Annotated in this window: 204 protein-coding genes and 17 pseudogenes (1 of these 221 only partly in view); 108 read left to right on the plus strand and 113 right to left on the minus strand. The window is 71.2% G+C overall.

All coding sequences use genetic code 11. The features are described 5' to 3' along the window. Positions 1–520 precede the first annotated feature (520 nt). A complete protein-coding gene (locus FB563_RS02035) occupies positions 521–898 on the plus strand; it encodes an ANTAR domain-containing protein (RefSeq protein ID WP_244328995.1) in 378 nt (125 codons plus the stop codon). A gap of 151 nt (positions 899–1,049) precedes the next feature. Here FB563_RS02035 and FB563_RS02040 read toward each other — a convergent pair whose 3' ends face one another. The 6 genes and pseudogenes from FB563_RS02040 to FB563_RS02065 form a co-directional block, all read right to left on the minus strand. Then, a complete protein-coding gene (locus FB563_RS02040) occupies positions 1,050–2,363 on the minus strand; it encodes a PP2C family protein-serine/threonine phosphatase (protein WP_055707203.1) in 1,314 nt (437 codons plus the stop codon). A 311-nt stretch (positions 2,364–2,674) separates the two neighbouring features. Further along, positions 2,675–3,081, minus strand: a pseudogene (locus tag FB563_RS02045) (SDR family NAD(P)-dependent oxidoreductase); the annotation flags it as partial. Between the two features lie 65 nt (positions 3,082–3,146). Next, positions 3,147–4,239 (minus strand): annotated as a pseudogene (locus FB563_RS02050) (IS110 family RNA-guided transposase). Between the two features lie 446 nt (positions 4,240–4,685). Continuing rightward, positions 4,686–5,108, minus strand: a complete 423-nt coding sequence (locus tag FB563_RS02055; protein ID WP_055707205.1) for an STAS domain-containing protein — start codon at positions 5,106–5,108, stop codon at positions 4,686–4,688. Positions 5,109–5,351: 243 nt separating this feature from the next. Beyond that, a complete protein-coding gene (locus FB563_RS02060) occupies positions 5,352–6,302 on the minus strand; it encodes a sensor histidine kinase (RefSeq protein ID WP_055707189.1) in 951 nt (316 codons plus the stop codon). Continuing rightward, complete coding sequence (locus FB563_RS02065; protein WP_055707190.1) at positions 6,299–7,081, minus strand: MEDS domain-containing protein; 783 nt, start codon at positions 7,079–7,081, stop codon at positions 6,299–6,301. Before FB563_RS02065 ends, FB563_RS02060 begins: the two co-directional genes overlap by 4 nt. A gap of 490 nt (positions 7,082–7,571) precedes the next feature. Between FB563_RS02065 and FB563_RS43795 the strand changes: the two genes are divergently transcribed. The 3 genes and pseudogenes from FB563_RS43795 to FB563_RS43805 all read left to right on the plus strand — a co-directional run. After that, on the plus strand, positions 7,572–7,802 hold the full coding sequence (locus FB563_RS43795) for a TRIC cation channel family protein (RefSeq protein ID WP_234357816.1): 231 nt from the start codon (positions 7,572–7,574) through the stop codon (positions 7,800–7,802). Between the two features lie 81 nt (positions 7,803–7,883). After that, positions 7,884–8,363 carry a trimeric intracellular cation channel family protein gene (locus FB563_RS43800; RefSeq protein WP_234357817.1) on the plus strand — a complete coding sequence of 160 codons (480 nt, stop codon included), beginning with the start codon at positions 7,884–7,886 and terminating at the stop codon, positions 8,361–8,363. Beyond that, positions 8,341–8,586 (plus strand): annotated as a pseudogene (locus FB563_RS43805) (acyl-CoA dehydrogenase family protein); the annotation flags it as partial. The gene FB563_RS43800 and the pseudogene FB563_RS43805, both read left to right, overlap by 23 nt. A 409-nt stretch (positions 8,587–8,995) precedes the next feature. On the opposite strand, the gene FB563_RS02085 reads toward FB563_RS43805, so the two are convergent. Next, positions 8,996–9,439, minus strand: a complete 444-nt coding sequence (locus FB563_RS02085) for a GtrA family protein (protein WP_055709877.1) — start codon at positions 9,437–9,439, stop codon at positions 8,996–8,998. A gap of 442 nt (positions 9,440–9,881) precedes the next feature. Between FB563_RS02085 and FB563_RS02090 the strand changes: the two genes are divergently transcribed. From FB563_RS02090 to FB563_RS02105, 4 genes are all read left to right on the plus strand, one after another. After that, positions 9,882–11,084, plus strand: coding sequence for a molybdopterin-dependent oxidoreductase (locus FB563_RS02090; protein WP_244329041.1), 1,203 nt, complete (start codon positions 9,882–9,884; stop codon positions 11,082–11,084). Positions 11,085–11,086: 2 nt separating this feature from the next. Then, the gene (locus tag FB563_RS02095; protein WP_055709875.1) at positions 11,087–11,590 is read left to right on the plus strand and encodes a hypothetical protein; all 504 of its coding nucleotides are present in this window, start codon (positions 11,087–11,089) and stop codon (positions 11,588–11,590) included. Beyond that, positions 11,587–12,324 carry a class I SAM-dependent methyltransferase gene (locus FB563_RS02100; RefSeq protein ID WP_208766278.1) on the plus strand — a complete coding sequence of 246 codons (738 nt, stop codon included), beginning with the start codon at positions 11,587–11,589 and terminating at the stop codon, positions 12,322–12,324. Before FB563_RS02095 ends, FB563_RS02100 begins: the two co-directional genes overlap by 4 nt. Before the next feature lie 101 nt (positions 12,325–12,425). Beyond that, the gene (locus tag FB563_RS02105) at positions 12,426–12,962 is read left to right on the plus strand and encodes a MarR family winged helix-turn-helix transcriptional regulator (RefSeq protein WP_055710469.1); all 537 of its coding nucleotides are present in this window, start codon (positions 12,426–12,428) and stop codon (positions 12,960–12,962) included. 44 nt (positions 12,963–13,006) lie between these two features. On the opposite strand, the gene FB563_RS02110 is transcribed toward FB563_RS02105, so the two are convergent. Together FB563_RS02110 and FB563_RS02115 are read right to left on the minus strand one after the other, a co-directional pair. Beyond that, the gene (locus FB563_RS02110; RefSeq protein ID WP_055710468.1) at positions 13,007–13,402 is read right to left on the minus strand and encodes an SPW repeat protein; all 396 of its coding nucleotides are present in this window, start codon (positions 13,400–13,402) and stop codon (positions 13,007–13,009) included. Between the two features lie 147 nt (positions 13,403–13,549). Beyond that, the gene (locus FB563_RS02115) at positions 13,550–15,229 is read right to left on the minus strand and encodes a chloride channel protein (protein ID WP_199833055.1); all 1,680 of its coding nucleotides are present in this window, start codon (positions 15,227–15,229) and stop codon (positions 13,550–13,552) included. Between the two features lie 430 nt (positions 15,230–15,659). Between FB563_RS02115 and FB563_RS02120 the strand changes: the two genes are divergently transcribed. The 5 genes from FB563_RS02120 to FB563_RS02140 all read left to right on the plus strand — a co-directional run bounded on the left by FB563_RS02120 (position 15,660) and on the right by FB563_RS02140 (position 20,755). Continuing rightward, positions 15,660–16,907 carry an FAD-dependent monooxygenase gene (locus tag FB563_RS02120; RefSeq protein ID WP_055710466.1) on the plus strand — a complete coding sequence of 416 codons (1,248 nt, stop codon included), beginning with the start codon at positions 15,660–15,662 and terminating at the stop codon, positions 16,905–16,907. 44 nt (positions 16,908–16,951) lie between these two features. Further along, on the plus strand, positions 16,952–17,080 hold the full coding sequence (locus tag FB563_RS44875; protein ID WP_267888680.1) for a hypothetical protein: 129 nt from the start codon (positions 16,952–16,954) through the stop codon (positions 17,078–17,080). A 23-nt stretch (positions 17,081–17,103) separates the two neighbouring features. After that, a complete protein-coding gene (locus tag FB563_RS02125; RefSeq protein WP_167528461.1) occupies positions 17,104–17,784 on the plus strand; it encodes an MFS transporter in 681 nt (226 codons plus the stop codon). A 511-nt stretch (positions 17,785–18,295) separates the two neighbouring features. Next, entirely contained in the window at positions 18,296–18,478 is a 183-nt protein-coding gene (locus FB563_RS02130; RefSeq protein ID WP_055706169.1) for a hypothetical protein, read from the plus strand. A 453-nt stretch (positions 18,479–18,931) separates the two neighbouring features. Then, positions 18,932–20,755, plus strand: coding sequence for a glycoside hydrolase family 15 protein (locus FB563_RS02140; protein WP_055706170.1), 1,824 nt, complete (start codon positions 18,932–18,934; stop codon positions 20,753–20,755). 254 nt (positions 20,756–21,009) lie between these two features. Here the strand turns inward: FB563_RS02140 and FB563_RS43810 are convergent. The 5 genes and pseudogenes from FB563_RS43810 to FB563_RS02165 all read right to left on the minus strand — a co-directional run. Further along, a pseudogene (locus FB563_RS43810) lies at positions 21,010–21,114 on the minus strand (IS5/IS1182 family transposase); the annotation flags it as partial. Positions 21,115–21,140: 26 nt separating this feature from the next. Then, positions 21,141–22,568 (minus strand): annotated as a pseudogene (locus tag FB563_RS02150) (glycosyltransferase 87 family protein); the annotation flags it as partial. Continuing rightward, positions 22,565–23,434, minus strand: a complete 870-nt coding sequence (locus tag FB563_RS02155; RefSeq protein ID WP_055706171.1) for a class I SAM-dependent DNA methyltransferase — start codon at positions 23,432–23,434, stop codon at positions 22,565–22,567. The pseudogene FB563_RS02150 and the gene FB563_RS02155, both read right to left, overlap by 4 nt. Beyond that, complete coding sequence (locus FB563_RS02160) at positions 23,431–24,072, minus strand: TIGR04282 family arsenosugar biosynthesis glycosyltransferase (RefSeq protein ID WP_055706172.1); 642 nt, start codon at positions 24,070–24,072, stop codon at positions 23,431–23,433. Before FB563_RS02160 ends, FB563_RS02155 begins: the two co-directional genes overlap by 4 nt. Beyond that, positions 24,069–24,794 carry a glycosyltransferase family 2 protein gene (locus FB563_RS02165; protein ID WP_055706173.1) on the minus strand — a complete coding sequence of 242 codons (726 nt, stop codon included), beginning with the start codon at positions 24,792–24,794 and terminating at the stop codon, positions 24,069–24,071. Before FB563_RS02165 ends, FB563_RS02160 begins: the two co-directional genes overlap by 4 nt. A gap of 142 nt (positions 24,795–24,936) precedes the next feature. On the opposite strand from FB563_RS02165, the gene FB563_RS02170 reads away from it, so the two are divergent. Next, positions 24,937–25,665, plus strand: coding sequence for a response regulator transcription factor (locus FB563_RS02170; RefSeq protein WP_055706174.1), 729 nt, complete (start codon positions 24,937–24,939; stop codon positions 25,663–25,665). Continuing rightward, on the plus strand, positions 25,655–26,767 hold the full coding sequence (locus tag FB563_RS02175) for a sensor histidine kinase (protein ID WP_107100615.1): 1,113 nt from the start codon (positions 25,655–25,657) through the stop codon (positions 26,765–26,767). The genes FB563_RS02170 and FB563_RS02175 overlap by 11 nt, the downstream gene beginning before the upstream one ends. Before the next feature lie 76 nt (positions 26,768–26,843). On the opposite strand, the gene FB563_RS02180 is transcribed toward FB563_RS02175, so the two are convergent. The 4 genes from FB563_RS02180 to FB563_RS02195 form a co-directional block, all read right to left on the minus strand. After that, a complete protein-coding gene (locus FB563_RS02180) occupies positions 26,844–27,896 on the minus strand; it encodes an NAD-dependent epimerase/dehydratase family protein (RefSeq protein ID WP_055706175.1) in 1,053 nt (350 codons plus the stop codon). A gap of 52 nt (positions 27,897–27,948) precedes the next feature. Then, a complete protein-coding gene (locus FB563_RS02185) occupies positions 27,949–28,542 on the minus strand; it encodes a hypothetical protein (RefSeq protein ID WP_055706176.1) in 594 nt (197 codons plus the stop codon). Positions 28,543–28,618: 76 nt separating this feature from the next. Further along, positions 28,619–29,032: a hypothetical protein gene (locus tag FB563_RS02190; RefSeq protein WP_055706177.1), complete on the minus strand. Its 414-nt coding sequence runs from the start codon at positions 29,030–29,032 to the stop codon at positions 28,619–28,621. Further along, positions 29,029–30,165 (minus strand): molybdopterin-dependent oxidoreductase, encoded by a 1,137-nt coding sequence (locus tag FB563_RS02195; RefSeq protein WP_411573183.1) that lies wholly within the window; start codon positions 30,163–30,165, stop codon positions 29,029–29,031. The genes FB563_RS02190 and FB563_RS02195 overlap by 4 nt, the downstream gene beginning before the upstream one ends. A 611-nt stretch (positions 30,166–30,776) precedes the next feature. Here FB563_RS02195 and FB563_RS02200 point away from each other — a divergent pair. Then, positions 30,777–31,630, plus strand: a pseudogene (locus tag FB563_RS02200) (S-methyl-5'-thioadenosine phosphorylase). Between the two features lie 464 nt (positions 31,631–32,094). Here the strand turns inward: FB563_RS02200 and FB563_RS43815 are convergent. From FB563_RS43815 to FB563_RS02215, 3 genes and pseudogenes are all read right to left on the minus strand, one after another. Further along, positions 32,095–32,418 (minus strand): annotated as a pseudogene (locus tag FB563_RS43815) (transposase); the annotation flags it as partial. Between the two features lie 284 nt (positions 32,419–32,702). Continuing rightward, positions 32,703–35,141 (minus strand): ATP-binding SpoIIE family protein phosphatase, encoded by a 2,439-nt coding sequence (locus FB563_RS02210; RefSeq protein WP_079048763.1) that lies wholly within the window; start codon positions 35,139–35,141, stop codon positions 32,703–32,705. Between the two features lie 67 nt (positions 35,142–35,208). Further along, positions 35,209–37,671, minus strand: a complete 2,463-nt coding sequence (locus FB563_RS02215; RefSeq protein ID WP_055706179.1) for a SpoIIE family protein phosphatase — start codon at positions 37,669–37,671, stop codon at positions 35,209–35,211. A 646-nt stretch (positions 37,672–38,317) separates the two neighbouring features. Between FB563_RS02215 and FB563_RS02220 the strand changes: the two genes are divergently transcribed. From FB563_RS02220 to FB563_RS02235, 5 genes and pseudogenes are all read left to right on the plus strand, one after another. Further along, the gene (locus FB563_RS02220; protein ID WP_055706180.1) at positions 38,318–38,731 is read left to right on the plus strand and encodes a hypothetical protein; all 414 of its coding nucleotides are present in this window, start codon (positions 38,318–38,320) and stop codon (positions 38,729–38,731) included. A 243-nt stretch (positions 38,732–38,974) separates the two neighbouring features. After that, positions 38,975–39,118: a hypothetical protein gene (locus FB563_RS42725; RefSeq protein ID WP_159045511.1), complete on the plus strand. Its 144-nt coding sequence runs from the start codon at positions 38,975–38,977 to the stop codon at positions 39,116–39,118. Positions 39,119–39,158: 40 nt separating this feature from the next. Continuing rightward, a complete protein-coding gene (locus FB563_RS02225; protein WP_055706181.1) occupies positions 39,159–39,488 on the plus strand; it encodes an NIPSNAP family protein in 330 nt (109 codons plus the stop codon). Between the two features lie 584 nt (positions 39,489–40,072). Further along, the gene (locus FB563_RS02230; protein ID WP_055706182.1) at positions 40,073–40,342 is read left to right on the plus strand and encodes an SsgA family sporulation/cell division regulator; all 270 of its coding nucleotides are present in this window, start codon (positions 40,073–40,075) and stop codon (positions 40,340–40,342) included. An 18-nt stretch (positions 40,343–40,360) separates the two neighbouring features. Further along, a pseudogene (locus FB563_RS02235) lies at positions 40,361–41,545 on the plus strand (SpoIIE family protein phosphatase); the annotation flags it as partial. Positions 41,546–41,783: 238 nt separating this feature from the next. On the opposite strand, the gene FB563_RS02240 reads toward FB563_RS02235, so the two are convergent. Then, entirely contained in the window at positions 41,784–42,743 is a 960-nt protein-coding gene (locus FB563_RS02240; RefSeq protein WP_055706184.1) for an amidohydrolase family protein, read from the minus strand. 152 nt (positions 42,744–42,895) lie between these two features. Here FB563_RS02240 and FB563_RS02245 point away from each other — a divergent pair, with 152 nt between their 5' ends. Further along, positions 42,896–43,660, plus strand: a complete 765-nt coding sequence (locus tag FB563_RS02245) for an IclR family transcriptional regulator (protein ID WP_234357748.1) — start codon at positions 42,896–42,898, stop codon at positions 43,658–43,660. Between the two features lie 350 nt (positions 43,661–44,010). Here the strand turns inward: FB563_RS02245 and FB563_RS42730 are convergent, their stop codons facing one another. Both FB563_RS42730 and FB563_RS43460 read right to left on the minus strand, forming a co-directional pair. Continuing rightward, the gene (locus FB563_RS42730) at positions 44,011–44,370 is read right to left on the minus strand and encodes an AtuA-related protein (protein WP_167528452.1); all 360 of its coding nucleotides are present in this window, start codon (positions 44,368–44,370) and stop codon (positions 44,011–44,013) included. Then, entirely contained in the window at positions 44,324–45,244 is a 921-nt protein-coding gene (locus tag FB563_RS43460) for an acyclic terpene utilization AtuA family protein (protein ID WP_208766279.1), read from the minus strand. Before FB563_RS43460 ends, FB563_RS42730 begins: the two co-directional genes overlap by 47 nt. Positions 45,245–45,711: 467 nt before the next feature. On the opposite strand from FB563_RS43460, the gene FB563_RS02260 reads away from it, so the two are divergent. The 3 genes from FB563_RS02260 to FB563_RS43820 all read left to right on the plus strand — a co-directional run bounded on the left by FB563_RS02260 (position 45,712) and on the right by FB563_RS43820 (position 48,398). Then, positions 45,712–46,572: an alpha/beta fold hydrolase gene (locus FB563_RS02260; protein ID WP_055706186.1), complete on the plus strand. Its 861-nt coding sequence runs from the start codon at positions 45,712–45,714 to the stop codon at positions 46,570–46,572. A gap of 312 nt (positions 46,573–46,884) precedes the next feature. Further along, the gene (locus FB563_RS02270; RefSeq protein WP_055706187.1) at positions 46,885–47,583 is read left to right on the plus strand and encodes a type 1 glutamine amidotransferase domain-containing protein; all 699 of its coding nucleotides are present in this window, start codon (positions 46,885–46,887) and stop codon (positions 47,581–47,583) included. 362 nt (positions 47,584–47,945) lie between these two features. Beyond that, positions 47,946–48,398 carry a nitrile hydratase subunit alpha gene (locus tag FB563_RS43820; RefSeq protein ID WP_055706188.1) on the plus strand — a complete coding sequence of 151 codons (453 nt, stop codon included), beginning with the start codon at positions 47,946–47,948 and terminating at the stop codon, positions 48,396–48,398. Positions 48,399–48,797: 399 nt separating this feature from the next. Here FB563_RS43820 and FB563_RS02285 read toward each other — a convergent pair whose 3' ends face one another. Next, positions 48,798–49,727 carry an NmrA family NAD(P)-binding protein gene (locus FB563_RS02285; RefSeq protein ID WP_055706189.1) on the minus strand — a complete coding sequence of 310 codons (930 nt, stop codon included), beginning with the start codon at positions 49,725–49,727 and terminating at the stop codon, positions 48,798–48,800. Between the two features lie 163 nt (positions 49,728–49,890). Then, positions 49,891–50,784: a dihydrodipicolinate synthase family protein gene (locus FB563_RS02290; RefSeq protein WP_055706190.1), complete on the minus strand. Its 894-nt coding sequence runs from the start codon at positions 50,782–50,784 to the stop codon at positions 49,891–49,893. A gap of 157 nt (positions 50,785–50,941) precedes the next feature. On the opposite strand from FB563_RS02290, the gene FB563_RS02295 reads away from it, so the two are divergent. Further along, complete coding sequence (locus FB563_RS02295) at positions 50,942–51,151, plus strand: hypothetical protein (RefSeq protein WP_055706191.1); 210 nt, start codon at positions 50,942–50,944, stop codon at positions 51,149–51,151. A 214-nt stretch (positions 51,152–51,365) separates the two neighbouring features. On the opposite strand, the pseudogene FB563_RS02300 reads toward FB563_RS02295, so the two are convergent. The 3 genes and pseudogenes from FB563_RS02300 to FB563_RS02310 all read right to left on the minus strand — a co-directional run bounded on the left by FB563_RS02300 (position 51,366) and on the right by FB563_RS02310 (position 54,351). Beyond that, a pseudogene (locus FB563_RS02300) lies at positions 51,366–52,038 on the minus strand (enoyl-CoA hydratase-related protein). A gap of 178 nt (positions 52,039–52,216) precedes the next feature. Beyond that, positions 52,217–53,260, minus strand: coding sequence for an SLAC1 family transporter (locus FB563_RS02305; protein ID WP_142218425.1), 1,044 nt, complete (start codon positions 53,258–53,260; stop codon positions 52,217–52,219). A 74-nt stretch (positions 53,261–53,334) separates the two neighbouring features. After that, a complete protein-coding gene (locus FB563_RS02310; RefSeq protein WP_055706996.1) occupies positions 53,335–54,351 on the minus strand; it encodes an alcohol dehydrogenase catalytic domain-containing protein in 1,017 nt (338 codons plus the stop codon). 239 nt (positions 54,352–54,590) lie between these two features. Here FB563_RS02310 and FB563_RS02315 point away from each other — a divergent pair, with 239 nt between their 5' ends. Next, positions 54,591–55,163: a TetR/AcrR family transcriptional regulator gene (locus FB563_RS02315; RefSeq protein WP_055706995.1), complete on the plus strand. Its 573-nt coding sequence runs from the start codon at positions 54,591–54,593 to the stop codon at positions 55,161–55,163. Between the two features lie 360 nt (positions 55,164–55,523). Beyond that, positions 55,524–57,605 (plus strand): ATP-binding SpoIIE family protein phosphatase, encoded by a 2,082-nt coding sequence (locus FB563_RS02320; protein WP_055706994.1) that lies wholly within the window; start codon positions 55,524–55,526, stop codon positions 57,603–57,605. Positions 57,606–57,825: 220 nt separating this feature from the next. Here the strand turns inward: FB563_RS02320 and FB563_RS02325 are convergent. Then, positions 57,826–58,146: pseudogene (locus FB563_RS02325) on the minus strand (PaaI family thioesterase); the annotation flags it as partial. Positions 58,147–58,322: 176 nt separating this feature from the next. Continuing rightward, the gene (locus FB563_RS02330) at positions 58,323–58,829 is read right to left on the minus strand and encodes a winged helix-turn-helix transcriptional regulator (protein ID WP_055706993.1); all 507 of its coding nucleotides are present in this window, start codon (positions 58,827–58,829) and stop codon (positions 58,323–58,325) included. 107 nt (positions 58,830–58,936) lie between these two features. On the opposite strand from FB563_RS02330, the gene FB563_RS02335 reads away from it, so the two are divergent. Both FB563_RS02335 and FB563_RS02340 read left to right on the plus strand, forming a co-directional pair. Beyond that, a complete protein-coding gene (locus FB563_RS02335) occupies positions 58,937–59,635 on the plus strand; it encodes an SDR family oxidoreductase (RefSeq protein ID WP_055706992.1) in 699 nt (232 codons plus the stop codon). A gap of 12 nt (positions 59,636–59,647) precedes the next feature. Next, entirely contained in the window at positions 59,648–61,231 is a 1,584-nt protein-coding gene (locus FB563_RS02340) for an MFS transporter (protein ID WP_055706991.1), read from the plus strand. Between the two features lie 117 nt (positions 61,232–61,348). Here the strand turns inward: FB563_RS02340 and FB563_RS02345 are convergent. Beyond that, positions 61,349–61,890: pseudogene (locus FB563_RS02345) on the minus strand (HNH endonuclease); the annotation flags it as partial. Here FB563_RS02345 and FB563_RS45120 point away from each other — a divergent pair. Continuing rightward, positions 61,882–62,004, plus strand: a pseudogene (locus FB563_RS45120) (phosphorothioated DNA-binding restriction endonuclease); the annotation flags it as partial. The pseudogenes FB563_RS02345 and FB563_RS45120 sit on opposite strands and share 9 nt — an antisense overlap. A gap of 155 nt (positions 62,005–62,159) precedes the next feature. Here the strand turns inward: FB563_RS45120 and FB563_RS02350 are convergent. Beyond that, positions 62,160–63,215, minus strand: a complete 1,056-nt coding sequence (locus FB563_RS02350; RefSeq protein WP_079048839.1) for an ABC-2 transporter permease — start codon at positions 63,213–63,215, stop codon at positions 62,160–62,162. A 1,098-nt stretch (positions 63,216–64,313) separates the two neighbouring features. Here FB563_RS02350 and FB563_RS02355 point away from each other — a divergent pair. Both FB563_RS02355 and FB563_RS02360 read left to right on the plus strand, forming a co-directional pair. Next, positions 64,314–64,514 (plus strand): Rossmann-fold NAD(P)-binding domain-containing protein, encoded by a 201-nt coding sequence (locus tag FB563_RS02355; RefSeq protein WP_055706989.1) that lies wholly within the window; start codon positions 64,314–64,316, stop codon positions 64,512–64,514. Positions 64,515–64,798: 284 nt separating this feature from the next. Then, entirely contained in the window at positions 64,799–65,488 is a 690-nt protein-coding gene (locus FB563_RS02360) for an SDR family oxidoreductase (protein WP_341874439.1), read from the plus strand. Between the two features lie 538 nt (positions 65,489–66,026). Here FB563_RS02360 and FB563_RS02365 read toward each other — a convergent pair. Genes FB563_RS02365 through FB563_RS02375 form a run of 3 tightly spaced genes read right to left on the minus strand, consistent with a single transcriptional unit; the run spans position 66,027 to position 68,796 of the window. Beyond that, the gene (locus tag FB563_RS02365; protein WP_055706987.1) at positions 66,027–67,211 is read right to left on the minus strand and encodes a cytochrome P450; all 1,185 of its coding nucleotides are present in this window, start codon (positions 67,209–67,211) and stop codon (positions 66,027–66,029) included. A 30-nt stretch (positions 67,212–67,241) separates the two neighbouring features. Further along, a complete protein-coding gene (locus FB563_RS02370; RefSeq protein ID WP_055706986.1) occupies positions 67,242–68,597 on the minus strand; it encodes an NAD(P)/FAD-dependent oxidoreductase in 1,356 nt (451 codons plus the stop codon). Continuing rightward, a complete protein-coding gene (locus tag FB563_RS02375; protein WP_030176846.1) occupies positions 68,587–68,796 on the minus strand; it encodes a ferredoxin in 210 nt (69 codons plus the stop codon). The genes FB563_RS02370 and FB563_RS02375 overlap by 11 nt, the downstream gene beginning before the upstream one ends. Before the next feature lie 383 nt (positions 68,797–69,179). On the opposite strand from FB563_RS02375, the gene FB563_RS02380 reads away from it, so the two are divergent. The 3 genes from FB563_RS02380 to FB563_RS02390 all read left to right on the plus strand — a co-directional run bounded on the left by FB563_RS02380 (position 69,180) and on the right by FB563_RS02390 (position 70,699). Beyond that, the gene (locus FB563_RS02380) at positions 69,180–69,620 is read left to right on the plus strand and encodes a hypothetical protein (RefSeq protein ID WP_142218426.1); all 441 of its coding nucleotides are present in this window, start codon (positions 69,180–69,182) and stop codon (positions 69,618–69,620) included. 305 nt (positions 69,621–69,925) lie between these two features. Further along, positions 69,926–70,327, plus strand: a complete 402-nt coding sequence (locus FB563_RS02385; RefSeq protein WP_055706984.1) for an SsgA family sporulation/cell division regulator — start codon at positions 69,926–69,928, stop codon at positions 70,325–70,327. Between the two features lie 42 nt (positions 70,328–70,369). Further along, positions 70,370–70,699: an NIPSNAP family protein gene (locus FB563_RS02390; RefSeq protein ID WP_055706983.1), complete on the plus strand. Its 330-nt coding sequence runs from the start codon at positions 70,370–70,372 to the stop codon at positions 70,697–70,699. Between the two features lie 237 nt (positions 70,700–70,936). Here FB563_RS02390 and FB563_RS45125 read toward each other — a convergent pair whose 3' ends face one another. Together FB563_RS45125 and FB563_RS02405 are read right to left on the minus strand one after the other, a co-directional pair. Next, the gene (locus FB563_RS45125) at positions 70,937–71,086 is read right to left on the minus strand and encodes a hypothetical protein (RefSeq protein ID WP_199832856.1); all 150 of its coding nucleotides are present in this window, start codon (positions 71,084–71,086) and stop codon (positions 70,937–70,939) included. A gap of 512 nt (positions 71,087–71,598) precedes the next feature. Beyond that, positions 71,599–72,252, minus strand: a complete 654-nt coding sequence (locus tag FB563_RS02405; RefSeq protein ID WP_234357799.1) for a TetR/AcrR family transcriptional regulator — start codon at positions 72,250–72,252, stop codon at positions 71,599–71,601. 252 nt (positions 72,253–72,504) lie between these two features. Between FB563_RS02405 and FB563_RS02410 the strand changes: the two genes are divergently transcribed. The 3 genes from FB563_RS02410 (at position 72,505) to FB563_RS02420 (ending at position 77,683) form a co-directional block, all read left to right on the plus strand. After that, positions 72,505–75,726, plus strand: a complete 3,222-nt coding sequence (locus tag FB563_RS02410) for a bifunctional cytochrome P450/NADPH--P450 reductase (RefSeq protein WP_055706981.1) — start codon at positions 72,505–72,507, stop codon at positions 75,724–75,726. Between the two features lie 152 nt (positions 75,727–75,878). Then, positions 75,879–76,925: a zinc-binding dehydrogenase gene (locus FB563_RS02415; RefSeq protein ID WP_142219028.1), complete on the plus strand. Its 1,047-nt coding sequence runs from the start codon at positions 75,879–75,881 to the stop codon at positions 76,923–76,925. Positions 76,926–77,032: 107 nt separating this feature from the next. Beyond that, positions 77,033–77,683: a TetR/AcrR family transcriptional regulator gene (locus FB563_RS02420; protein WP_142218427.1), complete on the plus strand. Its 651-nt coding sequence runs from the start codon at positions 77,033–77,035 to the stop codon at positions 77,681–77,683. Here FB563_RS02420 and FB563_RS02425 read toward each other — a convergent pair. Continuing rightward, a complete protein-coding gene (locus tag FB563_RS02425) occupies positions 77,649–78,287 on the minus strand; it encodes a TetR/AcrR family transcriptional regulator (protein ID WP_055705555.1) in 639 nt (212 codons plus the stop codon). The genes FB563_RS02420 and FB563_RS02425 overlap by 35 nt on opposite strands. A gap of 138 nt (positions 78,288–78,425) precedes the next feature. On the opposite strand from FB563_RS02425, the gene FB563_RS02430 reads away from it, so the two are divergent. From FB563_RS02430 to FB563_RS43840, 6 genes are all read left to right on the plus strand, one after another. Further along, a complete protein-coding gene (locus FB563_RS02430) occupies positions 78,426–79,571 on the plus strand; it encodes a VOC family protein (RefSeq protein WP_055705556.1) in 1,146 nt (381 codons plus the stop codon). Then, entirely contained in the window at positions 79,568–80,545 is a 978-nt protein-coding gene (locus FB563_RS02435; protein ID WP_055705557.1) for a fumarylacetoacetate hydrolase family protein, read from the plus strand. Before FB563_RS02430 ends, FB563_RS02435 begins: the two co-directional genes overlap by 4 nt. Then, positions 80,542–82,143 carry a bifunctional 3-(3-hydroxy-phenyl)propionate/3-hydroxycinnamic acid hydroxylase MhpA gene (mhpA, locus tag FB563_RS02440; RefSeq protein ID WP_055705558.1) on the plus strand — a complete coding sequence of 534 codons (1,602 nt, stop codon included), beginning with the start codon at positions 80,542–80,544 and terminating at the stop codon, positions 82,141–82,143. The genes FB563_RS02435 and mhpA overlap by 4 nt, the downstream gene beginning before the upstream one ends. Before the next feature lie 16 nt (positions 82,144–82,159). Continuing rightward, positions 82,160–84,193 (plus strand): acetoacetate--CoA ligase, encoded by a 2,034-nt coding sequence (locus FB563_RS02445; protein ID WP_055705559.1) that lies wholly within the window; start codon positions 82,160–82,162, stop codon positions 84,191–84,193. Next, the gene (locus FB563_RS02450) at positions 84,190–84,537 is read left to right on the plus strand and encodes a DoxX family protein (RefSeq protein ID WP_055705560.1); all 348 of its coding nucleotides are present in this window, start codon (positions 84,190–84,192) and stop codon (positions 84,535–84,537) included. Before FB563_RS02445 ends, FB563_RS02450 begins: the two co-directional genes overlap by 4 nt. Before the next feature lie 72 nt (positions 84,538–84,609). Continuing rightward, entirely contained in the window at positions 84,610–85,314 is a 705-nt protein-coding gene (locus tag FB563_RS43840) for a hypothetical protein (RefSeq protein ID WP_234357696.1), read from the plus strand. Between the two features lie 47 nt (positions 85,315–85,361). On the opposite strand, the pseudogene FB563_RS43845 reads toward FB563_RS43840, so the two are convergent. The 6 genes and pseudogenes from FB563_RS43845 to FB563_RS02480 all read right to left on the minus strand — a co-directional run. Then, a pseudogene (locus FB563_RS43845) lies at positions 85,362–85,466 on the minus strand (4-hydroxy-2-oxovalerate aldolase); the annotation flags it as partial. A gap of 107 nt (positions 85,467–85,573) precedes the next feature. Continuing rightward, the gene (locus tag FB563_RS02460) at positions 85,574–86,557 is read right to left on the minus strand and encodes an L-tyrosine/L-tryptophan isonitrile synthase family protein (RefSeq protein ID WP_142218428.1); all 984 of its coding nucleotides are present in this window, start codon (positions 86,555–86,557) and stop codon (positions 85,574–85,576) included. A 149-nt stretch (positions 86,558–86,706) separates the two neighbouring features. Beyond that, positions 86,707–87,969, minus strand: a complete 1,263-nt coding sequence (locus FB563_RS02465; protein ID WP_142218429.1) for a cytochrome P450 family protein — start codon at positions 87,967–87,969, stop codon at positions 86,707–86,709. Between the two features lie 11 nt (positions 87,970–87,980). Further along, positions 87,981–89,807, minus strand: coding sequence for an asparagine synthase (glutamine-hydrolyzing) (gene asnB / locus FB563_RS02470; protein WP_055709302.1), 1,827 nt, complete (start codon positions 89,805–89,807; stop codon positions 87,981–87,983). 17 nt (positions 89,808–89,824) lie between these two features. After that, complete coding sequence (locus FB563_RS02475; protein ID WP_055709303.1) at positions 89,825–91,276, minus strand: MFS transporter; 1,452 nt, start codon at positions 91,274–91,276, stop codon at positions 89,825–89,827. 131 nt (positions 91,277–91,407) lie between these two features. Further along, on the minus strand, positions 91,408–91,701 hold the full coding sequence (locus tag FB563_RS02480) for a hypothetical protein (RefSeq protein WP_055709304.1): 294 nt from the start codon (positions 91,699–91,701) through the stop codon (positions 91,408–91,410). Positions 91,702–91,916: 215 nt separating this feature from the next. Here FB563_RS02480 and FB563_RS02485 point away from each other — a divergent pair, with 215 nt between their 5' ends. Further along, positions 91,917–92,132 (plus strand): heavy-metal-associated domain-containing protein, encoded by a 216-nt coding sequence (locus tag FB563_RS02485; protein ID WP_055709305.1) that lies wholly within the window; start codon positions 91,917–91,919, stop codon positions 92,130–92,132. 65 nt (positions 92,133–92,197) lie between these two features. On the opposite strand, the gene FB563_RS02490 is transcribed toward FB563_RS02485, so the two are convergent. The 10 genes from FB563_RS02490 to FB563_RS02535 form a co-directional block, all read right to left on the minus strand. Next, a complete protein-coding gene (locus tag FB563_RS02490) occupies positions 92,198–93,016 on the minus strand; it encodes an ABC transporter ATP-binding protein (RefSeq protein WP_055709306.1) in 819 nt (272 codons plus the stop codon). Beyond that, positions 93,013–94,086 (minus strand): FecCD family ABC transporter permease, encoded by a 1,074-nt coding sequence (locus FB563_RS02495; RefSeq protein ID WP_107100763.1) that lies wholly within the window; start codon positions 94,084–94,086, stop codon positions 93,013–93,015. Before FB563_RS02495 ends, FB563_RS02490 begins: the two co-directional genes overlap by 4 nt. 2 nt (positions 94,087–94,088) lie before the next feature. After that, positions 94,089–95,168: an ABC transporter substrate-binding protein gene (locus FB563_RS02500; protein ID WP_199832983.1), complete on the minus strand. Its 1,080-nt coding sequence runs from the start codon at positions 95,166–95,168 to the stop codon at positions 94,089–94,091. A gap of 184 nt (positions 95,169–95,352) precedes the next feature. Beyond that, positions 95,353–96,000, minus strand: a complete 648-nt coding sequence (locus tag FB563_RS02505; RefSeq protein ID WP_055709307.1) for a sigma-70 family RNA polymerase sigma factor — start codon at positions 95,998–96,000, stop codon at positions 95,353–95,355. A 179-nt stretch (positions 96,001–96,179) separates the two neighbouring features. After that, entirely contained in the window at positions 96,180–96,833 is a 654-nt protein-coding gene (locus FB563_RS02510) for a hypothetical protein (protein WP_079049040.1), read from the minus strand. A gap of 170 nt (positions 96,834–97,003) precedes the next feature. Then, positions 97,004–97,525 (minus strand): copper chaperone PCu(A)C, encoded by a 522-nt coding sequence (locus tag FB563_RS02515; protein WP_055709309.1) that lies wholly within the window; start codon positions 97,523–97,525, stop codon positions 97,004–97,006. Further along, positions 97,522–99,795, minus strand: coding sequence for a heavy metal translocating P-type ATPase (locus FB563_RS02520; RefSeq protein WP_055709310.1), 2,274 nt, complete (start codon positions 99,793–99,795; stop codon positions 97,522–97,524). The genes FB563_RS02515 and FB563_RS02520 overlap by 4 nt, the downstream gene beginning before the upstream one ends. Further along, positions 99,795–100,040 carry a hypothetical protein gene (locus tag FB563_RS02525; RefSeq protein WP_142218430.1) on the minus strand — a complete coding sequence of 82 codons (246 nt, stop codon included), beginning with the start codon at positions 100,038–100,040 and terminating at the stop codon, positions 99,795–99,797. The genes FB563_RS02520 and FB563_RS02525 overlap by 1 nt, the downstream gene beginning before the upstream one ends. A 190-nt stretch (positions 100,041–100,230) precedes the next feature. Next, positions 100,231–100,971 carry a YcnI family copper-binding membrane protein gene (locus FB563_RS02530; protein ID WP_142218431.1) on the minus strand — a complete coding sequence of 247 codons (741 nt, stop codon included), beginning with the start codon at positions 100,969–100,971 and terminating at the stop codon, positions 100,231–100,233. Between the two features lie 39 nt (positions 100,972–101,010). After that, the gene (locus FB563_RS02535; protein WP_234358058.1) at positions 101,011–101,610 is read right to left on the minus strand and encodes a hypothetical protein; all 600 of its coding nucleotides are present in this window, start codon (positions 101,608–101,610) and stop codon (positions 101,011–101,013) included. A 350-nt stretch (positions 101,611–101,960) separates the two neighbouring features. Here FB563_RS02535 and FB563_RS02540 point away from each other — a divergent pair, with 350 nt between their 5' ends. Together FB563_RS02540 and FB563_RS02545 are read left to right on the plus strand one after the other, a co-directional pair. Beyond that, positions 101,961–102,170: a hypothetical protein gene (locus FB563_RS02540; RefSeq protein ID WP_055709950.1), complete on the plus strand. Its 210-nt coding sequence runs from the start codon at positions 101,961–101,963 to the stop codon at positions 102,168–102,170. A 337-nt stretch (positions 102,171–102,507) separates the two neighbouring features. Beyond that, positions 102,508–102,828: a hypothetical protein gene (locus FB563_RS02545; protein ID WP_142218432.1), complete on the plus strand. Its 321-nt coding sequence runs from the start codon at positions 102,508–102,510 to the stop codon at positions 102,826–102,828. Positions 102,829–102,839: 11 nt separating this feature from the next. Here the strand turns inward: FB563_RS02545 and FB563_RS02550 are convergent, their stop codons facing one another. Continuing rightward, positions 102,840–103,130: a hypothetical protein gene (locus FB563_RS02550; RefSeq protein ID WP_142218433.1), complete on the minus strand. Its 291-nt coding sequence runs from the start codon at positions 103,128–103,130 to the stop codon at positions 102,840–102,842. Positions 103,131–103,672: 542 nt separating this feature from the next. On the opposite strand from FB563_RS02550, the gene FB563_RS02555 reads away from it, so the two are divergent. Together FB563_RS02555 and FB563_RS02560 are read left to right on the plus strand one after the other, a co-directional pair. Then, entirely contained in the window at positions 103,673–106,057 is a 2,385-nt protein-coding gene (locus FB563_RS02555; RefSeq protein WP_142218434.1) for a hypothetical protein, read from the plus strand. A 135-nt stretch (positions 106,058–106,192) separates the two neighbouring features. Then, the gene (locus tag FB563_RS02560) at positions 106,193–108,097 is read left to right on the plus strand and encodes an exo-alpha-sialidase (protein ID WP_079049011.1); all 1,905 of its coding nucleotides are present in this window, start codon (positions 106,193–106,195) and stop codon (positions 108,095–108,097) included. A gap of 585 nt (positions 108,098–108,682) precedes the next feature. Here FB563_RS02560 and FB563_RS02565 read toward each other — a convergent pair. From FB563_RS02565 to FB563_RS02585, 4 genes are all read right to left on the minus strand, one after another. Next, complete coding sequence (locus tag FB563_RS02565; protein WP_055709049.1) at positions 108,683–111,358, minus strand: WD40/YVTN/BNR-like repeat-containing protein; 2,676 nt, start codon at positions 111,356–111,358, stop codon at positions 108,683–108,685. Between the two features lie 173 nt (positions 111,359–111,531). Further along, on the minus strand, positions 111,532–113,106 hold the full coding sequence (locus FB563_RS02570; RefSeq protein ID WP_107100756.1) for a sialidase family protein: 1,575 nt from the start codon (positions 113,104–113,106) through the stop codon (positions 111,532–111,534). 205 nt (positions 113,107–113,311) lie between these two features. Continuing rightward, positions 113,312–113,800 (minus strand): GNAT family N-acetyltransferase, encoded by a 489-nt coding sequence (locus FB563_RS02575; RefSeq protein WP_055709048.1) that lies wholly within the window; start codon positions 113,798–113,800, stop codon positions 113,312–113,314. 183 nt (positions 113,801–113,983) lie between these two features. Beyond that, entirely contained in the window at positions 113,984–114,817 is an 834-nt protein-coding gene (locus tag FB563_RS02585; RefSeq protein WP_234357949.1) for a trypsin-like serine peptidase, read from the minus strand. 282 nt (positions 114,818–115,099) lie between these two features. Between FB563_RS02585 and FB563_RS02590 the strand changes: the two genes are divergently transcribed. The 7 genes from FB563_RS02590 to FB563_RS02620 all read left to right on the plus strand — a co-directional run bounded on the left by FB563_RS02590 (position 115,100) and on the right by FB563_RS02620 (position 119,502). Further along, entirely contained in the window at positions 115,100–115,762 is a 663-nt protein-coding gene (locus tag FB563_RS02590) for an HAD family hydrolase (protein ID WP_234357947.1), read from the plus strand. Positions 115,763–115,931: 169 nt separating this feature from the next. After that, a complete protein-coding gene (locus FB563_RS02595; protein WP_055709046.1) occupies positions 115,932–116,420 on the plus strand; it encodes a Fur family transcriptional regulator in 489 nt (162 codons plus the stop codon). Further along, on the plus strand, positions 116,408–116,638 hold the full coding sequence (locus tag FB563_RS02600) for a hypothetical protein (protein ID WP_234357946.1): 231 nt from the start codon (positions 116,408–116,410) through the stop codon (positions 116,636–116,638). The genes FB563_RS02595 and FB563_RS02600 overlap by 13 nt, the downstream gene beginning before the upstream one ends. 9 nt (positions 116,639–116,647) lie before the next feature. After that, entirely contained in the window at positions 116,648–117,697 is a 1,050-nt protein-coding gene (locus tag FB563_RS02605; RefSeq protein ID WP_234357945.1) for a CobW family GTP-binding protein, read from the plus strand. Further along, the gene (locus FB563_RS02610) at positions 117,694–118,719 is read left to right on the plus strand and encodes a WD40 repeat domain-containing protein (RefSeq protein WP_055709044.1); all 1,026 of its coding nucleotides are present in this window, start codon (positions 117,694–117,696) and stop codon (positions 118,717–118,719) included. Before FB563_RS02605 ends, FB563_RS02610 begins: the two co-directional genes overlap by 4 nt. Beyond that, positions 118,716–119,153 carry a (2Fe-2S) ferredoxin domain-containing protein gene (locus tag FB563_RS02615; RefSeq protein ID WP_234357944.1) on the plus strand — a complete coding sequence of 146 codons (438 nt, stop codon included), beginning with the start codon at positions 118,716–118,718 and terminating at the stop codon, positions 119,151–119,153. Before FB563_RS02610 ends, FB563_RS02615 begins: the two co-directional genes overlap by 4 nt. Further along, positions 119,140–119,502: an ArsR/SmtB family transcription factor gene (locus FB563_RS02620; RefSeq protein WP_055709043.1), complete on the plus strand. Its 363-nt coding sequence runs from the start codon at positions 119,140–119,142 to the stop codon at positions 119,500–119,502. Before FB563_RS02615 ends, FB563_RS02620 begins: the two co-directional genes overlap by 14 nt. Before the next feature lie 24 nt (positions 119,503–119,526). Here FB563_RS02620 and FB563_RS02625 read toward each other — a convergent pair whose 3' ends face one another. Beyond that, positions 119,527–119,907: a hypothetical protein gene (locus FB563_RS02625; protein ID WP_055709042.1), complete on the minus strand. Its 381-nt coding sequence runs from the start codon at positions 119,905–119,907 to the stop codon at positions 119,527–119,529. Positions 119,908–120,072: 165 nt separating this feature from the next. Between FB563_RS02625 and FB563_RS02630 the strand changes: the two genes are divergently transcribed. The 7 genes from FB563_RS02630 to FB563_RS02660 all read left to right on the plus strand — a co-directional run bounded on the left by FB563_RS02630 (position 120,073) and on the right by FB563_RS02660 (position 125,947). After that, on the plus strand, positions 120,073–121,032 hold the full coding sequence (locus FB563_RS02630; protein ID WP_055709041.1) for an ATP-binding protein: 960 nt from the start codon (positions 120,073–120,075) through the stop codon (positions 121,030–121,032). Positions 121,033–121,077: 45 nt separating this feature from the next. After that, on the plus strand, positions 121,078–121,470 hold the full coding sequence (locus FB563_RS02635; protein ID WP_055709040.1) for an SCO5389 family protein: 393 nt from the start codon (positions 121,078–121,080) through the stop codon (positions 121,468–121,470). Between the two features lie 312 nt (positions 121,471–121,782). Further along, the gene (locus FB563_RS02640; protein ID WP_055709039.1) at positions 121,783–122,760 is read left to right on the plus strand and encodes a metal ABC transporter solute-binding protein, Zn/Mn family; all 978 of its coding nucleotides are present in this window, start codon (positions 121,783–121,785) and stop codon (positions 122,758–122,760) included. A gap of 9 nt (positions 122,761–122,769) precedes the next feature. Then, positions 122,770–123,711: a metal ABC transporter ATP-binding protein gene (locus FB563_RS02645; protein ID WP_055709038.1), complete on the plus strand. Its 942-nt coding sequence runs from the start codon at positions 122,770–122,772 to the stop codon at positions 123,709–123,711. After that, complete coding sequence (locus tag FB563_RS02650) at positions 123,698–124,609, plus strand: metal ABC transporter permease (protein ID WP_055709037.1); 912 nt, start codon at positions 123,698–123,700, stop codon at positions 124,607–124,609. Before FB563_RS02645 ends, FB563_RS02650 begins: the two co-directional genes overlap by 14 nt. Beyond that, entirely contained in the window at positions 124,606–125,475 is an 870-nt protein-coding gene (locus tag FB563_RS02655; RefSeq protein WP_055709036.1) for a metal ABC transporter permease, read from the plus strand. The genes FB563_RS02650 and FB563_RS02655 overlap by 4 nt, the downstream gene beginning before the upstream one ends. A gap of 13 nt (positions 125,476–125,488) precedes the next feature. Continuing rightward, positions 125,489–125,947 carry a Fur family transcriptional regulator gene (locus FB563_RS02660; protein ID WP_055709035.1) on the plus strand — a complete coding sequence of 153 codons (459 nt, stop codon included), beginning with the start codon at positions 125,489–125,491 and terminating at the stop codon, positions 125,945–125,947. A gap of 29 nt (positions 125,948–125,976) precedes the next feature. Here the strand turns inward: FB563_RS02660 and FB563_RS02665 are convergent. Next, positions 125,977–126,466, minus strand: a pseudogene (locus tag FB563_RS02665) (cation efflux transmembrane domain-containing protein); the annotation flags it as partial. A gap of 204 nt (positions 126,467–126,670) precedes the next feature. Here FB563_RS02665 and rpmF point away from each other — a divergent pair. The 4 genes and pseudogenes from rpmF to FB563_RS43855 all read left to right on the plus strand — a co-directional run. Then, a complete protein-coding gene (gene rpmF, locus FB563_RS02670) occupies positions 126,671–126,841 on the plus strand; it encodes a 50S ribosomal protein L32 (protein WP_055709034.1) in 171 nt (56 codons plus the stop codon). A 6-nt stretch (positions 126,842–126,847) separates the two neighbouring features. Continuing rightward, complete coding sequence (locus FB563_RS02675; protein WP_055709051.1) at positions 126,848–128,029, plus strand: GTP-binding protein; 1,182 nt, start codon at positions 126,848–126,850, stop codon at positions 128,027–128,029. Positions 128,030–128,080: 51 nt separating this feature from the next. Further along, positions 128,081–128,481: pseudogene (locus FB563_RS43850) on the plus strand (GNAT family N-acetyltransferase); the annotation flags it as partial. Next, positions 128,480–128,551, plus strand: a pseudogene (locus FB563_RS43855) (translation initiation factor IF-1); the annotation flags it as partial. The pseudogenes FB563_RS43850 and FB563_RS43855, both read left to right, overlap by 2 nt. 23 nt (positions 128,552–128,574) lie before the next feature. Here FB563_RS43855 and rpsR read toward each other — a convergent pair. Genes rpsR through rpmG form a run of 4 tightly spaced genes read right to left on the minus strand, consistent with a single transcriptional unit; the run spans position 128,575 to position 130,431 of the window. Then, positions 128,575–128,817 carry a 30S ribosomal protein S18 gene (gene rpsR / locus FB563_RS02690; protein WP_055709033.1) on the minus strand — a complete coding sequence of 81 codons (243 nt, stop codon included), beginning with the start codon at positions 128,815–128,817 and terminating at the stop codon, positions 128,575–128,577. A 20-nt stretch (positions 128,818–128,837) separates the two neighbouring features. Further along, positions 128,838–130,007, minus strand: coding sequence for a CobW family GTP-binding protein (locus tag FB563_RS02695; protein ID WP_055709032.1), 1,170 nt, complete (start codon positions 130,005–130,007; stop codon positions 128,838–128,840). Further along, complete coding sequence (locus FB563_RS02700; RefSeq protein ID WP_055709031.1) at positions 130,004–130,261, minus strand: type B 50S ribosomal protein L31; 258 nt, start codon at positions 130,259–130,261, stop codon at positions 130,004–130,006. Before FB563_RS02700 ends, FB563_RS02695 begins: the two co-directional genes overlap by 4 nt. 5 nt (positions 130,262–130,266) lie before the next feature. Further along, positions 130,267–130,431: a 50S ribosomal protein L33 gene (gene rpmG / locus FB563_RS02705; protein ID WP_014150502.1), complete on the minus strand. Its 165-nt coding sequence runs from the start codon at positions 130,429–130,431 to the stop codon at positions 130,267–130,269. A gap of 79 nt (positions 130,432–130,510) precedes the next feature. Between rpmG and rpmB the strand changes: the two genes are divergently transcribed. Both rpmB and rpsN read left to right on the plus strand, forming a co-directional pair. After that, positions 130,511–130,747 (plus strand): 50S ribosomal protein L28, encoded by a 237-nt coding sequence (gene rpmB / locus FB563_RS02710; protein ID WP_055709030.1) that lies wholly within the window; start codon positions 130,511–130,513, stop codon positions 130,745–130,747. After that, positions 130,747–131,052, plus strand: coding sequence for a 30S ribosomal protein S14 (rpsN, locus tag FB563_RS02715; protein ID WP_055709029.1), 306 nt, complete (start codon positions 130,747–130,749; stop codon positions 131,050–131,052). The genes rpmB and rpsN overlap by 1 nt, the downstream gene beginning before the upstream one ends. Positions 131,053–131,252: 200 nt before the next feature. Here rpsN and FB563_RS02720 read toward each other — a convergent pair whose 3' ends face one another. The 4 genes from FB563_RS02720 to FB563_RS02735 all read right to left on the minus strand — a co-directional run bounded on the left by FB563_RS02720 (position 131,253) and on the right by FB563_RS02735 (position 138,585). Continuing rightward, the gene (locus FB563_RS02720) at positions 131,253–133,322 is read right to left on the minus strand and encodes a putative Ig domain-containing protein (protein ID WP_055709028.1); all 2,070 of its coding nucleotides are present in this window, start codon (positions 133,320–133,322) and stop codon (positions 131,253–131,255) included. Positions 133,323–133,942: 620 nt separating this feature from the next. Beyond that, positions 133,943–134,467, minus strand: a complete 525-nt coding sequence (locus FB563_RS02725) for a peptidylprolyl isomerase (protein WP_234357941.1) — start codon at positions 134,465–134,467, stop codon at positions 133,943–133,945. A 780-nt stretch (positions 134,468–135,247) separates the two neighbouring features. After that, positions 135,248–137,893 carry an MFS transporter gene (locus tag FB563_RS02730; protein ID WP_055709026.1) on the minus strand — a complete coding sequence of 882 codons (2,646 nt, stop codon included), beginning with the start codon at positions 137,891–137,893 and terminating at the stop codon, positions 135,248–135,250. A gap of 212 nt (positions 137,894–138,105) precedes the next feature. Continuing rightward, complete coding sequence (locus FB563_RS02735) at positions 138,106–138,585, minus strand: hypothetical protein (RefSeq protein ID WP_142218436.1); 480 nt, start codon at positions 138,583–138,585, stop codon at positions 138,106–138,108. Between the two features lie 553 nt (positions 138,586–139,138). Between FB563_RS02735 and FB563_RS02740 the strand changes: the two genes are divergently transcribed. Beyond that, positions 139,139–139,660: a transglycosylase SLT domain-containing protein gene (locus tag FB563_RS02740; RefSeq protein WP_142218437.1), complete on the plus strand. Its 522-nt coding sequence runs from the start codon at positions 139,139–139,141 to the stop codon at positions 139,658–139,660. Positions 139,661–139,763: 103 nt separating this feature from the next. Here FB563_RS02740 and FB563_RS43865 read toward each other — a convergent pair whose 3' ends face one another. The 8 genes from FB563_RS43865 to FB563_RS02780 form a co-directional block, all read right to left on the minus strand. Beyond that, positions 139,764–141,641, minus strand: coding sequence for an SWIM zinc finger family protein (locus FB563_RS43865; protein ID WP_425281727.1), 1,878 nt, complete (start codon positions 141,639–141,641; stop codon positions 139,764–139,766). A 332-nt stretch (positions 141,642–141,973) separates the two neighbouring features. Continuing rightward, complete coding sequence (locus FB563_RS02750) at positions 141,974–144,814, minus strand: DEAD/DEAH box helicase (protein ID WP_055708280.1); 2,841 nt, start codon at positions 144,812–144,814, stop codon at positions 141,974–141,976. A gap of 93 nt (positions 144,815–144,907) precedes the next feature. Then, the gene (locus FB563_RS02755) at positions 144,908–145,492 is read right to left on the minus strand and encodes a hypothetical protein (RefSeq protein WP_055708279.1); all 585 of its coding nucleotides are present in this window, start codon (positions 145,490–145,492) and stop codon (positions 144,908–144,910) included. Further along, entirely contained in the window at positions 145,489–146,634 is a 1,146-nt protein-coding gene (locus FB563_RS02760) for an ROK family glucokinase (RefSeq protein ID WP_055708278.1), read from the minus strand. Before FB563_RS02760 ends, FB563_RS02755 begins: the two co-directional genes overlap by 4 nt. 116 nt (positions 146,635–146,750) lie before the next feature. Then, positions 146,751–147,521, minus strand: coding sequence for an ATP-binding cassette domain-containing protein (locus FB563_RS02765; protein ID WP_055708277.1), 771 nt, complete (start codon positions 147,519–147,521; stop codon positions 146,751–146,753). Beyond that, positions 147,518–148,570 (minus strand): ABC transporter permease, encoded by a 1,053-nt coding sequence (locus tag FB563_RS02770; RefSeq protein WP_055708276.1) that lies wholly within the window; start codon positions 148,568–148,570, stop codon positions 147,518–147,520. Before FB563_RS02770 ends, FB563_RS02765 begins: the two co-directional genes overlap by 4 nt. Next, positions 148,567–149,571, minus strand: coding sequence for a sugar ABC transporter substrate-binding protein (locus FB563_RS02775; RefSeq protein ID WP_055708275.1), 1,005 nt, complete (start codon positions 149,569–149,571; stop codon positions 148,567–148,569). Before FB563_RS02775 ends, FB563_RS02770 begins: the two co-directional genes overlap by 4 nt. Before the next feature lie 164 nt (positions 149,572–149,735). Beyond that, the gene (locus tag FB563_RS02780) at positions 149,736–150,473 is read right to left on the minus strand and encodes a GntR family transcriptional regulator (RefSeq protein ID WP_107100722.1); all 738 of its coding nucleotides are present in this window, start codon (positions 150,471–150,473) and stop codon (positions 149,736–149,738) included. 130 nt (positions 150,474–150,603) lie between these two features. On the opposite strand from FB563_RS02780, the gene FB563_RS02785 reads away from it, so the two are divergent. Then, positions 150,604–151,620, plus strand: coding sequence for a Gfo/Idh/MocA family protein (locus FB563_RS02785; RefSeq protein ID WP_055708273.1), 1,017 nt, complete (start codon positions 150,604–150,606; stop codon positions 151,618–151,620). Positions 151,621–152,105: 485 nt separating this feature from the next. Here FB563_RS02785 and FB563_RS02790 read toward each other — a convergent pair whose 3' ends face one another. The 9 genes from FB563_RS02790 to allB form a co-directional block, all read right to left on the minus strand. Next, entirely contained in the window at positions 152,106–153,290 is a 1,185-nt protein-coding gene (locus FB563_RS02790) for a cytochrome P450 family protein (RefSeq protein WP_199832919.1), read from the minus strand. 72 nt (positions 153,291–153,362) lie between these two features. Next, complete coding sequence (locus FB563_RS02795; RefSeq protein ID WP_055708272.1) at positions 153,363–154,034, minus strand: response regulator; 672 nt, start codon at positions 154,032–154,034, stop codon at positions 153,363–153,365. A gap of 83 nt (positions 154,035–154,117) precedes the next feature. Further along, the gene (locus FB563_RS02800; RefSeq protein WP_055708271.1) at positions 154,118–155,368 is read right to left on the minus strand and encodes a sensor histidine kinase; all 1,251 of its coding nucleotides are present in this window, start codon (positions 155,366–155,368) and stop codon (positions 154,118–154,120) included. A 291-nt stretch (positions 155,369–155,659) separates the two neighbouring features. After that, positions 155,660–156,055, minus strand: a complete 396-nt coding sequence (locus FB563_RS02805; protein WP_055708270.1) for a ribonuclease domain-containing protein — start codon at positions 156,053–156,055, stop codon at positions 155,660–155,662. Between the two features lie 85 nt (positions 156,056–156,140). Further along, a complete protein-coding gene (locus FB563_RS02810; RefSeq protein ID WP_055708269.1) occupies positions 156,141–157,052 on the minus strand; it encodes a DMT family transporter in 912 nt (303 codons plus the stop codon). A gap of 108 nt (positions 157,053–157,160) precedes the next feature. Beyond that, positions 157,161–157,787: a dihydrofolate reductase family protein gene (locus FB563_RS02815; RefSeq protein WP_055708268.1), complete on the minus strand. Its 627-nt coding sequence runs from the start codon at positions 157,785–157,787 to the stop codon at positions 157,161–157,163. Positions 157,788–157,861: 74 nt separating this feature from the next. Beyond that, positions 157,862–158,677, minus strand: a complete 816-nt coding sequence (locus FB563_RS02820) for an AIM24 family protein (RefSeq protein WP_079048950.1) — start codon at positions 158,675–158,677, stop codon at positions 157,862–157,864. Positions 158,678–158,811: 134 nt separating this feature from the next. Continuing rightward, the gene (gene alc, locus FB563_RS02825) at positions 158,812–159,918 is read right to left on the minus strand and encodes an allantoicase (protein ID WP_411573208.1); all 1,107 of its coding nucleotides are present in this window, start codon (positions 159,916–159,918) and stop codon (positions 158,812–158,814) included. Positions 159,919–159,994: 76 nt separating this feature from the next. Further along, complete coding sequence (gene allB / locus FB563_RS02830; protein WP_055708266.1) at positions 159,995–161,335, minus strand: allantoinase AllB; 1,341 nt, start codon at positions 161,333–161,335, stop codon at positions 159,995–159,997. Positions 161,336–161,608: 273 nt separating this feature from the next. On the opposite strand from allB, the gene FB563_RS02835 reads away from it, so the two are divergent. Further along, positions 161,609–162,403: an IclR family transcriptional regulator gene (locus tag FB563_RS02835; RefSeq protein ID WP_055708265.1), complete on the plus strand. Its 795-nt coding sequence runs from the start codon at positions 161,609–161,611 to the stop codon at positions 162,401–162,403. Between the two features lie 8 nt (positions 162,404–162,411). On the opposite strand, the gene FB563_RS02840 is transcribed toward FB563_RS02835, so the two are convergent. Then, entirely contained in the window at positions 162,412–162,726 is a 315-nt protein-coding gene (locus FB563_RS02840; RefSeq protein WP_079048949.1) for a DUF5955 family protein, read from the minus strand. A gap of 129 nt (positions 162,727–162,855) precedes the next feature. On the opposite strand from FB563_RS02840, the gene FB563_RS02845 reads away from it, so the two are divergent. Together FB563_RS02845 and aceB are read left to right on the plus strand one after the other, a co-directional pair. After that, positions 162,856–163,458 carry a nucleotidyltransferase family protein gene (locus FB563_RS02845; RefSeq protein WP_055708263.1) on the plus strand — a complete coding sequence of 201 codons (603 nt, stop codon included), beginning with the start codon at positions 162,856–162,858 and terminating at the stop codon, positions 163,456–163,458. Between the two features lie 184 nt (positions 163,459–163,642). Beyond that, the gene (gene aceB, locus FB563_RS02850) at positions 163,643–165,268 is read left to right on the plus strand and encodes a malate synthase A (RefSeq protein ID WP_055708262.1); all 1,626 of its coding nucleotides are present in this window, start codon (positions 163,643–163,645) and stop codon (positions 165,266–165,268) included. A gap of 3 nt (positions 165,269–165,271) precedes the next feature. On the opposite strand, the gene FB563_RS02855 is transcribed toward aceB, so the two are convergent. Next, complete coding sequence (locus tag FB563_RS02855) at positions 165,272–165,547, minus strand: Rdx family protein (protein ID WP_055708261.1); 276 nt, start codon at positions 165,545–165,547, stop codon at positions 165,272–165,274. A gap of 10 nt (positions 165,548–165,557) precedes the next feature. Continuing rightward, entirely contained in the window at positions 165,558–166,472 is a 915-nt protein-coding gene (locus tag FB563_RS02860; protein ID WP_055708260.1) for a HipA family kinase, read from the minus strand. A 365-nt stretch (positions 166,473–166,837) separates the two neighbouring features. On the opposite strand from FB563_RS02860, the gene FB563_RS02865 reads away from it, so the two are divergent. Further along, positions 166,838–167,578, plus strand: a complete 741-nt coding sequence (locus tag FB563_RS02865; RefSeq protein WP_142218438.1) for a CAP domain-containing protein — start codon at positions 166,838–166,840, stop codon at positions 167,576–167,578. 7 nt (positions 167,579–167,585) lie between these two features. Here the strand turns inward: FB563_RS02865 and FB563_RS02870 are convergent, their stop codons facing one another. Next, positions 167,586–169,100 carry an IucA/IucC family protein gene (locus FB563_RS02870; RefSeq protein WP_142218439.1) on the minus strand — a complete coding sequence of 505 codons (1,515 nt, stop codon included), beginning with the start codon at positions 169,098–169,100 and terminating at the stop codon, positions 167,586–167,588. Positions 169,101–169,185: 85 nt separating this feature from the next. Here FB563_RS02870 and FB563_RS02875 point away from each other — a divergent pair, with 85 nt between their 5' ends. Genes FB563_RS02875 through FB563_RS02885 form a run of 3 tightly spaced genes read left to right on the plus strand, consistent with a single transcriptional unit; the run spans position 169,186 to position 172,802 of the window. Further along, entirely contained in the window at positions 169,186–170,727 is a 1,542-nt protein-coding gene (locus tag FB563_RS02875) for an IucA/IucC family protein (RefSeq protein ID WP_055710290.1), read from the plus strand. A gap of 9 nt (positions 170,728–170,736) precedes the next feature. Then, positions 170,737–171,999, plus strand: a complete 1,263-nt coding sequence (locus FB563_RS02880; RefSeq protein WP_055710291.1) for a VWA domain-containing protein — start codon at positions 170,737–170,739, stop codon at positions 171,997–171,999. Continuing rightward, positions 171,999–172,802: a hypothetical protein gene (locus tag FB563_RS02885; RefSeq protein ID WP_055710297.1), complete on the plus strand. Its 804-nt coding sequence runs from the start codon at positions 171,999–172,001 to the stop codon at positions 172,800–172,802. Before FB563_RS02880 ends, FB563_RS02885 begins: the two co-directional genes overlap by 1 nt. A gap of 49 nt (positions 172,803–172,851) precedes the next feature. On the opposite strand, the gene FB563_RS02890 is transcribed toward FB563_RS02885, so the two are convergent. Next, positions 172,852–173,478, minus strand: coding sequence for a winged helix-turn-helix transcriptional regulator (locus tag FB563_RS02890; RefSeq protein WP_055710292.1), 627 nt, complete (start codon positions 173,476–173,478; stop codon positions 172,852–172,854). A gap of 81 nt (positions 173,479–173,559) precedes the next feature. Here FB563_RS02890 and FB563_RS02895 point away from each other — a divergent pair, with 81 nt between their 5' ends. From FB563_RS02895 to FB563_RS02920, 6 genes are all read left to right on the plus strand, one after another. Next, positions 173,560–174,768 carry a pyridoxal phosphate-dependent aminotransferase gene (locus FB563_RS02895; protein ID WP_055710293.1) on the plus strand — a complete coding sequence of 403 codons (1,209 nt, stop codon included), beginning with the start codon at positions 173,560–173,562 and terminating at the stop codon, positions 174,766–174,768. A 154-nt stretch (positions 174,769–174,922) separates the two neighbouring features. After that, positions 174,923–176,740 carry a trypsin-like serine peptidase gene (locus FB563_RS02900; protein ID WP_234358077.1) on the plus strand — a complete coding sequence of 606 codons (1,818 nt, stop codon included), beginning with the start codon at positions 174,923–174,925 and terminating at the stop codon, positions 176,738–176,740. Between the two features lie 222 nt (positions 176,741–176,962). After that, positions 176,963–178,123, plus strand: coding sequence for a serine hydrolase domain-containing protein (locus tag FB563_RS02905; RefSeq protein ID WP_055710294.1), 1,161 nt, complete (start codon positions 176,963–176,965; stop codon positions 178,121–178,123). A 34-nt stretch (positions 178,124–178,157) separates the two neighbouring features. Continuing rightward, positions 178,158–178,757 (plus strand): histidine phosphatase family protein, encoded by a 600-nt coding sequence (locus FB563_RS02910; protein ID WP_055710295.1) that lies wholly within the window; start codon positions 178,158–178,160, stop codon positions 178,755–178,757. 350 nt (positions 178,758–179,107) lie between these two features. Next, positions 179,108–179,746, plus strand: a complete 639-nt coding sequence (locus tag FB563_RS02915) for a hypothetical protein (RefSeq protein WP_055703404.1) — start codon at positions 179,108–179,110, stop codon at positions 179,744–179,746. Positions 179,747–179,796: 50 nt separating this feature from the next. After that, the gene (locus FB563_RS02920) at positions 179,797–180,219 is read left to right on the plus strand and encodes an acyl-CoA thioesterase (RefSeq protein ID WP_055703403.1); all 423 of its coding nucleotides are present in this window, start codon (positions 179,797–179,799) and stop codon (positions 180,217–180,219) included. Between the two features lie 38 nt (positions 180,220–180,257). Here FB563_RS02920 and FB563_RS02925 read toward each other — a convergent pair whose 3' ends face one another. Further along, positions 180,258–181,112, minus strand: coding sequence for an NAD(P)H-binding protein (locus FB563_RS02925; protein WP_055703402.1), 855 nt, complete (start codon positions 181,110–181,112; stop codon positions 180,258–180,260). A 96-nt stretch (positions 181,113–181,208) separates the two neighbouring features. Between FB563_RS02925 and FB563_RS02930 the strand changes: the two genes are divergently transcribed. Together FB563_RS02930 and FB563_RS02935 are read left to right on the plus strand one after the other, a co-directional pair. Beyond that, positions 181,209–182,024 carry a helix-turn-helix domain-containing protein gene (locus tag FB563_RS02930; RefSeq protein ID WP_055703401.1) on the plus strand — a complete coding sequence of 272 codons (816 nt, stop codon included), beginning with the start codon at positions 181,209–181,211 and terminating at the stop codon, positions 182,022–182,024. Positions 182,025–182,104: 80 nt separating this feature from the next. Further along, positions 182,105–182,725 carry a 3'-5' exonuclease gene (locus FB563_RS02935; RefSeq protein ID WP_055703400.1) on the plus strand — a complete coding sequence of 207 codons (621 nt, stop codon included), beginning with the start codon at positions 182,105–182,107 and terminating at the stop codon, positions 182,723–182,725. Here FB563_RS02935 and FB563_RS02940 read toward each other — a convergent pair. From FB563_RS02940 to FB563_RS02980, 9 genes and pseudogenes are all read right to left on the minus strand, one after another. Then, the gene (locus FB563_RS02940; RefSeq protein ID WP_055703399.1) at positions 182,673–183,299 is read right to left on the minus strand and encodes a TMEM175 family protein; all 627 of its coding nucleotides are present in this window, start codon (positions 183,297–183,299) and stop codon (positions 182,673–182,675) included. The two genes, FB563_RS02935 and FB563_RS02940, sit on opposite strands and share 53 nt — an antisense overlap. Positions 183,300–183,362: 63 nt before the next feature. Then, the gene (locus FB563_RS02945) at positions 183,363–184,730 is read right to left on the minus strand and encodes a nucleobase:cation symporter-2 family protein (RefSeq protein WP_055703398.1); all 1,368 of its coding nucleotides are present in this window, start codon (positions 184,728–184,730) and stop codon (positions 183,363–183,365) included. A gap of 756 nt (positions 184,731–185,486) precedes the next feature. After that, the gene (locus FB563_RS02950) at positions 185,487–186,872 is read right to left on the minus strand and encodes an 8-oxoguanine deaminase (RefSeq protein WP_055703397.1); all 1,386 of its coding nucleotides are present in this window, start codon (positions 186,870–186,872) and stop codon (positions 185,487–185,489) included. A 139-nt stretch (positions 186,873–187,011) separates the two neighbouring features. After that, a pseudogene (locus tag FB563_RS02955) lies at positions 187,012–187,383 on the minus strand (solute carrier family 23 protein); the annotation flags it as partial. 63 nt (positions 187,384–187,446) lie between these two features. Beyond that, positions 187,447–188,370: a factor-independent urate hydroxylase gene (pucL, locus tag FB563_RS02960; RefSeq protein ID WP_055703395.1), complete on the minus strand. Its 924-nt coding sequence runs from the start codon at positions 188,368–188,370 to the stop codon at positions 187,447–187,449. Between the two features lie 7 nt (positions 188,371–188,377). After that, a complete protein-coding gene (gene uraH, locus FB563_RS02965; RefSeq protein ID WP_055703394.1) occupies positions 188,378–188,776 on the minus strand; it encodes a hydroxyisourate hydrolase in 399 nt (132 codons plus the stop codon). A gap of 4 nt (positions 188,777–188,780) precedes the next feature. After that, positions 188,781–189,293, minus strand: coding sequence for a 2-oxo-4-hydroxy-4-carboxy-5-ureidoimidazoline decarboxylase (gene uraD / locus FB563_RS02970; protein ID WP_055703393.1), 513 nt, complete (start codon positions 189,291–189,293; stop codon positions 188,781–188,783). A gap of 126 nt (positions 189,294–189,419) precedes the next feature. Beyond that, entirely contained in the window at positions 189,420–189,731 is a 312-nt protein-coding gene (locus tag FB563_RS02975; RefSeq protein WP_411573157.1) for a helix-turn-helix domain-containing protein, read from the minus strand. A gap of 47 nt (positions 189,732–189,778) precedes the next feature. Next, positions 189,779–190,030 carry a hypothetical protein gene (locus FB563_RS02980; RefSeq protein ID WP_079048463.1) on the minus strand — a complete coding sequence of 84 codons (252 nt, stop codon included), beginning with the start codon at positions 190,028–190,030 and terminating at the stop codon, positions 189,779–189,781. Positions 190,031–190,225: 195 nt separating this feature from the next. Between FB563_RS02980 and FB563_RS02985 the strand changes: the two genes are divergently transcribed. The 17 genes from FB563_RS02985 (at position 190,226) to FB563_RS03070 (ending at position 207,896) form a co-directional block, all read left to right on the plus strand. Further along, on the plus strand, positions 190,226–191,209 hold the full coding sequence (locus FB563_RS02985; protein WP_142218440.1) for a lytic transglycosylase domain-containing protein: 984 nt from the start codon (positions 190,226–190,228) through the stop codon (positions 191,207–191,209). Positions 191,210–191,310: 101 nt separating this feature from the next. Then, positions 191,311–192,318, plus strand: a complete 1,008-nt coding sequence (locus FB563_RS02990; protein WP_142218441.1) for an RNA polymerase sigma factor — start codon at positions 191,311–191,313, stop codon at positions 192,316–192,318. Positions 192,319–192,437: 119 nt separating this feature from the next. Next, on the plus strand, positions 192,438–193,367 hold the full coding sequence (locus FB563_RS02995; RefSeq protein WP_055703660.1) for an ABC transporter ATP-binding protein: 930 nt from the start codon (positions 192,438–192,440) through the stop codon (positions 193,365–193,367). After that, positions 193,364–194,134, plus strand: a complete 771-nt coding sequence (locus tag FB563_RS03000) for an MlaE family ABC transporter permease (RefSeq protein WP_023545776.1) — start codon at positions 193,364–193,366, stop codon at positions 194,132–194,134. Before FB563_RS02995 ends, FB563_RS03000 begins: the two co-directional genes overlap by 4 nt. Before the next feature lie 3 nt (positions 194,135–194,137). Beyond that, positions 194,138–194,953: an MlaE family ABC transporter permease gene (locus tag FB563_RS03005; protein WP_055703659.1), complete on the plus strand. Its 816-nt coding sequence runs from the start codon at positions 194,138–194,140 to the stop codon at positions 194,951–194,953. Between the two features lie 5 nt (positions 194,954–194,958). Then, positions 194,959–196,206 carry an MCE family protein gene (locus FB563_RS03010; RefSeq protein ID WP_079048485.1) on the plus strand — a complete coding sequence of 416 codons (1,248 nt, stop codon included), beginning with the start codon at positions 194,959–194,961 and terminating at the stop codon, positions 196,204–196,206. Then, a complete protein-coding gene (locus FB563_RS03015) occupies positions 196,203–197,243 on the plus strand; it encodes an MCE family protein (protein ID WP_055703657.1) in 1,041 nt (346 codons plus the stop codon). Before FB563_RS03010 ends, FB563_RS03015 begins: the two co-directional genes overlap by 4 nt. A gap of 260 nt (positions 197,244–197,503) precedes the next feature. Beyond that, on the plus strand, positions 197,504–198,514 hold the full coding sequence (locus FB563_RS03020) for an MCE family protein (RefSeq protein WP_425281738.1): 1,011 nt from the start codon (positions 197,504–197,506) through the stop codon (positions 198,512–198,514). Then, positions 198,511–199,620, plus strand: coding sequence for an MCE family protein (locus tag FB563_RS03025; RefSeq protein ID WP_199832690.1), 1,110 nt, complete (start codon positions 198,511–198,513; stop codon positions 199,618–199,620). Before FB563_RS03020 ends, FB563_RS03025 begins: the two co-directional genes overlap by 4 nt. After that, positions 199,617–200,891 carry an MCE family protein gene (locus FB563_RS03030; protein ID WP_208766281.1) on the plus strand — a complete coding sequence of 425 codons (1,275 nt, stop codon included), beginning with the start codon at positions 199,617–199,619 and terminating at the stop codon, positions 200,889–200,891. The genes FB563_RS03025 and FB563_RS03030 overlap by 4 nt, the downstream gene beginning before the upstream one ends. Beyond that, complete coding sequence (locus FB563_RS03035) at positions 200,888–202,162, plus strand: MCE family protein (RefSeq protein WP_055703655.1); 1,275 nt, start codon at positions 200,888–200,890, stop codon at positions 202,160–202,162. Before FB563_RS03030 ends, FB563_RS03035 begins: the two co-directional genes overlap by 4 nt. Beyond that, positions 202,159–202,647 carry a hypothetical protein gene (locus FB563_RS03040; protein ID WP_107100486.1) on the plus strand — a complete coding sequence of 163 codons (489 nt, stop codon included), beginning with the start codon at positions 202,159–202,161 and terminating at the stop codon, positions 202,645–202,647. The genes FB563_RS03035 and FB563_RS03040 overlap by 4 nt, the downstream gene beginning before the upstream one ends. A 34-nt stretch (positions 202,648–202,681) precedes the next feature. Continuing rightward, positions 202,682–203,476, plus strand: a complete 795-nt coding sequence (locus FB563_RS03045) for a hypothetical protein (protein WP_055703653.1) — start codon at positions 202,682–202,684, stop codon at positions 203,474–203,476. A gap of 149 nt (positions 203,477–203,625) precedes the next feature. After that, a complete protein-coding gene (locus FB563_RS03050; protein WP_055703652.1) occupies positions 203,626–204,465 on the plus strand; it encodes a TIM barrel protein in 840 nt (279 codons plus the stop codon). Positions 204,466–204,509: 44 nt separating this feature from the next. Further along, the gene (locus FB563_RS03055) at positions 204,510–205,400 is read left to right on the plus strand and encodes a 2-hydroxy-3-oxopropionate reductase (protein ID WP_055703651.1); all 891 of its coding nucleotides are present in this window, start codon (positions 204,510–204,512) and stop codon (positions 205,398–205,400) included. A gap of 173 nt (positions 205,401–205,573) precedes the next feature. Further along, the gene (locus tag FB563_RS03060; protein WP_055703650.1) at positions 205,574–207,052 is read left to right on the plus strand and encodes a catalase; all 1,479 of its coding nucleotides are present in this window, start codon (positions 205,574–205,576) and stop codon (positions 207,050–207,052) included. 613 nt (positions 207,053–207,665) lie between these two features. After that, positions 207,666–207,896 carry a hypothetical protein gene (locus tag FB563_RS03070; protein ID WP_055703649.1) on the plus strand — a complete coding sequence of 77 codons (231 nt, stop codon included), beginning with the start codon at positions 207,666–207,668 and terminating at the stop codon, positions 207,894–207,896. Positions 207,897–208,141: 245 nt separating this feature from the next. On the opposite strand, the gene gcl is transcribed toward FB563_RS03070, so the two are convergent. Continuing rightward, a complete protein-coding gene (gcl, locus tag FB563_RS03075) occupies positions 208,142–209,929 on the minus strand; it encodes a glyoxylate carboligase (protein WP_079049077.1) in 1,788 nt (595 codons plus the stop codon). Positions 209,930–210,193: 264 nt separating this feature from the next. On the opposite strand from gcl, the gene FB563_RS03080 reads away from it, so the two are divergent. Further along, the gene (locus FB563_RS03080; protein WP_199833004.1) at positions 210,194–210,928 is read left to right on the plus strand and encodes a hypothetical protein; all 735 of its coding nucleotides are present in this window, start codon (positions 210,194–210,196) and stop codon (positions 210,926–210,928) included. 112 nt (positions 210,929–211,040) lie between these two features. On the opposite strand, the gene FB563_RS03085 is transcribed toward FB563_RS03080, so the two are convergent. Both FB563_RS03085 and FB563_RS03090 read right to left on the minus strand, forming a co-directional pair. Then, positions 211,041–212,657: an AMP-binding protein gene (locus FB563_RS03085; protein ID WP_411573225.1), complete on the minus strand. Its 1,617-nt coding sequence runs from the start codon at positions 212,655–212,657 to the stop codon at positions 211,041–211,043. Further along, a complete protein-coding gene (locus FB563_RS03090) occupies positions 212,654–214,327 on the minus strand; it encodes an AMP-binding protein (RefSeq protein ID WP_055709762.1) in 1,674 nt (557 codons plus the stop codon). The genes FB563_RS03085 and FB563_RS03090 overlap by 4 nt, the downstream gene beginning before the upstream one ends. Before the next feature lie 114 nt (positions 214,328–214,441). On the opposite strand from FB563_RS03090, the gene FB563_RS03095 reads away from it, so the two are divergent. The 3 genes from FB563_RS03095 to FB563_RS03110 all read left to right on the plus strand — a co-directional run bounded on the left by FB563_RS03095 (position 214,442) and on the right by FB563_RS03110 (position 219,275). After that, positions 214,442–215,272, plus strand: coding sequence for a helix-turn-helix transcriptional regulator (locus FB563_RS03095; RefSeq protein ID WP_055709761.1), 831 nt, complete (start codon positions 214,442–214,444; stop codon positions 215,270–215,272). Positions 215,273–215,422: 150 nt separating this feature from the next. Continuing rightward, positions 215,423–218,242: an AAA family ATPase gene (locus tag FB563_RS03100; RefSeq protein WP_055709760.1), complete on the plus strand. Its 2,820-nt coding sequence runs from the start codon at positions 215,423–215,425 to the stop codon at positions 218,240–218,242. A gap of 241 nt (positions 218,243–218,483) precedes the next feature. Beyond that, positions 218,484–219,275, plus strand: a complete 792-nt coding sequence (locus FB563_RS03110) for a S1 family peptidase (protein ID WP_055706296.1) — start codon at positions 218,484–218,486, stop codon at positions 219,273–219,275. 128 nt (positions 219,276–219,403) lie between these two features. On the opposite strand, the gene dmpI is transcribed toward FB563_RS03110, so the two are convergent. The 8 genes from dmpI to FB563_RS03155 all read right to left on the minus strand — a co-directional run. Beyond that, complete coding sequence (dmpI, locus tag FB563_RS03115) at positions 219,404–219,586, minus strand: 4-oxalocrotonate tautomerase DmpI (RefSeq protein ID WP_055706297.1); 183 nt, start codon at positions 219,584–219,586, stop codon at positions 219,404–219,406. Between the two features lie 92 nt (positions 219,587–219,678). Next, positions 219,679–220,545 carry a LysR family transcriptional regulator gene (locus FB563_RS03120; RefSeq protein WP_142218443.1) on the minus strand — a complete coding sequence of 289 codons (867 nt, stop codon included), beginning with the start codon at positions 220,543–220,545 and terminating at the stop codon, positions 219,679–219,681. A 23-nt stretch (positions 220,546–220,568) separates the two neighbouring features. Beyond that, a complete protein-coding gene (locus FB563_RS03125; protein ID WP_142218444.1) occupies positions 220,569–221,708 on the minus strand; it encodes a winged helix DNA-binding domain-containing protein in 1,140 nt (379 codons plus the stop codon). Between the two features lie 156 nt (positions 221,709–221,864). Further along, positions 221,865–223,166: an ABC transporter substrate-binding protein gene (locus FB563_RS03130; RefSeq protein WP_055708650.1), complete on the minus strand. Its 1,302-nt coding sequence runs from the start codon at positions 223,164–223,166 to the stop codon at positions 221,865–221,867. Beyond that, on the minus strand, positions 223,163–224,347 hold the full coding sequence (locus FB563_RS03135; protein ID WP_244328997.1) for a hypothetical protein: 1,185 nt from the start codon (positions 224,345–224,347) through the stop codon (positions 223,163–223,165). The genes FB563_RS03130 and FB563_RS03135 overlap by 4 nt, the downstream gene beginning before the upstream one ends. After that, a complete protein-coding gene (locus FB563_RS03140) occupies positions 224,344–225,867 on the minus strand; it encodes a VWA domain-containing protein (protein ID WP_142218445.1) in 1,524 nt (507 codons plus the stop codon). Before FB563_RS03140 ends, FB563_RS03135 begins: the two co-directional genes overlap by 4 nt. A 37-nt stretch (positions 225,868–225,904) precedes the next feature. Beyond that, the gene (locus FB563_RS03145; RefSeq protein WP_142218446.1) at positions 225,905–228,208 is read right to left on the minus strand and encodes a tetratricopeptide repeat protein; all 2,304 of its coding nucleotides are present in this window, start codon (positions 228,206–228,208) and stop codon (positions 225,905–225,907) included. A gap of 492 nt (positions 228,209–228,700) precedes the next feature. Next, positions 228,701–229,004: the 3' end of a S1 family peptidase gene (locus FB563_RS03155; RefSeq protein ID WP_079048790.1), read on the minus strand. 1,421 nt of this gene lie beyond the right edge of the window; the window shows 304 of its 1,725 coding nt (coding positions 1,422–1,725); the start codon falls outside the window, past its right edge; its stop codon occupies positions 228,701–228,703.

Consider the following 229,004-nt stretch of genomic DNA (forward strand, 5'->3'; position numbering starts at 1 on the left):
TCGACCGCAACCGCGCACGGATGCCCGCCATCGGCAAGGCCATGGGCGTCATCGTCGGTCGCCACCACTGCGATCCTGTCAGCGGCTCCCCCGGCTCGTTGGCTGAACCGGAGGAGCCTGAGTCGAGCCAGCTCCATGGATACGCTGCTGAACGCGGCCCGCCTCCGGGTCCCCCCACCCGAGTCCGCCACACCCGGATGCCCTGCCGCGATGTGCGACAGGCGCTCGATCGTATGGTCGTGAGCCGTGATCCGCTCCCGCAGGATCCCTGCAGTGCATCAGGCACCCGCGACCATCAACGGAGCATCCGCGATCCGAGCGGTACCGATCGTCCGAAGGGCAGGTGCACCACCGCCCTGGCCGAGTTGAACCCTGAGTGAGGTCCACGCCACCGGCCGCTGCGCGCCGTGGAACGGGATGCACGAAGACAGCAACCCGGGGTAACAGTCGAATTGTCGTCCTCGCAATTCCGTACGGCATCGGCGACCCGGGCGGGAGACCCGCGGTCTGGGCTGTGATCATGATGGAGAACTCTCGAAACGGCAGCCTCACGCGACTCAAGGAGCACTCGGTTCCGGTACGGACACCGCTCCTGAACAAGATCAGCGAGTTGCAGACGGAAATCAGCCAGCTGCAGGAAGCCGTCGTCTCCCACACCGTCGTAGACCAAGCGATCGGCGTGGTCATCACCCTCGGTGGCCTGCATCCCGAGCAGGGATTCCAAGTGCTGCGAGAGGTCTCACAGCACACCAACACGAAACTGCCGCAGGTATCCGAACTGATCGTGGACTGGGTGCACGGCGAACAGCTGCCGGACGAAATCCGCACCGCTCTGATCAAGGCACTGCCCAGGGCACGGTCATCTGAACGCAGCACAGCTCTGCCGCCCGCGTTCTGAGCTGGACGGCAGGGCGGGCGGACGAATGGAATGCCAGCTCACTTCCGAACCCGCACGCGACACGACCTCCGCCCGACGTGTCCCCGAACCCACCTGGCCAAAACGTCCCACCCCAGACTTACATCGCGTACGGCGGGCATTCGACGTGGCCTCAGGGCGAGACGCCCTCGTCCGACTGTGGCAGTCGCAGGGCGAGCAGGGCGATGTCGTCGTGGGCCCCTGCCACGAGTGCGTTCATCAGCTCGTCGCTCAGCTCGTCGATGTCCTGGTCGACCAGGGCGGCAGCGTGCTGCCGGAGCCGGGTCATGCCGTGATCCATGGATTCGCCGCGCCGTTCGATCAGACCGTCCGTGTACAACAGCAGGGTGCTGCCCTCGGGCAGGGGCAGGCAGGCACTGGGCCGTTCGGCGTGCGGGTCGACGCCCAGCAGCAGGCCGTGTGCTTCCCAGAGGTAGGTGGTGTCGCCGTCCGCAGTGACCAGCAGGGGTGGTGGATGTCCGGCACTCGCCCACTCCAGCTGGTACGGCCCTCCTTCCTGGCCCTTGAGCAGTGCGTACACGCAGGTGGCGGTGCGGTGGCTGTAGAGGGCGTCGACTGCGAGGTCCAAGCGGCGCAGGATCATGCCGGGGGGCTCCCGGCGGTCGCAGGCGATGCCACGCAGCATGTTCCGGATCTGGCTCATGGTCACGGCGGCATGCAGATCGTGGCCGGTGACGTCGCCGATGATCAGAGTGGTGTCACCGCTTTCCGGCAGGACGAAGCTGTCGTACCAGTCACCGCCGATCTGCGCGGTGGCGAGCGCCGGGGAGTAGCGGGCGGTGACGCGAAGACCCGGTACGACGGGCAGGTCCGGCAGCAGAGAGCGCTGGAGGCGCTCGGCGACGGCCTGGGTCTCGGCGTAGAGCCTGGCGTTGTCGAGAGCCAGCGCGATGCGGTGGGTGAGGTCCTCGACCAGCGCCAGGTCCGCCTCGCCCCATGGCGGGTGTCCCTCGCCCCTGACCAGGGTCAGCGCACCCAGCACTCGCCGGCGTGCCCGCAGGGGTGCCACGATCACGGAGTCTCCCCCGAGTCGGGCGAACGGTTGCATGGTTGCCGTGTGCAGCGGATCGGACGCCTCCTGCGCGGTCGGCAGCCGCCCGGCCGACAACAGCAGGGGGCCACCGCCGCGAAGCACCCGGGACAGCGGCCCTCCTGGCGTCTCCGGCGCCGGCGGCAACGGTCCCGTCAGGCCGGTCAGGGCGGTGTTGGGGTCACGGTGTGAGACACAGACCCGCTCGACGGCGCCGTCCTCGTCCATCAGATCGGCCGCGGCCCAGTCGGCCAGCCCCGGCACCAGCACGCGGCACACCCGCCTGAGCCCCTCGACCGCGTCCAGCGTGCTCGACAGCGCCGCCGCGCTCCGGGTGGCGAACGCCAGCTGGTCGAGCGCCGCTCGCAGCGCCGCGGCCGCGTCATCCTCGTCCATGGCGACCACCTACCCGCCTGAGGGCTCTACGGCCGCTTCCGTCCTGGGAAACCACTCCTCGGGTATGCACTGAAGCCGTGCACGGCACGAGGGCCCAGGCAGGTACTTGCCTGGGTCCTACCGGGCCTCGTGGCTTGTCTGTCGGGCACCCTCTGGACGCCTCCCAGCCCCGTTGCAGTTCAGGTCTCGGGCCTGACCGACGTCCAGTCGGCACGGCCACCCGCCCCGAGGACTTCGACATCGGCACCGAGCTCGTCGGTCGATCCCTCCCGTAGTCCGCGCCGGGTGATGCGGCCGACCACGAACGCGAATTGAGGAAGGAAGGCCCTGGCGGTGTTCGCCGCCCCGACCAGGTTGACGTCGACGACGCGTCGCCACAGCTCGGCATCGGTGCGGCTGAAAGGCCCGCCTACAGCGCTGCCGGCGTCGGCCACCACGACACCGGCCGCTCCGAGCCGCTCCTCGACCTGCCGCGCGGCACGGTCGAGCGCGGTCTGATCGGTCACGTCCGCCTCGATGCAGACGGTCATGGTGGCCAGCGACGCCGCCACCTGGGACAGCGTCTCCTTCTCACGACCGAGCAGGGCGATCCGCATGCCCTCCGCGGCCAGGCGCCGCACTCGCCCACGCCGCGCGCCGCCCCCGCGACCACAGCGACCCGGCCCCGCAGTGGGCTGCCTCGCAGGGCGGTAGGCGGGCGGCTGCCGACAGTACGCATGCGAACCTCACCTCTCCCGCTGCCGCGGTCGGCCGCCTCCGCGTACCCGAGACTCACAGACGCCCCTATAACGCAGGGGTGCGGGCAACCGGTCTGACCAGGTTGAAGACCTCGCGGGCCGCGTAGCGCTTGAGGCATCGGATGATCTCGCGTCGGGTCTTGCCCTCCTGTGTGCGGCGTTCGTAGTACTCCTGGGTGCGCGGGTCGTGGCGCAGGCGGGTGAAGACGATGCGGTGCAGGGCGGCATTGGCCTGCCGGTCGCCGCCGTAGTTGAGCCGACGCGTGCGCCGCCGACCGGAGGAGTACTCGATGGGGCTGACTCCGCAAAGGGCAGCAAAGGACGCCTCAGTGTTCAGCCGCTCGGGGTTGTCCCGCATGGTGATCAGGAGAGTGACGGCGCTGTCCGGACCGATCCCCACCGGCACGAACAGCTGTGGGGCGTGGCGTTCGACGAGCCGGGTCAGGCGTTGGTTCAGCTCGTCGATCTGCCCGGTGAGCTGCTCAATGCGCTCGGCGAGCATGCGCAGGGTCAGGTGGGTGGCCTGGGCCACCGCGTCCTCGCCGTCGTCTGGCCCGAGGCGTGCGCAGGTGCGGAACAGCTCGCGGTTGCCCAGGCTGGACAGCTGTTCCCGAAGGGCGGGATCGGCGATGACCAGGGCGGCCTTGAGCTGGTTGATCGCCTGGGTACGGGCCTTGACCGCGGAGTCCTTGGCGAGCTTGAACATCCGGGCGCTGTGCACCGGACCGTCGCCGGACTTGGCCCGGACCCGGGCGCGACCGCTGAGCACGGCCTGCGCGGCGGCCTGAGCGTCGGGCGGATCCGACTTCCCCAGCAGGCGGCGGGCCGAGCGGTCGGGGCGGTTCACTTCGTATACCTCGACCTGCTGCGCCAGCAGGTAGCGGGCCAGGCCCGCGCCGAAGGTGCCGGTGCCCTCCACACCGGCACGGCGCACCGTCCCCCGCTTGCGGGCCCACACGAGAAGCTGCCGATAGCCGGCCGCCGTGGCCGGAAAGGACGCGGTGCCCAGGACCTACCTTCCCCAGCGGGGAGATCACGGCGGCGACATGCACCTCGCCGTGCGTGTCCACGCCCAGTACGACCTCTTTCCGCACGGGAGGGTCTGTGCTCGAGGAGGTGCTGAGCTGTCTGATCGTCATGGTGGTTCGCCTCTCGCATGGTGACGTGCTGGCTGGATGGCACCGGCCTGCTCGGGCGGTCTGAACCGTGATGGCGCCTGAACTCGGCAAGGCCCCTATTGGGACAGTACGTGTCGATAGTTGCGCGAGCTATGGCTGATCGCGGGTTCTGCACGCTGCCGGAGTTCTCGACTTCCGACCGTGCGCCGACAGCAGCACGGAACGGGAAACGTCGACGGGCATCTTCAGCCAGGCAGAAGTCGGCGGCGGCGTCGGCACCTCCGGAAAATGTACGAACGACTGAAGTGGTTGCCACGCAACGGTGAACGCGGTCCATTCGCCGTTCTGCTCGGCCGGGACGGCGCCGAAAACCTCACCAGGGCGACGCGGTCGGAAAAGATCCCGGCCACGTCGGTACTGCGGCGGATCTCCGTGTGCAGCCGCCGCACCGATGAGGTCGGCACGCCCTACCCCGGCGTCTTCTCCGTCCGGGTTGCCCATGCGGCAGGCATGTCAGGCGTGGTCCATTCCTCGGGTGTCCCGGGGATGTTGCCTGCGGCAGGAGGCTGGAGGGCGGCGTTCACTGTGGGGAAGACGGGGAACACTTCCTCGAGCCCGAGCATGCGCCACACCTGCTCGTAGTGGGCGCTGAGAGCGGCCACGCGCAGGGTGCCGGCGCGGCGGTTGAGGGTGCGCGACAGCGTGATGAGCATGCTGATGCCGGAGGAGTCCATGTACTGCACCTGGGATGCGTCCAGCACCAGGGTGGTGCAGCCGCGGTTGACCAAGTCCTCGCACTGGGCGCCGACAAGGGGCGCGTTGTCGTAGTCGACCGTCTCCGGGAGCTGTGCGATCGTCGCGTCCTCGTGCTGCATCCGGACAGTGAGCATGAAGAAGGGACTCCGTTCCAGATCGTTCTCGTCGGGCCGGGTCACAGGTGCGCTGCGGGCCTTGCCTCTGTTCCACCGTCTGCCCCATTTGTCTTGGGGCAGACCTATGCATATGCGGGTGCGATGCCCGCCGCGGGTGGCGGTCTGCCGCATGCAACGCCATCCGCCGTCCCGCCCGGGAGGGTGCCTGGCTTCAGGCCACCGTCCGGGCCGGGTGAGATCGGTGCGGTTTATGCCGTGGGTCTACTCCGGGAGCTCGGTGTGGAGCCTGACCCTGGTCCCCTCATCCGGTGCGGAGCGGATCTCCACGAGGTCGCAGAGCTGATGGACCAGCCAGAGGCCGCGACCACCGACCTGCGTGGCGTCCGGCCTTCTCCGTCCGATCAGGGGGTCCTCGATGTAGCCCGCGTCGCGGAACTCGCACACGAGTCGGCGCTCCTCGCTCCAGGTGCGCAGCACACCGTGTCCGCCGCCGTGACGAATGCTGTTGGTGGCCACCTCCGTGGCGGCCAGGTGCAGTTCTCTCAGGCGTCGGCCGGTCAGGCCGTGCCGTTCGGCGCACGCGGTGATCTTCTCGCGCAGGGCGGGCAGGTCACCGCTGCTGTAGGCGAATTCCTCGTACGGGTCGCACGGGTCGGTGAGCGGTGTGAAGCGGTACGGTGCCTGCGGGTCGTAGTCCGCACACGGCATCGTGCGGCCGTCCTGGCGCAGCTCGGGGTGGCACCGGGCCATTTCCGCCAGTGATGCCTTGTCGTGAGCGATGTCGTAGGGGCACAGCAGCCACCAGGCCGGGCCCCGGGCGAAGGCTTTGTTGAGGAGCCATTCGTGATAGCGCAGCTCCTCGGCTTCGGCCGGGCTGCGGACCTTGTCCCAGGGTGATTCGCCGATCCCGCGCACAGGCCGCCCTTGCGAGGCGTACTCCTGGAGCCATTCCTGCCAGGCTCCGATGAGCCGACCGGGATGGTGCGCGACCCCTGCGGTGTCGACGTAGCGGACGGCATCCTCGTCGCGGATCTCGGCGCGCAGCAGGGACGCCTTGTCCTGCGGGACAGCCACGACGACGGCCTCACCACCCGCGAGGGCGTCCTGGATGAAACTGAGGGCGCCCTCGACGAACGCGTCCCTGCCGGAGTACGGATACAGCTCGTGCCGGTATCCGGTGCCCGGAGCGTCGGAGGGAGTAGAGGAGGTCACGGCGCCATCACCACCGGAATCTCGGGGATCGCGAAGCCGGACAGCTGCCAGGTGAGCCGGACGGTGTCGTTGGTCCCCTCCAAAACGACCTTGCGGTCCGGAAGGTGCCTGGCCGCATCAGCCAGGGCGCTCATGCCGGCGGCGTCGAAGAACTCAAGTGCGTGGCAGAGCAGGCGCACCGTGGCCTTCTGGGCGAGGAGGGCGCACAGGATGGAGCCGAAGGCCACCGCGCCCTCGCTGTCGACGATCCCGTTCACCGTCCAGCCTTCCTTCCCCGTGCGGTACACCTGGAACGCCGGTGCCGTCGGACGGCTGCCCAGACTGTGGGGGTGCACGCACCTGATCTGCTCCAGGAGGGAGGGATCCCGGTCCGCACCGCTGTAGGCGCAGACCACCAGGGCTCCGGTGTCGGCGGCGAACTCCTCGAGATCGAGTTCACTGCGCAACAGTTCCTTCGTCCGCTCCGGACGGCAGTCGGGCCCGACGTGGTGCAGCACCCGGAGCGAGCGGAACCCCTCGCGGTCGGCGTTGGCCGCCTCCCGGCGCACCGCGGCCAGCAGAGAGCCGTCCAGCCGAGCCGGGTCGAGCACGAGCTGCGCGAACTCACTCCCCGCTTCGAGAGGCGGCCCGACGATCACCACCTTGTCCCCGTACAGGGCCCCGTCCGCGACGAAGGACCGGCTGCGATCGATGACGTGGTCGCTCCGGTCCAACACCTGGCAGACGTGATCACCGGTGTCGACCTCGTCCAGAGTGGCCAGAGTGCGCGGCGCTCTCACTGCTCCTCCATCCTCACGCGTCTCACTCTACTGACAGGGTGCCGACACGTGCCCGGCCTCGGAGGTGGCCTCTCGGAGCGGCACTACCTGCCCTCCTGCATGTGCACGACAGGTGAAGCGTTCCCGTTCTGCCGGGATACCCCACGGCGGTAGAGCAGGGCGGTGACAACCAGGCCGGCGACGAAGACGGCCGCCGACCACCAGTAGGCCGTGGAGCAGCCCGCGAGGCCGGCCTGGGCCAGGACCCCGGGGTCCTTGGGATCGCGCCCGGAGAGGTAGCCGGTGACGGCGTCGGATGCCGTTGGCGCTCCCCTGCTCGGGGTGACCCCATACCTGCTCAGTGGTTCTCGCCACCCGTATGGCACCTCATCTGCGAACGGACGTCACCGTCGCAGTCCGGCCGGCCGGGGAAGCTGCCTCGCATGCCATGCCCCGCGGGCACGTGGCATCTCCGGCTGTTTCGATGGTGGAAGGGTGAAGGGAGACGCCGGTGTCTGTGGCCCGGGCGTTGTCGCCAGAGAGTCTGACCGAGCTGACCCGGGCGCTGGACCTGAGCGGAGTGGTCGCCAACGGCACGCTCGGTGGGGTGCTGGCCCGGGCCAGTCGTCTGGACCTGTTCGGCTTCCTGGTCATCGGCATCGTCTTGGGCCTGGGCGGCGGAATCCTCCGCGACACCCTGTTGCAGCACGGCACCCCCGTGGCCCTGACCGACTACACCTAACTCACGGTCGCCATCGCCGGCACCCTGCTGGCCTTCCTGGCCGACCTGAGCCGCCACACCTCCGGTTGGGCCTTCACCCTCCTGGATGCCTCGGCGCTCAGTGTATGGGCGGTCGCCGGCGCGCAGAAGACACTCGCTGTCGGCCTGGGCTGGCTGCCGGCCGTGCTGCTGGGCACCATCACAGCGGTCGGCGGCGGGGGCCATCCGGGACCTGCAACCGATCCATTCCGGGTGCCCTCAAAAACGCCGTCGACTGGGCCATCCGCCCCTGGGGAAGCAACTCATTCGCGCAAGTCGTCGGCCTCGCCAGCACCGGCAGCAAGGACGTCGTCAAGGACGCCTTCGTCCCTGACCAGCGCACCCTGGATGCCCGTGAGGTCAGCGAAGGCATCCTCGCCGAGCGCAACCGGCCCGGGAACCCGCTGTACGCGATGCCGTTCGGCGTCCTGTTCTCCAGCGCGATCAGCGCCGCCGCCCTCGGCATCGCCGAGGGCGCGCACTTGCCGCATTCCTGACCTACACCCGTCAGCGCATCACCATCGCCGACAGCCGCGCCGCTGAGGACCCGCACCAGCCCACCGGTCTGGGCGAGGCCGCAGCCGACCTGGACGCCAGCCGTAGCCACCTGTTGTCCACCATGGACCGGATGTACGAGGACGTCCTCGCAGGCCGGACCAACGGCATCTAGGCCCGGGCCGCGGCCCGCCGCAACCAGGTCCGCGCATCCCGCCGCGCAACCGACGCCGTCGACGAACTCTTCCGCCGCGCCGGCGGCGGCTCCCTCCGCCTCGACCAGTCCCTGCAGCGCCACTGGCGCGACGTCCACGCCACGATGAACCACCTACGTAACGTCGCCGACAGCATCTACGAAGGCTGGTCCCGCGACCAGTTCGGACTGCCGGCCGGCATACGCGTCCTGGTCTGACCCTCCCCTGAACACTCCTGCCGCGACCTACCGCACCGGTGGCGGCAGGAGTCCTGACACGACGCCGGCCGCACCCCTGGCCAGGGTCGACCGCAGCCCGGACTAGTGCCGTTGCCACCACTGCACGAGCTGTCGGAAGCGAGCGGCGAGTGGCCGGCGCCTGTCCTCGGATTGTCCTTGGCCGGACTGGCCGGTGCCGGCGTGTGCCGCTTCGATCTGTCTCGGCGTCCATCGTTCGAGGCGTGTCGGTCGCATAGGCGCGAGGGGGTCATTGGGGACGGCGTCTGAAGACGACCATCCGCAGGACCGTGAAGCGCACCACGGTCACCAGGGCGAAGCTCGGCGCAAGTACCAGGGTCTCCGCTGCCGGTGAGGCGGTGGGCCGGTAGTGACGGAAGAGCAGGACAGCGCCTGAGGTGACCAGGTACGCCAGGACGAACAGGCCGCCTGCGGTCAGATGCGCCTGGAGGACGCGGACCCGGGACTCGCGAAAGGTCAGTCGGCGGTTGGCCTCCGTGTTGAGGACGGTGACGACAAGCAGGGAGGTGAAATTGGCCAGGATGGGCTGCGACCACTGGCGCAGAACCCAGTACAGCATGGCCTGGGCCACAGTGGAGGCGACGCCGATCACGACGAACCAGAACACTTCCCGGGTCAGCGAGGTGCGGCTGAGCCAGGTGGTGGCGCTGCGCCGTGCGCTGAGGCGTCGCACCCCACCATCATGAGGCCGCCGTGCGGCCCGTCGAGTCGTGCGCAGCGCCGGTTGAACCGTTCGCCTGACGACGGACACGCGCATGCACGACAGGCGCGGAGAGCCGACCCGATCTGTGCCGGTTTGTAGCTGACGATGTGACAGGAACTGACGGAGCTGCGGGGTTCGATCCCCAGGTTGAGAGACGGCCCGAGGACAGGGGAGGCAGTCGTTGGACAGTGGCGGACGGCCACCGGCTGCGGGCTCCGGCGGGCCGCAGCGGCGGGGATCGGACGAGGGTCACGCGCAGGGGCGCCTCGATCGCGTTCGCGCTGCCGCGGCGGCGCGGGCCACCAAGGGGGCCGCTCATACCAGGGCCCTCGTGCGCCGGGTCGAGCGGACTCCTCCGCCCCCGGGTCCGTTCCGCCCTGGATTCTGGCGCAGTCCGATCCGCGGGCCTTGGCTGACATCGGTGTTCGGACTGGTCCTCCTGATCGGCATTCCGCTGCTGTTCGTCACCGGACTGCTCTCCTACGCCGCCTACAACCCCGGGCTGAGCCCCTTCAACGACGAGACCCCCGACAAGGGTGTCCTGGGCTTCTACCTCTTCAGCTGGCCCACGCACCCGTACTGGCTGTACCGGCTGCTTCAGGGCGTGCACGTGACGCTGGGCGTGGTGCTGGTGCCGGTGCTGCTGGCCAAGTTGTGGTCGGTGATCCCAAAGCTGTTCGAATGGCTTCCGGTACGCTCCATCGCCCACGGCCTGGAGAGACTGTCCCTGCTGATGCTGGTCGGCGGCGTCATCTTCGAATTCGTCACCGGCATCTTCAACATCCAGCTCTACTACGTCTTCCCGGGCTCGTTCTACCGCCTGCACTTCTACGGCGCCTGGGTGTTCATCGCCGCCTTCGTCGTCCACGTGTGCCTGAGACTCGGCCGGATGACACGGGCACTGCGCTCACGCAACCTGGGCACCGAACTGCGCACCGACCTCGCCCACACCGTGCCCGAACCACCCGATCCCGACGGCCTGGTGGCAACCGCGCCCGCACCGCCCACGATGACCCGCCGCGGCGCGGTGGGCATGGTGGGAGCGGGATCGCTGCTCCTCCTCGTCGTGACCGCCGGACAGAGCATCGGCGGCCGGCTGCGCGGCACAGCGCTGCTCGCGCCGCACAACCGCAACCCCGGCAGCGGGCCGCACAGCTTCCAGATCAACAAGACGGCGGCGAAAGTGGGCATCACCCCCGCGCTCGTCGGCCCCACCTGGCGGCTGGAGGTCCACGGACACGGAGCGCCACGGGTCTTCACCCGCGAGCAGCTCCTGGCGATGCCCCAGCACGCCGCCGCACTGCCGATCGCCTGTGTGGAGGGATGGTCCACCGAGGACCAGCACTGGAGCGGCCTGCGGCTGGCCGACCTCGCCGCTCTGGCCGGACTGCCCGACGCCGCAAGCGTCCTGGTCCAGTCCATTCAACCCCCCGGCCCCTTCACCCGGGTGGTGCTGCGCGGCAACCAGATCCACGACCCGCGAGCGCTGCTCGCCCTCCGCGTCAACGGCGCGGACCTCTCACTCGACCACGGCTACCCGGCCCGCATCATCGTCCCGGCCAACCCCGGCGTGAACAACACCAAGTGGGTCCACCGGCTCACCTTCAGGGCGTGACGATGACACGATTCGCACGCTGGTACGGCTCCGGGCCCCTGCATCTGCTCGTCCTGATCGCCTCGTTCGCCCTGACCGGCTACGCCATGGTGCGCCTGTTCGCCGTCCAGCCCTGGGAGGTGGCGATCTGGTTCGTCGGTGCGGCGATCCTCCACGACCTCATCCTGCTGCCCCTGTACTCGCTGGCCGACCTGTCGGCCTTCTCAGTGCTGCGGCACCGAGCCGTCGACAGGCCGACGGTGCCGTGGATCAACTACCTGCGCGTCCCCGTCTTCCTGTCAGGTCTGCTCCTGCTGGTCTGGTTCCCCCTCGTCCTCCGTCTGGCGGGCCCCTACCCCGGCGACACCGGGCTGTCCGACGGCGTCTACCTCGGCCGATGGCTGGCGATCACCGGCGCACTCTTCGCCGCCTCCGCCGTGGCCTTCGCGATGAGACTGCGCCGCCTGAGGCGGGCCGGCCGCGGCGACAAGAACCGACCCGCCGCAGGGCACGGCGCAGCACCGTGACAACGGACGAGGGCGAACTGTACGACGCCGACGAGGACCCCTACGCGCTCGCCCTGCGCCCCGGCCGAGAACCGGTGTACCTACGGCTGGCCGACGGGCGCCGGATCCGGATGCCGGTACACCGCTGGCACGAGCAGCCCACGGCAGCCGACAAGACCGTACTGGAACGCTGCATCGGCCCCGTCCTCGACGTCGGGTGCGGCCCGGGCCGCATGTGCAGAGCACTCCTGAGCCGGGGGGTCTTCGCCCTCGGGGTCGACATCGCGCCTCGCGCGGTCGCACTGACCACCACCATAGGCGGGCTCGCACTGTGCCGATCGGTCTTCGACCGACTGCCCGCAGAGAGAGGCTGGCAGACGGTGCTGCTCATCGACGGCAACATCGGCATCGGTGGCGATCCTCGTGGCCTGCTGCGCCGCTTCGACGGCCTCGTCGCCCCCACCGGGCGCCTCGTCGTCGAGGTCGACCCCGACGACGTCGAGGAACAGTGCACCGCCCGGTTCGAGGACCTCCACGGCCGGACCGGTCCGTTCTTTCCCTGGGCACGGCTCGGGCGACGAGCCCTCCGCAGGATCGCCGCCAACCTTGCTCTCAGCGTCACCGATCAGTGGACGAGCGGGCACCGCTGCTTTGCCACTCTCACTCACCAGGGAACATCCTGTGACCGCCCCGACACGGGCCCCGCAGTGACGGACGCCGGCCGGACCGAGTCGGACGGCCGGGCCGCTCGATGATGACGCCGCGATGCTGCTGCACTGCTACCACAGTCATGCGGAAGGAAAGTCTGTTCGCATCGAGTGAGAAGGCAGTGGCATCGGCAAGGTAGAAAGGACACATGCCGGAGCGCGAGCCCCCTGTGGGAAGCATGGACGACGTTGATGCGGTCACCCGGGCGGTCCTGACCGCGTCCCGGCTGCTGGTAGCGGTCTCCGCCCGTTCCCTCGCCGAGGTCGAGGAGCGTGTGACCCTCCCGCAGTTCCGGATGCTGGTCGTTCTGGCCACCCGAGGGGAGACCAAGCTGGTCGCGCTCGCCGAGCTGCTCCAGGTTGCGCCCTCCACCGCCATGCGCATGGTCGACCGGCTCATCGCCGCCGGACTCGCCGACCGCAAGGCCAATCCCTCCAACCGCCGCGAGACTCTGCTGTGGCTGACCGAGGAAGGCCGGCGCACCGTCGAGGAAGTCACCGCCCGGCGTCGCGCCGAGATCGCCGACATCGTCGAAAGGCTCCGCCCGACCGAGCGCCTCGCGCTCGTCGAGGCCCTCAACGCCTTCAACGAAGCGGGAGGCGAGCCCTTGGCCCCGGCGGCGGACGACCCCGAGCCGCACCCGCTCGGCTGGATCGTGGACGGAGCGATGGCGCACGACGCCTGACACGGCACGGCAGCCGGTCACGGTATGACCGGGGTCCGTGGCGTCTACCCCGATGAGTCGGGAGCCCGATTCGCGGCGATCACACCAAGCAGGCACACGGCGCCGCCCGTACACGTGTTGCTCCACACGATCCCGGCCGACACGCCATGGGATGCCGTCACGACCGCCGGGGAGAGGATCAGCCAGAAGCCGAGCGGCACCAGGGTCCATGCGAATCGGTGCATCCGCTGGGGCGCGAGGGGGGTTCCGAGAGCGAGCAGGGCGACGCCGAGCCCCATGATCAGGTTGTTCGCCGTGAGATACGGGTTCGTCCTGTAGAAGTGAATCACCCAGGGCGAGACCGCCGTATAGATGCCGGCCAGCAGCATGAGCCCCTCGACGACGATTGCCGGGCTGCTTGTGGTCGCCACCTCGCGGCCAGCCCGGCGTGGATACGACATGGCAGCCACCCCGTCTCACATGGCGACGTTTCCAGTATGCAAAGAAAGTCCGTATTGGTCTGTCCGCAGCTGTCGTATCCGCTCCTTCCAGCCGGATCAGACCAGCCGGCCATTGACCGCCAGGCCGTGAAGAGCCCCGGTGGGTGCTCAGGCGGGCGCGTGCACCGCGCGCAACGCGCTCTGGTGGCTGAGCCAGCCCACCGGCTTGCCCTGCTCGGCGTCGAGCACGGGTATCCCGGTTCCGGCGGCCGACAGCAGGGTGTGCAGTGCCTGTGCGAGGGGCTGGTCGACGGTGACCGGTGCGGGCGGCGCGGCGAGCTGTCCGACCAGTGCCGGGGTGCCTCCCGGCTGTTCCGCGAGAGCCTCGGCCACCGCCTGCGCCGTGACGATGCCGGCGTACTGGCCGGTGTCGTCCACGACCGGGAGGGCACCGTGGCCCGAGAGGCTGAGCAGGTCGGCAGCGTCGGCCAGGGACATGGTCGCGGGCAGGGCGGAGGGGAGCGGTTCCATGACGGTGCCGACGTGCTGGCCGCCGATCGCCGCCCCGGGGGCGGGGCCTTCGAGGTCGATGCCGCGGCGGCGCAGCTTGAGGGTGTAGATGGTGTCGCGGGAGAGCAGGCGGCTGGTGGCGGTGGCCAGCACGATGGCCAGCATCAGGGGCAGGATGATCGAGTACTCGCCGGTCAGCTCGAACAGGATGACCACGGCGGTGATCGGCGCCCGGGCCGCGCCGGCGAATGTCGCGCCCATGCCGATCAGGGCGTACGCGCCCACCGCGCCGGCCGTGCCGGGTATCAGGTCATGGACGCCGACGCCGTACGCCGAGCCGAGCATCGCGCCGATGAACAGGCTGGGCGCGAAGACACCGCCCGAGCCGCCGATGCCGATGGTCAGGCTGGTCGCCAGCATCTTGCCGACCAGGAGCAGGAGTAGGAAGCCGACCGCGTAGCCGCCCTTGGTCGCCTCCTCCAGGACCGGGTAGCCGACGCCGTACATCTCCGGCAAGGTCAACAGCATCAGGCCGAGCGCCAGTCCGCCGACCGCCGGACGCAGCCACTCCGGGCCGCGCCACAGCCAGTCGCAGGCGTCCTCGACCAGGTACAGGAAGCGCGCGAAGCCCATCCCGACCACAGCGGCAACCACGCCGAGCAGGGCGAACAGCCCGTACTGGGCAAGGTGGTCGACGTGGAACGCGGGCAGGTTCAGGAAGGCGACATCGCCGAAGGACGCGCGTCCGATGATGCTCGCGGTGACGCTGGCCAGCACGGTCGCGCCGAAGGCTTCCGCACTGAAGGTACCGAGGATCAGTTCCATGGCGAAGAAGACACCGGCCAGGGGAGCGTTGAAGGTGGCCGCGATGCCGCCCGCCGCGCCGCAGGCGACCAGGAGCTTCGTGCGGCCCTCCGTCGCCCTCGTCACACGACCGAGGGTGGAGCCGAGCGCCGAGCCGATCTGCACGATCGGGCCCTCGCGGCCCACCGAGCCGCCGGAACCGATGGTCAGCGCGGAGGCGAGTGTCTTGACGACGGCGACCTTCGGGCTGATCCGGCCGCCGCGCTGGGCCACGGCCAGCATCACCTCCGGCACACCGTGCCCACGGGCCTCCTTGGCGAACCGGTTCACGAGCGGGCCGTAGAGCAGGCCGCCAATCACCGGGGTGAGCAGCACGAAGTACGGGCCCAGCCACGGCACGTGCGGATTGCTCGCGCCGGGGGACGCGGAGTAGTCGGAGTGACCGGACAGCAGACCGGTGAAGGTCTTGATGCACCAGCGGAAGACGACCGAACCTGCGCCGGCTCCGGCGCCGACCGCCACGGCAAGCGCCATCACACCCCAAGGGGCGTTCCGCGGGCTCGCGATCGTCGGCGCCGGTGTAAGGCTCTTTGCCGTCGTGTCGGCTCCTTGCTCTCTGTCCGCTGCTGCCCGTATGCCGCTCATCGATTCACCTTCCTTACTTTTGCATTATGCAAAAGATGTCAAGGGTGCGCATCACCTGCCCGCCCCTTGGGACCGAACGGCCCTCGAGACCCGCTCCCGTCCGCGCCGACAGCGCTTTCGCCGGCATTCCCTCGGTTCGGTCGGCCAATGCCGGGTGCGGCATGCCGCCTGCCTGGTCCTCGCATCCGTGGCGACGGCAGGCGACTTTCATCCGGTCGTCAGTCCGCTCCGGTGCGCGCTCGCTGTCCGCGGGCATTCTTGACGCCCGAGCTTTGCATGGTGCAAAACTTAGGTGACGGAGAGAGGTGGTGCACACCGGATGAGGGTCGTCATCTGTGGGGCCGGGATCGCGGGACTCGCGCTGGCCGGCCGGCTGCACAACGTGCTCGGCTGGGATGTCGTCGTCCTGGAGAAGGAGCCGCGGCCACGCACCGACGGTTACATGATCGACTTCTTCGGGACCGGATACGACGCGGCCGAGGCCATGGGCATGCTGCCCTCCCTGGAGGAACTGAGCTATCAGGTTTCCGAGGCGGCCCTCGTGGACGAGAACGGCGAGTGCCGGGTCGGGCTCCGCTACGACCGCTTCGCCCGCTTCCTGAACGGGCGCCTGCTGAGCATCATGCGGCCCGACCTCGAACTCGCCCTGCGGGAGCGGCTGTCCCTCGCGGTGCGTCTGCGCTTCGGCGTGGGGCCCGCCCACGTCGATGTCCGGCCGGACGGAGTGCGCGTCACCCTCACCGACGGCGACAGCATCGACGCCGACCTGCTCGTCGGCGCCGACGGCATCCACTCCACCGTGCGCGCACTGGTCTTCGGCGAGGAGGCGCGGTACGTCCACCATCTCGGCTACCACACCGCCGCGTTCACGTTCAACGACCCCGAGACGCACGCGGAAGTCGGCGACCGGTTCTGCCTCACCGACACTGTCGGCCGGCAGATGGGGCTGTACGCGCTGCGCGACGGCACGGTCGCCGTGTTCGCCGTGCACCGCGCCACGGACGCCCCTCGCCCCAGGGACGCGCAGGCGGCGTTGCGCCACGAGTACGGCACGCTCGGCTGGCTCGTACCTCGCGTCCTGGCGAACTGCCCGCCGTCTTCCCGGATTTACTACGCCCATGTCGCACAGACGACCCTCCCGGCCTGGAGCCGCGGCCGGGTCGTCCTGGTCGGAGATGCCTGCCAGGCAGTCTCCCTCCTCGCCGCACAAGGCGCCTCCCTGGCGATCGGCGCCGCATACGTCCTGGCCGACCAACTCGCCCGCACCTCCCACATCGAGGACGCACTGCACGGCTACGAACGGCTCTGGCGGCCCGTCATCACGCACAAGCAGCGCGCCGCCCGGCGAGTCGCCCGCTGGTTCGTACCCGAATCACCACGACACCTGCGGATCCGCCGCGCCGCCCTGCGGCTCTCCAACCTGTCCGGCGCGCAACGCCTCGCCGGCATCTCACTCACGGGGAGGCAGGGGCCGCCCCTGCGTCGACTCGCCTCGATTCCGTCGTGGGTGACCGAGAACCGTGGCTCCGGCGCCGTCCGGGAGGGAGCAAGACCCCGCAGACCGTGAACACGTTCGGGGTGTCGCCGGCCACGCGCCCCGGAAAGGTCCCGATGTCCACCAGCCCGAGCACCATGACCGCCCGCCTACGCAGAGCCGTCGAAGCCGCCCACTGGCGGTCACTGGCCGGACTGCTGCATCCGGACGTGGCCGCGTTCGTCTTGTCGGTCGGCGCTGAGTAATTCCGTGCAGGCCCCTGCTCACCGTGGCCTCGCTGGAATTCCTCAACGGCGTGCTCGCCGCCTTCACCACCCCGGCGCTGCGCGGCGTGGTGCCTCAGCTGGTCGGCCGGGACCAGCTGAGGCAGGCGTACGCCACGGTGGGCTCGGTCCGCAACGCGACGAAGATCCTCGGGCCGAACCTCGCAGGCGTCATCGTCGTCACCACGGGCAGCGGCATAGCCCTCGCCTTCGACGCCCTGACCTATCTCCTCGCGGCGGTATGCCCGGCCCGCCTCCCCCTCACCGGCACACCGCCCAAGCCGCGCTCGGTCACTCTGTGGTCCGACATCCGCGACGGCTGGAGCGAGTTCCGGCGCATTCGATGGGTGTGGATCGGCACCGCGTCCTTCTGCGTGATCAACCTCGTCCAGACCGGAACCTGGCAGATCCTGGGCCCCACCCTCACCAAACAGCTCAGCGGCGAGACGACATGGGGATTCATGCTCAGCGCCCGCGGTATCGGACTGCTGGCGGCCAGCGCGCTGCTCTACCGCCTTACGATCACCCACCTGTTGCGCCTCGGGCAGCTGGCCAGCGCGCTCACCGCGCTGCCTCTGCTCGCCCTCGGCACCCGGATGGACACCCCCTGGCTGATCATCAGCCGCCCTGATCTCCGGTCTCGGCATGTCCATCACCGGCATCGCCTGGGAGACGTCCCTCCATGAACACGTCCCCCAACACGTGCTCTCCCGCGTCGCGTCCTACAACGACCTGCTCTCCTGCCTCACCATCCCCATGGGCCAAGTCAGCGTCGCACCCCTCACCCACGCCGTGGGTGGCTACCACCTCGCCGCCATCACAGCCGTGACCCCGCTGGCCTCCACCACCGTGCGCCGACTACGCGCGCACGGACATACACAGACCAACACGACGTCCCAGCCTGCTCGGGATCTTCGAATCGGAAAGCGGAGTGCGGGCCTCCGTAGGCCCGGCCCTGGCAACCACCTCACGCGCGGCACACACATGGCTTCGAGAGCGCGACGAGCGTGTTCAGGATCTCCGCGTGAACGACGAGCTGAACACCCTCGTCACCGGTCTGTACGTGAAGATCGACGGCCAGATGAGCCCCAGGGCACCCGCCGCAATTTAAGGAAGGGTGACCGATAGGGGTGAACCGCACGAGGGCGCGTTCCTGCCGGAGCTATGTGATCTGTGCGGGGAGGAGATCTCAGAGCTGTGGCAGGCAAGATCGGCCGTGCGATCGAGACTCACCGTGGAAGGATCAGCCCGGAGGAGCTGGCCGAGGAGACCAGGCTCACCCAGGCGCAGATCGAGCTTGGGATGTGGTGGCAGGAGCTGGACGCCCAGCGCTGGCACCAGCGGTTCGGGAAGTATGACGGCCCGGAGTCCGCTGGGTGATCACCAAGAGACTTCACCAGCCGCGACACCACCTTCATGACCTGGAATGTGCTGCCTTCGGTCCGGGTACTGAAGGATCTTGGTGGCATCCCCGGCTAGGGGAACCAGCGCACCGCCCGGGACGCCGGTCGCCGGCGCGACCACGAGAACCCCGAACACGGATAGGAGCTCAGCGGCAGGGGCAGCCGCTCGCAGCGCGGCGGCGGGGAGACCCGACGTACACCGACCGGACGCCGAGCGCGGCACCAGCTCGTGCCACTCGGTCGGAGCAACCGTCGGCAACCGGCACGTGCGATCCACCGGTCGTGCTGATTGGCTGGAGGGGAATCCGCTGTTCAGGGAGGCTGGGATCCATGTCACCCGTCAGGCACCTGGAGAGACCTGCGGCGCGGGCGACTGCTCACGTCGTCCCGGCCGGGCGGCGCTCGGCCCGAGGTGGACGGGCTGCGACGCATGAGTGCGCGACCGATCGGTGACCACGCCCTGCTGTCCGACTGCCGCACGGCCGCGCTGGTGACCTCCGACGGCTCGGTGGACTGGCTGTGCGTGCCCCGGTTCGACAGCCCGGCGATCTTCGCCCGGCTCCTCGACGAGGACGCCGGCCACTGGTCCATCCGCCCTGTCACCGGCCCGGTCGACATCAGCCGCCGTTACGTGGAGGACACCCTCGTTCTGGAGACGGTCTTCCGCACGACCGGGGGCACGGCGGTCCTGCGGGATGCCCTTGCCCTGGGACGGCGCGAACGCGGGCACGCGCTCGGCACCGCTTCCCCCGGAATGCTGCTGCGGCAGATCACCTGCACCGAAGGGCGGGTGGACATCGAGATCGCCTACGCGCCGCGCCCGGAGTTCGGACTCGTCCACCCACTCCTCTCAGCCGTGCCGGGTGGGCTCGCGGCGTACGGGGGCGCCCATTTTCTGCTGCTGTCGAGCCCCGTCGACCTGCGGCTGAGCGGCTCCACGGCCCACGGCCGAATCCCGCTCAGGGCGGGGCACCGCCTCGGATTCGCCCTGCACGTCGGGACGGCGTGGGAGAGGGAGTCGGCGGCCTGGCGGACGGGACGGATCCGGCGTCGCATGTCCGACACCGTCGAAGGCTGGCGCTCGTGGTCGACGCTCCACCGCGGCTACGTCGGCCCCTGGCAGGACGAAGTGAGCCACAGCGGACGCGTGCTGCGAGCCCTGACCTTCGCACCCACCGGGGCCATCGTCGCCGCGGCCACCACCTCTCTGCCCGAGAAGACGGGCGGAAGGCGCAACTGGGACAACCGCTACACATGGGTTCGCGACGCCAGCTTTACCATTCAGGCACTTGCCACGGCCGCCTGCGAGAAGGAGAAGAACCGGTTCTTCGGCTTCCTCGCCCGGGCCGCGGCAAGCCAACTCGACCGCGGCGCCGACCTGCAGATCATGTACGGCATCGGCGGAGAACGTGATCTGAGCGAGCGGCCCCTGCCTCACCTGACCGGCTGGCGCAACAGCAAGCCCGTTCGGATCGGCAACGACGCCTGGCGCCAACGCCAACTCGACGTCTACGGCGAACTCCTCGACGCCGCAGCCCAGACCCTTCCACCCGATGAGCCTCTCGACCCAGCCACCCGCACCTTCCTGCTCCAGGCAGCCGAGACAGCCGCCCAGCGGTGGACCCAACCGGATCAAGGAATCTGGGAAAGACGCGGACCCAGCAGACACTTCCTCCACTCGAAACTGATGTGCTGGGTCGCCCTGGACCGCGCCATCAGCATGGCCCCTGCCCTCCAGGCCGACGAACGCCTGCCCCACTGGCAGCACGAGCGCGACCAGATCCGCCAAGCCATCGAACAACGCGGCTGGAACCCCTACCTGGGCGCCTTCACCCAGGCATTCGACACTGACGACCTCGACGCCTCCGCACTGATGCTCCCCATCGTCGGCTTCCTGCCACCACACGACCCCCGCATCCAGTCCACCGTGCAGGCCGTCGCCACCCAACTGACCGACCACAACGGCCTGGTCCGCCGCTACCTCACCGACGAACTACAGGAAGCGGAAGGCACCTTCCTGCTGTGCACCTTCTGGCTTGCCCAAGCCCTCGCCCTCACCGGCCACACCACCCGTGCACGACACGCCTTCCAAACCGCCCTCGCACACGCCAACGACCTCGGCCTGCTGGCCGAGGAGACCGACTCCACCACAGCAGAGGCCCTCGGCAACTTCCCCCAAGCGTTCAGCCACATCGGACTCATCAACGCCGCTCGCGCCATCCGCGATGCCGAGCGACAAGACACCCACGCCTAGGTCCTGTCGTCAAACTCCCGTCGTCGCCCGGAGGGCGGCCCTGCGGCGTCAGGTGCGTGCTCTCGGCGTGCCGGGTGCTGACCCTCGTACTGGATGTACTTGGGTCTGCGCCCGGTGCGGCGAGAGTGCGTGCATGGCGTCGCGGGGCAGACGGGAGTTTGACGACAGGGCCTAGGAGCTGTTGTCGACAGGGCGGCCCGTGGCCAGTGATCGCTCGAAGTCGCGTCAGCCACATGCTGAGGTGGCCAGGTGGCTTTGCCGGCCCGGCAGAGGATGCCCGCGTGGGTCAAGGCGCCGATGATGCCGTGGGTTCGGGCGGCCTTGATGTCGTGAACTGCGCCGGGCCGGGCAGCTGAGGCCCGGCGCAACTCAGCGGGGGCTGCGTCGGCTTCATGCCTCTCAGGCAGGCACCCAGTGCGACAGTGAGAGCGGCAGCGCCATAGGCCCATGCCTGCAGGGGGAAGCCGGGCCACAGTCGCCCTGCGAGGTAGAGGACTGTGCCGGCCACGGTGACGGCGAGCCACTCCCAGCGGCCGTCCAGAGCTGCGAGGGCGATGACGAGCATGGAGTACCAGGGGTAGTTGGGCGAGAACAGCAGCAGGGCCGTGCCGGTCAGCAGTAGGGCACCGCTCCAGGGGCGTGTCGGGTCGCCGCGCCACCATACGAACAGGGCCGTCAGGGCGAGCAGGACAACAGCGGCGATTCCGGCGGCCGAGTCCGGCAGGATCAGCCGTAGCAAGGCGAAGCGGCGTACGTCGCCGGGTTCGTAGCCCTCTTCGTTCAGGTAGCCGGGGAGATAGCCGAGGACGCTGGTGCCGGAGGCCAGGACGTAGGGCAGGTAGGCGATCGCGACCGCGCCGACGGCACCCGCCGTCACGCTCCCGATGCGTCGTGCGCTGCGCTGTCCGGACAGGGCGCCGGGCAGCGCCAGTACGGGCAGCAGTTTGACCGCGATGGCCGCGCCGAGCAGGGCGCCGCGACGCGCCCCGGCGGTGGCGGTGCCGAGTGCCAGCACGGTGAGCAGGACGCCGAGGGCGTCGACGTGGGCGTTGTTGACGGCTTCGAAGGGGACGGCTGGGCACCAACCCCACAGTGCGGCGCGGGCAGGGGCCCGTTGCGGGTCGCCGCGTCGCCGCAGGACGGCGAGCAGGGTGACGGTGGTGCCGAATGCCAGTGCTGCTCCCCCCACTTGGAGCGGTTTGTGACGAGTACCCGGTGGCGAAAGGGCGTGAACGGCGAGGAACCAGCCCTCCGCGACGGGCGGGTAGATCGTCGGCACGGTGGGCCGGTTGATGCGGACGCACGCGCCGCTGTCGGTGCGCCTCAGTCCCCAGCCGTCGCAGGCTCCGCTGGTGGGAAAGAGCCACTCGTCCCGCAGACGAGCGAGTTGGGGGGCGGCCGGCGGGTGGGCGTAGGGGGAGATACCGGCCGCCTGCACGCGGCCGTCCCAGGCGTAGCGGTACATGTCGTCGCTGGTGCGGGGCGGTGCCGCCAGGCCGGACAGTGCGACGGCGGCGGAGCCCGCGAGCACCAGGAAGGTCGCGGCGCGAGCGGGGAGTTTACGCACGGTCCAGACCCCGGCGGCGAACAGTGCCCAGGAGATGGCGTATCCCACGAGCAGGCGGCCCGGGTCGCTCTGGTTGTCGCCGGCGTGGAGGGTGCCGATGACAACGGCGCTGAGTGCGACGAGCACCGCCACGACCAGGGTGGTACGCGTACGACCGGCGTGGCGGATCACCGGCTCTGTGGGGTGGTCGGGCAACGGCTCGGCGGGCCGGGGCACCGACCGACGCGTGGGGGCGCTGCCTGTCATGAGTGGTGGGGCCTTTCGGTCATCGAGGGCTGCGTGTCGGGGTGACTCGCGCGTCGGCGGCGTAGTTCCACGAACGGGCGTCCCACGGCCGTCCACCTACCGGTCAGGATCCAGCCGGCGGAGTCTGCGGCGTTCAGGAGCGCGGTGGTGCCGAGCCTGGCCCAGGGGAAGGCCCTGCCGTGGTGACCGTGGGCGTCCTCGACGCGCACGGTGAGGCGCTGGTCCACGTCCTGCGGGGCGGCTTCGGCCAGCAGGAGCCCGCCGGGGGCGATGAGTTCGCGCATGCGGCGGAGCAGGGCGACGGGATCGCCGCCGATGCCGATGTTGCCGTCCATCAGCAGCACGGTGCCCCAGCGACCTTCGCCCGGGAGGCGGTCGAAGGCCGAGCGCTGGATGGCGGCGCCACCACTGCGCCGGGTGCGCTTCACGGCGTCCCGGCTGAGGTCCACGCCCAGCGCCGGTACGCCGCGGGCGGCCAGTGCGGCCACCATGCGTCCCGGCCCGCATCCCACGTCCAGGACGGAGCCCGTACATCGGCGCAGCACGCTCGTGTCCGCCGCGTCGGGAGGTGCACACCAGCGCTCCACGTCCAGCGGCAGCACGTGCTCCTCGCCGAAGCCGTCGGGGTGATCAGGGTGTGACAGACGGCGCAGGAACAGCGGGCCGCGTCCGGTGCGCAGGGCGTGGGCATAGGGATCGTCGATCCACGGGGTGCCCGGTTCCACGGGCACGGCGGGGCGGACGGGGAGCGTCGGCATGCGCTTCCTGGCCCTGACCACCGTCGGGTTCTCCGCCCGGGGCTCCGCCACGGCCGGTTCCGGCCGCTCGGCCACGGCGGAGTCGATGCCGACCGCCGTCCCGCTCATCGGACCACCTCTGCCATTGAGTTGAGGACGGCGGCGAAGCGGGAGCCGCGTGCACAGAAGGCGGCAACCGCGGCAGCGTCGGCTGCGGTGTCCACGTCACGCAGTACCGGCAGGTCGTTCACGGCCAGTCCTGCCTCGGCCAGGCGGATGCGCTGGATCGCGCCCGTACAGTCCGTGGACATGGGCACCCCACAGACCAGGGCACCGGCCCGGGCAGGATCGGCGAGGCCGAGCGCCCAGAACCCGCCGTCCGCGGCCGGACCGAACCAGGCGTCGTGGCCGTCGTGGCCGGCGTCGGCGATCATGTCGGCGGTCAGTTGCGGGGTGTCCATGCCGACCAGCAGCGTCGGGCCGTCACAGTGGGCGAAAGCAGCGACGATCCGCTGGTCCAGGCCGCCGGGGCTCTGGGGTACGACTTCGTAGCCGGGCGGCAGCCAGGGACCAGGGGTGCCGTCGAGAGCGAGCACGCGACGGCGTGCGGGGGCCTGCAGCAGGGTGTGGAGCGTGTCGGTGAGGGCGGCCTCGGCCAGGGTGGCTGCTTCCTGAGGTGTGTACGGCGGGGTGAGCCGGGTCTTGACGCGGCCGGGCACGGGTTCCTTGGCGATCACCAGCAGGGTCACCGGGGGCAGGGCGTTCATCGTCCGACTCCCCGCACGCCGGTGACGGCGGTCGTGGTGGCGGGTGTCTCGGCGAGCACGGCGCGCATGTCGTGTACCGCCTGCCAGGTGCCTCGCCAGGTGCCGGTGACCTTGGAGCGGCCGGTGCGCGGGTGGTAGGGCACCTCCGTCTCGCGCACCCGCCAGCCGGCGTCGGCGCCGCGCACCACCATCTGCAGCGGGTAGCCGGAGCGCCGATCGGTCAGGTCGAGGGCCAGCAGGGCTTCGCGGCGGACGGCGCGCATCGGGCCGAGGTCGTGCAGGCGCACCCCGGTGCGCCTGCGGATGAGCCGGGCCAGCTCCAGGTTGGCCAGGCGCGCGTGCACGGGCCACGCCTTGGGGGACGTGGGGCGCCGCCGGCCCAGCACCAGATCGGCGGTGCCGCCCAGCACGGGTGCGGCGATGTCCGGCAGTAGGGCGGGGTCGAGGGAGGCGTCGCAGTCGCAGAAGCAGACGACGTCGGCGGTGGCGGCCATCAGGCCGGCGTGGCAGGCGGCGCCGAATCCGCGTACCGGCTCGGTCACCACGTGGGCGCCGAATGCGCGGGCGATGTCCGCCGAGCCGTCGGTGGAGCCGTTGTCGACCACGATGGCGCGCCATCCGGGCGGGATCCGGTCGAGCACCCACGGCAGGGCCTGGGCCTCGTCCAGACAGGGCAGCACCACATCGACCCGGGCAGGAGAAGAGGGGGAAGTCGAGATCACCCCACTCACCCTACGAACGCAAAAGGGACGTAAGGGACTTGGCGTCCTTACAGATCTCTGACGTCGGCGGCAGTCCTTACGGATCTCTGACGTCCGCCACCACTCCCCCTGACAGCCGCGGGGCGGTGTGAGACTCGATACCGTGAAACGCGTACTCGTCGTGGACGACGACCCGACCGTCTCCGAGGTCGTCGCCGGATACCTGACCCGGGCGGGCTTCGACGTCGATGTGGCCGCCGACGGTCCCTCCGCCGTGGCCAGGGCCACCGCGCAGCCGCCGGAACTGGTGGTGCTGGACCTGATGCTGCCCGGCATGGACGGGCTGGAGGTCTGCCGCCGAATCCGCGAGACCGGCCCGCTGCCCGTGATCATGCTGACGGCGCGGGGTGACGAGGAGGACCGCATCCTCGGCCTGGAGGTCGGGGCCGACGACTATGTCACCAAGCCTTTCAGCCCGAGGGAGCTGGTCCTGCGGGTGCAGTCGGTGCTGCGCCGTGCGGGAGCGCTGGCGGCGGTGCGGAGCGCACCGTCCGTACCGCGCCTGACCGGACTACGGGCCGGACCGCTCGCTCTGGACGCCACGGCTCGCCGAGCCACCCGCAGTGGTCGGGAACTTGCTCTGACCATCAGGGAGTTCGATCTGCTGGAGTTCTTCCTGCGCAATCCCGGGCGGGCCACCAGCCGGGAGGAACTGATGCGTCGCGTGTGGGGCTGGGAGTTCGGTGACCTGTCCACCGTCACCGTCCATGTACGGCGGCTGCGCGAGAAGATCGAGGACGACCCGGCCCGCCCGCGGCTGATCAACACCGTGTGGGGCGTCGGCTACCGCTTCGATGTACCTGAGGCGAACGGGGCGGACGATGCTGCGTGACACCTTCCTGATCGCCCTGTACGCGGCGATCGGCGCGGGCGCCGCCGGACTGCTCGGTGTGGCCGCCCTGAGGCTGCTGCGCAACCGCTCGGTCGCGCTGTCGCTGGCCGTGGTCACCGCCGTCGCCGTGGCGGCGATGCTCGCCGGGACAATGCTCGTGTCGTGGGCGATGCTGCTGTCGGATCACGACCTGTGGGTCGTCACCATGGTGTGCTCCATAGCGGCGATCGTCTCCCTCGCGGTGGCGCTCGTCCTCGGCCACAGCGTCGTCAAGGGCAGCCAGGCCCTCACCGAGGCCACCCGCGTCCTGGGTGACGAGGGCCGCTTCACCCCGCCAAGCATCGCTCCCACGGCTGAACTGGCCCAACTGGTCCGGCAGTTGGACGCGACCAGTGCGAAGCTGGCCGCCTCGAGGGAGCGCGAGCGGGCCCTGGAGGAGTCCCGGCGGGAGCTTGTCGCCTGGATCTCCCACGACCTGCGCACCCCGCTCGCCGGGCTGCAGGCGATGACCGAGGCGCTTGAGGACGGCATGGTCGCCGATCCCAGCGTCTACCACGCCCGGATCCGCACGGAGGTCGAGCGGCTCAGCGAGATGGTCGGCGACCTGTTCGAACTCTCCCGCATCCAGGCCGGCGTGCTCGCCCTGAACACGGCCCGCATGTCGGTCTACGACCTCGTCGGCGACGCGATCGCGGGCGCCGACGCCCTCGCCAGGGAACACGGCGTGCGGATCATCGGCGACGGAGTCGAACCGGTGCCGATCGAGGTCGACGGCCGCGAGATGTCCCGCGTCCTGGCCAACCTCCTCGTCAACGCCATCCACCGCACGCCCACCGACGGAACGGTCGCCGTCTCCGCCCGGGAGGAGGGCGGCAGCGTCGTCGTCTCGGTGACCGACGGCTGCGGCGGCATCCCGTCCGAGGACCTGCCCCGCGTCTTCGACCCCGGCTGGCGCGGCACCGACGCCCGCACCCCGCCCGCCGGTGCGGGCCTGGGACTGGCCATCGTGCGGGGCATCGTCGAGGCCCACAGCGGCCGGGCCGCCGTCCACAACGTGCCCGGCGGCTGCCGCTTCGAGGTCCGCCTGCCGACAGCCGCCTGAGTGCATTTCCCGGTCCGGAGAAGGGCCGTCCCTGTGGAGTACAGGGACGCCCCCCCGAGTTGTCACCGGGGAAGGCTCAGCCTGACCGCAGCGCAGCCTTCGCGAACTCCGCCATTCCCTCGGCGAAGTCCACCACCGGTTTCCAGCCCAGCTCGTCGCAGAGCCTGCGCGAGGAAGCGGTGATGTGACGGACGTCGCCGAGCCGGTACTCCCCGGTGACGACGGGTGCGTCGCCGCCGTGTGCCGCGGCCAGCGCGGCGGCCATCTCCCCCACCGTGTGCGGCTCGCCGCTGCCGACGTTGTACGCCCGCAAGCCGCCCTCCGGCAGAGCGGGCAGCCCGTCCATGGCCGTGAGGTTGGCCCCCGCGACGTCCCGCACGTGCACGAAGTCCCGCCGCTGACCGCCGTCCTCGAACACACGTGGCACCTCACCGCGCGCGAGCGCGGACCGGAACAAAGAGGCGACTCCCGCGTACGGGGTGTCCCGCGGCATACCCGGCCCGTACACGTTGTGGTACCGGAGCGCCGCCACCCGTCCACCGGTGGCCCGCGCCCACGACGCGGCCAGGTGCTCCTGCGCGAGCTTGGTGGCCGCGTAGACGTTGCGCGGATCGGTCGGCGCCTCCTCCCCCACCAGCCCGGCGGACAAGGGCTCATCACAGTGTGGGCACGGTGGTTCGAAACGGCCCGCGTCCAGCTCGGCGATCCGTCGCGGCCCCGGCCGTACGACGCCGTGCTGGGCACACTCGTAGCGGCCCTCGCCGTACACCACCATGGAACTCGCCAGCACGAGTCGGCGCACCCCGGCCGCAGCCATGCCTGCCAGCAGTACGGCCGTGCCGAGGTCGTTGCAGCCGACGTAGGCGGGCGCGTCCGCGAAGTCCTTGCCGAGCCCGACCATCGCCGCCTGATGGCAGACTGCGTCCACGCCCCGCAGAGCGTCCACCACCGCCCCCCTGTCGCGAACATCCGCGTGGCGCCAGTCGACACCATCGGGGACGGGCGGCGGCGTACGGTGGGCGGCGGGCAGGAGCGCGTCGAGCACACGTACCTCGTGCCCGGCACTGGTGAAAGCGCTGACGATTTGCGAACCGATGAAGCCCGCACCTCCGGTGACCAGGATCAACATGCTCCGACGCTAAGCCTGACCGCGCGTCTGCGGATGCCGGAACGGGGATCCGTCAGGGGTTCGTAAGCCTTCCGGACCGGCCGGACGCCGCCACACTCAGCAGACCGAAGCCCGCGGCGAAAGCGAGCATGGTGAACACGCCGCGGGGCCAGAAGATGTGACTGTCGAGAAACGACCAGCACGCCCCCAGCACCACCACGGCCCCGGGCAGCACCCGGACGCCGTGGCGCCGCAGCAGTACCGCGCCGGCGGCGAGCGCGGCGACCGTCAGCCCGTACACCCCTGCCCGTCCCAACTCGTCACCGGTCGAGAACAGCCACCCCACCGCCCCATGCACCCCATGTACCGCCACCGTCCCGGCAGAGATACCGGCCACCGCGTCCAGCCCCGAGTAGTACGCCGCGTAACCAAGACACCCGGCCCAGGCCACCAAGGTGAGTGCGCCGTCGACGTCACGCCCCGGTCTGCCCCACAGCGGCACCAGCAGGCCGAGCGCCAGCAGCGGAAAGGCGGGCAGCAGGGCGACATGCAGCCCCGCCCAGTGAGCGGCCGTCGACGCGGTGAGATGCCGCGGGTGGACCAGGCCCGCCACAGCCAGAAACAGGGGCGGAGCCGTTACGAGGACCACCGTACGAAGAGTGCGCATGGCGCCACCGTAGGAATGACCTACGCCAGGCGGGGCCCGTGCCGGCGATGCGTAAGACACCCGTAAGACGCCGCCGTCACGAAGGTGGACGCCGTCGGCTGCGTCGGACCTCCTTCGCCACCACCAGCAGAGCCGTGAACGTGGCCACGGCCACCAGGATCAGCAGCCAGTTGCGCGGATAGTCGAGCGGCAGCACCGTCGAGTTGGCCCGGGGCCCCGGTCGCAGCAGCACCGGCAACGCCACCGCGGTAAGGGCACCCCCTACGAGCAGCGCCCCGCGGATGGGCCCCCGCACCCCGCCAGGGACCAGCACCAGCCCGACGAGCAGCACCAGCGGCGCGACCAGCGCGTCGTGCAACACCACCGCCCCGCCGAGCCACTCCAGCACACCCATCAGGTCCTGCTGCCTGTCCAACAGCAAGGACGCGCCGACACCCATCAGCGCCAGCCCGGCGGCACCGGCCAGCAGTCGCAGCACTTTGACCCTCATGACAACACCTCCAGTCGGCCGACCCACTTGGTCTGCAGTACGCCCGGACGGTTCGGAGCGATCAGGCGCACCGGGTAACCGTGGTCGGGCGACAGTTCCTCACCGTTCAGCCGCAGTGCGAGCAGGGTCAGCGGGTCCCGGGCGTGCTCGTGACCCATCTCGGAGACCCGGTAACCGCCCCGGGTCTGCAACGACACCACCCGTACCCGCGCGTGGACCGGGGCTCCCACCCGCTCCAGCAGGTCCACGACGCGCACGCCTGTCCAGTGCGCCGACTTGCTCCAGCCCTCCACGCAGGCGATCGGCAGCTCGACCTCGTGCTGGGGCAGTGCGCGCAGCTCGTCCAACGTCAGCGTGCAGGGCCGCGGTCCGGCGATGGTCAGGCGGTAGCGCTCGGCATGGATCAGGCCGACCCCGGCCGCGGCAGCAGTCCGGTTGACCGGCAGGCCCTCGGAACCATGGTCAGGGTGGCGGGGTGCGAGGAGGGTCAGGCCCTTCAGCGGGGTGAAGGACTGCCCCACCGTGGTCACAGTGACGGCGCCGACCGCCGCTGCCACCGCGGCGAGCAGCGAGCGCCGATCCGGGGCGTCCTCGGCGGGCAGGGACAGCGTGCCCGCCGAGCGACGGCTCCAGTGTGCCGCGATCTCAGGTGCCTTGACCGCGATGTGCAGCACCAGCGCTCCTATCAGCAGCCAGGCCACGGCGTAGTGCACCTCCACGAAGGAGAAGGGCCACGGGTACCACTGCGCGGTGTTCAGCAGGCCGGTCGCCAGCTCGAAGAGGGCGGCTGCGACCAGGAAGGCCACCGACACCCGTTCCAAGGCGTGCCGCACCGAGCGCACCGGGGGCCACTCGAACAGGCGGGTATACACCGTCCACAACTTGGCGAGCAGCAAGGGAATCGCCGCGATACCGGACGCGACGTGGAGCCCCTGCGTGAACCGGTAGCCCCACACCGGACGGCTGGGCAGCTCGCCCGCGAGCCATCCCGGCGGGTGCTGCATGAAGTGACTGATCAAACCGGTGCAGAAGCACACCGCGAACGCCAGGCCGAGCCACCGCCCGATCGAGGTCGCCGTGCGGGCATCGTGCAGTCGGCCCTTGAACACGGGCGGAAAGAAGCGCGATCTCATGCCTTCCATCCCACCGGGAGGAAGGTCGCCATGGAACGTCCGACCGCCTTACGGAACTGGGACGTCTCCCGGCCACAGGGCACGCCCAACATCCGCGACACTCCGCCCGGCGCCGTCCTGACCACCCGTGTGACAGGCACGTGGCGGAAGCTGGGAACCTGTCCGGCGTCCGCGCTTCGCAACACAGCCGACACGCCGTCCAGCACCTCGAAGCCTCCACACGGGCCTTCCAGGAACACCTCCTGCGAGGCGGTCGAGCCGGTGCACAGCCTTGCCTGAGCAGGACAGCCACAGCGTGAGGACGCACACGCGTCGCTGCCCGGCCAACGCCGGCCACGTGGCCGCGAAGTCGACCTCCGACTCCTCACCCGCAGCTTTCGACCGAGGGAGCGTGCCCTCCAGGGACCGCCGGGCCGCCGTGGCCTCCGCCCCAACGGCCGTCCCTCCCGCAGCGGTCCTGACAGCCCGGAACAGGTCAGTGCGTACCCAACTCGACGAACTGCCGACTCCAACGGCGGGCACCTGCGCTGGGCGGCCGAATTCCTTTCGAGAGCATGACGTTTCCCGATGCCGTGATCTCGAACTGTGCCGGCGCGGCTAGCGTGCTGGGCATGACGAACGCGGAGATCGGTGTCATCGGCGGGTCCGGCTTCTACTCCTTCCTCGACGAGGTGACCGAGGTCCAGGTCGACACCCCGTACGGAGCACCCAGCGACTCCCTCTTCCTCGGCGTGATCGCCGGCCGACAGGTCGCCTTCCTCCCCCGCCACGGACGCGGCCACCATCTGCCCCCGCACCGCATCAACTACCGTGCCAACCTGTGGGCGCTGCGCTCCGTCGGCGTACGTCAGGTTCTCGGCCCGTGCGCAGTGGGCGGACTGCGCCCGGAGTACGGGCCGGGCACACTGCTGATCCCCGACCAGCTGGTGGACCGCACGAAGACCCGGGTGCAGACGTACTTCGACGGGCTGCCGCTCCCGGACGGCACCGTGCCGAACGTGGTGCACGTGTCCCTGGCCGACCCGTACTGCCCCGCCGGACGGGCGGTCGCGCTCAAGGCCGCGTGCGGACGGGACTGGATGCCGGTGGACGGCGGCGCCCTGGTCGTCGTCGAAGGGCCACGGTTCTCCACCCGCGCAGAATCGCTGTGGCACCGGGCGCAGGGCTGGTCCGTGGTGGGCATGACCGGTCATCCCGAAGCTGCGCTCGCCCGTGAACTGGAGTTGTGCTACACGTCGTTGACTCTGGTCACGGACCTCGACGCGGGGGCGGAGACCGGGGAGGGCGTCTCGCACGACGAGGTGCTGAAGGTCTTCGCGGCGAATGTGGACCGGTTGCGGGGCGTGCTGTTCGACGCGTGGCCGCGCTGCCCACCATCGAGGAACGGGATTGCCTGTGCGTGAACGCGCTCGGCGGAATGAACTCAGTTCGGTGTCGATCGGGCCGGTTCACCTCATGCACCTGAACGTACTGGGCGAGGAGGTAGTGGGACAGGCTCGCTCCGAAGGTGCCGGTGCCTTCCACCCCGGCACGGCGCAACCGTATCCAGTTTGGCGGGCGCAGACGTCAGCAGCCGGCGGCCGTCGCCGGAGAGGATTCGGTGCCCATGAGCTTCCCCAGCCGGGGGGCCGGGGCGGCGACGTGAACCTCGCCGTGCGTGGTCACGCCCAGGTCGACCTCACCCCGATTGGTCAGATCCGTGCTCCAGGAGGTGCTGCACTCTCTGACGGAAAGTGCGAGTGCAATCGCAAAGTAGGCGCACCTCGAAAACGTTACAGGGACACGGGCCGCATGAGGCGCCGACCGCATCGTGTCCGACAGCGCAGCCGATCTCATGACGAAGCCGCGCCGGAGCTCTCCGGTGCGGCCTCGTCGTCCCACGGCTCCGCGCAAGCCCCCAGGCGGGGCCCCGCCGTATCACTGACGCCCCTATAACGCGGGGGCGCGGGAAACCGGTCTGACCAGGTTGAAGACCTCTCTGGCGGCATACCGTTTGAGGCATCGGATGATCTCGCGTCGGGTCTTGCCCTCCTGGGTGCGGCGTACGTAGTACGCCTGGGTGCGCGGGTCGTGGCGCAGGCGGGTGAAGACGATGCTGTGCAGGGCGGCGTTGGCCTGCCGGTCGCCGCCGTGGTTGAGCCGGCGCGTGCTCCGCCGGCCGGAGGAGTACTCGATGGGGCTGACTCCGCAAAGGGCAGCAAAGGACGCCTCGGTGTTCAGTCGCTCGGGGTTGTCTCCCATGGTGATCAGGAGAGACAGGCCCGCGCCGAAGGTACCGGTGCCCTCCACACCGGCCCGGCGCACCGTCCCCCGCTTGCGGGCCCACACGAGCGGCCGACGGTAGCCAACGGCCGTCGCCGGAAGGACTCTGTGCTCAGGACCTTCCCCAGCAGGGAGACCACGGCGGCGACGTGGACCTCGCCGTGCGTGTCTACGCCCAGGACGATCTCAGGAGTCCGACCTCACCGTAGGACAGCACCCACATGGTGTTCTCTGTCTATCCGGCTTGCAGCCACGTCAGCCGGCTCCGGGCGTGATCAGTGGGCGCGCGTTATGGGCTGTTCGGACCAGATGGTCTTGTGGTTCTGGCCGTGGCGGCAGCCCCAGCGCTCGGCGAGTTGGGCGACGAGGAACAGGCCGCGTCCGCCCTCGTCGGTGGTGCGAGCGCGGCGCAGACGGGGTTGGGCGGTGTTGGAGTCGGTGACCTCGCAGACCAGAACGTGGTGCCGGATCAGTCGCAGCTCCGCCGGCGGACGACCGTAGCGGATCGCGTTGGTGACCAGTTCACTGACGATGAGCTCCGTGGGGAAGAGGAGGTCGTCCAACCCCCATGCGGTGAGTTGGCGGGTCGCCCATTCCCGGGCGTCCGAGACGGCAGCCGGATCAGCGGGTATTCGCCAGCGAGCGGTGTGGTTGGCGGGTACGGCGCGGGTGCGTGCCAGCAGCAGGGTCGCGTCGTCACGTGGTGCTTCGTCCACCAGGTTGTCGAGGAGGGTCCTGCCGGTCTCGTCCAGGGCGCGGTCCGGGCGGCAGGAGGTGGCGAGCGCATCGGTCAGCCGCTGGAGTCCGTCGCCGGCGTCGTGCGCGCCTTGGTGGACCAGGCCGTCGGTGTAGAGCGCGAGTACGCTGCCCGGTTCGACGTCGATGGTGGTTGTCTCGTACGGCATGCCGCAGACGGCGAGGGGCGGCCCCGGGAGTATGTCGACGGCTTCGGCACTCCCGTCGGGCCGCACGAGCACGGGCGGTGGGTGCCCGGCACTGGCCATGGCGCAGAGTCGGGTGACCGGGTCGTAGACCGCGTACAGACAGGTGGCGCCCATGATGTCGTGGTCGCCAGGGGGTGCTTCCGCGGCGAGGCGCTGAACCAGGTCAGCGAGACGCGTGAGCAACTCGTCCGGCTCCAGTTCGAGGTCGGCGAGGGTCTGGATGGCAGCGCGCAGACGGCCCATGGTGGTACTGGCGGTTATGCCGCGGCCGATCACGTCTCCGGCGACGAGGGCCAGCCGGAGAGCGGGCAGGGGTATGGCGTCGTACCAGTCGCCGCTGGTGCCGCCCCCACGGTTTGTGGGCAGGTAGACGCCGGCGGTCTCGGCTGCCGGAGTGTCGGTCGTGGCCGGGGGAAGGAGTCTTTGCTGCAGGGCCATGGCCGCTCTGTGCTCGCGTGTGTAGCGGCGGGCGTTGTCGATGGCGAGTGCTCCCCGTGAGGCGATCTGCCTCATGAGATCCACCTCGTCCTCGGTGAACGGTTCGGACGGACCGGTGCGCCAGACCACGATCGCTCCGAGGGTGAGGCCGCGGGCGTGCAGCGGTGCCACCATCACCGCCTGGACGTCGTGCGGGAGGAACTGCTCGGCCGGATGTGGGCCGCCGATCAGGGCGATGTAGTCGTCCCGGCCGTAGACGACCGTCTCGCCGTGCTGGAAGCGGCGCAGGAGGGGGTGGTCGGACAGGGACGGGACGAGGTTGCCGCGCTGGATGCCAGACGGCCAGTCCGCGGTGGCCGGCGCCAGGGCAGCGTTGCGCAGATGCGGATCTCCGCCACCCAACCGCTCTGCGGGTTCGCCACCGTCAAAGACGGCTTCTGCGAGGTCGACTGCTGCGAGATCACCGAAGGTGGGTACGAGGGCGTCCGCGAGATCCTGGGCGGTCCGCACGGCATCCAGGGAGCCCCCCACCCGCTCGGCGACCGCGCGGGCAAGATCCAGCTGTCGGCGGGCACGCAGTTGGTCGGTGTCGTCTATGTACAGGGCTGCGACTCCTTCGGGGCGTCCTCGCGCGTCCTCCAGCCGGAAGGCGGACAGCGACAGCGCGTGCCGCCGCACCGGATGGTGTCGCCAGCTCACTCGCTGGTTCCTGTGGATCACCGGGACGCCCGTCTTGAGCACCTGCCACAGTACCGCCTCGATGGTCTCGGCGTCCTCGGCGCACAGCACGTCGCTCAGTCGGGCGCCGGGCTGTATGGGACGGCCGTCGGGAGTGTCCGGCATGGCGTTCGTCTGCACGGTGGTGAGATCCGTGTCGTGCAGGGCGATCGTGATCCGGTTCTGTGCGGACAGTGCGCGCAGGAGGGCTGCGCCGTGCCGGTGGTCGGTGACGTGAGGAGTGGGGGCTGCGAGTACGAGGAAGTTCGCCGAGCCGTTCACCCGTGTGGTCCGGAATGTGACGTCGATCGTGTTGCCGCACTGGTGACGCAGTCGTACCCGGCCGGTCGCCGGCACGTGTGCGGCCCTGTGCGGGTCGTGCGGGAGGTCGGCCACGAGCTCCCGCACGGGGCGGCCGTGGACCTCGTCGGCGCAGAACCCGGTCAGGTCCTGTGCTGTGCCGGTCCACCCCACCACCGTGCCCCGATCGTCGAGCACGGCCGCGGCCAGACCGTCGAAGGCGGGCGGCCGGCCGCCGGCGCCGGCACCGGAGATGCTCGTCGCACCTCGAAAGGCGCCTGGCGGGTTGGCGTTTTCAACATCCGATGGGTCCATGTCTCTGGCTTTCATTGCGAGGTTCCGCGGCTACGGGAGATGGGGATCCTGTGGCGGCTTTCGGCGCTCAGCGGGCGCCTGTCGGGGATGGCAGGTCCTGTTCGGCCCAGACGACCTTGCCGTCTGTTACGGAGCGGGAACCGCACCTGCGTGACAGCCGACCGACGAGGTAAAGGCCGCGGCCGTGCTCGTCGAGATTGCCGGGATGCCGGGGGCGTGGCCGACCGGTGTTGGTGTCGGAGACTTCGCAGGTAAGCACCCGGTGCTGGATGAGCCGTAGGCGGATCGGGCCGTCGCCGTGGCGGATCGCATTGGTGACCAGTTCACTGACGAGCGACTCCACGGCCGTCACCAGCGGCTCCAGACCCCATTCACGGAGTTGACGGGCGGCCAGACGCCGGGCCGTCGGGACGGTGACGAGTTCGTTCGGCAGATCCCAGGACGCGACCTGGGCAGGCGGCAGGGCGCGCGTCCGCGCAAGGAGCAAGGTGACGTCGTCGGCCGGTGCCTGCGCCGACAAGGTCTCCATCGCCCGCGAGCACAGGTCCTCCAGGGCGGCACCGGGCTGTGCCAGGGCGGCGCCCAGACGCCGCAGGCCGACGTCTATGTCCTCGCCGCGGGACTCCACCAGGCCGTCGGAGTAGAGGGCGAGCACGCTTCCTTCGGGCAGTTCCAGTTCCACGGACTCGAAAGGCACCAGGCCGAGACCGAGGCCGAGCGGGGCTCCGGCCGGCAGGTCGGGGACGGTGACCCCGCCCTGTGCGTCGACGACCAGGGGCGGCGGATGCCCGGCCCGTGCCAGCGTGCAGCGTCGGGACACCGGGTCGTAGACGGCGTACAGGCAGGTGGCACCGACGACCGCGGGAAGCCGGTCGGTGTCGTCGGTGTCCTCGTCGTTCAGGCGCCGGACCGTGTCGTCGAGGTGCGCCAGCAGTTCGTCCGGGGGCAGGTCGAGGTCCGCGAGCGTGCGCACGGCGGTGCGCAGCCTGCCCATGGTCGCCGCGGCGTTGATGCCGTGTCCCACCACATCGCCGACGACCAGGGCCACCCGTGCGCCGGACAGCTCGACCACATCGAACCAGTCGCCCCCCACGCCGTGGTCCATGTCGGCGGGCACATAGCGCGAGGCGACCTCGACGGCAGCACCGCCCTGCACCCGGTGAGGGAGCAGGTCGCGTTGCAGCGCAAGAGCGGCGGTGCGCTCGCGCGCGTACTGGAGCGCGTTTTCCAAACAGAGCGCGGCCCGGGTGACCAGCTCCTCGGCGAGGAGCAGGTCGTCCTCCTGGAACGGCGTCTGTTCCGCGGAACGGCCGAACAGCGCCAGTCCCAGCACGCAGCGCCGGGCGCGGATGGGTACGACCATCAAGGAGTGGACGCCGCTGTCGCGTACCTTCTGCGCACGCGTCGGATCGTGGTCGACCCAGGGGCCGGCGTGAGTGTCCAGCACCGGTTCCAGGTGAGATCTGCCCGTGCGCAGGACGGCGGCGAACGACGAGGTCGGGGGGACGTGCATCACCTCTTCACGCACCGCTGGCATCTCCAGGACACCCTGGTCGACGGAGGCCACCCCGGCACGGCGCAACACAGGGCGGCGTCCGCTCGTCGTGCCGATCCGTGCGGCGGGCTCGAGTCCGAACGGAACCGACTCCACCAGGTCGACGACGGCGTGGTCGGCCAGTAGGGGCACGGTGAGCTCTGCCAGTTCCTGGGCGGTCTGCATCACGTCGAGGGTGCTGCCGATGTGCGTGCTGGCCTCGCTGAGGATGGCGAGGCGCTCGCGCGCCCGCTTGTTTCCGGTGACGTCCACGGTCATGGAGCACACGCCCAACGGGGTGCCGTCCGCGCCCTGGAGGCAGAAGAAGGAGGCGGAGAACGCGTGCTCGCGGGGTCGGTCCGCAGGCGGCCACGCACGGTACTCGTGCACCGTCGTCGTGCCGCTCTCCAGCACCTGTCGCATCACCACCTTGAGCGCTTCGGCCTCGACGGCGGGCAGCGCATCCTTCAGACCGCGCCCGAAGCGTCGGTGACGAGGCACGCCGTCGTGCCGCTCCATGGCGTCGTTCGCCCAGACACAGCGCAGCTGCGCGTCATAAACGACGATGCCGATCGGGGCTCGGGCAAGGAGCGACTCCCGCACCGGTCCGCCGGTCGCTCCCGAGGACAGGGAACCTATGTCCGTCACGGACGCCAGCCACCGAGTGTCGTCGCCCTGCCCCCGTAGCAGCGAGACCTGCAGCGTCATCCTGAGCGTGTGGCCGTCGCGGTGGCCTATAGCGACGGTGCCGGACCAGCCGCCCCGCGCACGGCACTGCTCGGCGAACGCCAACGCCCTCCGGGCGTCCTCGGGAGGCGGCAGCACGTGTACGGCGGACCGGCCCACCACCTCCCCGGCCGCATAACCGACGAGCTGTTGGGCGGCGTGCGTCCACCCCACGACGATGCCCTCGGCATCGATCATCGCTATCGCGGCATCAGGCACCTCGGGGAGGCTCACCGGCTCGGCGAGGAGGGTGTGGTCAATGTTGGTCATTCGCGGTCCATCCCATCGGTGCGGAAGTAGGAGCGTCGGCATGTGGTCCGGCGACCCTGTGTGCAGCGGTGGTGAACAGCGATGTCCCGGTGAGCGGCACACGGTGCGGTATGTGTCATATCCGAGCAATTCGCCCCTTTCTGATGAAATCATCAGATGTAAGGGCTTGGCCGTCAAGACCCTCATAGGTGATCGAAAGGGCAGATAAGGGGGCTACAGGTCACGCTCGCAGGTGAACGGGCGGGTAGCGGGTTCCGCCGAGCATGCGCGGTGAGCGCGAGCGGCTCCCCGAGGTTCAGACCACCCGCCGGATGGCGACCCACCCTGGCGATCGCTCGGCAGGCTGGGCGCCGGGACGATGCCGGGGAATCCATGCAGGCCGGAGTCCAGGTGCGCACGCCTGTTCCGGCAGGGTCATCCGCTTGGTGCGGATGGCAGCTCGCACTGAAAACGACATCTGTTGGCGCTCGCGTCAGCCGGTCAACGGTTACCTTCGCCACTTCGACATTTCCATACGGCGTATGGTAACAATGGAGGCGCGCTTCCATACGACGTATGGAACTGCTCGCTCGGGCCACGCCGGGCGTCATACATCGCCTGGCAGAACCGCCGTTGGCGCAGATCACCCCCTCAGGAAGGAGAGATCATGAACAAGCTCGCGAAGCGCATCGCCCTCACTGTCTCCTCCGTCGCGGTCGCCGGTGCCGCCGTCCTCGGTGCCGGTGGCACCGCTTCGGCCGTGCCCCTCGCGTCCACGCACGCCCGGCACCCGACCGACGGGGCCGTGGCCGCTGATTACAGCTGGGACCACGGTGTCGGCTACCTGCTCGAGCGGGGCTACTCCTGCGACGAGGCCCGCGGCTGGCACCAGGACCGCCACGGCAGCGATTCGACCCGGCACGACTGCGACGGGCTCCACTACCGCGATGGCCACTTCTACCGCTGGGAGGGCGAGGGACACGGCTGGACGTCCGACAGGTCCTACCGCCACGACGGGCACCGCTGCGAGCACGACGGCGGGGGCAGGCACCCCCACGACCTGACCCGCGACGACCGGTGAGACGGGTATCGGCCAGGTGCACAAGCAGTTCCCCTCGGCCCCGTCCCTGCCGGCGGCGGGGATCCCGCTGGCGGTCGGGGGGCCGCGTCCCCGACCGCCGGCTGAGTGAGTGCAGCACCACTCCTCATGCGGTGCGCCGGTGCCGTCCGGCGCCCGCGCCCTGCTGTACCGCCTCCGCCCGCGCCGCCTCTTCGCCACAGGCGGAGTGAGGCACCGCCGAGCCATACCCAGGAGCGGAAGCCGATGAAGAAGTCCTTGAAGGCCGTAGAACGGCGGGTGGTCGTGCAGCTGGTCGTCTCGCACGCCTGCTCATTGCCCCTCTGCGTACGTCTGCGCCACGAGCCCCACTGGGATGCCGAACTGGCACACCTCCTCCCCCAAGGCTGACCGCCGACCATCCATGCTCAGAAGTAAAGGAACCAGTCTCATGTCCCAGTACCAGCTTCGCGTCTACACCCTGCGCAGCTCCGACGCGCTCTCCGCCTACGAGAAGATCTGGGCGCAGCACATTCCCGGTATGGCCAAGCACCGGATCACCACCCATGGCGTCTGGACGGTGCCCGCGGCGCCGGGAAGCGAAACTCCCCGGCTGTACGCCCTCGTTTCCTACAAGGACGCCGACGACGTGCGGGAGCGGCTGGAGGCATACCTGTCGAGTCCTGAATTCCGCGCGGACATGGAGGGCTTCGACATCAGCCAGATCGTCGGCCTCGACGAGACCCTCCTGACGCCCACCGTGGACTCACCCTTGCGCTGACGGTCGGCCTGCGACGAGTGACGCGGCCAGAAAGGCCAGTATCCGGCGGCCCTGCGATGACGGTTCCGGTGCCGTCGATGGCGACCCACCAGTGGTGGCCCTTGCCGGCATCGATACCGACCCATACGCAGGGCACCTGTGTGGTCATGTGCGTCTCCTCGGACTCGGACAGCGTGCACCGGTACAGCGTCGATCGCTGAGACCAAGGGCGCCCTTTGTCCGGCAACCTCCGTTGGCCACATCTCCGTGATGGCCCCGGCCGGCAGTGGTGGCCTCGCGACGGCACGAAGAACTGCTCCTGCGGGTGTCCTCGTGCCGGCCGCCACCGGTCCTCACAGTAACCGCTTCTCTGTGCAGCCCCTTTGAATCCGACGACAACCCTTCCGATGGCCCTCCCCGGATGACTCGAAGCACCAGGAGTAAGACCCGATGAAGTCATTGAGAACTGTGATCCAGGGGCTACCTGTGAAGCTTGTCGGCGTGCATGCGACGTCCTTGTCCGTGATCATGAATCTGCGGTACGAGCCGAGTGATCCCTACGTGGTCCATGCCGCTTTCACACCGATGTCGACAGCGACGAGCCGGTGGAATGGATCATCGGGCGCGACTTGCTGATCGACGGCCTGGAGGGCCCCGCCGGCGAGGGAGACGTTCGCATATGGCCCACCGGCGAGGAGGGCTGCCGCGACTTGTACATCCTTCTCAACCCGCCGTCCGGTACGGCCCTGCTCAAGGCCCCAGCGCAGGAATTCAAGGCGTTCCTGCAGGAAACGGAGGCAGTGGTGCCGCGGGGGGCCGAGCTCGGCCGCAGCGACTTCGACCGCTCGCCGGCGCACTTCCTCGCCGAAGGGTGAGTCCTTGCAGGGTGCGACCTGAGGCAGGCACTCGCCGCCAGGGCGGCGGCGGCTGTCGACAATGCCCGCCGCTACACACACGCGCGCGACTGCCCTCACCCTGCAGCGCAGCCTGCTCCCGCAGCACACCGCACAGCAGTCGGCCATGGAGACCGCTTGTCGCTACCTGCCCGCAGGGGCCCAGGCCGGCGCCGGCGGCGACTGGTACGACGTCATCCCACTGTCCGGAGCCCGCGTCGCCCTGGTGGTGGGCGATGTGGTCGGACACGGCATCCACGCCGCCGCCACCATGGGGCGACTGCGGACAGCCGTCCGCACCCTGGCCGACATCGACCTGCCGCCCGACGAACTCCTCACCCACCTGGACGACGTCGTGATCCGCCTGTCCGCAGGCCGGGGACATCGGCGCCACCTGCCTGTACGCCTTCTACGACCCCGTCTCCCGCCAGTGCGTCCTCGCCCGCGCGGGGCATGTGCTGCCCGCCGTGGTGGGCCTTGACGGAACCGCCGACCTCCTCGAGCTGCCACCCGGCCCGCCGCTCGGCCTGGGTGGACTTCCGTTCGAAGCGGCGGAGTTCGACCTTCCCGAAGGCAGCGTCCTTGCCGTCTACACCGATGGCCTGATCGACGGCCGCGACCACGACGTCGAAGCGGGTATCACCCTGCTTCGCCAAGCCCTCGCACAGCCCGCTTCCTCCCTGCAAGCAACCTGCGACACCGTGCTCGAAGCCCTGCTGCCGGCTGATCGACCACACGACGATGTCGCGCTGCTCCTGGCACGCACCCACGCCCTGGGCGCTCGCCAAGTCGCCAGCTGGGACTTGGACGCCGACCCCGTCTGCGTGTCCCGGGCCCGGTCGAACGTCGCTCGACAGCTGAGCAGCTGGGGCCTGGAGGAGGTCGGGTTCTCCACCGGGCTCATCGTCAGCGAACTGGTCACCAACGCCATCCGCTACGGCCGTCCTCCCATACGGCTGCGCCTGATCCACGACCGTGCCCTCGTGTGCGAGGTCTCCGACGCGAGTGGCACGACCCCTCACCTGCGCCGGGCCCGCACCTACGACGAGGGGGGGACGGGGTCTGCTCCTGGTCGCTCAGTTCGCCAAGCGCTGGGGAACGCGGCACGCCCGACACGGCAAGACGGTCTGGGCCGAGCTGAGCGAGAAGGAGACCGCTGGATTCCCGGCATGGGATTCCCTGTAGGCGCGACGACGAGCTCTGCGGTGAGCGGATGCGCTCTGGCTGTGGCGGCAGCCCCAGCGAGCGGTGAGGCTGGGTGCTGCTGGAGTCGGGGACCTCGCAGACCAGAAGGCTGTGGCGGCAAAGCAGCAGCTTCGCCGGCAGACGGCAGAGCCGCCCGAGCAACCCAGACCGCGGTGCTGCTGTGACGACCGCGGTCGTCAGACCCACTTGCTCACGACCGTTCCTTCAGGTCGGGCGGTCACCGTGCATCGGTGTCGAACAAGCGGCGGGCATTGCGGGTGGTGAGGTCCCGCCAGGTGACGGTGGCGGACGGCTGCACCGCGGAGTCGATGGAGGTGACCTGAGCGAGCACCGCGTCCATGGGCGTCCAGCAGTAGTCGCTGCCATAGAGGAGACGCTCGGTGCCGAAGGCCGCGCCGAAGGCCGGGACCTGCCGCGGGAATGGGGTGCCGGCCATGTCGTACCAGAGTCGGCCGAGCTGCTCGACGGCGCTCGGAGCGTCGACGGCGCCGCCGCCTACGTGGGTGCGGAAGAGTTCCATCCGGTCGGCGAGCAGCGGCAGCACACCTCCGCCGTGTGTCAAGATCCAGCGGATCCGCGGACGGCGGGCGAGGACACCGCGCAGGAGCAGGTCGCTCGCAGTACGGGCAGTGTCGAAGAGGAACTCCAGCATCGGCCGTGGCCGGCCCAGAGCAAGCTCGTCGGCGTGGGGCGCTGACGTGGGGTGAACGAAGACTACGGCGCTGCGGCGGTCGAGCTCCTCCCAGAGCGGCTCGAACCGGGGGTCACCGAGGTAGAGGCCATGGTGGTTGGTTTCCACCACCACTCCGTCCGCACCGAGGACGTCGAGCGCGTAGGCGGTCTCCGCGAGCGAGCCCTCGACGTCCGGCAGGGGCAGGGAGGCGAAGAGACCGAACCGCTGCGGGTCCTCCGTGCGGACCCGGGCGCCGAACTCATTGACCTCACGTGCGAGAGCGCGGGCCTCGCTGTCGTCCCCGAAGTGCACTCCGGGCGAGGAGATCGAGAGGTAGGACCTGTCGATCCCTGAGCGTTTCATCATGTCGAGATGCTCTTCGACGCTCCACGCGGGCCAGCCGGGCATCCCGTCGGGATGTTCGACACCTGCGGCTCGAGCCGCCGCCACATAACTGTCGGTGACGAAGTGGGCGTGCACATCGATGAATCCGGTCGCGGCCATACAATTCTCCCTTTCTGCGGGGTCCCTGTCAGTGCCAGCCACCGTAGGAAGCGTGCCGTACATTGGCAGCGGTGATTCCGATGAATGAAATGTCGACCACCGACGGTGGTGCCCCCAGGAGACGCGGGGGCAGGCCGGCTGAGGGACAACCGGTGATCGACCGGGCTTTCGCCCTGCTCGGCAGCTTCGATGGTGACCACCGTGCGCAGACGCTTGCCGAACTCGCACAGCGAAGCGGCATCCCCCGCAGCAGTGCTCTCCGGCTCGCCCGGTCTCTGATGGAAGTGGGCGCTCTGGAACGCCTCGGCGACGGCCGCTTCGTCGTGGGTCTGCGGCTGCTGGAGACCCCTTCCCTGGCCCCGCGCGGTCATGGGCTGCGATCGGTGGCGATGCCGTTCATGAAGGATCTCTTCCACGTCACGCGTCAGCATGTCCTGCTCGCCGTGCGGGACCAGGGGGAGGCGCTGCTGGTCGAGCGGCTGTCAGCGCGTGATGCGAGCCCCGTGCGCTACCGCGTGGGGGGCCGCCTTCCTCTGACATCCACCGGCGTAGGACTGGTGCTTCTCGCCTTCGCCCCACCGGCCGTCCAGGAGCAGGCCATCTCCGCCTATGCGCCGGAGCACGGCGACGACGACATCCGCACCCCCGCCGACCTCCGTCGCGTGCTGGCGGAGGTACGACGCGGCGATCACGCTGTCGGCCACCAGAACCGTCCATGGCCGGTGAGCACCGTGGCCGCGCCGGTACGTGACGGCGGCGAGGTGGTCGCGGCGTTGTCGGTCGTGGCGCCCGGCACCGATTCGCCGAACCCGGGGTACGGACCGGCCGTGCGCGCGACGGCGCGGGCGATCTCCCGCCGTCTCGTCGAGGACGGTGGTCGGACCATGCCAGTCGAAGCCACAGACGGGCACCAGTAGCGTAACCGGGCCGCCCGCGCCGGCTGCCGTTGTGCGCCCCGCAGCTCTCCGGCTGGGCGGTGTGCAGGGCCTCGTGGATCGTGTTCAGCGCCGCGGTTGCGGCGAGGACAGAGGCGGGGGTGAGTCCGCGGGCCCGGGGATGGGCTGATCGTCAACGGGCATGTGGCCTCCGACACGTGGTGTCGTCATCTCGACGACCGTCCGGGCATGTTCGGCTGTGCGACGGACGCCGCGATCGCAGGCGTGGAACACCATGTCGCACGAGTCCGCGACAGCAACTGACAGAGAGGAGCGATTGCCACAGGCTCCGCTGGACGCACGGTTTCTCCGCCGCTTCGGTCATGGCTCGCTCAGGATCGCACCAGAGATCGCGGCACCTTGATGCTCCGTGAGCGCAGCCATTCGCCGAGCGCTTTGGCCTGCGAGTCGAGCCGCAGTGTCGAGGTCGCGCCGGTCCCGAGCAGTCCTCGAATGAGGAAGTTGACCGCGCCCAGGTGGGGGAGTTCGTAGCGTGAGATCTCCAGTTCGCGCGTTTCGGGAAGAAGGCGCCGCAGCTCGTCGATGGTGAGGGTGGACTTGAGCCAGTCCCATGCCTCACGGTCGCGTACCCAGACGCCGAGGTTCGCGTCGCCGCCCTTGTCGCCGGAGCGGGCGTGCACGATCTCACCGAGTGGGGCGACGATGAGTTCGTCCGTCCGCGGTGCAGGCACCGATTGCGGGAGCGCCGGCTCGGCCCGTGGCGTCACCTCGCCACCGGTGTCGTCCGGGTTGCCGGGGGCGATGGTCTCCGTCGTGCCGTCGTGGTGATGGACCGTGTGAGTCGTGGTGATGGACCGTGTGATGGAGCGTCCGCTGGTCGAGCAGTGCGGGCCAGTAGGCACCGAACGCGGACCCCGGTTGCAGAGGGCCGAGGGCGTACAGCCCGGGGTAGCCGGACAGGGTCAGCTCCACCACGCGCGAGGAGAAGGCGCGCCCGGCGGCCTGCTGCGTCCCCTGCACGGTGATCCTGAGCAGCTCGGTTCCCGCGTTCTGGGTGTCGGGGTCGTGCTGGGCCTGCCCGATGCGCTCGACGGCGATCGCGTCGAGCCCGCGGGTGGCCTCGGCGTAGCGCTGGACGAATCGCTCGACCAGGGCGGCCTTCGCGTCGAGGTCCGTGCCGGTGAGCGCGAGGATCGCGCTGTTCGTCCAGCCTGCCACCCCTGTGATCGCGACCTTGGTCGTCTCGGGTGGCGCCGAGCCCCGCACGATCTCGTCGTCCGCACCGGGGAACTGGGTCAGGTAGCGGCACGCACTGTGGTCCAGGGCGCTGGCGAGGGCCGGAAGCGTGGCGTGCTGGTAGGCGGCCTCCTGGAACGCGCCCATCAGCGCGGCTGCCTCCCCGACCGCGGCCAGCCCTTTTCCTCTGACATCGCCGATGAGCAGTGGAACACGGCTATGGTCACCTGAGCCGCTACCGCCAGTGCACCGACCAGTCCGGTCAGCCAGGCCCCTCCGAATGAAACGGTGATGGGGGAGCACCACCAAGCCCCGGGTGGGATACCACCGGTGCCGGGTGAAGGCGGAGTGCTGCCTAGGAGGGTACATATTTCCAATGTGTACCAATTATCCGTGAAGCGGCACAGGCGAAAAGCCCCCCTTATGGTCGAACGAACGATATGCCTCCGGGCTGCCACGCCTCCGCACCCTGGATGGCCGGCTCATCCTGTCCCTGGACCGGGTAGGGCAGCACATCGCCGACGCTGAACGTGGGGGCAGGAACGGCAGCGCGGTGCAAAGGCTCGGCCGTCGGCGCCGGACTGCTTGGTGAAACGCGGCCGGAGCGACGTCACCGTCGGCCGGACGGGGAAACCGAAGGCACCGGGATAAAGTGGTGTCGAGGCCGGCGACCGCCCGGGAATTTGGCGAAGAACCTTTGCCCACCACAGCCCGCGGCAGTGATGTCGCGAGATTCTGAGTTCACTCGAATGGCCTCTGCGCCAGGACGAGCCGTCAGGTGCCATCGAATATGGAATCCCGGGCGTCGTCCGACGTCCCCGCACCGAAGGACCGGCATGCGAATATCCCGCGAGTCCCTCCGTATCGTGCACACGGCCCGTTGGGCTGCGGCTCTTCTGGCCGTATCGGGAATCACCTCCGCACTGACAGTCGAAACGGCGCAGGCCGGTGGTCCGGGCGGCGATCCCGGCGGGGAGAAGCCCACCATCGTGCTCGTGCACGGCGCCTTCGCCGACGCGTCCAGCTGGAACGGGGTCGTGCAGCGGCTCCAGCAGAACGGCTACACGGTGGACGCGCCGGCCAACCCGCTCCGCGGTGTCGCCCAGGACTCGGCCTACCTCGCGAGTTTCCTGAAGTCCGTCAAGGGACCGATCATCCTGGTCGGACACTCCTACGCCGGAGAGGTGATCTCGCAGGCCGCCGTCGGAAACGACAACGTCAAGGCCCTCGTCTACATCAACGCGATCATGCCGGACAAGGGAGAGTCGCAGGCCACCCTCGCCGCGAAGTTCGCTCCCGCCCCCCTCACCAAGGTCCTGAAGCTGGTGCCCTTCCGGGGCGGTGACGGCACCACCGGCACGGACGTGTACATACAGCCGGACAAACTGCGCCAGGTCTTCGCCGCGGACCTGCCCACGAGCCAGACCACCGTCATGGCGGCCACTCAGCGCCCGATCGCGATGTCGGCCTTCGCGGACAAGCTCACCGGCGCCGCCTGGCGGAACAAACCCGTGTACGCCCTTGTCGGCAGGCAGGACCGCGCGATCAACCCGGCCCTGGAACTGTTCGAGGCGAAACGCGCCAACGCCCGGAAGACGGTGGAGATCAACTCCTCGCACGTGTCCCTCGTCTCCCACCCACAGGCGGTCAAGAACCTGATCGTCGACGCCGCCGAGGACTATATGCGGAAGAAGTGAAATGGAAGGGTCGTTTTCCCGGACACCTCCAGATCTTCCACGTTGATGGCGCGTACCACAAGGAAGTAGCGGTCCGGACCGTTGCCTGGAGGCGTTGCCGGACCGAGGTACCTTCTGTAGCCGGCGTCGGCCGACGCGCATCCTATTTTTCGGCGCCAGAATTCCATTATCGTTTCGACGCTCACATAGGATACGCGTAAACCAATCGGTCGCAAGTTGCAGTTTCCGAGTTTCCTGCTCACGCTTGTTATGTAAGTCTCAAACTGGCCGTACTGCACCCTCCCCGATTGGCATCTTCCAGAGGAGCATCCCATGGCCAAGATCTTGTGCGTGATGACCGGCGCAAGCTATTGGACCTTGAAGGACGGGCACCGGCACCCCACCGGCTACTGGGCCGAGGAGTTCGTGGCGCCTTACACCGTGTTCACCGACGCCGGACACGAGGTCACCGTGGCAACTCCGAGGGGGGTCATTCCCGTTGTGGACACGATGAGCCTGCGGCCCGGTATGGCAGGTGGCGAGGAGAACTCCCTCCGGGAGGAGGCCGTCATCGAGAAGGCCGAAGAGCTGCGGCACCCCATCTCCCTCAAGGACGTGCGTCTCGATGACTACGACGCGGTCTACTACCCCGGAGGCCACGGCCCGATGGAAGACCTTTCGGTCGACCCGGACTCCGGGGCGCTCCTGCGGGAGGCACTCGCCTCCGGCAAACCCCTCGGCGTCGTGTGCCATGCCCCGGCCGCCTTCCTCGCGACCCGTGACGCGAACGGCGAGACGCCTTTCGCGAACTACCGGGTGACGGGTTTCTGCAACGAGGAGGAGGCCGGTGTCGGTTTCGCCGACAAGGCAAAGTGGTTGCTGGAGGACGAGCTGAAGAAGCTGCCCACCGACTATTCGCGGGGCCCTGCCTGGGAGCCCTACACGGTCGCGGACCGCAACCTCATCACGGGCCAGAACCCGGCGTCCTCGGGGCCGCTCGCCAAGGAACTCGTCAAGGCTCTGTCCTCCTGAAAGCAAGGGGCGTCGGCGGGCGCCTGAGCCCCGGATGCCGGACCGTGCTCGCGCCACCCGGGGGCGACTGCTGCCGGCGGCAGCGAGCGGATCGCCGACGCCTCAGCAGCCGAAGCTCCTTCCTGCCTGGGGCCTGCATTGGGGGACGCCACGCAAGCCGCACACCGGTCCGCAGTCGGCACGGGCGCAGTTGAATTGATCGATCTACGGAGGTGGAGTCCGGCCGCGCAACTGTCGGTGCCTTGTCGTAGGTGACGGGCCGTCCGCCGACCGAGCCCTTGTGTTCGTCCCCGGGCACACCCGGTTGCCGGGCTACATCCGCGTACAGACCGGAGTCGTCGACATCATCCAGCCCGCCCCATGTGCTGCCGGACACCAACGCGCACTTCCTGGGCGAGAACCCGCAGCACGTCCACACGGTCCGGTTCGACTCACGCGAACTGTGGGGCGCCGACGCCGAACGCTTCGCCCTCACCGTGGACATGTACGAGAGCTACCTGGAGACCACAGCACGACCACCACCGTCGGCGGCCCGGACCTCCTTCCGTGGCCTTGCGCACCGAGGCACTGGAGCAGCTGCTCACCGAGCGGGGGGCCTGATCGACCCACAGGTGATGAACGGGATCATCCGCCAGTACGGGACCAACGCGGGCCCGCTCAACGGGGCCAAGGTCGTCGCCAGGGCGTGGACAGACCCCGACTACCGGCGGCGCCTGCTTCAGGACGGCACCGCCGCCATCAACGTCTTCCCCGGCTGGCTCCACACCTACTGGCTCACGCGCGCCGTCCGCACAGGCGCGGTCGCGCTGCACTGACGCCCGCGATCAGCCTGGCCGCAATGGACGGCTTGGTGATCACCGGTCCCTGAAATCCCCGGCGCGAGCGAGCCGCCTGTCCCTGGATTTGAGCGGGAGAGGCGCTTTCGGCCCAGGACTCGGATGCCTGGTGTGACTTCGGCGCCGAGGTGCCGGACCACTCCGAGCACATCCGCTCCGCCGTCCAGGGCGGCCAGCGTTGGGCCGCGCACATCCGGCGGGTGCCCACGGCGAGCCCAGGAGGAAGGTGATGCCGCTCTCGACGTCGAGGAGGCCGCGCTGTTCATCCTCAGCGCCGTGGAGGGCACGCCAATGGCGCCCGCGGCCGCCAAGTCTTCCGCTCTTCGATGCCGTTCCGCCTGTCGGAGAGTGCGTACACCGCACCACGAGGAACCGGATTCACAGGCTGAACAGGCTGGGGTTGTCACGGACGTAATCGGCCACCCCCGATGGCGGCCGCCCGGTGACCTGCTCGACACCGTCCGCCTTGCGGTCGTATCGATTCTCGGCGTGAAGACGAGCCATGGTGGAGATGTGCTGAAAGGCATGGTCCGGCAGGCCCAGCGGTCTGAGATCGTCGTTGATCCATTCCTGCAGCGGGACGTCGGTGTACCCGACCGGTCGTCCCAGAGCTGCGGAAAGCTCTGCCGCCATGGCCGCGGTGTTCTCCGAGCGCGGGCCGGTCAGCTCGTAGATTCGGCCGATGTGCGGGCCCGGATCGGCCAGGATCTCCTCAACAACCGCGGCGACGTCCCGAGCCGCCACAGGGGAGGTTTTCGCCCGGCCGAAGGGCAGTCTGATGGTTCCGTTCTTCGCGATCGAGGAGAAGCCGACACGGAACAGCGGGTTCTCCATGAACACGGTGGGCCGGATCTCGACGACGGGCAGGCCTGACCAGCCGAGGACCTGCTCCACCAGCCAGTGCTGCCGCTGCTGCACGGACTCGGAGGTGCTGGCGAGATCCATCTCCGAGACAGTGAGCTGCGACATGTTCACGAACACTTCCAGGCGTCCGTACGCGCGGGCGACGGCCGCTGCCGTCACGGCAGCCTCGAGATACTGTGCCGACACGCCCATGCCGAAGTACATACGTCCACAACCGGCCAGGGCGTCGGCCACGTCGACCGCGCGCGTCAGGTCTCCGACGACGACCTCGGCTCCCGTCGCGCGCAGCGCCTCCGCTCGCTCGTCCTCGCGATGCACCATGGCGCGGACGCGCAGGCCCCGTTGCCTCAGCCCCTCGACCACAGATCGTCCGACGGCACCGACACTGCCCGCCGCGCCCGTCACCAGTACGGGCAGCGCACTGGCTTCCGGGGTGCCGTCCATAGGAGCAGACTGGGGTGTGCACCTCCCCGGCGCAAGCGGAGGCGGCCGTCCTCGCCGAGGTTGTGCCATGCAGTCACCGTCTGGCAAGCAGGTCGGCCAACCGGCCCAAGGAGGATGCTTGTCGCGTTGGCTCCGTCATGCCGGCAGTTCGCAGCACTCGTTCTCAGGTGCTGAGCCCGAGGACGTCCAGCGCAGCCGCGACGTCCTGGCGCGCCGACGTGTCCGGACCACGCAGGGGACGCGGCAGATTCGGCTCTTTCGTCAAGCCGAGGTGAGACGCAACGGCGGACATGACGCGTAGGGCGCCATGACGGCGGAAGAGCACCCACAACGGCTCGAGTTGATCGGAGAGTTCCGTGGCCCGCCCTGCGTGGCCGGCCTGGGCGGCGCGGGTGAGCATGAGAGCGGTCTGGGGGAACATGCCCCCGAGGACCGAGTACCAGGCGTCGGAGCCGGCGTTCAGGCCGCGGACGGCCGCCCAGTCGCCGCTCACACCGATGGTGACCGTGGCCGGGATCAGCGCCCGCAGCGCATCGATACGGGCCTCGGCCCGGGCGGGTTCGTCGGGCACAGCCGGGGTCTTGATCGAGCCCACGTTCGGCAGCCGGGCGATACGGCCGTGCAGGTCGTCGGTGAAGTGCACTTGCGTGGTCCGGGGGTTGTCGTACACGCACAGCGGCACGGACAGCTCACGGGTGACCTCTTCGTACAGGCCGAACACTTCGTCTTCCGTGAGCGGCTGATACGTCATCGGGGCGAGCAACACTGCGTCGGCCCCGGCCTTCTGCGCATCCTCGGCCAGGGCGAGGACCTGCGAGGTACGCAGCGCACCGATACCGACCATGACGGGGACACCGTCGGCTGCCTCAACAGCGATCTTCGCGGCACGTGCGCGCTGTTCACGGGTGAGATACGCGTAACCACCCGTGGAGCCGAGCGCCCCGATGGAGTCCACCCCGGCGGCCGCGAGGCGGGCGACGAGCGCCGCGTACGACGTGTAGTCGACGCCCTGCTCGTCGGTGGGCGTGAGAGGGAAGGCGCTGAGGCCGCGGAACATGACGGCTCCTGGAAGCGATGAGAACGGGCGGTAGTCGTTCGGCAGCCGTGTGCCGCCTTCGGCGTGGCGCCTGCAGACGCGACCCGGACCAGGATGCATGCGGCATCCACCTGAGGGTGTCTGACCACGCATTGCCGGGCGTGCCAGCATCCTGACCATGGTCGATTGCGATGCGCAGGAGGATGGCCGCGCCGTCCGCGGCTTCAGCATGGCTGACGACCACCTCACCGGAGAGGTCCAAGCCGCTGCTGGACTGCGGCTCTTCGGAGTGACGGTCGTTGATCTCTTTGAGGGCGTCCCATACCTCGCCACCGGTCGACCGCTGTGCGGGATCCTTGGCCAGAAGACGGCTGACGAACGGCGGTGAGGCTCCCCTGCAGAACTGCGGGTCGGCGCGCAGGTTGCGCAACCGGTGGAGTCAGCCTGACGAGCGGAGGCCAGCCCCTCGCCGACGGAATTCGGGGTGCCGCGGGAGTCGGCCGGCTTGCCGTGGCGCATCCGGGCGGTGGCGATCACGGGCCGGGAGGTGGGGGTGCGGTTTTCGTGCCCCGCCCGGGCCGGCGACCGCCCCCGGCATGGCGTCAGCCCAGCGGGTTGGTCGTGTCGCGGAGCAGGGTGAGGACAGGGGCGTACATGCGCGTCTTGATGGTTCCGAGGCTGTCGCCGGCCTTGCTCGCGTGCGCCAGGGCGAGTTCGAGGGCGGCGGTGCGCAGGGCGTCCTCGTCCACTGCCTGGTCGACGATTCCGGCGGCGGCGGCTTCCTGGCCGCCGAAACGGCGGGCGGAGACCATGGCGTGCTGGGCTGTCTGCGGGGTCAGCCGGGACTGGATGAGGGCGGACATGCCGGGAGTGAAGGGGATGTTGATCTCTGCCTCGGGCAGGCACCAGAAGCCCCGGTCGGCGCGCATGAGACGGAAGTCGTGGGCCAGGGAGAACATCGCTCCGGCGGCGAAGGTGTGTCCCTGCAGCGCGGCAACGGTGATCAGCGGGAGGGACAGGAACCTTGCGAACAGGCCGTGGACGGAGCTGACGTAGTCCAGGCGTTCGTCGCTGTGCGCGGCGAGCCATTCGAGATCGAGACCGTTGGAGTAGAACTTCCCGGTCGCAGCGGTCACCAGGGCGCGGGGGGCCTTCGGACTTCTCCACCTCGTCGAGGGCTGCTTCGACTGAGGCGATCCAGTCGGGATGGAAGCGGTTCTCCCCGTCACCGAGGTCGAGAACGAAGACGGCGTCGTGGCGGTCGAGCGTGGGCATGAGGGCTCATCGGAAAGGTGTCGGTGGTGCAGGGCACATTGGCCGGGTGGGGTCGGAGTCGTCTGCTGGGCCGCAGATCCGGGACTGCGGGCTGTCACCCTCCGCTGAAGCGGCCGGTCGGCGCTCGAGGAACACGGTGATGCCTCTGGTATGCGCCTGTCCGTCGCCGGAGCGGAAGTCAGCCGGCAAGCACTCGCCGGGCCCGGTGGCGCAGGCTGGCCGCGGCCAGCAGACACAGCGCCGAGGTCGCGCCGGCAAGGAGGATGCCGGTGAGTACCGGCCCTGCGGGAAGTGCGGACGCATGGATCCAGCGGATGGTGAAGTTGGTGGAAGCCGCCACCGGGAAGCTGAAGATCCACAGGCCCGGATGGAACGCGGTCTGGCGCAGCTCGGGGACCAGGAAAGCGACGAGGAGGACGGTGAAGAGCAGGGTCCCGGCGAAGCCGTAGCCGACGGCGTCGAAGACGCCCTTGTGGACGGCGGTCCAGGCGATTCCGCCGGTCGCCGGTGGGATGGTCAGGACGGTGAGGGCCGGGCGGGCGGGCCCGGGCAGGGGGCCACCGGTGACGAGGCCGCCGAGGATGACGGTGCCGAAGGCGAGCCAGTACAGCAGCCCCACCGCGAAGGCGGCGTCGGCGATGCCGGGCAGTCTGAGTGTGGATGCGACGGCGCTGGCGACGAAGGGTGCGGAGGAGACCGGCAGCAGATAGCCCGGGTGCAGAGCGGTGGTGCTCAGGGTGCCCGTGAGCCAGTGGGCGAGCAGGCGTGCAGCGATGAAGGCGGCCAGGACAAGGAATACCGCGTAGACCCAGCGTGCTTCGGTGAGTTCGAAACGGGAGAAGTGGCCTGTGATCAGCATGCCGATGAGGGGGACGTACCCGAAGGTGAAGCCGTCGCCGGGATGACGCAGGTCGTGGCGCAGGTTGTGCCATCGGGCCCCGCCATGGCGCAGGTACTGGACCAGCAACACCAGCCAGATCAGCCCGCTGAAGGTGAACAGCGCGTCGCTGACCTGCAGAGCGGCCGGAAAGGTGGTTACCGCCGCCTGCCAGGCTCCCCCGAGGCCGGCGGTGCCGAGGGAGATGGACAGGAGCCTGATCCGTGCGGCGCGGGTCGCATGGGGACCGTGTACGTCGGGGACGATGTCGGCGGCTGGGCGTACAGGGCCGCTGTCGCGCGGGGCCGTGCTGGTGTGCTCTGTCGTGTCGACCATATCGGTCATGGGGGAACCTCAAAGGGATTGCCGGGGGTGCGGGCCGGGACTCGCCTGCCCGGCGGCGCAGGGCGTGGCGGTGGTCAGGCGGCCATGTCGAGGACGACGCGGAAGCGGGCCTTGCCCGAGAGCATCCGCTCGTAGGCGTCCATGGCGTGGGTGAAGGGCATGGTCTCGGTGGCGGGGCGGATGCCGTGGGCGAGGCTGAAGGCGAGGTTGTCCTCGTTCTGGATCGAGGATCCGGTCAGGCTGCCCACGATGCGCCGGGTGCCGAAGATCAGGTCGGCCGTGGCGACCGCCAGTGGGTCGGGGGCGGCGCCGACCACGACCAGGCTGCCGCCCGGGGCCAGCCCGCGGACCAGTGGGTTCATGGACGTACCGCTGGACGCGGTGGCGACGATCAGCGACGCGCCGCCCAGGTCGGCAAGCGCCGTGCCGGGGTCGGTGACGGTACTGTCGATGTACTCGTGGGCGCCCAGTTCCCTGGCGAGTTTCTCCTTCTCCTGGCCGCGGGCGATGGCGGCCACGCGGTGTCCGAGGCTGCGTGCGTACTGCAGGGCCAGGTGACCGAGCCCGCCGATCCCCTGTACGGCGACCAGGGCGCCCGCGCGGGTGGGGGCCTGCTGGAGCGCGGTGAGGGTGGTCAGTCCGGCGCACAGCAGCGGGGCGGCCTGTACGGCGGGCATGCCGTCAGGGATGCGCACCAGTCCGCTCGCGCGGGCGTAGGTCACCTCCGCGTATCCGCCGTCGATGGTCGTTCCGGTCTGTTCCTGGTTGAGACAGTTGACGAAGTCGCCGCGGCGGCACGGTTCGCACTGCCAGCAGTGCCCGTTCAGGAAGCCGACGCCGACGCGGTCGCCGGGCCCCCAGGCGGAGACGCCCGGGCCCACGGCGTCGATCACGCCGACGATCTCGTGGCCGGGGACGACGGGGCGTGACGGGTCGGGGCGCAGTCCCTCCACGGCCAGTACGTCGGAGTGGCAGACGCCGCACGCCTCCACCCTGAGCCGGACGTGTCCGGGCTGCGGGTCGACCAGCTCGCGCTCGACGAGCCGGAGCTGGTGGACACCGGTGGCCTCGAAGGCTCGGTACGCGGACATGGTGCTTCTCCTCGGTGCTGCTGCCTCTGCCGACACGGGGAGGGCCGAGGCGGGGGTGGGGACCGGCATCCAATATGACCGGTCACTTCAATATGACCGGTCGCTTTAAACTTAGTCAAGCGGGTCCGAGGGCCGAGCTGTGGGCCGCGAGTCGTCGCGCGCGGGATTCACCTCTCGGTGACCTTGGTTTGACCTGCGGCAAGGCGACCGGACATATTGACCCCGAGGTGGTGGTGAGGATGGCACGCGCGTCCAAGCGCGAGGAGATCGCGCAGGCGGCCCTGGAGCAGTTCCGCACGCGGGGCTTCCATGCCACCGGCATCAGCGACATCACGTCGGCGGCCGGGGCTCCCAAGGGCTCGTTCTACAACCACTTCACCAGCAAGGAGGAGAGCGCCCTCGAGGCGCTGAGCCGCTACGCCGCCGGGTTGCGGTTCGACCTGCTCGACACGCCCGGGCGCCCTGCGCTGGAGCGACTTCGGGCGCACTTCGAGTTCCTGGGCGCGGACACGGTCGACAGCGGCTTCACCCGCGGATGCCTGGTGGGCAACCTGGGCGCGGAGGTGGCGGATCACTCCGAGGAGATCCGTTCCGCCGTGCAGGGCGGCTTCCAGCGGTGGGCCGCGCACATCCGGCGGGTGCTCACCGAAGCACAGGAAGCAGGTGAGCTGGATGCCGCTCTCGACGTCGAGGAGGCCGCGCTGTTCATCCTCAGTGCCTGGGAGGGCACGCTGATCGCGGCCCGGGCCGACAAGTCCTCCGCTCCCTTCGACGCCTTCTTCCACATGGTCTTCGGCGTCCTCCTGCGCTGATCACGGGCGGCCGCCGAACACTCGCAGGCACCGCCACCAACACCAAGGCTCGACCCGGACCGCGAGGCAGGCGTGGGCGAGCCTGGGCGCCCCGGATCCCACCCGCACGCGTGCGGCGTGCGGCGTGCGCGGGCCCGATGCCAGGCCCCCCGGACCTCGGACTGCTGCTCATGCAGCGATGGGGAAATGGAGCGCTCGCCGAAGCGCCCACCTGCGACATTCGCTCAGGGGTTCCTCGGGCGGTTCCACGACCTGCGGAAACGCTTGAGGCCGCAACGGCGGCAGCTCAAACACGTCTCGGCATGCGAGGGAGCGGCGCGCAGGAGCCAGGAGCAGGCTGGATGGGGGAGGTGGGTTGCCGTGGCGCACAACGAAGCTATTTCGCCCGTCGAGGGTGCGGCGGTACTGGAAGCTCTGTTCCACCAGTCCCCGACCGGCCTGATGGTCCTGGACAGGGAGCTGCGAATCCTGCGGATCAACGTCGACACGCCGTTCCTTCACACAGCGCCTCCTGAACAGATCATGGGCCGACGCGTCACCGACGTGTATGACTTTTCCACGCCCGGCGAGGTTGAGGCGATGCTGCACGGCGTGCTGGAGAGCGGCGCGCCCGCACGGGGGCGACTGGTGGCGGTGCGTCCGAAGGGTGCGCCGGGCCCTGAGTACCTGTTCTCCGTCTCGGCGTCCCGCCTTGAGGATGCGCAGCGGAGGATCTTGGGGGTGCTGACGGAGATCCTCGATGTCACCGAACGCGAAAAGGTACGTGCCCGTCTGCGCGTCCTCGGCTCGGTGCGCGAGCGCGTGGGACAGACCCTGGACGTGGTGGCCACCTGCGAGGAACTGGTGCGGGCGGTGGTGCCAGACCTTGCCGACATCGCCGTGGTGGACGTGGTGGACGCAGTGGTGCGGGGCGAGGAACCTCCGCCGAGTCCTCTCGGGCGGGAGGTGCCGCTACGCCGTGCCGCCTTCGGCCGCAGTGGCGGCGAGCAGCAGCTTCAGGCACATCCGGTGGGTGACGTGCGCGCTCTGCCGTTCCCGACGCCTTACGCGCGGACGCTGAGCGACCTCAAGCCCCGCCTCGTCGCCCTGGGCCCCGAAACACCCTGGCTGGCGGCCGTCCCGCAGCGCGCCGAGGCGATCCGCGCCTCCGGCGCCCACAGCCTCATCACCACACCCCTGACGCTGCGGGGAACCGTGCTGGGACTGATGAGCCTGTACCGCACCGACCAGGGCGACCCCTACGACCAGGGCGATGTCACCCTCGCCGTCGCAGTGGCCGCTCACACCGCGCTGTGCATCGACAACGCCCGCCGCTACACCCGCGAACACACCATCGCCTTGACCATCCAGCGCCACCTGCTGCTTCCCCACGCTACGACGCAGACCACCGTTGAAACCGCGCACCTGCACGTGCCCTCCGAGGTGGGCGGAGGCAGCGGGTTCGACACCTTCGCCCTCTCAGGCGGCCGTACCGCACTGGTGGTCGGTGAAGTGGCCGGCCAAGGCATCCATGCGGCCACCACCCTGGGACAGATACGGACCGCCACGCACTCCCTGGCCGCGCTCGACCTGGAGCCCGACGAACTACTCGCCCGCCTCAACGACACCGCCATCAGCCTGGCCGAGGAACGCGCAGCTCTGCCGCCCGGCGATCCCATGCCGCTCACGGGAAGCTGCGCGTACGCGGTCTACGACCCGCTCGACCAGACCTGCAGCATCGCCCTGGCCGGTCACCCCCCACCCGTCGTCGCCCATCCCGACGGGAGAACTGAGATCTTTCACCTGCCGAGCGGACCTCCCCTGGGCAGTACGGAAGGACCCCCCTTCGCCGCCACCACGGTCTCTCTCACCGACGGCAGCGTCCTTGCCTTCTACACCCCGTCGCTCCTGCACGCCTCCCAGCCCCCCGAGACCCTGCAATGGGTATTGGCCCACACTGACCGGCCACTGCAGGATCTGTGCGACGACGTGCTCTACCGCCTGCGGAACGACACCCGCCACGGCGACGTCATCCTCCTCCTCGCCCGCACCCACGCGTTCCCCGCGGACCAGGTCGCCATATGGCATCTCGACCACCACCCCAAAGCCGTCGCCACGGCGCGCACCCAGACCCAGGACCAGCTCACCCGTTGGGGAGTGGATGACGAAACCGCCTACACCACGGAAATAATCGTCAGCGAACTGGTCACCAACGCCATCCGTTACGGCACCCCGCCGGTGCGGTTGCGGCTCATCAAGGACCGCACGCTCACCTGCGAAGTCCGCGACAGCAATTCCCTCGCGCCTCGACTGCGCCACGCGAAGACCATCGACGAAGGCGGGCGCGGCTTGTTCATCATCGCCCAACTCGCACAGAACTGGGGCGTCCGTTACTCCCTCGACGGCAAGACCATCTGGGCCGAGCAGACTCTCCCGCCCTCAACCTCGCCCAGTCCCCAATAGCGGTCGTAGCGAACCCGAGGCCGCCCTGATCGTCGTCGGCCAGCCGTATGCCTCCCGCTGCGACCGATGGCATCGCGTTCCCCAGGACGACGAATCCGTCCTCCGTGAATGCTCGCGCAGGGTCTGACAAAAGGGAGAGCACCTGGCCGATGCCGCCTGGACGGGTCCGCCAGTCCCATGGGCCCCTCTCTGGCGCCGGGCATGGTGATCAGCGGGTCGGGCGCAGGAATTTCAACGTCAGGCCGATCGAGGCGTACCGCATGCCCTGGGGCAGTACGGACTGCACCGCGCAGCCGGCCGCCGAGTCGAGGAGCGTGGCATGGACGCCGCCGTGGACGCCGTCGATCGGGTTGTAGTGTTCCTCGCCCGGCACCAGGACGAAGACCGCCCGGCCGTGCTCGGCCTCCTCCAGGGCGAAGCCGAGGGCGGCGGCGATCGGCGGGGCGGGCAGGCGCCCGGCCAGGATCTCGCGGAGGAAGTCCAGACCGCTGTGGTGAGGGAGGGCGCCGGCGGAAAGGGCGGGGTCTTCCCAGCCGAACACACGCGATCTGTGAGTTGCTGCCTTGCCGCTCCTGTCCCACCGGTCGCGTCGGCACGCAAAGACCTCTTCGACGTTTCCGGCATGCGGCAGTTCCTCAGGGGTGTGTTGTCGGTGTGCCGTGCCGGGCGGCCATGGCGGGGTCCCACTTCCGCGGTGGCATCGTCCTGCGGGGCGTTTCAGCCGCCGCTGGGTTCAGGGCTGTCCTGGCCGACGCGGATGAGGCCCGGGCCGGCATCGACGAACGAGTCCCCGACCGGCACGTCGTGGCCGTCGTCGCAGCGGAGCACCGCGTGCACCCCGGCACCGCATTCCTTGTGGCGTACGACCACGGGGGGACCTTGTTCGTCCGTGGCCCACCTGTCGCCCCATTGCCGAAGCGCCACGATGACGGCCCGGAAGTCCCGGCCCTTCTGGGTCAGTTGATAGGCGTACCGGGTCCGCTGGCCGGGCTCCTGGTAAGGGACGCGCTCCAGGAGACCGGCGGCAGTCAGTTCTTTCAGGCGCGCCGCGGCGGCGGGTTCGCCGATGCCCACGCGCTTGGCGAAGTCATCGAAGCGGCGCGTGCCGAAGAACGCCTCGCGCATGATCAACAGCGCTGTTCTGTTGCCGACGATCTCCAGAGTCCTGGCAATGGAGCAGTTTGCCATGGACCAGGCGTCCCGTTCCTCCAGCAGGTCCTTCATCTCTCCACCTCCACCTGACTTGCCTCGTTCAAAGTCAGCCTATACCGTCGTGGCTGACTTCTAAAGACGTAAGCCAGCCGGGGTGTGCGCATCCCGAGGGAGGAATCATGGACATCAGCACAGCAACCGTCCTGGTCACCGGAGCCAATCGCGGACTCGGCCGGGCACTGACCCAGGAACTGCTCGCGCGTGGCGCGACCGTGTACGGGGCGGCCCGCCGACCCGACCAGATCGATCTGCCCGGCGTGAAAGCGATACAGCTCGACGTCACCGACCCCGCCTCGGTCGCCGCGGCTGCCGAGGAGGCCCGTGACATCACGGTGCTGATCAACAACGCCGGCAGTTCCACGGGCGCCGACCTGCTGACCGGCAGCTGGGACGCCGTCCGCCTGGAAATGGAGACTCACTACCTGGGCACCCTCGGCATGATCCGGGCTTTCGCCCCCGTGATCGAGTCCCAGGGCGGAGGCGCCGTCCTCAACATCCTGTCCGTGCTGTCATGGATCAGCTTCCCCGCCGTCGGCGCCTACGCCGCCGCCAAGTCCGCGGAGTGGAGCCTGACCAACGCGGTGCGCCAGCAGCTCGCACCGCGGGGTATCACCGTGTCCGGACTCCACGTCGGCTACATGGACACCGACATGGCCCGCCATGTCGACGGGCCCAAGACCGCCCCGGCGGACGTCGCCCGCGCGGCCGTCGACGGCATCGCCTCCGGGGCCGCCGAGATCGTCGTCGACGAGCGCAGCCGCCAGGTGCAGGCCGGCCTCCCCGGTGGCGTCGCCGCCCTTTACCCGCAGCTCGGCTGAGACGAGAACGCCATGACTTCCACTCCTTCCCCCGCCCCGGGCCGGCTCAGGCCGACCGGCCGGCCAACCGGCCTCCGGCCCTCCCCCGACCAGCCTTCCCGGCTCGCCGCCGCCGTCACGCTCATCGCGATGTGCCTGGGCGCCATGACGACCTTTCTGCTGATCACCGCATCGGTATCGGCTCTGTCGGCCATCCAGGACGACCTGCACGTCTCCCCGACCGGCCTCGTCTGGATCCCCTCCGCCTACACCCTGCTCGTGGCCAGTCTGGTGATGTCCGCGGGCACCATCGGCAACCTCTACGGCCGCAAGCGCACCTTCGCCACCGGTGCCGCGATCATGATCATCGGCTCGCTCATCGTCTACGCGGCGGGTTCGGTGGGAGGCGTCATCGCCGGCCAACTCGTTTCCGGCCTCGGTGGCGCGCTCATCCTGCCCAACAGCCTGGCCATCCTGGGAGTCACCTTCCCGGACCCTCACCGCCGCACCGAAGTCGTCACCATCTGGGCCGCCTCCTCCGGCATCGGGCTTGCCGCCGGCCCTCTGATCGCGGGCACACTGCTGGACCACTTCCACTGGAACACGGTCTTCCTGTCGACCGCCGTCCTCGCCGTGGTCACCCTGGCCGCCGCCGTCCTCGTCGCCGAATCGCGCGGCCCCGAGGGCAAGTTGGACATCCCCGGCCAGGTCCTGGCCGCCCTGGGCATCGCCGCCCTCGTCTACGCCCTCATCGAAGGCGGACACGACGGCTACACCAGTCCCCGCATCCTCACCGCCTGGATCATCGCGGCCGCGGCCCTGACCGGTTTCGTCCTCGTCGAGCGCGCCGCCCGCACACCCATGCTGGACATCACCCTGTTCCGGTCGGCGTCCTTCAGCGCCGTCATGTTCGTCGCGGCCGTCTCCCTGTTCGGCTTCACCGGCCTGGCCATCCTGACGGTGCTCTTCTACGAACGCGTCCAGCACCTGTCCGCCCTGGCCGTCGGATGGCGGCTGCTGGCCTTCTTCGGCGTCTACGTCATCGTCAGCTACGCGACCGGACGCGTGATCCGCCGCACCGGCTTCAAGCTCCCGCTGACCCTGGGCTTCCTCATCGGAGCCGCCGCCACGGCCGGACTCACCACGCTGGATCCGACCGCCCCCTACGCCCGGGTGTGGTGGCTGTTCGCGCTCTTCGGAGCCGCAAGCGGGATGGTGGCCGCGCCCAGCACCGCCGCCGCCCTGGTCAGCGTCTCCCACGAACGCGCCGGCATGGCCTCCGGAGCCGTCAACGCCTTCCGCCAGATCGGATCCGTCACCGGCTCCTCCCTCCTCGGCGCACTCCTCGCCAGCCGGCTCCAGTCCCAACTGCCAACCCGGCTCGCCACTCATCACGTCCCCCGAGCAGCCTGGCCCGCCGTCGAGCACGCCGTCTCCACCGGCAGCAGCGGCCACCGAGCGGCCCCGCCGAACGTGACCGCCGCCATCGGCGACGCCTTCACCTCCGGCATCCATGTCGGCATGACCGTCATCGCCGCCGTATTCCTGTGCGCGGCCCTCGCCTCAGCTCTGCTGGTACACAACCGACCGCACCAGACCAGGGTCATGACGAACTGACGTGCGACATCCGCGAGGAACGCCGAGAACCGTGGACTCGCCTGCGCCGCAATGCCGACGAGGCAGGGATGGACGGTGCCGGGCGGCCGTAGCAGCGCGTGGCTCGCTGGGAAAGACCTACCGGGCGTGCCAGTTACTGTGAGCGGCCGCGACGGGGCATGCGCAGGGCTGTGGGCCGACGAGTGGACGGCCCGCGAGGGACATGACGTGGTCGCGGCGGCTGGGCTGTGGCCGACGAAGCGCTGTGAGACCAGGGTTTGCTGATCGTCTCCCCCACCGAGGACGGCTTTGCGGAAGAGCTTGTGGTGCAGCGAGCACAGGCACAGCACGTTGTCGATCTCGTCGGGACCATCGGACGCCCACCAGCGCACATGGGCGGCCTCCAGCCCGACCGGCACCGCGCCGACCCTGCCGTCGCAACCACAGAACGCGCACCGGTACTCGTAGGCGGTCAGCACCAGCTCCCGCATCCGCCGGTCCCGCTGCCTGCGTGCCGCCGAGAGCTGCCCGGTCTGCGCCGGCTCCAGTTCCAGGCCGACGGCTTCGCACAGTTCGCCATGAGGGGAGGGCGGGAAGTGCAGGTCGGGCAGCAATCACGCGATCCTGCCCCGCAGTTGCGGCCCGCGTCGCAGAGCTGCTCTCAAGTCCGGCACGAGCCGGTCAGCGACGGCGTGGGGGGAGTGCGCACCGATCGCGGGCCCGGCAGCCCCGGAAGCGGAGTGCGGGATCTCAGGGAGACCGGTGCCACCGGGCGCCGGCGCAACGCGCTGAGACTCGGCAGGAACACGTACTCGCCACCACGGGTGATGACGTAGCGCTCGACGTCGTGCAGGCGACGCCGGACGGGCGCTGGGGATCGTGAAGACGCTTGTGCCGACGACCGCGAGAGGCCGACGTCGCCGCCGGCGGCTGCGATGCGGCAGTGCGCTCATCCAGCGCCGAGCGTGGCGGCCTGTGCGGTCGCTCGGCTGGCGGGGTGACGTGCACGCCACACAAGGAAGACCGACGAGGCGACCAGGCACCACACGGCGAGCACCACATACGGCTCGACGTGCTGGTTGTGCGGGAAGTAGATGGCGTTGCGCTGGGCGTTCACCGACGCGCCCGGCGGCAGGAACCGCCCCAGAAAGCCCAGGACCGGAGGGAGCAGCGGCCAGGCCACCGCACCCCCGGACGAGGGGTTGCCGAGGATGACCAGCAACAGCCACGTCGGCAGCATCGCCCAGCGGCCCAGGAACGTGTGGAACGCGGTGAAGATCATGCCCGCCGTGATCATGGTGAAAGTGCAGATTCCCCATGACTGGACGAACGGCAGCCGCACCACACCGAGCACCCAGTCGGCCATGACGCAGATCCACAGGCCACCCAGCACGGAATAGCCGGCCGTAGCGGCGATACGCTCGGCGGGGCGCAGCGCCTGAGCATGCACTCCGAGCTGGATGGCACCGACGAAACCGAGGATGGTCGACCCCAGGGCGATGTAGAAGAGAGCCAGCCCCTGCGGGTCCGTGGCCGGAAGCGGTTTGACGTCCCTGACCTGCACCGGGATGCCGAGGGACCGGCCCACCGCCGGGGCACTCTGGCCGAGAACCCGGGCGACCGACGCCCCCGCCGCGCTCGCCACATCGACCTCCACCCCGGCCGGTCGACGCTGCAGGATCGCGAACTCCCGCTGGGCGTCGACCGCGGCGAGGGCACTGCCGTAGTCAGGGTACGGATGAAGGACCAGCGACGTGCGGAGCGTGGTCTCCAGCGCGTTGGTGAACCGGCCGCCCGCGACCGACTTTCCCGTCACCGCGACGGGGATGCGATGCGGTACGGGATTGGCCATGGCCCAGCAGTAGGCGCCGACGAAGAGCCCGGCCAGGGCCGCGATGATCAGCGAGATCACCACCGCCGGCAGGAAACGCGACGACGTCAGTCGCGGCCATCTGCCGTGTCGGGGCGGCTGAGGCGGCGCCGCCGCAGACCACCGCTCTCCCATGGCCGTGATCGTACGGTGGGCGCCGGGCGAGACCCGGCTGCCGCACCGCACGCGTCACCGGCATGCCGCAACGCGAGCGAGCGCCGGCTCACCATGGTGCAGCGGTGCGCAGCATTGCCCCCGTCCGCTCAGCTCACGGGTCCACAGACCCCTCGCCATGCGGTGCGGAGTGAGCGTGCCAGTGCCTGGCGGCAGGCGCCGGCCAGGCGGAGCGGTGTCCGTGGCGCCGCGGAGGTGATTCAAAGCAAACGAGCTGTCCAGGAGGTCCCACCCACATGCGCGGCGCCCCGTCGTCTTGGCCGTAGCCTGATATGGGCTTCCGCCTCGGGCGTGACGGCCTGATCCGCGGGCGCTGAGAGCGGTCCAGCAGGCCGGACACGCCCCTCCTGCTCGAACCCGCCGCCAAGTGTGCAAGTCGTAGCGAGAAGCGTCGTCCTGGATCTCGGCGGCGTTTTTGCCGTGACCGTCAGGCTGCCTGGTAACGGCCGGGGGGCGCGGCCGCCGGAGTCGACGCCCTGACGGGTGCGACACATGGGTCAAGGGCTCAGGACGGGTCCTCCGCATCGGCTTTGAGCCGGAGTCGAGTCGACGGCGGCCGTCGGGGGGCGGCACGTGGTGTGCGGTCGGTGGAGATGGTGGGCGCCGTAGCGTTCGATGGCCAGGGGCGCGGCGTCGTCTCCCGGTTCGTGGCCGACGTGCTCCAGCAGATCGCGGTGGATGTGGCGGAGCAGGGCCTCGGGTCCGGACGTGGGCGCGGAGGCGGCGCGCTCGGGGAGTGGAGGTGCTCCGTGTGGAGTGGTCGCTGAACCTGACACGGGAGCCTTGCGGCCGGGCGTCGTCTCACATGCGTCGTCGTGGCATTCGATGCACGCTGGCTATGGAGAGGCTTCTTGTGTGGGCAATCTTCGTACGCGACGACCCTGCCGTCCCGGCGCGGCCCGAAAGAAGGTGGGGATCGAGGACCGGCCTTCTGGTCATGAGTCGCCATGGGTGAGAGTCGCGCGTGCACCTGGGGGCGCCAGGACGCGGTCCGGCTCAAAGCCTCCCATCGCCGGGTCGACCCTCACCGATCGGCAGGCGGCAGAGGGAAGGAGCGCGATGGAGGCCACCTACATCGCCGCCTGGACCGTCTCCGGGGCCTTCGTTCCCGTCCTGTCGGGCAACGGCGGCACCACACTGACCAACATGCTGTCGGCCGCCTCCTTGGCCTCCTGGCCGGGCTTCCCGGGGATGCGGCCTCCAGCAGCCCGGCGGTCACGGACGGGCGCGATGTCTGAAGCACTGCGGGAGCACTCGTGATCGCACTGGCGAACGACCGGGTCGAAGTCCTCACCGACCAGCGCACCCGGCAGGTCGAGCATGCTGCGCGGCAACCCGTCCAGCGGTGAGGAGGTGCCGGCCCGGTCCGGCGGGGCTGCCCCCACAGGATCAACGCCTGGTTGCCTGCGGCAGCTCGACGAGGTGCTGGATCAGTCCTCAGGACAACCTAGGCAAGACCACAGCGCGGGAGGAATCATGACGGTTGAGCCGACTGCGGGTTCGGAACCCGCGACCAGGCCCTGCACGGGCAGACCCTCGTCGTCATCGGCGGGAGCGCGGGCATCGGGCTGGCGACCGCACGGCTCGCCCGTACCCAGGGCGCCGGCGTGGTCCTCACCGGACGGGACCCCGAACGCCTGCACACCGCCGCCAAGGAGGCCGACGCCCTCAGCACCGCCGCCTTCGACGCCCATGACCCGGAGCAACTCGAACGGTTCTTCCAGCAGCTGCCGGGGCCGCTCGATCACGTGATGATCACCGCGGGCGGCCCGTCCTACGGCCGTCTTCTCGACATGGACGCCGCCCAGGCGCGCCGGGCCATCAGCGACCACATGGTGCTCGCCCTCGAGGTCGCACGCCACTGCGCCGGCACCGTACGGCCGGGCGGCACGCTGCTGCTCATGGGCGGCACGGGAGCCCGCCGCGTCCGGGCCGCCCTCGGTGTCGCCCCCGCGGTCACCGCCGCGGCGCCCGCGTTCACGGCCAGTCTCGCCCTCGAGCTCGCACCGGTCCGCGTGAACCTGATCGCCGCCGGCTTCGTGGACACGCCATTGTCGGCGCGGCTGCTCGGCGACGCACTCGACGCCCGCCGCGAGGAGCTGCGCGCCATGCTGCCGATCGGCCGCGTAGTCGTACCCGAGGACGTGGCGGCTCTCGCCGTGCACATCATGACCAACACCGCCCTCACCGGTGCGACCTTCGACGTCGACGGAGGCCAGCAACTCGTCGGCTGAGCCGCACGTCGTTGGCGGTCATTCGCCACGCATCGCGATGGCCCGGATTTGTGTGCTCCGCACTTGTCTGCGGGACGGGACCAACAACGTCATCAGTGCCGCGAGTACTTCCTGGGGCCGGCCACCCAGTGGCCGGTGCCAGGAATGACTACCCTCCGCACCGTCGTGGGCGACGAGTAAGCGGCCGTCCTCGTCGCAGCGGTCGGGTGCCACCGATGCCGGTGGCGCCCGCCCGCACCACTCATCCTGGCCTATCGCGATGGCGGCGTCGGGCATCTCAGGCGGGCTCACCGGTGAAGAGAGCGTGCGTCGGCACGTAGTGCCGCGGCTCTGTGTGCAGCGGTGGTGAACGGCGTTGTCCGGTGAGCGGCACACGGGGGGCATGTGTCTTTATGAAACATTCTGCCTACTTATGATGAAATAGTCAGATGTAATCCTTTCATCGTCAAGCCCCCTCTCAGGATTGATTGAACGATCGCGGCGGCGTCCGGCGCCCTCTTGCCGCTGCGGCCTGACGAGGGCGCCGTGCCCCTCGGCTTCATAGGTGGATGGGCAGGTGGCGGGGTCCGCGGAGCATCGCGTTCTGCCGGTACCGGGGCGGGTCTTCCACCAGGCGAGCGCTGCCGAGATGGGGAAGCAGCGCGCCGAGCGCGGCGTAAGCCTCGACGCGGGCCAGGGGTCCGCCGTAGCAGGCGTGGATGCCGCTGCCGAAGCCGAGGTGCTGGTTGTCCGGGCGGGCGGGGTCGAACCGGTCGGGATCGCGGAACCGCATCGGGTCGCGGTTGCCCGAGGCCAGCACCAGAATGACGGACGCGCCTGCGGGGACGAGGGTGCCGGCGATGTCGATGTCGGCGTGCGGGATGCGCTCGCGCATGTGGACCGGGGGCTCGTAGCGCAGCAGTTCCTCCACCGCACGCGGCAGCAGCTCCGGTTCCCGGCGCAGCCGGTCCAACTGCTCGGGCCGGCGCAGGAAGGTGAGGGCACCGTTGGCGATCAGGTTGACCGTGGTCTCATGTCCGGCGATGAGGAGCAGTACGGCGGTTTCCGCGAGTTCCTCGTCGGTGAGCCGCAGGGACGGGTCCGGCTCGTTGACGAAGGCGGAGAGCATGTCGTCGCCCGGCTTGCCACGGCGCTGCTCGGCCAGGTTCAGCAGGTAGCCGCCCATCTCCATCCGTGCCTGGTCGCCGGCCTTGTCCGGCTCGGCGGTGTCCTCGTCGGGCCTGACGTCGGCGGCTGCGACGATCGCGTCGGACCAGGCCCGGAAGAGCGGCTCGTCCTCGTGCGGCACGCCGAGCAGGCGGCAGATCACGGTGACAGGCAGCGGGTAGGCGAAGTCGTCGACGATGTCGACCTGCCGGCCCGCCTCGAAGGGCTCCAGCAGTTCCTTGGTGATCCGGTCGATCTCGGCGCGCATGCCGTCGACCCGGCCAGGGCTGTGCGGAGGCCCGAAGGGCCGCATGGCGAGCGTGCGCAGCCTGTGGTGCTCGGGGTCGTCGAGCCGCAGGAACGGCGGCTTGTGGGTCACCTCGCCGCGGGTACGGGGATCGGCACTCATCCGTGGGTCGTGGAGCAGAGCGGCGATGTCGTGGTAGGTGCCGATCAGGTAGCTGCCGTCGGCCTGCGGCACCACAGGACCGGCCTCGCGGAGTTCCGCGTACAGCGGATAGGGGTTGGGGCGGCTGGCGTAGTCGGTGATCCGTGCCAGCAAGGTCGCGGAGTCCATGGTGGCTCCTCGTAGAGGGCGGGAGGTGGGCTACACCACCGTCAGCCGGCGGTCGGGAAGGTGACCGGTGAGTGCGACGGTCGGGCCGTGGGACAGCACGGAGGGGTCCGGTACGGCGGAGGGGATCGTGATGTCGGCGGCGATCGCACGGTCCTGCGCACCGGGCGGGGGCGGGAAGGGAGCGCCGGTCTCGATCAGGTGCCGGTAGTAGTCGAGCGCCTTGGCCATGTCGACGGTGACGGCGGCGGTGACCCGGCCCTGGTAGCCGTAGACCATCGCGAGCCGGCGTGCCTCCAGGGAGCCCTGGGCGATGACCACGTGGTCGGAGTAGGTGGGGACGCCCACCGACTTGATGTTGAGTCCGAACTGGGTCGACCAGAAGACCGGGATGGCCAGGTGCGGGCGCTGCAGCGGACCCGGGTTGACCATGTTGTGGGCCGCGACCGCGGCCTGCTCGACCGCGTTTCCCCAGTGTTCCAGGGACAGCATCTGGTAGCCGAACAGCGGGTGGGGGAAGCGGGAGACGTCGCCGGCCACGAAGACGTCGTCGGTGACGATCCCGTACATGTTGAAGGCCCGGCAGCCTGCGTCGCAGGCGATGCCGCGTGGGCCCGCCGCCAGCCCGGACTCCGCCAGCCACTCCACGTTGCGGATCGCGCCCAGCGCCACGACGCACACGTCCGCCTCGACGCGGCTGCCGTCGGACAGCTGCGCGCCGGTGAAGGCGCCGTTACCGTTCAGGGCGGTGACTGTCACTCCGGTGCGCAGGTCCACGCCGTGGTTGCGCTGCATGACGGCGGCGAGCTTGGACAGGGTGCCGCCGAGCGCACCTACCAGGGGTGCGGGGCCGCGTTCGGCGACGGTCACCTCAAGGCCCAGTTCCCGGCAGGCGGAGGCGATCTCGGAGCCGGTGAAGCCGCCGCCGATCACCAGTACCCGCTCTGGTCTCGCGGCCAGCCGCTCGGCCAGTCCCGCGCCGTCCTCGCGCGTGCGCAGGGTGAACACCCCGTCCAGCGCGCCTTCCTCCGGGTTGGGCCAGGGCCGTGCCCGGGTGCCGGTGGCGATCAGCAGCCGGTCGTACGGCAGCGACTCGCCGTCTTCCAGCAGGACCCGTTTCGCCAGCAGGTCCACGCCGGTGGCGCGCACGCCGAGGCGCCACTCGGCGTCCGGGTCCCGCCGCATCGGCAGCTCGAGGGTGTGCGCCGTCGCCTGGCCCAGCAGCACCTGCTTGGACAGCGGCGGCCGGTCGTAGGGCGCATGGGGCTCGTCCCCGACCACGGTCAGAGACCCGGTGAAGCCCTCCTCGCGCAGCGCCTCCGCGGCTCTCAGCCCGGCCAGCGACGCGCCGACGATGACGATACGGCCGTCTTTCGGGTCACCGGGCACCGGTGCTCACCTCTTCCCCGAGGAGGATCGCCTGCACCGGGCACGCCGCCGCGGCCTGGCGTACCCGCTCCACCTGGTCGTCCGGGACGGCCGTGGCGTACAGCAGCCCCTCTTCCCCGTGCAGCTCGAACACCTCCGGGGCGAGGAACACGCACTGTGCATAGCCCTGGCAGCGTGTGAGGTCGACAACGGTCCGCATCTCCACCACTTCTTCCTCCGTTGTCACACCCCCCTCCTCTCCAGCATGGGGCCAGACCCGGGTGCCTGCATGCCTTGCGATCGAGAGCGGGGATTCGGGCCAGCACGATGAGAGAGAAATGGATGAACTCCCGGTAACCACCCTCCAGTTGTTCATCAGCCTTCAGCGGTGACACCTCACCGAAGCAGGGGTGCACCCTGCGGTCAGCTCGTGCAGGTGACCCGAGTCACTGTCGCCGCCCCACCATTTCCATACAACGTATGGTTATCCTGGCAGGGTGATTCCATACAACGTATGGAATCGTTGCCCGGACAACGCCAGGCGCCTCACATCGCCTGCAAAGCAGCCGTTGCTGCAGCTCGCACCAACCGGAAGGAAAGATCATGAAGAAGCTCACGAGGCGGATTGCTGTCGCTGTTTCCTCCGTGGCGGTCGCGGGTGTCGCCGTTGTCGGTGCCGGGGGCACCGCTTCGGCCGCGACTCCCGCATCCGTGCACGTCCAGCGGTCGGCCGTCGGCGTCAACGCCGCCGACTACCGTTGGGACCACGGCGTCGGCTACCTGATCGAGCAGGGCTATTGCTGGGACGCACACCGTGGCTGGCACCACGACGACCGTGTCACCGGCTCGTCCTGGCACAGCCGCGACGGTCGCTGCCACCGCTGGGACGACGAGGGGCGCGGGTGGAAGTGGGACAGGTCGTACCGGCACAACTGGAACCGCTACGAGTGCGACGGCCGGGACTGGGGCCACCACGACCAGTACCACGGCGACCGGGACTACCTCGGCTGGGACCACTACGACCGGAATCGCGGTGACCGGTGAGACAGGTACTGCTCGTGCCCACATGGGCCGAAGCCGTACCCCTCGCTCTGATCCCTGCCGCCCGGGCGGGCGATTGGGTGAGGGCCTGTTCCTCTTGAACCTGCCTGCGGACACCTACCCGTGTCGCAGGCGCGCGCCGCCACGCTGCCGCGCCGCCACGAATCGCATGGTCCGCCGATGCCGACCGGCGCCCGAGCCCTGCTACAACGCCTCTTCCTCCGATGCCTTTTCGCTGCCGCAAGCGGCAGGACGCAGCCGAGACAGGGGATGCCTTGGAGTGAATACCGATGGAGTCTTTGAGGACCGTGGTTCAAGGACTGACCGCGCAGCTCGTCGTCTCGCGCACCTACTCGCACCCCCTGTGTATGCGTCTGCGGTACGAGCCCGACGACCCCTATGTCGTCCGTGCCGCCTTCTTCCCCCACAGCGACGAGCCGGTCGAATGGGTCCTGGGGCGTGATCTCCTGACCGATGGTCTGAAAGGTTCCGCAGGTCATGGGGACGTCCGGATCTGGTCGGCCGTCGGCCGTGGCGACCAGGCGATGTACATCGCTCTCGGGTCTCGCGCGGGCACCGCCCTGCTCGAGGTTCCCGTGCAGGACGTCAAGGCATTCCTGGAACGCACGGAGGCTCTGGTGCCACGGGGCACCGAGGCCGGACGCATCGACTGGGATGCCGAACTGGCGCACCTGCTCTCGCAAAGCTGACCACTGACTATCCATGCTCAGACAGAAAGGGAACGAGTGTCCATGTCCCAGTACCAGCTCCGTGTCTACACGCTGTGCAGCCCTGAGGCGCTCGTCGCCTACGAGAGCATCTGGTCCAAGCACATCCCCGGTATGACGAAGTACCGGATCAGCACGCACGGCATCTGGACGGTGCCCGCGGCTTTCGGAAGTGAGACGCCCAAGCTGTACGCCCTCGTCTCCTACAGGGACGGCGACGACGTGCAGGAACGGCTGCTGGCGTACCTGGCCGGCCCGGAGTTCAGCGCCGACATGGAGGGCTTCGACCTCGGCCAGATCATCGGTGTCACCGAGACCGCGCTGACGCCCACCTCCGACTCACCCTTGCGCTGACGGGTCCCGCGCGACCGGCGCTTCGGCCATTGGGGCCATAGGGGCCATTGGGGGCTCGGCCAGTGCCGGTAGACGGTTACCCGGCCGACGCCGGCACGAGTGGCAACCGTTTGATGTGTCACGGATAGAACCCGAGTCGCAGCCACTATGAGACATCCATTGAGCAGGGGAGGGGAGCCGCAAAGGCCCTGTGTTCGCCCCCGAAGGTGGGTGGCCCACACAGCACTGCTTGTCCCGCTACATGTGCACGACAGGTGCGGCGTTCTCGTTCTGCTGGAGCACACCCCGGCGGTAGAGCAGGGCAGAGATGACCAGACCGGTGACGAAGACGGCCGCCGACCACCAGTAGGCCATGGCATAGCCCTCCAGGCCGGCCTGAGCCAGCACGCCGGGGTTCTTGGGATTGCGGCCGACGCAACGCCGGCATCGGCGGCAGCCACCCCGGAGGTCGCCAGCTCATGGCGGGCGCGATGACCGTGCCCAGCCCGATGCCGACGAGTACCAGCTGGGGCAGTACCTGCGTCATGTATCCGCTGTTCAGGTCCAGCGTGGTCATCCAGATCAGCCCTGCGGCCGCAATGGCCATGCCCAGCGGTACCACCGGCTTCGGTCCTATGGGCGCCACCAGGACGTTGACGGATGACGCGGGTGATTCAGCTCGGAGAGGCCGACGGCCTCCCCCCTCAGGAGGGAGACCAGGAACAAGCCGACGACCATGGTCATTGCACGTTCAGCGCCGGCATACGGCTGCCGTGCAGAGGCTGGATGTGGAACCACCCCGCCGGGCGGTCTCACCCGATGCGACGGGGTGGCTCTCCTGTGTCGCAGCGTGATATCGCCCGACTGCCGGCGCGCCTCAGGCGCCGGCGCTTGGGGCGCAGCGTCTCAGGCCGACCGGCTCAATGGCCGGCGTGCCGGCCGTCACGACCGGCGGTGAGGCGGCCTTCCAGGCCCGTGATCAGCGTGTCCATCACGAGACGGAACATGTGGTCCTGGTCAGGGCCTTCAGGGGCCGCACTCGCAGAGCCAGGGTCTGCGTCCGCGGCCCCCTCCTCGTCGGCTTCAGGGCCGTGGGACTTGAGGGTCGACCACTGGTGGAGAGCGCCGTTGAGTTCTGCGGTGAGGACACCGATGACGACGGCGACCATCAGCGCGGCGATCTCCGAGACCTCTGACTGCGGCACACCGGCAGCGGCCACGATGGCGGTGAGGGCGGTCCAGAACGGGTCGTCGGGCTGGATGAAGTCCGGCTGGTGGCTGAACGAGTACGCCAGCAGCTTCGGGTGACGGTGCGCCAGGGTCCGGAAGTCCGTGGCGAGCAGGCGGATCCGCTCCTGCCAGGGCGCGTCCTCCAGTGTCACGGTGCGGAACTGCGCTCCGACCATTCTCGTCACGCCGCGCAGCACGGCTTCCTTGTTCGGCACGTGGTGGTACAGCGACATCGGGTTCGCGTCGAGCGCGGTGGCGAGTTTGCGCATGGTGAGCGCCTCGACCCCGTCCTCGTCGATGAGCCGCAGGGCGGCGGCGTAGATCCCGGCCTCGGTCAGAGGCACGTCCCTCTTCCTCGTTCCCCGCGGGGGACGCCTCACCTTCTTTTCCATACCTCGTACGGTATCAGTTTCGTACGCCGTATGGAAATGACCTGAATCACAGCGCCCACCAGGGCGGCCGGACTTGCTTCACGTTTCCATACGCCGTACGGTATCAATTCCATACGGCGTATGTTTCCGTACGGCGCCACGGCATCGACCTACGCAGCGCGCCCTTGCCCATCCCCCTCCACCCCCTCCGCAGAGGAGCAAGACATGAGCACGAACACCGCGAACGACCTTCGCCCCATCCGGTCCCCGCGGGGGATCCCTCTGCTCGGCCACACGCCGCAGATCCCCGACACCAATCCGGTGGAGTACTTCGGTGAGCTGTCCAAGCAGTTCCCCGAGGGCATCTACGGCATGGACATCGCCGGCATCGAGCAGGTCTTCGTCTACGACCCGGACCTGGTGGCCGAGGTCAGCGACGAGACGCGGTTCTTCAAGCAGATCGACAAGACGCCGCTGCACCACATCCGGGACTTCGCCGGCGCCGGCCTGTTCACCGCCCACCAGCACGAAGAGGAATGGGGCAGGGCACACCGGATCCTGCTGCCGGCCTTCAGCCAGCGGGCCATGAGGAACTACTTCGGGCAGATGCTGGAGATCGCCCAGAACCTGGCGGGCAAGTGGGAGCGCCGGGAGGGTCAGCCGGTCAACATCACCGACGACTACACCCGCCTGACGCTCGACACCATCGCCCTGTCGGGGTTCGGCTACCGGTTCGACTCCTTCGACAAGGAGGAGCTGCACCCGTTCCTCAACGCGATGCTGGGCGCGCTGACCGAGTCGATGCGGCGCTCTCAGGAGCTGCCGATGATGACCAAGCTGCGCAGGGCCGATGCCAAGAAGTACGGCGAGAACATCCAGGCGATGCGCGAGCTGGTCGAGAGCGTGATCAAGGAGCGCCAGGAGGGCAAGGGCAGCGCTGAGGAGGACCTGCTGGGCCTGATGCTTGAGGCCACCGACCCGGACACCGGCAAGCGGCTGGACGTCGACAACGTGCGTGACCAGGTGCTGACGTTCCTGATCGCCGGGCATGAGACCACCAGTGGTCTGCTGTCGTTCGCCACGTACTCGCTGATGCGTAACCCGCACGTGCTGGCCCAGGCGTACGCCGAGGTGGACCGCCTGCTGCCCGGTGACACCGTCCCGGACTACGACACGATCATGCAGCTGGACGTCATCCCGCGGATCCTGGAGGAGACCCTGCGCCTGTGGGCTCCCATCCCGATGATCGCCAAGGCGCCCATCGAGGACACCGTCATCGGCGGCCGCTACGAGCTGAAGAAGGGCACGCGGGTCAGCATCCTCGAGGGTCCCCTGCACACCCACCCCAAGGCGTGGGAGCGGCCCGACGAGTTCGACATCGACCGGTGGCTGCCGGAGAACCGGGCCCAGCAGCACCCGCACGCCTACAAGCCGTTCGGCAACGGTGTGCGCGCCTGCATCGGCCGGCAGTTCGCGCTCACCGAGGCCCGCCTGGCCCTGGCGCTGGTGCTGCAGAAGTTCAAGCTCTCGGACACCAGCGACTACAAGATGGACGTGCGGGAGGCGCTGACGCGCAAGCCCGGCAACTTCGAGCTGATCGTCCGTCGCCGTCAGGAGCACGAGCGGACCGTCTTCGGCGCCGCGGACCTGCAGACCGGCGACACTCAGGCGCAGGCAGCGGTCAGCGGTGTGGGTGTGAACCTGACGGTGGCGTATGGCTCCAGCCTGGGTTCGTGCGAGGACCTGGCCCGCACCATCGCCGACCGCGGCGAGCGCTCCGGCTTCGGCACCACCCTGGTGAGCCTGGACGACCTCGGCGACAACCTGCCCACCGAGGGCCTCCTCGCCGTTGTCGCCGCCAGCTACAACGGCAAGGCTCCCGACAACGCCCAGCGCTTCGACGACCTGCTCGCCGCCGGGCTGCCCGAGGGCTCGCTGGCGAATGTGCGGTACGCGCTGCTGGGCGCGGGCAACACCCAGTGGGTGGCCACCTACCAGGCGTTCCCCAAGCGGATCGAGGAAGGTCTGCTGGCCGCCGGCGCCACCCCCATCGTCGAGCGCGGCATCGCGGACGCCGCCGGTGACTTCGACGGCATGGCCACGCGGTGGATGAACACCCTGTGGGCCACTCTGGCCGAGGAGTACGCCGCCGACACCTCCCAGGCGAGCGGCCCCCGTTACCAGGTCCAGCTGCTCACCGAGTCCGACGTGCGCCCCGCCATCGTCTCCGAGCAGGCCTACCCGCTCACCGTGGTCGCCAACGAGGAGCTCGTGGCCGACGCGACCGGCCTGTGGGACTTCGCCATCGAGCCGCCGCGCCCGTCCGCGAAGTCCATCACCGTCGAGCTGCCCGAGGGTGTCACCTACGACACCGGCAACCACCTGGCCGTCTTCGCCAAGAACGAACTCGCCCTGGTGGAACGCGCACTGAGGCGGCTCGGCGTCGACTACGACCAGGTGCTCCGGCTCGACCAGCCGGCCGGTGGCCGCACCCACCTGCCGGTCGGCACCCCGGTCACCGCCGGCATCCTGCTCACCGAGTTCCTGGAACTGCAGGACGTGGCCACCCGCTCCCAGATCCAGACGCTCGCCGAGTACACCGAGTGCCCGTGGACCCGGCCGCAGCTGCTGGCGTACACCGCCGACACCCAGGAGGCCGAGGAGCGCTACAGCAAGGAGATCCTCGGCAAGCGCATCTCCGTCCTGGGCCTGCTGGAGCGCTTCCCGGCCGTCGAGCTGCCGCTGGCGGTGTTCCTGGAGATGACGGGCCCCATCCGCCCGCGGTTCTACTCCATCTCCTCCGCCCCGTCCGCCAACCCGCGCCACGTACGCCTGACCGTCGGCCTGCTGGAAGGCCCGGCCCTGTCCGGCGACGGCCAGTACCGCGGCACCTGCTCCGCCTACATCGCCGGCCTCGAACCCGGGGACGTCGTCTACGGCTACGTCCGCGTCCCCTCCCCCACCTTCGCCCCGCCCGCCGACCCCGCCACGCCGCTGATCCTCATCGGCCCCGGCACCGGCATCGCACCGCTGCGCGGCTTCCTGGAGGAGCGGGCGACACAGCACGCCAACGGCACCCAGGTGGGCGCGTCCCAGGTGTTCGTCGGCTGCCGCCACCCGGAGCACGACTACTTCTACCGCCAGGAGATGCAGGACTGGGAGCAGGCCGGCATCGCCCAGGTGCACACCGCCTACTCGGCGGTGACCGGCCACCCGGCCCGGTTCGTGCAGAACGCCATCGCCAACGCCGCCGACACGGTGTGGCAGGCCATCCAGGACGGCGCGTACATCTACGTCTGCGGTGACGGCCGCCGCATGGCCCCCGCCGTCCGCGAGGCACTCGCCGCCATCCACCGCCAGAAGACCGGCAGCGACGACGACACCGCCCAGCAGTGGCTCGCCCAGCTCGAGGCCGACGAGCGCTACCAGCAGGACGTCTTCGCCTGACCGCCGCAAGGCGCACTCCCCCAGCCGCCGGGAGGCGTGCGGCATCCCCCGCTGCCGGCCGTACGCCTCCCGGCCACCACCAGCCCCTCACGCACCCCATGGCACCCAGCGTCCCGGATCATCGGGCGGTGCCGCTCATAGAAAGCAGACTCATGGACACCATGCTCGCCGGACGCTTCCACCTGGACAGCAAGAAGTTCGCCGTGGAAGAGGTCCCGATCCCCGTGCCGGGCCCGGGCGAGGTCCTCATCGAGGTCAAGGCCGCCGGCGTCTGCCTCTCCGACGTCCACCTCCTCGACGGCTCCCTGTCCCCGCTCTTCCTGGACTCCGACACGGTCACCGTCGGCCACGAGGTCTCCGGCGTGATCCACACCCTCGGCCCCGACCTCAAGCGCGGCCTGCCCGTCGGCACCCGCGTCACCCTGGAGGCCGGCAAGACCTGCGGCACGTGCGCAGGATGCGTGCGCCACCGCCCCTGCACCCAGATGCTCACCGCCGGCATCGACTACGACGGCGGCTGGGCCGAGTACGTGATCGCCCGCGAGGACACCCTCATCCCCATCCCCGACAGCCTCCCCTTCGACCAGGCCGCGATCATCCCCGACGCGGTCTCCACCCCCTACGCCGCCGTCGTCGCCACCGCCGGCGTCCGTGCCGCCCAGTCCGTCGGCGTCTGGGGCGTGGGCGGAGTCGGCGCGCACAACGTACGCCTCGCCCGCCTGGTCGGCGCCGCCCCGATCATCGCCGTCGACCCGCTGCCCAGCGCCCGCGAGCGCGCCCTGGCCTTCGGCGCGGACCTCGCGCTCGACCCGGCAGCCCCCGACTTCGCCGACCAGGTCCGCGCAGCCACCGGCGGACGCGGCCTCGACTTCGCCTTCGACTGCGCCGGCGTCCCCGCCGTCCGCGACCAGGCCGCCTCCGTCCTCGGCCTGGGCGGCTCCCTGATCCTGGTGGGCATCACACCCCGGCCACTGACCATCACCGAGGGCCTGACCTTCAACTACCTGCAAAAGCAGGTGCGCGGCCACTACGGCGGCTTCCCCGAGTCCGTCTCCGAGCTGGTGCAGCTGACCGCGGCCGGCCGCCTCGACCTGGCCCCCTCCATCACCGACCACATCCCGCTCATCGAAGCCGCCGACGCCGTCCACCGACTGGAGAACAAGATCGGCGACCCGATCCGCCTCATCCTCGTCCCCTGACGCCGTCAGCGGGACAACAAGCCACCCTGGGCAGGGGTGAGTGGGCGCCGGTGCGTGAGGGAACACCGGCGCCCACGGCTTTCCGGCCACCGTGGAGAGACAGAACCATGCAGACGACCGACACCCCTGGCCGTACTTCGCGGCGCAAGGACGCTCACTCCAACCGCCGACGGATCCTCGCGACCGCCCGAAAGAAACTGCGGGAGGACCCCGACGCGAGTCTCGACAGCATCTCTCAGGCGGCCGGCGTCGCGCGGCGCACCCTCTACGGCCACTTCCCCAGCCGGCATGCGCTGATCGCCGACCTGGCGCGGGAAGCAGGCCATGAGCTCCGGCAGGCGTTCGCCGCGGCGCGGACCAGGGATGCCGACCCGATGGAAACGATGACACGGATGGTGCTGGCGGCATGGACGGTGGGCGACCACTACCGCGTGCTCATCACCTTGGGACGGCGTCATCTGGGAGAGGACGAGATCCGCACCACCCTGGCACCGGCCCGCGCAGAAGCCGTCGCAACCCTACGACGTGGTCAGCGCGAAGGCGTCTTCGCGGACCACCTTCCCGCACCCGTCCTCGCACAAGCGCTGGAAGCACTGATGCTGGCCCTCGCCGAGGAGAACACCACGTCCACCTGGGCGGACCCCACGGGCGAGGCCGCGGCAACCGCGTTCCTCGTCGCCGCCGGCGTAGCACCGCGGAGGGCCGCGCTTCAGGTGCAGGAGGTCATCGGGCGAGATCGGGCAGCGGGCGACGGGTGACCTCGTGGGCCTCGTCCGCAGCGAGGCCGAGCATGCGCAGGACCATCTCGGCCAGGTCGGAGGCGGCCTCGTCGCCGTCGAGGTCCGGGCGGTCCAGCCGGAGAGCCACCAGGGACAGCAGGGTGCCGCCCAGGGCCGACAGGGCGGTGGTCGCGTTGCCGCAGGTGAAACGGCCTGAGGCGATGCCGATCTCCAGGTCGCGCAGGGCGCGTGGGGCGAGGCCGCGGTCGGAGTGGATGTGGGACAGGCCGCGGTCGCGCAGGATTCGCATGAGTTCCGGGTGGGAGTCGGCCATCCTGGCGGTGAGCCGGAAGCCGGCCGCGACCAGCTCGGCCGGGTCGTCGATGCCTTCCACGCACTCGTCGATGACCTGCCCGAACTCCTCCAGGGCGTCCGTCACTGCCGCGTCGAACAGCTCCGTCTTCGACTCGAAGTGGTTGTAGAAGGACCCGAAGCCGACATCGGCGCGCTCGGCGATGGCCTGGATGCTTGCGCTCGTGTCCCCGGTTTCCGCGAGGATCTGCCGGGCCGCGCGGACGAGCGCCTGGCGGGTCTCGGCACGGCGTCGCTCGAAGCGGTTCTTGGGCGGGGCTGACGTCGGCATGCGGCCCAGTGTAACCGTCGCAACGATGACCCTGCCATTACTGATGAGATCCTCAATTATTTGGGCTGCACCTATTGACGGAGAGAAACGGCAGAGTTGATGATTTCCTCATTACGGCAGTGTTGCTTGGAGGACACCATGTCCCACATCCCCGTTGACAAGGGCGGTCCTCTGACGCCCCACCAAGACCTCCACAGTGAGCAGGGCGCCCTACGCGGTGAACACCCCGGACGAGCCCGTAATCCGGTGATCAAAGTGGCGGATCTGGCCTGGCTGGAGTTCGAGAAGCCGGACCTGGACCGGGCCGAGGCGTTCGCCCGCGACTTCGGCTTCTCGATCGCCGCCCGCACCGATCATGAGCTGTGGCTGCGCGGCACGTTCGCGGGCTCGCCCTGCATGGTCATCCGGCGCGGCCGCGCGTCCCGCTTCCTCGGGCCCGCGTTCCGCGCGGCCGAACGGACCGACGTGGACCGGCTGGCCGCCGCCGTCGGCCACACCGTCCGGGACATCGACGTCCCCGGCGGCGGCCGGTCGGTCGCCCTGTTCGATCCCTCGGGACTCCCGGTCCGGGTGGTGCACTGCGCCGAACCGCTTCCCGCGCTGCCCGGGCAGCAGCCGCTGATCCTCAACACCGGCGTCGAAGGCCGTCGTACGAACACCACCCAGCGCCCGCCCCGTGAGCCGTCCCGCATCCAGCGCCTCGGCCACGTGGTGCTGGAGACGCGGACGTTCACCCGCACCCTGGACTGGTACCTGGACACCCTCGGCATGATCGTGTCCGACTTCCTCTTCCTGGACGGACAGCGCCGGCGCGGGCCGACCATGGCGTTCATCCGCTGCGACCAGGGCAGCCTGCCCGTGGACCACCACACCCTCGCCCTGCACCTCGGGCCGGGCACCGGCTACGTCCACTCCGCCTACCAGGTCACCGACCTCGACGCGATCGCCGCCGGCGGGGAGTACCTGGCCGAGCGCGGCTACCAGCGCAGCTGGGGCATCGGCCGGCACATCCAGGGCAGCCAGCTCTTCGACTACTGGCGCGACCCCGACCACTTCATGCTGGAGCACTTCGCCGACGGCGACCTGTTCTCCTGCGACCTCGAACCCGGATGGGCACCGATGTCGGCGAGCGGCCTGGCCCAGTGGGGGCCGCCCGTCACCCGCGACTTCCTGGGCACCAGCCCCTCCCCCGCCAAGCTCCGCGAGGTCATGACGGCCCTGCGCGACGACAACGAACTCGACCCCGCACGCCTGCTGGGCCTGATGAAAGCGATGAGCTCATGAGCACCAACGTGCTGCGCACCCCCGACGGCTGGTGGGCCGTCCTCCCCCAAGCTCTCGACTCCTCTCGAGCAGGGGGGACCCCCACCGAACGCGCCGTCCGCATCGAGACCAAGGCGGTCACCACCGCCGAACTGCTCGCCGACCGGGCCGCCGTCCGGGAGGCCGCCGCCTCCGGCGAGAGCGGCACACCCGTCGCCGGCCTGGTCGCGCTGCCCCCGGTCACCACCCCTTGCCGGGTGGTCGCCCAGATGGTCAACTACCGCAGCCACGCCAAGGATTCGGGCTTCACGGGCGACATACCGCCCACCTTCTTCCGCAAGGCGTCCGGCTCGGTCAGCGGCCCGCACGACACGATCGTCCGCCCGGCACACGTGAACTTCCTCGACTACGAAGTCGAACTCGGCCTCGTCATGGGCGCGACGCTCCCGGTGGGCACGGTTGTCGAGGAGCAGGACCTTCCTTCGTACGTCGCCGGACTCGTCCTCACCAACGACGTCAGCGCCCGCGACGTCCAGCTGACCAAGACCCAGTTCTACGAGAGCAAGTCCTACCCCACCTTCACGCCGACGGGTCCGTACCTGGCCCTGCTGGAGCCGGAGGACTTCGACCGTCTGATCGACCTGCGACTGCGGCTGTCGGTGAACGGTGTGACGCGTCAGGACCGCACCCTGGCCGACATGATCGTGCGGCCCGCGCAGGCGCTCACCCTGCTCGCCCGCTTCCAGACCCTCGACCCGGGCGACCTGCTGCTGACCGGTACGCCCGGCGGCACGGCCCTGAAGGCCCCGCCCAAGCCGGTCGAGAAGATCGCCGCGCTGCTGCCGCCCGCGCTGAAGTGGAAGGCGTTCTTCAACGGCCAGGCCAAGAACCCCCGGTATCTGCGCGACGGTGACCTCGTCACCGCCTCGATCGCCACCCCGGACGGGCGGATCGACCTGGGCGAGCAGCGGACCGCTGTGGCGGACGCGACGTGAGCACCGCATCCCGGAGACCGGTAGTGATCATCGGCGCGGGACCCGTAGGAGTCACGGCCGCGCTCCTGCTCGCCCGGCACGGAGTGCCCAGCCTGCTCCTCGAACGCCACCGGGACATCTACCCCCTGCCGCGGGCCGTCGTCGTGGACGACGAGGTTCGCCGGATCCTGCAGAGCGTCGGCGTCCACGAGGAGTTCGCCGCCATCGCCAGGCCGGCGCCCGGGTTGCGGCTGCTGGACGCCCGGCGCCGCGTGATCGCCGAGTTCCCACGGTCCCTGCACGGCCACCACGGCTTCCCGCAGACGACCATGTTCGACCAGCCGGAGCTGGAACGGCTGCTGCGCGACGCCCTGGCCCGTCGCCCCGAGTGCGAGCTGCGGGGCGGGGTGGAGGTCGTGTCCGTCAGCCAGGACACCGACGGAACGGCTCCGGTCCGGGTCACCTTCCGCCGCGACGGCAGCGACGAGGACGAGCACGTGTGGGCCGACGCCGTCCTCGGCTGCGACGGCGCGGGCAGCATCACCCGCGACGCCATCGGCGCCGTGTGGGAGGACCTGCATTTCGAGGAGAGCTGGCGGGTCATCGACGTGCGCACCAGCCTCCCGGTGCGCACCTGGGAGGGCGCCGAGCAGATCTGCTGCCCCACCCGCCCGGCCACCTTCATGCGAGTCGGCGAGGACCGCTACCGCTGGGAGTTCCGGCTGGCCGAGGGCGAGTCCTTGGACGGCCCGGAAGGGCTGGAGCAGTTGCGCGAGCTGGTCGCCCCCTGGGTCGACCTGCCGTCCGCTGCCCACGGGGGCGGCGACTTCGAGGTGATCCGGCAGGCGCAGTACACCTTCCGGGCCCGTCTCGCCGGCCGGTGGCGCCGGGGACGCGTCTTCCTGCTGGGCGACGCGGCCCACCTCACCCCGCCCTTCATCGGGCAGGGCCTGTGCGCGGGCCTGCGCGACGCCCGCAACCTCACCTGGAAACTCGCCCGCGTCCTCCGACACGGCGCGGACGACCGGCTGCTGGACACCTACCAGCAGGAGCGCAAGCCGCACGCCCGCCACGTGATCCGTGTCGCGGTCGCCGTCGGCTGGGCCATGACCGGCGGACAGGACCGCGGTGCGGCCGTCCGCCGGGCCGTGGTGGGCGCGGCCTGCCGCATCCCCGGCGTGACCGCGGCGGTGAGCCGCGACCTCAGTCCCGCACTGACCGCCAATCCGCTGGTACGACGCCGCCCCCGGCTGACCGGCCGCTCACTGGCCGGCACCTTCTGCCCGCAACCCTGGGTGATCGTCGACGGCAGGCGAGAGCGCCTCGACGACATCCTCGGGGACTCCTTCGCCGTGCTGACCGCCGTACCGCCCACGGCACGGATGACGGGCGTGGCCACGGCCCTGGGCGCATCCGTGATCCATGTCGGCGACCTGGGCGACGACGGGACGCTGGCCGCCTGGCTGGCACGCGGCCGGGCGGACGCCGTCCTGCTGCGCCCGGACCGGGTCGTGATGGACACCGTCCCCACCGGCACCGGCGACTTCACCGACGCCGCCGCCTGGGCTCCCCTGCTGCACACGGCCCGCCGCCCCGCCGAAGCCCGGCCCGCACCCTGACGAGGAACACCACACCATGACCACCCCGCACTCCACACCCTGTCCGGAGCCCTTCCTGCCGCCCGACCCCCAAGCGGCCGCCGGCAGCCGCATCGCGGACTTCGCCCGCTGGGCCGCCCGGCACCAGGGCGCCGAAGGGATTCCGGACCCGACCGACTACCAGGCCCTGCACCACTGGTCCGTCACGGACCTGGAAGGATTCTGGGCCGCGGTGTGGGAGTACTTCGACATCGACGCCACCACTCCGTACGAGCGGGTGCTGGCCGAGGAGACCATGCCCGGCGCCCGCTGGTTCCCCGGCGCCACCCTCAACTACGCCCACCACGCACTGCGCAACCTGCACCCGGACGCGCCCGCGATCACCGCACTGGACGAGACCGGAGCCGCCTGCGAGATCACGGGCCGGCAGCTGCGCGCCCAGGTCGCCTCCGTCGCGGCCACCCTGCGCGACCTGGGCGTCGGCCAGGGTGACCGGGTGGTCGGCTACCTGCCCAACACCCCCCACGCCGTCATCGCCTTCCTCGCCGCCGCCAGCCTGGGCGCGGTGTGGTCGGTGTGCGGCCAGGACTACGCACCCAAGGCCGCCGCCGACCGCTTCGCCCAGCTCGAACCCACGGTGCTCATCACGGCGGACGGCTACCTCTTCAACGGCACCCGTCACGACCGCCGCGCCGCCTCCCTCGACCTCGCCGCCGCCCTTCCCACGCTCAAGGCCACGGTCCTCGTGGACCACCTTGGCCTTGCGTGGCCCGCGACCCGGGCCGCGAGACTGACGGTTCCCTGGGAGGACGCGGCCGGCCGCACCGAGTACCTCGCCATCACCCCGGTTCCGTTCGACCACCCGCTGTGGATCGTCTTCTCCTCCGGCACGACGGGGCTGCCCAAAGGCATCGTCCACGGCCACGGAGGCGTCCTGCTGGAACACCTCAAGATCCTCGGCCTGCACTGCGACCTGGGCGTCGGGGACCGCCTGCTGTGGTACACCACCACCCACTGGATGATGTGGAACCTGGTCGTCTCCACCCTGCTGACCGGTGCCGCCACCTGCACCTACGACGGCAGCCCCGCGCCGGTGGCGCGCCCGGACGTCCTGTGGGAGCTGGCGGCCCGCCACCAGGTCACCGTCTTCGGCACCAGTCCCCAGTACCTGCTGGCCATGGCCAAGCTCGGCGTCGACCCCGCCGTGCACGACCTGTCGGCGATCCGCGCCATCGGCAGCACCGGCTCCGCCCTGCCGGCCTCCGCCTACCCCTGGGTCCGCGACCACGTCGGCGCAGGCGTCCAGCTCGCCTCCACCAGCGGCGGCACGGACGTCGTCTCCGGCTTCGCCGGCAGCACCCCCACCACCCCGGTGTGGGCGGGTGAACTGTCGGCCCCCAACCTCGGCGTGGCCCTCGCGGCGTACGACGGCGCGGGCCGGCCGGTCGTCGACCAGGTCGGCGAACTGGTCGTCACCCGCCCCATGCCGTCGATGCCGCTGTACTTCTGGAACGACCCCGACGGCAGCCGCTACCGCGACGCCTACTTCAGCGCCTATCCGGGCGTGTGGCGGCACGGGGACTGGATCACCCTCACCTCCCACGGCTCGGTGATCGTGCACGGCCGCTCCGACGCCACGCTCAACCGCAACGGCGTACGGCTGGGCAGCGCCGACATCCACGACATCGTCGAACGCCTCCCCGAGATCGCCGAGGCCCTCGTCATCGGTGCGGAGGAACCCGACGGCGGTTACTGGATGCCACTGTTCGTGGTCCTCGCCGACGGGGTCGGTCTGGACGAGTCCCTGTGCGAGAAGATCCGCGACGCGATCCGCACCGGCGCCTCACCCCGCCACGTCCCCGACGAGATCCTCGCCGTGCCGGCCATCCCGCACACGAAGACCGGCAAGAAGCTCGAGGTCCCGGTCAAGCGCCTCCTCCAGGGCGCACCCGCCGAGCAGGTCCTCAACCCCTCCGCGGTCGACAACCCCGCCCTGATCGCCCACTTCGCCGGCCTGGGCGCCGAACGCCGCCAGGCCCGCCGCCCGCACACCCCCGAAGGCGCCTCGTGATCCTCTCCGCCTCCCTGACCTGCCTCATCGCGTTGATCTTCGCCCTGCTGGGCGCGGCCAAGATCCTGGCCCTGGGTCCGATGCCCGAGCTCGCCGCCCACGCCGGCTTCACCACGGCGGCCTACCGGGTCATCGGCGGGCTGGAGCTGGCGGGCGCGATCGGCGTGGCCCTCGGCCCGGTCGTACCGCTGTGCGGCGGCCTGGCCGGCATCGGACTGCTGATGCTGCTCGCCGGTGCCGTGACCACGCACGTACGCAAGGGCGACCGGCTGACCAAGCTCCTCCCCGCGGTGACATGCGCGGCCCTGGTCGCCTGGTATCTCGTACTCCTCGCCGGCCTCTGACCCGTTCCGGGAGACTGATGGCGGCCCCTCGTCCTGTTAGCGAGCCCACGGCGGGGCTGGCAGACTGACTCTGTGGTTCCGCTGATGGTCGCGGCGGATCAGATCGCGTCCTCATCGCTCACCGGCGCCAGTGTGGTGTCAGTCTGCGCACTGCTCTTCACCGTCGCGTCGTTCTGGTGGCTCAACGCCCGACAGGGACGTCTGCAGGCGTGGGAACCTCATTCCTTCGCGGCCATCGTCCACGGTTCCACGGCACGCCTACGACTGCCGCTCGTCCTGCACAACACCGGTCCCAAACCGATCGTCGTGCAGGACCTCATCCTGACCTTCCCCGATGAGCCCGCCTCTCATCTGCCACTTCTGTGGGTGTCCTCGCCGTCCCGGCTCCAACCGGGGCCGGACGAGGAGGCGAAGCTGCCCGCCGGATTCGTCGTGCCCGGCAGAGAAGCGCAACAGCTCTTCCTCGAGTTCGAGGCACCGTTTTCCGGATTCCTCCCGGAGGCCCGTGACTACAAGGCCCAGATACAGGTGCGGGTCGGCCACCGCAAGGGTTGGCGGCCCCTGCTGACGTTCAGCTTGAGGGCCGCCAACATCATCGATCCAGGTCGCTACACCGTTTACAACAACGCACCGGTGGAGCTGACGAAGGAAGATCAGAGGAGAGCGGATGCCGCGCTCCTCGAACTGCTGGAAGAGCACGGGGACGGCTCCCCTCCGGGCGCCAGGAGGCAGGGAGACCCTCCGAATGACGAAGGTGACGCCGACACGAGCAGCTGACATCGCCGTCCGTCCTCTGACGTGGACAGCGGTGGCACCGGCCTCGCCTGGCCGCCGACCATCCTGCGCCGGCCGGCTTCGACAGGGATCGCCCGGGTGTCCAGGCCATGACGGCGCGCCGCGGCAACGGCGTGCCGGAGGAAACCGGAGTACTGACAGGTCGCAGCTTCCGCGACCATGACGCCGGAGCTGCAGCACGGGGATCGGTGGCCTCGGACGCGGCTGGGTCACGCCTTTTCCGCGTCGCGTCGGTGCATCCTCACTGAGTCCCAGGCAGGCAGGCTGCCCGGTTCTGGTCGAAGTGACTGTCTCTGCCGCCTTGCCGCACCAGTCGACCCATCCGGGCGGCTTCGGCTCGGGGCATGAGAGTCCACCTACCGTCGCTACGGCGCAACGCGGCGGAGTGCCAGGGGGTCGTCCAGGCGTCGGGGGCGTCGAGGAGACGGATGCCGAATTTCCCGGTGCCGACGGGCTGGGGATGGATGGAGAGGCGTACCGCGCGGGGGTGGTGTTCGGCGATCAGGGTGCCCCAGGCGCGGCTGCGCTGGATGACGCCGTAAGCGCGTTGTCGACATGCGCGTTGGAGGGCGGAGCGGGTGCCGGTCCAGTCGGCGGTGTCCTCGACGAGGAAGCGGGTGATGCCCCGGTAGAGGGCCAGGGCCTGTTCGTCGGCGCGGATCTCGGCCCGGAGTGCTTCCAGGGTGGGGGCGTAGCGCTCATGGATGTGGGTGCGTTTCGTGTCGTGCGGAAGGTCGCCGAGGACGTCGCGGAGATCGAAGACGGACAGTCTGTGGAGGCCCATCCGCCCTATCTGTATGCGTAGGTCGTCGGCGTAGGCGTCGATGTGGTCGTCGGGGACGCCGATGAGGTCGCCGAAGACGTGGCCGTCCGAGCAGATGATCAGACGGGCGCCGGGCGGGTAGATCCGCTCGATCTGGGTGCACAGGGTGTTCAGGAAGGTCAGGGAGAGGCGTTCGCCCTGGTCGGGGAGGTGACCGAGGACCTTGGCCGGGTTGGGGGACTTACAAGGGAAGCCGGGCAGCGTGAAGACGATGTGAGCGCCGTCGCGTACGAAGGCGGCGATGCTGCGCAGCTGATGCGGGAACGCTTCCGCGGGAGCGGGGACGGGGGCGGGGGCGGGGGCGGGGGCGGGGGCGGTCGTGCGGTGGTGGGGCAGGAGCAGGTTCAGGATCTCGGTGGCGATGCTCGTGGGGAGGGTGTCCGGCGCGGTCGTCAGGGGCATGTCGTCCTCCTGGGGTACGAGGGCGTACGAGGGCACGTCGACATGGCGCCGTGGCGGGAGGGGAAGCCAGGCGCCTGGGGTCAGTGGGCGTGGGTCAGCCGGGGCCGGGTCGGCTGGTGGGGCCGGACCCGGTCAGCGGTACGTCGGTGTCAGAGGCGGCGTTCGTAGCCGACGGGGAGGTGGTTGGTGCCACGGCCGAGGACGGCGGGGATCCACTCGATGTCCTCGTCTCTGACGGCCGGATGAAGGCCGGGCAGGCGGGCGAGGAGTACGCCAAGGGCGATCTGGAGTTCGGCGCGGGCGAGGGCGGCTCCGGGGCAGAAGTGGATGCCGTGGCCGAAGGCGAGGTGGGAGTTGGGCGAGCGATCGAAGTCCAGGGTGTCCGGGTCGGGGAAGCGGCGGGGGTCCCGGTTGGCCGCGCAGAGGGAGACGATCACGGAGTCGCCGCCGGGTACGCGCGTGCCGTGCAGATCGCTGTCCTTGTCGAAGAAGCGCCAGGTGGTGAGCTCGAAGGCACTGTCGTAGCGGAGGAGTTCCTCGACGGCGCGGGGCAGCAGGTCCGGGTTGTCGCGGAGCCGGGCGAGCTGGTCCGGGTTGCGGAACAGGGCGATCAGGGCTGTGGTGATCTGGTTGGTGACCGGCTCCTGGCCCGCGACGAGGAGCTGGAAGATCATCGAGTCCAGCTCCTCCTGCGACAGTTCGCGGCGGTCGCGGGCCACGACGAGGCGGCTGAGCAGGTCGTCGTCCCAGTGTTCACGCTTGTGGGCCACGACATCGGCGATGTAGCTCTGCAGGCCGTGCAGGCGGGCCTCGTAGAGGGGGCGGCCGGGGTCGGTGGGGCCGACCGGCTGGACGACCTTGCCCCAGTCGCGGTCGAAGCGGGCCGCGAGTTCCTTCGGGAGGCCGATGACTTCGGCGAGGACCTGGAAGGGGAACTGGGCGGCGAAGCCGGTGACGAGGTCCGCGGGGCCGTGCTCCGGCAGTGCGTCGACGAGGGCGTCGGCCAGTTCCTGGAAGCGGGGGCGGAGCTGCTCGATGCGGCGCGGGGTGAAGGCGTCCGTCACGAAGCGGCGCATCCGGGTGTGCTGGGGCGGGTCCTGATGAAGGAGGTGCACCTGGAGCTGGGAGTGCTGCGGCTCGGGCATGATCGAGGCGCGGGCGCGCCAGCGGTCGTTGCCACGGTCGTGGTTCTTGCCGAGGCGGTCGTCGTTCAGCGCGGCGTGGGCGGCGTCGTAGCCGGTGACGAGCCAGGCTTGGACGCCGCTGGGGAAGAGGACCCGGTGGACGGGGCCGGCCTCGCGCATCTGCCCGTACAGGGGGTAGGGGTTGGTCTTGTAGGGGCAGCCCATCAGCGGCACGGGGTCGGACAAGGTGTCGGGATCCGCGGCTGGATGCTGTTCCTGGAGGGTCATGGGGAGGCTCCTCAGAGGGCGAGTTCGGGCCGGTAGTGGTCCAGCCAGAGGGCGAGGTCGACGACGCGTTCGAGGCGCAGGCGGTGGCCCCACTGCAGTCGGTCGGGCGGGGTGTCGAGGCAGGGCTTGATGCGGGTCTCGTCGGCCAGGGCGCGGACCTGTTCGGTGGCGAGCGCGTCGCGGGCCAGATCCTGCAGGCCGCGGTTGTAGTCGGGGTGGTGGGTGGCCGGGTAGTGGTTCTTGGGCCGGTGCAGCACCGAGTCCGGAGCGAGGCCGGCGCCCATCGCGCGCAGCAGGCTCTTCTCCCGTCCGTCGAAGCTCTTCAGCGCCCACGGGGTGGTGAAGGCGTACTCGACGAGCCGGTGGTCGCAGTACGGGACGCGGACCTCCAGGCCCTGCGCCATGCTGAGGCGGTCCTTGCGGTGCAGGAGCTGGCGCAGCCAGCGGGTCAGGGACAGGTGCTGCATCTCGCGTTGGCGGTGTTCGGCGGCACTCTCGCCGTCCAGGTGCGGTACGGCGGCCAGCGCGGTGCGGTACGTGTCGTCGCGGAACTCACCGATACGCAGGTCCAGTTCCGGGTTCAGGGGCATGGCCGCCTCGTCGCCCGTCACCAGCAGCCACGGGAAGGTTTCCGCAGCGAGGGCCTTCGGGTTGTGGAACCAGGGGTAGCCGCCGAAGACCTCGTCGGCCGCCTCGCCGGAGAGGGCGACGGTGGAGTGCTTGCGGATCTCGCCGAACAGCAGGTACAGCGAGGTGTCCATGTCGCCGACACCGATGGGTGAGTCGCGGGCCACGACGACGGCCTTGCGGTGCTCCGGGTCGAGCAGGGCGCGCGGGTCGAGGACGACCGTGCTGTGGTCGGTGCCGATGAAGGCGCCGGCCTCGATGGCGTAGGGCGTGTCGTGGCCGGTGCGCAGGACGTCGCCGGTGAACTGTTCAGCCTGGTCGCTGTAGTCGACGGCGTAGGAGCGGATCCGGGCGTCCGGGCCTTCGCGCAGGCGGAGTTCGTCGGCGAGCAGGGCGGTCAGGACGGTGGAGTCGATGCCACCGGAGAGCAGGCTGCACAGCGGGACGTCCGCTTCGAGCTGGCTCCGGGCCGCGGCACCGACCAGGCTGCGGATCCGCTCGATGGCCGTGTCCTGGTCGCCGGTGTGGTCGGTAGCCTCCAGCTGCCAGTAGCGGCGTTCACGGATGCCGCCCCGGTCCAGCACGAGCACGCCGCCCGGCTCGACCTCCCTGACTCCGGACCACACGGTCGGGCCGGTGTTGAACAGCAGGCTGTACGCCTCCCGCAGCCCGTCCGCGTCCACCCGGGGCCGTATCCCGGGGTGGGCGAACAGGGCCTTGGGCTCGGAGGCGAAGGCGAGGCCGCCGTCGACAGTGGCCCAGAACAGGGGCTTCACCCCGAGCCGGTCGCGGACCAGGAGCAGCCGCTGGGCGCCCTCGTCCCAGACGGCGAAGGCGAACATGCCCTCCAGGTGCTCGGCCACCGCCTCCCCCCACTCGGCGTACGCGCGCAGCACCACCTCGGTGTCGCTGCGCGTGCGGAACGCATGGCCCCGGGCGCGCAGTTCCGTGCGCAGTTGGTGGTGGTTGTAGACCTCGCCGCTGTAGCTGAGCACGATGACCGGCTGCTCGGGACGGTCGGTCATCGGCTGTATGCCGCCGTCGAGGTCGATGACGGCCAGGCGTCGGTGGCCGATGGCGGCCCTCTCGCCGATCCAGACGCCTCCGGCGTCGGGGCCCCGCGGGGTGAGGGTGGCGGTCATGGCCCCGATGACCGGGGCCTGGGTGCGGGCGTCCTGGTGGAAGGACGCCCAGCCGGTGATTCCGCACATGGGAAACGACTCCTCGGTCAGTGGTGGTGGGCGGCGGGAGCCGCGTCGGTGGACATCTCGTGCGCGAGCGCCGGCCTGCGTCCTCGCAGTGCGAGCAGGGGTACGGCGATACCGGCGGCGGCTGCCGCCAGGGCCAGCCCGGCCGTCACGCCGTCATCGCCTCCGGCCAGACCCCAGGCTGCGGTGGCCAGGGCCGGGCCGAGGGTGAAGCCGAGACTGCGGGCCAGCTGTACGGAGGAGCCCACGGTCGCCGTGCGGTCCGCCGGGGCGGCGCCCATGACGAGAGCCTGGGTCGGGCCGCCGTTCAGGCCCATGCCGATACCTGCCAGCGCCAGCCGCCAGGCCACGTCCACCGGCGACCAGTCATCCCCCAGCGGAACGAGGAGGAGCAGACCGGCGGCGGTGAGAGCAGCCCCGATGACCGCCACCGGCCGGGCCCCGGTGGGGGTCCCCCCGCGCGAGCGGAGCCGAGCGTGGGGGATGTCGGCGAGGCGGCCACCGACCGGCCCGGCCGCTGCCATGCCGAGCGGGAAGGCGAGCACGGTCAGACCGGTAGTGGTGGCGCTGACGCCGTCGTCGCGCTGGAGGTGCAGGGCGACGACGTAGTGCATCGCCGCGAACCCGGCCGCCAGCGCCAGCACCGCCGTATGCGCCCGGAACAGCCCCGCCGCCCGCACTGCGCCGACGACCGGTCGGCCGCCCGGTCCCCGCAGCCACCACCACAACGGCGCTACGGCGGCAAGCCCGAGCACCAGCCACACCGGGCTTCCCGACGCCAGGGTCAGCGCAAGCAGCAGGGCGGCCACCCCGGAACCCACCAGCAGTGCGTCCGCCGCCGACCGCCGGTCGGGCAGGCGCAGGCCTCCGTCCCTCGGCATCGCCCTCCACGCCACGATCAGGGCGAGCAGGCAGAAAGGGATCTTGACGAGGAAGACGGCGCGCCAGCCCAGGTGGTCCAGCAGCAGTCCGCCCACCGCCGGACCGGTCACCGCGCCCAGCGGGCCCAGCGTCGCGGGCACGCTCATGGCCCGCCCGCGCAGTTCCGGCCGTACCGAACGCAGGGCGAGAACCGGCATCAGCACGAAGAGCACGGCCCCGAACGCTCCCTGCGCGAGGCGGGCGGCGATCAGCCATGACGCCCAGGGCGCGGCGGCCGCCAGCGCGCTGCACAGACCGAAGCCCGCGGTCGCGACCAGCAGGGCGGAACGCATCCCGACCCCGTCCAGCCACCGGCCGACAGGCAACAGCAGGGCGACCACGGGCAGTTGATAACCAAGGACCGCCCACTGGGCGGCCGTGGCGGAGACGTGCAGACCGTCGGCGATGTCCGCCAGGGCCACGTTGACGATGTTCATGTCGAGCATCGCCACGAACGACAGCAGGCCGGCCACCGCAACGAGCAGCCAGCGGTCCTCACCGCCGACGGATATGTGGCCGGGCTGTTGAGAACCGGGACTGTGGCCTGTCACCGTTGCCGCCCCTCACGGTCGTGGGTGGGCTGCCGGACGGCAGCCTCGTCCCACAAGTCGGGAGGGATCGCACACGAGTTCCCGGGCGCGTCCAAAAATCATGGCGGGCAGGCTGAAACTGCCCGCGCCGGTCAGTCGCGGCGGCCGCCGCGTGCCGGCTTGCCCGAAACGGCCGACTCCACCAGCAGGTACAGCAGCGCGCAGAGGATCAGCCCGGCGGCACAGCCGACAACCGCGCCGAACGCTCCGTCGACGACGGATCCCAGCCAGCCGTATCCGGCTACGACAACGGCCACGGTGGCCGCGAGCAGCGGCCAGGCTCCCCCGTTGATCCGCGCCCAGCCATGCCGGATCGTCCTGGGCTCAGGGTCCCGAGGCCATTCCGCCTGGGAGCCGCCGTGCACGTCGCGCCGGAGCCGCGCCATCCGACCGCCCTCCCCCGCAGTGCTCAACACGCCCGCTGGCCCGGTGCGTGCCGCGGAGGGTTTCTTCCCTTCGGCCGGACATCGAATCGGCGTGCGTACGGGGGAACTCCGGGCTCCGCTCAGCCGACCACTGAGATGACGGCGTCGGCCTGAACGTCCGCGTTCGGCCGTCCGCAGGCCACCCCAAAGCCCTATCCGCATCCAGGAGTTGCGCCATGGACCAGAAGCAGTACAACGTCACGGGAATGAGCTGCGAGCACTGCGCGGCGAGCATCAGGGAAGAGGTCTCCGAGGTACCCGGGGTCAGCAAGGTCGTGGTCGACCTCGCCGCCAACGCCGTCACCGTGCACGGCACGGGCCTTGAGGACGAGCGGCTGCGCGCGGCGATCGTCGAGGCCGGGTACGGCATCGCCGACTCGATCGCCGCCTGATCCCGGCAGACGGCCGAGCGGGCAGGACGCGATGTCGTCCTGCCCGAGCCCGTTCATCAGCCCGTTCATCCCCGGGTGGGCGTCTCCAGCGGCACGGCTGTCGGCGCCTCGTCCGCCGGCGTCCGGTGGTCGAAGGCGATGAGTGGGTCACCGGTCAGGGGATGGTCGACAACCGCCGCCCGCACTCCGAACACCTCCGCCATCAGCGCGGGCGTGAGGACGTCCCGCGGCGGGCCGGAGGCGACGACCGCTCCGTCGTGCAGGACGTGGAGGCGGTCACAGACGGAGGCCGCGGCGTTCAGGTCATGCAGCGACACCAGGGTCGTACGGCGCTGGGCACGCAGGAGGGCGAGCAGCTCGACCTGGTGGCGGATGTCGAGGTGGTTGGTCGGTTCGTCCAGCACCAGGACGTCCGGGTTCTGTGCGAACGCCCGTGCCAGCAGGACGCGTTGGCGCTCACCGCCGGACAGGGCCGTGAAGCGCCGTCCGGCCTGTTCCGCCATGCCGACGTCGGTGAGCGCCTGCGCGACGATGTCCCGGTCGGCGGCGTCCTCCCCGGCGAAGGCCCGCTTGTAGGGCGTACGGCCCATCGCGACGACCTCGCGCACGGTCAGCTCGAAGTCGCTCCCGCGCTCCTGCGGCAGGGCGGCCACATACCGCGCCGACCGGAGCGGAGTCATCTCGCGCAGGTCGGTGCCGGCGAGCAGGACCCGCCCGGCGGTGGGCTTCAGGTGCCGGTAGACGGTGCGCAGGAGCGTGGACTTGCCGCTGCCGTTCGGCCCGACCAAGCCGGTGATCTCGCCCTCGGCCGCGACGAGATGGGCGCCCGCGACGACCGTACGGCCGGCGTAGGCGACGTACAGGTCCTCGATGTCGATCCTCAACTTCCGCTCCCCAGGCGCCGGTCCAGCAGGTACAGCAGGGCCGGAGCCCCGAGCAGAGAGGTGACCACGCCGACCGGCAGCTCCTGGGTGTCCATCGCCGTACGGCACACGATGTCGACCACCACCAGGAGCAGGGCTCCGAACAACGCGGAGACCGGCAGCAGGCGTCGGTGATCGCCGCCCACGACCAGGCGGCAGACATGCGGCACCATCAACGCGACGAACGCGATCGCGCCGGAGACCGCCACCAGGACACCGGTCAGCACGCTGGTCACGGTGAACAGCTCGCGGCGCAGCCGGATGACGTCGATGCCCAGTCCGGCGGCCGTCTCGTCGCCCATCAGCAGGGCGTTCAGGCCCCGGGCGCGTGCCTGGAGCCACAGCAGCGCGGCGGGTACGGCCACGGCGGGTACCGCGAGCAGTTCCCACGTCGCTCCGCCGAGGCTGCCCATGAGCCAGAACAGGACGCTGTGGGTCTGCTGCTCGTCCCCGGCCTGCAACACCAGGTAGCTGGTGAACCCGGAGAGGAACTGGCCGATCGCGACCCCGGCCAGCACGAGCCGCAGAGGCGCGAACCCGCCACCGCGCCGGGCCACCGCCCACACCAGCGCGAAGGTCGCCAGCGCGCCGGCAAAAGCGGCCCCGGACAGGCCCAGTCCCAGTGCCCCGCCGGCGCCGAGGCCGAGGACGATCGCCGCGACCGCGCCGAGGGAGGCGCCGTTGGAGATGCCCAGCAGGTAGGGGTCGGCCAGCGGGTTGCGCACCAGCGCCTGGACGGCCGTACCGACGAGCCCGAGGCCGGCGCCGACGAGGGCGGCGAGCAAGGCACGAGGAAATCGGAGCTGCCAGACGATGAGGTCGTCCGTGCCGGGGCGCGGAGCCTCGCCGGACAGCCGCCGCCAGACCACGCTCCACACCTCGCCGGGCGGGATCGACGTCGAGCCCCAGGCCACGGCGGCCGTCAGCGCGGCCAGCAGCGCCACGGCCAGAACCGCGGTGAGCGGACCGGCGGGCAGGCTGCCGCGCTCCTCCGCGGCCGCGGCTTTCCGGCGCACCAGTGTGAAGGCCACGATCAGGCGACCTTGCCGGGGTAGAGGGTCTTGGCGATGGCCTCGACCGTGTCGGCGTTCCCGACTCCCGCGATGGTGGTCTGCTCGGAGCCGATGCGCAGGAAGTGGCCCTCCTCGACCGCCTTCAGGCCCTTGGTGGCGGGGTTCGACCTCAGCCACTGCTCGGCCTCGTCGAACGCCTTCTTGTTCGCCGCCTCGCTGCCGCGGTTGCGGACGCCGAGCTGGATCCAGTCGGGGTTCTTCGCGATCACGTCCTCCCAGCCGACCTGCTTGTAGTCGCCGTCGCAGTCGGCGAAGACGTTGCGGGCTCCGGCCAGGGTGATCACGGCGTTGGCGATCTGGCGGTTGCAGGTGACGCTGGGCTGCTTGGTACCGGCGTCGTAGTCGAAGAAGAAGTACGTGGGCCGGTTGCTCTCCGCCGTACCGCCGACCGCCTTCTGGACCGCGCCCGCCTTCTCCTTCATCCCGGCGACGAGTTTCTGCGCCTGCGCACTGGTGCCGGTGACGGCGCCAAGGGAGGTGACATCGGCCTCGACAGCGGACAGATCGGTCACCGGGCTCTTGCTCCGGGCAGCACAGGCGGTGGACTTCAGGTAGATGTGCTTGATCCCGGCCGCCTTGAACTCCTCCGCCGTCGGCGCGTCCCCCATGCCTCCGCCGCCCATGCTTCCCGTGGAGGCGAAGGTGTCGATGTAGAGGTCGGCTCCGGAGCCGAGCAGCTTCTCCTTGGGGATCACTGTCCGGCTGAGCACCTTGACCTTCTGCGCCTGTGCGTCGAGGGTGCCGGGCAGCGTGCCCTTGCCGGGCGGGAAGCCGGTGCCGATCACCTGGTCGCCGGCGCCGAGGCGGAGCAGCAGCTCCAGGCTGGAGGCGTTGCTGGTGACGATTCTCTTCGGGGCGCCGGAGAAGGTGGTCCTGGCGCCCATGCAGTCGGTGACGGACACCGGGTAGCCACCGGAAGCCGCCTTCCCGGCCTGCCCCGCGTTACCGTCCGCCGTGTCCTTCCCCCCGCCGCCGCAGCCCGCCACCAGCAGGCCGCCCAGTACGACGGCCGCGGTACCGCCCCACACACGAGAACGCATCGAACAACTCCCGGATCCACTCGGTACACGGGCGAGCCTTCGCCACCCGCTCCAGTAGTCGGAGCGAAGGTGCCTCGAGTTCCCGGCCAGTTGGCGAGCCGGCTCGGATGAACCGCTCCCGGTACTCCGGCGGCGAGGGTGCCGGTGCCGTTCTTCCAGCCGGCACCGGCACCCTCCCGGAGCGTCAGGCCGCCAGCGCGGCGGGCCGGTCCTCCCCCACTGCCTTAACGGCGTGGGAGGTGCCCCCATCGTCCAACAGGTCCATCAGCGTTGCGCGGGCTCGGGCCACGCGGGAGCGGACCGTGCCGATCGGGCAGTCGCTCACCTCGGCGGCCTCCGCGTACGGCAGGCCGAGCAGCTGCGTGAGGGTGAACGCTTCCCGACGGTCATCGGGCAGCGACGCCAGCAGATCGAGCAGGGCGATGCCGTCGTCGAAGCCGGGCAGGTCGCACGGCTGGGCCAGCTCGATCGCCAACTGCCAGTCCGGTACGTCGGTCAGGCGGGGGCGGGCGGCGGCGTACCGGTAGCTGTCGATCACCGCTCGGCGGGCGATGGACAGCAGCCACGCCCGCGCCGAGGAACGCCCCTCGAACCGGTGCAGGCTGCTGAGGGCGCGCAGGAAGGTGTCCTGCGCGAGATCGTCCGCCGCCTGGGGATCGCCGCAGAGGTGGGCGACATAGCGCTGGACGTCCCGGTGCAGGGCGCGCACGAACTGCTCGACCGCGTGCGCGTCACCGCCTCGGGCGGCCAGCGCCCATGCGGTGATCGATTCGTCGGGCGCCGCCGGTTCGTAGTTCTTGGCGCGCGACGTGGGCAGGGCAGAGGTAATCACCTGGTGTCCTTCTCGGGTCAACCGTGATCCGGACCAGGGCACGCCGAAGCGCGCGGTCCGGTGAAAGTGGGAGGGACGGCCCTACGGCGTCGCTGTGGCGCTACAGCGCCTGTGCGGTCGTACGGCCGTGGCCCGAGGCGCGCACGGGCAGCCGGGCGGCCTCGGGAAGACAGCTGTCTTCAGGCGACAGCCGTTCCCACGGGCGGACCCCGAGAAGTGATCGCATGGACGAGGAGGAGACGCGGCGCCCGGTCCGAGCGTCGGCGCCGCAGGTGGACGCGCGGGCGGTTCGGGGTGGCGGGCAGGGCGAGCAGCAACTGCAGCGGCGCCGCCAGCCATCCGGCCGCCGCCCGCAGGATCCGGAAGGCGGCCTTCTCGCCGTACGCCAGCCACAGGCCGCACAGCACCGCGGCGAGCAGGTGAGCGGCGAGCATGCCGGACGACGACGAACCGCCGTCCATGGAGTGCCCCATGTGATCCATGGGGCTGATGCCCGTGTGGTCCATATGCAGGGCGCCCATGTCCATGGAGCCCATGCCGCTCATGCCCATGGAGGCCGAGCCGTCGGACGTGCCGGACGTCGACTGGGCGTAGGAGAACGCCTCGTGGAGCACCGTCTGGGCGGCGACCACGACCGTCACGATCAACGGCAGCCCGCGCTCACGCCCCGCCAGGCCCCAGCCCACGGCACCGGTCACGGCCCCGCCGGCGGCCAGCGCCCACGCCGGCACGTCGCTGCCGGACATCAGGACGTGGCCCAGGGCAGCGAGCAGCACGCACACGGCCGCGAACACCGCGGCCCGTGTCGCGCGAGCACACCACCCTGCCGTCATGGTGCCTCATCCTCGCATCCGGGCTTCGGTCGTCATGCGTGGGTACGGACCTCCACGGGGGACCGTACTCAATCCGCAGGGTGTGATCCAGCCCACGACAACTGGCTGGAACTCGACGACAATCTGCCCCGACCTCTAGGAGAGGACTCCTCCGCCCTCAGGGCGGGCGATCACGGACCGCTGTCGCTCGGGCGGATCACGACCGCGATCGTCTCGACCGGCGCGCTGCGCTCGAAGTGCAGCGTGAACGGTACAAGGTCACCCGCCCGCCAGTCGGCCCCGGCCCGCAGCGTCACGTCCACACCGCGCGGCGACATGGACAGCACACCGCCCGCAGGGACGCCGGCCGAGGTCACGTCCGTCTTGTACGCGGCCCGGCCGCCCAGCATGCGGTGCCCGCTGAGGGTGATCCGGCCGTGCGCGGCAGTGGACGTCACGTTCACCAGGCGGTCGTCCGCGCCACCGACGTTGGCGATGTCGAAGAGCGCCGCGGTGTCCGTGCTGTTCCCGTACGGCAGGAGGACCCGCCCGTTCGAGACGGTGATCCGGGCCGGGCTGCCCGCCTTCCCGGCCCCGGCCCAGGTCGTCAGCCCTCCCAGGGCGAGGCTGCACGCGGCCACGGGCGCGAGCGCGGCGAGGAGGGTGTCGGTCAGCCGACGGCGAGTGGGTCGCCAGAGGTTCTGCTCGGTCATCGGGTACGCCTCCGGGCGGGAGCGGGCGACGGCTGCCAGGCGCGCAGCCGCAGGCTGTTGCCCACGACCAGCAGCGAACTCACCGACATCGCCGCCGCTGCGAGCATCGGATTGAGCAGGCCGACCATGGCGAGCGGCACGGTCACGACGTTGTAGCCGAAGGCCCAGACGAGGTTGGCCCGGATCGTGCCCAGCGTGCGCCGGGCGAGCCGGACCGCGTCCGCCAACGCCTCGATGTCCCCGCGTACCAACGTCACGTCGGCGGCCCCGATGGCCACGTCCGTGCCGCTGCCCATGGCGATGCCCAGGTCGGCGCCGGCCAGGGCGGCGGCGTCGTTCACTCCGTCGCCGACGACCGCGACGCGGTAGCCCCGCTCCCGCAGGTCCCGTACGAGGTCGGCCTTGGCCTCGGGGGTGCAGCGGGCGTGCACCTCGTCGATGCCCAGGGCCGCGGCCACGGCCTGCGCGGGTGCCTCGCGGTCACCGGTGGCGAGCACCGGCCGCACGCCGAGGCGCCGCAGCCGGTCCACCGCCCGGTAACTTCCGGGCCGTACGACGTCCCCGACATCGATCAGGGCCTCGGCCACGCCGTCCACCCGGACCAGGACGGGCGTGTGGGCGGCGGCCTCGGCCACCGACAGCGCGTCTGCCAGGGCGGTGGGCAACTCGCCGTCACAGGCGAGGACTTCCACCAGCCGGGCCTCGACCAGGCCGCGCACGCCCCGTCCCGGCACGGCGGCGAACTCGCTCACGTCCGGCAGCGGCCCCTCGGGGAGTTCCCGCCGGGCGTAGGAGGCGATCGCCCGGCCCAGGGGATGTTCCGAGCCGTGCTCGACGGCCCCGGCCAGCCGCAGCAGCGCCTCCCTGCCCAGTCCTTCGCGTACGACCGTGACGCGGGCGACGGTCATGTGGCCGGAGGTGAGCGTGCCGGTCTTGTCCAGGACGACCGTGTCGATGTGCTGGAGCCCCTCCAGCGCCTGGGGTCCGCCGACCAGGACGCCCAGTTGGGCACCGCGGCCGGTCGCGGCCATCAGCGCGGTCGGCGTGGCCAGGCCGACCGCGCACGGGCAGGCCACGACGAGCACGGCCACGCACGCGGTGACGGCGGCCTGCGGGTCGGCCCCGGCACCGAGCCAGAAACCGAGACAGGTGACGGCCAGCGCGAGCACGACGGGGACGAACACCCCGGCCACCGTGTCGGCCAGCCGCTGCGCCCGTGCCTTGCCGGCCTGGGCCTCGGTCACCAGCCGGGTGATCCGGGCGAGCTGGGTGTCCGCGCCGACGGCCGTGGCCTGCACCAGCAGCAGCCCGCCGGCGTTGACAGCGCCGCCGACCACCGCCGAACCCGGCCCGACCTCGACGGGCTCGCTCTCCCCGGTGACCAGGGACAGATCCACGGCCGAACTGCCCTCCACCACCTGCCCGTCGGTGGCCACCCGCTCCCCCGGCCGCACGACGAAGACCTGCCCCGGCCTCAACCACTCGATGGGAACGCGCCGTTCGTCGTCGCCTTCGCGGATCGTCACCTCTTTGGCGGCGAGTTGGGCCAGTGACCTGAGCGCCGCCCCGGTCCCGCGCCGGGCCCGCGCCTCCAGGAACCGCCCCGCCAGGACGAACAGCGGTACACCGACGGCGGCTTCGAGATAGAGGTGCGCCGCGCCGTCCGAAGCCGAGGGCACCAGAGTGAACGGCATCCGCATGCCGGGCTCCCCGGCACCGCCGAGGAAGAGCGCGTAGGCGGACCAGGAGAAGGACGCCACCACACCCAGCGACACCAGGGTGTCCATGGTCGCCGCCGCATGCCGAAGCCCACGCGCCGCCCGCACATGGAAGGGCAACGCACTCCAGACGGCGACCGGCGCGGCCAGCGCGAGGCACAGCCACTGCCAGTTGCGGAACTGCAGCGCGGGCACCATCGACAGCACGAGCACGGGCACGGCGAGCAGAGCGGTGACCAGCAGCCGACTCCGCTCCTGGCGAGCGTCTTCGGGCTCGCCCGCGTCCTTGCCTTCCCCCGCCCCGGGCTGCTTGGGCGGCTCGGGCAGGGCAGCCGTGTAGCCGGCCTCCTCGACGGCGGCGACGAGTTCCCAGGGGCTGATCCGCGACGGGTGGCTCACCCGCGCTCGTCCGGTGGCCAGATTGACGGTCGCCGTGACCCCGTCCAGCCTGCCGAGCTTCTTCTCGACGCGCCTCACACAGGCCGCGCAGGTCATACCGCCGACGGTCAGGTCGGTCGTCACCAGGTCGACGGTCACCGGTTCCCCGCCCATCAGTGGCCGCCTCCGTGCATGTCCCCCATGTCGTCCGTGCCGCCGCCCCCGCCGGAATCGCCGCCCCCCCGGCTCGTGCCGGTGCCGTGCATGCCGGGCGCGACGGGCCCTGCGGCGACGCCGACGGCGTACGACACCGCGAACATCAGCGCCAGCAGGAGAAGGAATCCGCAGAGGGCGGGCGGAGGCACCAGCTTCCGCAACACCGCGCCCGCGCCGGAGAAGATGTGCCGGGACTTGTCCATCAACCGCGTCTCCAGATCACGTCGTACGGCGTCGGTCGGATCGCGCCGTACCGCATCAGGAGTCGGGGCCGCCCGGGGTCGAGTTCCGGAGCAAAGTTGTGGTCCGCGTCACGCGAGGGGCAACTGTGCCGGGGGGGCGCGCCGACGGAACACTGCCCTGCCGACGGCTGTCGTCGGCAGGGCAGCTGCGCTACTCCGCCCGGGAGCCGGCGGAACGGCCGCGCACGACGGCAAAGCCCGCCGCGGCCAGGCCCAGCACCCCGGCGACCAGCCCGGCGATGCCGAGACCGCGGGCGGTCGAGTCGCCGGCCGAGGCGGTCGACTTGGCGCTGTCGGAGCCCTTCGAACCCGCCGGCGAGACGGTCGAAGTGCCACCGCCGTCCTCCGTGCCCTTGGCGGTGAGCTTGAGCACGGGCGCCGGGTTCTCCGGCTCCTGGCCGCCCTGCGCCTCCTCGATCCAGCGGACGATCTTGCCGTCGGAGTACGTCTGCAGGGTCTTGAAGGTCAGCCGGCCGGTGTCGTCGGGCAGCTGGCCGAAGGCTACGTTGAATTCCTCGTACTGGCCCGGCGCGATCTTGCCGCCGCTGAAGGTGATCTCGGAGACGGCGTCGGTGATGGTGCCGTCGTCGGTCTTGACGGGCGTCTTGAGCTTGGTGTTGGTGACCTGGGCGGTCCAGCCGTCCTGCGGGTGCACCAGCACGCCGAGGACAGGGTGGTCGGTGGGCAGGAAGACCTGGACCTTGGTGGTGGAGGCGTTGTCCTCCTCGTTGGGGACACGGAAGGTCAGCACGCCGTCGGTGGCGCCCTTGGCGTAGCTGTCGGGGTGGACGGTGACGTGCGCGGAGGCGACGCCCGCGGCAGCGAGGAGTCCGGCGGCGGTCAGGGCCGTGACGGCGCCGGCGCGGCGCAGGGTGGTGCGGGTCCTGGACATGAGGTGAGGGATCTCCGTACGGAAGAAGGGATGTCGGGTTCAGATCGCGTACGACAGCGCGTACGACATCCCGGGCGGCGGCCCCCGCCGGTGAACGGCGTACCTCAGCCGCACCTGCCGCAACCCCCACGGCCCACCGACAGCCCGACGCACCGGCCCTGGCCCGGCCGGCGCACGCCACGCCCCGCCGGCCACCCGCCACCAGGCGGCAAGCCCCGGCACGAACGCGACCGCCCACCGCAGCAGTGACCACAGTGCCACCTCACCGCGCCGCAGCCACCAGGTCAGCAGCAGGGCCGCCCCGGCATGCGCGGCGGTGGCGTGCGGTGTCAGTGCATGGGCCGCTTGGACCATCCGCATACCGTGCATGACCATCACGGCGTGAGGGGGCTCGGCGGCGTGGAAGACAAGGTGCAACCCGCCCTGGGCGGCCAGAGTCCCCGTGCCGATGGCGGCCGGCGACCGCTCACGGCCGCCCAGGAGGCAGCCCGCCGCGAAGACCGGCACGAACGAGGCGACCTGTACCCACACCGGTGGCGCCATGCCCGTGGCCATGGCATGCCCTCCGGCAGCGAGCAGCACGCACAGCACGGCGAACACCGCCGCGCGCACGCTCCGCACCGCCAGGGACACACTCACGGCACCTGATGCTGCCACGCGTCCAAAGGATCTCTCCCCCGGCCCAGGCACACGCATCACCGCCCACGACTCGTACCTGGTCGATCCGCCTCCTCCTTACGAGTCGGACGCGAGTGCTGTTCAGTTCCCAGCCATCTTGGCGAAATCGAAGCACCGGTAGCGCCCCGGGGAGCACGGGCGCACGCCCGCCGCCTCCGCGCCCCCTGCGCACGAGGGGGTTGCGCGTCCGCCGCATCCGCGACGGGTATCTCCGGGGCAGTCCCCCCGCGGCCACCCACCGGTCCGGCCGGTCCGGCCGGTCCGTCCGGACGCCGGAGTGCCGCAACCCCATCCCACGGAGGTGGATCAGCATGACCGACACCAGCGGGCTGGAACCCGTCGCCACGTTCTGCGGCAACTGCAACTGCGGCTGTCCCCAGCTGTTCGTCGACCCGGCCGCCCCCACCGACCGCCGCATCGTCCTGACCGACGACTTCGGCCAGCAGGTCCGGATGAGCGCCGACCAGTTCTCCTCGATCGTCGCCGACGCCAAGGCAGGCAAGCTGGACGGCATCGCCTGACCGACAGCCGCAGGGCAACGCGAAGGCGGCCCGCACGGGCGACTCCCTGTTCCAGTCGCTGCACGGCGCCGGGCCGCCGACCCTCGCGACCTGCCGGGTGTTTCACATCACACCACGCCACGGAACGCGGGCGTGCTCGTCGCGCCGTTCCTGCTCGTCGCGGCGGTCACTGTACGCGGTGCGCAGGGGCCCTTGCCCGTGCCGGCTCGTGAACCAGGACAGCGGCAGCGTGCGGTCATGCCATTGGCACCGAGGCCCCGCCTGGAACGGGTCCAGCACCCAATGTCCTCCGGCCCTCGCCTTCATGTGACAGAGCAGTGCCGCTAGCTTTCGTGACGTGGCACGCGACGAGGCAAGGCAGGTGGAGGTGGTCCACCGTCCCGGGGACCCGCCGGAACCGCCTCTGCATGTACAGATGGGCGACGAGGTCCACATCACCTTGCGCGGGTCACCCGCATACGGGTGGACGCCGGTCGAGGTGGTCGCAGGTCCCTTGACGGTGACCGCGTCAGAAACGACGGACGGAACCGTAAGGGCCACGGTCGATGCGGTCGGTGCGGGCGAGGCGGAGCTGCGGTCGACCTCCTCGTTTCGCGGGGATCGGTTCGGGCCGCAGACGCGGCTCTGGCGGCTGCTGGTGCACGTCGAACCGGCGTAGGCGTACGACGGTTACGGGACCACGGTGAGGGTCAGTTGCCAGGCCCTTGAGGGCGGACCGTGTGGGTCGGGCGTGTAGGTGTCGGCCGAGCTGAGCGTCGCGGTCCCCGCAGAGGCGGCGCGCGCGGTGGCGGACCGAGTGCCGTCGGATGCGGTGTGGTCGTCGAGCAACGTGACGGTGTTCGGGCTGGAGCTCCTGACCGGTGCCCAGCCGTAGTTGGCCGGCGACTTGAGGGTCAGGTGGATCGTCGTGCCGAGCTTCAGGCAGGCGCTACGCAAGGGGTTGTCGGCCGGCGGGTACAAGACCGTGACGGTGCCGCTGAGGCACGGCCGGGTGGAGCTGGAGGCCGACGAGCCTGCAGAGGCCGAGGTCCCGTGGGACGACCGGGTCGAGGTGGGGGCCGAGGGCCTGTTCTCGGCGGTCGCGGTGGCCCCGGTGCCGGACGCGCAGGCGGTGGCTGAAACAATGAGGGCGAGCACGGCGAGTGAACAGGAGCCGGTGCGGCGGTGTCTCACGATGCCCCCAGGGTGGAGTCGGGACAGTCCGACGGTGGGACGCGGCTGAGGCTGGATCCGTTCCGTGATCCGGCGGGGACTCGCGCTCCCAACTACGGGCGATACAGGGAAATCCCTGGTGCCGATACAGAGGAAGCCCTGTGTTTTTACTGTGAGTTGACTGAAGTCTGTAAATTCTCGGTTGCTTCGCGCCACGCAGGCTGCATCTCTCTTGTTGCGTGACATGTCCGGTGCAACCATCCCGGATTGCGAACACGCGCTCCATCGGCGTGAACGTCCTTCTTCTCCCCGCATGCCGGGCGATCTCCGGCTGGCCGAAAGGATGTTCCGTGTCCCGATCCAGACGCAGACGCGGACGCATAGCCGCGCTCACCGCGGTCCTCACCGCAGTCCCCGCCCTCTGGCTCGCCGCCCCCGCGGCCCAGGCCGACCCCGCACCCCACACCCCGGCGGCCCACCACTCGGCCGACACCGGCCCCGCCGTCCGGCACGACACCTCCCCCACCCTGCGCTCCATGGCCGCCCACGCCCACCACGGACACCACGGCAGGAAGCAGCAGGACGACGACCCCGGTGAGGCGCGCCTCCCGCACCCGCCCGCGTCCCACATCCCGGATCCGGTCGTGCAGTCCAGCCCCGGCGGGCCGTCCGCCCCTTCGACGGGCACGAACTTCGAGGGCATCGGCGCCGGCAACTACTCGATCACCGGTGTCCCGCCGGACCCGAACGCCGCCGTCGGCTCCAGCCAGATCGTCGAGACCGTGAACACCGCCTACGCGGTCTACTCCAAGAGCGGTGCCACCGTCCTCGCCCCGACCGACACCAGCACCCTGTGGTCCGGCTTCGGCGGATCCTGTCAGTCCACCAACGACGGTGACGCGGTGGTCCGCTGGGACACCCTGGCCAGTCGCTGGGTGGTGACGCAGTTCGCGAACGTGTCCTCGTCCTCGGGCCCGTACTACGAGTGCGTGGCCGTCTCCAGCAGTTCGGACGCGACGGGCAGCTACTACCGCTACTCGTTCCAGTACGCGAACTTCCCGGACTACCCGAAGCTGTCGGTGTGGCCGGACGCGTACTACGTCACGTACAACATGTTCACCGCCTCCGGCACCTTCCTGAACGCCGAGGCGTGCGCCATGAACCGGTCGGCCATGCTCACCGGCGCGAGCGCCGCCCAGCAGTGCTTCACCACCTCGTCCTCCTACGGCGGCCTCCTCGGCGCGGACCTGGACGGCTCGACCGCGCCGCCGTCCGGGGAACCGGAGCTGATGGTGGGCCTGGGCACGACGAGTACGACGCTGGCGTACTGGAAGTTCCACGTCGACTGGGCGACGACCTCCAACTCGACGTTCAGCGGCCCGTCGACGCTGACCGTGGCGTCGTACACCACCGCCTGTGGCAGTTCGGGCACCTGCATTCCGCAGACCGGGACCAGTCAGCAGCTCGACTCGCTGTCCGACCGGCTGATGTTCCGGCTGGCCTACCGCAACTTCGGCGATCACGAGTCGCTCGTCGTCAATCACGCGGTGACGGCGGGAAGTTCCGTGGGTGTGCGCTGGTACGAGCTGCGCATGTCCGGCGGCAACCCGACCGTGTACCAGCAGGGCACCTACGCCCCCGACTCCACCTACCGGTGGATGGGCTCGATCGCCGAGGACAAGACCGGCAACATCGCCCTCGGCTACTCCCAGTCCTCCTCCTCGGTGCACCCGTCGATCCGCTACACCGGACGCCTGGCCGGCGACACCCTCGGCACGATGACGCAGGGCGAGGTCACGGCGATCACCGGTGGCGGCTCGCAGACCAGCTACAGCCGCTGGGGCGACTACACCTCGATGTCCGTGGACCCGACGGACGACTGCACGTTCTGGTACACGAACGAGTACATCCCCGCCAACGGCAACTTCAACTGGCACACCAGATTGGCCTCGTTCACCCTGCCCAACTGCGGCTCCACCACGAGCAACGACTTCTCGATCGGCGTCAGCCCGGCCTCGTCCACTGTCGCCGCCGGCTCGTCGGCGAACACCACCGTCTCGACCGCCGTCACCTCCGGTTCGGCGCAGTCGGTGAGCCTGTCGGCATCCGGGCTGCCGAGCGGGGCGACGGCCGGCTTCAACCCGACCTCGGTGACCGCGGGCGGTTCGTCGACGCTGACGGTGGCCACGTCTTCGTCGACGCCGGCGGGCACGTACAACATCACGGTCACCGGCACGGGCGCCTCCGCCACCCACACCGCGACCTACACGCTGACCGTCACCTCTGGCAGCGGAGGCGGCGGGATCACCAACGGAGGCTTCGAGACGGGCAGCCTGACCGGCTGGACCTCCGCCGGGACCACGTCGGTGGTCGGCTCGGGCGCGCACAGTGGCACGTACGCCGCGCGGGTCGGCAGCACGTCGCCGACCAACGGCAACTCCTCGATCGCCCAGACGTTCACGGCCCCGTCCGGGACCAGCACCCTCGGCTTCTACTACAACGTGACCTGCCCGGACACCCTCACCTACGACTGGGCCACGGCCACGCTCAAGGACAACACCACCGGCACCACGACAACCGTGCTGGCCAAGACCTGTGTGTCGTCCTCCGGCTGGCTCCAGAAGACCGCCGCGGTCACGGCCGGGCACAGCTACACGCTCACGCTCATCAGCCATGACGACAACTACACGGGTGACGCCACCTACACCCGCTACGACGACGTGACCCTGTCCTGACCGGCGTCGGGTCAGAGATCGGTTCCTGAAACGTCGTGCCCGGGGCGGACCAGCGGACCTGCGCCGATGGTCCGCCCCTCCTCGAACGCCCTCGCTCGAGGGCGTACACCCCCATCGACGACAAGGGGTCTCCTCATGTCGCGCACTGCTGTCCGTAGATCCTTGGCGACCGCCACCACCGCCCTGCTCTCCTTAGGCGGCCTCCTTCTCGCCTCGCACCCGGCACTGGCCGACGTCTCCAACGGCGGCTTCGAGTCCGGCAGTCTGACCGGCTGGACATCCGCCGGGACCACATCCGTGGTCGGCTCCGGTGCCCACACGGGTACGTACGCCGCCCGGGTCGGCGGCACCTCACCCACCAACGGCGACTCCTCGATCGCCCAGACCTTCACCGCGCCGACCGGTGCCACCCAGCTGTCGTTCTGGTACAGCGTGACCTGCCCCGACACCGTCACGTACGACTGGGCCACCGCCACCGTGACCGACACCACGACCGGCACCACAACCACCGCGCTGGCCAAGACGTGCACCAACGGCCAGGGCTGGAAGCAGGTCACGTCGTCCGTGACCGCCGGCCACAGCTACACCCTCAAGCTCGTCAGCCACGACGACAACTACGCTGGCGACGCCACCTACACCCTCTACGACGACGTCGCCTTCACCACCGCCACCCCGCCGCCCGGTCTGACCCAGGTCAGCACGGACCCGTTCACCAACACCTCGAGTCAGCACGCCACCGAGCTGGAGCCCGACACCTTCGCCTACGGCAACACGATCGTCGCCTCCTCCCAGGTCGGGCGGTTCACCGACGGCGGCTCCTCCGACATCGGCTGGAACACCTCCACCGACGGCGGCACCACCTGGCAGCACGGCATGCTGCCCGGCATCACCACCTACCAGGGCGGCACCTGGGCCCGCGTCTCCGACCCGGCCGTCGCCTACGACGCCAAGCACGGCACCTGGATGGTGGCCGGACTGGTCATCGACTCGAACGTCAACGGCGCCGGCGTCAGCGTCAGCCGCTCCACGAACGGCACGAGCTGGCAGAACCCGGTGATCGCGGTCGGCAACGACGGCCAGGGCTACGACAAGGAGTGGATCGTCTGCGACAACTCCGCCACCAGCCCGTACTACGGCACCTGCTACGTCGAGGTGGACGTCACGTCCTCGGGCAACGCGGTGGTGATGAGCCGCTCCACCGACGGCGGCACGACCTGGTCGGCTCCGGTGGCCCCGTCCGGAGGACCGAGCGGCCTGGGTGGCCAGCCTCTCGTACAGCCGAACGGCACAGTCGTGGTCCCCTACTCCGCCAACGGGTCCTCGATCCGCGCCTTCAACTCGACCAATGGCGGCTCCACTTGGTCCGCCAGCACACTCGTCGCCAACGTCTCCAGCCACGGCGTGGCCGGCAACCTGCGTGACGGTGAGGGCCTGCCCTCCGCCGAGATCGACGGATCCGGCAAGATCTATGTCGCCTGGCAGGACTGCCGCTTCCGCTCCGGCTGCCCGGCCAACGACATCGTCTACGCCACCTCGACCAACGGCACCAGCTGGTCGGCCGTGACCCGGGTCCCCATCGACGCCACCACCAGCGGCGTGGACCACTTCATCCCCGGTATCGGCATCGACCCCGCCACCTCCGGTACCACCGCGAAGATCGGCCTCTACTACTACTTCTACCCGAACGCCAACTGCACCACGTCCACGTGCCAGCTGGAGGTCGGCTACATCTCCTCCGCCAACGGCGGCAGCACCTGGAGCGCCCCGGCCACGGTCGCCGGTCCCATGTCCCTGTCCCAGATCGCCGGGTCCACACAGGGCAGCATGGTCGGCGACTACATCTCCACCTCCGTCGTCAGCGGCAAGGCGGTCTCCGTCTTCGCCGTCGGCAAGGCCCCGGCCAACGGGCAAGCCTTCGACGAGGCTCTCTACACCGCCGGCCCGCTCACCGTCAGCGGCGGCAGCGCACGCGCCACGGCCCACGGCGCGGCGACCGTCCCCTCACCGCACGTCACCAGGCCGCTGCCGATCCGGCACTGACCTGAGAGAGTGCACGGTGCGCTCCGGCGGAGACGCCGGGGCGCACCTGGTATATGGGGACAGGGCCGATTGGGGCAGGAACCGGGCGCCGGACCAGGGCATCACAGTGGCGTGCGGCGGCTTGAGGAGGCAGGTGTGACGCTGGAGCAGCAAAGACGCAGGCCGGGACTCGGCCCCGCCCTCCACGTCGCCCTCGGCGACAGCACCTCCCGGGACACCGTCGTCGCCCCCGAGAGGCACGGCCGCGCCCCCTGCTACGGACTCCGCGTCGCCTGGCTGCCTGGCGGGCTCCGCCACGATCACCCACCACGCCGGGGACACCTCCGCCCAGAGCGTGTGCGTGCGCTCAGGTACGACGGTGACCGTCGTCGGTCACCGACGGCAAGGGTGTCACCCGGGTCACGGTGCGTGCCGCGCGCATCGGATCGGTGACCGTGACGTGGGGTCCCGAGAGCGCGCCGCTCTTCACGCTTCGGCTGAGTGTGGCGGCGTATCCGGTGCAGTGAACGTGAACGCCGGACGGCCGGTGGCCCCCGGTTCGGGGGGCACCGGCCGTCGTCGTGCTACGCAGCGTACGGGTGGTGATCAGTCCTTACGGCCCTTGAGGCGCCGTACGTCGAAGGACCAGATGCCGCGTCCGTGCGTGGCGGCGTACAGCTTGCCGTCCGGACCGAGGCGCAGCTGCATCACGGCCGTGGTGGGCAGGTTGTGGCCCAGGACCAGCCACTTGGTGGCGCCGGACGGCCGGTAGAAGGTGGACAGGTCGGTGCCGAGGGCGAGGCCGCCGTTCGGCAGGAGCTTGACCGCGTCGGCGGGTACGTCGGGCAGGTTGGCGGAGATGTCCGTCCAGCTCGCGCCGCCGTCCTTGGACTCGAAGACGTGGCCGACGCCCGCGCCCGGGCCCTCGGTGAAGCGGCGGGAGAAGCCGTTGATCGCCACGTAGACGTGCTGGGCGTTGGCCGGGTCGATCTCGAAGCCGGAGACGTAGCGGTTCGGGATGGTGCCGTCGACGGGGAGGTTGAGCTGGTGCCAGCCGGTGCCGTCGGCGTTGCCGACCGCGATGCCCCGGGTGAAGCCCTGGTTGTTGCAGGGGCCGCACCAGCCGACGTACACCGTGCCGCCGGAGGACGCGACGGCCGTGGCCACGTGGCCCTCGCCGAGGTCGTAGGCGTCTCTCCACTCCTTGCCGGAGCGGATCGCGAAGCCCTTGGTGTTCACCCACACGTGCCGGCCGCCCGCGATCCAGGTGCCCGTGTCCTTGGCGTCGGCGGCGATGGGCGCGATGAAGCGGGCGCCCGCACCGCCCTGGTCCTTGTCCGGCGGGGCGACCTCGTACTCGGTGGCCTTGGTCGGGTCGGTCGACCAGGAACCGTCGTTCACGCCGCAGTTCTGGGTGACCCACATGTCGAGGTAGACGTACTCGGCGGCGATGTTGCAGCCGTTGGCGGGGTCGGCGATGGTGTCGCCGCCGTCGCCGCCGAAGTTGGAGCCCATGACCTTGTCGTGGCCGCGCAGGATCGACTGCCCGTTGTCCTGCAGGCCGCCGGTGACGGAGACGCCGCCGTTGGTGAGGTCCTTGCCGACGCCCACGGAGTAGTACTGAAGGGTGTCGAGGGTGCCGTCGCTCAGGGACTGCCAGTCCTTTGCGTGACCGCCGGAGTCGACGGCGCCGCCCAGCGGGCGGCGGTAGATGCCGCCGTCGTTGCCCACGTACGCCCAGGTCTTGCCCTTGTAGCTGCCGATCGCGACCGCGTGCTGGTCGGAGTGGGTGGTGGGCGAGCAGTCGCCGGTCTGCTTGGCCGGGTCGATGCTCCAGCAGGGGAAGGGGAAGTTCCAGTACGGGCCCGGGGTCGTCCAGCTGTCGCCGCCGTTCTTGGTCTCGAAGACCTCTTCCAGGCCGAGGTAGACGTGGTCGGCGTTGGCCGGGTCGACCTGGAGGAACTGGTTGTACCAGGACTGGATGCCGGGCATGTACCCCGCGCTCTGCAGGGCGGATCCGGACGCCTTCAGCTTGGTGTAGTCCGCGATCAGCGTCCACGGCCCGAACGGCGAGCCGTTCTTGGACACGTACACACCCTTGAGCCCGCTGTCCGGGTTGGCGGCCATCTGCGCCGGGGACTGGTCGATGGCGTACAGCCGCGAGCCGTCGGCCGCCGCGGCGAACGTCACGTTGCCGACGTCGGCACTGCTGGTGGGCAGGTCACCGAGGCCGCTGACCGGCTTCCAGCTGCCGTCGTCCTGCTTGGCGTACAGGCCGTTGTAGGTGTCGCCGCCGCGCCAGCCGACCGCGAGGAGAACCTTGTTCGGGTCCTTGGGATCGACGGCGATGTCGTTGGCGATGTTCTTGTACGGCGCGCTCGGGTCGTCCGCCTTCGAACCGCCCGGCAGGTAGTCCGGGTTGGGGGCGAACTCGTGCTTCCACGGACCGGACAGAGTGGTCGTGGAGTGCGACCAGACGCCGGTGCTGGTGGCCGCCCACACCTTGGTGCCGGCGAAGCGCAGCGCGTGGATGACGGTCGACTCCAGTTCGGCACCGCCGACGCGGTCTCCGGGCTCGAACTGGCCGTGGCGCGGGTCCTTCAGGACGTACACACCCGTGCCCACGAAGGACGTCGCCCCGGTGTTGGACTCGCCGGTGGCGTACCAGAGCCGGTTCTGCCCGTCCAGCGAGAGGGTGCCGGTGGACAGGGACGGCAGTTTGTCGGAGATCGGCTTCCAGTGCCCGCCACCGGTCGTCGAGCGGAAGACACCGCCGTTGGCGCCACCCGCGTACACATAGCCCTGGTCGTCGGCCGCGATGCCGGTGATCCGACCGGTTACATAGCCCGCGCCACCACTGGAGTTGGAGTTCACATCGCGGTAGCGGGGGTCGTCGGAGTTGTACGCCTTCTTGGTGACGTGGTCCCAGTCGCCCCTCGTGTGCCTCATCGACCGCAGCTGCTGCCAGGCCGCCCCGTAGGCGCCGGGCGCGACCACGCCGGGCGCGGTGCGGGCCTCGGTGAACTGGGCCGTCGCCTCGGCGGAGTTCTCCGCCTCGTCGGCGCCGTCGTCATCGCCGCCCTCCGCGGCGAACGCGGACATGCCGTGGCCCGCGTGCACCGCCTTGATGTGCTGCCGGCCCATGGCGGCCTGATGGCGCGCCTGCCAGGGCCGGGGTCTTGCGTCGTTCGACGCCGCGAACGACTGGGTGCTTACCAGTCCGAACGCGGCCGCTACGACGGTGCAGGTCATGAACCGTCGCTGGTGCTTCGGGGGCAACATGCCGCTCCTCCCTGCGCCGGGCATATGGGGGTGTCCCGGGCACAGAGGATCTTGGCGTGACCACAACAGTCACACAAAGGGCTCACAGGAAAAATGGTGGGTTGTTTACCTTGCGCCTCATCTGAATCCGAACGTGCGCAGTGCAGCGCCTCTTTGGGGGTGCGTGTTCCCGATCAACGGACGAGCCGGTGCGGCCGGACTCCCAGGGTTCCCGTCGCGCGCGGCGCGACCGCGGTCGGGGTTTCGGCAAGGGGTCCGTAGTGCCTCCCGGTGGGAAGCACGCCGCTGTAGGCGTCCGTGGAGTCCTTGGGCGCGTTGGCATTGGTCTCGATGAACAGTGGCCGTACTCCGAAGCGGCCGTCTGTGGCGAGGCCCTCGTAGTCGCCGAGGAAGTGGCCTCCGGCGTAAGGGGCCTGGAGCCAGTCGAAGACCCGGGAGACACGGCGCTCAGTGGCACGGTTTTCCGCACCGCGGGGGAAGGTGAGCAGCCAGGCGGCGGTGGGCAGTGTGGTGGTGTTCCCGGCGGCGAGGTAGCGCAGGTCGTAGTAGGTGATCGCGACCGTGCCATGCGCGTCCACACTGATCGAGGGCGTGAAGGCGGGTGCGGAGGCGACAGAGTTGACCCGTGCGGGGGCCGACCAGGTCCGCCCGCCGTCGGTGGAGTGGATCAGCTCCACGGAGTCGTAGCCGCCACCGCTGAAGTCCGATCCCTCGTAGGCGACGTACAGCTCACCGGTGTGCGGGTCGATGGCGACGTTCGGCAGGTCGCCGCCCGCCCGCAGGGTCTTGGTCGCGTCGGTGGGGGCGTTGGGGTCGACTTCGGGTGCGGCCGTGTCCTTGGCGATGGTGACCGGCTTGCTCCACGTGCGGCCCTGGTCGGTCGACTTGACGACGGCGAAGTGCAGGTCGGTGGGTGTGAAGGTGCCGGTCGTGTAGTCGATGTCGTACGTCTGCCAGTCGAAGACGTCGTACAGGGTGTCGGTGCGCGGGTCGACGACGATGACGTTGCCGATGGTCTGCGAGTGGGGGACGACGGAGGTGTCCACGAACGGGCGTGCCTTGGTCCAGTGCCGGCCGCCGTCGCGGGTGATGGAGATGTAGGCGGGCCCGTCGTACACCTTGGCGGAGTCGTCCTCGTCGATGCGGTCCCAGACCTGGTAGGCGACACCGGGGTGGACCGGGTCGGCGGTGACCGCGTTCTTGTCGTCGCTGAACCGAGCCTGCGTGTCGTCGATCAGGGGCGTCGTGTGCTTCCAGGTGCGGCCGCCGTCGTACGACGTCGACGCGGCGACTCCGTTGCGTGCGTCGGTGGCGTCGAACACCAGCCCGCTGGCGTAGACCGTGCCGTCCGGACCGGTGCTCATCCAGCCGTCCGAGGCCCGCTGGTAGTCGAGCCCGCCCGGCGCGCAGTGCGAGAACGGCAGCGGGGTCTCGGTGAAGTGCCGTCCGTCGTGGGTGCAGGTGGCGGTCAGCCCTCTGGCACCGCCGTTGGACCAGCGGTCCTGCTGGAAGATGCCGACCGCGTTGCGCGGGTCGCGCGGGGAGACGGTGACGTACGGCTCGTCCTCCGCGGACGGGTAGTTCGTGCCGGTCCCGTCACCGCTGATGTCACAGGCGGCGTAGGGGTCGCTCGACGAGACCAGGTGAACGGGCTGACTGCCGCCGGAGGCCGCGGCACTGCCGGCGGCGGCGACGAGCAGATATGCAGCGGCGGCGGCCACGAGAGACGCTCTTGTACGTGTGCGCATGGCGATTCCCCCAACTCCGCGAATGACGGTTCGTCATGGGCTGTGCCGGCGAAGGTACGCCCCGGGGTCGCCGGGACATGAGTCGCCTCGCGAGCCTAACCCTGCACTGCTGGAATGGAGTTGGAGGGAGCGGTCAAGGACACGTCAATCTGCACGCCGGCCACCATGCAGGCGGAGCCGGTGCCCCGCGAACCGGCCCACCGCGTCATTCCGGAAAAATGCGAAACTCGAATTCGGGACGGTCCCACGGCACGGCGGGCGGGTTCGCGAACGCGGTCCCGGTCCGCACCGCACCAACGCGGTGGTAGAAGTCCTCGGCGGGAAGATGCGACACGACCTTGAGACGGTCGAGCCCGGCGGCACGGGCTTCGGACTTCATGTGCGCGACGAGTAGCCGTCCAATACCCCGTCCTTGCACTTCGTCGGCGACGAACAGCAGGTCGAGCTCCGGCGGAGCGAGGACGAGCGAGTAGAACCCGAGGACCCGGCCTCCATGCTCGTCGGCGCCGACGGCCACAAAGGCGCGGTGGGCCTCGATGTAATCAGGACCGACCCGGTAGCCCGCCACTGCGGCTGCGTACTTACCCTCGTAGGCGCGTGAGCCACGCACGAGCCGCGTGAGCCGTTTGGCATCCCTCGCCACGGCCCTCCGTATCGTGATCGGCTGGCTGATCGAGGAAGTGCGTGAACTCATCCAAAGAGTATTTCGCACCGGAGAGTGCCTTCGTGCGGCGGGTCGGCTGCCCGGGCAGGCGCTACCGCACCGCTCCCGGGAACCGCTCGCCCAGGCCCCGATCGACCACGTCACTGGCAGCGTCCTTGCTCCGTGTGCTCGAAAGCGGAGAGCCGCCGTGAGCGGGGTGCGGATGGACTGGGCTCAGTCCTCGTCCTGGGCGCGTCGGTAGAGCTTGGCGATGTCGTCGTCGAAGTACGCGGCGTAGGAGACATCGTCCTGGTCGCCGCCGCCCTCGTGGCCGCCCAGGACGCCGATGACCGTGCCGGTGTGGCTCTTGGGGTCGTAGTCGGTGAGCCAGGGGCTGCCGCTGGTCCCGTCCGCGAGGTCGGTGCACTGGATGCGCAGCTGGGTGTCACTGAACTTCGTGGTGCGGTTCCGGCACGAGACGGGGGTGTCGCGGCTGGTGGGGTAGCCGGTGATCTTGACCTTGTTGTCGAAGCCGCGGTTTACGCCGAGGGTGTTGCCGCCCAGGACGTCCTGGATGTCCTTTCCGTCCTTCTGGTCGAGGACGAGGAAGGCGACGTCGAGGTCCTCATCCTGCGACGTGGCCCAGCGGTCGTCGACAACCACCTTTCTGACCTTCCACAGGCCGGTGGGCTCGTCGCCGTTGCGGTAGCCGGGGGCGAAGACCAGGTCGTTCAGCGGCTGTCCGGAGTCGGCGTCGAAGGCGCAGTGGGCGGCGGTGATCAGCATGTTCCGGCCCGGACTCTGCACCACGCTCGCTGTGCAGAAGTGGGCGCCCTGGTCATCCTTCTCGAAGACCGCGCCGATCCGGGCATTCTCCTCGGTCCTGCGGGGAATGTACGCGTTGCCGTCCTTGACCGGGACCGTCTCGGAGAGGGCCTGGTCCTGGTCCTGCGGGGCCTGGCCCGGTTCGCCGGACTTGCCGAAACCGCTGCGCCCGCTGCTTCTGGCCGCATGGGTCACCGAAGTGGCGTCGCCCACCACTGCCGCTGCCGCGACGAAGACCAGCATGAGGGGCAAGACGGATTTCCTGGCCAGCCAGCGCACAAGGTCATTATCGACGCCGGCCGGGAATTCGGGAGGTGCTTCACGGGGAGGCTCCCGTCACAATCCACCGTCCCCAAGGCACCGGCCTGTCAGCCCACACCCGCAAAGACGTGGACACCATCACTTCCGAGCTCCGTAGCCGCCCACACAGGACCGTCGGCATCGTGGCCAGGGTGAGGAGGGGGAGTTGCCGCGGCCGGCCGCGGCGGCCGAGCGCCCAGCGAGCACCCGCCGGCCCGCGCCGTCGTGGACGCCGCACACGTCCGGGGTCTCGCCCTGCCTGCCGCGGAGGACTTCGCCTCCACTCCGGGCGTCGGAGTCACGGCCACGGTGGACGGCCGCAAGGTCGCCGTCGGCTCCCCAGCCCGGCTGCTGTCCGGCACCGAGGGCGCGCACACCGCCGTCGCCGCCGAGCTGGAGGACGGCGGGCGTACCGCGGTGCTGGTGGTGGTCGACGGCACGCCGGCCGGGGTCCTGGGCATCTCCGACCAGCTGCGGCCGGACGCCGCCGACACCGTCGCATCGCTCGTCTCGCTCGCCGGAACGCCGCCGACGCCGGCCACCGGGGACAATCCGCGCGCCGCGGCCCGCCTGGCCGCCGACCGACGTCCGCGCCGGCCTGCTCCCGCAGGACAAGGTCGCCCGCGGTCCGGGAACCGGAGCAGGCCGGCCGCAAGGTCCTGCATGGGCGACGGCGTCAACGCCGCGCCCGCCCTGGCCTCCGCCCACACCGGCATCGCCATGGGCCGGACCGGCTCCGACCTGGCCCTGGAGACCGCCGACGCGGTGATCGCCCGCGACGACCTGGCCACCGTACCCGCCGTGGTGACCCTCTCCCGCCGGGCCCGCCGCCTGGTCGTGCAGAACCTGGTCATCGCCGCCGTCTTCATCTCCGGCCTGGTCGTCTGACACCTCACCTCCCCCTCCCCCGCGGCGTCCTCGGCCACGAGGGCTCGACCGTCATCGTCAGCGAGGCGTCGCACAGCAACACATGACCGACCACTCATATGGACATGGATTTCATTTCCATCTACGGTGGAGGTGCCGACCCGGCACGAGCCACAGGGGGTGATGCGCCATGGGCGGCCGGACGACCCGACAACGCAAGGCGGTCACGCGCGTACTCGCGGCCTGCCAGGACTTCGTGTCGGCCCAGGAGTTGTACGCCCTTCTGGTGGCCGGCGACCACGCGATCGGCCTGACCACCGTCTACCGCGCCCTGCGTGAGCTGGAGGTGGACGGCGGTGTGGACGTCGTACGCGACGAGACCGGCGGGCGGCTCTACCGGCTGCGTCCGGCCGACGGGCACCGCCACTACCTGATGTGCCGCGACTGCGGCCGCAGCCGGCCGGTGGACTCCGAGGTCGTCGAGGAGTGGGCGGGCCGGATCGCCGCCGCGACCGGCTTCACCGCGGTGGAGCACACCGTCGAACTCACCGGCGTCTGCGCCGACTGTCTGGCCCGCACCGACGGAGGCCGGCCGTCCGGGAACGAAGGAGAAGAACCGCCATGCCGCTGGGATCGCGCCCCGGGCCCCCGGGGCCCAGTCCACAGGTGCGCGAGCTGAAGGAGACCGTGCGCACTCTCCTCGATCTCGACGACGACACCGCCGTCCTGATCCGCCAGCTCGCCTGCTCCGAACCGGGCTGCCCGCCGCTGGAAACGGTCGTCGTGGTGCTGCCGATGGAGGGCGACGCCCGACGCTGGACCTTGCACCGCCCCGCCGACCAGATCACCGAGGACGACCTGCGGGCCGCCCTGCTCGCCGCTGAACAGCACGACTAGGAGACCGACTTGACCACCTCCGTAACCGAAGGGCCGCGCGACGTGGGGGCACCCCCGGACGAAGTCTGGGGAAGGGTCCCCGTCACCGTCCTGACCGGCTTCCTCGGCTCCGGCAAGACCACCCTCCTCAACCGCATCCTCACCGAGAACCACGGCATGAGGATCGCGGTCATCGAGAACGAGTTCGGCGAGGTCGGCATCGACGACGCCCTCGTCCTCGACGCCGAGGAAGAGATCTTCGAGATGAACAACGGCTGCATCTGCTGCACCGTGCGCGGAGACCTGATCCGCATCCTGGGCGCGCTGATGCGGCGCCGCGAGAAGTTCGACCACATCCTGATCGAGACCACCGGCCTCGCCGATCCCGCGCCCGTCGCGCAGACCTTCTTCATGGACGACGAGATCGCCTCCCAGTTGCGGCTGGACGCGATCGTCACCCTCGTCGACGCCGCCCACGTGCTCCAGCACCTGGACGAGGTCAAGCCGGAGGGCGTGGAGAACGAGGCCGTCGAGCAGATCGCCTTCGCCGACCGCGTCGTCCTCAACAAGACCGACCTGGCCGGGGAGGAGACCATCGGACAGGTCGTACGCCGCATCCGGGCCATCAACGGCGGAGTGCGGATCATCCCCGCACAGCACGCGCGCATCAATCTCCACGAAGTGCTGGACGTGGGCGCGTTCGACCTCGAGCGGGTGCTCGCCGACGACCCCGCCTTCCTCACCGAGACCGAGCACCAGCACGACACCACCGTCACCTCGGTCGGCATCGAGCTGAGCGGGGAGCTGGACGAGGACCGGCTCAACGCCTGGCTCGGTCAGTTGCTGCGCACCAAGGGCGTCGACCTGTTCCGCTCCAAGGGCATCCTCGCCATCGCCGGAGCGCCCAAGCAGTACGTCTTCCAAGGCGTGCACATGCTGCTGGACGGCACCTTCGGACGCGACTGGCACGAGGGCGAACCCCGCACGAACAAGCTGGTGTTCATCGGCCGCAACCTCGACCGCGAGGCCCTCGAACGCGGTTTCGCGGACTGCCTGGCCACGGCGGGGGCAGTCGCGTGAGTACGACGGTGCAGTCCCCGCTCGCCTGGGAGGCCGGCGTCGACGACGCACCCGTCGCTCTCAGCGCGCGGGGCGATCTGGTCGCCGTCGCCGGGGCCGAGGGGACGGTGAAGGTTCTCGACGCGGCGATGGGCGCCGAGATCGGGGCGTTCGAGGTTCCCGGGGGCGCACTCGCGGTCGTGCTCTCCCCGGATGCCGGGCACGTGGTGGCGACCGGCCCCCTGGGGTACGCACTCTGGCGCCGCTCGGACGGCCGTACGACGGTGCGGGAGTCCGGCGCCTGGTCGGCGGCCGCCGCCTGGGCCGACGGCACCCGGGTCGCGGTCGCCTCCGGCCGCCGCGCACTCGTACTCGGCGCGGACGGCGGCGAGTTGTGGCGCACGGAGCCCGCCGCGTCCACCGTCACCGACCTCGCCTGGATGCGGCAGGGGCGGCGCCTGGCCGTGGCCGCGTACGGGGCCGTGCGCTGCCACGAGCGGCACACCGAGAAACCGGTCGCCACCTACCCCTACGTGGGTTCCCACCTCGCACTCGCCGTCGCGCCCACCGGGAGGTGGATCTGCAGCGGCAACCAGGACGCCTCCATCCACATCTGGCGCGCCCGCGACGGCGGCGAGCTGACCATGTCCGGCTACCCGGAGAAGGTCTCCCGGCTCGCCTTCGACGACACCGGCTTCTGGCTGGCCGCCGACGGCGCACCCGACGTGACCGTGTGGGACTTCTCCGGCAAGGGCCTGGAGGGCACCGCACCGCGCTCGCTGCGCTGCCACGAGACGGTGACCGCGCTGGCCTGGCGGCCGGGCGCGGCCGGGCATCTGGCCAGCGGCGGCGCCGACGGCACCGTAGCCCTGTGGCACGCCACGGCCGGGCGGCCCCAGGCGCGCCTGCGGCCCGTGCGCGAACTGGACGGCACGGGCGCGGCGGTCGCCGCACTGGCCTGGACAGGTCCCTACCTGCTGGCCGTCGCGTGGCGGGACGGCCGGATCCGGACGTACGGCGTGCCGTCCCGGACCGCGCTGTGAACCGCTCCGTGATCCGGGCGGCCGCTCCCCGCCCCTGCACGCTCGTCGTGTGCCGGGGCTGCTGCTGCGGCAACCCGCGCAAGCTCCCCCAGTCTCGGCTTCGCTCGACCGGGGGGACCCCCATCGGCACCGACCACGCCTGGCAACTGGACCGACTGCGCGCCGGCGCGGCGGAACACGGCTTCCAGGTCCGTACGACGGACTGCCTCGGCCCCTGCGACCAGGCCAACGTCATCGTCGTCCAGCCCTCCACCGCCGGACGCCGGGCCGGAGGCCGCGCCGTCTGGGTCGGCTCCGTCATGGACGACGACAGCACCGACGACCTGCTGCGCTGGGCAGCCCAGGGCGGACCCGGCATCGCCGAACCGCCCGCCACCCTGGCCCTGCAGTTCATCCGCCCACCGCGCGAGGCCCGCGCCCGTGCACGCCGATGACCTCGACGCCGGCGGCCGCGACGTCCTCGCGGCCGCCCGGCTCGACGAAGCCACCGCCGCCTCCGTCGCCACGACACTCCAGGCCCTCGCCACACCGTCCCGCCTGCTGATCCTCACCACCCTGCGGCAACGCCCGTACCCCGTCGGCGAACTCGCCGCCGCCATCGGCATGGAACAGTCCGCCGTCTCCCACCAACTGCGCCTGCTGCGCGCCCTCGGCCTGGTCACCGGCCGCCGCGACGGCCGTCGCATCGTCTACAGCCTCTACGACGACCACGTCGCCCAACTCCTCGACCAGGCCGTCCACCACATCGAGCACCTGCGCCTCGGCGTACGCGACCTCGGCTGACGCACAGCATCCATGAGGGGTGCGTCAGTTGAGGTGTGCCACCTGCTGCGGCGCCGGGGCCGTGCGCAGCCGGTCGGGCAGCGTGCCGTCGTCGGGCATTCCGGCCCGTAGCCAGGCCCCCACCACCTCGGCGTCGGCTTCCGTCACCAGCGGACCGAGGAGTACGGCGACACCACTCGGCCTGCGGTCGGCCCCGCACGGCTGCACGGCCGCGTGCAGCCCGCGGCGCCTGCGGCAGTGCAGCACCCTCGCGAGACAACCGGTGGAGACCATCACGCCGTGCGGGCACTCCCGGACCGCACGGCGCAGGGCGTCCATCACCCGCCCGCTCGCGGCGGCACGGCATGAGCCGCAGACCACGAGGGTGAAAGGGCGGCTCTGACGGCCGCCTGCGGTATCGCTCATCTCTGAGTCTCCTCCGTGTGGGTGAAAGTGATCCCCCGATTGCCGTCGCGGCGCCCAACAGGCCATGGCCGTCGGCAAGTTGAAGCCCTGGCGATTTGACAGCACCCGGCCACACCTCCAGCCTATGCTTATGACATCCATTTTCAATAGAGGGGGCGACTAGCCATGCGCGTTGCCTTCGTCGGCAAGGGCGGCAGCGGCAAGACGACCCTGTCGGCCCTCTTCTCCCGTCACCTGGCGCACTCGGGCGCGCCGGTCGTCGCGATCGACGGCGACATCAACCAGCACCTGGCGTACGCCCTCGGCCTCGACGAGGACGAGGTCTTCGCCGCGCCGCCGCTCAGCGTGCGCACCGGTGAGATCAAGGAGTACCTGCGGGGCACGAATCCGCATATCCCTTCCGTCGAAGCCATGGTGAAGACGACCCCGCCCGGACGCGGGTCCCGGCTGCTGCGGCTGCTCGGCGACGACGAGGTGCACAGCCATCACGTCCAGGAGGTCGGCGGCGTACCGCTCATGGTCACCGGCGCCTTCGCGGAGAGCGACCTGGGAGTGGCCTGCTATCACTCCAAGCTCGGCGCGGTCGAGCTGTACCTCAACCACCTCGTGGACGGCCCCGGCGAGTACGTCGTCGTCGACATGACCGCCGGCGCCGACGCCTTCGCCTCCGGCCTGTTCACCCGCTTCGACATGACGTTCCTGGTCGTCGAACCGACCCGCAAGAGCCTCTCCGTGTACCGCCAGTACCGCGAGCACGCCGCCGAGTTCGGCGTCCCGGTCGCCGTCGTCGGCAACAAGGTCACCGGCGAGGACGACCTGCTCTTCCTCAAGGAGCGCGTCGGCGACGATCTGCTCGCGCACTTCGCGCAGTCCTCCTATGTACGTGCCCAGGAACAGGGCCACGGGCACGGCGAGTTGGAGCCGCACAACACCCGCACCCTGGACTTGCTGCGCGCGGCCGTGGACGCCCGCCCCAAGGACTGGGCGGCCTTCCAGAGGCACGCCGTGGAGTTCCACCTGCGCAACGCCGCCGCCTGGGCCAACGAGGCCACCGGCCAGGACCTCGCCGCCCAGGTCGACCCTGACTTCCAGCACGGCCCCGCGGCCCTGACCGTCTTCGCCTGACCCCATCCCCTCCGCCAAGAGAACCACAGAACAGGACAGCCCTTCATGTCACTCGACGTCTCCCCGCAGCTGCTCGCCGAAGCCGAGAACGGCGAGGTGCGGGAGCAGGACTTCGTGGAAACGGTGCGCACCTCCCTGCCGTACGCCTACGACCTCATCGCCCGCCTCGCCGAGGAACTGCGGTCCGGTACGTCGGAGTTCGCCGACAACCAGACCCCGCCGCCCTCCGAGAAGGAGCGCGGCCAGCTGCTGCGCGCCCTGTCCAGTGACGCGATCCGGGGCAGCCTGGAACGCCATTTCGGCATCGCCCTCGCCTTCCAGAACTGCCACCGTGTCGCGGCGTTCCGACCCGAGGCACGCGGCGGCGAGACCCACGCCCGCTTCACCTCGCTCCGGGCGCAGATCCTCAACCAGTCGCCGGAGTTCCGCGACTGCTGAACCACTGCCGGTCACAACGCCGACTGCCCGAACCGGCGTTCGGCAATCAGGCCGGCCACTTCGCCCCCTCGGCGGCCGTCGCCCACCAGGACACCCGGTCCTCGTGAGCGACGGCCGCCCGCGCTTGCCCCCGCGGCATCCAACCGCGCCCCCACCTGCGCATCCCCCGAGCAGTCGTACACCCGGTCAAAAGATGGCAACGGTTTTCATCTGGGATTGATCTGAAAATCATTTCCATCTAGCGTCGCAGGTGTCGCCACACGGTCGGCGCGTGTCCGCCGCGCGCCCGGCATCGCCCGAAGGAGCTCCCGCATGTCCACCGCCCCCGCCTCCCGTTCCGCCCGGCCGACCGCGAGGATCGCACTGGTCACCGCGACGGCCGCCCTGACCGCCGTGACGGCGACGGCCTGCTCGACCTCCTCCTCGCACACCACCGACACCGCCGCGACCGGCAGCGAAAGTGGGTCGGGCAGGACCATCCAGGTGGTGGCGGCCGAGAACTTCTGGGGCAGCATCGCCTCCCAGCTGGGCGGCAGCCACGTGAAGGTGACCAGCATCATCAACAACCCGGATGCCGACCCGCACGACTACGAGCCCACGGCTGCCGACGCCCGTACCGTGGCCGGCGCCCAGTACACGATCGTCAACGGCATCGGCTACGACGCCTGGGCGGACAAGCTGCTGGCCGCCAACCCCGGCAGCGGACGCACCCAGCTAAAGGTCGGCGACCTGGTCGGCATCAAGCCGGGCGGCAACCCGCACCGCTGGTACTCCCCGGACAACGTCCACCAGGTCATCGAGAAGATCACCGCGGACTACAAGAAGATCGACCCGGCCGCCGCGGCTTACTTCGACCAGCAGAAGACGACCTTCGAGACGAAGACGCTCGGCGATTACAACAAGCTCATCGCCGACATCAAGGCGAAGTACGCGGGCACGCCGATCGGTGCTTCCGAGTCCATCGTCACGCCGCTCGCCGAGGGCCTGGGGCTGAGGATGCTCACCCCGGAGACGTTCCTGGACGCGATGAGCGAGGGCTCCGACCCCACGGCCAAGGACAAGGCCGCCATCGACCAGCAGATCAAGAACAAGAAGATCAAGGTCTACGTCTACAACTCCCAGAACTCCACGCCGGACGTGCAGGCGCAGGTCAAGGAGGCCAAGGCCCAGGGCATCCCGGTCGCCACCGTCACCGAGACCCTCACCCCCGCCGGGGCCACCTTCCAGCAGTGGCAGACCACCCAGCTGCAGGGCATCGAGCAGGCCCTGGCCAAGGCCACCGGGAAGTGAACTGAAGCCATGAACCCGATAGCGAAGGCCCGCGAAGCCGTCACACACACCAGCAGTCACACCGTCCCCGGCCGCCGAAGCGGGGGGCACGACACGGCCGCAGGAGCGGGAAGCGATCCGGTGGTCGCCCTGCGCGGGGCCGCGGTGCGGGTCGGCGGCCGGACGCTGTGGTCGGGGGTGGACCTTCGCATCGGGGCCGGCGAGTTCACCGCCGTACTCGGCCCCAACGGCGTCGGCAAGTCCACCATGATCAAGGTTCTGCTGGGTGCCCTGCCCGCGGCGGCCGGAGACGTACGGGTGCTCGGCGCCCGGCCCGGGCAGGCCAACGACCGCATCGGCTATCTGCCGCAGCGGCGCAGCTTCGACGCCGATCTGCGCATCCGCGGTGTCGATGTGGTGCGCATGGGCCTGGATGGTGACCGGTGGGGGGTGCCGCTGCCGTTCCCGAGCGCGCGTCGGCGGTCCGCCCGTGCGCGGGTGGACGAGGTGATCGAGCTGGTCGGGGCGTCGGCGTACGCACACCGGCCCATCGGGCAGTGTTCCGGCGGCGAGCAGCAGCGCCTACTGATCGCCCAGGCACTGGTCCGCAGGCCCGAACTGCTCCTGCTCGACGAGCCGTTGGACAGCCTCGACCTGCCCAACCAGAGCGCCGTCGCCGCGCTGATCGGGCGCATCTGTCACCAGGAGGGCGTGTCCGTGGTCATGGTCGCCCATGACGTGAACCCGATACTCCACCACCTGGACCGGGTGGTGTACCTGGCCGAGGGCGGCGCCGCCGCAGGCACACCGACCGAGGTCATCACCTCCGAGACGCTGACCCGGCTGTACGGCACACCGGTCGAGGTGCTGCAGACCTCGGACGGGCGGCTGGTCGTCGTGGGCCAGCCGGAGGCACCGGCCGTGCACACCGACCGGCACGACACCCCGGGGAGCGGTCATGCTGCTCGCTGAGACAGGGGCACCAACCTGGTCGTGGAACCTCCTGACCGACTACCAGGACATGTGGTCCTACCCCTTCATGGTCAACGCGTTCCGCGCCGGCGCGGTCGTGGCCGTGGTCTCCGCGCTCGTGGGATGGTTCGTGGTGCTGCGGCGGCAGACGTTCGCCGCGCACACCGTCTCGATGGTCGCCTTCCCCGGCGCCGCCGGAGCGCTCCTGCTCGGGTTCAGCGCGGTCTACGGCTACTTCACTCTGTGTGTGGCCGCCGCACTGGTCATCGCGGCCCTGCGGGGCGGCGGAGAGCACGAGGAGTCGGCGCTGACCGGGACGGTGCAGGCGTTCCTGCTCGCGTCCGGCTTCCTGTTCACCGCCCTGTACAGAGGGCTGCTGGAGGGGCCGCAGACCATTCTCTTCGGCACCTTCCTGGGAATCACCTCCTCCCAGGTGACCGTGCTGGCGGTGGTCGGTGCGGTGGTGCTCGCGGTGCTGGCGCTGATCGGGCGGCCGCTGCTGTTCGCGTCCGTGGACCCGCAGGTCGCCGGCGGGCGCGGGGTGCCGGTCCGCGCCCTGTCGGTGGCCTTTCTCGTCCTGCTCGGTGCGGCCACCGCCGAGGCGAGCCAGATCACCGGGACCCTCCTGGTCTTCGCCCTCATGGTGATTCCGGCCGCCACCGCGCAAGTCCTCACCACCCGCCCGGCGTTGAGTCTCGCCCTGGCCGTCCTGCTGGCCTTCGCCGCGACCTGGCTGGGGCTGACCGCCGCCTACTACTGGCCCTACCCTCTGGGCTTCTTCGTGACGACCATCGCCTTCGCCGGTTACCTGCTCGCGCTGGGCCGGCGCTCGCTGCGCGAGGTACTCGCTCGCACCCGACCCGGGGCCGCACCCAGGGCCAAGGAGGTGGTCGCATGACCGTCCTGCTCGCCGCCTCCCCGTTGTCCCACCCGTTCTTCCTGCACGCCTTCCTCGCCGGTACCGCCATCGCCGCGGCCTGCGGGCTGGTCGGCTACTTCCTGGTGCTGCGGGCGCAGGTCTTCACCGGCGACGCGCTCAGCCACGTCGCCTTCACCGGCGCGATGGCCGCCCTCGCCTTCGGCGCCGACCTTCGCCTCGGGCTGTTCGCCGCCACCATCGCCATGGCGCTGCTCTTCGGCACCCTCGGCCGCAAGGCGCGACCCGACGACGTGGTCATCGGGAGCGTCTTCTCCTGGATCCTGGGCCTGGGCGCGTTCTTCATCACGCTCTACACGACCTCGCGCAGCACCACGAACGGCACCGCCGGCATCAGCGTCCTGTTCGGCTCCATCTTCGGCATCTCCGCCGGCAGCGCGGTCGTCGCCGCCCTGGTGGCAGCCGGGGTCGGCCTGCTGGTGGTCCTCACCGCCCGGCCGCTGCTGTTCGCCACGCTCGACGAGGCCGTGGCCGCCGCCCGCGGCGTACCGGTCCGCCTGCTCGGCTACGGCTTCCTCGCCCTGGCCGGCATCAGCGCCGCCGAGGCCACCCAAGCGGTCGGCTCCCTGCTCCTGCTCGGCCTGCTCGCAGCCCCCGCCGGCGCCGCGATCCGCCTCACCGACCGCCCCTACCGCGCGCTCGCCCTCTCCGCAGGGCTGGCGGTGCTGGAGATGTGGGCGGGGCTTTTCGCCTCCTACGCGGTGCCGAAGATGCCGCCGAGCTTCGCCATCATGGCCGCCGCCACGGCCGTGTACACCGCCACCTTCCTGATACGACGCCCTGTCCCCGGTCCTCGTACGCGAACCACCGTCCCCACCCGCACCTGAGCGAAGGCACCCGATGGCACCCGACCGCCGGCGCACCCCCACACCCTCGCACGACGTCACGCTGATCGGCCGCCTCACCCAGCAACGCACCGTCGTGGTCGAGGCGCTCATCCGCACCGACGGCTTCGTCGGCGCCCAAGCCCTCCACAACCAGCTCGCCGCCGCCGGCTCACCGGTCGGCCTCTCCACGGTCTACCGCACGCTGGCCGGCCTGGCCGGCGTCGGCCGGGCCGACATGGTGCGCGACACCAGCGGTGAACGCCTCTTCCGCTACCGCCCGGGACCGGAACACCGCCACTACCTCATCTGCACCGAATGCGGCCTGAGCCGACCCGTCGACTCCGGCCCGGTGGAGGAATGGGCCGACACCGTCGCGCAGACCTCCGGGTTCGCGAACGTCCGGCACACGGTGGAGTTGTCCGGGGTGTGCCCGGACTGCGGCCGACGGCCGGCGGCGGACGAGCGCCGGTGAACTCCGGCGGCACTGCCTGTCCGGAGGGGTCACCGTCGAGGGCAGCAGTCGCACCCCGGAGCACAGCCGCAGGCATCCGCCTCCCGCCGACCGTCGTCCTGCCCGGCGGCCGACGGCCTTGCGCAGCACCCCTGCCCACGCCACGCGTCGCGCCCCTCCTTCACCGCGACCGCGGCGATGACCAGGGCCGCGAGCGGATCCGTCCACGACCGGCCGAACACGGCATTGACGACCAGGCCCACCAGCAGCACCGCCGACACATAGGTGCGCAGCAGTGTCTGCTTGGAGGCGGCCACGGCAGATGCGGAGCCGAGTTCCCGACCGGCGCGACGCTGGGCCGCCGACAGGACCGGCATGTCCACGAGCGAGAGGGCAGCCGGCACGATCCCGGGCAGGGAGCGCGTGGCCTCGCCTGAGCCGATCGACGGTGACGTAGGCGGCGAGCGCGAAGAGCGACAGCGCGGTGATCCGCAACGCGGTCTTCTCGCGGGCCTCACGCACCGCGTGCTCGCGGGCGGCAAGCGCGCCGCGCCTGGCCGGGTCGGGGCCGAGGGAGATGGATGTCTCTGCGCTCACGGTCAGGACAGCCCTTGTCGTCGGCGTCGACGCACGTCCGGTCGCCCGCGACGGCGACCACGGCGGTGCGCATGAACCATGGGCCACTTCGTAATGGTGTTCATTTTCATGTAGCCTGTACTCGCCATCCCAACCAGGAGGATTCCCATGGCCGTTCCCAAGCGGAAGATGTCCCGCAGCAACACCCGCCACCGCCGCGCCCAGTGGAAGGCGACCACGCCGGCGCTCGTACCGGTCATCGTCGACGGAGTGTCATACCTGGTACCGCAGCGGCTGGTGAAGGCGTACGAGCGCGGGCTGCTGCGCCCCGAGGGCTGAGCGATGATGCCGTCCGGCCCCTCCGGCCGCCTGCCCGTCACCGTCCTGTCCGGATTCCTCGGCGCCGGCAAGACCACCCTCCTCAACCACGTCCTCGGCAACCGCGAGGGACTGCGCGTCGCGGTCATCGTCAACGACATGAGCGAGGTCAACATCGACGCCGCCCTGGTGCGCGGCGGCGAGGCCGCCCTGTCAGGCACCGAGGAACGCCTGGTCGAGATGACCAACGGCTGTATCTGCTGCACCCTGCGCGACGACCTGCTGGTGGAGGTCGACCGGCTGGCCCGAGAGGGCCGCTTCGACTATCTGCTCATCGAGTCGTCCGGCATCTCCGAACCCATGCCGGTCGCCGCGACGTTCGCCTTCGCCCGCGACGACGGCGCCACCCTCGGCGACCTCGCCCGCCTTGACACCATGGTCACGGTCGTGGACGCCGCGAACTTCCTGCCCGAGCTGGCAAGCGGCGACGAACTCGTCGAGCGCGGCCTGGACCAGTACGAGGACGACGAACGCACCGTCAGCGACCTGCTGATGGACCAGATCGAGTTCGCCGACGTCATCGTCCTGAACAAGCTCGACCTCGTGGACAAGGAGTCGGCCGACCGGCTGCGAGCGACACTCAACCGCCTCAACCCCGCCGCACGTCTCGTCCCGGCCGTCCACGGCCGCGTGAAGGTGGGCGACGTGCTGGGCACCCGGCTGTTCGACCTGGAACGCGCCCAACAGGCCCCCGGCTGGGTCATGGAGCTCAACGGCGACCACGTACCCGAGACGGAGGAGTACGGCATCTCCTCCACCGTCTTCCGCTCCGAACTGCCCTTCCATCCGGGTCGGTTGTGGACGTTCGTGACCGAGGAACTCGACAGCGGCGCGTACGGACAGATCCTGCGCTCCAAGGGCTTCTTCACCCTCGCCAGCCGCCCGCACGTGACGGGCCTGTGGTCACAGGCCGGATCCGTCGCACGCTTCGAGCCGTCCGCCGCACGCGACACCGAGAGCCCCGAGTGCCAGGAACTGGTCTTCATCGGCACGCACCTGCACGCGGGTGCGCTGCACGCGGCACTGACCGACTGCCTCATGGCCGACGAGGAGAGCCTGCCGCCCACGGACCCGTTCCCCGCCTGGGACACCTACGGCATCGACGGCACCTGCGAGCATGAGCATCCCGAACTCGTGGCGGGCCCCTGAGGACCCCGGGCCGGGCGGCGAACACAGCCACGGCACCGCCCGGCCCGGTATGTGCATTCCGCTCCGGGCACGGACAACCATCCGGTTGTGGTCACGCGGGTCTCGGACACGCAGTGGCACGCTGTGGAGGACGACCTGACGGTCGGCCGCGGCGCCGCTTCGCGTCGGCCCGACGGGCGGCTCTCGTCAGCATCGACGCGTGGCACGGCGCGGTCTTCGACCGCATCGCCGACGCGATGCCGGCGGACCTGCCGACACCGCTGTACACCGTCGTCGACGAGACCGACCACGACTCAGGGTCCGCCTGGGAGCAGGCCGGCTTCGCCGCCGCACGCCGCGAATTGGGCTATCTCGTGCCCACCGACCCGCAGGTCACCGGGCTCGGCTCGGTACGGCCCCCGTCCGGCGTGACGATCGTGCCCGCCGGCGAGGCGGAGGAGGGCCCGCTGCGACCGCGTGCTCGTGGAACTCAGCCCCTACGACCTCACCCGCGGCCGGATCCGCTACCGGTACAGGGCGTGACGGAAGGTGCGGCGCCCATCGCCCTATCGGGAGCCGTAGGGCAGGAGCGCCATCTCGCGTGCGTTCTTGATGGCCTGTGCTATCTGCCGCTGCTGCTGACGCGTCACGTGGGTCACCCGACGGCTGCGGATCTTTCCGCGGTCGGAGATGAACTTCCGCAGCAAGTCGGTGTCCTTGTAGTCGATGTAGGTGATTCCGGCGGCGTCCAGCGGGTTGGTGCGCTGACGCTTGGCTGTCTGGCGCCGGATGCTCGTGCGTCGGGTCATGGTGAGGTCGGTCCTCTCTTTCAGGTCACGGGGTCGAGCAAGTCGTCGAAGACGTGCGGGAGTTGCTTCCAGCGGTCCCTGCCGGCCGCGTACTCGTCGTCGGTGAGCAGGCAGGAGTCGAGCAGGGCCGACAGGCCGTCGCGGTCCAGGCCGGGCGAGGTGAAGGTGAGGTACTGGCAGCGGTCGCCGTGTTCCGGGTGCCAGTCCACGGAGGCGGCGAGGCGGCGCTCGGCGGGCACCATCTCCCAGGCGGCGTCGGGCAGAGCTGCCAGCCAGGGCCCGGCCGACTCCACGCACAGCGCGCCGCCGGCGGCGTCCCAGGACAGCAGTGTGTCGGGGCGGTCCGCCAGCCAGAACCGCCCCCGGCTGCGCGCGGCGGCGCAGGTCAGGTCCTCAAGCGCCGCGTACAGGCGCTGCGGATGGAAGGGCCGTTCGCGCCGCCAGACGAAGGTGCTCACGCCGTGCTCGTCGCACGACTGCGGCAGCAGCGCGCACGCGGGATGCACACGGGCGGCGGCCGCCGCCACGTCGAAGCCTGCCAACAGCGCCGCCCCCAGGGCACCGTCGCTCTCCACCCGTACGCTTCGTGCGCCTGGTGTGAGCTGGGCGAGCAGCGCGTGGTCGGTGTCGTCGGCGACCTCGTCGCAGGAATCGCCGTCGCCGAGGGCGATCACCGTGGGGTACTCCAACTGCCGGGCGAAGGTGTCGGCGACCGTGCGCTGGTCGGTCGGCGCGGCGGCGAGGCCGACGTCGGCCAGGTCGTCGCCGTTGGCCAGGTACGGCAGCACGAGTGCCGGATCGACCGCGGTGGCGACCCCGGTCAGGGCCAGCGGTGCGCCCGCGGCGGCGATGACTCCGGCCATGGCCTGGGGCTCGACGGAGTCCCACAGTTCCACGACGGCCAGCCGGTACGTTCCCTCCGCTGCGAGCCGCAGCAGTTCGGGGACGAGATCCTCGCGCAGTGCGCAGCACGCGCAGTCGTTCACCAGGGGCGCGTCGCCGCTGCCCAGCAGGCCGTCGGCGTCGCGCACCGTCCGGTGCACCGCGCTGTCCACGGCGGACGTCAGATCGTGGTGCAGCGCGACCGAGCCGGGGACCGTACGCAGGATCTGCTCTACGGCGGCCCGGCGGGCGTCGGAGTGCAACCCGCCGACGATCGCCACCGGCAGCCGCACCTCCTCCCCGCTCACCGCTCGCTCCGTCCGCGTCCGTAGCGCCGCTCGAAGCGCTCGACCCGCCCCGCGGTGTCCAGGACCCGCTGGGTGCCGGTGTAGAAGGGGTGGCTCGCCGAGGAGATCTCGACGTCGATGACCGGGTAGGTGTTGCCGTCCTCCCATTCGATGGTCTTGTCGCTCGTGGCCGTGGACCTGGTGAGGAAGGCGTAGTCGGCGGCCCGGTCACGGAAGACGACCGGGCGGTACTGGGGGTGGATTCCGGGCTTCACGGCTCTCAGCGCTCCTCACGGAAGTCGACGTGGCGGCCTGCGACCGGGTCGTACTTGCGCAGGGTGAGCCGGTCGGGGTTGTTACGGCGGTTCTTGCGGGTCACGTAGGTGTAGCCGGTGCCGGCGGTGGACCTCAGCTTGATGATCGGACGCAGTTCGTTGCGGGCCATGGACAGCACCATACAAGAGATTGGTTTTCATTTTCATCTGGCGCTAGTGTTGCTGCATCCACCCCAAGGAGGAACAGCCATGTCCGCCCACTGCCAACTCACCGGCCGACAGCCCGGCTTCGGCCATCACATCTCCCGCTCGCACCGGCGCAGCAAGCGCCGTTTCGACCCCAACGTCCAGAGCAAGCGCTACTGGCTGCCGAGTGAAGGCCGGCACGTCCGGCTCGCGCTCTCGGCCAAGGGCATCAAGACGGTCGACACGATCGGCATCGAGGCCGCGGTGGCCCGCATCCGCGCCCGGGGAGGGAAGGTCTGATGGCGAAGAAGAGCAAGATCGCGAAGAATGAACAGCGGCGCCTCGTCGTGGCGCGCTACGCCGCGCGCCGCGCCGCGCTGAAGGCGATCATCGCTTTCCCTGCAAGCTCCGATGAGGACCGCGCCGCCGCCCAGCGGGAACTACGCCGACAGCCCCGCGACGCCAGCGCCACACGCCTGCGCAACCGCGACTGCGTGGACGGCCGCCCCCGCGGCTACCTGCGCGCCTTCGGTCTTTCCCGTATCCGGGTTCGCGAGATGGCCCACGCGGGCGAGCTCCCTGGCGTGACCAACAGCAGCTGGTGACCCGGCACGCCAGGGGCTCACAACGGGCGCGCCGGCGACGCAGCCCGGATCTGTGCCGGCTCCGAACGCGCCTTCCGCCGCTCTGAACGGGGGCGGGCGGCGGCACCGGCTCGTGGCGTTCTGCAACGAGCCGGTGGGTACGGCGCATCCCGCACGCGGACGGCTTCCGCGTGCGGGATCGAATGCTCAGTTCATACCGGTCAGCTGGTCGTCAGGGCGGTGTCGTCCACGACGAAGCTGGTCTGCAGCGAGGAGTCCTCCACGCCGTTGAACTTCAGGGTGACCGTCTGGCCCGCCAGCGAGGACAGGTCGAAGGTCTTCTGCGCGTACCCGGAGTTGTGGTTGAGGTTCGAGTACGTCGCCAGGGTGGTCGAACCGGCGGTCACCGTCAGCTTGTCGTACTGGGTGCTGGTGGTGGTCTCGGCGGTGTCGATGTGCAGGTAGAAGGTGAGCGTGGCCTTGCAGCCGGCCGGGATCGTCACCGACTGGGACAGCGTGTCGGTGTGGCTGGAGCCGTAGCCGTCCAGCCAGGCGTAGTACGAGCCACCGTGCGCCGCCTCACCGGAGTCGTTGGTGATGACCCCGCTCGTGGCGCTCCAGCCGGTGCTGCCCGACTCGAAGCCCGGGTTGGCCAGCAGCTGCGAGGAGGAGCACCCGCCACCACCGGAACCGACGGTCCACGTGAAGGACGTCGAGCCGGAGGCGCCGGTGGAGTCCTTCGCGGTGACCGTGACCTGGTAGGTGCCGGCGGTGGACGCCGTACCGGAGATCAGGCCGGTGGAGCTGTTGATGGACAGCCCGGTCGGCAGGCCGCTCGCGCTGTAGGTGAGGGAGGCGCCGCCGCTGTCGGTGGCCTTGATCTGCAGGCTGACCGAGCTTCCGGTGGTGGTGGACTGGCTGCCGGGGTTGGTGACGGTCACGGTGTTGCCACCGGTGGAGCCGGAGGTGAAGGCGGCGGTGCCGTTCGGGGTACCCCAGCCGGTCGGGCCGTCGTAGCCGGTGCCCGCGGTGCAGAAGTACGACGGGGAGCAGCTGCCGTTGTTGCCGCTGGTCACGTCGTACAGGTTGCCCGTGTGGCTGTACGGGTACTTCGCCGGGTAGTCGCTCGCGCCCGGGGTGCCCGCGAGGGCGTAGACGCTCGCGATGATCGGCGAGCTGGCGCTGGTGCCGCCGTAGACCGCCCAGCCGGAGCCGCCGTAGGTGTCGTAGACCGCCACGCCGGTGGCCGGGTCGGCGACCGCGGAGACGTCGGCCTCCATGCGCTTGGAGCAGCCGGTGTCGGTCTGCCAGCTCGGCTTCGGGTCGTACGCCGAACAGCCGGAGCCGGTGCCCTCCGTGGAGTTGGTGTGCCACACCGACTCGCTCCAGCCGCGGGAGTTGGAGGCGGTGGTGAGCGCGGTGCCGCCGACGGCCGTCACGTACTGGGAGGTGGCCGGGTACTCGGCGCCGTAGGCGGAGTCACCCGAGGAGACGGTGATCGCGACGCCCGGGTGCTTGAAGTACGAGGTGTCGTCGCTGGTCTGCGAGGAGGACTCGGAGCCGCCCCAGCTGTTGGAGATGAACTTGGCGCCGAGCGAGACGGCCTCGTTCTCGGCGGCGCCGAGGTCGGCCATGCTCGCGGAGTTGGCCTCGACCAGGATGATGCTGCAGTTCGGGCAGACCGCGCTGACCATGTCGATGTCGAGCATCTCTTCACCGGCCCAGCCGGTGTCGTTGGTCGGCAGCTGGGTGGTGGAGCCGGTCTGGCTGACCTGCTTGAAGCAGCCGTTGGCCTTGGTGCAGGACGACAGGCCGTACGTGGAGCGGTAGGTGCCCAGGTCCGACTCGGCGTTGGGGTCGTTGTAGGCGTCCACGATGCCGACCGTCATGCCCGAACCGGCCGCCGTGGGCAGGTTGTAGGCGCTGTGCAGGTTGGCCGGGGAAAGGCCGGAAGGCGCGGCAGCGGCAACCGCCGAGGCGAGCCGCTGCTTGATGTCGGTACGGCGCTGGGCGAAACAGGACGCATGACCCGGCTCGGCGGTGGCGCACAGGTGCTGGGTCGGCACCTTCTGGCCGGCCTTGCCGGTCGAGTGGTAGGTCTGCCGCTCGGGGGCGGTCAGTGCCTTGTTGTTCTGCGTGACCTTGGAGGTCTGCGGGTGGGTCGCGGCAGGCTGGGCGCCGGCCGTCGGTGCGGCGGTGAATCCGGCGACGGTGAGGGCGAGGGCGGGGAAGGCGACGGCGACGAGTCTTCGCAGACTCCGTCTCCGCCCGGTCGGGTGTGACTCACGCATGGGGTACTGCCTCCGGTTGACGTGGGGTATCGCACTGGATGGGCAGGCCCGTGATTGCGCGTAGCGGCGGCGGACCGCGCAGTCATGAGCATGACACTCACAGGCGCCCTGCCACGCCGGGTGAGCGTGACATGACAGGGTGCGGTGGGAACGTAGACCGGAACGGGTCCTACCGGGCAGTACCGGGTCGAATTCTTTGCTTCTCCATAGAATGCGGTTGGCCCCCGCATGGGGGCCGGCGCGTGCTGATCAGCCTGAACGGCACGCACCCCGGGGGCGGCGCGGAAAATTCGGCCGGTGAAGAGGTGTGCGGGCGGACCGCGCAGGCCCTCACCTGGTCAGCAGTGCGACCTCGCGGTCTGCGGGAGCAATCCGGGAGGGGTTGAGTCGGCCGCGTGGCCTTCGCCATCGGCAACCACAGCGCACCACCGGCCGTCGCCACGACCGCGCTCCCCCGGTCTCCACCCTCGAATCCACGACAGGTCCCGGCACCACGACGCACTCCACGCGTTGAACCGCCGGGATCCGGAAACGGTCGAGCAGAATCTGCCGGATTCATGAATACGCAGGTCGGCGATCCAGCGCCATAGCTGGACCCACGGTGACCGCACCACAGTTCATCAGGGCCGGCAGGACGGCCGGACGCTGAGCAGCTCGGTCCGCAGCACGGGCATGCCGTCGACAGGCGCAGGGTCCTGCGGAGTTGGCTCGATACCGCCGGCAGCGATCTTGTCGAGCGTCTTCAGGCCGGCGGCACCGACCGTGCCGAACACCGTGTAGTTCGGTCGCAGCGCGGAGTCGCCGTAGACGACGAAGAACTGCGAACCGTTCGTGTTCGGCCCGGCGTTGGCCATCGCCAGCAAACCGCGCCCGTAAAGGCGACGGACGCCGGTCGGATCGCTCGGTGCCGGCGGCAGGTCCACCGGCAGCTCGTCCTTGTACTCGTACCCCGGCCCACCCTCGCCAGTACCGGTCGGGTCGCCGCACTGCAGGACCTTCAGCGTCGGGTACGCCGTCAGCCGATGGCACACCGTACGGTCGTAGAACCGGTGCCGCGCCAGGTGCAGGAAGCTCTGGACCGTGCACGGCGCCTTCGCCCGGTCCAGACGCAGCGGGAGCGGGCCCTGGCTGGTCGGGACAGCCATATCGACCGTGCCGTGACTGGGGGTGTGCCGCGGGTCGGGCGGCAGGGGAACCGGCCGCGCCGCCGGCTCGTCCGGTGTCTGGGTGTACTGGCAAGGACCGTGCGTGGTTCGCGGCGGGGCATCGGAGGCGGAGGCGGTGGTGCTGCCCCCGGACACGACCAACGCTGCTGCCGCCAATGCGGTCATGAGAGCTCGGTTCATCCTGCACACCCTCCAAAAGATCGTCAGATTTCGGAGCGGTCGCAGTCTAGGGCGCGGCCCGGCGGGCGAGTACCCGTCCGCAAGCCACATCCGCCTCCCAGCCTTCGGCCCGCGGCCACAGGCCACTTCGCTCGGGTGCGGCACAGCGTCGGCCGGCCGGTCAGGGCGTCCACCCGGTGCACGACGGATGCTCTTGCGCGACCATGAACAGCCCGCGGACGAAGAGCCCGTGCGCCCCTCGGCGGGGGCAGGCATCGCCTCAGACCTCTCCAGGGGCGTTCGACGTTGCAGGGGCGACGGCTATGCCTGTTGGTCGCCCGAACCCGAGGGCAACGGTGCCGACGTCGGAGCTGCAGCACACCCGCCCGGAAGCCCCCGCCGGCCGCGCCTGCAGGGGCTTGCCGTCGAACGCCCCTCTCACAGGCGCTCTCACGCGTCTGTCACCAACTACGCCAACTCCGCCGGACCGCGATGTCGCACCCGGCTGGGTCGGAGCCCGACGCACGACGTCCCACGTTATGAGCGCTCCGCGAAGATCCTTTACGACCGTTCCGGCGCCCGTGCCGGCCCGGCGGACCGCTACCGGGTGCCCTCCTCGTGCGACAGCTCGAGGTCGAGGCCGGTGACGCCGCTGCCGTCCAGGCGCACCGAGGCGGCGACCGGGGCGTAGCCGCTGGCGATGACGGTGTACTCGCCGCCGTCGAGGTCGGTGAACCCGTAGGCGCCGTCGGAGCCGGTGATCGTGGTGCCGATCACGTTCCCGGCCGAGTCCAGCAGGGTGACCTTGGCGTCGTCGAGCGGGCGGCCGGTGGCGGTGCTGACGACGCCGCCCAGCCGGGCGCCGGGTTCGAGGCGGATCTCGTACGGCTCGACCGCCGCGGCGGTGACGTCGACCGGGAGGGCGGCCGGGCGGTGTCCGGGCGCGTTCACCACCAGCGTGTAGCTGCCGGGGACCAGATCGGCGAGCTCGAAGGCGCCGTCGGCGGCCGAGGTCGCGGAGGACACGACCTCGCCGCGTACATCGGTGGCGACCAGCAGGGCTCCCGGCAGCGGCTGTCCCTCGGCGGCGTCCCGGACCGTCCCGGTCAGGGCGACGGTGCCGCTGAGCGCGAGATCGCAGTCGACCGGCTCGTCACCGACGAGCACCGTGACGGCCTGGGGCTGCCGGGCACCGGCGGCGCCGATCAGCACATAGGTGCCGGGGCCGGTGACGGACACCGCGTAGGCCCCGTCCGCGCCGCTCACGGCCCGGCCGAGCTGCCGTCCGTTCACGTCGATCAAGGTGATCACGGCCTGCGGCACCGCCGCGCCCGCGCCGTCCAGCACCCGGCCCCGGACGCCGTACGACGGGGCGCCGGGCACGGGTGCGAAACGATCGGCCGGCGCGGCGCCCGACCGCGTCCCCGCGGCGGACGCTTCGGCGGCGGGCTCGGCGGCGGTGGCCTGCGTGGCGGCAGGGTCGGCGGCGGGCCCGGCCGCTGTGGCCGCGGCGGGCTCGGTGGCCGCGGCCGGCTCCGGGGCGGCGCCGGCGTTCTCCTCGGCGGCCCGTGCCTCCAGGCCGGAGACCTTGCGCAGCGGCACCTCCTTGGTCCACACCGCGACCAGGAAGCCCAGGGCCATCACGGCCGCCGCGATGAGGAACACGAGCTGCATCGAGTCGGTGAAACCGACCTTGAACGGCTGGGCCAGGCGCGGGTCGAGGTGCTGGATGAAGGAGGAGTCGTCGAGCACGCCCGAGCCGCTTCCGCCGCCCGCCGCCGGGTGCTTGAACATCTCGAGCACCGGCGCGTTCGCGGGGTTGTGGCGTACGGCGGGGTCGTGCAGCGCGGCCTGGAACGCGGGCGTCGCGTACGCGGCCCGGAAGGCCGAGCTGATCTTGTCGCCGACGGTGCTGAACAGCACGGACAGGAAGACCGCGGTGCCGGCGGTGCCGCCCATCTGCCGGAAGAAGGTGGCCGACGCGGTCGCCACGCCCATGTCCTTGGGCTCCACGGCGTTCTGCACGGCGAGGGTCAGGATCTGCATGCATCCGCTGAGGCCGATGCCGAACAGCGCCATGTAGGCCATGGTCTCCGGCAGCGGGCTGTCCCACTGCACCCGGTAGTGGAACAGCAGCGTGGCGGCGATCAGCAGCAGGGTGCCGATGACGGGGAAGATCTTGTACTTGCCGGTCTTCTGGATGATGCGTCCGACCACGATGGTGCCGGCGATCATGCCGACCATCAGCGGCAGCATCATCAGGCCCGACTTGGTGGGGCTGACCCCCTTCACGATCTGCAGGTACAGCGGAACCATCATCATTCCGCCGAACATGCCCATGCCGATGAGCACGGACAGCAGGCTCATCTTGCTGAACACCGCGCTGCGGAACAGCCGCATCGGGATCAGGGCCTCCTCGCCCATGGCCCGCTCGACCAGGACCCACACCACCAGGCCGACCGCGCCGACCGCGTAGCAGACACAGGCCTTCGTGGAGGTCCAGCCCCAGGTCTGGCCCTGCTCGGCCACGAGCAGCAGCGGCACCACACCGATCGCGATGGTGAGCGCGCCCCACCAGTCGATGCGGTGCTCACGCCGGGTGTGCGGGAGGTTCAGCACCTTGGCGACGACGAACAGCGCGATGATGCCGACCGGCACGTTGACCAGGAACACCCAGCGCCAGCCGGCGATGGCCAGGATGCTGCTGCGTCCGGCGAGGAAGCCGCCGATCAGCGGGCCGAGCACGCTGGAGGAGCCGAACATGGCGAGCATGTAGCCCTGGTACCGGGCTCGCTCGCGGGGCGGCACGATGTCACCGATGATCGCCAGCGCCAGGGACATCAGACCGCCGGCGCCGATGCCCTGGAAGGCCCGGAAGGCGGACAGCTCCGTCATCGAGGTGGCGAACGAGCAGGCCGCCGAGCCCGCGATGAAGATCGTGATGGCCGCCAGGAAGAAGGGTTTGCGGCCGTAGAGGTCGGACAGCTTGCCGTACAGCGGCGTGCTGATGGTGGAGGTGATCAGGTAGGCGGTGGTGACCCAAGCCTGCGAGCTGAGTCCGTGCAGGTCGTCGGCGATCGTGCGGATCGAGGTGCTGACGATGGTCTGGTCGAGCGCGGCGAGGAACATCCCCAGCATGAGGCCGCTGAGGATCGTCATGATCTGCCGGTGCGTCAGCCGGCCGGCCGGCGCCGACTCCGGTATCGCTGCGGTTTCCCCACGGGCCGGGGATGCGGACGTGGTCATGCGTGCGGATCTCCTTGCCTCGCCTCGCCGGCCGGGTCCATCCCGGCTCCGAGGCCTGTGTACGTGCGGTCGACCAGGTAGCCGTCCAGCTGCTTCGGCCGACGAGGGTGACGGCGGTCACTCACGTTCCGTTGCTTGCGGCTACCAACTGAGTGTAGATCCCGGCCGGGGCAGGCCGTGTCACGCGGGTCCACGGCCACGGGCACGGGCCCTCAGGGCAGGGCCGGCCACCCGATCACGCCCGCCACGCGGAAGAGGGCGAAAGCGATGCCGCACGCCTTGAGCAGCCGGCCCAGCATCCGGGCGACCCCCGGCGACCACAGCACCGCGCCGATACGGCCGCCCAGCCGGAGCATCACGGTGGAGAACGCGCCGCACAGAGCGGTCAGGCCGGCGGTGAGTGCCACCGCACCGGCGCAGATCCCGGCCGGCCGCCCGGCCGTCGGAGCAACCCCGACCGGATGACAGTGGCCGCCCGCGTCCCGCTGGACCGGCAGCACGGTCCCGGCCTCGCAGGAGCCGCCGACGGAGGCGAACCCGTCCACCAGGCGGTGATCGTCGGCACGGAAGACGCCGTAGCAGTCGGCGTGCCGCCGTTTGCCGGTGCCGGTGGTGTCGCAGATCCGTGTCGCCAGGAGCCCCGGGGTGCCGGACAAGCGCGGGGAGTACTTCAGGCCGTCGGCGAGACCCACGGCTCCACCGATCCCGAGGGCGCTGAACAGCACCCTGACGACTCACGTCCCCCCGCCCGCCGGATGCCGGCCGGCCGGTCAAGATCTCATCGCCCACCAGGCGCCGGCGCAGCACGCGGGGCCCACCGCACCGGACCCACACACGGTTCATGCGGCCCTCCGCGCACCCGCCTCCGGCGCCCGGCGCGAGACCCGGATTCCCCCTCACAAGGCGCGCCGAACCCCTGACAGGGGGGTCGCTCGTGTGATGCCACCCATAGGGCGCAGATCACATCCTAAAGTGGGCCGTAGCGACTTCACCGTCCTGACCTGCACAGAATTCTCTATAGCGGCCCATTTCGGACATTCCTCCGTAGTCGGGTAGTACGTCACATCATTGCGCCGCGCCCGGCCCGCCGCTAACTATTGCTGTCGTCGCCGAGAGCCACAGGCCGACCGAGCGGAACTCCGCCGGATCTGCCCGCTCCCGATGCAGCACGGGGCACCGCCCCACGCCACCGCGACCGACAGCGGCCGGCACCGACGACGTCCTTCCTTGGAGAGTTCCTTCCGTATGACCATGACCACTCGCACCCGCATCGCCCGTCTGCGCACCCTCGCCCTCACCGGCATCACCACCACCGGCGCGGCGGCCGTCGCCCTCACTCTGATGCCCGCGAACGCACAGGCCGCCGAAGCGACGCAGGTTCACACCTCCTCGGTGGTCACGGCGTCCTCGAACGACAGCTCCGCCGCCCGGGGCAAGGCCGGCGCCACGGGCAACCTCGACGCCTGGATCAAGCAGTCCCTGGCCATCATGAAGGCCAAGGGCATCCCGGGCAGCTACGAGGGCCTCAAGCGCAACATCCTGCGCGAGTCCGGCGGCAACCCCAACGCCCAGAACAACTGGGACGTCAACGCCAAGCAGGGCACCCCCTCCAAGGGCCTGCTCCAGGTCATCGACCCCACCTTCAACGCGTACCACGTCTCCGGTACCGCCAAGAGCGTGACCGACCCGGTGGCCAACATCACCGCGGCCGCCAACTACGCCGCGCACCGCTACGGCTCCATCGACAAGGTCAACTCCGCCTACTGATCAGGCACATCCCAGCACCGTGAGGCCGGTGCCGGCAGCGACGACCGCTGCCGGCACCGGCCTTCGCGCGCCGCGGGCAATCAAGGCGTCGGGTGCCGTCCCGTCAGGCGTCGTCCGGGGCGCCGAGACCGGTCAGGGCACCCACCGGGTCCAGGTCGGGTGTGCCGCGGGGCCACCAGTCGTCCTGGCCCGGTTCGGACTCGTAGGGGTACCACAGGCCGTCGCGGCCGAGGCGGAGTTGGACGTGGCCGCGCGGATGGGTGAGGCGGTTGCGCCAGGGGCGGAACGCCGGCAGGTCGGCGGCGAGCAGCAGCGGGCGGGCCCGGTCGAAGCGGCCGGCCGGCGGGTCCCACGGCTCCTCCAGGACGGCCAGCCCCGCGGCGCCGCCCTGGCGCCAGGCCGCGACGGCCCGCGCGAGCTCGGCCGGGGTGCGGCCCGCGGCCGTGGCGAGAGTGGCGTACAGGGTGCGGGTGGTGGCCGTGAGACCGGAGCCGGGGCGGGCGGCGGCCAGGCGTACCGCGTCCTGCCACAGCGTCAGTTCGCCCACCGGGTCACGTCCGGTGCCGAGCAGCGCGTGGGCGCGGGCGGCGGCGTCGGTCGCGAGCTGGTCCAGGGCGAAGGGGTCCGGGCCGCCGGGCGCCGCCGGGTAGACCGGGGGCTGCTCGGGGTGCGGGGGCGCCGGCAACGGCGGGGGCAGCGGGGGGAGTTCCCGCGGGGCGAGGGCTTCTGCGGCGCGGACGCCCGGCAGGGACTCGGGCTGCCGCTCCTGGGCCGCGCGGGCCGCACGGGCGGCGCTGCGCCGGGACAGCGCGTCGAGCAGGCTGCGCTCGCCCCGGCCACGCAGCAGGAGCAGCACGAACGGGTCGGCGTCGAGCAGCCGTGCCGTCTGGTAGCAGAGTGCGGCCGCGTGCTTGCAGGGGTGCCCGGAGTCGGGGCAGCTGCAGCGCGGCACGAGGTCTCCGGGACCGGGCAGGAGCGGTACGCCGCAGTCGGCGAGGGACTGGGGCAGTTCCTTGTCGAGCAGCGCGGCGATGTGCCCGGGCCGGTCGGCGGCCGCGTCCAGGAAGCGCTCCCAGTCCGCGTCCTCCAGCGTGCGGACCCGCACCTGCACCCGGTACGGGCGGGGCCGGCTCCCGCGGACGTACGCCAGGACGAGGCCCGGGGTCACGGTGATCGCGTCGACGTGCCCCTGGTCGGCGTAACCACGGCCCCGCGCCAGCCTCTTCGGGTCCAGCGCGTCCTGCTCCAGCGCGGCCACCCATGCGTTGCCCCACCAGGTCTCCGCGAAGGGCACGTCCTCGGCACCGGCCTCGCGGGGCGAGAACGGCGGAAAGGTGCGGCGGAGTTCGGTGTCGCGGTGGGGGGTGGCCATGGTGGCGGGCACGTGGGCGGACGCCGACTCGCGCCAGGTGGAGCCCGGCTCGGCGGGAAGGTGGTCGGTACCGGCAGAGGTGTGGTCCGGTTCGGCGTGAACGGCGGGCTGTGGTGTGCGCGGGGGCGGGGGCGCCGGGGTGGTGACGGGGCGCGGTCCGGTGCTGTCGGTGCCGTCGCCGGTGCCGATGGTGTCCGGGCCCGGTGTCTCCTCCTCCGGGGTGTCGGACCCCGCCGGCATCCGGAAGGCGTTGGCCAGGTAGTGCCGCATGTCCTGGGCGGCCTTGATGCGAGCGGCCCGGGATTCCGGTCCGGGAACGGTCGCGGGGCGCGGCGCCGTCACACCGGAGCCACCGGTCGGGCGCGGCCCGCGCCGGGCACGGGGCGCCTTCGACCACTCGCCGCGCGCGGCGGCCTCGTCCGTCTCGGCCTCGGCGCGCAGCGCCTCCCGGCGGGCGGACCGCAGCGCTTCCCTGGCCAGGTCGGCGGGGCGCCCGGCAGGACGTTCCGCACGGGCGGACCCGGGCAGGTCACGGTCTGCCGCAACGGCGGGCCCTGAGGGGTCACCGGCACCGGCCGCCCCAGGTACCCCACTGTCACCTCCGCCCACGGCCCCCCGCACATCACGATCACCGGCAACGGCAGACCCAGGGACCTCTCGGGCGCCCGCATCCGCAGACTCAGGCACCGCATGGCCACCCGCACCAGCGGAGGCCGACCGGAGGGCGGCCCGCGCCACGTCCGCGGGCCTCGGCTGCACGGTGCCGGCACGGTCGGACGCCACCTGGTCCTCCGCGGTGTCCGCTCGGCCGGTCTCCGCCCGCTCGAACCCGGTACGCCCTGCTTCCACGGGTTCGGAGCCGGCCGGTGCGGTCTCCGCCCGCCGTCGTGCCTCCCGCAGGGCCCGGCGGGCGGCGTCGCCGGGGCGCTGTTCGCCGCCCGTCACGACGGCCTCCGCAGCGAGACGAGGTCGGACAGCTCACGGTCGGTCAGCTCGGTGAGGGCCGCCTCGCCGGAGCCCAGGATGGCGTCGGCCAGGGCACGCTTGGCGGTGAGCATCTCGGCGATGCGGTCCTCGACCGTGCCCTCGGTGACCAGGCGGTGGACCTGGACCGGCTGGGTCTGGCCAATGCGGTAGGCGCGGTCGGTGGCCTGTTCCTCGACCGCCGGGTTCCACCAGCGGTCGAAGTGGACGACATGGCCCGCGCGGGTGAGGTTCAGGCCGGTGCCCGCCGCCTTGAGGGAGAGGACCAGGACCGGGGTCTCGCCGTTCTGGAAGCGGTCCACCATGCGCTCGCGCTCCGGGACCGGCGTGCCGCCGTGCAGCAGGTCCACGGGGATCGCGCGGGCGGACAGGTGCGCGGTGAGGAGGCGGGCCATGCCGACGTACTGGGTGAAGACGAGCGCCGAGCCGTCCTCGGCGAGGACGGTGTCCAACAGCTCGTCCAGCAGGGCGAGTTTGCCGGAGCGGGCCGCAAGCCGGTCGGCGCGCGCCTCCTCCTTCAGATACAGCGCCGGGTGGTCGCAGATCTGCTTCAGGGCGCCCAGGAGTTTCAGTACCAGGCCCCGGCGGGCGATGCCCTCGGCGGTCTCGATGGCCAGCATCGACTCGCGCACCACCGCCTCGTACAGCGCGGCCTGCTCGCGGGTGAGCGGCACCGGGTGGTCCGTCTCGGTCTTGGGGGGCAGTTCGGGGACGATGCCGGGGTCGGACTTCTTGCGGCGGAGGAGGAAGGGACGGACCAGGCGGGCGAGGCGCTCGACGGCCTCCTGGTCCTCGCCGTTCTCCACCGCGCGGGCGTGCCGCGCGCGGAAGGACTTCAGGGGGCCGAGGAGTCCGGGCGTGGTCCAGTCGAGCAGGGCCCACAGTTCGGAGAGGTTGTTCTCCACGGGGGTGCCGGTCAGCGCCACCCGTGCGGGGGCCGGGATGCTGCGCAGCGCCCTGGCGGTGGCCGAGTAGGGGTTCTTCACATGCTGGGCCTCGTCGGCGACGACCATGCCCCAGGGGTGGTCGGCGAGATGGGCGGCCGCCGACCTCATCGTGCCGTACGTGGTGAGGACGAAGCCGCCCTCCAGGCCCTCCAGGGTGCGGCCCAGGCCGTGGAAGCGGCGGACGGGGACGCCGGGCGCGAACCGGGTGATCTCCCGCTGCCAGTTCCCGAGCAGGGAGGCCGGGCAGACCACGAGGGTCGGTTCGCTGCGGGCGCGCTTCAGGTGCAGGGCGATGAGGGTGACGGTCTTGCCGAGGCCCATGTCGTCGGCGAGGCAGCCGCCGAGGCCGAGGGAGGTCATGAGGTCCAGCCAGGCCAGGCCCCGGAGTTGGTAGTCGCGCAGGGTGGCGGCCAGCCCGGCGGGCGGGTCGGCGGGGCGCAGGCCCGCCGTGAGGCGGTCGCGGAGGGTGGCCAGCGCGCCGACCGGTACGGCCTCGACGGTCTCGCCGTCCACGTCGGCGGTGCCGGTGAGCGCGACGGACAGCGCGTCGACCGGGTCGAGCAGACCCAGTTCGCGCTTGCGGGCCTTGCGGACGAGGGCCGGGTCGACCAGCACCCAGCGGTCCCGCAGCCGTACGACCGGGCGATGGGCCTCGGCGAGGGAGTCCATCTCGGCCTCGCTGAGCGGATCCCCGCCGAGCGCCAACTGCCAGCGGAACCGGAGCAGTTCGTCGCTCTCGAAGAAGCCGGTGCCGTCGGTCGCCGAGCCGGGCGCCGGGCGGACCACCGCGGTGGCCGTGAGGTCGCGGGCGAGGTCCCGGGGCCAGTGCACGGCGACCCCGGCGGCGGCCAGCCGTGTGGCGGCGACGCCGAGGAGCTCGCCCAGCTCCTCCTCGGACAGGGCGAGCACGTCGGGCACGTCCTGTTCGGCGAGCCGGTCCAGGGGCGGCCACACGCGGGCCGCGCGACGCACGGCGAGGGCGGTGTCCACGCGCGAGCGCGGCCCGAACGCCGAGTCGGCCTCCCCCGCCCACAGGGCCGCCGCGTCGGCCACCAGGGTGGGGTCGGCGAGGCTGTGCACCTGGACGACGGCCGCCCCGGCGGCGCGGGCGCCGGCACTCTCGCCGGCGTCGAAGACGTCGTACGCGGACAGGTCCAGGCGGAGCGAGATCCGCACGCCCGCGTCCATGCCGGCGGCGACCTCGGCGGCCCATGCATGGGCCTGTGGCAGCGCCACGGGCTCCCGGGCGGCGAAGGGCCGGCCGGAGGCGTGCGGGGCGGCCGGGGTGCGGGGCAGGGCGTCGGCGACCGCGTCCAGGAAGGAGCGGATCAGGGCCTCCGGCTCGGGCAGGCGCAGCGGACCGGGGTCCGGGAGCGGCACGGCGTGGCCCTCCGGGGGCAGGGCCGCGGCGACCGCGCGCAGGTGGGCGATGTCGGCGGGCTCCAGCGGCCCCGCCCGCCAGGCGTCATGACCGCTCGGGGTCAGGCCCGGCAGCAGGCGGCCGCGGGCGACCAGCCGCAGGGCGTGCAGCGCGGCGGCGCCCCAGCAGGCCGTCGCGGGATGGGCGGCCGGGTCGCGGCGGGCCCGGACCAGCAGCGGCAGGGCCTGGGCGAGCGGCAGGGTGAGCGCGGGCACCTGTCGGCGGCGCACCCCCGCACCATGGCGTCGTACGACCGTGAGCTCGGCGGTGTCGCCCTCGACGGCGCCTCCCTCGGGGTCCCAGAAGGCGATGCGGCCGTCGCGCGGGAGAGGCGCCGGGAGGTACACGGACGCGAGGCGCACCGGGACCCGGTCCCCGGCCCGCCCGGGGCCTTCCTCGCGCTCGGCCACCGCGGCCGTGCCTGCGCTCATACGTCCTGCCACCTCCCCCCTACGTCGGATCAGACGTCTTCGACTCTACGGGCGGGGTCTGACAGTCGGCCCCCGGACCGGCCGGGCCCGCGGTTACGGAACCGTGCGGGAGACGACGTAGACCGTCGGGTTCTTCGGGTCGGACATGTTCACGACCACGTCCTGGGTCGGCGCCGGGTTCTTCTGCTCGTGGGTCAGTCCCCACCAGGGGCCGGTGCCGGTGAAGTGCCAGCCGCTGACCTTCTGGTCGCGGGCGCCGATGGCGATGTCGTCCTTCTTCAGTTCGTCCGGGCGTGTTCCCATGGTCTGCAGGAAGCTGTACAGGCCGGCCTCGTTGGTACGGAACTGCACGTAGAGGCGGCTGGTCTTCCAGTTGTTCGTCTCGTAGGAGGCGACGTAGGCGGCCGGGTACGGGACCGCCACCTGGTAGAGGCGGCGCTGCACCTTCGACGGCCAGCCCGGGGTCAGGCCGGTCGCGGAGTACTTGGCCTCCTTGTCCTTGCCGCTGTCGCGGCTCTGGTTCGCGGAGATCACCAGGTAGCCGGCCGGGACGCCGATCAGCAGCCCGATGATCAGCAGGGTGAGCGCGCGGCGCCTGGCCTTGTGCCGCGGGTCCTCGGCGGGGCGGCGGCGCGGCTCGTCCGGCGGGGCGGCCTGGCGGGGCAGGGAGGCGGTCATGCGGTGTCCCGGTCGCGGCGGGCCTGGGCGTACCGCTCGTAGCGCTCGTACCGCTCCACCCGGCGGCGCTTGGCCCGGCGGAACCGGCGCGCGACCAGCCGGGCGAGGTCGGCGGCGCCCACCATGCCGGCCTCGGGGCCGAGCTGGGCGCGGGTGATGCGGGCCTCGGGGCGGTAGCCGCGGCCGGTGAGGTGGCGCTTGAAGGCGTCCCGGGCCGGGCCGATGAGCAGGTCGTCGGCGGCCGAGACGCCGCCGCCGATGACGAAGCAGGAGGGGTCGAGGGCGGCGGCGAGGTTGGCGATGCCGACGCCGAGCCACTGGCCGATGTCCTGGAGCAGCTCGATGCACATCGCGTCGCCCTCGCGGGCCAGCTCGGTGATCATCGGGCCGGTGATGTCCCCGATCTGGCCCTTGACGTGCTCGATGATGCCGTAGGCCACCGGGGAGTCGGCGGCGGCCAGCTCCTTGGCCTCGCGGACCAGCGCGTTGCCGGAGCTGTACTGCTCCCAGCAGCCGCGGTTGCCGCACGGGCAGCGGTGGCCGCCGGGTACGACCTGCATGTGGCCGAACTCGCCGGCGACGCCGTACTTGCCGCGCTTGACCTGACCGTCCTCCAGGATGGCGCCGCCGATGCCCGTGCCGAGCGTGATCATGACCAGGTGGTCCTCGCCGCGCCCCGCGCCGAAGCGCCACTCCGCCCAGGCGGCGGTGTTGGCGTCGTTGTCCACCAGGACGGGAACCGCGAGGCGACCGGCGATGCGGTCGCGCAGCGGTTCGTTGCGCCAGGACAGGTGGGGGGCGAACAGGACGCGGTTGCGGTCGGCGTCGACCCAGCCGGCCGCGCCGATGCCGACGGCGTGCACGTCGTGCCGGTCGGACAGGTCCAGGACCAGTTCGACGATGGTGTCCTCGACGACCTTGGGACTCTTGGACTTGTCCGGGGTCTCCGTGCGGAGCTTCTCCAGGATGTTGCCGTCGGCGTCCACGACGCCCGCCATGACCTTGGTGCCGCCGATGTCGATCCCCACCGTCGGCACACGGGGTGCGGTCAGGTGGGAGCGGCGTTCCCTGGTGCCGACCGTACGGAGCACGGGGGCCCGGCGGGAGCCGATGGGGGCGGTGAGGTCGCGGTAGGTGCTCATCGGGCTCGATTGTGCCGCACGCTCACGCTGAGTGCTGCGCGGGGCGAGGAGAGGGAATGCGCGGTCGTTGCCGGGTGCGGGCCCGTCGTGGTGGGTCGCGCGGTTCCCCGCGCCCCTCAACCACGCTGCAGTTCATGGCGCAGAGCCTCGAGGTCGCCTCCCCCGGCCATCTGCTGCGTCAGCTCGTCCAGCGTGATCTCGTCCCGTGTGTAATTGCCCACCATCGTGCCCCTGCGCAGCAGCACGAACCTGTCCCCCACCAGGTGGGCGTGATGCGGGTTGTGGGTGATCAAGACAACGCCCAGGCCCTCGTCGCGTGCCGCGGCCACATATTTGAGGACCACACCGGACTGCTTGACCCCCAGTGCCGCGGTGGGCTCGTCCAGGATCAGGGCCTTCGCGCCGAAGTGGACCGCGCGGGCGATCGCCACGCACTGGCGTTCGCCGCCGGAGAGGGTGCCGATGGGCTGGTCGACGTCCCTCAGGTCGATGCCCATGCGCAGCAGTGCCTCGCGGGTGGTGCGGCGCATGAGGCCGGTGTCCAGGCGCTTGAAGGGGCCCCTGCCCCTGCGGGGCTCGGAGCCGAGGAAGAAGTTGCGCCACACCGGCATGAGGGGGACCACCGCCAGGTCCTGGTAGACCGTGGCGATGCCGCGGTCCAGGGCCTCGCGCGGGGAGGAGAGGGTCGTCTCCTCGCCCTCGATGCTCAGGGTGCCGCCGTCGTGCCGGTGCAGTCCCGCGACGATCTTGATCAGGGTGGACTTGCCGGCTCCGTTGTCGCCGAGGACGCAGGTGATCTCGCCGGGGTGGACCTCCAGCGAGACGCCTTCGAGGGCGCGGACGGTGCCGTAGTGCTTGCTGACGTCGGACAGCTCGACCAGAGTCATTCGTTGGCCTCCGCGCGCTTCTTGACCCAGGCGTTGAGCAGGGTCGCGAGGAGCAGCATCGCTCCGAGGAAGAACTTGAACCAGTCGGGGTTCCACTCGGCGAAGACGATGCCCTTGCTGGTCATGCCGAAGAGGAGGGCGCCCACGGCGGAGCCGATCGCGCTGCCGTGGCCGCCGGTGATCAGGCAGCCGCCGATCACGGCCGCGATGATGTAGATCAGCTCGTTGCCGACGCCCTCGCCGGACTGGACGGCGTCGAAGGAGAACAGCAGGTGCTGGCCGCAGATCCAGGCGCCGAAGGCCACGCCCATGTAGAGGCCGATCTTGGTCCTGGCGACCGGTACGCCGACCGCGCGGGCCGCGTCCTGGTTGCCGCCGACGGCGAAGATCCAGTTGCCGGCCCGGGTGCGCAGCAGGATCCAGGAGGCCACGGCCACCAGTACGAACCACCAGAGGATCGTGACCTTGAAGTCGACCCCGCCGATCGTGAGGGTCGAGGCGAAGATCGCGTGGGCGGAGGGGAAGCCCTCCATGTCCCCGATGGTCTTCGTCGACACCGTGCCGTCGATCAGCTTGGTGAAGCCGAGGTTCATGCCGGTCAGCATCAGGAAGGTGCCCAGCGTGACGATGAAGCTGGGCAGTTTCGTGCGGGTGAGCACGAAGCCGTTGAAGGCGCCGATGGCGAGGGTGGCCAGGAGCGAGACGCCGACGCCGACCCAGGTGTTCGCCGTCATCTGGTAGCTGAACATCGAGGAGATCAGCGCCGAGGACGTCACCAGGACACCGGCCGACAGGTCGAACTCGCCGCCGATCATCAGCAGCGCCACGGGTACGGCCATGATGCCGATGGTCGAGGAGGCGTACAGGACCGTGCTGAGGCTGGTGGGGCGCAGGAAACCGTCGGCGGCGCAGGCGAAGAAGACGAAGACGGCAAGCGCGCCGACGACCGAGCCCAGCTCGGGCCGGGAGAGCAGCTTCCGCAGCGGGGAGCTCTGCAGAATCCTTTCGTCAGCGGTTTCGCCCGCCGCGTTCTCCATGGTCGCGCTCATCGGGTGCCCCGCTCGGTGTACGCGGCCAGCGCGGAGGCCTGGTCCTTGGTGATGATCTGCGGGCCGGTCAGCACGGGCTTGCCGCCGCCGAGGACGTCGGCGTTGTACTTGTAGGCCCACAGCAGGTCGACCGCCTCGTACCCCTGGAGGTACGGCTGCTGGTCGACGGCGAAGCCGAGGGTGCCGTTCTTCAGCTCGGCAGCGACCTGGGCGTTGAGGTCGAAGGTGTCGATCTCGGCCTTGCTGCCCGCGTCACCCCTGGCCTTCACGGCGGTGTCGGCGTACGGGGCGCCGAGCGTGACGACGGAGTCGATGGACCTGTCGGCCTGGAGCTTGGCCTCGATCGCGGACTGGACGTCGGGCATGTCGGTGCCGTTGACGTACAGCTTCTGCAGCGTGCCGTGGAAGGTCCTGGCGACGCCGTCGCAGCGCTGCTCGTGGCCGACGTTGCCCTGCTCGTGCAGCACGCACAGGGCCTTCTTCTTCCCGCGCTTGTTCAGCTCGTCGCCGACGGCCTCGCCGGCGACGGTCTCGTCCTGGCCGATGTGGGTGAGGGCGCCGAAGGCCTTGGACTCCTCGGAGCCGGAGTTCACCGTGATGACCGGGATGCCGGCCTTCTCGGCGCGGGTCACGGCGGCCTTCATGGCGTCGGGCTTGGCGAGGGTGACGATGATGCCGTCGACCTTCTTGTCGACCGCCGCGTCCACCAGCTGCGCCTGCTGCTGGGCCTGGTCGTCGTGCGAGTACAGGAAGTTGATGTTGTCCTTGACGGCGGCCTGCCTGGCACCGCTCTGCACGATGTCCCAGAAGGTGTCGCCGTCTCCCGAGTGGGTGATCATCGCGAAGGTCCAGCGCGGGGTGTTCACCGCCGCCCTCCCCTGGGCGGCGGCGGCCTTGCGGGCGTCCTCCGCCCGCTTGCCCCCGGTGCTGCTGCACGCTCCCAGGGACAGCGAAAGTGCCCCTGTCAACGCTATGACCGCCCAGGTCCGAAACCGTGCCACGAGGCCGTGCCCTTCTTGCCGTGTTCGTACGTGCGCAAGGGGCCGGTGATCAGCTCAGCGGCCCCAAACACTCCAGTATCGAACACCATGAACACTCGTGACAGGACAGGGGGTGCCCCAGCGGTCTTATTGTCCGGACATTGTGACCGGTCCGGAGTCCGACGTCATGACCGGACGAGCAGCTGGAACTCGAAGGAGTAGCGGCTCGGACGGTAGGTGTGGTCGCCGAACTCGACCGCACGGCCGGTGTCGTCGAAGGTGGTGCGCTGCATGGTGAGCAGCGGCGCGCCCTCGGCCTCGGAGAGGCGTTCGGCCTCGGCCGCCGTGGCACCGCGAGCGCCGATGGACTGGCGGGCGCTGTGCAGGGTGATCCCGGCCGAGCGCATCAGCCGGTACAGACCCGTGGCCTCCAGCTGTCCGGTGTCCAGGTCGAGCAGGCCGGGCGGGAGGTGGTTGGTCAGGTACGCCATCGGTTCGCCGTGCGCGAGGCGCAGCCGCTCGATGCGGTGCACGTCGCTGCCCTCGGGCACGCCGAGCGCTGCGGCGACCTCGGCGGAGGCCGGTACGACGGTGTTGACCAGCACCCTGGTCGCGGGGCGCTGGCCGGCCGCCTCCAGGTCGTCGTACAGGCTGCTCAGCTCCAGCGGGCGCTTGACCTGGCTGTGCACCACCTGCGTGCCGACGCCGCGACGGCGCACGAGGAGCCCCTTGTCGACGAGGGACTGAATGGCCTGGCGGACCGTCGGCCGGGACAGGCCGAGCCGCGCGGCCAGCTCGATCTCGTTGCCCAGGAGGCTGCCCGGGGTGAGGCTGCCGTGCTCGATGGCGGCCTCCAGCTGCTGCGAGAGCTGGAAGTACAGCGGTACCGGGGAGCTCCGGTCCACATGGAGGTCGAGCGACACGGTCGGGTCCACATCTGGTTTCGGCACGGGGCCGAGCGTAGCCCCGTGGCCGGTTGACGGGAAGTTGTGTAGTCCGATTGTCCGGACATACACATTGACAGCGTACGGGCTCCGCCCTCACTTTGTTTCCATGCGCATCGGGGTCATCGGTACGGGCCGCATCGGCACCCTTCACGCGAGAACACTCAGCCGCCACCGCGATGTCGGATCGCTGATCCTGACGGACGCGGATCCGGCACGGGCACAGGGACTGGCACACCGGCTGGGCGAGACGGTGGCGCCCAGTGTGGACGAGATCTTCAAGTGGGGCGTGGACGCCGTGGTGATCACCACGGCGACGTCGGCCCACGCCGAACTGATCGGTCGGGCAGCCCGCTCGGGCCTGCCGGTCTTCTGCGAGAAGCCGATCGCGCTCGACCTGCCGGGCACGCTCCAGGCGCTCACCGAGGTGGCGGCGGCCGGCACGATCCTGCAGATGGGCTTCCAGCGGCGCTTCGACGCGGGCTATGCCGGCGCCCGCGAGGCCGTGCGCTCCGGGCGCCTCGGCCGGCTGCACACCGTGCGCGCGATGACCTGCGACCAGTCCCCTCCCCCGGCCGACTGGCTGCCGCTGTCCGGCGGGCTGTTCCGGGACACGCTGATCCACGACTTCGACGTGCTGCGGTGGGTGACGGGCCGCGAGGTGGCCGACGTCTACGCCACCGGGTCCGACGCCGGGCCCGCGATGTTCCGCGAGGCGGGTGATGTCGGCACGGGCGCGGCGCTGCTCACGCTGGACGACGGCACCCTCGCCACGGCCACGGCGACCCGGCTGAACGGCGCGGGCTACGACGTGCGCATGGAGCTGGCCGGGGAGGCGGACACGGTCGTGGTCGGTCTGGACGACCGTACGCCGCTCGCTTCCACCGAGCCGACCGGGCCGCCGCCCGCGGCCAAGCCGTGGCCCGGCTTCCTGGAGCGGTTCGGGCCCGCCTACGAGGCCGAGCTGAACGCCTTCGTGGAGGTGGTGCGCGGCGAGCGCGCCAACCCGTGCGACGGCCACGAGGCCCTGCAGGCCCTACGCGTGGCCGAGGCCTGCGAGGTCTCCCGACGGGAGCGGCGCCCGGTGCGGCTGGTGGAGATCCCGGACGGGGTACGGGCGTCGTAGGGCGGGTGCCGGGGCCGCGTGCACGCGATGCCGAGGGCCACGTACGACCGGTGCCGCGGGCGCCGCGCATCACCGGTGCCACAGGCACCGCGGGTCACCGTTGCCACAGGCACCGCGCATCATCGTTGCCACAGACGCCGCGGTCACCGTTGCCACAGACGCCACATGCCACCCTTGCCACAGACGCCACATGTCACCGTTGCCACAGACGCCGCGCGTCACCATTGCGACAGGTGCCTCGCGTTGCCCCGGGCGCCGCGTACGGCCGTGCCGCGCGTGCGCCGTACGACCGTGCCGCGAGTGCCACGCACGACCGGAGCCGCGCGCCACGCACCACCCCGCCCAAGGCGGTTGCCGCGGCGCCGCGCACCAGCGCAGACGCCGGTCTCGACCGACGACCGTGCCACGGGCACCCCGCGGCCGTGCCGCCGGCGCCGCCTGCGACCGTGGCCGCGGGCCCGCACACGGCTGGGGTCAGCCGCCGTTCACCAGCGGACCGGAAGGCTGCGCATCCCCCTCATCAGCAGGCCGGGCAGCCACTCGCCGGGCGTGCCGTCGAGCGCGAGGCCGGGGGCGCGGCGCAGCAGTGTGCCGATGGCCGTGCGGCCCTCCAGGCGGGCCAGGGGTGCGCCGAGGCAGTAGTGGATGCCGTGGCCGAAGGCGAGGTGGCCGCGGGTGTCGCGGCGGATGTCGAACCGGTGCGGATCGTCATGGCGCCCGCCGTCGCGCTGGGCGGCGGTGAGGCTGATCACCACATGGGCGCCCTGCTCGATGGCCGACCCGGCGATCTCCACGGGCTCGGCGGCGAACCGGTAGGTGGCGCTCTGCACCGGGCCCTCGTAGCGCAGCATCTCCTCGACGGCGCCGTCCAGGAGGGTCATGTCGGCGCACAGGGCGGCGAGTTGAGCCGGGTGGGTCAGGAGGGCGTGGACGCCGTTGCCGATGAGGTTGACGGTGGTCTCGTGGCCGGCGATCAGCAGCAGGAAGGCCATGCCACGCAGTTCCTGCGCGGAGAGGCGGTCGCCGTCCTCGGCGGTGGTGCGGATCAGATCGCTGAGCAGGTCGTCCGTGGGGCCGGAGCAGCGCTTGTCCTCGATCAGCTCGGTGAGGTACTCGCCGAGGCGGACGACCGCCTCGTAGCCCGTCTGGTCGTTGGTGGGCGCGACCACCTCCGTGGACGTCTTGCGGAACTCCTCGCGGTCCATGTCGGGGACCCCGAGGAGTTCGCAGATGACGGTGATGGGCAGCGGGTAGGCGAGGGAGGCGATGAGGTCGGCGCGGCCTGCCGGGAGCATCTCGTCCAGCAGTTCGTCGGTGATCTGCTGGATCCGCGGGCGCAGCTGCTCCACCCGGCGCATCGTGAACGCGCGCGTGACGAGGGCGCGCAGTCGGGTGTGCTGGGGCGGATCGGTGGCCAGCAGATGCTTGCCGACCATCTCCTGGTCCACGACGGTCACGCCGATCTTGCTGGTGTCCTTCGCCAGCCGGCTGTCCGCGAGGGCCGCCCGCGCCTCCTCGTACCCGACGACCAACCAGGCATCGTCCTGCCAGCCCGGCAGCCGGACGCGGTGCACGGGGCCCTGTTCGCGCAGCCGGGCGTACACCGGGTGAGGATCCGTGCGCAGCGCGTCCCCGAACTCCCCCAGATCGACCACGTGTTGCCTGACCATCGTTCCCCCTCCGGACTCCCCCGAGGCACGCCGGGCTCCTCCCGGTACTGCGACAACGCGCGGCGCGCGGGCTTAGTGCCCGTCCCCGTCGACGAGTCCCGCGTCGTAGGCGAGCAGGGCGATCTGGACGCGGTTGGCGAGGCCGAGTTTGGCGAGGATGCGGGAGACGTGGGTCTTGACGGTGGCCACGCTCATGAACAGCTCGGTGGCGATCGCCGCGTTGGCCAGGCCCCGGCCGACGGCGACGGCGACCTCGCGTTCGCGGTCGTTGAGCACGTCGAGCCGTTCACGCGCGCGTGCCCGGCGCGCGTCGGCGGCGCCACCGGCCGCGTGGCGCATCAACTGCCGGGTGACGGCGGGCGACAGGACGGGGTCGCCGGCCGCGACCCGGCGCACGGCGTCGACGATCTCGGCGGGCGGGGTGTCCTTCAGCACGAACCCGGCGGCGCCCGCGCGCAGGGCGTGCAGCACCTGTTCGTCGGCGTGGAAGGTGGTGAGCACCACGACCTGCGGAGCGTCGGCCCGCGCGCGCAGCCGCTCGGTCGCGGTGAGCCCGTCCACCGACGGCATCCGGATGTCCATGAGGACGACGTCCGGCCGGGTGCGCGAGACGGCTTCCTCGGCCTGGGCACCGTCCGCGGCCTCTCCGACGATCTCGATGTCCTCGGCCCCACCGATCATCAGGGCCAGTCCGGCCCGTACGAGCGGGTCGTCGTCGACGAGGAGGAGTCTGATCGGCGTCATGGGCTTACGTAATCACGGTTGGCCCCGGCGCCACGACTTCGCACCCGGGACCGAGTTGGGCCGTGCTCGCCCGCTCGGCGTTGTCAGGGTGTCGGTCCGGGCCGCCCCCAGGGCAGCCAGGCTCGCACCTCGAAGCCTCCGTCGGCCGTGGTGCCGTGGTCCAGGCGGCCGCCGGTGAGGTTCGCGCGTTCGGTGAGGCCGATCAGGCCCTGGCCGGAGCCGGGGACGGGTGTGGGCTCGGTGGTGGGCGCGGGGTTGGTCACCGTGACGGTGAGGCCCTCGCCCGGGGCGCCGGCGAGGATCAGGGTGACCTCGGCGCCGGGGGCGTGTTTGCGGGCGTTGGTCAGGGCCTCCTGGGCGATGCGGTAGGCGGTGCGGCCGACGGAGGCGGGGACGGCGGCCGGGTCGGCGACCCGGTGGTCCAGGGTCACCTTCATGCCCGCCTCGCGGCACTCGGCGACCAGGGCGTCCAGCGCGGCCAGCGTCGGTTGGCGCCGCTCGCCGACCGCGTCCTCGGCCTCGCCGGTCCGCAGCACGCCGATGATCTCCCGCAGGTCCTGGAGCGCCTCGTGCGCGCTCTCCCGGATCACTCCGGCGGCCCGGGCGATCTCCTCGCGCGGCGCGTCCGGCCGGAACTCCAGCGCGCCCGCGTGCACGCTGAGCAGGGTGAGCCGATGGGCGAGCACGTCGTGCATCTCGCGGGCGATGGCCTCACGGGCGAGCCGCTGCGCCTGCTCGGCGCGCAGCCGCGCCTCGGTCTCCGCCCGGTGGGCCCGCTCGCGCAGGCTGAGCAGCAGCAGGCGCTTGGAGCGCACGAACATGCCCCAGCCGATGACGGAGACGACGAGCAGCACGACGAAGACGACGGCGGCGGCGAAGGGCAGGTCGGGGTCGGGGCGCAGCCAGTAGTAGACGGGTACGAGGGCGAGGTCGACGCCGCCGACCCAGGCGACGTAGCGGAAGGGCCGGTGCACGGCGAGGGTGAACAGGGCGACCGCGCCCGCGCCGCCCGCCGTGGCGGACACCATGCCGACGGCGACCATCGCGACGGCGAGGCCCACCGGCCAGCGGCGGCGCAGCCAGACGGCGCAGCAGGACAGGGCGCCCAGCACGACGTCGGCGACGGCGAGACCCGCGGGCACGTGCGGTTGCTGCCGCAGACCGACGGCGGTCGCCAGGAACAGGAGCACGGCCAGCAGGAAGCAGCAGCTGTCGACGATCCAGTCCCGTGCGGTGCGCCGGGGCCGCCGGCCGTCGGGCCCCGAGTCCGGCTCCAGCCCGTGCAGCAGGGCGGAGGGCAGCATCCACGGGCGGGGCCCTGCCCCGCGCGCCATGGTGGGGCCAAGCCCGTTCTCCGTCACGGTCGACCAATCTACGCAGCCCGCGGGCCGTCGGCCGCGGCCTGCGCCTGATCGGCGACCAAAGTCGCGGACTCTTGGACTTTCGGCGGCTGCTGTCCGTCCCTTCAGCGGCCGCCGGACGACAGCGGGCCGCCGGGACGGTTCCCGGCGGCCCGCTGGTGGTGCCGTGCCGCTGCGCTGCGCGCGGCCCTGGGTGGGGGGACAGCCGCGGGCGAGCGTGCGGGCACGTGTGTCGCGCCGTTGCCTGGAGGCCTGTCGGCCGGCTCAGCAGCCGAAGTCGATCAGGTCGAACGTGGCGTAGTGGTCGGAGGTGTAGTAGTCCTCCTGGGACTGCTCACCGGTGACGATGCGCCGGGCGCCCCGCGTGGGGGAGCCGGGGGTGATCACCGTGTACTCGTGGTAGTAGCCGTAGGACTCGCTGGGCAGGACGCCTTCCTTGTTGGAGAAGACGGTGCCGTCCTGCGAGTACGGGTACGGGCCGCCCTGGGCGATCAGGCCCAGGGTGTCGTGGGCCTGTGACGGCAGGTTTCCGTAGCAGATGCTGCCGGCCGACGAGGCTGCGGCGTCCGCCGTGGTGGCGGAGACGGTGCCGCCCACGAGGAGGGCGGACAGGAGCGCGGCTGCGGCGCCGATGCGAGTAGCGCGTGGGGGGAATCTCATGCCCTCATGATGACGCGCGTAGACGTTGGCATGTCAACGACAAGATTGAAGATTTTCCCTTCAAGTCCGTTGAGTTTTCGTGAAGTTAACCTGCCGCCCCGCGCCCCCACGCCGTCCCCGCAAGCACCAGCGCACCGCCCGCGAGAGCGAGCGGGCCGAGCCGTTCCCCGCCCAGCGCGATTCCCGCCGCGGCGGCCCACAGCGGCTCGGTGCCGAGCAGCAGCCCGACCCGGGACGGGGACGTACGGCGGACCGCCCACATCTGCACGAAGAAGGCGAACACCGTGCAGAGCGCGGACAGGAACAGCAGCCCCGCCCAGTCCCGGGCGCCGAACCCGGCCGCGACCGCCCAGGGCGCCGGACCGCCCGAGACCGGGGACAGCGCGGCGAAGACGGCGACGGACGCGCCGAGTTGGACGGTGGTCAGCGGCAGCGCGTCGGCGCCCCGTACGGCCCGGAGCCGGGACATGGCGAGGACGTGCAGGGTGCGGGCGAGCGCGGCGAGCAGCATCAGCAGGTCGCCGGTGCCCGGCCGGGTGAAGCCGCCGCCCTGGGTGAGCAGGACGACGCCGAGCACCGACAGCAGGGCCGCGCCGAGGAAGGCCGGGGTGGGCCGGGTGCGGCTGACGGCGGCCTCGGCGAGCGGGGTGAAGACCATGGTGAGGCTGATGATCAGACCGGCGTTGGTCGCGGAGGTGTGCACCACCCCGTACGTCTCCAGCAGGAAGATCCCGCTCAGGATCACTCCCAGCAGGGCGGCGCCGCGCCACTGGGCGGCGGTCAGGGCGCGCAGGGCCCGCCGCCCGGCGACGGCCAGGACGGGCACGGCGAGCGCGAACCGCAGCACCAGCACGGCGAGGACCGTACGGGCTGTGGTGATGTCCTTGGCGGCGAGGTAGCTGGCACCCCAGCACACGGCGACGAGCAGCACGGGCAGGTCGGTGTACCAGGCGCGCCGGGGCAGGGCGGTGGGCCCCGGTACGGCGATCGACGACATGGGGCGGCTCTCCCGGTCTCCGAAGGGGTGCGGAGACGTCGGCGGCTCGCACGGGCGTGATCACCGTACCGGCGGGGCCGGTCTTCGGCCAGGGATTTGCGGTGCGCCTCAGGCGTCTTCGGGGAGTTCGTACGAGCCGTACTCGGGGTCGCCCGCCAGGTCGTACGACTGGATGGAGACGCCCGCGCCCGTGACGCGGCCGGCGGTGTGGCGGAAGGCGGTGGGGGCCGTGCCCTCGGGAAACAGGCGGCGGCCGGTGCCGAGGAGGACCGGGAAGGTCACCAGGTGCAGGGTGTCGAGGAGCCGGAGGTCGATGAGGGAGCGGACCAGGGCGCCGCTGCCGTGGACCTGGAGTTCACCGTCCGTGCGCTCCTTCAGGGCCTGGACCTCCTTGGTGAGGTCGCCGCCGAGCACGGTGGTGCCGGACCAGGCCGGGTCGGTGAGGGTCGCGGAGGGGACGTACTTCGGCAGGGCGTTGAGCTTGGCGGCGATGAGGTTGGCCGGGTCGGTCACCTTGGGCCAGTACGCGGCGAAGATGTCGTACGTACGGCGGCCGAGCAGGAAGGCGCCGGCCCGGTCGAAGACCTCGGTGACGAACCTGCCGAAGTCGTCGTCGCCGTACACGAAGCTCCAGCCGCCGTGGGTGAAGCCGCCGCTGGTGTCCTCCTGGGGGCCGCCCGGGGCCTGGTGGACGCCGTCGAGGGTGACGAAGACGGTGGAGACGAGCTTGCCCATGAGGGGTGCCTTCTTCCGGGTGCGGGGTCTGCTGCCATCACCTCAGACCCCGCCGCCGCCCGGAACTCATCGGCTCAGCCGGCGTGGGTGGAGAACAGTCCGCCGGTCGGGCCCTGCTTGTCGCCGCCCTGGGCTTTCTTCAGGGCGTTGGCGAGGCTCTCGATGGTGAGGGACTGCAGGATCACCCGGCCGTTGCCCTCCAGGGTGGCCAGGGACAGGCCCTCGCCGCCGAACACGGCGTTCATGATCCCCTGGCGGTTGAGGCCGCCGACGCGCTGGACGCCGTACTGGATGCCCTCCTCGAAGGCGACCACGCAGCCGGTGTCCACCTCGATGCGGCCGCCGAAGTCCGCCGGGTTGAGGTCGATGAAGTTGCCCGCGCCGGCGATGATCACCGTGCCGTACCCGGTGAACTTCTCCAGGATGAAGCCCTCGCCGCCGCTCATGCCGGTGCGGCCGCCGGCGAAGGCGATGCCGAAGTCGACGGTGGACTCGGCGGCCACGAAGGCGTCCTTCTCGGCGAACCACGCGCGCCTGCCGTCGAGTTCCAGGGCCCGCATCTCACCCGGGAGCACACCGGCGAAGCCGACCGTGCCCTCGCCGCCCTGGGAGGTGAAGTACTGGAACGCCAGCGACTCGCCCGCGAGCATGCGCTGGCCCACCTGCATGGCGGTGCCCATGGCCTGGCGCAGCAGGCCGCCCATGCCGCCGCCGGAGCCGCCCTGCTGCTGTCCTCCGTTGTTCGACGGGCCGGACAGCCGCGTCTCCATGGTCACGTTCGTCGTCTTGAACAGGAACTTTCCGGCCTCGCAGTACACGGTCTGGCCGGGCTGCAGGTTGACGACCGCCATCTGCATGGCGTTGCCGACGATCTCTTGCTGAAGGGTCACGCGGGGAGAACGCGGGAGCCGGACCCGTAAGTTCCGGCCACCCGGAAACGGGTCCTTGTGGGTGACACGCGGGGCGCCCGGTGCTGTCCAGGCCGGGGCGCCCCGCGCGGGTCAGGGGTGGGTCGGGGAGTGGGTCAGCCGCCCAGTTCCTGGTGCCGGGCGGCGAGACCGGCCGCGCCCTGCTCGGTCAGGGAGCCGAACAGACGCAGGCGGGAGATGCCGCCGTCGGGGAAGATGTCGATCCGCGCGTGCGTGCCGACCACGGGCTCGGGGAGCACGAACCGGTGGTTGGTGTCGGCCTGGAGGCGGGTGCGCGGGACGATCTCCGTCCAGTCGCCGTTCTCGCCGTCCTTCACCGACACCGACGCCCAGCCGGCGCTGTTGCCCTTCAGGTAGGCGGTGTCGATCTCGATCGCGCGGATCTGGGACTGGGCGACCAGCTGGTAGCGGATCCAGTCGTTGCCCTGGTCGCGGCGGCGGCGGGTCTCCCAGCCGTCGTCCATCTTGCGCGAGCGGCCCGGCTGGATGGTGTTGGTGGCCGGGGAGTAGAAGAGGTTCGAGGCGTCCTCGACCCGGCCGCCGTTCTCCAGGGCGACCACGTCGAAGGTGCCCAGAACGGACAGCCACTGCGGATCGGGCACCACCTCGCCGTATACGCGCAGGCGCGCGATGCCGCCGTCGGGGTGCTGGTTGACCCGCAGGTGGGTGAAGCGCTGCTCGACGGTGACCTCGAAGCCGTTGGCCGCGTGGCCGCCGACGGCGGTGCGCGGGACGATCGTCGTCCACTTCACGTCGTCGCCCAGCAGCTCCTCAGGGGACGGCGAGCCGGGTACGGACGTGCCCTCGATGGAGACCGCCTGCGGGTAGTTGCCCCGGAAGTGGGCGGTGTCGACGACGATCCCGCGGATCACCCCGGGCGCGCCGAGCCGGACCAGCGCCCAGTCGTGGTCCTCGGCGGTCGGCCACGGGTGCTCGGCGCAGGCGCCGCGCCGGCGGCGGGTCTCCCAGCCGTCCATGACCTTGCCCTTGTGCCCGAAGTGCTCGGGGTCGAACTCGGCCCGCTCGGGCACCAGCAGGTTCTCCCGCTGGGCGAAGAACTCGTCGTTGGCGGCGATGACACCGGCGCCGAGCTGCCGGTCGGCGAGGTTGGCGTACTGGGTGAAGGGGAAGTCGGCGGTGCGGTAGTCCGCGTACGGGTCGCCGCCTCCGTAGGGGTTCGCGTCGCCGGTGAAACTCGCCAAACTCGATTGATGCAGCGCCGTCACGGTGATCAGGGGGTCCTTTCTGGAGTCGGCCCGTCGCGGGTGCGGGGCCGGCTTACTGGGGGCGGGCGAGCAGGGCGCCCTTGGGGTCGGTGAACTCGCCGTCGGCGACGATGCGTTCGCCGCGCAGCCAGGTGGACTTCACGACGCCGTACAGGGTCTTGCCGGCGTACGCGGTGACCCGGTTGCGGTGCTGGAGGCCGGCCGGGTCGACGGTGAAGGTCTCGTCGGGGGCGAGGACCGCGAAGTCGGCGTCGCGGCCGGGTGCGATCGCGCCCTTGGAAGAGTCCAGACCGGCGAGGGCTGCCGTCCGCGTGGACATCCAGCGCACGACGTCCTCCAGACCGTGACCGCGCTTGCGGGCCTCGGTCCACACGGCGGACAGGCTGAGCTGGAGGCCGGAGATGCCGCCCCAGGCGGTGGCGAAGTCCTCGGTCTTCAGGTCGGCGGTGGAGGGCGAGTGGTCGGTGACGACGCAGTCGATGGTGCCGTCGGCCAGCGCCTCCCAGAGCAGGTCCTGGTTGGCGGCCTCGCGGATGGGCGGGCAGCACTTGAACTCGCTGGCGCCGTCCGGCACTTCCTCGGCGGTCAGGGTGAGGTAGTGCGGGCAGGTCTCCACGGTGATCCGCACGCCCTCGGCGCGGGCGGCGCGGATCAGCGGCAGCGCGTCGCTGGAGGACAGGTGCAGCACGTGCACGCGCGCGTGGAGGCGGCGGGCCTGCGCGATGAGGTTCGCGATGGCCGTGTCCTCGGCGTCGCGCGGGCGGGAGGCGAGGAAGTCGGCGTACCTGGGGCCGCCGTGCTGGGGAGCGGCGGCGAGGTGGTGCGGGTCCTCGGCGTGCACGATCAGCAGGCCGTCGAAGCCGGCGATCTCCGCCATGGACCGGGCGAGCCGGTCCTGGTCCAGGTGCGGGAACTCGTCCACGCCGGACGGGGACAGGAAGGCCTTGAAGCCGAAGACTCCGGCCTCGTGCAGCGGGCGCAGGTCCTTGACGTTGTCCGGCAGCGCGCCGCCCCAGAATCCGACGTCGATGTGCGCCTTGTCGGCGGCGACCTCCCGCTTCACCCGCAGGTTCTCGACGGTCGTGGTCGGCGGCAGGGAGTTGAGCGGCATGTCGATCAGCGTGGTGATGCCGCCCGCCGCCGCCGCGCGGGTGGCGGTCCAGAAGCCCTCCCACTCGGTGCGGCCCGGGTCGTTGACGTGCACGTGGGTGTCGACCAGGCCGGGCAGCAGGACGTGGTCGCCGAGGTCCTCCAGCCGCGCGCCGGCCGGGGCCTCGGTGTCGTACGGCAGGACTGCCGTGATCCTTCCGGCGGACACGGTGACCGTGGCGGCCCGCGTCCCCTCCGGAGTGATGACGCGCGTCGAGCGCAGGACCAGTTCAGCGTCGGACACCCGAACCCCTCTCTGTACCGCCGTTTTACGCCCAGGAAACGGGATTTACACCCACGTAACGGATTTCAACGTTCTGTTGAAGGAGTCTTCACTCCCACTCCCCCGCCGTCAAGGGGCACACTTCTGGACAGCACGCGACGCGCACCCACTCTGGACGTTTCCACAAAGCGGAATTAGAATTCCAGCAAGCAGAACGTAGCTATGTACAAGCAGGGAGTCAACCGGCCGCCGGGTAGGCTTCTCCCCTCTCGCCAGTCCCGAAAGGAACGCGCCGTGCCGACGTCCAGCGCCAGCACCACCGACTCCGCCAAATCCTCCGCCGGTGGCGGGGTCCAGTCCCTGGAGCGCGCCTTCGATCTGCTCGAGCGGATGGCGGACGCGGGCGGCGAGGTCGGTCTGAGCGAGCTGTCCGCGACCAGTGGGCTGCCGCTGCCGACCATCCACCGGCTGATGCGCACCCTGGTCGCCTGCGGGTACGTCCGCCAGCAGCCGAACCGGCGCTATGCGCTCGGCCCCCGGCTCATCCGGCTCGGCGAGTCGGCGTCCCGGCTGCTCGGCACCTGGGCGCGGCCGTATCTCGCGCGGCTGGTCGAGGAGACCGGCGAGACGGCGAACATGGCGCTGCTGGACGGCGACGAGATCGTGTACGTGGCGCAGGTGCCGTCGAAGCATTCGATGCGGATGTTCACGGAAGTGGGGCGACGGGTGCTGCCGCACTCGACCGGCGTGGGCAAGGCACTGCTGGCCGGGGTGCCGGACGAAGAGGTACGGGCGCTGCTGTCCCGTACGGGGATGCCCGCCGCGACGGAGAAGACGATCACCACGCCCGAGGGATTCCTGGCGGCGCTGGAGGACGTGCGGCAGCTGGGGTACGCCGTGGACGACAACGAGCAGGAGATAGGGGTCCGGTGCCTCGCGGTGTCCGTGCCGGAGTCTCCGACGGCTGCGGCGATCTCCATCTCCGGGCCGGCCGGGCGGGTCACGGAAGCGGCTACCGAGAAGATCGTGCCGGTGCTGCAGCAGATCGCCCTTGAGCTGTCCCAGGCTTTGGCGAGTTCGGGCGCCTGAGAGCGCATTCAGGATCGCGGCGACTCACCGAAGAGATCCACCGCCTCCCGGACGCCGCTCAACCCCCTGGCCAGGGCACTCACCGAGCCGATCGCACCCGCGATCAGTAACAGGGAGCTGCGCAGGCGCGGGATCTCGGGCGAACCGCCGGACGCCATCGCAGCCAGCGCGGCCAGCTCGTCCTCGGCTATGGCGCGGTCGGGGAACTCGGAGGGCAGCGCCGCGAGTTCGCGGCGCAGCCGGGACACCGCGGTCCGCAGTTCCGCCACTCGCGGGTCCTCGTCGCTGCCGGTCACTGGCCTCTGCCCCAAGCTCCGCAACACAGCCCTCCCCCTCACACGCCGTCGTGCGCGGGCCAGTAAACGCCACCGCGTCCGGGAGCGCCACCGCGCGGACCGAAATTCAGCCCAAGGAAACCCGCCGCCACACCCCCCGTCAGGTATGCAGGACGCATGACGGACAGGCATCACGCGGAGGTCGCCGGGCTGCTGCTCGCCGCCGGCGGGGGCAGACGGCTCGGCGGCCGGCCCAAGGCGCTGCTGGAGCACCGGGGGCGCCTCCTGGTCGAGCACGCGGTCCAGGTGCTGCGCGCGGCCGGGTGCGGCCGGATCCACGTCGTGCTGGGAGCGCGGGCGGACGACGTCCGCCGGCGCGCCGAGCTCAGCGGATGCGTGCTCGTGGACAACCCCGACTGGACCGAGGGCATGGGCTCCTCGCTGCGCGCCGGACTGGCCTCGCTGGCCGGTACGGGGGTCCGCGCGGCCCTGGTGAGCCTCGTCGACCAGCCCGGCATCGGGCCGGCGGCCGTGGCCCGGGTGCTCGGCGCCTACGAGGACGACACATCGCTGGTCTCGGCCGCCTACGACGGCACGCGCGGGCATCCGGTGCTCTTCGGCGCGGCCCACTGGCCGGGCATCGTGGCGACCGCCACCGGGGATCGCGGCGCCCGTGCGTATCTGCAGGAGCAGGCCGCCCACATCCGGCTCGTGGAGTGCGCGGACGTGGCCGAGCCGTACGACATCGACACCGAGGCCGACCTGCGCCACCTTGAGTGAGGGGGGTGGCACTGGGCGCCACCTTGCCTCGACTCAGAGAATCTCGACATCAACAAACCATTGAAGTTCCACAATGAGGAAACTACTATCCACTGTTCAGAAGCGCCTGCCCGCACAGTCGGCGCTGTTTGCCCTGTACGTGCCACTTGGCACCCGGTGCCACCGCTGAAGGAAGTGACAGCTCATGTCCGCACCAGCGCCGTCCCCGCTGGCCATCGTCGACGCCGAGCCCCTGCCCAGGCAGGAAGAGGTCCTCACGGACGCGGCGCTCGCCTTCGTGGCGGAGCTGCACCGGCGGTTCACCCCGCGCCGTGACGAACTCCTCGCCCGCCGGGCCGAGCGCCGCGCCGAGATCGCCCGCACCTCCACGCTCGACTTCCTCCCCGAGACCGCCGCGATCCGCGCGGACGACTCCTGGAAGGTCGCCCCGGCCCCGGCCGCGCTGAACGACCGGCGCGTCGAGATCACCGGCCCCACCGACCGCAAGATGACCATCAACGCGCTCAACTCGGGCGCGCGGGTCTGGCTCGCCGACTTCGAGGACGCCTCGGCGCCCACCTGGGAGAACGTGATCCTCGGCCAGGTCAACCTGATCGACGCCTATACCAGGAACATCGACTTCACCGACCCGAGGTCCGGCAAGACGTACGCCCTCCGGCCGAACGAGGAACTCGCCACCGTCGTCATGCGCCCGCGCGGCTGGCACCTGGACGAGCGGCACCTGGTCGACGCCGACGGCCGCGCCGTCCCGGGCGCCTTCGTCGACTTCGGCCTGTACTTCTTCCACAACGCCCAGCGGCTGCTGGACCTCGGCAAGGGCCCCTACTTCTACCTGCCGAAGACCGAGTCGCACCTCGAGGCGCGGCTGTGGAACGACGTGTTCGTGTTCGCGCAGGACTACGTCGGCATCCCGCAGGGCACCGTCCGCGCCACCGTTCTGATCGAGACGATCACGGCCGCGTACGAGATGGAGGAGATCCTCTACGAACTGCGCGACCATGCCTCGGGGTTGAACGCCGGCCGCTGGGACTACCTGTTCTCCATCGTGAAGAACTTCCGTGACGGCGGGCCGAAGTTCGTCCTCCCGGACCGCAACGCGGTCACGATGACGGCCCCGTTCATGCGGGCGTACACCGAACTCCTCGTCCGCACCTGCCACAAGCGCGGCGCGCACGCGATCGGCGGCATGGCCGCGTTCATCCCGTCCCGCCGGGACGCCGAGGTCAACAAGGTGGCCTTCGAGAAGGTCCGCGCCGACAAGGACCGTGAGGCGAACGACGGGTTCGACGGCTCCTGGGTCGCCCACCCCGACCTCGTTCCGATCGCCATGGAGTCCTTCGACAGGGTCCTCGGCGACAAGCCGAACCAGAAGGACCGGCTGCGCGAGGACGTCCACGTGGACGCGGCCGACCTGATCGCGATCGACTCGCTGGACGCGAAGCCGACGTACACGGGCCTGGTCAACGCCGTCCAGGTCGGCATCCGGTACATCGAGGCCTGGCTGCGCGGGCTCGGCGCGGTCGCCATCTTCAACCTGATGGAGGACGCGGCCACCGCCGAGATCTCCCGCTCCCAGATCTGGCAGTGGATCAACGCGGGCGTCGAGTTCGAGAACGGCGACAAGGCCACGCCCGAGCTGGCCCGCAAGGTCGCCGCCGAGGAACTCTCCGCGATCCGCCAGGAGATCGGCGAGCAGGCCTTCGCCGCCGGCCACTGGCAGGAGGCCCACGACCTGCTGCTGAGGGTCTCCCTGGACGAGGACTACGCCGACTTCCTCACCCTGCCGGCGTACGAGCAGCTCAAGGGCTGACGCCTACGCGGTCCTGTCCGAGTGGCCCAGGGACTTCCCCGGGGCCACTCGGTCGCGCACGAGCCGCTTGACCGCGGTGGGCTCCGGGAAGCCCTGCGCCGTGCGGTCCCACACCACCTCGCCGTCGACGCGGACCACGAAGACGCCCCCGGTGCCGGGCTTGAGCGCCAGCTCGGTCAGCTCCGCCTCGAAGGTGGTGAGCAGCTCCTGTGCCAGCCAGGCGGCGCGGGGCAGCCAGCGGCACTGTGTGCAGTACTCGATCTGTACGCGATGGTTCATCCGATGTGCCTCATCCCAGGTGGACCGTCCAGTCCTGTTCCGCCGCCGGCTTGCCGTGCAGGTCGGGGACGCGCTTGAGCCAGTCCGGGCGGCCCGCTTGTGTCCTCGCCGCGCGGGCGGCCTCCTCGGCCGCGAGCTGCTCGCGGCTCGGGAAGTCGGTGGGCAGCCACTCGGGCGACAGGCGCACGCGGGCCAGGAGGTAGTCGACGTAGGCGGCGCGGACGTCGTCCGGGCTCGCGAAGCCGGCGTCCTCGGCGAGCCAGGCGTCCGGCACCTCGGCGACGATCCCGCGCAGCAGGTCCCCGGTCACCTTCGGGGCGAGTTCGGCGTCGGCGGCCCGGACGTCGGGGGCGTAGTGGCCCAGGGCGTGATGGCGGAAGTCGTACCTCTTGCCCGGGGTCGTGGTGTCCCAGCGGTGGTGGAAGACCAGGGCGGCGCCGTGGTCGATGAGCCACAGGCGGGGCGGCGCGGTGCCGAGTGTGGGCCAGACCATGAGGTTGGAGCTGTGGACCGTACGGTCCACGTTGGCGGTCAGCGCGTCCAGCCACACGATCCGGCCCGCCTCCAGCGGGTCCACGGGGAAGCTCTTCGCGATCTCCGGGGTGAAGTCCCGGGCGCCGGGCAGGTAGTCCATGCCGAGGTTCACGCCCGCGCTCGCGCCGTGCAGCTCCCGCACCTCCTGGTGGGGCTCGGCGGCGGCGATCGCGGGGTCGAAGTGGACGAGGACCAGTTCGGGGAAGCGCAGCCCGAGCGCGCGGGCGAGCTCTCCGACGATCACCTCGGCGACCAGCGCCTTGTGCCCCTGCGCGGAACCGGTGAACTTGACGACGTATGTGCCGAGGTCGTCGGCCTCGACGACACCGGGCACGGAGCCGCCGGACCGCAGAGGGGTCACGTATCGGGTGGCAGTCACGTCGCGCAGCACATCGATCAGCCTAAGGCAGGTCGGTGGCGTGACATCCCTCACAGCGTTTCCGGCGACTAAGGGCCCCGGGTAGTAGACGTGGCTCCGATGACATATGGGATTTGTCCGGCTTGCCGCAGAGGGGAACCGCTCATCGGCCCACGACACGACGCCCGCCCGGCACCTTCCCGCATTCGCCGCTGCCGCCGCGCTCCTGACAGGGCGCCAGGCAGTTGCAAACATCGCGGAAGCGAACACGGCATCTCTTCGCCCGGCTGACAAGAGCCCCGAAGCTCTACTAGGCGCAGTAGTGGAAGCCGCCTTTGCGCCGCTTGTGAAGCCCTCCCGAAAATGAGCGCCCGGCGATCATCGAGCGAGGTTGACGAATGGCCAAGCACCGCAAGACGCAGCAGTACCGGCGCATAGTCGTCGCGGCCGTCGCCATCGGAGCCGTGGGCGTGCCGTCCGTCGCCCTGGCGTGCTCCGACTGGCCGTACGGCGGCAAGGACCAGGCCGCCGACGTCGCCGCCACGAGCACGCCCCGGGCGTCGGAGCACCACGGCCACCGGCATCACCGCCATCACCACCGCAACGGCCACCACACCACGGGCACGCCGAGCGCCACCGCGTCGCCCACGCAGCGGGCCACGACGCCCAAGCCCAGGAGCACGACCGCTCCCCGTACTCCCCGCCCCACCGCCACCGCCACCGCATCCAGCGCTCCGAAGCCCACGCCCACGCCCACCGCGTCCGGGGCCGTCGCGCGCGTCGTGCAGCTCGTCAACGCCGAGCGCGCCAAGGTCGGTTGCCACCCGCTGACCGTGAACCCGGCGCTGACCAAGGCGGCGCAGGCCCACAGCGCGGACATGGCGGCCCACCAGAACATGTCGCACACCGGATCCGACGGGTCCTCCCCGGGCGACCGCATCACGCGGGCCGGCTACAGCTGGAGCGCCTACGGCGAGAACGTCGCCTACGGCTACGCCACCCCGGAGCAGGTCATGAACGGCTGGATGAACAGCCCCGGGCACCGGGCCAACATCCTCAACTGCTCGTACAAGGAGATCGGCGTCGGTCTCGCCCAGCCGGGCAGCTACTGGACCCAGGACTTCGGCACCGCCCGCTGAGCCCGGGTCAGCCGCGCGCCAACGGGTTCGGCAGGGGCAGGTAGCGGGCGTCCGCGCCGTCCGCTCCGGTCCAGCGCAGCAGCAGGTTGGTCTTGCCGGGCAGCGTGGGCGAGGTGAGCAGGGCGGGGATCTCGGGCAGGTCGTGCCGGGCGAGTTCGCGGCGCGCGGCGGGCCAGGGGTCGAGTCCCGGATGGTGTTCGGCGAGGGCGGCGGCGATCTCGGTGAGATGGTTGACGACCAGGCAGTACACCAGCCGCTCCCAGCCCGCCGCGCGGGTCACCTCCGGCAGCAGCTTGGCGCCCTCGGCGTCCCGGAACAGCGCCTGGACGGGCGTGCCGGCCCGGTCCACGGCGACGAGGGTGTTCTGCAGATGGGCTTCGAGGACGACTCCGTGGTCGTCGAACGCCGTGAGGGCGGGCGGCACGACCTGGCGCAGATAGGCCTCCCACCAGGCCGACGGGTCGGCCGCGGCGGCCAGCGGGCTGCCGTCGAAGCCCTCGGCGAGGCCGGCGGCGAGCAGCGGAACGGCGCCCGGCAGCAGATGGCCGCGCAGGCCGTCGCGGACGAGGACGGCGAGCTCCTCGAAGGCGAAGGCGGCCGTGCGGTAGCCGCGGTCGCTCAGCCAGGCCGCGGGCGGCCCCAGCGCCGCGAAGGCGCGCTGGGCGGCCGTGTCGGTACGGCGCAGTTTCCGCAGGTCGTGGCGCCACAGGCGGCGGATGTCGTTGGTGATGCGGACGTCCAGGCTGAACTTCAGGAACAGGTCGCGCCGGGGCTCGTACACCGTGCGGATCGCCGCGGTCGGCCAGGTGTCGAAGGCGGTCGTGCCGAGGCGGAGCAGCCGGCCGTCGGCGAAGGCCTCCGCCAGCTCGCGGCCCACCAGGTCCAGCTGCCAGGGGTGGGCCGGCAGCAGGCGGTAGCCGGGCGGGGCCGAACCGAGCGCGTCCAGGGCGCGCGTGTCGCCCTCCTCGGCCACCTGGTCCTCGCGGACGCCGAGCAGCACCAGGGGGAAACGGGCGTGCGCCTCGGGGGCGTACGGCAGCCAGGAGGCGACCGGGCCGCCGCCGCGCGCCTTGGGCGCGGGGTGGTACGGGTGGCCGCCGATCAGGGACTGCTCGGACCGCAGATACGGGTCGGCGGGTGCCGTCGCCCGGGCGCGGGCGGTGAGCAGGGCCGCGACCGCGTCCCGGCTGTCGACCATCTCGGCGGGCAGGTCGCCGCCGGACAGCCCGGTGTGCCGGCGCAGCTCCTCGGCGACCAGTTTGACCAGCTCGGAGTGGCCGACGCGGTGCCAGGTCCCGGCCGCGCACACCTCGGGATCGGCGGGGCGCCGGCCGGGTCGCACGCGCAGCAGCCGCCCGCTGGGCAGCCGGTGGACCCGCAGGTCACCGGGGTGCCCGAGCGGCTCGGCCACCTCGCGCAGCAGGCAGTTCAGCAGAGGCGCGGCCGCGTAGGCGTCGGCGCGGCCGCCGACGGCTCCGGGGGTGGGTGCTCCGGAGGAGGGTGAGGAGTCCACGCGATCCATTCGTTTCGTCCGGGGTGGTCGCCATCAGTATGTCTGTCGTCGCCGACAATCGTCCTCCGTGCGCCGTGTACCCGAGGAGCCGACCGTGCACCGTCCCCCCGCCGCCGAGACCCGGGTCGCCGAGGAACTGGCCGCCGTCCGGCCCGGGCTGCTGCCCCGGTACACGGCAGAGCTGCCGGGCGCCCGTGCCGCGGTGCTGACCCGGCTGTGGCGGGCGCTGGCCCATGAGCCACTGCCGTGGATCACCGGAAGGGTGCAGGGCGCGCACAGCCTCGCGCTGCGGCTCGCCGACGGCCGGACGCTGTACGGGCCGCACGCGGACCCGTACGCCACCAGCGCGTACGTCACCGGCGTCCGTCTGGACCGGGAACACCAGGTGGATCCGGCCGCGCTGATGACTGCCCTCGGCGTGCCGCACGGCTCCGCGTTCGCGGCAGAACTGGCCGACAGTGTCGCCTCGTTGGCGCTGTCGCGGGCCGGCGCGGCTCACCCGAAGGAGTGGCCGGTGGGGGTCCCCCCGGCCGGAAGCCGAGAGCGGGACTGGGAGTGGGAGCAGCGGGTGACCGACGGGCATCCGTACCACCCGTGCTGCCGTTCCCGGCCCGGTTTCTCCGTGGCGGACCAGCTCGCGTACGGCCCGGAGCACCGGCCGGTCGTGGAGCTGCGGACGGTGCCGGTGCCGGCGGACGGGTGCCTGGTCACCGGCGACTGGCCGGAGGAACTGCGGGACGGCGAGCGGGTGCTGGTGCCGGTGCACCCCTGGCAGGCGGACCACGTCCTGAAGCAGCCGTACGCTCCCTGGCGCCCGGCCCGCCCCCTGCTCTCCCTGCGTACCCTGGCGCTCCCGGACGGACCGCATGTGAAGACCGCGCTCAGCGCCCGGCTGACGTCCTCGGTGCGGGACATCTCGCCGTACTCGGTCGCGGCCGCCGCGCCCCTGTCCGCGCTCGGTGAGGAGCTGGCGGCGCGCACCGGGGGCCTGCTGCACGTCACCCGCACGCTGGGCGCGGTCTCGGCCCACTCCCCGGACCTGGCCGCGCTGCTGCGGGAGTCGCCCGAGGTGTACGCCGGCCAGGGCGAGCGGGTCGTACCCGTGGCCGCGCTCGCCACGACGGCCCTGCCCGACTCGCCCGCCTGGCTGGCGGCGTTCACCCGGCTGGCGCTGACCGTGGGGCTGCGGCTGCTCGACCTCGGCGTGGCCCTGGAGGCGCACGGCCAGAACCTGCTGGTGATCCTGTCGGCCGACGGCACCCCGCTGCGGCTGGTCTACCGCGACCTGGCCGACATCAGGATCAGCCCGGCCCGCCTGGCCCGGCACGGCATCACCCCGCCGCCGCTGACCGGCCGACTGATCACCGACGACGAAACCGCCCTGCGCCGCAAGCTGTTCGGCTCCCTGGTGGCGGGCGCCGTGGCCGGTGCGGCGGGTTCGGGGCCGGCCCTGGGAGCGGCGCTGTCGGCCGCCGTACCGGACCTGCCCGACACCCCCGGCCTGCGCGCCTTGCGCGAAGGGCCGCTGCCGGCGAAGGCGTTGACCCTGATGCGACTGTCCCCGCAGGCCCCCGGCGACCAGTGGACGTCGCTGCCGAACCCGCTCGTTTTGGAGCACACACCGTCTGATCAATAAGATCCGCCGATGATCACAAGACAACGGCTGGCGGCGGGCGTCTGTGCTCTGCTCGCCGCCCTGGCGGCCGGGATCGCGTTCCCCGGCGGGGCCGTCGCCGACGAGACGGAACAGGCCGCTCCGAAGGTCGAACTGGTGCTGGACGTCAGCGGTTCCATGCGGACGCGGGACATCGACGGCGGCTCCCGGATGGCCGCGGCGAAGCAGGCGTTCGACGAGGTGCTGGACGCGACGCCGCAGGAGGTGCAGCTCGGCATCCGCACGCTGGGCGCCAACTACCGCGGCAACGACCGCAAGGAGGGCTGCAAGGACACCGCGCAGCTCTACCCGGTCGGCCCGCTGAACCGGACCGACGCGAAGACGGCGGTGGCCACGCTGCAGCCCACCGGCTGGACGCCGATCGGGCCCGCGCTGCTGAAGGCGGCGGACGACCTGAACGGCGGCAGTGGCACCCGCCGTATCGTCCTGATCAGCGACGGCGAGGACACCTGCCAGCCGCTCGACCCGTGCGAGGTGGCCCGCGAGATAGCGGCCAAGGGCATCGGCCTGACCATCGACACCCTCGGCCTGGTGCCGGACGCCAGGACGCGCGACCAGCTCAGCTGCATCGCCGACGCCACCGGCGGCACCTACACCGACGTCCGGCACAAGGAGGAACTGTCCGACCGCGTGGGCCAGTTGGTCGACCGGGCGGCGGATCCGGTGGTGACGCCGGTGGCCACCGAGGGCGCCGCGCAGTGCGAGAAGGCGCCGACGCTGAAGTCCGGGCTGTACACGGACCGGGAGGAGTTCGGGCAGCAGCGCTGGTACAAGGTCGACGTCGACCCCGGCAAGGAGCTGCGCGCCTCGGTGAGCGTCGCCGACGACCGCGCCGTGAACCCGGACTACGGGGTGCTGCTGCGGGCGGTGACCGTGCCCGGACGCGAGATCGTGCGCGGCGAGGCCGCGGGCACGGGCCGTACGGACGTGATCTCGACGGGTCTGCGCTATCCGAAGCCGGACAGCGACGACGACAACGCGCCCGCGGAGACGGTGTGCCTCGAGGTCACCAACTCCTTCTCGGCGGCGTCCGGGGTGAAGACCACGCCGGGTCTGCCGCTGGAGCTGACCGTGGACGTGGTGGACGGGCCGTCCGGGCATCACGACGTGGCCTCCTTCGGCCTCGGCCGTGGCTGGTGGCTGCTGGGGGTCCTGGTGCTGACCGGCTTCCTCGCCGGTCTGCTGTGGGGCTGGCTGTCGCGCTGGCGGATCGCGGTCTGGAGGACGAACTGATGCGGATCACACGAGTGCTGGGCGGGGCGCTGCTGGCGCTGGGCCTGGCCGCCGGGCCGGCCGCCGCCGACACCCCGAGCCCTTCGCCGAGCGCGTCCGCCGACGGCTCGGCGCCCACCAGGGCGGGCACCTCCTTCCGCACGGCGACGGAGCTGGAGCAGGGGCAGCGGGCCACCGCCTCCGGCTCCACCGGTGACTACATGTACTGGTCGTTCCCGGCGGACATCGGCCAGCGGCCCACCGTCAAGGCGAAGGTGAAGCTGCCGCGGACGCACGGCACGCAGAGCTGGCAGCTCGCCGTGTACGACGGGCTGCGGCGCCGGCAGGCCTGCCAGTACGGCGCCGACCCCCGTACCGCCGCGCAGGACGCCTCCTCGGTCGAGCTCGCCTGTGTGCTGCGAACGGTGCGCGGCTGGGCCGAGCCGTCGGCCAACGACCCGCTGCCGGGCACGTACTACGTCCGGCTGACCGTCGTGGACCTCGGCGCCACCGACCTCGGTCAGCCCGTGAGCGCCGAAGTACGCGTCGACTCCAAGGACATCGGCGGTTCGGCCGCGGCGGACGGCTCGCTGGGCAAGCCGCTGGTACCCGGCATCGCCGTCAAGTCCGGGGAGAAGACGGACGGTTCGAAGCCGGCGGTGCTCTCCAGCTTCGGTTCGAACGACGGCTGGTCCTCCGGTTGGTGGTCCGACCGGTGGGTGTGGACCGGGCTCGGGGCCGTGCTCGCGGCTCTCGCCGGGATCGGGGGGTACGCGCTGACGCGGGGGTCGGGACGGCCGTCGCGGGTGCCGCCGAACGCCTGAGCCGATGTGACCGAAGGCCCGCCTGCCGGCGGGCCTTCGCCTTTCTCCGCTACGCCTCCCGCAGCGCCTTCGCCGGTGTGCCGTCGCCGGTCACCGTCACCCGGCCGTCCCCTACCGCGTCCCTCAGGCCCACCTCACCCCGGGCGACCGCCTCACAGGTGCCCGCGTCCATCGTCAGGCGGGCGTCGGGCTCGTCGGGGGCGGGTCCGTCGCCGTACACCGGGCCCTCCTGCGCGCCGAGGCGCAGATGGAAGTCCCCCTCCTCCAGCCGGACTTCGACCAGGCCCTCGCCCTCCAGCGCGCGCAGCAGCGGCAGCGCGAACCAGTGGGCGCGTACCGCGTCCGTCGGGCGCCGCTCCCCCAGCTCGGCCTCGCCCCAGCTGCCCAGCGCCTGCAGCACCGGCAGCAACTCGCGTCCCCGGCCGGTGAGTTCGTAGACGTAGGCCGCGCCGGGCGGGGGCAGCCGCCGACGCGTCGTGAGGCCGTCGCGCTCCATGTCCTTCAGCCGTGAGGCGAGTACGTCCGTGCTCACGCCGGGGAGGTCCGCGTGCAGGTCCGTGTAGCGGCGGGGGCCGGCCAGCAGCTCCCGGACGATCAGCAGCGTCCAGCGGTCGCCGACGAGATCGAGGGCGCGGGCTGCGGAGCAGTACTGGTCGTAGCTTCGGCGTGGTGACATGCGACGCAGTCTAGACAAGATGTTGGACTTTCCAAGCGTCCACTTGGTAAAACCAAGCAACACCAGTTTCCGGAGGGGCGCATGGAGTTCCGGCAGTCGAACAAGCTCAGCGAGGTCTGTTACGAGATCCGCGGCCCGGTGATCGAGCACGCCAACGCGCTGGAGAAGGCGGGGCACAGCGTGCTGCGCCTGAACACCGGCAACCCCGCGGCCTTCGGCTTCGAGGCGCCGGAGGAGATCCTCCAGGACATGATCCGGATGCTGCCGCAGGCGCACGGCTACACCGACTCCCGCGGCATCCTCTCCGCCCGCCGGGCGGTCGCCCAGCGCTACCAGAACCTGGGCCTCGACGTCGGCGTGGACGACGTCTTCCTGGGCAACGGCGTGTCCGAGCTGGTCTCCATGGCCGTACAGGCGCTGATCGAGGACGGCGACGAAATCCTCGTCCCCGCCCCGGACTACCCGCTCTGGACGGCCGTGACGACGCTCGCCGGCGGCAAGGCGGTCCACTACCTGTGCGACGAACAGGCCGACTGGAACCCGGACCTGGCCGACATGGCGTCGAAGATCACGGACCGCACCAAGGCCGTGGTCATCATCAACCCGAACAACCCCACGGGCGCGGTGTACCCGAAGGAGGTCGTCGAGGGCATCCTGGATCTGGCGCGCCGGCACGGCCTGATGGTGTTCGCCGACGAGATCTACGACCAGATCCTCTACGACGACGCCGTTCACCACTCGGCCGCCGCCCTCGCCCCCGACCTGGTCGTCCTCACCTTCTGCGGGCTGTCGAAGACGTACCGGGTGGCGGGTTTCCGCTCCGGCTGGCTGGTGGTGACGGGCCCCAGGCAGCACGCGCGCGACTACCTGGAGGGCCTGACCATGCTGGCCTCCATGCGCCTGTGCGCCAACGGGCCCGCCCAGTACGCCATCCAGGCCGCGCTCGGCGGCCGCCAGTCCATCCGCGAACTCACCCTGCCCGGCGGCCGGTTGTACGAGCAGCGCAACGTGGCCTGGGAGAAGCTGAACGAGATCCCCGGCGTGTCCTGCGTGAAACCCAAAGGCGCGCTGTACGCCTTCCCGCGCCTCGACCCCAAGGTGCACAGGATCCTGGACGACGAGAAGTTCGTCCTCGACCTGCTGCTGCGCGAGAAGATCCAGGTGGTCCAGGGCACCGGCTTCAACTGGCCCTCGCCCGACCACTTCCGCATCCTCACCCTGCCGCACGCGGAGGACCTGGAGGCGGCGATCGGCCGGATCGGGCGGTTCCTCGGCGGGTACCGGCAGTAGCCCGTTTCGCTCGTTCGCGCGCTTGTGCGAAGATCGCTCGCATGACCGGGGGGGGGACTCCGCTCAGGCGGGTACCGCGCTCTCGGTGCGCGCCCGACCAGCGCCGTGCCGCGCTTCCCCCTGGTCCGGTTCCAGCAGACCAGGGGGAGCACCGTTGTTCTCGTACAGAAAGCCGTCCTCGTCCCGCATACGCCGGGTGACCGTCGCCGCGGTGTGCGGCGCCGCCCTCGGCGGGGCGATTCCGGCCGCGCAGGCCCAGGCCGCCGGGTCGCCGACGCCCTCCGCCGGACAGGAGGCCCGGCAGGCCGCGCGGTTCTGGACCGCGCAGCGCATGGCGGACGCCAAGCCGCTGGACGCGGCCCGCACGGCACCCGCCGGAACCGGCCCGGGGGTCGCGGCGGCGGGACGGCCCCAGGGCACCCTGTTCAAGGGGACGCCGCTGGTCGGGACGTTCTTCGGCTCCGACGGGCCGAGCGGTACCACCTGGCACTGCACCGGCAGCGTCATCGACACCTCCGTGCGCAGCGTCGTCCTCACCGCGGCCCACTGCGCGCTGAACATGAAGAGCGACTACGTCTTCGTGCCCCAGTTCGTGCAGGGCGCCGGCCCGGATCAGCAGCCGTACGGCATCTTCCACATCCAGCACGTCTACATCGACCCCCGGTACACGCCCGACAAGGGCTCGTCGACCACCAAGGGCCCCTCGTCCGACCTGGACACCGCGTTCGCCCGGGTCTCGGCCAACCAGAAGGGCCAGAGCCTTCAGGACGCGGTGGGCGGCGGACTGACCTTCACCCGCCCCAGCGGCTACGCGCAGAAGAACGTCACCGTCGTCGGTTACCCCTCCTACCAGCACAACAACGCGGGCCAGGCCGTCAAGTGCACCGTGCCGACGACCCAGCTCCCCGGCTACCGGCAGATGTCCATGACCTGCGGCGGCTACTACGGCGGCACGTCCGGCAGCCCCTGGATCACCGACTACCAGGACGGGGCCCTCACCGGCCACGTCATAGGCAACCTCGGCGGCTACAACGGCGGCGGCAACGACGCGAACGTCGACTACATCAGCTACGCCCCGGCGTTCGGCGCCGACGCCGCCAACCTCCTCGCCGACGCGGTGGCCGGCCAGGACCCGCCCTCCGGTCTGCCGCCGTACACGGGCCTGCAGTTGCCCGGCGGCGCGGCCCGCTGGAAGGGCGCCGCGCTGATGGCCTCCGCCGACTACACCGGTGACCAGCTCGGCGATCTGCTCGTCGTCTGGTCCGACGGCGGGGTCACGCTGTACCCCGGGGACGGCAAGGGCGGGTTCGGGGCCGAGAAGCGGCTGCTGAAGGCCAACTCCACCTGGACGCACGCCCGGAGCATCACCGGCGGGACCTTCGGCGGCACCCGGCCGGGCCTGCTGGTGCGCTGGTCCGACGGCGAGGTCACCCTCTACCCGGCCCTCGGTGCCTCCGGGGTGGGCCGCGAGGTGCAGATGGCCAAGCCCAAGTCCGACTGGCAGAACGCCGTGCAGCTCACCGCCGGGCAGTTCCACGGCGCCAAGGGCGCGACCGACCTGCTGGTGCGCCGGTCCGACGGCAGCCTGGTGCTGTACACCGGGATCCGCTCCGGCTCCTTCGGCACCGGCAAGCGGCTCGTCGGGCCGAACGGCACCTGGACCAAGGCCGCGCTGCTCACCGGCGGCGCCTTCAAGGGCACGAGCGGCGCGGACCTGCTCGTGCGCTGGTCCGACGGCTCGCTCGACAGCTGCACCGGCATCTCGGCCGCCGGGCTCGGCACCCGGTCCCGGCTGGTCGGCCCCAACGGCACCTGGACGCACGCCCAGGTCATGACCTCCGGTGACTTCACCGCCGACCACACCGGCAACGACCTCGTCGTGCGCTGGTCCGACGGCGAGACCTCGCTGTACGCCGAGACCGGCGCCAAGTCCCTCGGCACCGAGACCACGCTCGTCTCGCAGGGCAGCTGACGACGCGACGACAGCACGAGGGGGAACGAGGCGCGCGACCGGGCGCCCGACCGGCGGCAACAGGACCGCTGGACGCCTGCGGGCAGGCCATCGCCGTGGAACCGCCGCTGCGCGCCTCGACCCGATCCTGACGGAAACATCCGGCGGCCCGCTCCGGGAATGCCCGGACCGGGCCGGCGGTTGGTGCACTCCGTACCGGATCACCGACCAGGGGGACGACGTATGCGGATCGACGTGCACGGAACGGTGGCGGAGGGCTTCGAGGGCGTCCGCGAGGAGTTCGCGGCGGTGCTCGCCGGGGAGCGGGACGATCCTGGCGCACAGCTGGTGGTGTACCGGCACGGGCGGCGTGTGGTGGACCTGTGGGGCGGTGACGGCATCGACGGGAACTCGCTGACGACCCTGTACTCCATCGCCAAGGGAGCCGCCCACCTCGTCGTCGCCATGCTGGTGCAGGAAGGGGTGCTCGACCTGGGTCGTGAAGTCGCCGCCTACTGGCCGGAGTTCGGCGCGCACGGCAAGGACCGGCTGACACTGGGCGAGCTGCTGGAGCACCGGGCCGGACTCGTCGGCGATGCCGAACAGGCCTTCACCGTCGAGGAGTTGGCGGACGACCGGATCACCGCGGCCCGGCTGGCGCAGCGCAGGCCGCTGTGGGAGCCGGGCACCGCCTGGGGCTACCACGCCTTCGTCATCGGCGCCCTCACCGGCGAGGTGGTACGCCGGGTGACCGGGCGGTCCATCCAGGAGCTGTACGAGGAGCGGATCCGGGCGCCGTACGGGCTCGACTACTACCTGGGGCTGCCCGCGGAGGCCGAGAAGCGCTGGGTGGACGTGCAGCCGCTGCTGCCGACCCCGGAGGAGGCCGCGCTGCTGAAGGAGCGGGCGGCGGCTCCGGACAGCATCCGGGGCATCGCCTTCAGCGCGCACGGGCCGGAGCCGATCGACCTCGTGGCCTTCGGCAACCACCCCCGGGTGAAGGCGCTCGGGCCGACGTCCTCCGGCGGTGTGGGCAACGCGCGCGGGGTCGCCGGGATGTACGCGGCGGCCATCAGCACCGTGGACGGCAGGCCGCCGCTGCTCACACCCGCGACCGCGGCCCTGTTCGCCGAGCTGCGCACCCCGGGCGGTCCCGACCTGGTCGTCGGCAGCGAGAACCACTTCGCGCGCGGCTTCGAGCACACCCCCGCGCTCTACCCGTTCCTCGACGCCGGCACCTTCGGGCACAGCGGCGCGACCGGCTCGCTGGGCTTCGCCGACCCGGCACACGGCATCGCGTACGCCTACACCCGGCGCCGGTTCTCCTTCCCCTCCGGGGTGGGCGCCGCCCCGGAGAACGGCCGTCTGGCCGAGTCCGTCCTGCGGGCGGCCGCCTCCCTGTGACACCGTGCTGACAGGCGAGCGGGAAGGCGCTGACGTGGGTGACCTCTTTCTCGTCCGGCACGGTGAGACCGAGTGGTCGCGGTCCGGACGGCACACCGGCTGGACCGACGTGCCCCTCACCGAGCACGGGCGGGAGGAGGCACGCCGGCTGGGGCCACTGATCCGCTCGCACCGGATCGGGGCCGCGTTCGTCAGCCCCCTGCAGCGGGCCCGGGAGACGGCCGAGCTGATCGGGATCCCGGACGCCCGGGTCGACGCCGACCTGCGCGAATGGGACTACGGCGGGTACGAGGGCGTGACCACCGTCGAGATCCAGCGGAGCCGGCCGGGCTGGTTCCTGTTCACGGACGGGGTCGCGCCGGGGCCGCCGGAGCACCCGGGCGAGACCCCGGAGCAGGTCGGCGAGCGCGCCGACCGGATGCTGGCCAAGGTCGACGCCACCCTCGCCGGCTCCGAGGACGGTGTCGTGCTGATCGCCCACGGCCACTTCCTGCGCGTCCTCACCGCCCGCCGCCTCGGCCTCCCGCCCCGGCACGGGGCCCTGTTCCAGCTGGCGACGGGCACCCTGTGCCGGCTGGGGACGGAGCACGAGCGGCCGGTGGTGGCGGGGTGGAACATCCGGCCGCGGGAGTAGAGGGGTTCGGGAGCGGGGAGGCACGGGAGCGGGGGGTACGGGAGCGGGCGTGCGGCAGCGGGGGGTTGCGGGACCGGGGATGGGGGCGGCAGCGTACGGGCGGCAGCGGCATGGGGCCGACTGCATACCGTGTGCGGGACACGGCGTGCGGGCCACCGTGTACGGCTGCGTGTATACGGCTATACGGCTGCGTGTATACGGCTGTCCTCGGACGAGCCTGCGTCCGCAGCCGGCCTGTGGACGGCCGCCCGGAAACCAGGGCCGCGTTGTCAGACCCGGGCCGTACTCTGCGAAATGGGCCGTGTGACGGGCGGTCCGCGGGCAGGGGACGGGAGCGGAAGGGGTGCGCTGTGAGCCGACCGCCGACCGCCGCGCAGCGGCGGGTGATCGAGGCCGCCGATCCGGTGACCGGGCGGTTGCGGGGTACGGAGGCGCAGCTGACGGCGCTGGTGCGGCGGGGGCTGGCCTTCCGGCACCCGCGGCCGCCGCATGAGCACTTCCTGACCCCGGCGGGGCACCGGATACGGGAGGCGAAGCCACGGGAGGCGGTGCCCGAGGCGGAGGGGGCGGAGCCCGCGGCGGACGCCGGGGTGTTCGCGGCACGGGTCGGCGGCGAGACGGCACCGCCCGCGGACGGTCCGGCGCGGCTGCGCGAGGTGCACGGCGCCTGGCAGGGGCTGCTGGAGCTGCGCCGGATGACCAACCCCGACGGCGCGGTGGACCGGCCGTGCGGCTGGGAGCGCACCCATCTGGTGCGGGCGGCAGCGCTGGCCCTGGAGGCGGCCGGACACCGTCCGGCGGCCGGGGAGGCGGAGGGTTACCGGGTGCGTGCGACCCCGCAGCCGGAGGCGGTCGCGGTGTACGCGCCGGGGGCGGAGAGCCTGGCGGCCTGCGCGGCCACGCTGGAGCGCGCGGGCTGGCAGACCGGCGAGTACACCGAACCGCGCACGAGAGTGCGCTATCTGCTGGCGTCGCCGCGCCGGGTGTGAGCGCGTGCGAGGATCAGTGGCCAGTGTGTCGTACACGAGAAGGGGAACCCGTGAGCGAACCGTTTTCCGTGCGCGTGACCGTCCGCGGCTACGAGACCGACACCCAGGGACACCTCAACCAGTCCGTGTACCTCAACTACGCGGAGCACGCCCGCTGGTCGCTGCTGCAGGCGGCCGGCATCAGCCAGGCCCGGCTGGTGGGCCGGGGTGTCGGTCCGGTGGCGCTGGAGACGACGATCCGTTTCCGGCGCGAACTGCTCGCCGGCGACGAGGTCGAGGTGACCTGTGAGTTCGAGTGGGGCGGCGGCAGGACCTTCCGGGTCGTGCAGGAGATACGCAAGACCGACGGCACCCTGGCGGCCGAGGTCAGCGGGGTGGGCGGCCTGCTGGATCTCAAGGAGCGCAAGCTGGTCGCCGACCCGCGGGAGGTCTTCAAGGAACTGACGACGGACCTCGCCCTGTTCGGCCTGTAGGCCCCGCGGGCCCGCGCCCGCTGCCGGTCCCTGGAGGTTCAGTCCGCGCCGAAGGCCTCCTTGTGGTCCTCGGCCCACTCCCGGAAGGTCCGGGCCGGGCGGCCCAGTACCTCGGGCACGTCCTCGGTGACCACCGCGTTGCCGCCGTCGCGGACGAACGCGACGCCGGTCAGGATGCCGTCCGCACGCTCCTCGTCGAAACCCCAGGCGGTGCGCAGGAATTCACGGGTCTGGTCCAGCGACAGGTTCCGGACCGGGACCGGGCGGCCCAGGACGTCGGCGAGCACGGCGGTCTGGCCGGGGACAGTGATGGCCTCGGGCCCGGTCAGGGTGTAAGTCCGCCCCGCGTGCCCGGCGTCGACGAGCGCGCGGACGGCGACCGCTGCCACATCGCGCGGATCGATCACGCCCGACTCCCCGTCCCCGGTCATGTTGGGCACCGGCTCGCCCGCCCGGAGCGGCTCCGCCCAGCTCAGCGTGTTGGAGGCGAACGACGACGGCCGCAGCACGGTCCACTCGGCTCCGCTGTCGCGCACGGCACGCTCGCCGTCCAGGTGCCAGAGCCCGGAGGGGCCGACCGCCGGGTCGCCGGTGCCGATGGCGGAGAGCTTGACCAGCCGTCGTACGCCCGCCGCGTCGGCCGCCGCGACCAGCGCCGCGTCCCGGCCCTCGTCCGGGCCGGGCGGACGCAGCAGGAAGGCGGCCGTCACACCTTCCAGCGCGGCTCCGAGGGACGCCGGCTCGTGGAAGTCCCCGCGCACCACCTCCACCCCGGCGGGGACCCGCGCCTTCGCCGGGTCGCGGGTCAGGGCGCGCACCTTCTCACCGCGCGCGGCCAGCTGTCGTACGACATCACTCCCGATGGTGCCCGTGGCACCCGTCACCAGAATCATGGGGTCCACGGTGGTACGCGGGCGGCGCCGGTCTCTTGGAAATTCCGGCACGGCCGACCGGCCCGGACGGCGGTCCCGGGCGCTTACCGTGGAGGGGTGCCGAACTCCACCGCCGCGCCCGACACCGCCGCCTGGCAGGTCCGCAGCACGCCCGAGGTGCTGCGCCCCTGGCTCGCCGGGGTGCGGACCGTGTCCTTCGCCGAGCCGCCCGAGGAGGCGTTCGTCCATCTGCCCGACGCGGTGACCAAGGTGGTGCTGCGGGTGACGGCGGACGGGCGGCGTGACGTGCTGGCCGTCGGGCCGCGGGTGCGGGCCTCCTACCACGAGGGGAAGAGCCGCATCTCCTGTGTGGAGCTGCGCCTCGCACCGGGTACGGCCCGGCCCCTGCTGGGTGTTCCGGCCACCGGACTGGTCGGCCGGGTCGCGAGGCTGGAGGAACTGCCGGGCGGGGCGGGGGGCCGGCTGGCGCGCGAGATGCACCGGCTGGAGCCCCGGGATGCGCTGCCGCACCTCACCGAGGTGCTGCCCGGGCTGCTGTCCGACGCCGTGGATCCGGACCGTACGGCACTGCTGCGGGCGGGCGTGGCGGCGTTGTCCGTACGGCTGGACCGGGCGCCCGCGCAGGTCCGGGAGGTCGCCCGGGAACTGGCCGTCAGCGAGCGTCAGTTGCGGAACCTGTTCGCCGAGGGCGTCGGGGTCTCGCCCAAGCACTACGCCCGTATCGACCGCGTCCGTACGGTCGTCACCTGGGCCGGGAGCGCCCGCTGGTCCGAACTCGCCGCCGCCACCGGCTACTTCGACCAGTCGCACATGACGTCCGACTTCCGTGCCCTGATGGGGGTGCCGCCCAGGTCGTACGTCACCGGCCGGCTGCCCGCGGTGACGCCCTGCCAGGTGGGACCGCGGGCCTGACTCCGCGCAGCCGCCCGCAGGCCGTCGCGCGCCGGAAACGGGGTGCGCGGCGGCGGCCGTGGCTGCCATGCTGCGGGACCATGTCCGCACGACGCGTCAAGCCCAGCCGCTGCATCTCCGTCGACATCGAGGCCGACGGGCCCATCCCGGGGCCGTACTCCATGCTGAGCATCGGGGCGGCCGTGGCCGGCACCCAGGACGCCGACGGCTTCACCCCGGCGGACCCGGAAGAGCGGACCTTCTACCGTGAACTGCGGCCGATCTCCGGCGAATTCGTCCCCGAGGCGCTGGCGGTGAGCGGCCTGGACCGGGACCGGTTGACCGCTCAGGGCGCCGAACCGGCCGTCGCGCTCGCCGAGTTCAGTGCCTGGGTCGGGGAGGTGAGCGCGGGTGCGCAGCCGGTGATGTGCGGGTATCCGGCGTCGTACGACTGGACGTTCCTGTACTGGTACCTGATCCGTTTCACCGGCGAGAGTCCCTTCGGGCACTCCGGCTGCCTGGACATGAAGACGCTGTACGCCACGAAGGCCGGGCTGCCGCTGCGGGCGGTGGCCAAGGGCACGATGCCGCGGGAACTGCTCTCCCGGCGCCGGCACACCCACCACGCCCTGGACGACGCGATCGAGCAGGCGGAGCTGCTGGCGAACCTCATGGCGTGGCCGGGTCCGGGTCCGGGCGCGTCGGTACCGCGATCTGGTTGAAGCCGTAGTAGAGGGCGAGCAGGCCGTGCGCGGCCAGCGTGAGCGGGGCCGAGACGAAGGCCAGGCCCACCGTGAGCGGGTAGCCGAGGGAGCCGAGGGCGAACCGGGCCCGGGTCGACCGGGCCGCCGTGGTGTCCACGCGCGCGTCGAAGAGGTGGCCGGTGCGGGTGAGGTGCCACCACAGGGCCTGGAAGGCGAGGGCCATGGCGACCATGACCAGGCTGTACACGGCGGCCGCCGCGTGTGAGGCGGCGTCCTCGCGCAGATACTCCGCGAGCATGGCCGTCGGCCACGGCACCGCGGCCACCATCATCAGCAGCAGAAGGTTGAGGAACATCAGCGTGCGGTCGACCCGGGCGACGTAGCTGAACAGCTGATGGTGGTTGACCCACATGATGCCGATGACCAGAAAGCTGACCACATAGGCGGCGTACGAGGGCCACTGCGCGCCCAGCGCGTGCCACAGGCCGCCGTGTTCCCCCGCCTTGGGGACCTTGATCTCCAGGATGAGCAGGGTGATGGCGATGGCGAACACGCCGTCGCTGAAGGCCTCGACCCGGCCGGACTCGTTCATGGCCCAAGACTGCCGCACACACCCGTGCGGGGCACGGCCATCGCCGTGCCCCGCAGGGGGAGTTCAGTGGGCGGGTGTGAGTTCCTCCCCCGCCTCCATCGGGTGCGTGACGTCCTCGGCCTCCTGGCCCTTGCCGATGTGGTTGAAGAGGAGGTTGAGGACGACGGCCGTCACACAGCCGGTGGAGATGCCGGAGTCCAGGACGATCCTCGCGGTCTCGGGGAAGGCGTGGTAGAAGTCCGGCGCGGTGATCGGGACGATGCCGACCGCGAGGGCGACGGCGACGATCAGGACGTTGTTGTCCTTCTCCAGGCCAGCCCGGACCAGGGTCTGGATGCCGCTCGCGGCGACCGAGCCGAACAGGACGATGCCGGCGCCGCCGAGGACCGGGCGGGGCACGACGGCGATGAGGGAGGCGGCCATCGGGCACAGGCCCATCAGCACGAGGAAGCCGCCGCCGACGGCGACCACGAAGCGGCTGCGGATCCTCGTCATGGCGACCAGGCCGATGTTCTGGGCGAAGGCGCTGCACATGAACCCGTTGAACAGCGGGCTGAGGGCGGAGCCGAGGGTGTCGGCACGCAGGCCGGCCGCGATGGTCCGCTCGTCGGCGGGGCGTTCGACGATCTCGCCGAGCGCCAGCATGTCGGCGGTGGACTCCGTCATGGAGACGACCATCACCACGCACATCGACAGGATCGCCGCGATGTGGAACGTGGGTGCGCCGAAGTGGAACGGGGTCGGGAAGCCCACGACGGCGGAGTGTGCGACGGGGCTGAAGTCGGTGACGCCGAAGGGTATCGCGATGAGCGTGCCGATGATCAGGCCGAGCAGGACCGCGATCTGCTTGACGAAGCCGCGGGTGAAGCGGCGCAGCAGCAGGACGATGAGGAGGGTGATGCCGGCCAGGGTGAGGTTGGCCGTCGATCCGTAGTCGTGCGCCGCGGGGTTCGGCCCCTGGGCCCAGTTGAACGCGACCGGGAGCAGGGAGACGCCGATCAGGGTGATGACCGAGCCGGTGACGACGGGCGGGAAGAAGCGGACGGCCTTGCTGAAGAAGGGCGCGGCGACGAAGCCGAGCAGACCGGCGACGATGACCGCGCCGAAGATCATCGGCAGGGCGTCGGACTTGTCCTTCGCGGACGCGACGATCGCCGTCATGGGGGCGACGCCGGCGAAGGTCACGCCGTTGACGAAGGGCAGGCGGGCGCCGACCTTCCAGAAGCCGAGGGTCTGCAGGAAGGTGGCGAGCCCGGCGGTGAACAGACAGGCTCCGGTGAGGAAGGTGAGGTCTTTGCCGGACAGGCCTACGGCCGCGCCGACGATCAGGGGTGGGGCGACGACTCCCGCGTACATGGCGGCCACGTGCTGCAGGCCGCTGGTCGCCATTTTGAGGGCGGGGAGTTTCTCGTCAACAGGATGGGCGGCCACGGCGGCTCCTCCGAGCGGCTAACACGTCTTTGTCGACGTGGGTTTCATGGAGGTGGTGCGTGTGGTCGTGCGGGACCGGGACGGGGGTGGCGCTTGAGCGGTGCGAGCGGTGACCGTTCCGGGGCGCGTGCTTCCGCACGCGCCCCGGACGGCTGCCGTGGACCCCGCTCGGGTCCACGGACCCCGGTCGGGAGCCGTCCCTCCCGACCGGAGCGTTCCGGCGAGCCGCCCACAGGGGGCGACCGCCGCGTCCTGCGACAGGCCGCCCGCACGGGGCGACCCGCCAAGTACTCCGGCAACCCGGCCACACGGCCCGGCCTGCCAGTCCTCCGGCAGACCGACCGCACGGCCCGGCCTGCCGACTCCTCCGGCAGACCGGCCGCATGCTCCGGCCCACCGAGGCCTCCGGCGAATCACCCCGAGAGGTGACCGCCAAGTCTTTCCGGCAGGCCACCCGCGAGAGGTGGCCGCCGAGTTGTCCGGCAGACCGGCCGCGTGATCCGGTCTGCCTGGTCCTCCGTTCTCCGTCCTCCGGCGGTCATCCGCACGGCCACCGCCAAGGATCCTGGCGAGCCGGCCGCGGGGCCGCCTGCCGGTGTCCGGCGGGCCGCCTCGCGGGGCGACCGCCAGGTTTGCCGGTGGCCGCCGGCGGCGGTCGCCGAGGGGACCGGCGTACCCCGCCTCACGGCGGCTTCGCCGAAGTGTCCGGTGGGCCGGGCGTAGGCGGGGCCGGCCCACCGGCGCGTGGGTGACCGGTCAGGCCTGGGCCGTGATCCGGGCGAGGCGCTGGGCCTCCGCGCGGGTGGTGCGGGCGATGGCGTCCTCGTCGACGGTGAGCAGGCGGCCGTTCTCCACGATCTGCTCGCCGTTGACGAAGGACGCGGTGACCGGGGCCGCCGCGCCGAAGACCAGCGCGGTCACCGGGTCGGCGATGGAGGCGTGGGCGAGGGTGTCCAGCCTCCACAGCACCACGTCGGCCAGCTTGCCCGGCTCCAGCGAGCCGATCTGGTCGCCGCGGCCGAGGACCTGGGCGCCGCCGTGGGTGCCGAGCCGGAGCGCCTGACGGGCGTTCAGCGCGGCCTCGCGGTGCGCGCCGAGGCGGTTGATCAGCAGGGCGTTGCGCAGCTCGGTGTGGAGTTCGCCGGACTCGTTGGACGCCGTACCGTCGACGCCGAGGCCGACCGGGACGCCCGCCCTCAGCATGTCGGGGACCCTCGCGATGCCGGCGGCGAGGCGGGCGTTGGACGACGGGCAGTGGGCCACGCCGGTCTTCGTGCGGGCGAACGCGGCGATGTCGGAGTCGTTCATGTGGACGCAGTGCGCCATCCACACGTCCTCGCCGAGCCAGCCGGTGGACTCGAAGTAGTCGGTGGGGCCCATGCCGAACAGCTCGTGGCAGAACTTCTCCTCCTCCACGGTCTCCGAGCCGTGGGTGTGCAGCCGTACGCCCAGCCGGCGGGCCAGCTCCGCGCCCTGCTTGAGGAGTTCGGTCGACACCGAGAACGGGGAGCAGGGGGCCACGGCCACCTGGGTCATGGCGTCGAAGGAGGCGTCATGGTGCGTGCGCACGGTCTCCTCGGTCGCCGCGAGCGCACCCTCCAGCGTCTCGACGGCGAAGTCCGGCGGCAGCCCGCCGTCCTTGACACTGCGGTCCATCGAGCCGCGGGCCAGCGTGAAGCGGACGCCCATCTCGGCGGCGGCCCGGATGATCGAGCCGGACAGGTCCCCGGTGCCGTGCGGGAAGACGTAGTGGTGGTCCATGGCGGTGGTGACACCCCCGCGGGCCATCATGGCGAGGGAACCCTGCGCGGCCACGTAGGTCATCTGCTCGTCGATGCGCGCCCAGGTGGGGTAGAGCGCGACGAGCCAGTTGAACAGGTTGTGGTCGGTGGCCAGGCCCCGGGTGATCCACTGGTAGAAGTGGTGGTGGGTGTTGACCAGACCGGGGGTGGCCAGGTGGCCGCTCGCGTCGATCCGGCGCACCACGTTCTCGAGGCCGTCGGGGGCCTGGCCCGCGCCGACGGACTCGATGCGGTTGCCGGCGAGGACGAGGTGTCCCGAGGCGTACTCGGTGTCGCCCGCGTCCACGGTGGCGATCGCGCAGTTCTCGATGACGATGCGCTGGGCTGCCGATGGTGCCATCGTGCTTCCTTGTCTTTGAGTGGCGGCCCGTGGAGGGGGAGTGTCCACGGGAGGGCACGGCAGGACCCTAGGAGGATTTGAGTGCCGGGGCCGGTTGACGGCTCCGGGTGCCGAGGTGATGGAAGAACAGGTTGAGCAGGACCGCGACGAGCGCCCCGGCGCTGCTGCCGGAGGCGGCGTCGACGAGGGGCAGCCGGTTGCCGACGAGGTCCTTCACGCCGATGGTCTGCGGGATGGTGGCGACGCCCGCGACGATCAGGCTCGCGGCGATCAGCCGGGTGCGGGCCGCGAGGTCGAGTCCGCAGGCCTGGCCGATGATGAGCGGAGGAGTGACGACGCCTGCGTACATGGCGGCGATGTGCCGGAGCGCGGCGGGGACGAGCCGTACCGGGTGGAGCTTTTCGTCCACCGGGTGCACGGACGTGACGGCGTCGGACGTGACGGCGTTCCCGGTGTGCGCCGGCGGGGTGGAACAAGGGGCGTGGGCCGGCCCCTTCGCAGGCTGTGCCATGGTGTTCCCTCCGGTGTGGCGTGCCCCCGGCCCGGTGGGCGGGTCGGGGACACGCGTCCCGCGTCAGAGGTTGGTCATGTCGACCGGGATCCGCGGCTCACAGCCGTCCCGGAGGATGGTCGCCTCGATCAGGCCGTAGGGCCGGTCGGCGGCGAAGTAGACCTCGTTGTCGTTCTTGAGCCCGAAGGGCTCCAGGTCGACCAGGAAGTGGTGCTTGTTCGGCAGCGAGAAGCGGACCTCGTCGATCTCACTGCGGTTGTTGATGATGCGCGCACCCATCTGGTACAGCGTCTGCTGCAGCGAGAGGGAGTAGGTCTCGGCGAAGGCCTGGAGCATGTGCTTCCTGACCTGCTCGTAGGACTTCTCCCAGTTGGGCATCTTCTGCTCGTCGTCGGTCCAGTTGAACCGCCAGCGGCCGGAGACCTGGGTGGCCAGGATGCGGTCGTACGCCTCCTGCAGGGTCGTGTACTTGTCCTTGACGTAGCCCCAGAATTCGGAGTTCGTCGAGTTCATCACGACCAGGTCCTTCAGGCCGGAGACGACCTCCCACTTCTCACCGTCGTAGGTGACCTGGGTGACGCGGATCTCCTGGCCCTTGCGGACGAAGGAGTGCTTGACCTCGTCCGCGCCGATGAACTTGGAGTTGGCGTCGGAGGTCTCGATCCGCTCCCAGGCGTACTCCTCGATCCGGATCCGGGCGCGGTGGATCGGCTCCTGCGAGGTGACGAAGTGCCGGGCGAGGTGGATGCCGAACTGCTCGGCGGACTCGATGCCGTGTTCCTTGGCCTTCGCGTACACCGTGTTCTTGGTGGTGTCGGTCGGCAGGACGTTGGCGTTGGAGCCGGAGTAGTGGACCTCGTCCATGTCGCCGCTCAGGGCGATGGAGACGTTGAGGTCCTTGATGTGGTGGGTGGCGCCGTCCCGCGTGATCTTTACGACTCGGTTCTCGGCCTTGCCGTACTGGTTCTGTCCCAGGATCGTGGGCATGTTTCTGCTAGCTCCCTCGGTAAACGGAGTAGCCGAACGGGTTGAGCAGCAGCGGCACGTGGTAGTGCTCGCCCGGTACGACGGCGAACGTGATCGCCACCTCCGGGAAGAACACGGACTGCGCACCGCTGTCCCGATTCGCGGGGGCGTCCTGCTGCGCATCGGCTTGCTTTTTCTCGAAATACGGCTCGACCGCGAAGTCGAGCCGTACATGGGTGGTCCCCTCCGGCAGTGCCGGCAGGTCCTTGCACCGGCCGTCGGCGTCGGTCGCGGAGCCGCCGAGCGCCTGCCAGTCGGCCGCACGCCCGGAGCGCGCGGAGAGCTGGATGGCGACGCCCTCGGCGGGGCGGCCGATCGAGGTGTCCAGGATGTGTGTGGACACGGAGGCGGTGGTGCTGGTGCTCATGGTGTCAGGCGTCCTCTTCGACGAGTCGGGCCAGTCGGATGCGGTTGATCTTGCCCAGCTCGGTGCGGACGATCTCCCGCTCCTGCTCCGGCGCGTTGCCGATCCGCTCCTTGACCGCGTCGCGCATCTGCTCACCGGTGCGGCCGGTGGCGCAGATCAGGAACACATGGCCGAACTTCTCCTGGTAGGCCAGGTTGAGTTCGAGCATCTCGGCCTTGAGTGCCTCGGAGGCGCCGGCCATGCCGCGCTGCTCGCGGGCGGAGGTCGGGTCCCCGGGTCTGGGCCGCCCGATCGGCGGGTGTCCGGCCATCGCCTCCTGAAGGTCCGCCGTGGTCAGCTCGGCCATGGCGGCGTCGCTGGCGGCGTAGAGCGCTTCGGGGGTGGCGTAGGGGCGGGCGGCGAGCAGTCGCCGGGCCCACTCCGTGGAGGCACACGCCTCGTGGAGGGCGGCGAGGGCCTCGCGCTCCTCCAGGTCGTTGAACCGGGCCAGGCCCGGGGGCGTGGAAGTCGAAGTCACGGGAGCCTCCGTGGCCGGATTCGGCCTTCGTGCTGAACGGGCTGCGAACAGCTAACGCCCTCCGAAACACGGCGTCAACACTTTGTTGAAAATTCCGCGTGACAACGCTGCTTCCGCAGCCCCTGCTCAGCCCCCCTTCTCCCGGTTGAGGTAGTTGTAGACCGTGAAGCGGCTCACCCCGAGCGCGCTCGCCACGGTCTCCACGCCGTGCCGCACGGCGAAGGCGCCGCGCGCCTCCAGTATCCGTACGATCTCCTGCTTGGCCTTGCGGTCCAGGTCGGCCAGCGGCCGGCCCTTCCGGCGCTCCATGGCGGCGAGGATGTGGTCGAGGGAGTCGGCCAGCTGGGGCAGGCGTACGGCGACGACGTCGACGCCCTCCCAGGCGAGGACGACGTCCTCGGGCCCGGCCTCGTCCGGCGGCATCATCTCCCCGCCCATGGCGTCGACCAGCGGCTTCACGGCCGTGATGAAGGGCTCGTCCCCGGTCACCTATCACCCTCCGTGATCACGTTGACCTGGAGGGAGATCCGGGTCGCACCGGCCTCCAGGCTCCTGCGCAGCAGGGCGTCCACGGCGGTGAGCACACGGTCGGCGCCCCCTTCGGCCGTGTTGCCGAACGGGCCCACGTCGACGGCGTCCAGCGCGGCCGTCTCGATGACCTCGCGCGCCGCCAGGGCATGCGCGGGCGCCTCGTCGAGGTCGAAGGGTTCGGTCGTGAACTCCACTCTCAATCGCACCCGCCCAACCTAACGCGCGGCGGCGATGTTCCGGCAGCCCTTCCGGGTCCTCGCGCACTCGGCGCGACGGACCCGCCGCCCGCCCGCGTAGAGCGGACGACGGATCCGTTCAGCGAGGGGAAGGGCACAGTGACAGTGCGTGCACGCACAGGGGCACTGAGGGGTGCCAGGGGTACGGCGATCGCGGCAGCGGCCATGGCCGCGCTGACCGCGTCACAGGCGCCGGGAGCGGTCTCGGCCGGGGCCGCGGAGCCCGCGCGGCAGGCGGCTCCCGCCGGGCATGTGCCCAGCGTGTCCGGAGACACCCCGTACCGCACCGAGCTGCCGCCGCTGCGGACGCGGAGGAAGGGCCCGGCGCCGGCGGTGACCGGCGGCGCCCTGCCCGCGACCGTGTTCGACGCGTACCGGCGTGCCGAGGAGGAGCTCGCGCGCACCGCGCCGGGCTGCCGGCTGCGCTGGCAGCTGCTGGCCGCGATCGGCCAGGTGGAGTCCGGGCAGGCCTGGGGCGGCCGGGTGACGCCCGACGGTACGACCGTCACGCCGATCCTCGGCCCCCGGCTGACGGGCGGCGCCTTCGCCGTCGTACCGGACACCGACGGCGGCGCCTACGACGGGGACCCGGTGTACGACCGCGCGGTCGGCCCGATGCAGTTCATCCCGTCGACCTGGGCCCACTGGGGCACGGACGGCAACGGCGACGGGCGCGCCGACCCGGGCAACGTCTACGACGCCGCTCTCGCCGCCGGCCGCTACCTGTGCGCCGGTGGCCGGGACCTGTCGGACCCCGCCGACCTGGACCGGGCGATCCTCGGCTACAACCACTCGGACGCCTATCTGCGCACGGTGAAGGCCTGGTACGCGTACTACCTGACCGGACACCGCGTGGTGCCGGACGCCGCCGGGGGGTCCCGGGCGGATCTCCCGAAGTCCTCCCGCGCGAAGGCCCCGAAGAACACCGAGTCCTCGTCGCCGAAGCCGACGGGCAGCCGTGAGCCGGCTCCTGGGCCGTCGCGTACACCGCCGGCGCCGGCCCCCTCCCCGACCCCCACGCCGTCCCGTACGGCCGCCGCCCCCACAAGGCCCGCGACGCCGGTGATTCCCGTCCCCGAACCGACCCTCACCCTGCCCGGCGGCGGAGCGCTCCCCGGCGCGGGGCCGCTGACCACGGGCAACAGCTAGAACACGATGGGAGTCTCCCTCTCCACAACCGCGGATACTCGGCGGTAATGTCGCCACCCGCCGGAAGCACGGGACCGGCGGGTGAGTGCGAAGGGGCCCTCATGGCGACGGACATGCCTGCGGACACGGAAGCCGCCGACGCGCGTTGGCGGCGCATGTGGAGCCACCGCGAGCAGCTGCTCAAGGTGGCCCGGCGGCGCTCGATGAGTCAGGAGGACGCCGAGGACGCCGTACACGAGGCCATGCTGCGGGCCGCGGAGCGCCCGGACCTCGACGACGAGCGGCTCGGCGCCTGGCTGACGACGGTGACGATGCGGCTGTGCGTCGACCGGTACCGGCAGGTCAACCGCGAGGCCGAGGTGGGCCGCCGCCCCACGCTCGTCGCGCCGGGCCCGGTGCCCGTCGAGGAGGCGGTGTGCGACCGGGCCGAGGCGAGATGGCTCGCCGTCCGCAGCGGGGAGCTGCCCGCCCGGCAGGCGGAGGCGCTCCGGCTGAAGTCCGAGGACCTGGACGTCGGCCAGGTCGCCGTGCGGATGGGGCTCAGCTACCGGACCGTCGAGTCGCTGCTCGCCCGGGCCCGGCGGACGCTGCGCGCCTCGCTGGCCGGCACGCTCGGGCTGGTCCTGTTCCTCGTCGGGCGCGGGCGTCCGCGCGGGGGCGGCAAGGTGCAGGCCGTGGCGGTCACCTCGACGGCGGCGACCCTGGCGGTGGCCGGGTTCGTGCTGCCGCAGGTGCTCGGCGGGGGCGGTGGCGCGACCGCTCCGGCGCCGCACCCGGCACAGTCCCGTGGCGTGGCGCAGGTGCTCCGCAACGACACCACGGAGCCGGTGCCTGTTCCGCGCACGCGCAGGGCGTCGGCGGCCCCGGCACGGACGACGGCCCGGCCGTCCGCCGGCGAGTCCGCCGCGCCTCTCTCCGTGCCGCCCCTGCCGAAGGTCCCGACGCCTCCGCTTCCTCAGCTGCCGGTGAAGACCTCGGTGCCGTCGGTGCCGAAGGTGCCGCACCTGCCCTCGGCGCCGGCGCTGCCCTCGCCCCCCTCGGCTCCCCCGCTCCCGTCCGCCTCCCTCCCCGTACCGACCGCGAGCGTGCCCTCCCCGAAGCTGCCGTAGCACGCCGGGAACACGTCTCGAACGCGCCGGAAAAAAATTCGCGGTCGCCGCGACGGACGTCCCGCCCGTCCCCGTAGAGCAGATGTCGGAGCTGCTCCACGGGCGAAGGGTGGGACCGGATGGGTGTCGAGATCTGTGTGGAAGGGCTGACCAAGTCCTTCGGCCACCAGGTCATCTGGCAGGACGTCTCGCTGACGCTGCCCGCCGGCGAGGTCTCGGTGATGCTCGGCCCCTCGGGGACGGGCAAGTCGGTGTTCCTCAAGACGCTCGTCGGGCTGCTCAAGCCGGAGCGCGGCTCGATCACGATCCAGGGCCGGGACATCACCAGGCTCCGCGAACACGACCTGTACGAGGTGCGCAAGCTGTTCGGGGTGCTGTTCCAGGACGGCGCGCTGTTCGGCTCGATGGACCTGTACGACAACATCGCCTTCCCGCTGCGCGAGCACACCCGTAAGTCCGAGAGCGAGATCCGGCGGATCGTCCTCGAGAAGATGGACATGGTCGGGCTGATCGGCGCCGAGCGGAAGCTTCCCGGCGAGATCTCCGGCGGTATGCGCAAGCGGGCCGGGCTCGCCCGCGCCCTGGTCCTCGACCCGGAGATCATCCTGTTCGACGAGCCGGACTCGGGCCTGGACCCGGTCCGCGTGGCCTACCTCAACCAGCTCATCGTCGACCTCAACGCACAGATCGACGCGACCTTCCTGATCGTCACCCACGACATCGCCTCGGCCCGCCAGGTGCCCGACAACATCGGGCTGCTGTTCCGGCGCGAGCTGGTGCTGTTCGGGCCCCGCGAGGAGCTGCTGACCAGCGACGAGCCGGTCGTACGGCAGTTCCTGAACGGCCGGATGCAGGGGCCGATCGGCATGGCGGAGGAGAAGGACGCCGCCCAGGTCGAGCAGGAGCTGGCCCAGATCGACGACGGCGGCTCGGTCCAGGGCCTCACGCCGCGCCTGCTGCCGAGCCCCGGCATCAGCCGCCCGCCCCGCTGGGAGGCGATCGCGAGACGCGAGGCCGAGCTGCACGGGACGGGGGTGACGAGCGCATGAGCCTCTCCCCGACCGGTGCGCTCAGGCACTCGGGCAACCTGTTCGCGATGGCGCTGGACGTCGTGCGGACGCTGCCCCGACGGCCCTTCCAGGCACGGGAGTTCATCCAGCAGGCGTGGTTCGTGGCGAGCGTGACGATCCTGCCGACGGCGCTCGTCTCGATCCCCTTCGGTGCGGTCATCGCGCTGCAGATCGGCAGTCTGACCCGGCAGCTGGGCGCGCAGTCCTTCTCCGGTGCCGCGTCCGTGCTCGCCGTGCTGCGCGAGGCCTCCCCGATCGTCACCGCGCTGCTGATCGCGGGCGCCGGCGGCACGGCGATCTGCGCGGACCTCGGGGCGCGCAAGATCCGGGACGAGATCGACGCGATGCAGGTGCTCGGCATCGATCCGATCCACCGGCTCGTCGTACCCCGCGTGCTGGCGTCGATGGTCGTGGCCGTCCTCCTCAACGGACTCGTCTCGGTGGTCGGCGTCGCGGGCGGCTATTTCTTCAACGTCATCCTCCAGCACGGCACGCCCGGCGCCTACCTGGCGTCCTTCACCACCCTCGCCCAGCTGTCCGACCTGTGGGCGGCCGAGATCAAGGCGCTGGTGTTCGGGGCCATCGCGGCGATCGTCGCCTCGTACAAGGGGCTGACCGCGAAGGGCGGTCCGAAGGGCGTCGGCGATGCCGTCAACCAGTCCGTGGTGATCACCTTCATGTTGCTGTTCGTGACCAACTTCGTGATGACCGCCGTGTACTTCCAGGTCGTCCCGCAGAGGGGTTAGCCGATGAGACTTCTCGACCGCCCCTTGCGCTCGCTCGAAGAGCTGGGCACCCAACTCTCCTTCTACGGCCGTTCGCTCGCGTGGACCGGCCGCACGCTGCGCCGCTACAAGAAGGAGATCCTGCGGCTGCTCGCCGAGGTGAGCTTCGGGCGCGGTGCGCTCGCCGTCGTCGGCGGCACGGTCGGCGTGATCGCCTTCCTGTCCTTCTTCACCGGCACCGAGGTCGGCCTGCAGGGGTACGCGGCCCTGAACCAGCTCGGCACCTCCAACTTCGTGGCGTTCCTGTCGGCGTACTTCAACACCCGGGAGATCGCCCCGCTGGTGGCCGGACTCGCGCTGTCGGCGACGGTCGGCGCCGGGTTCACGGCGCAGCTCGGCGCCATGCGGATCAGCGAGGAGACCGACGCGCTGGAGGTGATGGGCGTCCCGTCGCTGCCGTTCCTGGTGACGACCCGGATGATCGCCGGCTTCGTCGCGGTGATCCCGCTGTACGTGATCGGGCTGCTGTCCTCCTACCTCGCCGCCCGCACCATCACCACCGGCTACTACGGGCAGTCGACGGGCACCTACGACCACTACTTCCACCAGTACCTGCCACCGGTGGACGTCCTGTGGTCCTTCGGCAAGGTGATCGTCTTCGCGGTGCTGATCATCCTGGTGCACTGCTACTACGGCTACCACGCGAGCGGCGGCCCGGCGGGCGTGGGTGTCGCGGTGGGCCGGGCGGTGCGGACGTCCATCGTCGCCATCAACGTCCTGGACTTCTTCCTGAGCCTCGCGATCTGGGGCGCCAACACGACCGTACGGATCGCGGGGTGAGGCCGGTGCGCACGCTGAGACTCAGGCTGTACGGCATCGCGTTCCTCGTCGTGCTGGCGCTGCTGCTGTCCCTCGCGGTGGCCGTCTACCAGCAGGCGTTCACCTCCGTCGTACCGATCACCCTGCGGGCCGACACCCTCGGCAACCAGCTCGATCCGCGCGCCGACGTCAAGCTGCGCGGGGTGCTGGTGGGCGAGGTGCGCGAGGTGCACGCCGACGGCACGAAGGCGACCCTCGACATCGCGCTGAAGCCGGGTTACGTCCCGTACATCCCCGCGGACGTGCACGCCCGGCTGCTGCCCAAGACGCTGTTCGGCGAGAAGTACGTCGACCTGGTCCCGCCCGCCCGCTCCACGGCCCGGCCCATCCACGCAGGAGACGTGATCACCCAGGACCGTACGAAGGTCGGCATCGAGGTGCAGCAGCTGATGAACGACCTGCTGCCGCTGCTGCGGACCGTGCGGCCCGGTGAACTCGACGCCACCCTCTCGGCGTTCGCCACCGCCCTGGAGGGCCGCGGCGACCGGATCGGCGACAACCTCACCCGGGTCGAGGGCTATCTGCGCCGGCTCAACCCGCACCTGCCGTCGCTGAAGGAGGACATCTCCCGGTTCGCCGACGTCGCCGAGGTGTACGGCGACGCCGCGCCCGATCTGATGCGGATCCTGCGCAACACGGTCACCACCAGCCGCACGATCGTCGAGAAGCAGGACCAGCTGGCCGCGGGGCTCCGCTCGACCGCCGCCGCGGCGGGCACGGCGGACGACTTCCTCGCCGAGAACGGCGACCGGCTGATCACCCTCGGCCGGGTCTCCCGCCCCACCCTGGAGCTGTTCGCCCGCTACTCCCCCGAGTACCCGTGCCTCTTCCAGGGCCTGGTCCGGCAGGAGAAGGCCTCGGAGGACGCGTTCCGGGGCGGCGAGATGCGCATCACCCTCGAGGTCGTCCGGCCGCAGGGGGCGTACCGGCCCGGTGAGGAGCCGGTCTACGGCGAACGGTCGGGACCGGACTGCCGTGGCCTGCCGCACCCGGCCGTGCCCGGGCCGAAGCCCCATCTCAACGACGGTACGTCCGCCGGAGGTTCCGGCGGCGCACTCCCCGGAGGTGTCGACGTGTCCGCCACCCGGGCCGAACAGCGGGCCGTCGGCTCGCTCGTGGCCCCCGTCATGGGCGTCCCCGCGGACCAGGTGCCGCCCGTCGCGACCCTGCTGTTCGGGCCGCTCGCGCGCGGAACGGCGGTGAGCGTCGCATGAGCAGGCCAGGAGCCCGGCAGACCGCCGCCCCGCTGATCAAGTTCAGCCTGTTCGCGCTGGTCACGATCACGGCGACGGCACTGCTCGCCGCCACCATCGTCAATCTCTCCTTCACCCCGAAGGACACCTACCACGCGGTGTTCTCCGACGTGACCGGGCTGGAGACCGGTGACGACATCAGGGTGGCCGGAGTCCGGGTCGGTCAGGTCGAGGACATCCGGATCAAGGACCGGACGCTGGCCGAGGTCACGTTCTCCGTCACCGCCGACCGGCCGCTGCTGACGTCCACCCACGCGGTCGTCCGCTACCGCAACCTGGTCGGACAGCGGTACATCGCGCTCACCGAGGGCACCGGCGACGGCACCGGGCGGCTGCGGCCGGGCGGCACCATCCCGCTGTCCCGGACCCAGCCGGCGCTGGACCTCAACGCCCTGCTGAACGGCTTCAAGCCGCTGTTCGCCGCGCTCAGCCCGAGCGACGTCAACCAGCTCGCCACCGAGATCATCCAGACCTTCCAGGGCGAGGGCGGCACGGTGAACAGCCTGCTCACGCACACCGCCTCGCTCACCACGACGCTCGCCGACCGCGACCAGCTGATCGGCTCGGTGATCGACAACCTCAACACCGTCCTGGCGACCCTCGACAAGCGCGGCTCCCGCTTCTCGGACCTGCTCACCCAGCTGCGCCGGGTCGTCTCGGGCCTCTCCGCCGACCGGGGGCCCATCGGGAGGTCGCTGGTGAGCATCGGCGACCTCGCGGACGTCACGTCGGGTCTGCTGAAGGACGCGCGTGCGCCGCTGAAGGACGACATCGCCGGGCTCGGCGAGCTCACCGGAACGCTGAACGACAACCAGAAGACCGTGGAGGGCGTCCTGCAACGGCTGCCGAACAAGCTCAACGAGCTGACCGGGACGGCGTCCTACGGCTCGTGGTTCAACTTCTACCTCTGCGACTTCGACGGCCGGATCGTGCTGCCGGAGACGAAGCAGGTGCTCACCCCGCAGCTGCATGTGGCACGGGCGAGGTGCGGCGGATGAGTCTGCGTGCCGTACGAAAGCGCCGCCCCGAGCCCCTGGTGAAGGTGCGGGTCCTGCCGCCGAAGCTGCTGAGGCTCCCGCGGTTCCCCCGGCCGCTGCCGAAGCGCGAGGCCCGCCCCGAGCCCCTCGTGAAGGTGCGCGTCCTGCCACCGAAGCTGCTGAGGCTCCCGCATCTCCCTGGGGTCCCTCGGCTCCCCCGGCTGTCGAAGCGCAGGCCCCGCCCCCAGCCCCTGGTGAAGGTGCGCGTCCTGCCACCGAAGCTGCCCGCGATCCGGCTGAGGCGCCCGCGCCTGAAGCCGTTCCGTGAGCGCAACCCGGTCGTCGTGGGCGCCGTCGGTCTCACGGTCCTCGCGCTGCTCACGGTCGCCGCGTTCAACGCCGACAGCCTGCCGCTGATCGGTGGCGGCGACACCTACAGCGCGGCCTTCTCGGAGGCGGGCGGGCTCAAGCCGGGCGACGAGGTGCGGATCGCCGGGGTCAAGGTCGGCAAGGTCGACGGCGTCGACCTGGACGGCGACCACGTCAAGGTCACCTTCAAGGTGAAGGGCCGCCCGGGATTCGGCACCGACACGGGCGCGGCGATCCGGGTCAAGACGATCCTCGGCGCCAAGTACCTGGCGCTGTACCCGAAGGGGCCGGGCCAGCTGAAGCCGGGCAGCGAGATCCCGCTCGGGCGGACGGTGTCGGCGTACGACGTCGTCCAGGCGTTCAGCGACCTGACCACGACCAGCGAGAAGGTCGACACGGACCGGCTCGCCAAGGCGCTGGACACGATCTCCGTCACCTTCCAGGACTCGCCGGCGGAGGTACGGGCATCGATCAAGGGGCTGTCGCGGATCTCCCGGACCGTCGCCTCCCGGGACAAGGCACTGCGCGGGCTCCTCGACCATGCGAACGGGGTCACCAAGGTGCTGGCCGACCACACGAAGGACTTCTCCGCGCTGGTGAAGGACGGCGACGCGCTGTTCAAGGAGATCGCCGACCGCCGCGCGGCGATCCACAAGCTGCTCAAGGCCTCGGCGCTGCTGGGCATCGAGCTGTCCGGTCTGGTCGACGACAACAGCAAGGAGATCGGGCCGGCCCTGAAGAACCTGAACACCTTCGTGACCATGCTGGAACGCAACCAGGCGAGCCTCGACCGCAGTGTGCGGCTCCTCGCGCCGTACGTCCGGCTCTTCACCAACACCCTCGGCAACGGCCGCTGGTTCGACTCCTACGTCCAGAACCTGGTCGCGGCTCCGGTCACGCCGCGGACGGGAGGCACCCGATGACCCGCAGACTCCTGGCCCTGTTCACCGCGCTCGCCGTCGTCGTGGCGCTCGCCGTGGCCCTGTGGCCGCACTCCGACCCGGTCCGGGTCACGGCGTACTTCCCGCGTACGGTCGGCATCTACCCCGGCTCCGACGTCCGCGTCCTCGGTGTCCGCATCGGCGAGGTCGAGAAGATCACGCCGGAGGGCGGCCGGGTCCGGGTGGAGCTGGCGTACGACCGGGGCCGCAAGGTTCCCGCCGACGCGCAGGCCGCCATCGTCAACTCCTCGGTCGTCAGCGACCGTTACGTACAGCTGCTGCCGGTGTACCGGAAGGGACCGCTCCTGCGGGACGGCGACGTCATCCCCGAGTCCCGTACGGCCGTCCCCGTCGAGCTGGACCGGATCTTCGACAGCCTGCACACCACCGCCGAGGCGCTCGGGCCGAACGGCGCCAACCAGCGGGGCTCGTTGTCCCGGCTGCTCGGGGTGAGCGCGGACAACCTCCGGGGCCAGGGCAAGGACCTCAACCAGACGGTCGAGGACCTGTCCCAGGCGGTCACCACGCTGTCCGACGGCCGCGGCGACCTGTTCGGAACCGTCCGGCACCTCCAGGTGTTCACGGCCGCGCTGGCGGCGGACGACACCAGCGTGCGGTCGTTCGACACCGACCTCGCCGACGTGGCCGGGCAGCTCGCCGGGGAGCGCACGGATCTCGCGGCCGCGCTGAAGTACCTGGCCGCCGCCCTCGGTGACGTGTCCGGCTTCGTGAAGGGCAACAAGAAGGCGCTGACCTCGGACGTCGCGGGCCTGGCCAAGGTCACCAAGGTCCTCGTCACCCAACGGGCCGCACTGGAGGAGCTGTTGACCGTCGCCCCCACGGGTCTGTCGAACCTGCAGAACGCCTACAACCCGGCCGCCGGCACCCTCGACACCCGCAACAACGCCCAGACCCCGCAGGACCCGGCGTCCCTGCTCTGCTCGATCCTCAGGACCACCGGGGACGACCACGGCAGCTGCACGGACCTGAAGAAACTCTTCGACTCCCTGCCGAAGCTGCCGGCGGCCCCCGCGACGACGGGCACGGTCGACAAGACCCTCGGCGGAATCCTGGGGGCACGGGCATGAGCGTGCGGAGCATGGGGCGGGCGGCCGCCTGGACAGCGGTCGGCTCGCTGCTGCTGACCGGCTGTGAGTTCAACGGCTGGTACGACGTCCCGCTGCCCGGCGGCGCCGCCTCGGACGGCCACGCCTACCACGTCACCGTGGAGTTCCGGGACGTACTGGACCTGGTGCCGCAGTCGGCGGTGAAGGTGAACAACGTCACCGTGGGCACGGTCGAGAAGGTGCAGCTGGACGGCTGGCACGCGCGCGTGCGACTCAGAATCGCCGACTCGGTGAAGCTGCCCGGCAACGCGGTCGCCGATCTGCGGCAGACCAGCATGCTCGGCGAGAAGTACGTGGCCCTCTCGGCTCCGCCCGGCACCCGGCCCGTCGGCCGGCTCCGCGACGGCGACCGCATCCCGCTCTCCCGCAGCGGCCGCAACCCTGAGGTCGAGGAGGTGCTGTCGGCCCTGTCCGCGCTGCTCAACGGCGGCGGGGTGGCCCAGCTGAAGACGATCACCGTCGAGCTGAACAGGGCCCTGAACGGCCGCGAGGACCGGGTCAGGTCGCTGCTGAAGCAGCTCGACACGTTCCTCGGGGGCCTCGACGACCAGCGGGCGGAGATCGTGCGTGCGCTGGGGGGCGTCGACCGGCTCGCCAAGCGGCTGAAGAAGGAGAAGAAGACCATCGCCCAGGCCGTCGACACCATGCCGCCCGCCCTCAAGGCCCTCGCCGACCAGCGCAAGGACCTGACGAAGATGCTCACCGCCCTGTCCAGGCTCGGCACCACCGGCACCCGCGTGGTGAACGCCTCCAAGGACGACACGGTCGCCAACCTGAAGGAGCTGCAGCCCATCCTGGCGGAGCTGAACAAGGCGGGCGACGACCTCCCCAACTCCCTGGAGATCCTGACCACCTACCCCTTCCCGCGCAACGCCACGGACGCCATCAGGGGCGACTACGTCAACCTGAGGATCACCGCCGACCTGGACCTGGCCGGCCTCTACGGCAACGTCACCGGAAAGCCGGGCAAGGGCAGGAAGTCCCCGGCGCCCAAGCCGCCGAGCCTGCCCGGCGTCCCCACTCCCACCCCGCTCCCGTCCCTGCCGGCCCCGCCGTCCCTGCCCGGCGCCCCGACCGTGCCACCCGTGCCCTCGAAGCCGTCCGACGGCAGCACCCTGCTGTGCCCACCGGTGTGCACCGCGGCCTACGGCACCTCGGACGGCGCGCGTCGCCTCCCGCCCGGGGTCGACCTCGGCCTCGCCGAGCTGATGCTGAAGGGGATGCTGCCGTGATCACACGTACGGTCAGGGCCCAACTGCTCGCCTTCGCGGCCGTCACCGCCCTCGGGGTGTCGTACGTCGGCGCCCGGTACACGGGCCTGCTGGACGACGTCCTGCACCGCGGCTACACCGTGCGCGCCGACTTCGCCGAGTCCGGGGGCGTCTTCCCCGGCGCCGAGGTCACCTACCGGGGTGTGCCGGTGGGCCGCGTGAGCGACCTGCGGCTGAACGGCTCCGGGGTGTCGGTGGCGCTGAAGATCGAGGACGGCGCCCCGCGGATCCCGGCCGACACGCTCGCCGTGGTCGCCGACCGTTCGGCGGTGGGCGAGCAGTACGTCGACCTCCAGCCGCGCCGGTCGGGCGGGCCGTACCTGATGGACGGCAGCCCGATCCCGCGCAGCCGGACCCGGACCCCGCTGCCGGTCACCGACCTGGTCCTCAGCCTCGACCGGCTGGTCAACTCGGTCGGCAAGGACGATCTGCGGGTCACCGTCGACGAGTTGGGCAAGGCCTTCGCCGGCACCGGGCCGAACCTCAGCCGTCTGGTGGACTCCGGCAACGCGCTGGTGGAGTCGGCGTCCCAGTCGCTCCCGGAGACGACCTCGCTGATCGAGGACTCGCGGAAGGTGCTCAGGACCCAGGCCGACCAGGGCTCGGCGATCAAGTCCTTCTCCCGCGACCTGGCCGATCTCACCCAGCAGCTGAAATCGAGCGACGGCGATCTGCGCCGGCTGATCGGCACCACCGCGCCCGCCGCCCAGCAGCTCGACTCCCTGCTGAAGTCCACGCGACCACAGGTGCCGGTCCTGCTGGCCAACCTGATCAGCGGCGGCCAGATCACCGTGGCCCGGCTGCCCGGCGTCGAACAGGCCCTGGTCACGCTCCCGCTCACTGTCGCGGGCAGCTACACGGTGATCCCCGGCGACGGCACCACCCACTTCGGGCTGACCGTGAACGCCGACGACCCGCCCGCCTGCACCCAGGGCTACGGCACCCAGCGGCGCGACCCCGCCGACACCAGCACCCGCCCGGCGAACACCGCCGCGCACTGCACGGCACCGCGCGGCAGCAAGACCTCGGTGCGCGGCGCGCAGCACGCACCCGGCGCGACGACCGGTCCGGCCGGCGCGAACCAGGCCGCGTTCGTGGCCCCGTACGACCCGGAGACCGGCACGGTGACCGGCCCGGGCGGAACGCCCGTCGAGATCGGCTCGACAGGCGGCGAACAGACCGTGTTCGGAAAGGAGTCGTGGCAATGGCTGCTCGTGGGACCGATGGCATGACAGGGGGGCGGAGGAGGCTGCTGTCGGCGGGGCTCGTCGCCGCGACCGTGCTGACGACCGTCCTGTGCGTCTGGCTGGGCCTGAAGCTGGCCGACCAGCGCCAGGCGGAGCAGCGCCGTCAGGACATCCTGGCGGCGGCCCGCCAGTCGGCGCTGAACTTCACCTCGCTCGACTACCGGCACTACGGCCGGGACAGCCGCACCGTGCTGAACGGCGCCACCGGCGACTTCAAGAAGCAGTTCGCCGCGCAGACCGCGCAGTTGACCAAGCTCGTCGCGCAGAACAGGTCGGTGTCCGAGGGACAGGTTCTGGAAGCGGGCATCGTGCGCTCCGACGAGCACTCGGCCCGGGTCCTGGTCGTGGCCGACAGCAAGGTGACCAACACCGCCGCGCCGGAGGGCCAGGCGCGCACCTACCGGATCCAGCTCGACCTCGTGCGGGTGGCCGGCCGCTGGCTGACCTCCGACGTCGCCTTCGTGGGCTGACCCGCCCGTGAGACCAGAGTTGAGGAGAGACACCGTGGCGAACCCCACCTCCCGCGTGCGGGGCACCGGCTCCCCGGCCCGCCGCACCCTGACCGCGGCCGCCCGGGCGGCGGCCAAGCGGGCGGGGCGGCCGACGCGGCCCGAACGCAGTGCCGGCCCGGACCACCCGCACCAGGAGACGCCCCACGGGCGCACCCTGCTCATCGATCCCCCGGCGTCCGGCTGGGAGGACCCGCCGGAGCCCGAGCCGGTCGAGCCGGTCGAGTCGCCCAAGGCATCCGAGGCATCCGACGAGGAGCCGCAGGAGACCCCGCCCCCGCGCGGGCTCGGACGGCGCGTGCTCACCGCCGTACTGGGCGTCGTCCTCGTGGCGGCCCTGGTCATGGCCGCCGTTCTCGGGTGGCAGTACCGGCAGGGGCGGCAGGCGGAGCAGGCCCGCGGCGAGGCCCTCGCGGCCGCGCGGAAGGCGGCGCCGGTCGTGCTGTCGTACGACTACCGGCACCTCGGCCGGGACTTCGCCCGGGCCCGCGCCCTGCTGACCGGGCACTTCCGCGACCAGTACGGCAGGACGACGAAGACGGTCGTCGCGCCGACCGCGACGAAGTACCACGGCGTGGTGAAGGCGACCGTGGCCACGCCCTCCGACGGCGGCGCCCCGGCGGTCTCCGTCGTGTCCGCCTCGCCGGACAGGGTCGTCGTCCTGCTCTTCGTCAACCAGATCACCGAGAGCACCCAGGTCCCGGAGCCCCGGCTGGACCTGAACCGGGTGCGGATGACCCTCACCCGCACCTCCGGCGGCTGGAAGGTGAGCGGCGTCGACGCCCTCTGACCAGGCCTTCCCCTGTGCCCCCGCGCGCTCGCGCGGGGGCACTTTTTCGTGGGCTCTCTTGACAGTCCTCCCCCCTCACAGGCAGTCTTTCCATACAGCAGAAACCAACTTCCGCAATACGGAATAACAGAGAAGGGAGCGCCGTCCCCGTGGGATTCGCAGACCAGCGCTTCAACGTCAACCTGTCGATCCTCTTCACGGAACTCCCGCTCCCGGAGCGTCCCGCGGCCGCCGCCGCGGCGGGCTTCACGGCGGTCGAGCTGTGGTGGCCCTGGGTCGACTCCCCCACCCCCGAGCAGTCCGAGCTCGACGCCCTGAAGAAGGCGATCGAGGACGCGGGCGTGCAGCTCACGGGCCTGAACTTCTACGCCGGACAGCTGCCGGGCCCGGACCGCGGCGCCCTGTCGATCCCCGGCGCGGAGTCGGAGAGGTTCCGCGCCAACATCGACGTGGCCATCGCCTTCGCCGGGTCCCTGGGCTGCACGACGTTCAACGCCCTGTACGGCAACCGCGTCGACGGCGTGGACCCGGCCGAGCAGGACGCGCTCGCCCTGGAGAACCTGGTCCTCGCGGCCGAGGCCGTCGGGCGGGTCGGCGGCACCATCCTGATCGAGGCCCTCAACGCGCCCGAGTCGCCGAAGTGCCCGATCGTGAGCGCGCCCCGGGCCATCGAGATCGTGGACAAGGTCAACGAGGCGACGGGTCTCGGGAACGCCAAGTTCCTGATGGACCTGTACCACCTGTCCATGAACGGCGAGGACCTGCCCTCGGTCATCGAGCAGTACGCGGCGAAGACCGGCCACGTCCAGATCGCCGACAACCCCGGCCGCGGCGCCCCCGGGACGGGCTCGCTGCCGCTCCTTGAGCTGCTCGACCAGCTCAAGAAGGCCGGTTACGACGGCTGGGTGGGCCTGGAGTACAAGGCCGGCGACCGCCCGAGCGCCGAGGCCTTCGACTGGCTCCCGCGCGAAGCCCGCGCGGCCCGCTGAACACCCATGACTTTGCACAGCAGTTGAGAGAGGCACCCCCTGACATGAGCACTCTTCCCAAGATCGCCTGGATCGGCCTCGGCATCATGGGCTCCCCCATGTCCGAGAACCTGATCAAGGCGGGTTACCAGGTCACCGGCTACACCCTGGAGCAGGACAAGCTGGACCGCCTGGCCGCCGCCGGCGGCACCGCCGCCTCCTCCATCGCCGAGGCCGTGCGCGACGCCGACGTGGTCATCACCATGGTGCCCGCCTCCCCGCAGGTCGAGGCCATCTCCTACGGCCCCGAGGGCATCCTGGAGAACGCGAAGCAGGGCGCCCTGCTGATCGACATGTCCTCGATCACCCCGCAGACCTCCGTGGACCTCGCGAAGGCCGCCAAGGACAAGGGCATCCGGGTGCTGGACGCCCCGGTGTCCGGCGGTGAGGCCGGTGCCATCGAGGCCGTGCTGTCGATCATGGTCGGCGGTGAGCAGGCCGACTTCGACCAGGCCAAGCCGATCTTCGAGGCGCTGGGCAGGACCATCGTGCTGTGCGGCCCGCACGGCTCCGGCCAGACCGTGAAGGCGGCCAACCAGCTGATCGTCGCCGTGAACATCCAGGCGTGCGCCGAGGCCGTGGTCTTCCTGGAGAAGTCGGGCGTGGACCTGCAGGCCGCCCTCGACGTCCTCAACGGCGGCCTGGCCGGCTCGACGGTGCTGACGCGCAAGAAGGACAACTTCCTGAACCGCGACTTCAAGCCGGGCTTCCGCATCGACCTGCACCACAAGGACATGGGCATCGTCACCGACGCCGCCCGCAACGTCGGCGCCGCGCTGCCGGTCGGCGCCGTGGTCGCCCAGCTGGTCGCCTCCCTGCGCGCCCAGGGCGACGGGGGCCTCGACCACTCGGCCCTGCTGCGGGCCGTGGAGCGCCTCTCCGGCGCCCAGGTCTGACCGGTCCCCGAAGACTTCCGGGCCGCGGCGCCGCTGACACCTGTCCTGTCGCGCCCAGGCGGCGCCGCGGCCCGGAATCAACTTCAACAAACTGTTGACGCCCAGATCGCCCTACTTCTAGGCTCCACAAAGCGGAAGAAGATTTCCGCTGCCACCCGCACGGAAGGTCCACGATGTCGAAGCGCGTGCTCACGGCGCGAACTCTCACCACGGAGTCCGGCGCACCGGTCGCAGACAACCAGAATTCCGCCTCCGCCGGCGTAGGCGGCCCGCTCCTGATCCAGGACCAGCACCTCCTGGAGAAGCTCGCGCGCTTCAACCGCGAGCGCATCCCGGAGCGCGTGGTGCACGCCCGTGGCTCCGGCGCGTACGGCCACTTCGAGGTGACGGACGACGTCACCGGCTTCACCCACGCCGACTTCCTCAGCGAGATCGGCAAGCGCACCGAGGTGTTCGTGCGCTTCTCCACGGTCGCCGACTCCCTCGGCGGCGCCGACGCCGTCCGTGACCCGCGCGGCTTCGCGGTGAAGTTCTACACCGAGGAGGGCAACTACGACCTCGTCGGCAACAACACCCCGGTGTTCTTCATCAAGGACCCGATCAAGTTCCCCGACTTCATCCACTCGCAGAAGCGCGACCCGTTCACGGGCCGTCAGGAGCCGGACAACGTCTGGGACTTCTGGGCGCACGCCCCCGAGGCCACGCACCAAGTGACCTGGCTGATGGGCGACCGCGGCATCCCGGCGTCGTACCGGCACATGAACGGCTACGGCTCGCACACCTACCAGTGGACGAACGCTTCGGGCGAGGCCTTCTTCGTCAAGTACCACTTCAAGACGAACCAGGGCATTCGCTCGCTGAGCAGCGAGCAGGCCGCGGAGATCGCGGGCAAGGACCCCAACTCCCACCAGACGGACCTGCTGCAGGCCATCGAGCGGGGCGTGCACCCGTCGTGGACCCTGTACGTCCAGCTCATGCCGGCGGCCGAGGCGGCGGACTACCGCTTCAACCCGTTCGACCTGACCAAGGTGTGGCCGCACAAGGACTACCCGCTGCAGCGCGTGGGCCGCCTGGTGCTGGACCGCAACCCGGACAACGTCTTCGCCGAGGTCGAGCAGGCCGCGTTCTCCCCGAACAACTTCGTGCCGGGCATCGGCCCCTCCCCCGACAAGATGCTCCAGGGCCGCCTGTTCGCCTACGCGGACGCGCACCGCTACCGCCTGGGCGTCAACCACACCCTGCTCGCCGTGAACGCCCCCAAGGCGGTCCCGGGCGGCGCCCAGAACTACGGCCGCGACGGCTTCATGGCGGTCAACGGCCAGGGCCGCGGCGCCAAGAACTACGAGCCGAACTCCTACGACGGCCCGGTGGAGACCGGCCGCCCGCTGTCCGCCCCGCTGGCGGTGTCGGGCCACACGGGCACCCACACGGCCCCCCTCCACACCAAGGACGACGACTTCTTCCAGGCGGGCGAGCTGTACCGGCTGATGTCCGCGGAGGAGAAGTCCCGCCTGGTCGCGAACATCGCCGGCGGCCTCTCGCAGGTCTCCCGCGACGACGTGATCGAGAAGAACCTGGCCCACTTCCACGCCGCCGACCCGGAGTACGGCAAGCGCGTGGAGGAGGCGGTCCGCGCCCTGCGCGAGGACTGAGGACAGGTAACACCCGAACTGCGTACGGGATCTGACGGGAGGTCATGATCTCCGTACGCGGCCCGCGCGGCACGCCGTACGACCCGGATGAGGGGTGGCCGTACGACGGTGGGCGCGGGCAGGGCGAGGACCGTGGCGGCGTGTGAGCCAGTGCGGTGGTGAAGGACCGAGTCCCCTTCTCGACCAGAGGGAAGGGGTCCCCGGCTCCGTCGCACCCACCACGGTCCCACCCAGCCCCTTCGCGGGGGCTCCCCCACCCCGTCCGGCGGCGCGAACGACCTGTCGCGCCCAGCCTCGCGCCGTCGGACGGCCATCACCGAGAACGCTCCCCACGCCGGCTCGACGCCCGCGCAGAGGGAGCGTTCGGCGTTGCGGGGCACCTTCTCCGCATGTCCCTGTCGACGATCCCTCCGGGCGGCTCGATCGGGCCGGAGGACCGCAGGGCGAGCAGCGCGGTGCGCGCCTTGGCCACGGCGGTGCGGCCGGCCATCGGCATCCCGCCGTCGGCCCGGCGCAGGACCACCACCTCACTGAAGGCACCCGCCCACCGCGCCCGGCACCACCGGGCGGCGGCCGACGTGCGAGAAGCCGGCCGGCGCAGCACGCTGAGCACATGGGCAATACGCAGTACCCGCACATCGTGGTCCACTCGCCCGCCCTGGACGGGTCCCGGCGGGTCACCGAGGGAGACGTGACGCTGGGGATCGCCTCGCATCTGGACGATGTCGTGGAGATCCTGCGGCTGGCCGATCTGGACCGGATCGAGGTGGAGGAGAGCGATCTCATCGAGTGGCAGGGCGGCGGACCCGACGACTGGCCGGGGCTGTCGGAGCACGAGCTGTGACGGCCGGGCGTACGACAGTGGTCGTAGGCGGGCTACGCCATCCTCAAATGAACCTCTGAAGACAGCGCTGGAGGCTTCAACCGCCCCCGCGGCAGGGCAGATTACGTGCACCAGGGGCCCGCCGGCACGGGGGCGGCGGGCCCCGCACGGGGGAGCACGACGGGGGATGCCACGGGGGACGCGAAAGGGCGGCCCGTCCTTGGGGACGGGCCGCCCTTGGTGTGCCTGGCGGTGTGACGTGAGGGTCAGACCTTCAGCGGCTTGATGGACGTCGGCGCGTGGCCGGGCTCGGTGGCCAGCTCCTCGAACTCGGAGATGTCGCTGATGTCCATGGTGCGGCTCATCGAGATGTTGGTGATCCGCTCCAGGATCGCCTCGACGACGACCGGCACCCGGTACTCGGCGGCCAGCTTCTTCGCCTGCTCGAAGGCCGCGCCCAGCTGGTCCGGCTCGGTGACCCGGATGGCCTTGCAGCCCAGCCCCTCGGCGACCTTGACGTGGTCCACGCCGTAGACGCCGATCTCGGGCGTGTTGATGTTCTCGAACTCCAGGTTGACCTGGAAGTTGATGTCCAGGCCGATCTGCGCCTGGCGGATCAGGCCCAGGTAGGCGTTGTTCACCAGCACGTGGACGTAGGGGATCCTGTGCTGGGCGGCGACCGCCAGCTCCTCGATCAGGAACTGGAAGTCGTAGTCGCCGGACAGCGCGACCACCGGGGAGTCCGGGTCGGCCTTGGCGACGCCGATCGCGGCCGGGATGGTCCAGCCGAGCGGACCGGCCTGGCCGCAGTTGATCCAGTGCCGCGGCTTGTAGACGTGCAGCATCTGCGCGCCGGCGATCTGGGAGAGGCCGATGGTGGTGACGTACCGGGTGTCCGGGCCGAAGGCCTTGTTCATCTCCTCGTACACGCGCTGGGGCTTCATGGGCACGTTGTCGAAGTGCGTACGGCGCAGCAGTGTGGCCTTGCGCTCCTGCGTCGAGGCGACCCAGTCGCTGCGGTCGGGGAGCCTGCCCTGCGCCTTCAGCTCCTTCGCCACCTCGACGAACAGTTCCAGCGCGGCCTTGGCGTCGGAGACCACACCGTAGTCCGGCGGGAAGATCTTGCCGATCTGGGTGGGCTCGATGTCGACGTGGACGAACTTGCGGTCGCCCCGGTAGACGTCGAGCTTGTACCCGGTGTGGCGGTTGGCCCAGCGGTTGCCGATGCCGAGGACGAAGTCGGACTCCAGGAAGTTGGCGTTGCCGTACCGGTGCGAGGTCTGCACGCCCACCATGCCGGCGTTCAGCTCGTGGTCGTCGGCCAGCACGCCCCAGCCCATCAGGGTCGGGATGACCGGGGTCTGGGTCAGCTCGGCGAACTCCACCAGCAGGTCGGCGGCGTCGGCGCCGAGGATGCCGCCGCCGGCCACGATGACCGGGCGCTGCGACTCCAGAAGAAAGGTGATCGCCTTCTCGATCTGGGCGCGGGTCGCGGCCGGCTTGTAGACGGGCAGCGGCTCGTACGTCTCCGGGTCGAACTCGATCTCGGTGAGCTGGACGTCGATCGGCAGGTCGATCAGGACCGGCCCGGGACGGCCGGAGCGCATCAGGTGGAAGGCCTGCTGGAAGACGCCGGGGACCTGCGCGGCCTCCAGGACCGTGACCGCCATCTTGGTGACCGGCTTGGCGATCGAGGCGATGTCGACGGCCTGGAAGTCCTCCTTGTGGATCACGCTGGTGGGCGCCTGGCCCGTGATGCACAGGATCGGGATGGAGTCACCGATGGCCGAGTACAGGCCGGTGATCATGTCGGTGCCGGCCGGACCGGACGTGCCGATGCAGACGCCGATGTTGCCCGGCTTGGTGCGGGTGTACCCCTCGGCCATGTGTGAGGCGCCCTCGACATGGCGGGCGAGGGTGTGGCTGATGCCACCCCCCTCTTTCAGCGCCTTGTAGAAGGGGTTGATCGCCGCGCCCGGCACACCGAAGGCGTCGGTGACGCCCTCGCGCTTGAGGATCTCAACTGCCGCGCGGGCAGCGGTCATACGAGCCATCGAGTACTCCTGCTTCGGCTTCTCGGATGCGTACTCCCGTCGCGCCCCGCGGTGAGCACAGTCTCCAGGTGGTCACACTCCGCAATCTTTTCCGTATTGCGGAAGTAAACTTCTACTATCTGGAATCAATGTAGAAGCGGGCACCAACTGCCGTCAAGGGAGACCGGAGACAGGTCAAGCGCCGGACAAGCGGCGTGCGAGAGGAGGACGATGGGAGCCGCTGTCCCGACGCGACGGTTCCGAGGTGACGCCTGGGGGTGGGCCATGCCCAAGAGCGTGCCGGTGCGCTGCCCGGCCTGCCGGCGCGAGCACGTCTACACCGTGCCGTGGTATCCGTGCGTGTGCGGCGCGCCCACCGCCCCGCGACTGGATCCGGCCGGCGCACCGGCCGTGGCCGCCCACCGGGCCTGGGACGACGAATGGATCTCCGTGCCGTGCACCGCCTGCGGGCGCCGGTGCCAGTGGCCGCACCCGGAACTGGGCTGCCCCTGCGGCACGGTCCTGCGCATCCCGGTGGCGGTGACACCTCCGGCGGACAGCGGTCTCTCACCGGCGCCGGGCGAGCCCGATACCCCCGCCCACCGCCCCGCCTTCCAGCCGCGCGCCATCCGCACCGCCCGTGACGCCGTCACCGTCGCCGCGCTGTATCTGCGCTGGCTCGGCTACCGGGACATCCGCCGCGCCGACCAGCGGCCCCCGAACGGCATCGGCCTCGCCGCGCACGGGCTCCTCGCCCAGGTGGACCCGACCGTGCGCCCGGCGGCGCCGCGGGACGTGGAGTGCCTGTGGCTGACCGCGATGACGGAGTCCGCGGGCTGCGTGTACTTCTCCCTCGCGGGTTACCGGGACGACGCCCGGGCCCGGGCGGACACCCTCGGCGTCCCCCTCTTCGTCCTGGACCTCGCGGGCGTCCCGCAGCCGGTGAACGACCACGCCGACGCGCTGAACACCGAGGGCGCGCCGGAACCCGGACCCCGGCGGCGGGACCGGCGCAGCTGAGCCCCGGGGTCGATGCGCCGCTGTTCGACGGGTCCCGGCCGAGTGCGCCGCCGACAGTGCGCTCTCCGGGACCCGTCCCCGAGCATGTATCGGATGCTCGGTTCCGGCCGTCTCACACCTGGTACTTCTCCCGCAGTTCGACCTTGCGCACCTTTCCGGACACCGTCATCGGGAACGAGTCGAGGATCTGCAGCCGGCTGGGGATCTTGTAGTGGGCGAGCCGGCCCTGGCAGAAGGCGCGGAGTTCCTCCAGGGTGAGCGGGTCGGCCGCGTCGTGCGGGATGACGCAGGCCAGGACCTCCTCGCCGTACGTCTCGTGCGGCACCCCGACGACCTGGACGTCCCTGATCTTCGGGTGGGCGTGGAGGAACTCCTCGATCTCGCGCGGGTAGATGTTCTCGCCGCCCCGGATGATCATGTCCTTGATCCGGCCGACGATCTCGACGTACCCGTCCTCGCGCATCACCGCCAGGTCCCCGGTGTGCATCCAGCGGCCCGCGTCGACGGCGTCGGCGGTCTTCTCGGGCTCGTTCCAGTAGCCGAGCATCACGCTGTAGCCGCGGGTGCACAACTCTCCCGCCGTCCCGCGCGGTTGAGTGACTCCGGTGGCCGGGTCGACGACCTTGACCTCCAGGTGCGGCAGCACACGTCCGACGGTGCCCGTGCGGTGCTCCAGGTCGTCGTCGCGGCGGGTCTGCAGCGACACCGGGGAGGTCTCGGTCATGCCGTAGCAGATGGACACCTCCGCCATGTGCATCTCGGCGACGACCCGCTTCATCACCTCCACCGGGCACGGCGAGCCCGCCATGATGCCCGTGCGCAGGGTGGAGAGGTCGTACGTGGCGAAGTCGGGGAGGTTCAGCTCGGCGATGAACATGGTCGGGACGCCGTAGAGGGATGTGCAGCGCTCCTGCTGCACCGCCTCCAGGGTGGCCTGCGGGTCGAAGGAGGGGGCCGGGATGACCATGCAGGCGCCGTGCGAGGTGGCGGCCAGGTTGCCCATGACCATGCCGAAGCAGTGGTAGAAGGGCACGGGGATGCAGATCCGGTCCTGCTCGGTGTAGGCGATCAACTCCCCCACGAAGTAACCGTTGTTGAGGATGTTGTGGTGGGACAGGGTGGCGCCTTTCGGGAAACCGGTGGTCCCCGAGGTGTACTGGATGTTGATGGGGTCGTCGCAGGACAGTTCCTCGTACGGCGCGTCACCGGCGCCCCGCCCGAGCAGTGCCTCCCAGCTCGGGTCGCCGATGTACACGACCTCGCGCAGCGCCGGGCACCTGCCGCGCACCTCCTCGACCATCGCCCGGTAGTCGCTGCTCTTGTGGCTCAGCGAGGCGAACAGCAGGGAGATCCCTGCTTGGTTGAGAACGTACTCGACCTCGTGCGTGCGGTAGGCCGGGTTGATGTTCACCATGATCGCGCCGATGCGGGCGGTGGCGTACTGGACCAGGACCCACTCCGGGCAGTTGACCGCCCAGATGCCCACCCGGTCGCCCTTGACGACTCCGCTCGCGACCAGCGCCTGGGCCAGCTCCTCGACGGCCGCGCCGAATTCCGCGTACGTCCAGCGCCGCCCCGACGGCACGTCGACCAGCGCCTCACGGTCCGGCCAGGCGGCCACGGCCCGGTCCAGGTTGGCGCCGATGGTGTCGCCGAGCAGGGCGGTGGAACCGGTTCCGTGGGTGTACGACAGCGAGGTCCCCTGCGGGTACGGCAGCGGTGCGGTCACCGGAAGTCCTCCTCGCGGTACTCGTTCGCGGAGCCGGCGGCCGTCGCCTCGCGCAGCTCGATCCGGCGGATCTTGCCGGAGACGGTCTTGGGCAGCGCGCCGAACTCCAGCCGGCGGACGCGCTTGTAGGGGGCGAGCACCTGACGGGAGTGCTCGAAGATGACCTTCGCGGTGTCCGGTCCGGGCTCGAACCCCTCGGCGAGCACGACGTACGCCTTCGGCACGGCGAGCCGCAGCTCGTCCGGCGCGGGCACCACGGCGGCCTCGGCCACCGCCTCGTGCTCCAAAAGGGCACTTTCCAGCTCAAATGGGGAAATCTTATAGTCACTCGCCTTGAATACGTCGTCCGCCCGGCCCACGTACGTCAGGTATCCCTCCGCGTCGCGGGAGGCGATGTCCCCGGTGCGGTAGTAGCCGCCCGCCATGGCCTCGGCCGTGCGGTCCGGGTCGCCGTGGTAGCCGGTCATCAGGCCGACCGGGCGCTCGGACAGGTCGAGGGCGATCTCGCCCTCGGCTGCGCCGGGCGCGCCGGAGACCGGGTCGAGGAGCTCGACGCGGTAACCGGGGCTCGGGCGGCCCATGGAGCCGGTCTTCAGCGGCTGGCCGGGGCTGTTGGAGACCTGTACGGCGGTCTCGGTCTGCCCGAAGCCGTCCCGGATGGTGACGCCCCAGGCCCGCCGGACCTGCTCGATGACCTCGGGGTTGAGCGGCTCACCGGCGGCCACCACCTCGCGCGGCGGGGTGGCGAGGAGGCCCAGGTCGGCCTGGATGAGCATGCGCCACACGGTCGGCGGGGCGCAGAAGGTGGTGACGCCCGCCCGGTCCATCTCGGCCATCAGCCGGGCCGCGTCGAAGCGGGTGTAGTTGAAGAGGAAGACGGTCGCCTCGGCGTTCCACGGCGCGAAGAGATTGGACCAGGCGTGCTTGGCCCAGCCCGGCGAGGAGATGTTCAGGTGCACGTCCCCGGGTTTCAGGCCGATCCAGTACATGGTGGCCAGATGCCCGATGGGGTACGAGGTGTGGGTGTGCTCGACCAGCTTGGGGCGGGCGGTCGTGCCGGAGGTGAAGTAGAGCATCAGCGGGTCGTCGGCCAGGGTGGGGCCGTCGGGCAGGAACTCGGCGGGTGCGGTGTACGCGTCCTCGTACGGCTCCCAGCCCTCCTCGGGCAGGCCGCCGACCGCGATCCGCGTGTAATCGCCGGGCACGTCGGCGAACTTCGCGGTGTCCTCGGCCCGTACGATCACGTGCCTCACCCGGCCCCGGTCCACCCGGTCGCGCAGATCGGCCGGCCCGAGCAGCGGGGTGGCCGGGATGACCACCGCGCGCAGTTTCATCGCCGCCAGCGCGGTCTCCCACAGCTCGGTCTGGTTGCCGAGCATGACCAGGATCCGGTCCTCGGCGGCGACGCCCCGCGCCCGCAGCTGGTTCGCGACCCGGTTCGACCGCTCGGACAGCTCGGCGAACGACAGGCGCCTCTCGCCGCCGTCCTCCTCGACGATGTGCAGCGCGGTCCTGTCGTTGCCGGCGGCGATCACGTCGAACCAGTCCAGCGCCCAGTTGAACTGCGCGGGCCGGGGCCAGGCGAAGCCGTCGTAGGCGGCGGCATAGTCCGCTCGGTGCGCCAGCAGAAAGTCCCGGGCCTCGCGGAACGACTCGGTCGCCGTCGTCATCTGGTTCCTCCTCATCACCGGACCATTGCCGGGCGGCTCTCTGGCATCGTCTAATCCGTGATGCAGGTCTCACCACCCCCGAACGGGGGTGGGGGCGGCAGAAGGGGCGGACACGTGACGGCAGACCCGGCGGGCACGGTGGAGATCGGCGGCGCACTGGCCCGGCTGCGGTGTGCCACGGGGCTTCCGGTGGCCTTCGGCGGGCTGGTCGAGTCCGGCCGGCCGCAGATCCGGATCAGCGAGCTGAGCGGCACCACCACGGCCGCCCTGCGCTCGCTCGCGGTGACCTCCGGCAACGGGCTGGGCGGCAAGGCGGTGGCACTGGCCCGCCCGTGCGCGGTGACGGACTACCCCAGCTCCCGGCAGATCAGCCACGAGTACGACGTGCCGGTGGCCGCGGAGGGCATCCGCTCGGTCGTCGCGGTCCCGGTGGTGGTACGGCGCCGGGTGCGCGGCGTGCTGTACGGCGCGCTGCGCTCGGCCCAGCCGCTCGGCGACCGCACGCTGGGCGCGGCCATGGCCGTCGCCCGGGACGTGGAGCAGGCGCTGGTGGTGCGCGACGAGGCGCGGGGACTGCTGGCGGCGGCCCGCCCGGAGCCCGCCGGCGGCGACCAGGGTGCCGCCTGGGAACAGGTGCGTGAGGCGCATGCGGCGCTGCGCGCCCTCGCCCCCCGGATCGGCGACCCGGAACTGCGGGCCGAACTGCTCGCGGCCTGCGGACTGCTGACGGCGCCGCCACGGTCCGGCGGCGTGACCCTGGCGCCGCGGGAGCTGGACGTGCTGTCCTGGGTGGCGGCGGGGGCGACCAACGCGGCCGTGGCCGAGCGGCTGGGGCTGCGCGCGGAGACGGTGAAGGGCTATCTGCGTTCGGCGATGCGGAAGCTGGGCGCGCACACCCGGGGGGAGGCGGTGACCGCGGCGCGCAGGGCGGGACTGCTGCCGTGACGGCGGTCAGTTGGGAAACCTACCCATTCAAGCGGCGACGCCTTGAATTTCCTTATGCTTGACCATTTGTTATTTCCCTCACCACGGCTTCCGTCCGAATTTGAAGGATCGTTGCCTAGAATTTGGCCCGGACACGACACGAGGGGAGCGGTGACCGTGCGACGGGACTTCCAGGAGCCTGCCAGGTGCCGCCCCGACCTGGTCATCGGCCGCGAGGACCTGCTCGCCGGCGCCCGTGACCAACTCGCCTCGGGCGGCAGTGTGCTGCTCCACGGTCCCGCCGGAATAGGGAAATCCACCGTCCTGCGGGCATTGGCCGAGGAATACGGCGCCACCGCCCGCACCGTCCTGCGCTGCTCCGCCACCGAGTCCGAATCCCATCTTCCCTTCCTGGCCCTCGCCGACCTCTTCGGCCTGGTCCTCGACGAGGTCTCCCCCCGGCTGCCCCTCGCCCAGCGCACCGCCCTGGAGTCGGCGCTCACCGGCCGCGGCGAGTCCAGCCTCCAGCGCGACGGACTCGCCCTGCGCCTCGCGGTGCTCTCCGCGCTGCGCGCCCTGGCCACGCACGGCGGCGTCCTCGTCGTCGCCGACGACCTGCAGTGGCTCGACCCGGCCAGCGCCGAACTGCTCGGCTTCGCCGCCCGCCGCCTGGAGGGCACCCCGGTGCAACTGCTGTGCGCGGTACGCACCGAGGGCCAGGAGAGCCAGGAGTACGACCGGCACCTGCGCTCCTGCCCGCCGGGCACCCTCGCGGTCCGGCTGGGCCCGCTCTCCCGCGCCCAGGTCGCCCAGCTGCTCGACCACCGCGGCCACGCCGGCCTGCCCCGCTCCACCGTCCGCGAGATCCACCGCACGTCCGGCGGCAATCCGCTGTTCGCCCTGGAACTCGGCCGCGCCCTCGCCGACAGCCCCACCCCGCCGCGGCCGGGCGAGCCGCTGCCGGTGCCGACCAGCCTGCGCGCCCTGGTGCTGAGCCGCCTGGACATGCTGTCGGTCGAGGCCCGCCGCACCCTGCTGGTGGCCAGCGCCGGCGCCCGCCCCACCCCGGCGCTGCTGCGCGCGGCCGGCCGGACCAACGCCGAGGCCGAGTGCGCCCAGGCCGCCGAACTCGGGCTGCTGGCCACCGGACCCGACGTCCCCGCCGTACGGTTCGCGCACCCGCTGATATCCGCCGCGCTGTACGCGGAGGCGCCCGCGCACGAACGGCGCGCCGCGCACGCGGCCCTGTCCACGGCCGCCTCCGACCCGATCGAACGGGCCCGGCACCTGGCCCTGGCCACCACCGGCACCGACCCGGACGTCGCCGCCCGGCTCGCCGAGGCCGCCGCCCTCGCCCGGGACCGCGGCGCCCCCTCGGTCGCCGCCCACCTGGGGCTGCTCGCCGCCCGGCACACCCCCGCCGACGGTGTGCCGAGCCAGGAGGAGCGCCGGCTGCAGGCCGCCGAGGACGCGATCACCGCGGGCGAGATCGACCTGGCCCGGGACATCGCCCGCGAGGTGCTGTCCCGGGCGAGCGTGCCCGCCGACCGGGTGCGGGCCTGGATCATCGTCATCGACAGCGCCGGCCACACCATGGCCGAGGTCGACGCCGTCTTCCCGCAGGCCCTCGCCGACGCCGGCGACGATCCCCGGCTGCTGGGCCTGGTGCACTACCAGCTGGCCTGGCGGGCGCTGATCGTCGAGGGCGACTTCACCGAGGCCCGCGAGGCCGCCGCGCACGCCGCCGAGCTCGCCGCGCAGGGCAAGGACCGGCGCACCGAGCTGCTCTCCCTCGCCTTCCAGGCGCAGACCGAGACGTTGATGGGCCACCCGGAGGCGCCCCGGACCATCCAGCGCGCCCTGAAGGAGCCTCAGGACCCCCGGGTGGCCTGCCATCACAACGGGGCGAGCAGCGCCCGGTTCCGCTGGCTGGTCATGGGCGACCAGCTGGCCGAGGCCCGGGCGACCGTCACCGCGCTGCTGCGCGAGGTGCGCCGGCGCGGCTCGGTGGAGAGCGAGGTGCACTTCCTGCGCGGCCTCGCCGAGACCGAGCTGCGCACCGGGCACTGCGGGCGCGCCCTGGAACTGGCCCGGGAGAGCCTGCGCCTGGCCCGGGACTCCGGGATCGGCGAGACCGCCTCGGCGATGCTCACCTCACTCGCCGAGGCCTCCGGCGGGGACGTGGACCGGGCCCTCGCGCTCGCCCGGGAGGCGGTGGAGCACGCCGAGGAGGACGGCGACCAGATGTACCTCTCCCGGGCCCTGGGCGCGCTCGGGTACGCCCAGCTGGTGGCCGGGGACCCGGCGGGCACCGTGCGTTCCCTGCGCCGGGTGCGGACGCTGGAGCTCGGGCTCGGGATCACCGACCCCGCCCGCGGCCGCTGGCAGGGCGATCTCGCCGAGGCGCTGGTCCGGATCGGTGAACCGGCCGAGGCGCAGGACGTCATCGACGCGAGCCGCGAGCACGCCCTCAGGCTCGGCCGGGAGAGCGTCCTCGCCGTCCTCGACCGCTCCGAGGCCCTGGTGCGGGCCGCGCGGGGCGAGCTGGACGCCGCGCTCGCCCAGCTGACGTCCGCTCAGGACCGGCTCGGGAAGCTCGGCTACGGGCTGGAGGAGGCCCGGGCCGCGTTCGCGCTCGCCCGGCTGCGCGGCACCGGCCCCGGATCCGCGGCGTACGACGAGGCCACCCGGATGTTCCGCCGCTGCCGGGCGCTGCCCTGGCTGCGCCAGGTGGACGAATCCCTCACCGCCCCCGAGCCCGCGCCCGCGCTCGCCGCGCCGGAGGCCCTGGACGCGCTGGAGGGGCTGGCCGCGATGGAGCGTCAGGTCGCCGCGCTGGTCATGGAGGGCGCCACCAACCGGGAGATCGCCGCCCGGCTGTTCATCAGCGTCAAGACGGTGGAGGCGACCCTGACCCGGGTCTACCGCAAGCTGGGGATCCGCTCGCGGGTGGACATCGTCCGATTGGCGGCGGCTCGCCGCGCGAACTGAGCGCCGCGCTTGTTAACTGAACCGGACCGAGGGTTTTCCCTCACCCAACCCCCTAGGGGGTTCCCTCATTGGGAGCCGAGGGTTCCGGGTCCTAGCGTAAAGGGCGTGCCGCTCGCCCGGGCACACGGGGTCGGTCCCTCCCCCACGCTCGGCTTCGCTCGCGCGGGGGTGCCCCCACCCCGTGCACACCCCCCACACCCGTGCGAACCCCCCACCGGTGCAAACCCCACTGAGGAGCTTCATGTTCGGGCCCAGACGTGCAAGACAGACCGCCGCGACCCTGGTGGCCGGTGCCGCCGCCGCGGCGACCGCGCTGCTCGCCTCCCCCACGGCGAGCGCCGCCCCGCAGCCCATCGTCGGCGGTACGACCACCACGACGGCGGCCTACCCGTTCGTCATGCAGATCACCGACGCGTCCGGCAGCCAGTTCTGCGGTGGCACCCTGGTGGCCGCCAACAAGGTCGTGACGGCCGCGCACTGCATGGCGGGCGAGTCCGCGAGCAACGTCCGTGTGGTCGGCGGCCGGACCAATCTCAACGGCACCGACGGCACGGTCGCCAAGGTCAGCAAGATCTGGGTCAACCCGGACTACACGGACGCCACCAACGGCCACGACGTGGCCGTGCTGACCCTCGCGACGTCGATGCCGTACAAGCCGGTGTCGTACGTCTCCTCCTCCCAGACGGACGTGTACGCGGCCGGCGCCACGGCCCGCATCCTCGGCTGGGGGACCACCTCGGAGAACGGCAGCTCCTCCAACCAGCTGCGGACCGCGACCGTCCCGCTCGTGTCCGACTCCAGCTGCAAGAGCTCCTACGGTTCGGACTTCGTCCAGTCCGACATGGTGTGCGCCGGATACTCCTCCGGCGGCGTAGACACCTGCCAGGGCGACAGCGGCGGTCCCCTGCTCATCGGGGGCGTCCTGGCAGGGATCACTTCCTGGGGCGAGGGGTGCGCGGAGGCCGGTTACCCGGGTGTGTACACCCGGCTGACCACCTTCTCGGACCTCGTGACCGCGCAGGTCAACTCGTAACCCAAGAAGACCACCCGAGCACCCCTCGGGTAGATGCCAGGGGGGCGTTGCGAGCCACCACGAGCGGCCCGCAGCGCCCCCCTCTCCACGTCCACCCCCGCGGAACGCGGAGGCCCGGGGCGCAGGGGCTACTTGTCGGCCGTGAGCTTCCCGGCCGCGCCCCAGCTGTCCGCCGGGACCTCGTGGATCCACACCTGCACGGTCTCCGCCGGGATCCGGTACGCGTCGACGAACGCGTCGGTGACCCGCTTGACCAGCTCCCGCTTGAGCTCGATGTCGCGCGGGCCCTGCTGGATGGTGACGATCGGCATGGCTGAACTCCCTCGATCGGTGTTCCTGTTCGGTGGGTCCAGTCCATCGCGGTGCGCGTCCGCGACCAAGGAGCAGTCCGCGACCGCAGCGATCAGCTGGCGTGATCACCGCAGGCCAGGAGCAGTTTCTCCAGGTGCGGGGAGGGGTCTGCGGCGGGCACCGCGAGACCGGTGGCGAGGGCCAGTCCGGGTGCGCGGAAGGGCACGTAGGCCACCCGTGGCGTGGCCAGCACGCGCGCGTGGGAGGCGTAGACGACCGTCCACAGCGGCCGCGCGCCGATGGTGGCGAGGGTGTCGTGCAGGGTGCCGCCGGCCGGTCCGGGCACCGGCTCGAACCCGGCCGCATGGCAGGCGCCGACGACCAGGTCGACCAGGGTGGGGTTGTTCCGGCGCGGGGTGAGGGCGAGGGGCAGCCCGGCCAGGTCGGCGAGGTCGATCTCGTCCCTTCGCGCGAGCGGATGCGTGGCGGGCAGGGCGGCGACCAGCGGATCCGGCCACAGCGGCACCACCCGTACGCCGGGCGGGGGTTCGGCCGACCGCACGAACGCCGCGTCCAGCCGGCCCGCCGCGACCCGGTTCAGCCGCTCCTCGGCCGGCAGGGAGAACAGCTCCACCGGGACGTCCGGTGCCCGCTCGGCGAACGCGGCCAGCACCCGGTCCAGATGGGCGCCGAGCCCGGTGCTGGTGCCGAGGCGCAGCCCGGCGGGCGCCGCCACCGAGGCCCGCGCCTTCTCGGCCGCCGCGAGCACCGCCCGCGCCTCGGGCAGCAGCCGCTCCCCCGCCCCGGTCAGCCGCACCCGGCGCGGCGACCGGTCGAACAGCTCCGCGCCCAGCTCCCGCTCCAGCCGCTGTATCTGCTGACTGACCGCCGACTGCACGATGTGCAGCCGCTCGGCGGCCCGCCCGAAGTGCAACTCCTCTGCGACGGCGACGAAATAGCTGAGCTGGCGGAGTTCCATGCGCCGACTGTAGAGGGTGGGGCTCAGGGGCGTACGACCGTCCCGAAGCGGATGTCGTACGACGCCTCCGGGTACAGCACGCGCAGCATCCGCTCGCCCTCCGCGGTGACCTCCTCCCGCTGGGCCCCGGTGAGCGCGGTGAAGGGCTCGATGACCAGGGCGCCGGGGTCCAGTTTCCACAGGCCCGCCAGGAAACCGTCGACGAGGAGGGTGCGGTGGGCCTGGTTGCCCTGCCAGTGCCGGCCCCGGTGCTCGGCGGGTACGACCCGGCTGCGGTCGGCGTGGGAGAGCAGAAGGTTGTCGAACTCGGGCAGGAAGCGGGGCGGGGCCGGGGTGTCCGGGTCGGGGCGCGGGGCGTCGGGGAGGTCGAAGAGCTCGGTGCCGTTCGGGTCACGGAAGGTCAGCAGCCGGGGGCGGAGCCGTTCGAAGACCTCCCTCAGACGGGTGAGTCCGGCCCACGTCTGCATGTCCCTCACGGACGCCGGGCCGAAGGCGGCGAGATAGCGCAGGACCACGGCGTCCGGTTCGGGGGCCGGTCCGGCCGGGCGGCCGAGCCAGTGTTCGGCGGTGGTGAGGGCGACCTGGCCGCTCCTGCCCCACAGTCCGCGCGGGGTGACCTGGACCAGCGGCAGCGTGCAGCGGGCGGCGACGGCGAGGGCCCGCGGGTCGGCGTCCGGCCACCGGACGCTCAGCGCCTGCCGCAGCTGGGCCATGGTCCGCGGCTCGGCCTCGACCAGCTCGCGGGCGTGCCGGGCCAGCAGGTCCAGGTCGACGCCGGCCAGACCGGCGCGGAAACCGCTCAGCTCTCGGTCGCGGGCCGGCTGGACGAGCGGCCGCAGGCTCAGGCAGTCGTCGGCGGTGTGGGTGTGCAGGGTGGAGCGCAGGGAGACGATCCGGGCGACCTCGCGATCGGCCATGAGCGCGGACAGCTCCTGCGGTGCGAAGCCGTCGAGCCGGGCGGCGAGGGCGTGGTACGGCGGTTTGACGTTCTGCGCCTGGAGACCGAGCAGATGCCGCACGGCGGCCGACGCGGACAGCGGCGAGCGGCGCAGCAGCAACTGGCGTTCCAGCGTGGCACGGTTGAGGGCGCGGACGTCCAGAAGGGGGGCCTTCGAGACCATGCCCTTCGGCGCACTGCCCTTCGGCGCACTGCTCTTTGTCATGGCCGCACGCTAACCGGGATCGCGGACACCCACTGTCCGCGACTCTCACCCGACTTTGCCCGTCCGGCGCCGAGCCGGTGCTGAAGCGGTGCTGTACGCGATCCTCGACGCGGTCGGCCGGTCGGCCGCCCGGAGCCGGCCGGCGGGGTGAACCGCTCACGGCGCGTGGTCGCAGACCGAGGGGAGCCATGTCAGGCCGCGGGTGTGGCTGAGCGTGTCCAGGGAGGTCAGCAGGGCGTTCAGGTGGTCGGGGTGGGCGAGGAACTCGATCGTCGCCTCGGCAAACGCGTCCCGCACCGAGGGCGGCATCGCGTCCGAGGCGTCGAAGCAGTGCACCGCCCGGTCGTCGAGGAGGGTCGCGGCGAGGGAGCGGTGCCAGCCGGCGCCGGCGGCGGAGGGCGCCGGCTGCGCCTCGGGACTGACCGAGAAACCGGACTCCTTGGCGTTCCAGGCACGTTGGGCGGCCGCCGAGGCGAGGTGCCGGATCAGCGTCCTGGCCTGCGGGGTGGCGTGCAGCAGGGCGACCAGGTCACCGGAGACCTCCCAGGCGTCGCTCGCCCTGGCCCCGGGGATGCGCCGGGCCGAGGGCTCGTAACGGCCGTCCACGCGTCTCCAGGACTCCTCGTTGCGGATGAACGACGCCTGGTGCTCCAGCGTGCAGCCGCGCGGGGTGCGGGTGACCGGTTCGGACGCGTCCTGGTACGGCGTCTTCAGCGTGCGCCGGACCAGATCCGGGTCCCCGCCGGCGCCCACGAGCTGCCCCCAGGTGGTCCAAGCCGACCGCACCTCCTTGGACGTCCAGGGCAGTTCGCCGCGCGCCCAGCGCTGATAGGTGCCGGGGCCGTACTGCTGCAGCAGGATGTCCTCGATCCAGTCCGTGCCGGGCCAGCCGCTGGTCGCCCCGGAGCCCATGCCGGCACACCACTGGCCGGGCCGGGCCGCCGCCTCGGCGCGCTGCCGTTCGCTCGTGCCGGCCGGGTACCAGACGATGGACTTCAGGTCGGCCTTGAGCGGGAACCAGTACACGTGCCCGTCCAGCGGCGTGGTCCAGGACGCGCCGAAGCCGGCCCGGGGCACGAGCTCGTCGAGCGGTTTCAGCTGTCCCTGCCGGGCGTAGTCCGCGAGTTCCCCGGGACCGGTCAGCACCACCACGTCCGGTGGCGTCCCGGCCTCCACGTCGGCGCCGAGCACCTGGCTCTCGGCGGAGCTGCCCTGGTAGTCGACGTGGATGTGGTACTTCCGCTCGAAGGGCTCGATGACCGACTCCCGGAAGTTCCGCTCGTCGGTGCCGGTCCAGTTGGCGAGCAGCGTGACGGTCGGCTCCTGGCCCAGGGCGCGTACGGCGAACACGACGGCCGCGGCCAGCAGGACCAGGCAGCTCGCCAGCACGGTCAGGGCGCGGACGCGGCGGGCGCGCGGGGCGGTGGCGGTCCCGGGGCCGCCCTGGGCGGCGCTCACCGGGGCCTGAACCGGTAGTCGTCGATGTGCCGCCGCAGTCCCGTCTCGGCGAGGGCCATGAGCAGGATGCCTCCTATCAGGATCCACACCGCGGCCGAAGCGCGGAAACCGGTGTGCGCCAGGTACGACGCGCAGGTCCGCCCGGCGTCGGTGATGAGCCGCCCGGTCAGCGGGCGGTCGAGCAGATCGCGGGTGTGCGCCATCCCCTGGTGCGTCCACACCGTGAACAGCAGCGTGGCGGCGAGTCCGGCCGCCAGCAGGGCGCCCGCGGCGAGCAGGCCGCGGTTGTACCGGCGCCGGAAGCGCCGGCGCAGGAACAGCTGGGTCTCCAACAGTGCCGCGCCGAGGGCGAGGGCCAGCAGCACGGTCGCGGTCCAGCCGAGCCACAGCAGCGGGCCGAACGAGGTCTGCCGGTGCACCGCGGCGCGCTGCTGCGCCTGCAGTGCCTTCAGCCGGGCCTGGATCCCGGAGCCCTCGTCCGTCAGGACGCTGGTCGCGTAGCTGAGGTAGGCCTCGCGCAACACGCTGCCGTCGGGCTGGAGTTGGGCCTTCTGGACCTTGACGGCGTACACCGTGATCAGTCCGGCGACCGTCTGCAGGGCCTGCCGGCCCGCCGGTCCGCCGACGCCGTCCCCGGCGGCGGCCGCGAGGCTCTGCGCGGCGACCGAGATCTGCTTCTGGAAGTCGCTGGTCGGTGCCGCCGCGCCGGCGTCCCGCTGGGCCTGGCCGAGGGCGTACAGCGCGGTGTCGATGGACAGCACGGCCGGAGCGCTGGAGGTGCGCAACGGGTTCGCGTCCCCGTGCACGCCCTCGTAGGACAGGAACAGCGACAGCGTCAGCAGCGCGGACAGGACAAGCAACAGCCGGTGGCGTACGGCCAGGTCGTGCGCGGTCGTGCTGCCACCGTCCGGTGCGGGCCGCCCGGGAGGGAGGAGACGGCGGAGGAGGGCGGGCCGTCCGGCGGGGGTACGGCGGTCCGTCGGGCCGGTGGTGGGCGCACGGCCCGGTGCGGTGGCGCGGGGCGCCTCAGCGTGAACGTCGGTGCGACCGACCGGCGGCGGAGTGGCGGGGCGCGTGCCCTGACGACCGGAGGGGATGACGGACCGCGTGCGGTGAGCCCGGGCGCCGGTCCGGTCGCGCCCGCCGGAGGCGCCGGTGTGCGGGGCGTTGCCCGGGGTCATGAGGCCGGCTCCTTCAGCGGGCGGCCGCAGTCGCCGCAGTAGACGGAGTCCGCCGGGCCGGGCCACGCGCAGTAGGGGCACTCGATCAGGGCGTCCGGGTCGGGGGGAGCGGCGGGGCCGGGGCCGGGCGGCTCGGCCGGGCCGGCGGGCCGGGGCGGGGTCGTCAGGGCGCTGGAGAGGATCAGGTGCTGCCAGTCGACGTCCTTCAGGCCGGCGCGGACCCGGACGGTGCCCGGTCCGGCCTCCGTGTCCTCGATCCGCCGCAGGGCGCCGAGGAACTGGGTGTCGCCCAGCTCCTCGGCGAGCGCCAGGGCGCGCGCCAGGTGCTGGTCCGCGGCGGCCCGGCCGCCGGAGCCGCGCAGCCAGGCCTGGTAGGCCGCCGCGACGGCGGCGCCCGCCTGCTGGTACAGCTCGGACCGGCGGACCCCGGGATGCTGCCCGGAGGCGTCGAGCGGGTTGTCGGTCCAGCGGACCAGCACGGGCCGCGGCGCGGGCAGCCGCACCGGGCGCCCGAAGTCGGGTACGGCGACCTCCACGGCGGCGAGCTGAAGGTCCTCGCCGAGTTCGTGGCCGGCCGGGTCGGCGGTCAGGACGACCTGGTAGTGCCGTGTCTCGTCGCCCCAGGCGCGGGTGACGTACTCGGTGGCGCGGCCGCCGGAGCCGTCCGGGACCGCGGGCAGTTCCTGCTCGCCGGGCACCACCTGCTTGACCCGGCGGATCGCGGTGCCGGGGGTGGGGGTGATCCTGATGCGCAGTTCGGGGATCGCGGTGCCGAGCAGCCTGGTCACCAATTCCTCGTAGGCAGCGGTCAGTTCGGACTCCGCCCGGACCGCTCCGGCGCGCCCGTGCAGCCGCCGGGTGATGCGCAGCAGCAGGTCGGCGTCCCAGTCGTCGCCGATGCCCCAGGCGTCGCAGACGAACCGCCCCTCGCAGGCGTCCAGGGCGGTGTCCAGCGACATGGCGGCCCGGTGGTCGTGCTCGTTGCGCCCGTCGGTGAGGAGCAGGACGTGCTTGACGGGGGCGGGCTGCTCCTTCAGCGTCCGCCGGGCGAGGTCGAGCCAGGTACCGAGGGCGGTGCCGCCGTCCGCGTCCAGGATCCGTACGGCCCGCTCGGCGGCCTCCCGTTCGGCGGGCCCGGCGACGGCCATCGGGGCGCGGCCGGGCCCGGGATGGACCACGGTGGCGTCGAACCGCCCGGAGAGCACGGCGAAGGCGGTGCCGTCGGGCAGCAGCCGGACCGCCGCGGCGGTGGCGTCCTTCGCCGCGTGCAGTTTGGCGGCGGGGTGGAGCATGGAGCGGGAGGTGTCGACGATCAGCACCTCGGCGAGCGCGGGGCCCGCCCCGTGCACGGGGGCGGGGCCGGACCCCGGGCCGTCGGGGCCGCGGACACCGATCTCCAGGATGGCGTGCATCTCCCGGTCGGCGGCCTGCCCGGGCGCGGGCACGACGGGCAGTTCCTTCCGCTGGCCGACCGCGAGTGTCACCTCGATCTCCTCGGCGATCTCCTCGGCCACGGTCATGGTGTGTCCCCCAGGTGGTCACGGGCGGGTTCGGGCGTCAGAAGGTGGTGAGCGGCCGCACCGCGTGGGCCAGGTCGAGCAGCCGGCCGTGCTGCCCGGCGGTGCGGGCCTGTGCGGCCAGCAGGCGGAAGGAGTGCTCCAGCAGGCGGCGCAGGCCGTCCTCGTCGCCGGGTCCGAGGAGGTCGCCGGCGGGGAAGTCCGGCCCCCAGCCCTGGTCCGGCCGGGCCCGCAGGGCGTTCTCGCGGACCTCGGCGACCAGCCGGGCCCGGGACTCGCCGTCGGCGGCGCCGCCGTCCAGGTGCAGCTCGGGCAGGCGCCGGGCGGCGTCCCGCAGGTCGGCCGCTGTGGGCGGGCCGCCGCGCAGGATGCCGGCGCGGACGCGGACGGCCGCGATCCGGGCGGCGTCGTGGTGCCGGGAGGTGGCGGGCACCTCGTCGAGGACGCGGACGGCGGCGTCCCGGTCACCGCCGGCCAGATGGCCGCGGGCCAGCCCGAAGGCGGCGGCGGTGTGCGCGAAGTCCCGTTTCCAGACGGCCTCGTAGAACCGCATGGCCCGCGGGATGCGCTGCGGGCCGGGTACCTCGGAGTCGTGTTCCGTGCAGTAGGCGAGGGCGAGCTTGGGCACGTACTCGCCGGGCAGGGCTCGGTAGACGGCGTCGAAGCGGGTTCCTGCCTGGCGTACCTCGCCTCTGCTGAGGTGGAGCACGCCCCGGTGCCAGGCGATGCGCCAGTCGTGCGCGGCGGCGCCCTCGCCGAGCTGGGTCTCGGCCTCGGCGAGCCAGCTCTCGGCCTGGTCCCGCTCGCCCCGTCTGAGGTAGGCGCGGCACAGCCACAGCGCGGTCTCGGGGGTGCCGAGGCGGGATTCGCGGGGCCACTGCCGGGCGACCCGATCGGGGGCGTCGGGCGGGAAGGTGTCCAGCAGCAGGGCGGCGCCGTCGTCGGGGTCGGGGACCGGTTCCGGGAGGGCGCCTGCGACCTCGGCGGGGTCGGGCGGGGAGACGTCGGGCCCGGGCCGCTGCCCGTCGGGGCGGGCGGTGAAGTGGTCCAGGGCCGGGATCGCGCCGAGCCCGGCGTCGAGGCTGGCGCCGGTGGCGCGGAAGCGGGTGGAGCTCTCCGGCAGCTGCTCGCCGAACTGGAGGGAACGGAACTCCCTCAGTACCTCCCACAGTTGCCGGGACATCTCGGCCGCCGAGCGGAACCTGGCCCGTGGTTCCGGGTGGGTGGCACGGTCGATGAGCCGGCGGAAGGAGTCCGGGGCGAGACCGCGGGCCGGTTCGGTGTCCCGGGCCAGCGCCTGGAGGGTCATGCCGACGGTGTAGAGATCGCTGTCGATGTGCCAGCCGCGCCGGTCGATCTCCTCCTGGGGCGGGGCGAACGCGGCCGTGCAGACGTAGGCGGAGGTGCGGTCGCCGATCGCGCGGACCGCGCCGAGGTCGATGACCTTGATCGCCCGGCCGAAGTGGATGACGTTGGCGGGCTTCATGTCGCAGTACAGCAGCCCGCGTTCGTGCATGTACTGCAGGGCACCGAGGATCTTGCAGCCGTAGGTGAGGACGTGGTCCAGGCGGGGGCGGCCGTGGAAGATCCGTTCGACGTCGCCGGCGTCGAACAGCTGCTGCAGGGAGCGGCCGCCGATGTAGTCCATGACCAGGTAGCCGGTGGGCGGGCGGCCCGGGACGTGGTGGTCGGCGTAGGTGATGAGCCGGACGATGTCGGGGTGGTGCAGGTCGGTCAGTGAGCGGCGCTCCTCGACGGCGGTGCGGCGGGCGAGCGCGTCGTGGACGTCGATCTGGCCCTTGAGGACGACCCGGTGGCCGTCGGCGCGGGTGTCCTCGGCGAGATGGACCCAGCCGAGCCCGCCACCGCCGAGGCAGCCGAGGACGCGGTAGTGCCCGGCGACCACGTCGCCCTCGTCCAGCTGGGGCAGCAGGGAGTAGGGCGTGCCGCAGCGGGGGCAGTGGCCGGTGGCGGGGGCGGGCCGGCCGCCGTAGCCGACGCCGATGGTCATGGTGCAGCCGCCCGCGCCGCAGCGGCGGCCGCCGGTGGGCGGGCGGGGGTCGGTCACGAGCACGTCGTCGGGGGCGGGCACCTCGGGCAGCACGACCAGTCCGTGCTGGTCGAGGTCGCCGACCCCGGCGACGGCGTGCATGGTCGCCGGGGCGGGGCTCTCCTCGGCCGGGGCGTCCTGGAGCGGGGTCCGCGCCGCGGTGCGCGGCCCGTCCGGCGACGGCGGCTCCGGTTGCGGCGCGCCACGCGGCTCGGCGTGGCGGCGGCCGCAGGTGTCGCAGTAGCCGGTGCCCATGATGTGACCCGCACAGCCGGGCCGCAGACACGAGATCACGGCGCCCCCTCCCCCCGGGACCGGCCGGGAGCGGCAGGCCCCGTCCGCGCGGCCCGGGCCGCCGGTGACGGCGACCCCGGACACGGCGCGCCACGCGCCTCGCCGCGACGGCGGCCGCAACTGTCGCAGTAGCCGGCGCCCACGATGTGACCCGCACAGCCAGGCCCCAGACACGAGATCACGGCGCACCCTCCCCCCGGGACACACCAACACCGGCACGCCCCGACCACGCGGCCCGGGCCGGCGCGCTGCCCGGCTCGGCGTGGCGGCAGCCGCAGGTGACGCAGCCGGAACCGACGATGTGACCCGCACAGCCAGGCCCCAGACACGAGATCACGGCGCACCCTCCCCCCGGGACACACCAACACCGGCACGCCCCGACCACGCGGCCCGGGCCGGCGCGCTGCCCGGCTCGGCGTGGCAGCGGCCGCAGGCAACGCCGTAGCCGGTACCGACGATGTGACCCGCACAGCCGGGCGGCAGACACGGGGGTCATGGTGCGCTCTCCTTCCGGGACGCGGCGGGTGCGGGGGGTTCCGTCGGTGCGGCCGGGGTGGGCGGTGCGGAGGCCGAGCAGAAGCCGACGAAGCGTTCGACGGCGGCCTCGGCCCCCTCGAGGTCGCAGGGGGTGTGCCGCAGCAGGGACAGGGCGTGCTCATAGAGCCGGTACGCCTCCATGACGCGGTCGCCGTGCGCGGCGGCCCGTCCGCGGCACAGCGGCCACTCGGCACCGACGCGGCCGAGGAGTTCCTCGCGGCGGCGCAGCCGGGCGTCGAGGAGGCCGATCGCCTGGTCC

This window comes from Streptomyces puniciscabiei (genome assembly GCF_006715785.1).
Taxonomy (GTDB): Bacteria; Actinomycetota; Actinomycetes; order Streptomycetales; family Streptomycetaceae; genus Streptomyces; species Streptomyces puniciscabiei.

Bases quoted from the DNA above. Each gene is read 5' to 3' on its own strand.
- FB563_RS02720 (WP_055709028.1), bottom strand. From the start codon at position 133,322: ATGCGTGAGTCACACCCGACCGGGCGGAGACGGAGTCTGCGAAGACTC.
- FB563_RS02635 (WP_055709040.1), top strand. From the start codon at position 121,078: ATGTCACTCGACGTCTCCCCGCAGCTGCTCGCCGAAGCCGAGAACGGC.
- FB563_RS03025 (WP_199832690.1), top strand. From the start codon at position 198,511: ATGACCCGCAGACTCCTGGCCCTGTTCACCGCGCTCGCCGTCGTCGTG.
- rpsR (WP_055709033.1), bottom strand. From the start codon at position 128,817: ATGACCCGACGCACGAGCATCCGGCGCCAGACAGCCAAGCGTCAGCGC.
- FB563_RS02625 (WP_055709042.1), bottom strand. From the start codon at position 119,907: ATGAGCGATACCGCAGGCGGCCGTCAGAGCCGCCCTTTCACCCTCGTG.
- FB563_RS02425 (WP_055705555.1), bottom strand. From the start codon at position 78,287: ATGCCGACGTCAGCCCCGCCCAAGAACCGCTTCGAGCGACGCCGTGCC.
- FB563_RS03055 (WP_055703651.1), top strand. From the start codon at position 204,510: ATGAGCACTCTTCCCAAGATCGCCTGGATCGGCCTCGGCATCATGGGC.
- FB563_RS02810 (WP_055708269.1), bottom strand. From the start codon at position 157,052: ATGTCGTCGATCGCCGTACCGGGGCCCACCGCCCTGCCCCGGCGCGCC.
- FB563_RS02785 (WP_055708273.1), top strand. From the start codon at position 150,604: ATGCGCATCGGGGTCATCGGTACGGGCCGCATCGGCACCCTTCACGCG.
- FB563_RS02790 (WP_199832919.1), bottom strand. From the start codon at position 153,290: ATGGTCAGGCAACACGTGGTCGATCTGGGGGAGTTCGGGGACGCGCTG.
- FB563_RS02855 (WP_055708261.1), bottom strand. From the start codon at position 165,547: ATGAACCATCGCGTACAGATCGAGTACTGCACACAGTGCCGCTGGCTG.
- FB563_RS02510 (WP_079049040.1), bottom strand. From the start codon at position 96,833: ATGACGGCAGGGTGGTGTGCTCGCGCGACACGGGCCGCGGTGTTCGCG.
- FB563_RS02445 (WP_055705559.1), top strand. From the start codon at position 82,160: ATGACCACCCCGCACTCCACACCCTGTCCGGAGCCCTTCCTGCCGCCC.
- FB563_RS02630 (WP_055709041.1), top strand. From the start codon at position 120,073: ATGCGCGTTGCCTTCGTCGGCAAGGGCGGCAGCGGCAAGACGACCCTG.
- FB563_RS02110 (WP_055710468.1), bottom strand. From the start codon at position 13,402: ATGTCGTATCCACGCCGGGCTGGCCGCGAGGTGGCGACCACAAGCAGC.
- FB563_RS02430 (WP_055705556.1), top strand. From the start codon at position 78,426: ATGTCCCACATCCCCGTTGACAAGGGCGGTCCTCTGACGCCCCACCAA.
- FB563_RS03030 (WP_208766281.1), top strand. From the start codon at position 199,617: ATGAGCGTGCGGAGCATGGGGCGGGCGGCCGCCTGGACAGCGGTCGGC.
- FB563_RS02560 (WP_079049011.1), top strand. From the start codon at position 106,193: ATGTCGCGCACTGCTGTCCGTAGATCCTTGGCGACCGCCACCACCGCC.
- FB563_RS02435 (WP_055705557.1), top strand. From the start codon at position 79,568: ATGAGCACCAACGTGCTGCGCACCCCCGACGGCTGGTGGGCCGTCCTC.
- FB563_RS02120 (WP_055710466.1), top strand. From the start codon at position 15,660: ATGAGGGTCGTCATCTGTGGGGCCGGGATCGCGGGACTCGCGCTGGCC.
- FB563_RS02185 (WP_055706176.1), bottom strand. From the start codon at position 28,542: ATGCGCACTCTTCGTACGGTGGTCCTCGTAACGGCTCCGCCCCTGTTT.
- FB563_RS02655 (WP_055709036.1), top strand. From the start codon at position 124,606: ATGACCGTCCTGCTCGCCGCCTCCCCGTTGTCCCACCCGTTCTTCCTG.
- rpsN (WP_055709029.1), top strand. From the start codon at position 130,747: ATGGCGAAGAAGAGCAAGATCGCGAAGAATGAACAGCGGCGCCTCGTC.
- pucL (WP_055703395.1), bottom strand. From the start codon at position 188,370: ATGCCCACGATCCTGGGACAGAACCAGTACGGCAAGGCCGAGAACCGA.
- FB563_RS02270 (WP_055706187.1), top strand. From the start codon at position 46,885: ATGGCCAAGATCTTGTGCGTGATGACCGGCGCAAGCTATTGGACCTTG.
- FB563_RS02140 (WP_055706170.1), top strand. From the start codon at position 18,932: ATGAGTGCGCGACCGATCGGTGACCACGCCCTGCTGTCCGACTGCCGC.
- FB563_RS43460 (WP_208766279.1), bottom strand. From the start codon at position 45,244: ATGTACCCTCCTAGGCAGCACTCCGCCTTCACCCGGCACCGGTGGTAT.
- FB563_RS02285 (WP_055706189.1), bottom strand. From the start codon at position 49,727: ATGGACGGCACCCCGGAAGCCAGTGCGCTGCCCGTACTGGTGACGGGC.
- FB563_RS02520 (WP_055709310.1), bottom strand. From the start codon at position 99,795: ATGGGCGGGGAACCGGTGACCGTCGACCTGGTGACGACCGACCTGACC.
- FB563_RS03110 (WP_055706296.1), top strand. From the start codon at position 218,484: ATGTTCGGGCCCAGACGTGCAAGACAGACCGCCGCGACCCTGGTGGCC.
- FB563_RS02865 (WP_142218438.1), top strand. From the start codon at position 166,838: ATGGCCAAGCACCGCAAGACGCAGCAGTACCGGCGCATAGTCGTCGCG.
- FB563_RS02310 (WP_055706996.1), bottom strand. From the start codon at position 54,351: ATGTCCGCGTACCGAGCCTTCGAGGCCACCGGTGTCCACCAGCTCCGG.
- FB563_RS02415 (WP_142219028.1), top strand. From the start codon at position 75,879: ATGGACACCATGCTCGCCGGACGCTTCCACCTGGACAGCAAGAAGTTC.
- FB563_RS02210 (WP_079048763.1), bottom strand. From the start codon at position 35,141: ATGGACCCATCGGATGTTGAAAACGCCAACCCGCCAGGCGCCTTTCGA.
- FB563_RS02155 (WP_055706171.1), bottom strand. From the start codon at position 23,434: ATGAGCGGGACGGCGGTCGGCATCGACTCCGCCGTGGCCGAGCGGCCG.
- FB563_RS03015 (WP_055703657.1), top strand. From the start codon at position 196,203: ATGAGCAGGCCAGGAGCCCGGCAGACCGCCGCCCCGCTGATCAAGTTC.
- FB563_RS02260 (WP_055706186.1), top strand. From the start codon at position 45,712: ATGCGAATATCCCGCGAGTCCCTCCGTATCGTGCACACGGCCCGTTGG.
- FB563_RS02195 (WP_411573183.1), bottom strand. From the start codon at position 30,165: ATGAGATCGCGCTTCTTTCCGCCCGTGTTCAAGGGCCGACTGCACGAT.
- FB563_RS02355 (WP_055706989.1), top strand. From the start codon at position 64,314: ATGGAGGCCACCTACATCGCCGCCTGGACCGTCTCCGGGGCCTTCGTT.
- FB563_RS02645 (WP_055709038.1), top strand. From the start codon at position 122,770: ATGAACCCGATAGCGAAGGCCCGCGAAGCCGTCACACACACCAGCAGT.
- FB563_RS02800 (WP_055708271.1), bottom strand. From the start codon at position 155,368: ATGGCGCGCGGGGCAGGGCCCCGCCCGTGGATGCTGCCCTCCGCCCTG.
- FB563_RS02575 (WP_055709048.1), bottom strand. From the start codon at position 113,800: ATGAGTTCACGCACTTCCTCGATCAGCCAGCCGATCACGATACGGAGG.
- FB563_RS02305 (WP_142218425.1), bottom strand. From the start codon at position 53,260: ATGACCGATATGGTCGACACGACAGAGCACACCAGCACGGCCCCGCGC.
- FB563_RS02365 (WP_055706987.1), bottom strand. From the start codon at position 67,211: ATGGACTCCGCGACCTTGCTGGCACGGATCACCGACTACGCCAGCCGC.
- FB563_RS02095 (WP_055709875.1), top strand. From the start codon at position 11,087: ATGACACGATTCGCACGCTGGTACGGCTCCGGGCCCCTGCATCTGCTC.
- FB563_RS02380 (WP_142218426.1), top strand. From the start codon at position 69,180: ATGAAGAAGCTCACGAGGCGGATTGCTGTCGCTGTTTCCTCCGTGGCG.
- FB563_RS02055 (WP_055707205.1), bottom strand. From the start codon at position 5,108: ATGCTCACTGTCCGGATGCAGCACGAGGACGCGACGATCGCACAGCTC.
- FB563_RS02330 (WP_055706993.1), bottom strand. From the start codon at position 58,829: ATGAAGGACCTGCTGGAGGAACGGGACGCCTGGTCCATGGCAAACTGC.
- FB563_RS02755 (WP_055708279.1), bottom strand. From the start codon at position 145,492: ATGACCGCCTCCCTGCCCCGCCAGGCCGCCCCGCCGGACGAGCCGCGC.
- FB563_RS02975 (WP_411573157.1), bottom strand. From the start codon at position 189,731: ATGGGCGGGGAGATGATGCCGCCGGACGAGGCCGGGCCCGAGGACGTC.
- asnB (WP_055709302.1), bottom strand. From the start codon at position 89,807: ATGTGCGGAATCACCGGCTGGGCGTCCTTCCACCAGGACGCCCGCACC.
- FB563_RS03005 (WP_055703659.1), top strand. From the start codon at position 194,138: ATGAGACTTCTCGACCGCCCCTTGCGCTCGCTCGAAGAGCTGGGCACC.
- dmpI (WP_055706297.1), bottom strand. From the start codon at position 219,586: ATGCCGATCGTCACCATCCAGCAGGGCCCGCGCGACATCGAGCTCAAG.
- FB563_RS02500 (WP_199832983.1), bottom strand. From the start codon at position 95,168: ATGCGTTCTCGTGTGTGGGGCGGTACCGCGGCCGTCGTACTGGGCGGC.
- FB563_RS02105 (WP_055710469.1), top strand. From the start codon at position 12,426: ATGCCGGAGCGCGAGCCCCCTGTGGGAAGCATGGACGACGTTGATGCG.
- FB563_RS02290 (WP_055706190.1), bottom strand. From the start codon at position 50,784: ATGTTCCGCGGCCTCAGCGCCTTCCCTCTCACGCCCACCGACGAGCAG.
- FB563_RS02765 (WP_055708277.1), bottom strand. From the start codon at position 147,521: ATGACTCTGGTCGAGCTGTCCGACGTCAGCAAGCACTACGGCACCGTC.
- FB563_RS02525 (WP_142218430.1), bottom strand. From the start codon at position 100,040: ATGGACAAGTCCCGGCACATCTTCTCCGGCGCGGGCGCGGTGTTGCGG.
- FB563_RS02795 (WP_055708272.1), bottom strand. From the start codon at position 154,034: ATGACGCCGATCAGACTCCTCCTCGTCGACGACGACCCGCTCGTACGG.
- FB563_RS02950 (WP_055703397.1), bottom strand. From the start codon at position 186,872: ATGGCACCATCGGCAGCCCAGCGCATCGTCATCGAGAACTGCGCGATC.
- FB563_RS03000 (WP_023545776.1), top strand. From the start codon at position 193,364: ATGAGCCTCTCCCCGACCGGTGCGCTCAGGCACTCGGGCAACCTGTTC.
- FB563_RS02760 (WP_055708278.1), bottom strand. From the start codon at position 146,634: ATGAGCACCTACCGCGACCTCACCGCCCCCATCGGCTCCCGCCGGGCC.
- FB563_RS02190 (WP_055706177.1), bottom strand. From the start codon at position 29,032: ATGAGGGTCAAAGTGCTGCGACTGCTGGCCGGTGCCGCCGGGCTGGCG.
- FB563_RS42725 (WP_159045511.1), top strand. From the start codon at position 38,975: ATGAAGAAGTCCTTGAAGGCCGTAGAACGGCGGGTGGTCGTGCAGCTG.
- FB563_RS03080 (WP_199833004.1), top strand. From the start codon at position 210,194: ATGCCCAAGAGCGTGCCGGTGCGCTGCCCGGCCTGCCGGCGCGAGCAC.
- gcl (WP_079049077.1), bottom strand. From the start codon at position 209,929: ATGGCTCGTATGACCGCTGCCCGCGCGGCAGTTGAGATCCTCAAGCGC.
- FB563_RS02565 (WP_055709049.1), bottom strand. From the start codon at position 111,358: ATGTTGCCCCCGAAGCACCAGCGACGGTTCATGACCTGCACCGTCGTA.
- FB563_RS02115 (WP_199833055.1), bottom strand. From the start codon at position 15,229: ATGGCGCTTGCCGTGGCGGTCGGCGCCGGAGCCGGCGCAGGTTCGGTC.
- FB563_RS03090 (WP_055709762.1), bottom strand. From the start codon at position 214,327: ATGACGACGGCGACCGAGTCGTTCCGCGAGGCCCGGGACTTTCTGCTG.
- FB563_RS02035 (WP_244328995.1), top strand. From the start codon at position 521: ATGATGGAGAACTCTCGAAACGGCAGCCTCACGCGACTCAAGGAGCAC.
- FB563_RS03120 (WP_142218443.1), bottom strand. From the start codon at position 220,545: ATGGAACTCCGCCAGCTCAGCTATTTCGTCGCCGTCGCAGAGGAGTTG.
- FB563_RS02675 (WP_055709051.1), top strand. From the start codon at position 126,848: ATGCCGTCCGGCCCCTCCGGCCGCCTGCCCGTCACCGTCCTGTCCGGA.
- FB563_RS02845 (WP_055708263.1), top strand. From the start codon at position 162,856: ATGACGGACAGGCATCACGCGGAGGTCGCCGGGCTGCTGCTCGCCGCC.
- FB563_RS02180 (WP_055706175.1), bottom strand. From the start codon at position 27,896: ATGTTGATCCTGGTCACCGGAGGTGCGGGCTTCATCGGTTCGCAAATC.
- aceB (WP_055708262.1), top strand. From the start codon at position 163,643: ATGTCCGCACCAGCGCCGTCCCCGCTGGCCATCGTCGACGCCGAGCCC.
- FB563_RS02660 (WP_055709035.1), top strand. From the start codon at position 125,489: ATGGCACCCGACCGCCGGCGCACCCCCACACCCTCGCACGACGTCACG.
- rpmG (WP_014150502.1), bottom strand. From the start codon at position 130,431: ATGGCCCGCAACGAACTGCGTCCGATCATCAAGCTGAGGTCCACCGCC.
- FB563_RS03125 (WP_142218444.1), bottom strand. From the start codon at position 221,708: ATGACAAAGAGCAGTGCGCCGAAGGGCAGTGCGCCGAAGGGCATGGTC.
- FB563_RS02730 (WP_055709026.1), bottom strand. From the start codon at position 137,893: ATGACCACGTCCGCATCCCCGGCCCGTGGGGAAACCGCAGCGATACCG.
- FB563_RS02465 (WP_142218429.1), bottom strand. From the start codon at position 87,969: ATGACCCTCCAGGAACAGCATCCAGCCGCGGATCCCGACACCTTGTCC.
- FB563_RS02160 (WP_055706172.1), bottom strand. From the start codon at position 24,072: ATGAACGCCCTGCCCCCGGTGACCCTGCTGGTGATCGCCAAGGAACCC.
- FB563_RS02595 (WP_055709046.1), top strand. From the start codon at position 115,932: ATGGGCGGCCGGACGACCCGACAACGCAAGGCGGTCACGCGCGTACTC.
- FB563_RS02640 (WP_055709039.1), top strand. From the start codon at position 121,783: ATGTCCACCGCCCCCGCCTCCCGTTCCGCCCGGCCGACCGCGAGGATC.
- FB563_RS02220 (WP_055706180.1), top strand. From the start codon at position 38,318: ATGAACAAGCTCGCGAAGCGCATCGCCCTCACTGTCTCCTCCGTCGCG.
- rpmF (WP_055709034.1), top strand. From the start codon at position 126,671: ATGGCCGTTCCCAAGCGGAAGATGTCCCGCAGCAACACCCGCCACCGC.
- FB563_RS02880 (WP_055710291.1), top strand. From the start codon at position 170,737: ATGATCACAAGACAACGGCTGGCGGCGGGCGTCTGTGCTCTGCTCGCC.
- FB563_RS02985 (WP_142218440.1), top strand. From the start codon at position 190,226: ATGGCCGCGCTGACCGCGTCACAGGCGCCGGGAGCGGTCTCGGCCGGG.
- FB563_RS44875 (WP_267888680.1), top strand. From the start codon at position 16,952: ATGTCCACCAGCCCGAGCACCATGACCGCCCGCCTACGCAGAGCCGTC.
- FB563_RS02870 (WP_142218439.1), bottom strand. From the start codon at position 169,100: ATGGATCGCGTGGACTCCTCACCCTCCTCCGGAGCACCCACCCCCGGA.
- FB563_RS02515 (WP_055709309.1), bottom strand. From the start codon at position 97,525: ATGACCGAGCAGAACCTCTGGCGACCCACTCGCCGTCGGCTGACCGAC.
- FB563_RS02925 (WP_055703402.1), bottom strand. From the start codon at position 181,112: ATGATTCTGGTGACGGGTGCCACGGGCACCATCGGGAGTGATGTCGTA.
- FB563_RS02175 (WP_107100615.1), top strand. From the start codon at position 25,655: ATGCTGCGTGACACCTTCCTGATCGCCCTGTACGCGGCGATCGGCGCG.
- FB563_RS02540 (WP_055709950.1), top strand. From the start codon at position 101,961: ATGACCGACACCAGCGGGCTGGAACCCGTCGCCACGTTCTGCGGCAAC.
- FB563_RS02040 (WP_055707203.1), bottom strand. From the start codon at position 2,363: ATGGACGAGGATGACGCGGCCGCGGCGCTGCGAGCGGCGCTCGACCAG.
- FB563_RS02905 (WP_055710294.1), top strand. From the start codon at position 176,963: ATGCGGATCGACGTGCACGGAACGGTGGCGGAGGGCTTCGAGGGCGTC.
- FB563_RS02480 (WP_055709304.1), bottom strand. From the start codon at position 91,701: ATGGCGCGGCTCCGGCGCGACGTGCACGGCGGCTCCCAGGCGGAATGG.
- FB563_RS02740 (WP_142218437.1), top strand. From the start codon at position 139,139: ATGACCATGACCACTCGCACCCGCATCGCCCGTCTGCGCACCCTCGCC.
- uraH (WP_055703394.1), bottom strand. From the start codon at position 188,776: ATGAGCACCAGCACCACCGCCTCCGTGTCCACACACATCCTGGACACC.
- FB563_RS02995 (WP_055703660.1), top strand. From the start codon at position 192,438: ATGGGTGTCGAGATCTGTGTGGAAGGGCTGACCAAGTCCTTCGGCCAC.
- rpmB (WP_055709030.1), top strand. From the start codon at position 130,511: ATGTCCGCCCACTGCCAACTCACCGGCCGACAGCCCGGCTTCGGCCAT.
- FB563_RS02815 (WP_055708268.1), bottom strand. From the start codon at position 157,787: ATGGGCAAGCTCGTCTCCACCGTCTTCGTCACCCTCGACGGCGTCCAC.
- FB563_RS02350 (WP_079048839.1), bottom strand. From the start codon at position 63,215: ATGGGAGAGCGGTGGTCTGCGGCGGCGCCGCCTCAGCCGCCCCGACAC.
- FB563_RS02750 (WP_055708280.1), bottom strand. From the start codon at position 144,814: ATGAGCGCAGGCACGGCCGCGGTGGCCGAGCGCGAGGAAGGCCCCGGG.
- FB563_RS02335 (WP_055706992.1), top strand. From the start codon at position 58,937: ATGGACATCAGCACAGCAACCGTCCTGGTCACCGGAGCCAATCGCGGA.
- FB563_RS02215 (WP_055706179.1), bottom strand. From the start codon at position 37,671: ATGACCAACATTGACCACACCCTCCTCGCCGAGCCGGTGAGCCTCCCC.
- FB563_RS02530 (WP_142218431.1), bottom strand. From the start codon at position 100,971: ATGTCCAGGACCCGCACCACCCTGCGCCGCGCCGGCGCCGTCACGGCC.
- FB563_RS02770 (WP_055708276.1), bottom strand. From the start codon at position 148,570: ATGAGCGCGACCATGGAGAACGCGGCGGGCGAAACCGCTGACGAAAGG.
- FB563_RS02420 (WP_142218427.1), top strand. From the start codon at position 77,033: ATGCAGACGACCGACACCCCTGGCCGTACTTCGCGGCGCAAGGACGCT.
- FB563_RS02885 (WP_055710297.1), top strand. From the start codon at position 171,999: ATGCGGATCACACGAGTGCTGGGCGGGGCGCTGCTGGCGCTGGGCCTG.
- FB563_RS02725 (WP_234357941.1), bottom strand. From the start codon at position 134,467: ATGGCTGTCCCGACCAGCCAGGGCCCGCTCCCGCTGCGTCTGGACCGG.
- FB563_RS02410 (WP_055706981.1), top strand. From the start codon at position 72,505: ATGAGCACGAACACCGCGAACGACCTTCGCCCCATCCGGTCCCCGCGG.
- FB563_RS02485 (WP_055709305.1), top strand. From the start codon at position 91,917: ATGGACCAGAAGCAGTACAACGTCACGGGAATGAGCTGCGAGCACTGC.
- FB563_RS03140 (WP_142218445.1), bottom strand. From the start codon at position 225,867: ATGACCGTGGCCGAGGAGATCGCCGAGGAGATCGAGGTGACACTCGCG.
- FB563_RS02315 (WP_055706995.1), top strand. From the start codon at position 54,591: ATGGCACGCGCGTCCAAGCGCGAGGAGATCGCGCAGGCGGCCCTGGAG.
- FB563_RS02805 (WP_055708270.1), bottom strand. From the start codon at position 156,055: ATGAGATTCCCCCCACGCGCTACTCGCATCGGCGCCGCAGCCGCGCTC.
- FB563_RS02375 (WP_030176846.1), bottom strand. From the start codon at position 68,796: ATGCGGACCGTTGTCGACCTCACACGCTGCCAGGGCTATGCACAGTGC.
- FB563_RS02570 (WP_107100756.1), bottom strand. From the start codon at position 113,106: ATGCGCACACGTACAAGAGCGTCTCTCGTGGCCGCCGCCGCTGCATAT.
- FB563_RS02895 (WP_055710293.1), top strand. From the start codon at position 173,560: ATGGAGTTCCGGCAGTCGAACAAGCTCAGCGAGGTCTGTTACGAGATC.
- FB563_RS02585 (WP_234357949.1), bottom strand. From the start codon at position 114,817: ATGCTGGTCTTCGTCGCGGCAGCGGCAGTGGTGGGCGACGCCACTTCG.
- FB563_RS02650 (WP_055709037.1), top strand. From the start codon at position 123,698: ATGCTGCTCGCTGAGACAGGGGCACCAACCTGGTCGTGGAACCTCCTG.
- FB563_RS02935 (WP_055703400.1), top strand. From the start codon at position 182,105: ATGTCCGCACGACGCGTCAAGCCCAGCCGCTGCATCTCCGTCGACATC.
- FB563_RS02295 (WP_055706191.1), top strand. From the start codon at position 50,942: ATGGTCGATTGCGATGCGCAGGAGGATGGCCGCGCCGTCCGCGGCTTC.
- FB563_RS02225 (WP_055706181.1), top strand. From the start codon at position 39,159: ATGTCCCAGTACCAGCTTCGCGTCTACACCCTGCGCAGCTCCGACGCG.
- FB563_RS03135 (WP_244328997.1), bottom strand. From the start codon at position 224,347: ATGACCCCGGGCAACGCCCCGCACACCGGCGCCTCCGGCGGGCGCGAC.
- FB563_RS02390 (WP_055706983.1), top strand. From the start codon at position 70,370: ATGTCCCAGTACCAGCTCCGTGTCTACACGCTGTGCAGCCCTGAGGCG.
- FB563_RS02890 (WP_055710292.1), bottom strand. From the start codon at position 173,478: ATGTCACCACGCCGAAGCTACGACCAGTACTGCTCCGCAGCCCGCGCC.
- FB563_RS02460 (WP_142218428.1), bottom strand. From the start codon at position 86,557: ATGCCCCTGACGACCGCGCCGGACACCCTCCCCACGAGCATCGCCACC.
- FB563_RS02990 (WP_142218441.1), top strand. From the start codon at position 191,311: ATGGCGACGGACATGCCTGCGGACACGGAAGCCGCCGACGCGCGTTGG.
- FB563_RS02940 (WP_055703399.1), bottom strand. From the start codon at position 183,299: ATGAACGAGTCCGGCCGGGTCGAGGCCTTCAGCGACGGCGTGTTCGCC.
- FB563_RS03070 (WP_055703649.1), top strand. From the start codon at position 207,666: ATGGGCAATACGCAGTACCCGCACATCGTGGTCCACTCGCCCGCCCTG.
- FB563_RS03060 (WP_055703650.1), top strand. From the start codon at position 205,574: ATGTCGAAGCGCGTGCTCACGGCGCGAACTCTCACCACGGAGTCCGGC.
- FB563_RS02340 (WP_055706991.1), top strand. From the start codon at position 59,648: ATGACTTCCACTCCTTCCCCCGCCCCGGGCCGGCTCAGGCCGACCGGC.
- FB563_RS02240 (WP_055706184.1), bottom strand. From the start codon at position 42,743: ATGGCCGCGACCGGATTCATCGATGTGCACGCCCACTTCGTCACCGAC.
- FB563_RS03040 (WP_107100486.1), top strand. From the start codon at position 202,159: ATGACAGGGGGGCGGAGGAGGCTGCTGTCGGCGGGGCTCGTCGCCGCG.